This window comes from Geothrix sp., from assembly GCF_030219325.1.
Lineage (GTDB): Bacteria > Acidobacteriota > Holophagae > Holophagales > Holophagaceae > Geothrix.
Map to the genome: position 1 here is coordinate 3333512 of NZ_CP126625.1, position 223318 is coordinate 3556829.

Genomic DNA, 223318 nt, shown 5'->3' on the forward strand with positions numbered 1-223318 from the left:
CCTTCTTGACGGTGTCCTTGAGGCCGATGATCTCGATTTCCTCACCGACGCGGACGATGCCCTGCTCGATGCGGCCGGTCACCACGGTGCCGCGGCCGGTGATGGTGAACACGTCCTCGACGGGCATGATGAAGGGCTTGTCGATGGCGCGGGTGGGATCGGGAATGTAGGAATCGACGGCCGCCATGAGCTCATGGATGCACGCGCAGTCGGCGTGATCCGGGGTCTCGGCATGGTCGAGGGCCAGGCGGGCGGAACCCTTGATGATGGGGATATCGTCGCCGGGGTACTGGTAGGAGGACAGCAGGTCGCGGATTTCCATCTCCACCAGCTCGGTGAGCTCGGGGTCGGCGATGTCGACCTTGTTCATGAAGACGACGATGTAGGGCACGCCGACCTGACGGGCGAGCAGGATGTGCTCGCGGGTCTGGGGCATGGGGCCGTCCGTGGCGGCGACCACGAGGATCGCGCCGTCCATCTGGGCCGCGCCGGTGATCATGTTCTTCACGTAGTCGGCGTGGCCGGGGCAGTCGACGTGCGCATAGTGGCGCTTCTCGGTCTGGTACTCGACGTGGGCCGTGTTGATCGTGATCCCGCGGGCCTTCTCTTCGGGCGCGCTGTCGATCTGGTCGTAGGACTTGGTCTCGCCACCGAACTTCTTGGAGAGCACGAAGGTGATCGCCGCCGTCAGCGTGGTTTTGCCGTGGTCCACATGGCCGATGGTGCCGATGTTGACGTGGGTCTTTGAACGATCGAATTTCTCTTTGGCCACGAATGCCTCCTGAAAGGTGGGAGAGAAGATGAAGGGGAACTGTGCAAAAGGTGGAGCCCACAACCGGGCTTGAACCGGTGACCTCTTCCTTACCAAGGAAGTGCTCTACCACTGAGCTATGTGGGCTTTGAACGCTCCCGCCGCCCGGCGGGTGACTTGACCGTCTTCCGGAGTGGTCCGGACGACGGGGAGGGTGGAGCGGGAAACGGGGTTCGAACCCGCGACATTCAGCTTGGAAGGCTGACGCTCTACCAACTGAGCTATTCCCGCGGTGGAACTCCGAGTACGGGACCCAGCCATCTGGAAGAGCTCCAGGGGACTGGTGCCGAGAGAAGGATTCGAACCTCCGTAACGCGTTGCGTGGCAGATTTACAGTCTGCTGCCATTAACCACTCGGCCATCTCGGCATGCTTGTCCGGCGCCCCTCCCGGGGCTTGTCAAACCTATCCGGGTTGCCCCGGGGAGGCATCCCTTCGAAGCCCCTTGGAGCTTCGTGTCAGGGTCACTGCGAGGCAGGGCTTTCCTGACAGGGAACTCGAAAGGTATCACGGCAACGGGACACCCTCAAGGGGAAACTTCTGAAGTGGGGTGGCTTCGTCGCGCCACCACGCGGAAGAGCGTGACCGCCGCGGCGGCAGACACGTTCAGGCTTTCGATGCCGCCCGGCATGAGGATGTGCAGCAATCCGTCGCAGCGCTCCCGGATCTTCAAATGCAGCCCCTCCCCTTCGGCCCCCAGGACCAGCACCGTGGCACGATCGAAGGGCTCGTCCAGGTAGTCGCGACTGCCCTCGCCCGCCGCCAGGCCGTAGATCCAGGCGCCGACCTCCTTCAGGTCATCCAGGGCGCGGCCGAGGTTCACCACGCGGCACACCGGCACCCGGCCGGCGGTGCCGGCGCTGGCGCGGATCACGGTCTCGTTCACCTGGGCGGATCGCCGTTCCGGCAGCAGCACCCCATCGACGGCGACTGCCGCAGCGGAACGCAGGATGGCCCCCAGGTTGTGCGGATCCGTCACCCCGTCCAGAGCGAGCACCAGGGCCGCATCACCCTTCGTCTTCAGGCGGGCCACCACGTCTTCGAAATCCGTGTATGCGAAGGCTGTGCCCTCGCCCAGGACGCCCTGATGGCGCTGCCCCTGGCTGCGCCGGTCCAGACCCTCCATGGGCTCGCGATGCACGACCACACCTGCGGCGCGGGCTTCGGAGACCAGCTTGGCCACCCGCCCGAAGGCCGCCGGGGCCACCCACAGGGAGTGCAGCTCCCCCCGCGACAGGGCCTCTTCGCAGGCATGGGGGCCGAGGTATCGCAAGGCTAGAACGTCTTCTTGAAACCGAGGGCCAGGAGATGACCCATGCCCTCCATGCGGACGCGGGTGCCGACCGAACGGAATCCGGACCAGCTCCAGACGCCATTCAGGCGGCTGGTGTCCTGGTCTTCGCTCTGCCGGTACTGGTAGCCCAGGTTCAGCTCGCCCCCCCACACCTTGTAGCCGGCGCCGAAGGAGAAGGCCGCCGTGCGCGATCCGCCGAGCAGGGGCTCGGTGCTGCCCTCCTCCACGCTCCGCTGATCCAGAGCCAGGCCGCCACGCAGGGTCCAGAACTTTCCGAGTTCCACTTCCGCAGAGAGGTTCAGGCCCAGGTGCCCCCGGCCCCGGGGCAGGTCGGTCGGCGCCGAGACGGTTCCCGACGGCGTCTCGACCGTGGCGAAGGTAGGCACCCGCAGGCTGGCCGAGGTCCAGCGCAGGTCCGCCTCCCAGGTCATCATCGGGGTGAGGCGGTGGCGCAGGCCGAAGGTGGTCTGCGAGGGGAGTTCCAGAGTGCTCGAGCCCGCCTTGGGGGTGGATCCGGCCAGCAGGACGCTGGCGCGGGCGCTGGCGCCGAGCGGCGCGGTGCTCAGCCCGTCGTTGGCGTAGAAGCCCAGCGGGGCATCCCGGAATTCCGCCTTCAGGCCGAGGTCGCCCTTCAGGCCCGACTGATGGGCGAAGCCCAAGGTCCAGCGCGGGTTGATCGCCCAGCGAACCCCCAGGGAGTAGCTGGGCACCACCTTGTCCCCGCCCTGCCCGATCCGATGTTCCACCAGGCCGTTCACCGCGTTGGAACCCGAGACCGGCTGGGTCGGATCGTTGGGCACATTGAGACGCATGACGCTGCTGGAGTCGTACGAGAGGCGGGCGACGCCCAGGCCGAGTCCCACGGAGAGATTGGGGCTGAGGGTCCAGGCCGATTGGCCTTCCAGACGGCGCGCCGACAGATCGATCCCGTCGCCCAGGTAGCGGCTGGGGGCATTGTCCAGGAGCCTCGAGTGGCGGAGGTAGGGTTCGTCCAGCTTCAGCCCCAGCGTCAGCGTCGGCGACAGGCGGGCAGCCAGGCCGAAGGCCCCGAGGGTCCGGTTCCGGTCGTAGCTGAAGTAGGTCGTCCGGACCGCCGTCTGCTCCGACTCCAGGCTCTGCTGGGTGGATGACATCTCCAGGCCCATGGCCAGGTAGAAGCCCCCCTTCTCCTTGAGGGAGGCGAGCAGCGCGGGATTGGTGGCGGCGGCTTCCAGGCTGTAGCCGTAGGCCACCTGGGCGCCGCTTCGCGAGATGCCCACGGGATCTGCGGCCGGCAGGGCCATGCTCTGGGCGGCCACTGGAAGGGCGGCCAAGCCCACCGCCAGCCCCATCCCGACACTTCCACGAACCAGCTGGACCATACCTGACGCCTCCCGAGACACGCTTCTTGAATGGCTCGAACCCGGGAAGGGTTCAAACCGAAGACTCCAGGATCGCCAAAAGGGCACGAATCACCAAGCGCATTCCGCTCAGGTCAATGCTCAGACTCGCCCATGAAGCGCACCAGCAGGCGATCCACCAGTTCCCAGACCTCCAGCAGGGCCGCCAGGCACATGACGAGGCCGGCCCCCAGGGCGAGCGCCCGGCCCCAGGGCCCCATGACCGCCCGGCAGAGGCCCGGCCACTGCCAGAACAGGGACGGCAGCCTCAGCCGGCCATAGAAGGCCAGGGTCGACAGGAGCATCCCGCCCCACAGCAGGTAGAAGAACCTCAGCGCTCGGAAGAGGACGTCCCAGGCGAAGGGACGGGGTCGGGGGGCAGGCATGGAGGGTTCAGCATACCGTGACCCACTGCTCAGTCATCCCCCGGAAGCTCGATGAAGAAGCGGGTGCCTTCGGTCCAGTTGCTGGTGAACCCCACCACTCCGCCCAGGACCGTCTCGCCCAGCAGCTTCATCCCGTAGGTCCCCAGCCCCCGTCCGCGGTTCGCCTTGGTGCTGAAAGAGCGCTGGAAGACCCGGTCCGCGACCTCGGGGGCCATGCACCCCGGGTTCTCGACGACGAAGCGGGGGCGGCCGGCACGGCGCTCGAACCAGATCCTGGCCAGCCCCCCGGGCGGCATGGCCTCCAGGGCGTTCACCACCATGTTGCTGAGGATCCGGCAGAGGATGCTCGGGTCGGTGCGCAGGCTGCCAGCTTCCGGAGAGATGGGCATCCGGATCAACCGGGAGGCCACGTCCGCACCCAGGGCCACTTCCAGGGCATCAAGCACCCCTGCGCAGGGCACGCGGCGCAGGTCGGGTACCAGCTCGCCGCACTCGGCCTGCAGGAGGCGGCGCTGGGCGTCCACCTCGGCGGTCAGGTGGCCCGCCATGTCGAGCACGTGCCCGGCCACGGAGGTGGCATCGGCCCCGGCGCCCTGGAGGATCTCCGCCCAGCCCTTCAGACCCTGGAGGGAGTTCATGAGGTCGTGGATGAAGATGCGCTCCAGGGTCTCGCGCCGCTTCAGGGCGCTGATGTCCCGGAGGGTGAGCAGGGTCAGGGGGTGCCCTGCCACCACGATGGAGGAGGTCCTCACCGCGAACTCCCGCGCTTCCCAGCGTCCGTCCCGGTGCAGGCTGATCAGGCATTCCCCTCCGGAAGGCTGACCCGTGGCCTGCGTCGCCAGGATGGACAGCAGGGCCCCGCAGCGGCGGCAGGCCCGGGAGCTGCCGCAGCCATCGGGCCCCTCTCCGGCGTGGATGCACTCCATGGTCTCGCCCAGCCTCAGCCCCCGACACCGCGTCGGCCCATCCAGCGCCAGCGCGTCGAGCAGCACGGGGTTGGCCGCGAGAATCTGACGCTGGCCGTTGAGGATCACCGCATAGCTGTCCACCGCCTCCAGGACTGCGTGGACCGTCGCGTCATCGAGGCAGAGGTCGACCTGATCATTCAGCTCTCCAGGCGTGGCCCGGCCCTGGGGCGCGAAACTGCCCCCCTGCCCAGACGGCCCGCCTGCCTTGGTCATTCATACCTCGTGGGACAAGTATGTCGAGCCAGGGTCATCCGGCAATAAGGGGTTTCCCTACCTGAAACCCCGAACTCCGGCCTTCAACCGCGCAGAATCTGCCAGCCCAGACGAAGGATCAGGGCACCCACCACCCCGATGAAGACACCCCGAACCCAGCGGCTGCCCTTGCTGAGTGCCACGTGGGCCCCCAGGTAGCCCCCCACCCCATTGGCGGCCGCCATCCCCAGGGCCACGGAGGGGAGCCAGCTCCCCTGCCAGACGAAGAGTCCCATGGCCGTCAGGTTCGAGGCCCAGTTCACGCTCTTGGCCAGGGCCGAGGCCCGCAGGAAGTCGAAGCCGAGGACCGCCACGAAGAGGAAGATGAGCAGCGAACCCACGCCCGGCCCGAAGAACCCATCGTAGAAGCCGAGACCGAGGGCGATGAGCGCCGCCAGGCCCCGCTGATGGCTGAGGCCGAAGCGCGGGGCATGCAGGTTGCCCATGTCCGGCTTGAGCAGGGTGAAGGCCAGCATCACCAGCAGCAGGCCGAACATGACCGGGCGCAGGAAGTCCCCGTGCACCCGGTAGGTGAGCCACACGCCGCCGGAGGCCCCGACGGCGGAAGCGGCCACGGGACCGATCATCTCGCGCCAGGAGAGCGTCCCCGAGCGGAGGAACTTGCCCGCCGCCATGGTGGCGCCGGTGACGGCCACCACCTTGTTCGTGCCGAGCAGGGTCGGCAGGGGCGTGCCGAAGGGCAGCGCGATCATCAGCGCCGGGATGGTGATCAGGCCGCCCCCGCCCACGATGGCATCGACGAAGCCCGCCAGCAGGGCGGCGAGCATGAGGAGGAGGAGGACTGGAAGGCTGGGCACGAATTCAGACTTTGAGAATCTCCGCTTCCTTGTGCTTCATGGCTTCATCGATCTCCTTGATGTGGGCGTCGGTGAGCTTCTGGATGTCATCCAGGCACTTCTTGGCCGTGTCCTCGGAGATGTGGGCTTCCTTCGCCTTCTCGAGCTTCTTTACGTCCTCGTTGGCATCGCGGCGGATGTTGCGTACGCCGGTCTTGATCTCCTCGCCCAGGCGGTGGAGCACCTTCACCAGCTCGCGGCGGCGTTCCTCCGTGAGCATGGGGATGGGCAGGCGGATGACGTTGCCGTCGTTCCCGGGGTTGATGCCCAGCTCGGACTTGAGGATGGCGGTCTCGATGGCCTTGATGGCGCTCTTGTCGAAGGGCTGGATCACGAGCATCCCGGCCTCGGGCACCGACACCGTGGCCATCTGGTTCACAGGCACCGTGGAGCCGTAGTAGTCCACGTGGACGTTGTCCAGCAGGCTGGCGTTGGCCCGGCCGGTGCGGATGGTGGCCATCTCCTTCTTCAGCGCCTCCACGGACGCATGCATGCGGCGCTTCGTCTCCTGAAGGATGGCGTCGGGGGTCTGGGCGGACATGGGCACCTCGGGTTGTTCAGGTTTCCTTTATACAACAGGGTGCGCCGCCTGGCTTGCCGTGGGACTTCCAATTCCCCCAGCAGGCGCCTAGAGTGAGGCCATTCCCCGAGGTACCCATGCGCACGCTCCGCCTGTTGGCCCCCTTGGCATCCCTGGCGCTCGTTCCGGCACTGACCGCCGCCCCCGCCGACATGGCGCTCACCAGCTCGGACGGCTATACCCTCAAGGGCACCCTCACCCTGCCTGCCGCCAAGGGCAAGGTCCCCGTGGTGATCCTCGCCCACCAGTTCGGCGCGGACCGCTCCGGCTGGGCGCCCCTGGCCGAGCGCCTCGCGGCCCGGGGCATCGGCACCCTGGCCCTGGACCTCCGCGGCCACGGCGCCAGCACCCGGAAGAACGGTGTGGATGTGGCGGTCACCGGCGACTTCATGGCCTCGGCCAAGGCCGTGGGTTTCGACCAGATCCCCGCCGACCTGGCCCAGGCCGCCGCCTGGCTCCGCAAGCAGCCCGGCGTGGATGGCCGCCGCATCGGCCTCGCGGGCTCCAGCGTGGGGGCCTTCTCCGTGCTGCTGGCCGCCCCCGAGGTGAAGCCCGTGGCCGTGCTCAGCCTGAGCGCCGCCGGCACCGGCGCCTTTGGTGAAGGCGCCCGGGAACGCCTCAAGGGCGCCACCCTGCGGGGCAAGGCCTCGACACTGGTGCTCGCCTCCACCGGCGACAAGGATGCCTACGAGACCGCCCTGGCCCTGAAGGACCTGCCGGGCGTGGCCCTCAACCTGAAGGAGGGCGACGAGCACGGCTTCGCCTACTTCAAGGCGCGCGCCGACCTCATGGCCGTTTTCTTCGGCGAGTACCTCACCTACCACCACACGGGCAAGGCCTACGCCACCGCCCCGAAGAAGCCCGCCACGCCGGGCAACGTCATCAACGACCAGACTGTGGCCAACCAGAAGTCGCAACCTTCCAAATAGACCCGCAGGAGGCCCCATGAGCCGGTTCTGGCAAGGGTCATCCATCGCCTGCGGCTTCTCGGCCCTGCTGATGCTCTCCCTGTCCGCCTGCTCGGGTCCCCGGCGCCTGGAGACCCGACTGGGCGGACGGCCCCTGGAGGACCTGCGCGCGGAAGCCCGCAAGGTCGAGGGTCGCTGGCAGGTGGAGCTGCTGCTGCCCATGGGGACCTGGAAGGTGGAGACCGAGGAAGGGCAGACCTTCAACGTGATCCCCGACGAACCAAGGGCGACCCTCCGCTGGACGGTCGCCCCTGATCGCTGGTCCCAGCAGGACCGGCCCTTCCGCTTCGACCTGGTGAGCGAGAAGGGCCTGCGCCTCTCCTTCGCCGTGGTCTACCCGAACACCCTGCCGAAAGCCGCGGAAGTGGTGCTCCAGGTTCTCCGCGGTTCGATTCCGATCTAGCGGCTCGATTCCGATCTAATGGAACTGCTGGGACTCCGTGGAGCCCACCAGAGCCAAAGTGGATGCCAGACCCCCGCTGATGGCCTGGGCCACCTCGTCGAAGTAGCCGGTGCCGACTTCCCGCTGGTGCCTGGTGGCGGTGTAGCCCTTCGCTTCGGAGGCGAACTCGGCTTCCTGTAGCCGCGAGTAGGCGGTCATGTGCTCGGTGCGGTAGGCGCTGGCCAGCTCGAACATGCCGTGGTTGAGGCTGTGGAAGCCCGCCAGGGTGATGAACTGGAACTTGTAGCCCATGGCCCCCAGTTCCTGCTGGAAGGTGGCGATCTCCTCATCCGAGAGCTTCTTCTTCCAGTTGAAGGAGGGCGAGCAGTTGTAGGCCAGCATCTTGCCGGGGAACTCGGCGTGCACGCCCTCGGCGAATTCCTTGGCCTCCTTCAGGTCCGGCGTGGAGGTCTCGCACCAGATGAGGTCGGCGTAGGGCGCGTAGGCCTTGGCGCGGGCGATGGCCATCTGAACGCCGCCCGTGATGCGGTGGAAGCCCTCGGGCGTGCGCTCGCCCGTGAGGAAGGGCTTGTCGCGGTCATCGATGTCGGAGGTGATGAGGCGGGCGGAATCGGCATCCGTGCGGGCGATGATGAGGCTGGGCACGTCCATGACGTCGGCGGCCAGGCGCGCAGCCACGAGGGTGCGGATGAAGTGGCCGGTGGGGATGAGCACCTTGCCGCCGAGGTGGCCGCACTTCTTCTCGCTGGAGAGCTGGTCCTCGAAGTGGACGCCGGCGGCGCCCGCCTCGATCATGCCCTTCATGAGCTCGTAGGCGTTCAGGGGCCCGCCGAAGCCGGCCTCCGCATCGGCCACGATGGGCAGGAACCAGTCGCGGGTGATGCCGCCTTCGCCATGCTCGACCTGGTCGACGCGCTGGAGGGCGTTGTTCAGCCGCTTGACCAGGGCCGGGACCGAGTTGGCCGGGTAGAGGCTCTGGTCGGGGTAGGACTGGCCTGAGAGGTTGGCGTCCGCGGCCACCTGCCAGCCCGAGCAGTAGATGGCCTTCAGGCCCGCCTTGGCCATCTGCACCGCCTGGCCCCCGGTCATGGCGCCGAGAGCGCGGGTGGGCTCCTCGTTCTGGAGCAGCTTCCAGAGCTTGCGGGACCCCAGCTTGGCCAGGGTGTGCTCGATGCGCAGGCTGCCGCGGAGCTTCTTCACCGTCTCGGCGGTGTAGGGCCGGCTGATGCCCTCCCAGCGATGGGCGGAGAAGTCGTCTTCGATGGGGGGAACGGGAAACTGGGGGGTCATGGGGCACCTCGGGAAGGGTTGTGGGTGGCGTGATGTCAAAGATTGACCTATTCTGGTTCAAGTCAATGAACAGCTGATTTGATAGGGGTTGAATTGAAAATTTCAGTCAATCATCTTCATTGATTTTGTAAATGAATGTAAACGAGGCCCCCATGCCCTCCGCCGCCCCCACCAAGCCCGCCGCCCGTCTCGGCGCCAAGATCCGCCTCCTCCGCCGCCAGGAAGGCCTGAGCCAGGTCCAGCTGGCCGAGGCCCTGGGCATCAGCCCCAGCTACCTGAACCTCATCGAGGGCAACAAGCGGCCCCTCACGGCCCCCCTGCTCATCCGCCTGGCCCAGCAGTTCAAGCTGGACCTGAAGGCCCTGGCCCCAGAGGAGGACCAGCGCCTCTCCGACGACCTCATGGAGGTCTTCGGTGACCCGCTCTTCGAACCCCTGGGGCTCCAGGCCCAGGATGTCCGCGAGCTGGTGCAGAACAGCCCGGACCTGGCCCGGGGCGTCTTCGAGCTCTACCGCGCCTTCCAGCATGCCCAGGGCAGCCTGGGCACCCTGGCCTCCAAGCTCAGCGATGGCCAGGGCTTCGACCCCGAGGCCACTCGGCTGCCCTCGGAAGAGGTCGGCGACTTCATCCAGCAGGCCATGAACCACTTCCCCGAGCTGGAAGCCGCCTCTGAAGACCTGTGGACCAGCGCCGCGCTGGATGTGGACCACCCCTACCCCGGCCTGGTGGCGGCCTTCGAGACCCGCGGCATCCAAGTGCGCGTGCATCGCGTGTCCGAGGGCCCAGGTCTCTTGCGCCGCTTCGATCCAGACCGTCGCTCCCTCAGCCTGTCCGAGCTGCTGCCCCAGCGAAGCCGCACCTTCCAGCTAGCCCACCAGCTGGCGCTGCTGGAGCACAGCGACCTGCTGGATCGCCTCACCACCCATCCGCTGCTGCGCACGCCCGCCTCGCGGGCCCTGGCCCGGGTGGCGCTAGCCAACTACTTCGCCAGCGCCGTACTCATGCCCTACGAGCGATTCATCCGCGCTGCCCGGAGTGAGCGCTATGACATCGACATCCTGGCCCGGCGCTTCCAGGCCAGCTTCGAGCAGGTGTGCCACCGCCTCACCACCCTGCGCCGCCCGGGCCTGGAGGGCGTGCCCTTCCACTTCCTGCGCATCGACATCGCCGGGAACATCTCGAAGAGCTTCTCCGCCTCGGGCATCCGCTTCGCGCGCTTCTCCGGCGCCTGCCCCCGCTGGAATTGCCATGCGGCCTTCCTCACGCCGGGCCTCATCCGCACGCAGATCAGCGAGATGCCGGATGGCCGCAAGTACTTCTGCATCGCCCGCACCCTGCAGAAGGACACCGGCGGCTACCGCGGCCAGCACGCCATGCAGGCTCTGGGGCTGGGCTGCGAGATGGGCCACGCCAAGGACCTGATCTACGCCGACGGCCTGCGCCTCGACCAGCCGCCCGTGCCCATCGGCGTCACCTGCCGCCTCTGCGAGCGCACGGACTGCGAACAGCGCGCCTTCCCGCCCCTGCAGCAGGCCTTCAAGGTCGAAGAGAACCTGCGCCGCACCAGCTTCTACGCCCGCATCGAAGGGAGCTGATCAGCCCTTCCCCAGCCGCCCGGCGGGCTCTTCGATCCACCGATGAACCGCCGCCGCCGCGAGGATGGCGAAGCCCAGAGACAGGCTGAACCCCAACCGGCCGGACACATGTGGGGCCACCAGCTTCATGGTGAACGGATGGAGCAGGTAGAGGCCGTAGCTCCAGGCGCCCAGGCGCGTGAGGGCCTTGCCGAACCAGCCCGGCTCGCCATCCCGCGTGAAGGCCGCCAGGGCCACCAGGATGGTGATGATCAACAGGTAGCGGTACCGGAGCCAGCCGGTGAGGGCCACCAGGTGGTCGAAGAACTGGGGCGTGGGCCGCAGCAGCAGCCAGAGCAGGGGCAGGGCGATGAGCAGGGCCAGCTTCGGATCCAGCCGCTCATGGGTGGTGGCGTGGAGACCCGCCAGCAGCCCGCCCCAGGCCAGCAGGAACAGCTGGTTTGGGGCCAGGACGTAGGTGTGGAACTGGTTCCAGCGCTCCTGGTCCATCACGCCATGCAGGGTGGACGGCAGGCTCCAGAGCCACAATCCGACGGCCAGGGCCGCCAGGAAGACGAGGCCACCGCGGGGCCGGCCTTTCTCCCGCAACCAAGCCAAAGCCGGATAGGCGAAGTAGAGCAGGGACACCAAGCCCACGTACCAGCCGCCGGTCACCAGGGCGTGGTTGGGGTGGAAGGCGCCGAAGGTGAGCGTCAGGTTCTCCAGGAGGAAGCGCGGCGTGGGGTCGGGCCCCATGCCCAGGTGGAAGGCCACGTTCAGCGCGCAGGCCAGGTAGAACACTGGCGCCAGGCGCAGGAAGCGCCGGAACCAGAACTTCCAGACGCCCTCCTTCTGGATCCGCGCCCAGGACGCGGTGCGAAATAACAGGAACCCGCTCAGCACGAAGAAGGCCGAGACCCCGTAGTTCCCCAGCTTCGCCAGAGCCATGTTCTGGCCCGAGCCCGACTGGGTCAGGTCGAACCACACGCTGAGGTGGTACACCGCCACGCAGAGCGCCAGGATGCCGCGCAGGGGATCCAGGAAGCCGAGGCGGCCAGCCTTGCTCGGTTCAGTCGCCACGGCACTCCCGCCTACAAATGGTTGCCCACAAATGCCTCAAGGGAAATGCCGGTTATCCACAGATGATTCAGATTACACAGACGGCCAGATTTGCTGTGAATATCCGGGTCCAGGATCCGGGGCCATCCCCATCTGCATGAAAGCTAACCGCGAATGACGCGAATGGGCGCGAATGCGGCGGGGATGGGCCGCCTGGACCTCGGGCCCCCAGCCGCGCTCTGCGGTGGCTGGCCGCTCGCGTTTCGCGCGTCCGAAGGGCGATTCGCGCCATTCGCGGTTCCAAGCTTTAAGTCTGCGTGGTTCCGGACCTAGGGATGTGTGAATCGGAATCTGTGGACCCAATTTCTTTGCTTTGAGCCTTAGCGGTAGCGCACCACGCCCGAGCCCTTCACCAGGCGCCCCAGCACCCAGGCGGGTTCCTCGGCGGCATGGAGGTCGGCGAGGACCTCCTCCACGCGGTTGGCCTTCACCACCAGCACCATGCCCACGCCCAGGTTCAGGGCTTGGCGGGCGTCGTCGATGCCCAGGCCGCCCTTCTCCATGAGGAAGGTGAACAGGGCGGGGATCTGCCAGCTGGCGGTGTCGATCTCGGCATCCAGGGTTTCGGACAGCACGCGGGGGATGTTGTCCGTGAGGCCGCCGCCCGTGATGTGGGCCATGGCCACCAGCTTGCCCGCCTTCACCAGGGGCATGACCTGGCTCAGGTAGCTGCGGTGGATGGCCAGCAGGGCCTGGGCCACGGTCTGCGTAGTGCCGGGCAGGGTGTCGTTCACGTCGAGTTTTTCGAGCTCGAAGCAGACCTTGCGGGCCAGGGAGTAGCCGTTGGTGTGCAGGCCTGAGCTGGGCAGGCCGAGCAGTACGTCGCCTTCGGCCATGTAGGTCAGCCGCGGCAGCAGGTCCGCCTCGTCCACCACGCCCACGATGGTGCCGGCCACGTCCACTTCGCCTTCGGCGTAGACGCCGGGCATCTCCGCCAGCTCGCCCCCGATGAGGGCCGATCCGGAGTTCTTGCAGGCCGTGGCCATGCCCTTCACGATCTGCTCGATGACCTCGGGCTCCAGCTGCTGGGCCGCGATGTAGTCCAGGAAGAACAGGGGCCGGGCGCCCTGCACCAGGATGTCATTGATGCAGTGGTTCACCAGGTCCTGGCCCACGGTGTCCCAGATGCCGGCGCGGCGGGCCACCTTCATCTTGGTGCCCACGCCATCCATGCTGCTCACAAGGATGGGCTTGGTCTCGGGGAACCGGGCGTCGAAGAGGCCGCCGAACAGCCCGATGTCGCTGCGGACGCCGGGGGTCTTGGTGGCCTTCACCAGGGGCTTGATGCGTTTCAGCGCCTCGTCCTGGCGGTTGATGTCCACGCCACTGGACGCGTAACTGACCTTCTGGCTCATCGCCCCTCCCGAATCCACCATGATCCCACAGGGATCTTTTCCCTCCGAGGCCAAACCTTCCCGCGGGAAAGGCCTATCTTTGGGGTGTATGGACGCCCTCTCCCTCAGCCCCCTCAGTCCGGCCAACCTCAGTGCCCTGACCGCCCTCCGCCCGGTCCCACCCCTGCCCGTCCAGGACGGCAAGACCACTGGATCCAGCGCCCTGGCCATCCAGGACCTGGCCCAGGGGTTGTTCCAGCGGGCCCTCCAGGCCAGCATCCACTCGCCGGTGTCCGAATCGGGTGGCGGCAATGTCGGGTTGGGCCAGGAGGCCACGGCCTCCCTTCTGGCCTCCCTGGCGGCCCCCCAGGCCCCAGCCAGCGCCACTGCGCCTACCGACGCCACCACCAACGCCATCACCCAGGCCGCCCCCTCCACCGCCCCCAGCGCCACACCCCCCGCAGCCGTCCTGGCGGATGCCCCTGTCACCCAGGACGCCTTTGCCAGCAGTTCGACCCTGGACTTCGCCCTGCAGGCGGCCCTGCGGTTCGGGGCTGGCGTTGCCGGCCAGGGCACGCCCGCGCTGGCCACGGCGGACCTGAGCACGGGCCTGATCCGGGATGCCGCCACCGTGCAGCGCCTGGGCAACCTCCAGGCCCAGGCCGGGGCGCCCGGCCCCGAGGCCTTCACCCTGCCCCAGGCCACCACCTCCCGGGTCCTGAGAAGCTACGAGGCCGCCCCGATCCCTGCCATCAGCGCAGAGGCCAGCAGGGTGGACGTCTTCGCCTGAGGTTGGCCCAGGATGACCCAAGCGCAGGGAGGCCTCATCTTCAGGCCCGGATCTGCCGATGATTCCAAGAGGAGGTGGGGACATGAGCGTGAATGCGATCAGCGCCCTCAGTTCCTATGCCTACCAGAGTGCCCTGAGCCAGACCGGGAGCAGCAGCCAGGCCATGTCGCAGGGGCTGGCCATGGTCCAATCCCAAGTGGCGGAGGCCAGTTCCCTCTTCTCGAACTCCGGAGCAACCGACCCGCTGGCGGCCCTGAGTGGGAGTTCCAGCCTTCCGGCCCTGTCCTCCCTGACCTACTCCGCCTCGGCTGCCTCCGGCAACGGTTCCTCCGCCGTGCAGGACCTGCTGTCCTCCTTGAGCGGGAGCCAGGGTTCGGCGCCCTCCGCCGTCACGGCCCTCCCGTGGTCCGTGGCCCTGCTGTCACCCTCCTCCGCACAGGCCCTGGTGCGCTACGCCTACGATCAGAGTCAGAACCCGAGCCACACCGCGGCCCAGGCCGCCGCGGCCGGGCAGCAGACACTGCTGGCCTCGGGCCTGAACCTGCTGGCCTGAACGCCTGCTGGCCTGCATCCGGGGCGGGAAGGCGTAGACTGGCGGAACCATGTCCGAGCCGCCTGTCATCCCCTTTGATCGCCACGCCACCGAGACGGCCGTCCGGGCGCTGCTGCGCGGTCTCGGCCAGGATCCAAGCACCCCGGAGCTCCAGGACACCCCCTCGCGGGTGGCGGAGTTCTGGGCCGAGAGACTGGCGGGCTATGGCGTGGACCTGGCTGCCGAGCTGAAGCCCCTGCCGGGCGACCTGACTCCCGTGCCCGTCATCCTGGAGCGCATCCCCTTCGTGAGCACCTGTGAGCACCACCTGGCCCCCTTCGAAGGGCATGCCACCATCGGCTACCTTCCCGGGGAGGGCGGCACGGTGGGCCTCAGCAAGCTGGTGCGCGTGGTGCAGGCCTATGCCTGGCGCCTGCAGGTGCAGGAACGCATCGCCCAGCAGGTCGCCGAGGCCCTCCAGACCCACCTCCGCCCCGCGGCCTGGGGCGTGCAGCTCGTGGCCGTCCACACCTGCATGGCCCACCGCGGCGTGAAGACCCCCGGCGTGCCGGTGCGGACCACCCTGCTGGGCGGGGCCTGGGAGGTGAATCCGCCCCCCCCCTTCCGAGCCTGAAGGCCCCCGTGTTCGCTGTCACTTCGGATCTGGAGCGCAACCGACTCTACATCACCCTCTCTGGCCATCTGGACGGCCCGGAGCGGCAGGCGGCCATCAAGGCGCTGATCGCGGAATCCGCCAAGCTGACCGAAGGATTCGGCGTGGTCACCGACATCTCGGCCCTGCACGCCTCCAACGAGGAGGGCTTCAAGGACCTCCTGCGGGTCAAGGCCGCCCTGAAGCTCAAGGGCGCCGGGCCCATCATCCGGGTGGTGGGGATCCCCCTCAGCCGCATCCAGTTCGAGCGGATCACGGAGGCCGGCGGCTACCACGCTGAAGAGGCCACCAGCCTCCAGGCAGCCGACCGTCGCCTGGACGAGCTGCAGGCCGGGGCGCGCCCCTAGATGGGCCCGGCGATGGCCATGATTGTGGAGCCGCACGCTCGCCGTGAGGTGAGGATTCCATGCACATGAACGACTTCGGAACGACGGGCCTGAAGGTCACCCCCCTCGGATTCGGCGCCATGCACCTCAACGATGGCCGCGTCACGGAAGCCGAGGCGGAACACCTGCTGAACGCGGTGCTGGACCTGGGCGTGAACCTCATCGACACGGCCCGGGGCTATGGTCTTTCGGAGGAGCGGATCGGCCGCCACCTGGCCCGCCGGCGGCAGGAATTCCTGCTCTCCACCAAGGTGGGCTACGGCATTCCCGGCATGCCCGACTGGACGGGACCCTGCATCACCGCGGGCGTGGAGGCTGCCCTCACGCGCCTGCGCTGCGAGCGCCTGGATATCGTCCACCTGCATTCCTGCCCGCTGGCCATCCTCGAGCAGGGCGAGGTCATCGACGCCCTCCAGGCCTGCGCCCGAGCCGGCACCGTGGGCGTGGTGGCCTATTCCGGGGACAACGCCGAGCTGGACTTCGCCGTCTCTTCCGGCCGCTTCGGCTCCGTGCAGACCTCCATCAGCCTCTGCGACCAGGTGAACCTCGACCAGCGCCTGCCCGCCCTCCAGGCCCTCGGCATGGGGGTGATCGCCAAGCGCCCCCTCGCGGGTGCGGTCTGGGATCACATCCATAGGCCCGAGGCCCATGCCGAGGGCCAGTACTGGGACCGCTGGCAGGCCATGGGGCTGGGCGGCCACCAGGCCGCGCTGCCCTGGACCGAGACCGCCCTGCGCTTCACCGCCCACCGGCCCGGTGTGGCCAGCAGCATCGTGGGCACCCGCAGCCTGGCCCACTTCAGGCAGAACCTGGCCTGGGTCGAGAAGGGTCCCCTGCCCGCAGATCAGGTGGAGGTCCTCAGGGAAGCCTTCCGGCGCCATGATCGGGGCTGGTCCGGGTTGATCTGACCGCTCGCCGGTACACTGTCCCCATGTCCCTCCCCACCCCTGAACTGAAGCTCGGCTACGACCTGTTCTCCAAGCTGCTGAACTGGGCGGCGGGCAAGCGGCAGTCGAAGCGCCTGGAAGCCCTGAAGTCGGCGGCCTTCCAGGAGCTGCTGAAGGGTGACGCGGCGAACCTGGATCTGGTCGCGTCGGTCCTGAAGGAGATCCACAAGGCCGCGGACACCTCCGCCCAGGCCATCCGGCTCGAGACCCTCTACGACAACGCCACCCAGCCTCCCGCCAAGGCCCGGAAGCCCGAGCGCCGGCGCGGGGCCCCGAAGAAGCCTGCCCCCAAGAAGCCCTGACCCCGGGAGTCCCTGTGCGCCCTGCCCTCTGCCTCGTGCTCGCCCTGTCCGCGTTCTGCCTGCGGGCCGGATCGGACGATCCGCCGAAAGCCGCACCCACAGCTCCCACCGTCACCACCATCGACTTCGTGGGCCGCTGGGAAGGCACGGACGACACTGGCATCACGGCTGCCTTCGAGTTCGGAGGCGACGGCTATGCCACCCTCCACATGAAGGGCCAGGTCCTCGGCGGGCGGGGGACGGGAACTCCCTCGATGCGCTACCACCTGGACTTCACTCACTCGCCCATCTGGATGGACTTCATCGCAGAGGATGGCGCCGGCAAGGAACTTGGCCGCCTGCTGGCCATCGTCGAACTGCTGAGCCCCTCTGAACTGCGGGTGATGATCCACGAGGATGCCTCGGTCCGGCCCGCCGGGTTCCATGCCGCGACGCCAAAAAACTGCGTCACCTTGAAGCGAAGGCCCTAAGCGCCGCCCCCCGGCCCGACCTTCCCGGTCTGAACCGGCCCACCCATGGTGGAATGGAGACCTCCCTCGGAGTCCCCATGTCCCTCAAGCCGTACGCAGGCCTGGCCCTCATCGCCCTCGGGGCGGCCTCCCTCGCCTGGCCGGACCTCAGCTACACCAAGGACAGCCACGACGCCAAGCTGGGCCCCCTGGAGTTCACACTGAAGCAGAAGGAAACCATCCGCGTGCCGGTCTGGGTGGGCTTGGCGGCCATCGCCGGGGGCACCCTGCTGATCTGGCGGCGGAAGGGCTGACCGCCGTGCGCATCCTGGCCCTCTCCGGCAGCCTCAGGCCGCAGTCGCTGAACGCGCTGCTGCTCCGCGAGGCGGCGCGGCTTGCCCCAGCAGGCACCGAGGTCGCCTTCTGGGAGCGCCTGGACGACCTGCCCCACTACAGCCCAGAGCGCGACCTCGATCCGCCCCCCGCGCCGGCGGCCGAGCTGCGGGGCCTGATCCGCGAGGCGGACGCCCTGCTCATCTGCACCCCGGAATACATCCACACCCTGCCCGCGGTCCTGAAGAACCTCCTGGAGTGGGTGGTGTCATCGGGCGACTGCGTGGGGAAACCCACCGCGGCCTGGAGTGCGTCCCCGTCGCTGGAGGGCGGGGCCAGGGCCCAGGCCGCCCTGGTCCACACCCTGGAGGTGATGTCCGTGCGGGTGGTGCATGCCTCTTCCCTCTGCCTCACCCTGGCCCGGTCCGGTCTGGACGATGGGGGCCGCCTGAAGGACCCCGCCCAGGAAGCGGCCCTGCGCGGGGCCCTCGAGGCGCTGGCCGCCGCCGTGGCCACGCCATGACTGGTGGAAGCGAACCGCCAGCCTCACGGATCTTCGTGGATGCGGATGCCTGCCCCGTGAAGGACGAGATCTTCCGGGTCGCCCAGCGCTACGCCCTGAAGGTGCTGGTGGTGTCCAACTCGATGCTGCGGCTCCCCCGCCACCCGCTCATCGAGGCGGTGGTGGTGGCCAAGGGCCAGTTCGATGGGGCCGATGACTGGATCGTCGAACAGATCACGGACCGGGACATCGCGGTGACGGCGGACATCCCCCTGGCAGCCCGCTGCCTGGAGAAGGGCGCCCGGGCGCTGGATGCGAAGGGCAAGGTGTACTCGCCCGATTCCATCGGCGATGCCCTGGCGAGCCGCGAGCTGATGGCCCACCTCCGGGCCATGGGCGAGATGGGCGGCGGGCCGCCGCCCTTCACCGCGAGGGATCGCTCGACCTTCCTGCAGCGCCTCGACGACCTGATCCAAGCGCTGAGGCGCGCGAAGCGGTAGACTGCAGCCTAGGGCTGAGTCGGCTTCACCCTTTTTCGTGACGGGATTCACCATGGCCAGAAAGCCCAACTACAACTTCGAGAAGCGGCAGAAGGACCTGGCCCGGCAGAAGAAGAAGGAAGAGAAGCTGCAGAAGAAGGCGCTGAAGAAGGACGCCCAGGGCAACGACATTCCCGATTCCGAAGAGTCCGAGGGCGCCACCGAAGAAGGCCAGGCCTCCGAGTAGCCCAGTCATCCAGGCGGACTCTGAGGGCAGCTTCCTGATAGAAGAGGACGCCTTCGAGGAGCCCCCATGACCCGGATGGTGCTGGCAGCCGCCCTGTGGATCCTGCCCGTCATGGCCGCTCCGCCCCCGTCCTTGTCGATCGCCCGACTCGCGACCCTGGAGGCGCGTATCGGGGGACGCCTCGGCGTGGCCGCGCTGGACACGGGCTCCGGCCGCCGCCTCGAGTACCGGAGCGCCGAGCGCTTCCCCCTGTGCAGCACCTTCAAGGTCCTGCTGGCCGGGGCGGTGCTGGCGCGGGTGGATTCGGGCCGGGAATCTCTGGACCGGCGCATTCCCTACAGCCAGACCGACCTGCTCGACCACTCCCCGGTCACGGCCACCCATGTGGCGGAGGGGGGCCTTCCGGTGGAGACGCTCTGCGCCGCGGCCGTCCAGGACAGCGACAATGCCGCGGCGAACCTGCTGCTCACCAGCCTCGGCGGACCGCGGGCCGTAACCGCCTTCGCCCGCACCCTGGGCGACGGCATGACGCGCCTGGATCGCAACGAGCCCAGCCTGAACGAGGCCACGCCCGGCGATGCCCGGGACACGACCACGCCCGCCGCCATGGTGGGTGCCCTGAAGGCCCTGCTCCTCGCCCCCACCCTGTCGACCGCTTCCCGGGGGAAGCTCGAAGGCTGGATGGCCGCCTGCACCACCGGCAGGGCCAAGCTCCGGGCGGGCCTGCCCGCGGATTGGATCGTCGGGGACAAGACGGGATCGGGAGCGCACGGCACCATGAACGACATCGCCATCCTGCGGCCGCCCCACCGGGCGCCGATCCTCGTGGCCGTCTACGCCACGGGGTCGAAGGCCTCCTGGGGCGACCGGGAGGCGATGGTCGCCGAAGCCGGTCGGATCGTGGCGGGCGAGTTCAGGGACTGAGGCCAGCTCTCGGCATATCGTGAAAGCGGGTCTCGGCCCGTCGTGAATTTTCCCTGATCAAGGGGCTTGGAAGTTACAGTATCTATTCAATGATTTGACTTATTGCTTTGGCATGGGGATCGCTCTACCTTGGGTGCCGCCGATCGCGGCCCACAGGAGCCCCCATGTCCTTCACCGAGTCCAAGACCCACCAGAACCTCAAGGCTGCCTTCGCCGGCGAGAGCCAGGCGAACCGGCGCTACACCTGGATGGCCCAGGTCGCGGAGAAGGAGGGCCTGCCCGAGGTGGCCGCGCTCTTCAAGCACAGCGCCGATGGCGAGACCGGCCACGCCCTGAAGCACCTGATGTACCTGGCGGCCAAGGCCGGCGACCCCGCCACGGGCCTGCCCCTGGGCGATTCGCTCACCAACCTGAAATCCGCCGTCGCCGGCGAGACCTATGAATACACCGACATGTATCCGGAGTTCGCCCGGGTGGCCCGCGAGGAAGGCCACACCGAGATCGCCGCCTGGTTCGAGACCCTGGCCAAGGTGGAGCGCTTCCACGCCGGCCGCTTCCAGGACGCCCTGACCCGCCTGCAGTCCGGCGCCATCGCCGCCCCCGACGCCGACATCGCCAAGCACATCTGAGGTGAGCATGAACCTGGTTTTCGACCCCGCCACCGAGCTGGCCCGCTACGAGACGCGCCAGGCCCTCCTGGGCCGCCAGGCCGCCCTGCGGCTGGAACTGGCGGAGGGCATCACCTTCCAGCCCGAGACCGCCGAGAGTGTCGAGGACCAGGTGGTGGAGACCCTCTGGGCCGAAGGCCTGACGCTGGAAACCGCACCGGCCGAAGATGTCGTCGAGGCCCGCGCCTCCTTCGCCGTCCTGGCCCCGCGCCGCGAGCATGGCGGCCGCAGCGTCGTCGCCACCCTGTTCCTGGGTTTCCCGGACGCGGTCCGCGATGCGAAGCTGGCGGCCCTGCAGCGGTTCCCCGATCAGCTTCGGCTGGAGCTGAGTGACGGTTCCCTCGCCGCGCCCGCCGTGGATCGCGGCGCGGCCGGTCCCGAGGATCGCCTGCCCGCGGTGCTGGCCCTACGCTTCTTCCTTCCGGATGGCTGCCGCATCGCCGCCCTCGTTTCCAACCATGCCGTCGTTCCGGGTCGCTGGTCCGCGCCGCCGACCTGGGATGCCTGGCCTTCCTGAGGAGCCTCCATGAGCATCAACATCGGCATTCCCACCGAGGACCGCAAAGCCATTGCCGACGGCCTCTCCCGGCTGCTGGCCGACAGCTACACCCTCTACCTCAAGACCCACAACTTCCACTGGAACGTGAAGGGCCCCATGTTCCAGACTCTGCACCTGCTCTTCGAGACCCAGTACACCGAGCTGGCCCTGGCCGTGGACCTGGTGGCCGAGCGCATCCGCGCCCTGGACTACCCCGCCCCCGGCACCTATGCGGAGTTCGCCAAGCTCTCCAGCATCCCCGAGCCCACGGGCGTGCCCAAGGCCACGGCCATGATCAAGGAACTGGTCGAGGGCCAGGAGGCCGTGGTCCGCACGGCCCGTTCCATCTTCCCCGTGGTGGACAAGGTGGGCGACGAGCCCACCGCCGACCTGCTGACCCAGCGCATGCAGATCCACGAGAAGAACGCCTGGATGCTCCGGAGCCTGCTGGAGGAGTGAACGTCACCCCTCCGGGACCGGGCAATCACTCATTTCTCCTATTTCCGACTTTTTTGGTAAACTACCGATCCGCGCCCCGCGCACCTGAGGAGATGACCATGGCCTACACCGCCAAGTCCTACGATCACTTGAAGGGCGGCGCCCTGAAAGGGCTCAGCGACGCCCAGCTCGACCAGCACTTCACGCTGTACAAGGGCTACGTCACCAAGCTGAACGAGATCGAGGAGAAGCTGGCGACGGCCGACAACACCAAGCCCAACTACTCCTTCAACGACTTCAGCGAGCTGAAGCGCCGCGAGGCCGTGGCCTTCAACGGCTCCTTCCTGCACGAGCTCTACTTCGAGAACCTGGGTGCGGACAGCGATGTCAGCGCCGGCCTGAAGGCCGCCCTGGAGGCCGCCGGCGGCCAGGATAAGGTCATCGCCGACCTCAAGGCCACGGCCATGGGCGGCCCCGGCTGGGCCCTGCTCACCCGCAACCGCCGCGACGGCAAGCTGCACACCTACTTCGTGGCCGAGCACCACCTGGGCCTGCCCATTGAGCAGGACCTGCTCGTGGTGCTGGACTCGTGGGAACACGCGTTCATGGTCGATTACGGCATCGCCCGCGCCAAGTACCTCGACACCTTCGTTGAGAACATCAAGTGGAGCGAAGTCAGCAAGCGCTTCGGGAAATAGGACGCGGGCGGCATCGCGCCGCTCGACGCGTGCTCATGGTTGGGCCCCCATTCGGGGGCTCATCTTTTCCCGCTGGCTCTGGCCGCCAGGGCCTGAAGTTGGCGTGACGCCGGGCACCCGGCGGTCCTACCCTGGAGCCACGCATCGAGGAGGCCAAGGTGGCAAAGGCAACACCCTCCGGGCTGGAAAATCCGCTGGGACCCGGGCTCTTCCGGTTCCTGAAGGACCTGAAGGCGAACAACGACCGCGAGTGGTTCCAGGAGAACAAGGCACGGTACGGGGCCGAGGCCCGTGACCCTGTGCTGCGGCTCATCGCCGCGTTCGGCGAACCGCTGGCCTCGGTGAGCCGGCACTTCGAAGCCGACCCGCGCCCCGTGGGCGGCTCCCTCTTCCGCATCCACCGCGACACCCGCTTCAGCAAGGACAAGACGCCCTACAAGACCCACCTCGGCATCAACTTCCGGCACCGCTCCGAGGCGGCCGGAGGCGTCCACGGACCGGGGTTCTACCTCCACCTGGACCCCGGCGGCTGCTTCGCCGGCGGCGGGCTCTGGCATCCGGAGCCCGAGGCGCTCTACAAGGTCCGCCAGGCCATCGCTGCCAAGTCCACGGCCTGGAAGAAGCTCCGTGCCTCGGGGATCGACATCGAAGGCGAGTCCCTCAAGCGGGTGCCCCAGGGCTTCGATCCGGACCACCCCTGCGCCGAGGACCTCAAGTTCAAGGACTTCTACACCGCCACCAGCTTCACGGATGCCCAGGTGCTATCGCCGGACTTCCTTGAGCAGGTGGCCGGAGCCTGCCAGCGGGCGGCCCCCCTGGTCCGTTTCCTGTGCAAGGCCCTGGACCTGCCCTGGTAAGCCCGATCCACCGATCCGACATCCAATCCCCGGCTCCTGGCGTATCTCTCTGTGCCGCAGGTTTGGCGTGGCGCATCGGGCCTTGCCCGGGAGGAGGGCGCATGGGATCGCAGATGGATCGGCTGACCTTCATGAAGGTCATGGGCATCGGCGGGGCGGTATTCGCCACGGGGTTGCCGGGCTTCGCGGAAGCGCTCGGTTCCGCGGCCAAGGCGAAGGCTTCGGACTTCTACTTCGTGCAGCTCACGGACACCCACTGGGGCTTCGAGGGCGCCAAGGCCAATCCGGAGGCCAAGGGCACCCTGGGCAAGGCCATCGACGCGGTCAACGCCCTAGATCCCCAGCCGGATTTCGTCATCTTCACCGGCGACCTCACCCACATCACCGATGACCCGGCGGTGCGCCGCCAGCGCATGGCCGAGTTCAAGGCCCAGGCGAGCCGCCTGAAGGCCAGGCAGATCCGCTACCTGCCCGGGGAACACGACGCCTCGGGAGACCACGGCGAGGCCTTCCGCGAGGCCTTCGGAGCCACCCGCTACGCCTTCGCCCACAAGGGCATCCACTTCATCGTCCTGGACAACGTGTCCCAGGAGGGCTCGATCCTCGGCGAAGAGCAGTTGAAGTGGTTCGCCGGTGAACTCGGCAAGACCCCCAAGAACGAGCCGCTGGTGATCTTCACGCACCGGCCCCTCTTCGACCTGTACCCCGACTGGGACTGGACCACCACCGATGGGCAGAAGGCCATCGACCTGCTGAAGGACCACGCCTTCGTCACCGTGTTCTACGGACACATCCACCAGGAGCACCACCACGCCACCGGCCACATCCAGCACCACTCGGCCACCTCGCTGATCTTCCCCCTGCCGGCCCCGGGGTCCACACCCAAGCGCGCCCCCATTCCCTGGGACCCGGCCCGCCCCTACCTGGGGCTGGGCTTCCGGCAGATCCATGCCCAACCGGCCCAGCTGAAGGCTGGCGAAGGCCAGGGGCTTCTGGTCCTTGCGGAGAAGGCCCTGGCGGATGCCCCGAAGGCCGTGGAGAAGCCCGCATGACGCACGATCGACCCCTTGCACCGATGGCCCCGGATCCCTCCCGGCGGGCCTTCTGCGCCACGGCCTGCGCCCTGGCCATGGCGACGGCCCTCCGCGGAAGCACGCAGACGCCCGCCCCCGGAGAGCACCCGCCGGATCCCCACCCCGTGAAGCTCACGGAAGCGACCCGGGCCCAGCTGACTCCGGGGACGGTGCTGGACTACCGCAGGCTCGGCGCCTTCTACCTGGCTGCGGATGACCGGGGCGTGTTCGCCCTGACGGCCATCTGCACCCACCGCGGCTGCCTCGTGCTGTCAGAAGGCCCCACAGGCTTTGGCTGCCCCTGCCATGACAGCGCCTACAACCTCCAGGGCGAGGTCACCGAAGGCCCGGCCAAGCTCCCCCTCCGCCACCTGGCCGTGCAGGAGACCGAGCCTGGTGGCCGGCTGCAGGTGGACACCTCCACCACGGTGCCTCCGGAGCTCCGCCTTTGACCTTTTCGGTGGCCGGGCAGGGACTGGCGGGACGGGCCCGGCGGGACCAGGATGAAACCACCATGCCCACCCCGCTCCCCTCCACGCCGGCCGCGCCCCTCGGGGAGGATGATGCCTCGCTGCTCCAGCGCATCCGGGCCGGGGAGGAGGATGCCCTCCAGCAGCTGCACCGGCGCCATGCGCCCCTGGTGTTCCACCTGGCATGCCGGGCCCTCGACCGCGCGGCCGCGGAGGAGGTGGTGCAGGACACCTTCCTCTCCGTCTGGCGCAAGGCGGCCGATTTCGACCCGACCCGGGGCGCGGTCCGCACCTGGCTGCTGAGCATCGGGCACCACCGCATGCTGGATGAGCTGCGCGCCCGGTCCCGGAGGCCCCAGGCCGCAAGCGACCAACTGCTCGACCAGGCGGCCCTGTGGGCCGACGAGCCCCTTCCCGATGAGACCCTCTGGAAGGCCTACCAGCGGGACGCGGTGTCCGAGGCCCTGGCGGCCCTCCCGGAACCCCAGCGCGCCGCCCTCCGCCTGGCCTTCTTCGCCGACCTCACCCACGAGGAGGTGGCCCGCGCGCTGAAGGTGCCCCTGGGCACCGCCAAAACGCGCATCCGCAGCGGCCTGCGGCAGCTGGAGCGCCACCTCGGCGGGCTGGTGGCCCTCCTGGCCGTGGCCCTGGCCGGCACGGGGTCCTGGCTCTACCACCGGCGGGCGCTGGAGGACGCGCAGATGCAGCGGGCAGTCCACCTCCTGGCGGACAGCCAGACGCGGGCCCTGCGCCTGGCCCCGGCTGGGGCCGCCGTCCCCGAGGCCGGCACCCACGCCACCTTCCGGAGCGCCCCCGGGGCCGGGATCGCCGTGCTCACGCTGACCCATTTCCCGGCGCCACCCGAGGGTGCCCAGCACGTGCTTTGGGTTCAGGCTCAAGCGGGCTGGAAGCCCTGGGCGCTGCCGCCACCGGACCGCGCGGGCAAGGTTCTCCAGGTTCTGGAGGATCCCTGGCTGGCCCAGGCCTGGCCAGTCCGGCTCCGCATCACCGTGGAAACCCAGCCGACCGGTCAGCCCTCGGGGCCCGTGGTGGTCGAATGGCGGGAACCCGACCCACCCTCCGCCACACCCTGACCTGACTTATCTGGAGCCCGGATTCATTCTGGGATCCGATGCGTCTCCACCCGGAAAGCCGCACTGCAACCGCTCTGGATAGGCGCTCACGGACCACTCTGCACGCGGATCGCGGTCCTCCACATTCATGCCCATCTGATGTTTGCAGAAAGCGCAGAAGGCGAAGGTCGGACCGGACACGTCGCGCTCGGCGTCATGCAGCGTGTGGAACTGGGGCAGCGGGCAGCCGAGAATCAGGAGCCAGGCGCCTCGACCGGATGGATCTTCCGTCAAGATGTGATCCATTGGATGGCCCCTTATCCGAGCGGCTGCTCCCCTGAGTTTCCTCCACCGGAATTGAAATTGTCTTTACTGTGATTCGAAACACACGCTTTCGACGGGGAGAACCTTTACCGCCCCTGGGCACTTCGCGAAGCCCTCAGCACGGCCCGGAAGACCTCCTCCACGCCCTGGGCATCGAGCCCCGATTCCCTGGCCCAGTCCCGCCGGGCCTGCAGCTGCGAGGCTTCCCGCTCGGGATCATGGATGGGGAGGTTCAGCTCGGCCTTGGCACGGCCCGCGCGGAGCACCAGTTCCGTGCGGCGGGCGAGCAGGGCCACCAGCTCCTGATCCAGCGCGTCGATGTGATCCCGGGCCTCCTGCAGAGCCGGCGACCGCGTGCCCAGGTCGGGGATGGAGAGCTGCTCGCCCCCCCCCGACTCGGCCGCCTCGGCCAGACTCCGGTGGATGGCCGACAGGGCCTCCAGCAATCCTTCCCGGGCGCCGGAGGCGAAGGGGTTCTCGTTCTGCAGGGCGGCGAAGAGATGCCCCGCGTCCTCCCGCACCGACTCGAGCGTCCGCGCGATGGCGTGGAAGGAGGGGGGCGTGAAGGGCAGCTCGGCGCCGGCACCCACGGCCAGCAGCCCCTTGGCGATGAAGAAGGTCAGCGCATGGGTCGTGGCCATCACGCGGTCGTGGTCCTCGGGGCTCTGGCGCAGCACCTCGCAGCCCAGGCTGTGGAACAGGCTTTCGACACGCTGAGCGGCGGCCGGATGGTGGGGCGAGGCGCAGAGCACCACGCGCAGGGGACGCTCGGCCCGGGCGAGGCTCACCGGTCCGAACAGCGGATGGGTGCCCGCATGGGGGATGGCCGGGCCCAGGTGCTCTTCGAGGAGGGCACAGGGCCCCACCTTCACGCTGCCCACGTCGAAGACGAGGTGGTCGGCCCTCAGGCGGGGCCGCAGGGCCCCGATGAGGCCGCCCAGCGCCGGGATCGGCACCGCCAGCACCAGGGCCTCCTGGCCGTCCACCAGGTCATGGAAGCCGGCGACGCGGTGCTCCCCGGGCACCTCTGCGACGGGATCCCAGGCCCGATAGGCATGGCCGGCCTCGCGGAGGAGCGAGCCCAGCGCCCTCCCGAAGCGGCCATAGCCCAGGATGCCGATGCGCATGGGAGTCTCCGGAGACAGGAGGCCATCCTACCGCAGCAGGCCCTCGATGGCCGCCACGGTCGGCACGTGACCCTGGCTCTTCACCACGCCGTCCACCACGAGGCCCGGCGTCGTCATCACGCCCCGGGCCACGATGTCCGGGTACTCGGTGACCTTCACCAGCGTGAAGGTCGCACCCAGGTTCTTCGCGGCCTCCTCCGCCCGCTCCGCCAGCAGCTTGCACTTGGCACAGCCGGTGCCCAGGACTTCGATTCTCATGGCAGCTCCTACATCAGGATGTTGAACAGGTATCCCACCAGCACGATCCCCAGGGTCACGATGCCGAGGAAGGTGGCCAGCAACGTGGGCTTCAGCACCTTCCGCAGGATGACGGTCTCGGGCAGGGACAGACCCGCCACCGCCATCATGAAGGCCAGTGCCGTGCCCAGGGCCGCGCCCTTGGCCAGCAGCACCTGCACGATGGGGATGATGCCCGCAGCGCTGGCGTAGAGCGGCACGCCGATGAGCACCGCCAGGGGCACGCTCCACCAGGCAGACTTGCCCATGAACCGCGCCAGCAGCTCCGCCGGCACATAGCCGTGCAGGAAGGCGCCCACGGCGATGCCCACCAGGACATAGAGCCACACCTTGCGCACGATGTCCTTGGTCGCCTGGAACGCCAGTTCCAGGCGCGCCACGAAACCCGTCGGAACCTCGGTCCCCACCGAGGCCTCGAAGGGGATCTCCATCACCCACGGCTCCAGATGCCGCTCCATGCGGAGCTTCCCGATGATCCAGCCCGAAAGGAAGGCGATGGCCACGCCGGTCACGGTGTAGAGCAGGGCGATGCGCCACCCGAACAGGCTCCACAGCAGGAACAGCGCCACCTCGTTCACCATGGGTGCCGAGACGAGGAAGCTGAAGGTCGCGCCCAGGGGCACGCCCACCCGCACGAAACCGATGAAGAGGGGCACGGCGGAGCAGGAGCAGAAGGGCGTGGCGATGCCCAGCAGCGAGGCCAGCAGGTTGCTCCAGGCGCCGGTGCGCTTCGCCAGCAGGTCGCGGGTGCGCTCGGGGCTGATGAAGGTCTGCACGAAGCTCACGCCCAGCACCACGAGCCCGAGCAGCAGCAGCACCTTCGGCCCGTCATAGGCGAAGAAGGCCACGGCCTCACCCAGGCGGCTGCCCACTTGCAGCCCAAGCGCGCGGAAGGCCAGCCAGTCCGCCAGGGGCTTCAGGCCGAGGTAGAGCGCGAACCAGGCCGGAAGGGCGGCCAGCAGCCACCCTCCGGACCTCCAGAAGCCATCGCCCTGGACGGGCGCCGGGGCGGCACAGGCGCAGGATTTCGATTCCACGGCCATGGCCTCAGCCTCCGCAGCAGGTGGGCGCGCAGCCACAGGCCCGGGGGCTCTTGGTGGCTTCAAGCTGCAGGCTCAGCACGGCACCCGCCGCGGTCTCCAGTTCCTCAGGCCCCAGCTCTGGGTACCGCTGGCGGGCCGCTTCCATCAGCTCGGGCGAGAACATGTCCAGGCCGTAACGCCGCTCGCCCGCCACGGCCAGGCCGAGGAAGCCCGCCGCCTCGATGGCCTTGAGGTAGTCCGCCTTCAGCAGCGCCCCGGCCACGCAGGCGCCGTAGATGTCCATGTCCTGACGGATGGCCTCGGGCAGGGGCCGTTCCAGCACCAGGTCGGAGACCATCAGCCGCCCGCCGGGCTTCAGCACCCGGTAGGCTTCGCGGAAGGTGCGGGCCTTGTCCGTGCTGAGGTTCACCACGCAGTTCGAGATGATGACGTCCACGCTGGCATCCGCCAGGGGCAGGGCCTCGATGTCACCCAGCCGGAACTCGACGTTCGCGTAGCCGTGGGTGGCGGCCAGGGTGGTGGCGCGCTCGATCATCTGGGGCGTCATGTCCACGCCAATGACGCGGCCCGTGGGTCCCACGCGCTTCGAGGCCAGAAAGGCGTCGAAGCCCGCGCCGGAACCCAGGTCCAGCACCGTTTCGCCGGGTTTCAGGGAGGCCAGGGCCACGGGATTGCCGCAGCCCAGGCCCAGGTTGGCACCCTCGGGTACGGCGGCGAGGTCCTGCACGCCGTAGCCCAGGCCCAGGCTGGCCGCACCCGGATCGGAATCAGGGCCGCAACCGCAGGATGATGAGGAGGTCGAGCAGCAGCTTGGCTGCGCCTCGACCTGGGGGTCCGGGGGTATTCGCGCAGCGAGGGACCCCCGGGTGGAGTTGGTGACGAAGCCCGCGTAGCGTTCGCGGACAGCAGTTTTGATGGTCTGGGAATCCATGGCAGATCCTTTCGAAGGTAGACGTTCCCCGGGACGCGGTGGCATCCAGTTCCCAGGAAAGTGGAAGGTCAGTCCCCGCCGCAGCAGGGTGAAGGGCTCGGCTCTGACGCGGTGCCACCGGAGCAGCAGTCCTGCCAGAGGTACTCGGTGAGGGCCCGCAGCACGCCGTAGTCGGCGCGGTAGCGCAGGGTCGTGCCTTCCCGGGCCACCAGGACCAGACCCGCCTCGGCGAGGGTGGCCAGGTGGTGGCTGAGGGTGGAGGCCGGGATGTCCAGGCGCGTCTGCAGCTCCCCGGCGGGCGTCCCCGCCTCGGGGCCCTGCACCACGCGGCGCAGGATGGACAGGCGGACCGGGTGCCCGAGGGCCTTCAGTCGCTCTGCCGCCTGCTCCACTTGCCCGGTCATGGGTGCCTCCCGACTTAATTCTAAAATTATCGAAATAGAACGCAAGGCCTAATTTCGATTTTTTTCGAAATTTATGGAGTCCAGCGCCGATCGCGCCCCAAAGCCGCCAGGCGGCGGGCGATCTCATCTCGGGCCGTGCGGAAACGGGCGCGCAGATCCTCGGGCCCGAGCTCCGGATCCTCGCTCGCCGGATCCGGGATGGGCCAATGCAGGCGCTCGGCCCGGCCCAGGAAAGCGGGGCAGACCTCCTCGGCACAGAGGGTGATGACCAAGTCCACGGTGGCGGGGTCGATGTCCGCCACGGATTTGGAGGCATGGGCCGACGCATCGATGCCCACCTCGGCCAGGGCCTCGATGGCATACGGGTTCACGCGGCTGGGCCGGCTGCCGGCGCTCTGGATGCGGAAGCCCGGGAACCGCTGGCGGGCCAGGCCTTCGCCCAGCTGGGAGCGGGCGCTGTTGGCCACGCAGAGGAACAGGATGGATGGCACGGTCTCCCCCTACAGCAGCAGTTCCCAGAAACCCACGTCGATCCAGCAGTCGAACTTGCGACCGGCTTCGCGCATGTGGGCAGCCTGGCGGAAGCCCAGCTTCTCGTGCAGGCGGACGCTGGCCTCGTTGGGCAGGGCCAGGCCACCCAGCACCAGGTGGAAACCCCGCCGACGCAGTTCGTCGAGGAGGGCCTGGTAGAGCGCGGCCCCTCGGCCCCGGCCGCACTGGTCCATGGCGAAGTAGATGGCCGTCTCCGTCGAGTGGCGGTAGGCGGCCCGGGCCCGCCACACCGAGCTGTAGGCGTAACCCAGCACCCGGCCTTCCTCCTCCCAGACGAACCACGGGTAGGCCGCGGTCACCCTCTCGATGCGCGCGGCCATCTCCTCCGCCGTGACCGGCTCCTCCTCGAAGGTGATGGTGGTGTCCCGGATGTACGGGTTGTAGATGTCGGCCAGGGCCTGGGCATCCGTCGGTCGCACGGGGCGGATCATGGCGCTCCCTCCTCAGGTCTGGGCCCCACGTTGTAGGCGATCTCCCCCACCCGGAAGCGGGCGTAGGGGAAGGGTCCGGCAGGCTCCTGCCAGATGGCGTCCCCTTCCACCATGAGATGGAATCCTTCAAAGCCACCGTACTTGCGGATGGGTGTGGACCAGGGGTAGTTCAGGTAGGTCTTCCCATCGGCGGACTGGTACCGGTCTTCGGAACGGAAATCCGCCAGGTCGCCCTGGTCATCGAAGCGCAACACCGCCGCCACGCAGTGGCCCTGGTGATGGAAGGTGCCCTTGAGCGTCCGTCCCGGGCCCTCCTCCCAGCGCACGTCCACCTCCAGCAGGGCCGCGGGCGCCAGCAGGCAGAGGTCGTTGAAGAAGGTGACCGTCTCGCTCTGGTCCATCTCGGGGCCGCGGGCCTCCACCACCTGGAAGAGGGAAGCCACGCGCACCTGCATGGTGGCCGTGGGACCGACGAAGCGATGGAAGCTTTCGAAGGGGATGCCGAAGCGGGAGGCCCTCATCAGGAAGAGCCGCGCGGGATCGGGCCCGAGAAACGTGTGCTGGTCGACCCGGATCTTCATCCAGCCCGATCCGTGGCTGGGGCGCATCTCGCCACTGAAGCGCACGCGGAAGTTCCGCACCCGGGGTCGCCCCACCACGCCCACCCGGCGGAGATAGGCCTGCAGCAAGGACGGCAGTCCGGACAACTCCTGCTCGGTGACCAACACCTCGGGTTCCACGCTCGCCAGACCGCGGGACACCTCGCGTTCGTAGCGCGTGCGGAAGCCCGGTCTCACGCCATCACCTCTTGGGTTCCACCGCCGGACAGCAGAGGACGTCCGCCACGGCCTGCGTCTCCCCGGGGAACCAGCGCTGCCGGAGTCGCAGCGACACGTTCACCAGCCCGATGAGCACCGGCACTTCCACCAGCGGTCCGATGACCGCCGCGAAGGCCGCGCCATGGCCCAGACCGAAGGTGGCCACGGCCACGGCGATGGCCAACTCGAAGTTGTTGCTGGCGGCCGTGAAGCTCAGCGTGGCGCTCTGGGGGTAGTCGGCACCGGCGCGCTTCGACAGCCAGAAGCTGGCCAGGAACATCACCAGGAAGTAGACCAGCAGCGGCAGGGCCACCCGCAGCACGTCCGTGGGCCGGGCCACGATCTGGCGGCCCTGGAGACTGAACATGGCGATGATCGTGAAGAGCAGCGCGATGAGCGTGATGGGGCTGATCTTCGGCACGAAGACGCGGTGGTACCAGTCGAGGCCCTTGAGCTTGCCGAGCACCTTCCGCGTGAGGAAGCCGGCGATGAAGGGAATCCCCAGGTAGATGAACACACTGGTGGCGATCTGCTGGATGGTGATGTCCACCCGCGTGCCCGGCAGGCCCAGCTTGGTGGGCAGCACCGTGATGAAGAGCCAGGCGTACACGCTGAAGAAGAGCACCTGGAAGATCGAGTTGAAGGCCACGAGGCCGGCGCAGTACTCGGTATCGCCCTCGGCCAGGTCGTTCCACACGATGACCATGGCGATGCAGCGCGCCAGGCCGATGAGGATGAGGCCCACCATGAGCTCGGGCCGGTCCCGCAGGAACAGGATGGCCAGGCCCGTCATGAGCAGGGGGCCGATGACCCAGTTCTGCAGCAGCGACAGGCCCAGCACCTTCCTGTTGCGGAAGACCAGGTGCAGTTCCTCGTAGCGCACCTTGGCCAGGGGCGGATACATCATCACCACGAGGCCGATGGCCAGGGGCACGCTGGTGGTACCCACGTTCCAGGCGTTCAGGGCCGCGTTGAAGCCCGGCGCGAAGCGGCCCAGCAGGATGCCGGCCGCCATGGCCAGGAAGATCCACAGGGTGAGGTAGCGATCCAGGAAAGACAGCCGGCCCGTGGACATCTCACCCTCCTAGCGGCAGTCGCAGTCGTCGCCGCAGTCGCCCTTCTCCTTGCCCTCGGTCTCACAGGCGCAGGCGCCGCCACAGCATCCACCGCCATCGGTCAGGGTGGATTCGGCCAGGGCCATCATGATCGAGTGGGGATCGCCCTTCACCCGCAGGGCCATGTTCACGGCCTCGATCATGGCCTCCTTGGAGACGCCCAGCTCTTCCAGGCGGGCCTGATGGGCCCGGAAGGCGCGCTCGGCGTTGGCGCCGATGGCCGCGCCCAGGGCGACGAGGTTGAGGGTGATCTCGCTGAGGCCGGTCTCGAGCTGGGGATCGGTCTGGGTGGTCATGGAAGCTCCTGGTGGTGGGAAGGGGAAAGTCAGGCGGGTTCAGGAACGGGACAGGCGGCCGGATCGCAGGTGACGCAGCGCAGGGCCCGCGCCTGGGCCAGGTCCCTGGCCAGGTCGGCTTCGGCCGCGGCCATGAGGGGCCACAGGGCCTCCACCATCGGTCGGGCGGCGGCTTCGTCGGCCAGGGCCACATGGACCCAGCGGCCCACCTTCCGCTCCCGCACCAGGCCGGTACGGCGCAGGGCCGTCAGGTGCTCGGACACGGTGGAGGGGGCCAGCCCCAGCACCTCGGCCACCTCGCAGACGCAGAGCTCGCCACCCTGCAGGAGGGCGAGGATGCGCAGGCGCACGGGGTGCGCCAGGGCCTTGAGGGTGTCGACGAGGGGCCGGAGGGTGTCTGTCGTCATTTCTCGTTTTTCCGAAACATTCCCAGCCTAACCCGAAATACTTCCCCTTGTCATGCCTCAATAGATGAGGTTACCTGATGATACCCCTCCAGGAGCCACCCATGCCGCGGTCCACCCCCGCCCTTTTGTCGCTGGCCCTCGCCACGGCTCTGCAGGCCCAGAACCCCGCCCGGACCACCCCCCCGCCGCCGTCACCGGTCCCGGTGCTGGTCAGCTACCCCGACACGCCCGCTGGCAAGCTGCTGAAGGAGATCAAGGAACACGCCGACGTGGTGGCCCGGGTGGAATACCTCGCGGACCAGATCGGTCCCCGGCTCACCGGCTCCGAGCAGCTGCGCCGGGCCCAGGCCTGGGCCCTGGCCGAGATGAAGAAGCTGGGCGCCGAGAACGTGCACGAGGAGGCCTACGACTTCGGCCTGGCCTGGACCCGCGGCGTGGACAGCGCCCGGCTCCTCACCCACAACGGCCTGCGCTTCCGCGTGGACCAGCTGGCCTGGTCGCCGGCCACCCGGGGCCCCATCCAGGGCGAGGTGATGCTGGTGGATGCGCGCAACCTCGACGAGCTGCAGGCCTTCAAAGGCCGCCTCCGGGGCCGGATCCTCCTGCGCACGAACCCCTATGACAAGCGCCCGCCCCTGCCCCGCCGCGACCGGGGCGACATGGCCGCCTTCCAGTCCCAGCAGGCGGCCATGACCCAGTTCCTCCTCGATGAGGGCGTCGCCGCAGTGCTGCAGATGTCGGGGCGCAGGAACGGCCTGGGCTTCACCACCAGTGGCCCGGGCCGGGACCCCGGGAAGCCGGCCCTGCCCTCGGCCTACGTGCCCCAGGAGCCCTACAAGATGCTGCTGCGCCAGGTGGCGGGGAAGGAGCCCGTGCGGCTCGAGCTCAGCCTCGGCGGCAGCTTCTCCGCCAAGCCGGTCCAGGCCTACAACGTGGTGGGCGAGATCCGCGGCACGGAGAAACCCAGTGAGGTGGTCATCATCGGCGGCCACCTGGACAGCTGGGACCTTGGCACCGGCGCCACCGACAACGCCACCGGGACCTCGGTCTGCCTCGAGGTCCTGCGCGCCCTGCAGGCCACGGGCCTGAAGCCGAAACGCACCCTGCGCGTGATCCTCTGGAGCGGCGAGGAGGAGGGCCTGCTGGGCTCCCGGGCCTATGTGGAAGCCCACAAGGCCGAGCTGGACGCCATCCAGGCCGTCCTGGTCCACGACATGGGCACGGGCATGGTGAGGGGCTTCGACCTCCAGGCCCGAGAGGACGCCCGCGGCCTCATGGCCCAGGCCATCGCCCCGCTGAATGACCTCGGCGTACGGGAGCTGCCCCTCACCGTCATGAACGGTACGGACCACGCCCCCTTCGATCGAGCTGGGGTTCCGGCTTTCGCCGCCATCCAGGATGCGGTGGACTACTTCGAAGGCACCCACCACAGCCAGATGGACTTCCCGGACCACGTGCAGCCCGACCAGCTGGCCCAGGGGGCCCAGGCCATGGCGGTCACCGCCTGGGAGCTGCTGAACATGGACGCCCGCCTGCCCCACGGCGTGGTGGCGAGGCCCGTCCGGCCCGGCACCGAGGCACCGGCACCCCGCTGAATCGCAGACGGCGCGCCGGCTACTGCCGGGTCATCTCCGCCCGGGCGAGGCGGGTGAGGTTCGCCAGCGCTTCCGCGGGTCCCATGATCAGGAGCTCGTCCCCCGCCTGGAAGCGCTCATCGCCGGAGGGGTTGAAGCGGAGCCCCGCGCCCGGATGGACGAGCCCCACGAGCAGGGAGCCCGTGGCATGGCGCAGTCGGGCCTCCCGCAGCGTCTGCCCCACCAGGGGGCTGCCGGCCGAGATGGTGATCCGCTCCAACCCGAGCTCGAACTGCTCCTGCTGGAGCACGATGTCGAAGAAGCTCATCATCTCGGGCTTGAGCAGCAGGCCCGCCATGCGCCGTCCGCCGATCTCGTAGGGGCTCACGATGTGGTCGGCGCCCGCGGCCTTCAACTGGCGCTCAGTCCCCAGTTTCGCGCTGCGGGCCACCACGGGCAGGTCCGGGCGGAGCTGCTTCACCGTGAGGGTCACCAGCACGTTGTCGGCATCCGTGGTCAGGGCGGTGATGAGGCCCTTGGCTGAGCGGATGCCGGCCCGCTGGAGGATCAGCTCGTCCATGGCGTTGCCGTACAGGATCAGCTCACCGGCAAAGCGGGGGCTGCGGCCCTTGGTCTCGTCCTGCTCGATGATGACGAAGGACACGCCGGCCTTCTTCAGCTCCCAGGCGGCCTGGAAGCCCATCTTCCCGAAGCCGCAGACGATGACGTGGTCCTTGAGGTCGTCCAGGCGCTTCTGCATGCGGCGCTCCATGAGATAGCCCCGGAGGTCACCCTCGAGGAGCAGGGCCGTGAGGTTGGAGATGGCATAGGTGGCCACGCCCAAGCCCACGATGAGGTAGAAGATCGTGAAGAGCTTCGTGCGGGCGTTCACCTCGCCCAGTTCCCGGAAGCCCACGGTGAACAACGTGGTGATGGCCATGTAGAAGCTGTCGAGGGTGTTCAGCTTCGACAGGACGTGGTAGCCCAGAGCCCCCGCGAAGATGACCACCAGCAGGAGGATCAGGGCGTACCGCAGGCGCTTCAGGGGCGCATCCGCGTCATGGTTGGGGACGTAGGGGAAGGGCGTGTGGATCCGCATCTCAGCCGATCCCCTGCCGGATGGCGAAGTTCGCCGTGGCCAGCGTCACCAGGTGGTCGCCGCAGGTGAGGCGGCACTCGAGAATGGCCCCCCGGCCCGAGAAGCGGATGACCTTGCCCTCGGCCCGCACCTCCCCCTTCGCTGGCTCCAGGTAGCGCACGTGCAGGTCCGACGTGGCGAAGGGCATGGCGCCATCGAAGGCGGTGCTGAGGGCCAGGGCGCTGACCATGTCGGCCACGGTGGCCAGCACGCCGCCATTCACCGTGCCCCGGGCCCCGTTGATCACCGTCTTGGTCGGGGTCAGGACCATCACGGCCCGGCCCGGATCCACCGACTCGATGGTCAGTCCCCAGCCGCTGATGAGCGGCCAGGGATGAAAGCGCGCGCGCAACCGGTCCAGGAGATCCGGCGCCAGGGTCTCGGGGATCTGCGGCTTGGCCATGGCCCAGGATAGCCGCGGCCCCCTCCGGAAGGGAGGTCACACCGATGGACCCCCTGCTTCACGGCGGCTTCACGCCCCCATGAGCCAATCAGGACCGGAGGATCACCCATGTCCCTGCGCACGCTCTTTCCCGCTGCCCTTCTGGTCCTGGGTCTGGCCTGCCAGGTCCCAGAGGAGGCGCCGGCGAAACCGGCTCCGGCGCCCGCTGCCGCGCCGGTCAGGGAGGTGGCGCTCCCGGCCTATACCGCAGAACGCCCGGTATCCGGGGAGTTGAAGAGCATCGGCTCGGACTCCATGGAACCCCTGATGGCGCTCTGGGGGGACGACTTCAAGAAGTTCCATCCCCGCGTCAGCACCCTCTTCATCTGCAAGGGGTCGGGCACCGCCCCGAAGGCCCTCATCGACGGCAACGCCCTCATGGGCCACATGAGCCGCGAGATGAACGAGCAGGAGCAGGCGGCCTTCCAGGCCAAGTTCGGCTACGCCCCGACCCGCATCCCCGTGGCCGTGGATGCCCTGGTGGTCTACGTCAATGCCAACAACCCCATCCGGCAGCTGCGCATGGAGGAGATCGACGCGATCTTCTCCACCACGCGCAAAGGCGGCGCGAAGAACGACCTGCTCACCTGGGGCGACCTGGGCCTGAACGGCGACTGGAAGCAGCGGGACATCCAGGCCTACGGGCGGGACGAGAATTCGGGCACCCGCGCCTTCTTCAAGGAGCACGCGCTGAAGAAGGGCGACTTCAAGCCCACCGTGAAGGCCCTCCTGGACCAGTTCGCCGTGGTGGAGGCCCCGGCCGTGGATGGCGGCGGCATCAGCTACGGCCCCCTCCAGTACGCCAACCGCATGGTGAAGGGCGTGCCCGTGGCCTCCTTCAAGTCGGACCGGTTCATCGAGCCCACGCTGGAGACCATCCAGAAGGGGACCTACCCCCTGACCCGCTTCCTCTATATCTACGTGAACAAGGCCCCGGGCAAGGCCCTGGATCCCACCGTGAGGGAATTCCTCCGCTTCGTGCTGTCGAAGGAAGGCCAGGCCGGCGTGTCCAGCTTCGGTGCCGTGGCCGTGCCCGGCGACTTCGCGCACATGAGCGTCGGCAAGCTCAACTAGGGGTTCCATGCTCGCCGTCCTGCTTCAGGTGGCTCTGCTCGCCAGCGGCTTGGAGGAGCCCCCACCGCGGTACGTCATGCTGCTGCCGACCGTCACCAACCCGCCCACCGCCATGGCCGACATCCGCCTGGCCGAGAATGGCCAGACCTTCCCGGTGGCTGCGGGGACCCAGGTCAGCGCCCGGGTCAAGGGCGACCTGGTGGTGCCGCTCTCCGACCCGGGCCGGACCCAGATCCGCATCGAGATCGTCCTTCCGCTCCTCGCGAAAAATGGCAGGACCATCCTCCTGCCCGCGGGCACGCAGCTGGTGGCCCGCGTGCACCTCCTGCGCGGGCAGTTCAGCTTCGTCGGCTTCCTCTTCCTGATCCTGCCCGACGGCCGCAGCGTGGCCATGCCCGAGGACGCCTTCCGTCTGGGGCCCGGCTCCCTCCTACCGCTCCAGGATGGAGCCCCCGCCCTGCTCACCGTGTGGCGCCCCCTGCGGGTGGAGGCCTTCGGCCCCGTCAAATGATCAGAGCTTGAGAAGACCGCGCAGGCTTTCCGCCATGCCCTGGAAGACCCTGGTCTGGGGGCTGTCCGGATGGGCCGCCACCAGGGGCTGGCCGCTGTCGCCGCCCTCGCGGATGGACAGGTCGATGGGCACCTCGCCCAGGAAGGGCAGCTCCATGCGCTGGGCCGCGGCCTTGACGCCGCCGTGGCCGAAGATCTGGGTCTCCTTGCCACAGCCGGGGCAGAGGAAGCTGCTCATGTTCTCGATGATGCCGAGGATGGGCACCTTCACCGTCCCGAACATGCCGATGGCCTTCTTGGCATCGAGGAAGGCGACATCCTGGGGCGTGCTGACGATGACCGCGCCATCCACCTGGGCGTTCTGGATCAGCGTGAGCTGCACGTCACCGGTGCCCGGCGGCAGGTCGATGAGGAGCACGTCCAGGTCGCCCCAGGCCACGTCCTTCAGGAACTGCTGGAGGGCCTTGTTGAGCATGGCGCCGCGCCAGATGACGGGGCGGTCCTCCTCGATGAGCACGCCCATGGACATGACCTTGATGCCGAACTTCTCCAGGGGCAGGATCTGGCCGTCGGGAGTTCCCAGCGGTGAATCCTTCAGCCCCAGCATCATGGGGATGGAGGGGCCGTAGATGTCGGAGTCGAGAAGTCCCACCTTGAGGCCCTGCTGCGCCATGGCCACGGCCAGGTTCACGGTGACGGTGCTCTTGCCCACGCCGCCCTTGCCCGAGCCCACCACCACGCAGCGCTTGATGCCGGGGATGAGGTTCTTGAACTCCACCTGGGCGGTCTTCTCCCAGCCGATCTCGATCTCCGCCGAGGCCACGCCGGGCTGATTGAGGATCAGCTCCTCCAGGGCCTGCTTGATGACCTGCACGCGATCCTGGTAGGCCTCCATGAGCTGCAGCAGCACCGTGACCTTGCCCTCGGTGACATCGATGCCCTTCACGGCCTTCAGCGTGGTGAGGGTGGCATTCGTCCCGGGAACCACGTAGGCATTGAGGGCTTCAAAGAGGGCGGCGCGGCTGATTTTCGTCATGCGTGTCTCCAGCCCACCAGTTTGACACGGCCCGGTTGGAAGTCTGAACAGCCAAGCCCGGAGGCCCGGCCCGTCTGGATTGCGCGCCTGGCCGCGCGAAGTCGGGGAACGCCCGGTCTGACCATCGGCCCACACCTGCGCTCCATTGCCGCGTCTTCTTGCGGTGGTTTCACCCCAACGCTGGTGGCAGAATGCGGAGGCCCCGAGCAGCCGACCCGTGGATCTGCAATCAGGGCCCCCGTGACACTCCCCCCGGCGCCGCCAGGCGCCCGCTGTCAGAAAGGTCGACGCCATGTCCTCCCTGTTCTCATCCCGTTCCCTGCGCACGCACCTGGCCGGGTTGCTCCTGGCCGGTTCCTGCTTCGCCCAGGAGCCCAAGCCCACCCCCACGCCGGAACCCGCGCCTGCGCCTGCTCCCGCGCCTATTCCCGCTCCCGCTCCTGCCCCTGCGCCTGCCCCGGCCGGTGAGAAGCCGGCCCAGGCGCCTGAGGCCACCCCGCCACCCGTGGCCGTGCCCCCCACCGAGGCCAAGCCCGCTGAGGCCCCCAAGCCGGCCGAGGCCGCCGCGGTCGCCCGCCTGGTCTGCTATCGCGAGAAGAAGTTCGCCGGGTCCGCCCTGCATCACAGCATCTTCCTGGACGGCGTCGAGATCGGCGACCTGAACAACGGTACCTACTTCATCGTCAAGGTCGCGCCTGGTGAGCACAAGATGCACGCCGACGAGAAGAAGGACGAGTTCGCCTTCACGGTCGAGGCCGGGAAGACCTACTACTTCAAGACCGAGATCCAGATGGGCTTCTGGAAGGGGCACGGGAAGATCGGCCCCGTCGAGGCCGCCTTCGGTGCCGGCGAGTTCACCAAGTGGAAGGGCGAGGACCGGCTCAAGTACACGCCTGCGGGCGACCTGAAGAAGGTGGACCTGCTCGAGATGCCGTGAACCTCCAGGGGTTGCAATAAAGCAGAGGGCGGGCCCACGGGCCCGCCCTCTGCTTGTACCGGCCCGCTCAGATGTCCGGATCCAGCGGTCCCAGCTTCTGGGTGAGGGCCCCCACGCCGCTGGCGAGAAGGGTGTGCTCGTAGATCCGCAGCTGGCTCCGCAGCGGCGGATCCTGGGGATCCAGGCCGCGGTGCAGCACCTCGCCCTGGGGCCCGAGCACGCGCCCCTTGAGCGTGTCGTGCAGCTGCAGCTCGACCATCTCCATGACCTGGGCCGCGAGCAGCGGGTTCACCAGGGGGAAGGCCAGCTCCACGCGGCGGTCCAGGTTCCGGGGCATGAGGTCGGCGCTGGAGAGCAGGGTCTCGGGCTCGCCGTCGTTGGCGAAATGGTAGATCCGCGCGTGCTCCAGGAAGCGGTCCAGGATGGACAGGGCACGGATGTTCTCCGACAGCCCCGGCACGCCGGGGCGCAGGCAGCAGGTGCCGCGCACGATCAGGTCCACCTTCACGCCCTCGCGGCTGGCCTCGTAGAGCATCTGGATGAGCTGGGGGTCCACCAGGGCGTTCATCTTGAGGACCATGCGGGCGGTCCGGCCGGCGCGGGCGTGGTCGATCTCCCGCTGGATGCGCGCCTTCAGGGCCTTCTTCAGGTGCTGGGGCGCCAGCAGGATCCGATGGAACCGGGGCGGCCGTGTGTAGCCCGTGAGCATGTTGAAGAGGTTCGACAGATCCTCGCCGAACTCGGGCCGAGCCGTGAGCAGCCCGATGTCCGAATAGAGCCGGCTGGTGCGCTCGTTGTAGTTGCCGGTGCCCAGGTGGCAGTAGCGCTTGATGCCGCCGGCCTCCTGCCGCACCACGAGGCAGGCCTTGCAGTGGATCTTGTGGTTGGGCAGGCCGTAGACCACGTGGACGCCCGTCTTCTCCAGGCGCCGGGCCCAGGCGATGTTGGCGGCCTCGTCGAAGCGGGCCCGCAGCTCCACGATGGCCGCCACCTGCTTGCCCCGCTCGGCGGCGCGCTCCAGGGCCGCCGCCACCGGGCTGTTGGCCGTCACGCGGTAGAGGGTCATCTTGATGGCAAGGACCTTCGGATCCTCTGCTGCCTCCCGCACGAACCGCACGACGCTGTCGTCGAAGCTCTGGTAGGGATGGTTCAGCAGGATGTCGTTCTTGGAGATGGCATCGAAGATGTTGCCGGCCTGGTCCAGCTGGGGCACGGGCAGGGGCGGCAGGGGCATGTCCTTGAGGTGGGGCAGGTCCAGCTGCCCGTAGAGCTGCATCAGGTCCGAGAAGGCCGTGAGGCCCGAGCAGGGGTAGAGGTCCTCGGGGCTCAGCTCCATCTCCTCGATGAGCAGATCCAGCACCGGCGTGGACAGGCCGTGCTCGTACTGGAGGCGGACCACCGCGCCGCGACGCCGGTCGCGGAGTCCCTCCTCCACGGTCTTCAGCAGGTCCTCGGAGGGATCTTCCTCCACCGGCAGGTCCGAATCGCGGGTGACGCGGATGGCGTGGCAGCTCTTCACGGTGTAGCCGAGGAAGAGCCGCGACAGGTGGTGCCGAACCACGTCCTCGAGCATGACGAAGGCGTGGGAGCCGGGGTTCGAAGGCACCCGGAGGAAGCGCGAGGCCAGGCCCGTGGGCACGTGGATGAAGGAGAGCTCGGAGGCGGGCAGGTCCCCGTCCAGCAGGTCCTCGTCCGGCTCCAGCTCCACCACCAGCACCAGGGCCCGGTTGCCCAGGCGGGGGAAGGGGTGGCCCGTGTCCACGGCCAGGGGTGTGATCAGGGGCAGCAGGCTGCGCTCGAAGTAGTCCAGGACGAAGGCGCCCTGGGCCTCATCCAGGTGGGCCGGGTCGAGGACGCGGATGCCCGCCGCCTCCAGCTGGGGCTCGAGGATGGCGTGGAAGAGCTCGTGCTGCCGGGCGGAGTAGGCGTGGATGCGGGAGGAGACGCGCTCCAGCAGCTGGCGGGGCGTCAGACCATCCGGTCCGGGCTGGGTGATGCCGGCATCGATCTGCCGCCAAATGCCCGCCACCCGCACCATGAAGAACTCGTCCCAGTTGCTGGACACGATGCTGAGGAACTTCACCCGCTCCAGCAGGGGCACGGTGGAATCCTCGGCCTCTTCCATCACCCGGGCATTGAAATCCAGCCAGCTCAGCTCGCGGTTGAGCAGTTCCTCGGGGCGGGGGATGGGGTGGAACACGGCTGGACCTCTGGGTCGGGAGCTTAGCGCCTGCGTGTAACAGACTGATGGTACAGCCGATGGAACGCCCGGATCGAAGAACATCCTTGGTTTTCCTGGGGTTTTCGGGCAGGATTGGTGGTTCGGCCCTCCATCGGGAGCGTCCGACCGGTCCGCCCGGACCCACCCCAACGAGAGGGCAGCGTCTGGCTGCCAGGTAGGAGGAATGAATGTCCCAGGAAGTCCTGATCGTCCCCAAGCGCGAAACCTTCGGCAAGGCCGCCATCCGTGAGCTGAAGCAGAGCGGCATGATCCCCGCCGTCGTCTACGGTCTCACCGAGCCCCCCGTCGCCATCGCCATCAGCCCCAAGGCCGTGGCCCGCGTGCTGGCCAGCGACACCGGCATGAACTCCGTGATGTTCCTCCAGCGTGAGGGCACGGACATCAAGCGCCACGTCATCATCAAGGACCTGCAGCGCGACCCCATCACCGGCCGTCTCCGCCACGTCGACTTCATGCGCGTGGACATGACCCTCAAGGTCCGCGTCAAGGTGCCCGTGCGCCTGCTCGGCACCTCCATCGGCGTGAAGGGCCAGGGCGGCGTGCTCGACTTCGCCCACCGCGAGATCGAGGTCGAATGCCTGCCCAGCCTCATCCCGGCCCACATCGATGTCGACATCACTAACCTCAACGTGGGTGACAGCGTCCGCTTCGAGCAGCTGGTCCTCGCCCCCAACGTCGTCATCACCGGCGATGCCCACCAGGTGGTCTGCTCCGTCCACGGCAAGGCAGCCGAGGAGGAACTCGCCACCCCGGCTGCCGCCACCGAGCCCGAAGTGGCCAAGAAGGGCAAGAAGGACGACAAGAAGTAGTTCCAACGGTCATTCAGTCCTGCGCGGGCGCCTCTCGGCGCCCGCGTTGTATAAAGGCTTCTATGTGGACCCTCGTGCCCCTCGGCAATCCCGGGCCTGAATATCAAGACACCCGGCACAACCTCGGTCGTCTGCTCCTGCAGCGCTGGCTGGCAGACCGGGGTCTCGCTCCTATTCCCGCGAAGCGGTTCCCCTCGGGCACGCTCTACCCGCTCACCGACGGGCTTCAGGCCCTGGTCCCCAGCACCTACATGAACCTGTCGGGCGAGGCCTGCCTCCAGGCCGCCGCCGCCGGCATCTACCCCCGCCGCCTGGTGCTGCTCTACGACGACAAGGACCTGCCCCTGGGCACAGGCCGGTTCCGCCTGGACGGCTCGGATGGCGGCCACAATGGCCTGCGCTCGGTCTTCGGATGCCTGGACACCACGGAGATCGCCCGCCTCCGCCTGGGCATCGGCCCCTTCGAGCGCCCCCTGGTGGACTGGGTGCTGGGCCACTGGACCGACTCCGAATGGGAGCGCATCGACGGTCTGGACAAGCCCTTCGCCCGCTTCCTGGACCTGCTGGCCGGCGCCGGGGACCTGGGCACCCTGGCCAATCAGGTGAACCCGGCCGAGTTCTGGAGCGGCTGACCCCGGACTTTCCGTTGATCTTCCTGCCTTTTCGCGCGAAACTGTCCCTTCGCGTCCTCCGCTGGAGGGCGTATCCGCCTGACACACGGTCCCCCGGACCGTGTTCCCCATCGGCTCCGCCGATGGGAGTCGGCACCTCTCTTGCTCCCTGGAATCCAAAAGGGGGCTTCACATCCACAAGGAGGACAGATGCGTCGCTACGAGACCATCTTCATCGCCTCCCCCACGCTGACGGACGAGCAGAGCGATGAGCTCGTCAAGCAGTACGAGGGGATCATTGCCGAGCAGGGTGGCGAACTGCTCAAGACCGACAAGTGGGGCCGCAAGAAGCTGGCCTACGAAGTCCAGAAGTTCAGCGAGGGCTACTACACGCTCTTCGAAATGAACGCCGGCCCCGACCTCATCCACGAGCTCGAGCGCCGCTTCCGCAACAATGACGCCGTGATCAAGTACCTGAGCGTGCGCATGGACGTGGCCGAGAAGGCCGCAGGCCGCACCAAGCAGCGCATCGAGCGCGAAGCCAAGCGCAAGGCCCAGGCCGGGATCAAGGAACGTTCCGCTGAAGAGGTGATGGGATGAAGCGCCGCGCCGATGCCAAGAAGGGCAAGCCCAAGAAGAAGAAGGCTTTTGGGGGACGACGCGCCAAGTTCTGCAAGTTCTGCGTCGAGAAGTCCCTCATGATCGACTACAAGGACGTGAAGACCCTCCAGGCCTTCACCCCCGAGCGCGGCAAGGTCCTGCCCCGCCGCACCAGCGGCGTCTGTGCCGTCCACCAGCGCGAGCTGGTGGAAGCCATCAAGCGCGCCCGCAACATCGCGCTGCTGCCTTTCGCCACCGACTAGTCTTTCTTTCGTCCCTGACGAACGTTGAAGGCCGCCCTCGGGCGGCCTTCGCACTGTTACCTTTCGCCACCGACTAGTCAGACCCAACGAACTCAAGAAAAGCCGCCTCCGGCGGCTTTTCTTTTGGCTCTCCGGCTCGCGATGAGAGGCGACCCCGGCACAGAGACTTGGCCTGGATGTACCGAGGACTTTACGAGGAGTCACCTGGCAGCGACTAGTCTTGTGTTTGAACAACCATTCCTGGATCCGGCCTAGCCTGCAAACTCCTGATATTGGCCAGGCTCCACCTTTTCAACAGTTGCAACGCTCGCCACAGGAGAACCTGCATGCCTTCGAACCTTCGTCGCGTCCTCGGCCACTTCGCGGTCGCCCTGATCGTCTCGTCGGTGGCCGTCGCCGCCGCCCACGGGAATGAATCCGAAGACCGTGACCCCGTGGTGTTGAAGTTCTCGACCGTGGGGGACTCCCGCCAGGATCCGGTGGCCTTCGATCCCACCACCGGTCCTCTCTCCGCCCAGGACAAGATCTGGCTGCAGAACAGCAAGGCCTGGTCCCGGATCATGCGGTCCATTGAGGATGAGAGATCCAGCCTGCTGTTCTTCAACGGCGACATGATCATGGGCTACGGGCTGGCGGGTCCGGCCCCCAGCAACAGCGTCGTGGACGTCGTGGGTTCGGATCTCATGGCCTTCTACCGCCAGTACGCCTTCTGGCGCGGCATGGTGGCCCCCCTGATGGAAGCCGGCACCTACGTGGTTCCGGTGGCGGGCAACCACGAAGTCCAGTCGAAGCCGCTGGGCAAGAAGGCCCAGATCGAGAACGAGAACGCCTGGCGCGCCAACATGGGCGACCTGATCATCGACACCGCCCGGTTCAAGGCCATCGTGGGCACCGAGGCCACGAACGTCAATGTCCAGAACAACGGCGTCTACGACGGCCTGGCCACCGACCAGAGCCAGCTGTCCTACAGCTTCGACGTGGGCGACGTCCACTTCGCCGTGGTCAACACCGACCCCGTGGGCAAGGACAACGTCGCCCCCGCCGGCTGGCTGGCGACCGACTTCGGCGCGGCCGCAGCCCGGGGCGCCAGGCACTTCTTCGCTTTCGGCCACAAGCCCGCCTACACCTATTACTTCGGGACCAACACCCCGGCGAATCCCGGCATCTCAGGACTCGACAAGCTTCCTGCCTCTCGCGATGCCTTCTGGAATGTCATCGAGCAGTACCACGCCACCTACTTCTGCGGTCACGAGCATGAATTCAACCTGATGCAGCCCAGGGGGGCCGCCTGGCAGGTGATCGTCGGATCCGGCGGATCGCCCTTCGATGCCAAGCCCGGCGAGGTGACCCTGAATCCGGCCACCGACCGCACCTACGCCTGGGCCACGGTGGCGATCCACCGCAGCGGGAAGGTCACCCTCACGGCCCGGGGTTTCAACGACACCTTCGGCCCCACCCACATCCTCAAGCAGGTGAAGCTCTCGGCGGAATGACGCCGCAGAGGGCCAGCGCCCGGTCGGGCGCCAGCCACCACCAAGGGGCCCGCTCTGGCCCCTTGGTGCTTTCCCCGAGGCCCCGGGCCAGAGCCTCCGAAAGTTCCTTTTTGCAAGACCCTCCTGCATTGGTAGGTTGGAAGGGTACAGACCCGGAGGCTTCCATGCCCGTCGTCAACCCCGCCCAATACGCCAAGATGCTCGAGAAGGCGAAGCAGGAGAAGTTCGCCTACCCCGCCTTCAACGTCACTTCGACCGAGACGGCCAATGCGGTGCTGCTGGGCCTCAAGACCGCCGGCGCCGATGGCATTGTCCAGGTGTCCACGGGGGGTGCCGAGTTCATCAGCGGCCTGGGCGTGAAGGACATGGCCAAGGGCGCCATCGCGCTTGCTGATTACGTGCACTACATGGCCCAGCACTACGAGGTGAACGTGGCCCTGCACACGGACCACTGCCACCCCAAGTACCTCGAAGGCTTCGTGCTGCCCCTCATCGCGGAAACCGAGGCCCGCCGGGCCGTGGGCCGCCCGAACCTGTTCAACGCCCACATGTTCGATGGGTCGGAACTGGGCCTGGCCGACAACATCGCCCGCTCCTCGGAGCTGCTGAAGCGCTGCGCCGCCAGTGAGCTCATCCTCGAAGTGGAGATCGGCGTCGTGGGCGGCGAGGAGGACGGTCATGACACCAGCGGCGTGGGCAAGGACAAGCTCTACACCACGCCCGAGGACATGGTGGCCACCCACTCGGCCCTGGCGCCCCTCGGCCGCTACATGCTGGCCGCCACCTTCGGCAACGTGCACGGCGTCTACAAGCCGGGCAACGTCGTGCTGAAGCCCACCATCCTGCGGGACGGCCAGGCGGCCATCGCCAAGGCCTGTGGCGGCGCGAACTCCCTGCTGGTGTTCCACGGCGGCTCGGGCTCCAGCCTCGATGAGATCCACGAGACGCTGGACTACGGCGTCATCAAGATGAACATCGACACGGACACCCAGTACGCCTTCACCCGCGCCATCGCCGACCACATGTTCAAGAACTACGATGGCGTGCTCAAGGTGGACGGCGAGGTGGGCAACAAGAAGACCTACGATCCCCGCCCCTACATGAAGAAGGCCGAGCAGAGCATGGCCGACCGCGTCATCCGCGCCTGCCACGACCTGCGCTGCGCCGGCAAGACCATGGGGCGGATCTGAACCCGGGCCGCGACTGAGGTAACCTGAAGCCATGTCCGAGCCCACGCCCGCCCTGAAGCTGCCCATGCCCCTCCGCCGCCAGAAGGCCATCAAGGCCGCCTGGAAGCCCCTGCTCGTCCAGTGGCTGGTGCCCGGGGGCGGCTACTGGCTGATCGGCGAGAAGGGCCGGGCCAAGGTCTTCTTCGGCGTGTGGGTGCTCTTCTGCGTGCTCGGCGCACTCCAGATGCAGTTCGGCGCCGTGGCCGGCGTGAAGGGTGGCATCTTCGTGCCCGTGCAGGGTTCCTGGCTGCCCACCCTGGGCGCCCTGGGCACCCTGGGCATCGGCCCCCTCTATGGCGCCTTTGCGGCGGCCTTCGGTGGAGCCGGCACGGAGCCCGTGCGGACCCTCACCCAGGAGTACGGGGCCACCTACGTGATGGTGGCCGGCCTCCTGAACTGGCTCTGCTGCTTCGACCTCTGGGATCGCATCACGGGACGCTGGATCTTCCGCCTGCCCAAGGATGAGCAGATCCAGAAGGCCAAGGACCTCGCCGCCAAGGCCGAGTGAGCGTGGACACTCCGGGCGGGCCCCCGGCGGAAGGCTCGCTCCGCCTGCCCGCCCTGACGATCTTCCTGAGTGCCTTCCTGCTCTTCCAAGTGCAGCCGATGGTGGGGAAGCTCGTCCTGCCGTGGTTCGGGGGCAGCGCCGGCGTCTGGACCACCTGCCTGCTCTTCTTCCAGACCCTGCTGCTGCTGGGCTACCTGTATGCCCACGTGGTGACCCATCACCTCTCCCACCGGGGCCAGCTGCTGCTGCATGGCGGTCTGCTGGTGGCGGCCATGCTCACCTTGCCCCTGCGGTTGCATCCCTTCTTCCAGCCCTCTGGCGGCGCGGAGCCCCTGGGGCGTCTCCTGGGCCTGCTGACGCTGACCGTGGGCCTGCCCTACCTGCTGCTCTCCACCACCGGGCCCCTGGTGCAGGCCTGGGTGGCCCGCCGGGGCCAGGTCCCCTACCGCCTCTTCGCCCTGTCCAACCTGGCCTCCATGGTGGCTCTCTTCTCCTACCCGCTGCTCGTGGAGCCCTACCTTCCCCTGCGGGCCCAGTCCTGGGCCTGGTCGGCGGGATTCATCCTGTTCGGCACGCTGGTCCTCACCCTGGCACGCCGGGTGGCCCGCGAAGTCCCGGCCCTTCCGTACGATCCCAACCCCGCGGAGCGACCGGGGGCGGGGATGAAAGCGCTCTGGATCGCCTTCGCCGCGGTGCCCTCCGCCCTGCTGATGGCCGTCACCACCCACCTCAGCACCAACGTGGCCCCCATCCCCTTCCTGTGGGTACTGCCCCTGGGGCTCTACCTGCTGAGCTTCATCCTCTGCTTCGATGGGACCCGCTGGTACCGACGCGGCCTCTTCCTGGGCCTGACCCCGGTCCTGCTGCCCCTCATGGCGCTGTCGCTCCATCCGGACTTCCGCTGGCTGGACTACCGGTTCGAGGTCCTGAGCCGGGCCGCGCAGTGGCTGGGTTCCGTGCGCGGCCAGGTGGTCCTCTTCAGCACCGGCCTCTTCGTCGCGTGCATGATGGCCCACGGCGAGCTGGCCCGGCGGCGGCCCCATCCCCGGTTCCTGACGGGGTTCTACCTCCGCCTGAGCCTCGGCGGGGCCCTGGGCGGGGTCTTCGTGGCGTGGGTGGCACCCCGGGTCTTCACCACCTACCTGGAGCTGCCCCTGGGCCTGGCGGCCGCGCTCGCCGTGGCCGGCCTGTCCCTGGCCTGGGAGGTCGGTCCCCGGCACCGCTGGCAGCCGGTCCTCGCCGGAGCCTTCGGTCTGCTGGCCCTGGGGCTCGGCCTCCAGGCGCTCCACCTGGACCAAAGCGCCGAGCAGGTCCTGGTGGCCCGGGGCCGGAACTTCTACGGCACCCTGGCGGTCTACGATGATCCGGCCCAGTCCTGGCGCACCCTGGCCCACGGCACCATCACGCACGGCGGCCAGTTCCTCGATCCCCGGAAGGCCGGCCGACCCGCCACCTACTACAGCCTGGACTCCGGCGTGGGGCTGGCCATCGCCAGCCTGCCTGAGGCCCCCCGGAAGCTGGGCCTGGTGGGCCTGGGCGCCGGCAGCCTCGCGGCCTACGGCCGCCCCGGCGACCACTTCCGCTTCTACGAGATCAATCCGCTGGTGGAGCCCTTCGCCCGGCGGTACTTCACCTACCTGGGCCAGAGCCGGGCCCGCACGGAGGTTGTGCTGGGCGACGCCCGCCTGAGCCTGGAAGGCGAGGCGCCCCAGGGCTACGACCTGCTGGCCATCGACGCCTTCTCCAGCGATTCCATCCCGGTACACCTCCTGACCCGCGAGGCCTTCGCCCTGTACTTCCGGAACCTGAAGCCCGACGGGGTGCTGGCGGTGCATGTCTCGAACAAGTACCTCGCCCTCCAGCCCGTGGTGCGGGCGGCCGTGGATGCCTTCGGCAAGCACGCCCGGGTCGTGGACACCGAATCGGACGAGGAGGAGGGCAGCTACGGCTCCACCTGGGTGCTGATCACGCAGGACGGGTCCTTCTTCGACCGGCCCGCCTTCAAGGGCAACGAGGACGTGAGACGCCTGCCAGGGGCATCACTGCTCTGGCGCGACGACTTCAGCAACCTGTTCCGGGCCCTGAAGTAGCTAGGGTCTGTTTTCAAGGTGGGGTGTGGCCGCGCAAGGGGTGCCGCCCAAGCGAGGCAAGGAAAGCGACGAAGGCGATAGCGGCACTATCGGCAAGGAGCTTGACGCAGCATCGCGCCGGGCGCCGCCCCTTGCCCTCCGGGACGTCGCCCAGCCGCACCCCTGGCTGCGTTGGCGGCCTCGAACGATGTCCCGCATCGCCCTTCGGCCTCCGCCTTGCCATGAGCGCGGCTGTACGGCGTCGCGGCTCGCATCCACTTTGAAAACAGACCCTAACCCTCCGCCTTGAGACTCTTGGCCAGCAGCTGGGTGCGGATGAACACATCGATGTCGCCGTCCAGCACCTTCTGGGTCTGGCTGGTCTCTGCGCCAGTGCGGTGGTCCTTCACCATCTGGTAGGGCTGGAGCACGTAGCTGCGGATCTGGCTGCCCCAGGCCACGTCGGCCTTGTCGCCGCTGGCGGCGGCCACCTTGTCCAGGAACTTCCGCTGTTCCAGTTCGTACAACCGGCCCTGCAGCACCTTGAGGGCCGTCGCCCGGTTCTTGATCTGGCTGCGCTCGTTCTGGCAGGACACCACGATGCCCGTGGGCAGGTGGGTGAAGCGCACGGCGGACTCGGTGCGGTTCACGTGCTGGCCGCCGGCGCCGCTGGCGCGGAACACGTCGATCTTCAGGTCCTTCTCGGGGATGTCCACGTTGATGGTGTCATCCAGCTCGGGGCTCACGTACACGGCCGCGAAGCTGGTGTGGCGGCGCTTGGCGGAATCGAAGGGGCTGATGCGCACCAGGCGGTGCACGCCGGCCTCGGCCCGGAGATACCCATAGGAGAAGGGGGCGTCCACGATGAAAGTGGCGCCCTTGATGCCGGCCTCCTCCCCATCCTGGTAGTCGATCATCTCCGTGGCCCAGCCCTTGGACTCGCAGAAGCGCAGGTACATGCGCAGCAGCATCGCCGCCCAGTCCTGGCTCTCGGTGCCGCCTGCGCCCGGGGCGATGGCCACGATGGCGTGGTTGTTGTCCAGCTCCCCGCTGAGCATCATCCGCAGCTCGGCATCCTCGACGGCCTTCCGGAGATCGGCCTCGACCCCCTCGGTCTCGGCGAGCATGCCCGAATCCTCCCGGGCCAACTCCAGACCGGTCTCCAGGTCCTCGATCCCGGTGGAGAGGCGCTTGGCGAGGGCGATGTCGTTGGTGATGGTGCCCCGCTTCTGGAGGAGGGGCTTGGCAGCATCGGGGTCGTCCCAGAAGCCGGGCGCCGCGGTCCGTTCCTCGATCTGTTCCAACTCCAGGGCCTTGCGTTCGGGGTCCAGGTGGGCGACCAACTGCTGGACGCGGGGTTCCAGCTCGTTCTTGGCCCGCACCAGGGTCTCGAAATCCATCGTCCGCCTCTCCGGCCCCGGCTCCGGGGAACCTTTGAGTTTAAGGCAACCGGAGTTGTCCCGTCCCCACGCTATTCTGGTTGGATGTCTGGATTCATCCCCGTGATCCCCGCCGACCTGGAGCCCACCGTCCGTGGGGTCCTGGCCGGCCATGGGGGCATCCCCCTGGCCTGGGCCCGGTGGGAGCACCCCGAGCCCAAGGGCCGGGTGGTGATCGCCCACGGCTATGGTGAGCACGGCGAACGGTACCGGCACACGGCCCACTGGCTGTCCGGCCTCGGCTGGTCCGTCTCCAGCATGGACTTCCGGGGCTTCGGGCGTTCCGGGGGCATCCGGGGGGACGCGGTGGGCATCCGGGCCTTCGTGGACGACTTCGCCCTCTTCCTCCGGCAGGAGCGCCGCCACGACGCCGAGCGCATGGGCGCGACGGCCCGGGTGGTGGACGGCGTCCCGATGCCGCCCCTGCCCGTCTGTCCCCAGGTGGTCCTGGGGCACAGCTTCGGCGGACTCATCGCCCTGCTCACACTGCTCTGGCATGCAGACACACTGGACGGCCTGATCCTGTCCAGCCCCGCCGTGGCGGTGAAATCCAACTCGAGGCTGCTCGTGATCATGGCGCGCCTCCTGCGCTGGTTCATGCCCCACCGCCCCGTCCTGCTGCACGGCGACAAGAGCCGAGTCTGCTCCGACCCCGTCCTCGTCCAGCGCTACGAGGCCGACCCCCTCTGCCACCGCTGGGCCACGGCCGCCTTCGGCGCCGCCCTGGACGAGGGCCGGGCCGAGATCCTGCCCCTGGGCCACGAGCTGGATCGCCCCATGCTCCTGCTGGAATCCGGTACGGATACGGTGGTGGACCCGGACGCTTCCGAGGCGCTCTGGTCCGCCGTCCGGCCCGAACTCCTCGAACGGCACCGGCTGCCCGGCTTCTTCCACGAAGTCTTCCACGACCGGCTCCGGGCCCAGGCCCAGGCCCTGGCCGAACCCTGGCTCGAATCGTTGCACCGGGCCTGGAACCCATCGTCCCGTCCCGCCATGTCTGAAGTGCTGTCTCCGGAGTCCGCATGAAGCGCATCCTCACCGCCCTCACCCTGGTGGCCGTCCTGGCCGGCCTGGGCCTGGGCTGCAAGAAGCCGAAAGCCGTCGTCGACAAGGGCGTCACGGCCACAGAGCTGCTGGCCACCGCCGACAAGCAGCTGAAGCAGGGCAAATTCAACGAGGCCCGCACGACCCTGCGCCACCTGGAGCAGTACCTGCCGGGCTCGGCCGAGTTCCCCAAGGCCAAGCTCATGCTGGGGGACAGCTTCTTCTTCCAACCCAGCCCCAGCTACCCCGAGGCCGAGGTCGAGTACGCCAGCTTCCTGAACTACTTCCCCCGGCACGAGCTGCGGGACTATGCCATGTACCACCAGGCCCTGTGCCACTTCTCCTCCATCGAGAGCGCCGAGCGCGATCAGACGGAGACCCGCAAGGCCCTGACCGGCTTCCAGCAGCTGATCGCAGAGTCCCCGGGCAGTCCCTATGCCGGCGAGACCCGGGCGAAGATCCTCCAGTGCTGGCGCCGCATCGCCGAGCATGAGCTGATCGTCGGCGTGTTCTACGTGAACACCTATTTCTACCCCGGTGCCGAACGCCGCCTCAAGAACCTGCTGGAGACCTACCCCGACTACGTGGACCGTGAACGGGCCTACTTCTACCTGGGCGAGGCCATGCGCCAGCGCCTCCTCGTAGAGACGGACGTTGTCCAGTTCAACAAGGACTATCTCGCCAAGCGCGAGAAGGCGGATTTCAAGGAATTCACCCGAGAGCAAGTTGAACAGTACAACAAGGATTTCGTGTCCTTCAGTGAAGTTCAGATCAAGGGCTATCGCGCTGAAGCCAAGAGCTACTACCAGAAACTGGTGGAAAGCTATCCCGGCACGGAATGGGCCCGTCGCGCGGCTGATCGGCTGATCACCATGGGCACCAGCGGGGTCAAGGAAGAGTTGGATAGTTGATGCTGTCTGGGGGTTCCTCGCTGACGAGAACACCCCCGGGCCCCCGCTAAAGGGGCGGGCAAAGCCCGCCGCTTTAGCTTTCACCCCAACCTGGAGGCGCCCCATGGAACTGAGCAGCCTCGGCCTCGGCACCTACCTCGGCCCCTCCACGGAGACCGCCGACGCGGCCTACACCGAGGCCGCGGGAGCCTTCTTCGCCGCAGGAGGCACCGTCTTCGACACGGCCGCGAACTATCGCGGCGGCCGCTCGGAACGGGCCCTGGGCGCGGCTTTCCGGGGCATCCCCAGGGGCGATTTCTTCGTCTCGACCAAGGCCGGCTACATCCCCATGCCTGAGACCACCGATCCGGACGAGGGCCCCCGTGCCTGGTTCCATCGCGTGTTCGAAGCGCCCGGCATCCTCTCCCCTGACGACCTGGTCGACGGCTGCCACGCCATGACGCCCCGGTACCTGGCCCACCAGCTGGAGATCAGCCGGCAGGCCCTGGGCCTCGAAACGGTGGACCTGTTCCATCTCCACAACCCCGAGCAGCAGCTGGCCCACCTGGGCCCAGACGCCTTCTACGCCGCCGTCGAAAAGGCCTTCGAGGCCTGCGAGGGCTTCGTGCAGTCCGGGAAGATCCGCGCCTACGGCGTGGCCACCTGGAATGGATTCCGCCTTCCACCCGGCCAGGACGGACACCTGAGCCTGGCCCGGCTGCTGGCCGCCGCCTCATCGGCCGGGGGCCTGGACCACCACTTCCGCTGGATCCAGCTGCCCCTCAACCTCGCCATGCCCGAGGCCTACCTCGCCCCGACCCAGATGCTCGACGGCAAGGCCATGACCGCCCTGGGTGCCGCGCGGGCCGCCGGTCTGTCCGTGCAGACCTCCGCCTCCATCATGCAGGCGAGGATCCTCCGCCAGCTGCCGGATGGGTTCGCCGAGGCGCTCGGACTGCAGACGCCGGCCCAGGCCGCCCTGCAGTTCACCCGCTCCTGCCCGGGCGTGACCACCGCCCTCTGCGGCATGGGCCGCGCGGCCCACGTGACCGAGAACGTGGCGGTCATGGCCCTGCCGAAACTCGACCCCATCGCCCTGGAAAGCCTCTTCGGATGATCCTCCTGGCCATCACGCAGGGCATCGGCTTCGATCCCCAGGCCTGGCGGGGTGTGCTCACCAGCGGCGTGGATGCCTTCCTGATCCGGGAGAAGGGGCTTTCCGCCCGCGCGCTCCTGGAGGCGGCCCGCTGGTGCCAGGACACCGCACCGGGAGTGGAACTCTGGATCGGCGGCCGCCTGGATGTGGCCCTGGCCGTCGGCTGCGGACTCCACGCGCCCGAGGCCCACCCGGAGGTCGGACCCGGCCTCGTGCCCCTTTCCCGCCCCCTCCACGGGGAGGAGCAGTGGGCAGGCCGCAGCGTCGTGGAGCAGCTGCTGGTCGCACCCATCTTCGCCACCCCCGGCAAGACCGCCCCCTGGGGGCCGCAGCGCCTGCACCGCTTTCTCGATGGCCTGCCCGGCTCGGGACCGCGGATCCTCGCCCTGGGTGGCGTGGACCCCCTGAATGCCCGCCCGCTCCAGCACCCCCGCCTGGCCGGTTTCGCCGCCATCCGTCCGTTCTGGAGTGGCGATCCTGCGGGGGCCGTGGCCCGGTTTCGGGGGCAGTAAGGGTATCCTCTCCCCATGTTCAGGGATCTGCGGGAGAGGGTCAGCGCGCCGCGCCGCATGGTGGCCTGGGTCCTGCTGGTTCTCCTGCTGGTGGCGGCGGCCTTCGTGCTGCCGCACATGACGCCGCACCCCGCCGTCCATCGGGCCGCCGACGTGATCCTCTGGTCCGCCCTGGCCTACGGGGCCGTCCGGCTCGTCTCGTTCCTGCTGCTCGACCCCCTGCTGAGCCACCGCCAGACCGCCACCCCGGGCTTCGCCAGGGACCTCATCGTCGTGGCGCTGTACCTGGTGGCCGCGGGCGGCATGCTGCGCGAAGTCCTGCAGGTGAGCCTGGGCCAGCTGCTGGGCACCGGCGCCATCGCCGCGGCCGTGGTGGGCCTCAGCCTCCAGGAGGTGCTCGGCAACCTCTTCGCGGGGATCTCCCTGCACCTGGACCCGGCCTTCCGCGAAGGGGACTGGGTGGAGATCACCGGCAACCTGCGGGGCGGGCCGGGTCGCGAAACGCTCATCGGGCAGGTGGAGGCCATGACCTGGCGCACGGTGCAGCTCCGCACCGAGAACGGCGACATGGACATCCTGCCCAACCGAGTCATCGCCCAGGCCGTCGTGACCAACCTCTACGTGCCCTCCGGGCTCCATCGGCGCACGGCCAAGGTCATCGTCGAACCGAGACCCGACCTGCACGCGGCCATCGACCGGCTGACGCGGGCCCTGGCGGGCCTGCCCCACCACCCGCCGCACTACCCCGAGGTGGTGGTCCACAGCACCGACATGGGCGGGGCGGTGTTGGAGATGCGCTTCTGGGCCCTGGGTTTCCGGCATGGCCGCCAGGCCACCTTCCAGGCCACGCGGCTGGCGGCCACGGTCCTCCCCCGGGAGGGATTCCGGCTGATGGGTCCGCATGGCCCCACCCCGCTGGTGGCCTTCCCGGAGCCCGTACCCGGAACCGCCCTGATGGGCGACATCGTCCGCGAGCTGGGCCTTCCCGAGCACTGGATCGAGGATCTCCGCCCCCACCTGCGGCGACGCCTGCTGGCCCCCGGGGAGGGCGTCATCCGCGCGGGCGACCCCGGCAATTCCCTCTTCGCCGTCCACCGCGGCACCCTCCAGGTGGTCCGCGCCGAGGAGCGCCAGGACCCCTACACGGGACTGTTCTGGAAACCCCTGGCGGATCTGGGTCCGGGCCAGTGGTTCGGCGAGGCCAGCCTGTTGACGGGCGCTCCCCGCAACGCCACGGTGGTGGCCGCCACGGAGGCCGAAGTCCTCGAGCTGCCCAAGGAGGCCTTCGAGGCCTCCCTGAAGCGCGAGCCGGAACTTCTGGATCGGCTGGTGGACCTGATGGAACGCCGGGAATCGCAGGCCGCGGAGGTGCCGCTGCCGAAGGAGGGCCGCCGGTCCCAGTGGGCCCGGCAGGTACGGGTCTGGTTCGGTCTGGGCTGACCCGACCGGACTGTAGAACCCCCACTGTTATCCTGATGGAAGGGAGGGGCCATGGACTTGCCAGACCATCTGCATCACCTGGTGAGCGAGCTGGGCGATTCCCTGGTGAAGGCTCTGTCCGAGGATGACCACTGTCGGGACCTCGCCTTCCAGATCCAGGCCAAGGGCTACGGCCTGATGCTGATCCTGGAGGCCTCCCCCATGAACATCGGCCCCCGGGAAGCCTCGGATTCCGAGGACCCGGAAGCACCTCAGCCCTTCTCAGAGGACGACCTGCACCTGATGAAGTCCTTCAAGATCCGGATGGACTGAGGGTGGCCGCGCTCTGGGACGCCCCGGCGCCGGAAGCCGGACCCGGCCCGCGTCCCAACGCCGCGGGCCTCGACCGCGCCGAACTGGGCTCGCTGCTGGCGGGCCTGGGTGAACCCGCCTGGCGGGGGAAGCAGGTCTTCTCCGGCCTGCTGCGCCAGCGATGGACGCAGTGGGAGCAGTTCACGAACCTTTCGAAGGCCCTTCGCAGCCGGCTCGAAGCCGAGGTGGATCTGGCCTGGCCCCTCATCATCCAGAGCCAGAGCTCGCTGGACGGATCCACCAAGCATGTGTTCGAGCTGGGGGACCGGAAGCAGGTGGAGGGCGTCCACATGCCCTACGAGGACCGGGTGACGCTCTGCCTCTCCAGCCAGGTGGGCTGCGCCATGGGATGCACCTTCTGCGCCACGGGCCAGATGGGCATCATCCGCAACCTCACGGCGGCCGAGATCGTGGGCCAGGTGGTGGCCATGCTGAACCACCACGGGCACCCCGCGGACCGTCCGGTCAACCTGGTCTTCATGGGCATGGGCGAGCCACTGCACAACTTCGACCACCTCATGGCCGCCTTCGCCACGCTGACCGATCCGGAGGGTCTTGCCATCCCGCCCCGCCGCATCACCGTGTCCACCTCGGGCCTGGTGAGCGGCATCGACCGGCTGGGCGCCTTCACCCGCCGCCCGCGCCTGGCCCTCAGCCTGAATGGCACCACCGACGCACACCGCTCGGCCATCATGCCGGTGAACCGTGTCTGGAATCTCGAGGCTCTGGCGGCGGCCCTGGGCCGTTTCCCCCTGCAGCCCGGCGAGCGCATCACCCTCGAGTACGTGCTGCTGAAGGGCCTGACCGACGGCCCCGAAGACGGCCGCCGCCTGGTCGCCTTCGCCCGCCGCTTCCCCGCCAAGGTGAACCTCATCCCCTTCAATCCCCATGAGGGCTCGGGCTTCGAGCCTCCGGACGAGACCCGCATCAGCGCCCTCTGCCGCCTGCTGTCCGAGGCGGATCTCCCGGTCAGCGTTCGCCGCAGCCGGGGCCAGGATGTGGCCGGGGCCTGCGGACAGCTGGTGCGCGAAGGACATTCGCGCAAACCCCTGAGGACTGAGGACTGAGGACTTTTTTTCCGTCATGCTGGACGGGTGCAACCCACGCCCAAGCCCTTCTTCGAGACCCTTCACGCCCTCCTCGACGCGGAAGGCGAGATCACGCTGGGAGAGCTTCTGGATGCCGCTGGCGAACAGACCTATGGATTCCTGGTGCTGCTGCTCTCGCTGCCGAACCTCATCCCGGGGCTGAACATCGGCCTGGCACCGGTGGGCGGCATCGGGCTCATTGGCTTGGGCGCGCAGCTGTTCTGGGGCACGCACCATCCCTGGGTCCCCCGTCGCGTCCAGGCCCAGCCCATCCACAAGGGGCACATCAAGAACGCCCTCGCCAAGTTCGAGGCGCAGCTCAGCCGGTTCCGGTGGCGGGGTGCGCAGCAGCGGCCCCTGAGCCACCGCTGGATGGGCGCCTGCATCGCCTGGACGGGCTTCCTGCTGGCGCTCCCCGTTCCGCTTCCCTTCGGCAACCAGCTTCCGGCGGCCATCCTCTGCCTGCTGGGCGCGGCCCTGCTGGAGGAACGCCCCGCCTGGGCCTGGATTGGCGCCGCCGCGTCCCTGGGGAATACCCTCTATTTCGCCTCCAGCTTCGGCCTGATCGCACGAACCTGCGTGAAAGCCTTCCACGCGCTGGTGCATTGATGCGTTTCGATGCCCTGACCCTCTTCCCCGAATTCTTCGAGGTGGCCCGCCTCGGCATCACCGGACGCGCCTTCCGGGAGCGGGGGCACGGCCTGCACACCCACAGCTACCGCCCCTTCGCCGGCAATGCCTTTGGCCACGTGGACGACTCCCCCTTCGGCGGCGGCCCCGGCATGGTGCTGCGCCCCGAGGTGCTGCGTGACACCCTGGCTTCCGTGCCCCGGCAGGGCTCGAGCCGCGTCATCCACTTCAGCCCCGCGGCCCCGCCGCTCACCCATGCCGGGGTGCTGGAGCTGGCCCGGCTGGATCAGCTGATCCTGGTCTGCACCCGCTACGAGGGGCTGGATCAGCGGGCCGTCGAGCGCTGCATCGACGAGGAGTTCAGCATCGGCGAGGCCGTCCTCAGCGGCGGCGAGCTGCCGGCCCTCTTCCTCATCGATGCCGTCTGCCGCTGGCTGCCCGGGGTGTTGGGGAACGAGGCTTCCGCGGAGCAGGACAGCTTCGCCACGGGCCTGCTGGACCACCCCCACTACACCCGCCCCGCGGCCTTCGAAGGCCTGGAGGTGCCCGGCGTCCTCCAGGGCGGCGATCACGGGGCCATCCGCCTCTGGCGCCTCCGGGAGGCCATGGCCCGCACCCGGCGGCTTCGGCCCGACCTCTGGGCCACCTTCCTCCAGGAGCGCCTGCCCGGCCTGGACCGCCCCGCCCAATGGTGCGCCTGGCAGGTGGAGCATCCCGCGGACTGGGACCGGCCGAAGCCCAAGGGGTGGAAGGGGTGGAGGCGCGAATGAGCGCTTCCCTTCCGGCCGGTTTCCGCTAGACTGGTGGACTCCCCGTCTGGGGACTTTCGAGCCATGTCCGCCGAACTCGGTGTGGGACCGCTGGCCCAGGAGCCCACATGAGCCACATCATCGATCAGCTCGAAGCCAGCCTGCTTCGCCACGACCTCCCGCGCATCCAGCCCGGCGACACCGTCAAGGTGCACGTCAAGGTGAAGGAAGGCGAAAAGGAGCGCATCCAGCTCTTCCAGGGCATCGTCATCGGCATCAAGGGCGGCGGCATGCGCACCTCCTTCACCGTCCGCAAGGTCGCGAGCGGCGTGGGCGTCGAGCGCATCTTCCCCCTCAACAGCCCCACCATCGACAAGCTGGAAGTCATCCGCCATGGCAAGGTCCGCCGCGCCAAGCTCTACTTCCTGCGCGAGAAGCTCGGCAAGGCCGGCCGCCTCAAGGAGCGCCGCACGGACGGCGGCGAGTAGGCTCCACCTTCCCTTCGAAAAGGCGCCCAGACGGGCGCCTTTTTTTATCGATAATCTCTCGACCACAATGACTAACTCAATTTAGTTCTTTATTTCTACCCATGTTTTCTTTCATCAAACCTGGCCGGCCACTCGCATTCCATGGGAAAATGGACCCGGGTCCCAAGGCGGTTCCAGTCGAGTCCGCCACCTCCCGGGAGGAATCATGAAAACCTCGTCGCTTCCCATCCTGGCCATCCTGGTCGCGGCTACCGGGTCTCTCCTGGCCGAAGCACCCAGGTATGGCGTGCAGGGCCTGGTGAACGTCCCCCTGGGCGACCTGAAAACCTATGTGGACAGCAAGCCGGGACCCGGGATCGGGGTCCATGGGACCTTCGACTTGGGCGATGGCCACATGGTGCGCCCGCGCCTCGACTACAGCGTCTACCCGGAGGCTTCGTTCGCGACAGTGAAGCAGACGGCTTCCTACCTCAGTCTGGGCGGCGACTACCTCTACTTCGTCGCGGGAAAACCCGAAGGGCTGTATCTCACCGCCGGCCTGTCGGCCATCCGCTGGTCCTTCGAGCACAAGGACCCCACCTCCAAGGTGAGCAGCGACACCACCAAGGCTGGCCTGGCCTTCGGCGTGGGCTACCAGTGGAACGCCACCGTGGGCACCGAGGCCCGGTGGCTGCACTCGCAGGTGGCCAGCGGTTTCACGGCCGATGCCCTGCAGGCGGGGATCACGGTCCGCTTCTGAGCCCCCGCCAGCCTGCACCTTGAGACTCGCCCGGGGGCATGGCACATGGAATCCGATCAGGGCTTGGCGAGCCCCGGCCATTCGGCCGCCCGGGCCGCCTCAACCAGGGTCCGGTTCTGCGGATCGGCCAGCCAGGCAGCCCCGAGCTTCTCGGCCAGTCGCTGCCCGGCTTCGATGTCGGAGGGATAGTGGACCCCGCCGATCACTCGATCGACACCCACCAGACGGCCCTGGGCCAGCAGGGCCTCCCGCCACTCCGGGACCAGGTCGGCCAGCACCATGGCGTAGGCCAGGCCACGGGTCGCGTGGCCACTGGGATAGGAGGGACTGGTCTCCAGTTCGATGGCGGGGCGGACCCGGGGATCCGCCTGGTAGGGACGGGGCCTCATGAAGTGCTTCTTGAGGCCATCGGTGACGACCTTGATGTCCTTCCCCACCTTGTCGATGAGTGCGGCCGTCTTCGGGTACCGGGCCTCCTCCAGGGGGACTCCGATCGCCTGCGCATAGGCCCCCAGTCCGAGTTTCACTTCCGAGAGGGCACGCTGCACCTCCGGTGCCGTCCGGGTTCTCTGATGCCACAACACGATGGCGAGATCGGCCTTGCCTCCGTCCGAATCCACGGCTGGAGGGGCTCCGAGGAAGGTGGCCCACGCCTTGGCCTGATCGGCCTGAGCCGGGGCCTGCGCCCACAGGGACGGAGCACCGGGCAGCAACAAGGCCAGGGCCAGGACCGGGATCGTGAAGGACCTGCGCATGGAACCTCCGGAAAACGATCAGTATGGGGAGCCCCTGTGACGGCCCCGTGAAGCTTAGAATCCGTACTCCTTCCAGCGCCGGCCCACCCGATCCAGGAGCTCGTCGGGGAACACCAGATCGCGGGGCCATTCCCTGGCATAGCCATCCCAGGGGCGGTTCTTGCGCGTGGCATCAATGCCCACCTTGCTGCCGAAGGCGAAGCGGTCGGCGGCGTGGTCCAGCACGTCCAGCGGGCCTTCCGTGAACAGCATGTCGCGCCTGGGATCCACGTTGCTGGTGAGGCGGAAGAGGACTTCATTCATGTCGTGCGGATCGATGTCCTCATCCACCACCACGATGCCCTTGGTGAACATGATCTGGCCCGTGCCCCAGATGGCGTTCATCACCTTCTGTGCATGACCCGGGTATTCCTTCTTCATGGAGAGGATCACAAGGTTGTGGAAGGCGCCGGCCGCGGGCAGGTGCATGTCGCGGATCTCGGGCAGCACCATGCGGAGGAGCGGCAGGAAGATGCGCTCGGTGGCCAGGCCCAGATAGGCGTCCTCCTGGGGCGGACGGCCCACGATGGTGGCGGGAAAGACTGGGTTCTTCCGCATGGTGATGGCTTCCACGTGCAGCACGGGGTAGTCGTCGGCCAGGGAGTAGTAGCCCGTGTGGTCGCCGAAGGGGCCCTCGCGGCGCAGCTCGCCGGGGTTCACGTAGCCTTCGACGACGAGCTCCGAATCGGCCGGGACCTCTAGGTCGTTCGTCACGCAGGACACCATCTCAATGCCCTCGCCCCTCAGGAAGCCCGCGAACATCACCTCGCTGAGGAAGGGCGGCAGGGGTGCCGTGGCCGCGTAGGTCAGCGCCGGATCGCCGCCAAAGCTCACGGCCACGGGCATGCGCTCGTCCTTGCCGTAGCCATGGCGGTTGCGGGCGCCGTCGTGGTGCAGTTGGGTGTGGAAGCCCAGGGTGCGGTCGTCGTAGACCTGCAGGCGGTATAGGCCCACGTTGCGGTGCCCGGTTTGCTTATTGCGGGTGTGGCTCATGCCCAGGGTGATGAAGGGGCCGCCGTCCTCGGGCCAGGTGGTGAGCACCGGCAGGTCGCTGAGCTTCACCTGGTCGCCCTTGAGCACGATCTCCTGACAGATGCCCCTGCGCACGCTCTTGGGCATCCAGTTGCTCACTTCGGCCAGCACCGGCAGCTTGGCCAGCTTCTCGAAGAAGCCCGTGCCGGGCTTGGGCATGGCCTCCTGGACCAGCTTCTCGATGCGGTCCGCGATGGCATCCAGGCCGCGGGGCTCCTGGTCCACACCCAGGGCCACCTCCATGCGCTTGAGGCTGCCGAAGGCGTTCATGGCCACGGGCATGGCCTTGCCGGTAGGCTTTTCGAAGAGCAGGGCCTTGCCACCTCCGGGCTCCTTGGAGACCCGGTCGGCCACCGCCCCCATTTCCAGATAGGGATCCACCTCGGGGGCCACCCGGGCCAGCTCGCCAGCGGCCTCGAGCTGCTTCAGGAAGGTCTGGAAGTCGCGGCCCATGGGAGTCTCCGGATCCCGATCATCCCATCAGGGGGGACTCCCTGGAACCCAATGCCCCCAGGTTCATGAATTTCCCTTGAGAGAACAGGCCTTTCCCCGCATACTGATGGGCCTTGCCCTGGCCATGGGCTCCCAAGCGCGTCCGATGGACTGCCGCCCATGTGCCCCAACCAAAGAGGTTTTCATGTTCGCAATCATCAAGACCGGCGGGAAGCAGTACCGCGTCTCCGAAGGCGACGTCATCCGCGTCGAGACGCTGGAGCAGGATCCCAAGCAGGCCGTCACCTTCGATCAGGTGCTCCTCATCGACAACGACGGCGACCTGAAGGTGGGCAAGCCCACCCTGGCCGGCGCCACCGTCGAGGCCGTCGTCGTCACCCATGACCGCGCCAAGAAGGTGATCATCTTCAAGAAGAAGCGCACCACCACCTACCAGCGCACCCAGGGCCATCGCCAGAACTACACGGAAGTGCGGATCAAGAGCATCAAGGCCTAGTCCGGCTGTTTTCGCCGCAGGCGAAAACAGGTAGAGAACAGCCTTCCAATTCACACGACATCCAAACTGAAGAGGTAATTCCATGGCTCACAAAAAAGGCGTAGGTTCCAGCCGCAACGGTCGCGATTCCCACTCCCAGCGCCTCGGCGTCAAGGAGTTCGGCGGTGAGCAGGTCACCGGCGGCTCCATCCTCGTCCGCCAGCGCGGCACCAAGTTCAAGGCCGGCATCAACGTCGGCATGGGCAAGGACCACACCCTGTTCGCCCTCATCGACGGCAAGGTGCGCTTCCAGGACAAGGGCCAGAGCGGCCGCTTCATCCACATCGATCCCATCGAGGGTTGATGTTGTCCGGGGGTCCCGCGCTGCGCGCACACCCCCGGAGCCCCCACGCACAGGCCGGGCGGAGCCCGGCCTGTGCTCATTCCACACCCACCAGGAAGTGAAGACCCACCATGTTCCTTGACCAAGTCCAGCTCCGCGTTGCTGCCGGCCACGGCGGTGCAGGCGCCATGAGCTTCCGCCGCGAGAAGTTCGCCCCCGAGGGCGGCCCCGACGGCGGCGACGGCGGCAAGGGCGGCTCCGTGTTCCTCCGCGCCAACAGGGCCCTGAACACCCTCAACCCTTACCGCAGCAAGCGCGACTTCAGCGCCGAGCGCGGGCGCCAGGGTGAGGGCTGCATGCGCCACGGCTGCGATGGCAAGGACATCTGGCTGGAGGTTCCCCTCGGCACCGTGGTGAAGGACGGCGACACCGGCGAGGTGCTGGCGGAGCTGCTCTCCCACGCCGAGGAGGTCTGCGTGGCCCGCGGTGGCCGTGGCGGCCTGGGCAACACGAATTTCAAGAGCTCCACCAACCGCACCCCGCGCCACCACCAGCCCGGTGAGGACGGCGAGGAGCGCAACCTCGACCTCGAGCTCAAGATGATCGCCGACGTGGGCCTGGTGGGCTTCCCCAATGCGGGCAAGAGCACCCTGGTGAGCCGCCTCAGCGCGGCCCGGCCCAAGATCGCCGACTACCCCTTCACCACCCTGGAGCCGCAGCTCGGCGTGGTGAGCCTGGACCGCTTCGGCGGCGACATCATGGACTCCTGGGTCATCGCCGACATCCCCGGCCTCATCGAGGGCGCCGCCAGTGGTGCCGGCCTGGGCATCCAGTTCCTCCGCCACGTGGAGCGCACCCGCATGCTGCTGCAGCTGGTGGATCTCTCCGACCCCATGGAAGAGCCCGCCTACGCCGTCCGCATCATCGAGGGCGAGGTGCAGGCCTTCAGCCCCGTGCTGGCCGCCAAGCCCCGCTGGCTGGTGGGCACCAAGCTGGACGCCCTCCAGGACGACAGCCGCCGCGATGCCTTTGTGTCCCTCTGCAAGGCCCGCGGCCAGGAACCCATCTTCATCTCGGGCGTCACCGGCGAGGGGCTGCGCGAGCTGGCCTTCGCCGTGGACGATGCCCTGAAGGTGCTGGCCGGCCAGAAGAAGGCCACCCCCAAAGACGAGGTCTGGTAGTGCGCATCGGCCTCCTCGGGGGAGCGTTCAATCCCCCTCATGAAGGCCATCTGAAGCTGGCGCGCCTGGCTCTGGAGCACCTTGACCTGGATGAACTGCGCTTCGTCCCCACCGCCCTCAGCCCCCACAAGCCCGATCCCGGAGGACCCGGCGCCGAAGCGCGCCTGCGCCTGCTCGAAGAGGCCCTGGCGGGGTTCGACCCCCGGTGCCGGGTGGAACCGCTGGAGCTCCAGCGCGGCGGCACCAGCTACACCGTGGACACCCTGGAGACCCTCGCCGAGCGGGAGCCGGATCGGTCCTGGATCCTCCTCATGGGCAGCGACCAGCTGCCTGGCCTGCCCACCTGGCGCCGGCCGGAGCGCATCTTCGAGCTGGCCTCGGCCGCCGTGGCCCTGCGCCCCGGCGCCCCCTTCCTGCTGCCTGAGGTGCCAGGGCTCCACACCTCCACCACCTGGAGTGGGCGGCCCGGCGAGCTGGTGGCCCTGCCCGCCACTGACCTGGACCTGGCCTCCTCGAAGCTCCGGACGCGGCTGCAAGCCTTGCCGGACGAGGATCCCGGGGGGCTCCCCCCCCAAGTTCTGGGTACCATCCGAACCGAAAACCTGTATCGTTAGCCTGCTCTGGAGCCCGCATGACCCTTGATTCCCGGCTCGCGACCGTCGTCGACGCCGCCCGGTCCAAGAAAGCCTTCCGCATCCGCCTCGTGGACGTGAGCCAGATCGCCAGCTTCACCGACACCATGGCCTTCATGAGCGGCGGCAGCGATCGTCAGAACCGCGCCATCGCGGAAGCCATCGAGGATGCCCTGAAACTGGCCGACGAGCGTCCCATCTCCCGCGAGGGCGAGGCCAACGGCAACTGGGTCCTGCTCGACTACGGCAACCTCGTGGTCCACGTCATGGACGAGGAGACCCGCCGCCACTACAACCTCGAAGGCCTGTGGAGCACCGGCCTCGAGCTCGAACTGCCCGCCGAAACCCATCCCGATTCCGAAGTCCGCTCCTAGGAGACGACCTCCATGCCCGCCGCCCCGATCAATCCCTACGAAGCGATGCAAGCCCGGCTGCGGGTGGCCGCCCAGCTCTACGGGCTGGATGACGCCCTCTTCAAGGTGTTCATGGCCCCCAACCGGTCCATGATCGTGAGCCTGCCCGTGCTCATGGACAATGGCCACTGGGAGGTCTTCACGGGCTACCGCGTCCAGCACAACGTGGCCCGCGGCCCCGCCAAGGGCGGCATCCGCTACGACCTGAACGTCAGCCTGGAGGAGATCAAGGCCCTGGCCGCCTGGATGACCTGGAAGTGCGCCGTGGTGGACGTGCCCTTCGGCGGCGGCAAGGGCGGCATCGTGTGCGATCCCAACCGCCTCAGCGTGGGCGAGAAAGAGCGGCTCACCCGCCGCTACATCGCCGAGATCATGGACATCATCGGCCCTGACCGCGACGTGCCCGCCCCGGACATGGGCACGGACGCCCAGACCATGGCCTGGGTGCTCGATACCTACAACATGCACGTCCGGCGGACGGAGAACGCCGTCGTGACCGGCAAGCCCCTGGGTCTGGGGGGGAGCCTGGGACGCAACGAGGCCACCGGCCGCGGCGTGCTCATCACCGCCCGCGAGGCCATGCAGCGCCTGGGCAAGCCCCTGGCCGGCGCCACCGTGGCCGTGCAGGGCTTCGGCAACGTGGGCAGCCAGGCCGCGCGCCTGCTGCACGAGGCCGGCGCCCGCATCGTGGCCGTCAGCGACCTCAAGGGTGCCATCAAGAACGACCGCGGCCTCGACATCCACGCGCTGCTGAAGCACGTGGCCGAAGCGAAGACCGTCACCGGCTTCAAGGGTTCGGAGCCCATGGAGGCCGCCTCGCTCCTGACCCACGCCGTGGACATCCTGGTGCCGGCCGCCTCCGAGAACCAGATCACCGAGGAGAACGCGGCCCACGTGCGGGCCAAGGTCATCGTGGAAGGTGCCAACGGGCCGACCACCCCCGAGGCCGATCCCATCCTGCTCGAGCATGGGGTCCTCGTGGTGCCGGACATCCTGGCGAACGTCGGGGGCGTCACCGTCAGCTACTTCGAGTGGGTGCAGAACCGCCAGGGCTTCTACTGGCGCGAGCGCGAGGTCAACGAGCGGCTCGTGGACTACATGACCCACGCCTTCCAGGCCACCTTCGCCACCACGGACAAGTACAAGACCAACCCCCGCATCGGCGCCTACATCCTGGCCCTCGACCGCGTCGCCCAGGCCATGAAGTACCGCGGATTCTACGCGTGATCCAAGGCTACATCCAGGTCTCCCGGAAGGCCTGGGCTTACAGCGCCCAGGCCTATGGGACACCACCTGGGCAGGGGAAGCACCTCAAAAGGCACCTCCGCTGGGCGGCCCTGGCCGTCCTCCGGGAGGCCGCCGTCCAGGGCTGGTTCTCCTTCCTGGAGGAAGCGGTCATCCGGCCCTTCGTGACGGCCAATCCCAGGCTGGCCTTCCGGCCCATGGGAACCTACATGTCCCGCCGGTGGGGCTGGTCCAGGCGCTTCAAGGTGATCCGCGAAACCTACTTCTTCGTGAACGCGAAGGGCGGAGTCTTCCAGGAGGCCATGCTCCGGCAGGACGGGCTCCTGCTGGCCAGGATCCCCCTCGAGAAGACGGGGGCCATGAACCTCCGGATGCGCGCCGACGCTCAGTTCCGCAAAGAGGGGGAGATCGGCGTCTTCCTGGAGATCGACGGCATCCCGGGCTCCGTCAGCTCTTTCGCCTGCTCCCTGGAGCGCCTCCCCACGGGCTGGACCTGCTATGTCGGCGCCCTGCAGGGCCGGAAGGGCGGCGATGAGGAGACCATCAAGCTCGCCACCAAGGCCATGCATGGCCTTCGGCCCAAGGCACTGATGGCCTTCGTGGCCCAGGAGGTCGCGCGGTCCCTGCGCGTGGCCAGTCTGCTCGGGGTGGGCAATGACATCCATGTGGCCCGGGCCAGGATTCTCGGCCCCGCCAAGAAGATCCTCTTCGACTACGACGACCTTTGGCTGGAAGCCGGGGGCATCCGCCAGCCTGATGGCTGGTACCAACTGCCCTTGAAGGCCCCCCGGAGAGGGCCAGAGGAGATCAAGCCCAATAAACGGTCCATGTACGCCAAACGGTACGCCTTCATGGACAGCCTCTCGCGGCAGATCCGGACCGTCCTCACGGCCTCCTGAGCGGCCTGACTGCGACGGCGGTCACAGCCGCTGCGGGGAGGCCCCAACCCGGGCATGATTGACGAGTGCAACTTCTCCGCAGCGCGCCGGGTCTCATCCCTTGGCTCCTCCTCCTCGGAGGGGGCGGGATGGTGTTGTCAGCGCAGACGCCCATCGGCACCCTGATCTCGGAACAGTCCCGCACCAACTTCACCGTGCAGGGCGCCGGAGCCCGCGCCATGGGCCTGGGGGGGGCCTTCATCGCCGTGGCGGACGATGCGACCGCAGTCTCATTCAACCCCGCGGGCCTGGCACAGCTTCTCCATCCCGAAGTCAGCTTCGTGGCTCGCGGCACCCAGCGCTCCGTGCGGTACGAAGACTTCGAGACCTCGAACCGGGGCCGGGTCCTGGCCGTCAGCGATTCCCTCGTCAGCAGTACCCGCTTCGACCCGCTGTTCATCTCCGCCACCGCCCCCCTGCAGGTCGGCAGCCGGAACCTGGTGCTCCAGCTGTCCATCCAGCGGGCTTTCGCCCTCACCGACCACACCCAACGCACCCTGACCGAATCCCCCGTCACCACCTCCTCCCAACTGCCGTCCAACCTGGTCCAGGACATCACCCAGACCGGGCAGATCGACCTCTATTCGTTCGCAGCCGCCTACGAGCTGTCGCAGCGGGTCCTCGCGGGCTTCTCCTACAACCAGTGGCGCGGCCGCTGGGACATCACCTCGGCGAGCCTCCACACCTCGGGGGCAACCACGGCGGCCGTGACCTTCCGCCAGACCAATGCCGTGGACGGCGAGAACCTCAACCTCGGCCTCATCTGGCGCTGGCCCACCTGGAGCTTCGGGCTCGTCCACCGCACGGGGTTCCACGCCGACTACACCTTTGCCACCCAGCTGGCCACCAACCTCCCCCAGGGTGGATTCACCGGATCCCCCATGACCACGGGGCTGCACTGGCCTTCGGGATCCGGCGTGGGCTATGCCTACCGTCCCACCGACCAGTGGCTCATCACGGCAGACCTGTCGCACACCCTGTGGTCCACCACCCGGTACATGTCGGATTCCACCCGGCTGAACGGGCAGAGCTTCTTCGATTTCGACAAGGGAAGCCGGACTCCGAACGCCACCGACCTCCACCTCGGAACGGAATTCCTGCACATCACCCCCAGCGGATCCGTGATTCCCATCCGGGGTGGCCTCAGTCGCGAACCGCAGCCGGTGGTGGACGCGCTGACCGGCCTGCAGCGCATCATGTACCGGGTCTCCATCGGCAGTGGCCTCAAGCGGGGGGCCCTGGGCCTCGATGTGGCCTACCGGTACGGCTGGTCCAACCGGCGGGTCTCGCAGGCGCTCGAGGTGGATCAACTCCTGACCCACACGGGGTCCACTTCCCTGGGGACCGAACGGATCCGCGAGCACCGGCTGGACCTGTCCGCCATCGCCCAGTTCGACCGCAAGCCCCTGGAACGTCTTCTCCGCTACCTCTTCGTGGGGGGTTGAGGTGGGGCGCAGGTGCCTTGGGTTGTGGATGACCCCCGTTCTGATGGCCCAGAGCCAGCCCACGTTCTATGCCGCCTATCAGGATGGGCTCGATGCAGAACGCCAGGGGCAGTGGACGACCGCGGCGGCGGCCTACCGCCGGGCCATCGAACTCAGGCCCGTGCCGGCCGCCCAGGTCATCATCTACGGCAACAACCTGCTGAAGAATTACGCCCCCTACACCCACCTCGCCCGGTGCCTCCTGGAATCGGGGGAGCTCGAGCCGGCCCAGGCGGCTCTGGGCAGAGCCACCCACTACGGGGAGCCAAAGACAGAGCGCGAGGTGCTCGCCCATGCCCTCGCCCGCCGGATCGCGGCGCTCCAGGTCCCCAAGGAGCTCCCTGCCCAACCGCCCCCCGCCGACGCCACCCCAAAAGGACGGGCCGTCCCCGCCCCCGCCCCACCCCCGATGGTGGAACCGGCCCCGCCCCCGGCCTCGAAGCCGATCCAGGAGGCCCCTTCCCCCATCGCCTCCGCACCGCTGCAGGGCCCGGCCGCCCAGCAGGAGCGGTCACGCCAATCCACCCCCCAGACGGCGGTCCCGGCTCCCGTCCAGAGCCCACCCCTTCGCCCGGCCCCCCCACCCACCCGCGCTCCGGAAACCAATCCAACGGGGGGGGGAGCCCCCCGCCTCGGTTGGCTCCTCGCCCTGCTCTCGGTGCTCGGAGGCGCGGCATTCCTCCGCTGGCGGCGCGGTCGGACTCGCCCAGAGGCCTCGTTCAAGGAGCCGGAACAGCTCGGCCCCTACCGGATCGAGCGCCTCCTCGGCCGCGGTGGATTCGCCAGCACCTACCTGGCCTACCACACCGCCACCCGGCGGCCGGTGGCCCTCAAACTGCTGCACCCCTACCGCCACGATGACCCCGAGTTCCTCCGCCGCTTCAGGCAGGAGGCCAAGCTGGGAGCAATGCTTGATCACCCCAACCTGGTGCGGATGCTGGATCCGGGACCCGAGAGCGGAACGCCATGGCTGGCGATGGAATACATTTCCGGACGAAGGCTGGATCAGAAGCTTCGCGAGGACGGGCCGCCTTCCCTGTCCGAGTCCATCCGCATCGCGCTGGAGATCGCGGGTGCCATGGCTCACGCCCATGGCCTGGGCATCGTGCATCGCGACCTGAAGCCCGGGAACGTGATCTTCGACGGCGACCAGGTCAAGGTGATGGATTTCGGCATCTCGCGCATCGTCGACTCCACGACCCTGACCACCACCTACGCCTTCCTGGGAACCCCGAAATACGCTGCCCCCGAGGCTCAGCTGAAGGCCCAGGTGGGCCCCGCCGCCGACCGCTACGCCTTCGGAATCATGCTGTTCGAGCTGCTGGCGGGACATGCCCCCTTTGATGGCGAGACCCCCTTCGAAATCCTCGAGCAGCACCAGAAGACGCCCCTTCCCGACCTCGCCGTCCTGCGCCCCGATCTCCCACCGGACCTCGTGGACCTCATCCAGAGGCTGTGCCGGAAGCAGCCCGGTGAGCGCCCGGATGACCAGGAGACGATCCGCACTCTGGAGCAGATCCAGACGGAGTTGCCACCTCGAGGGTAGTCATGGCCCGCACGCGCTTCCAGGATCCCTCGACCACCGTCCCCCTCCGGGCCCTGCCGGCGGCCGCCCTGCGGGCGGTGCTCGCCGAGGGCTACTCGGGACGCCAGTTCAAGCGGGACCTGACGGCGGGCTTCTTGGTGGGCATCGTGGCCCTGCCCCTGGCCATGGCCCTGGCCATCGCCGTGGGCGTACCGCCCCAGCAGGGCCTCTACACCGCCATCATCGCCGGGTTCATCACGGCCCTGCTGGGTGGTTCCAGGATCCAGGTGGCTGGGCCCACGGCGGCCTTCATCGTCGTGCTGGCACCCCTCTACGTGAAATTCGGGCTTTCGGGCCTGCTGATGTCCGGCCTGCTGGCCGGGCTCATGCTCATCGGCATGGGCCTGCTGCGCATGGGCAAGCTCATCGAGTTCATCCCCTTCCCCGTGACCACCGGCTTCACCTCGGGCATCGCCACCGTGATCGCCGTCCTCCAGGTCAAGGACCTGTTCGGGCTGAAGCTTGATCACGTCCCGGACCACTTCATCGAGCGCCTCGGCGCCATGGGCCGCGCCTGGCACACGGTCTCCCCCTGGGAGCTGCTCATCGGCCTGGGCACCCTGGCCATCCTGCTCACCCCTCGGCTGCCCAAGCGACGCTTGGCCCGCCTCCCGAAATTCCTACGGAAGATCCCCGCGCCGCTCCTGGCCCTGCCCCTGGCAGCCCTGGCCGCCTGGGTCCTGGGGCGCTGGATCCCGGGTTTCACGGTGGACACCATCGGCAGCCGCTTCCACACCATGGTGAACGGGCACCTAGTGGCCGGCATCCCCCAGGTGCCACCCTCCTTCCTGTGGCCCTGGAGCGCCCCCGGCGTGGATGGCCAGACCATGGGACTGAGCCTCGGCACCATCCGCCTGCTGCTGCCCAGCGCCTTCGCCGTGGCCATGCTGGGGGCCATCGAGTCCCTGCTCTCCGCCGTGGTGGCCGATGGCATGGCCCGCACCCGCCACGACCCGGACGCCGAGCTGCTGGCCCTGGGCGTGGGCAACGTCATCGCCCCCTTCTTCGGCGGCATCCCGGCCACCGGGGCCATCGCCCGCACGGCCACCAACTTCCGGTTCGGCGGGCGCACCCCCGTCGCCGCCATGGCCCACGCCCTGACCATCCTGCTGGCCATCCTGCTCCTGGCGCCCCTCATCAGCTTCCTGCCCATGGCCAGCCTGGCGGCCCTGCTGCTGCTCGTGGCCTGGAACATGTCGGAGGTCGAGCATTTCTTCCACACGGTACGGGTGGCCCCCAAGAGCGACGTGGCCGTGCTGCTCACCTGCTACTTCCTCACCGTCGTGTTCGACATGGTCATCGCCGTGACTGTGGGCATCGTGCTCGCATCGCTGCTCTTCATGCGGCGCATGGCCAGCGTGTCGGAAGGCCACCTGAGCCAACCGGACCACCGCGCCCTGCCCGGCCCCCTGCCGGACGGCGTGGTGATCTACGACCTCTCCGGCCCCCTCTTCTTCGGTGCGGCTGAGCGGGCCCTGAACGCCATGCGGGCCATCGGCGATGATGTCCGCGTGATCATCCTGCGCATGGAACAGGTGCCCAGCGCGGACGTGAGCGGCCTGGTGGCCATGGAGGGCGTCCTGCGCGAGATGGAGCGCCAGCACATCAAGGCCATCTTCGTCGGACTGCACGGCCAGGCTCTCAGTGTGTTCGAGCGGGGCGGCCTCAAGGACAAGGCAGGCGAGGTGGCCTTCTGCGCCACCATGGTCGAGGCCTTCAAGGTCATGAACGCGAAGCTGCACACCTACAAGCGCCGCAACCTGGGCCCCATCAGCTTCCAGGTCCTGCACCGCGAGAAGGCCCGGAAGGCCATCTCCGATCAGAACAGCCGCAACAGCGCGACGTAGCCGCTCACCGTCCTCTCGGTATCACCTCCGGCGATACGCGAGACCTCCCTTCCCGGGATCCGGGCGAACCCATCGGCTAGAACAACCTCAGCAGCGCGACATATCCGCTCACCGTCTTTACGCCGGCGATATCGCTTTGCAGGCCGATGCCCAGGTCCACGCGCACGGACGTGAACCACCAGAACCCCGGAAGGTCCCCGACAAGGCCCAGGCCTGTTACCCCGTATGTCTTCCCGTCATCGAGGCCCCGGGCCCGGCCATGCTCCAGGCTCACGGAAAGCCGGAGGTTCGGCCCGGTGGGAATCGCGAGGGCGGTCTTGGCGTAGGCCACCTGGTCGGCGGCGATGGCGTTGGAGCGGATGCCGGCGATGCGCACCATGGAGCCCAGCCCGCCCACGTCCAGGGAGTTGAACCGGTCGAAGGCGCGCCCCCCCACCCAGCCGGCTTCGCCGTGGAACCAGAACCCGGGCTTCACCTCCCGGTCCAGGCCGAGGCTGCCGCCATAGCGCTTGAAGTCCCCTCCCTCAGGTACGACCTGGGGATCCGCCGCCGTGCCGTAGGTGCCCTCGGGCCGCTTCCCCCACCCGTGGAAACCGCGGATCTGGAAGCCCCGGAACAGCCAGGAACCCTGCAGGGTGCCCACCTTCGTGAGCCCCGAGGGCGGCAGGGCGTAGCCCGGTGTGCGGTACTTGGTCTCTCCCTCGCTGTAGTCGTCGTAGAGGAAGTCGCCGCGGCCCTCCAGCCGGAAGCCCAGGCCCAGGTCGTGGCCCAGCTCCACGCCCGCCATGCCGAAGCGCCGGCCCACGCCATCCTTGTTGGCCAGCTTCCCGTCGATCACAGGCCGGTCCGTGCCCTTCAACAACAGGCCCATGGCATTGGCGCTGACATCGAAGCCGCCGAGGCCGCGGGGGATGGCGAGGTTGATCGTGTCGAAGACCCCCGCCACGAGGGCGTTCAGCTGCACGCCCTTGCCGAAGGCGTTGTAGTCGAAATACACGAACCCGCCCAGGGGCATCACCGGGGGCGTCATGCCCGGATCCACCAGCACCAGCCCCGCCAGGGCCCGGCCGCTGCTCTTGGCCTTCTCGTCGATCTTCCGGGTGCCGTCCTCCTGGCGCGTGAAGTAGCGGGCGCCCTCCGGCGTAACCTTGAGCATGGTGTCATTCGAGGTGCGCGCGGCGTCCCGCTCGGCCAGGAAGTGGTCACTGTTCAGGGCGAAGTCGCGGTAGGTGAAGCGCCGCTGCACCTGCACCACGCCATCGGTGCTCACCCAGCGCTCGTAGGTCTTCACGGCCACGGGGCGCCAGACCCCGGGGGCCACGGTGCCGTAGGTGAGGATCTCGCGCTCGCTCTTCACCGTGCCCGGCAGGTCGTTCCGCTCGCGCCGTTCCACGAGGATCTTCCCGGTGGCCTCCTCCACCTCCAGCTCCCCCGCGTAGGCCAGGGGATCCGGACTCACCGGCTCGAAGCGCAGCAGGCGCCGGCCGGGGCCCGCGGGCCCGCCGTCCCGGTAGCGGTACCGCTCCGCCAGGCTGAGGGCCACGGGCAGGGACACGGACTGGCGGCTTTCGATGAGGGGCAGCTGCACCTCGCCCGTGAGGTTGGCCCTCACCCCGTTCAGCCGCACCTCCTTCTGCAGCAGCTCGGGCCAGTCCCCGGCCTGCTCGAAGTAGCCGAAGGTGAAGCCGATGTCCCCGCCGGGGCCCCGCGAGCCCTGGATGTGCAGGTCCAGGTCCGCCTTGGCCTGGAGGGTGCGGACGGCTGCCCGTGAGCGCAGGTGCGCGACGCGGACCTGCGCCAGCAGGGCGCCCACGTCGTAGGCGTCCGCCGCAGTCACCGCCACCTCGTGGCGCTCCTTCGGCAGGGGCACCGCGGTCCAGCTGCCATCCGCGAAGGTCCAGCGCTTGGCCTCCCCAGCCCGGTTGCGCAGGGTGAGGTCGCCCACCCCGCCCTCGACCTCCACGAACCCCTGGGGGATGAGCGCGGCGAGCTGCGCGGAGGAGCCTCCGGCCGGCACCACCAGCCGGCCCCCGTCACCCATCAGCGTCGCGGCCTGGGCGCCGGGGTCCTTCGGCAGCCAGAGGGTCCAGGCACGGCCGGGGAAGGTCTCCTGGGCCTGGGCCAGCTGGGTGCGCCAGAGCGTGGAATCGACGTTCAGGTCCGAAGGCAGCAGGGCCCCGCCATCCACCGCGCCCCAGGCCGTCTCGTCGAGGACGGGTACCGCTTTGGGATCGAAGGCCACGTAGAGCCGCTGGCCCGGAGCCTGGGCCTTGAGGGCCTGGGCGGCCGCCAGCAGGAGTGGGATGCGCGCCTCCCCCAGGGGCAGGCGGAGCCGCACGGCCGGGGCCTCCCGGAGCGCCGCCACCAGGGGGAGCCAGCGCTGCCGGGCGGCCTCCACCTGGGTGGCGTCCCGGTTGTCCCGAGGCAGCAGGGCGGTGGAGTCGGCCGTGGTCAGGTCCAGATCCACTGGTGGCGCCTCACCCACCCGCAGGGGGGCCGCCGGGGGTGCCTGGGCGACCAGCGACAGCGTGAGCGTGGGAATCAGGGCGAAGGAAGGGCGCGGCACGATGCCTCCGGATTAGGAGCGTGTCCAAGTAATGGGTGGGGGCTGCACTGGGGCGTCAGCCGAGCGAGGCGAGGAAGGTGACGAAGGCCCTCTCGGTATCGGCTTTGCCGATACGCGAGACATGCTGAAATCTGGTGGTTCCAAGGACGAGGAGCCTGACGCTGCATCCCGAGAGCTGCCACCCCAGCCCGAAGGGTTGATGGCAAAGGGCTCCCATGCTGCGTCACCGGGCTTGAACGGTGAACCCGCACCGCCCTGCGCCCACTTCCTTGCCTGGAAGCCCTTTGCCGTCAATGCAGCCCCTATCGATTACTTCGACACGCTCCAAGGAAGGCTACCGCGGCGACCCCGTTCCGGGTTATCCGGTATCCTCGAAGGTCTATGCGATTCACGGTCCGACTCACTCATGCCAACGGGGAAGTGCTGGTGCGCGAGTTCGAGGCGGACAGCGCCGAGAGCCTCCGGGCCCGCGTCCTCGCCGAAGGTGGCTTCCCCCTCGCGATCACCCGGACGGACACGGCCTTCCGCAGCCGGAACCAGCTCAAGACCGAGTCCCTCGTGCTCTTCAACCAGGAGCTGCTGGCCCTGCTGAGGGCGGGCATCCCCCTCCTGCAGTCATTGGAGCTGCTGGTCGGCCATGGCAAGGATGTCCAGCTGCGCCGCAGCCTCACCCAGGTGGTGGAGCTGGTGCGGGAGGGCATGTCCTTCTCCGACGCCCTGGAGCAGGCGGGTTCCTTCCCGCCCATCTACCGCAGCAACGTGGTCGCGGGCGAGCGCAGCGGCACCCTGCCGGAGGTGCTGGCCCGCTGGCTGTCCTTCCAGAAGTTCGCGCAGACCAGCCGCCGCCGCATCATCGAGGCCCTCTTCTATCCGACCTTCCTGGTGCTGGTCCTGATCCTGGCCCTGGGCGTGATCTTCAACGTGGTGCTGCCCCGCTTCGCCGAGTTCTACGCCGGCGGCGACATCGAGATGCCCTTCTTCACCCGGATCCTGCTGGGCGCCGGCAAGTTCGTCAGCTCCACCCTCTGGTTGCAGGGCCTCATCCTCATCGGCCTGGTCGTCCTCGGCCGCTGGATGGTGGCCTCCGAGGCCGGACGCAAGCTGGCCGAGCGGCTGCTGCTGATGCTCCCCAAGGTGGGCACCCTGTACCGCATGTACCATTCCAGCGTCTTCTGCCGGACCCTGGGCGTGCTGCTGTCCGGCGGCCTGCCCGTCGTGCAGGCCCTGGAGGTGGTGCAGCGCACCAGCCCCAGCGAGCGCATGAAGGCCGGGCTGCTCCTGATCACGGACAAGGTCCGGGCCGGCAGCAGCCTCCACCTGTCCCTGGAGCAGGCCAAGGTCCTGGATCCCCTGGCCGTGGAGATGATCCGCGTGGGCGAGCAGAGCAGCGCCCTGCCCGAGATGCTCGACCACGTGGCGAACTTCTTCGATTCCGAAGTGGAGAAGGCCACCACCGCCGTCACCAGCCTCATCGGCCCCGTGCTCATCCTCTTCATGGGCGTCGTCGTCCTGGGCCTCCTCCTCGCCATCTACGTGCCTCTGTTCAACGCCAGCAGCATGGTTCGCTGAATGTCCTCCGGGGGTTCCACGCTCCGCCACGCTGGGCGAACACCCCCGGTCCCCCGCGCGGATCCTCGGCAAAGCCGGGGATCCGCTTTCTCATCCTAGCGATACCGCTTCTTCATCCACTTCTGCGGATCCTGCGGCTGGGCCTGGTGGCGGATCTCGAAGCCCAGGCGCGGGCCGTCCACCGTGTCGCCCACGGCGCCCACGGATTCACCGGCCTTGAGCACCTGGCCCTTGGTGACGCCCAGGCCCACCAGGTGGGTGTAGAGCGTGAACCAGCCGCCGCCGTGGTCGAGGATCACCATGGGGCCGTAGCTCTGGTAGTAGTCCGCGAAGGCCACCTTGCCATCGGCCACGGCCGCCACGTTGGTGCCGCCGGGGGCGCTGATGAGCAGGCCGCTCTGCATGGTCTTGGTCTTGAAGCGCGGGTGCAGGTGCTCCCCGAAGCCCAGGGCCAGCGTACCTTCCACGGGCTGGGGCAGCTCGCCGCGCAGGTTGGCGAAGGCCACGGCGGGCTCGAAGGCCTCGCCCTTGGGCTTGCTGAGCAGGCCCGCCAGCAGCCGCTCCAGCTGGACGGCCTCCTCCGCCAGCTCCGCCTGGGCCTGTTTCTGCGCCACCTCGTCCTTCTGCAGGCCATCGAGGAAGCTGTTGAGCTTCTCCTCCTGGAGCCGCAGGGCGGCCTGGAGCTGGGCGGCCTCCCGTTCCTCGGTGGCCAGGCGCCCCAGGACCTCCTTCAGGGCCTTCTCCTTGGAGGCCAAGTCCCCCTGCAGCCGCTGGATCTGGCCCAGCTGCTTCCGCTCCTGCAGGCGCGCCCAGGCCAGCATGCGGCCCCGCACCAGCCAGGCCTCCAGATCCTTGAAGGTGACGTAGAGCGCGACGTCACCCCAGGGGCCCAGGGCCTGCATCCAGCGCACCTGCTTGCGGAGGCTCCCCTGGAGCCGCTGGACCTCGCCCTGGATCCGCGTCCGCTCGCGGCCGATGACCTGCACCTCGTTCTGGGCCTGGTCCCGGCGCAGGCGGGCCCCTTCCACCTGGGCCTTGGCCCGGTCCCGCTGCAGCGAGATGCCCTGGATCTCCACCAGCACGCCCTTGCGGCGCTTCTTCAGCGAGGCCAGCTGCTGGTCCACCTGGCCCAGCCGGCCCTGGATCGCCGCCAGCTTCTGCCGCAGCTCTGCGGGATCCTGGGCGCCCTGCGCCGCGAGGATCGCGGGGAGGAGAACGGCGATCAGCGGGCGCACGATGCTATTTCTTTCCACCCGCTGGAAGCAGCATGGCCAGGGCGCCCAGCACCAGCGGCCCGCCGATGGACAGGGGCAGGGCCAGCGGCGAGAAGGGATCCGAAGGCAGCTGGGCCATGGGCAGCAGGCGGACGATGACCTCCAGCACCTTCACCTGGCCGGCGCTCCAGCCCAGGTCCTGGCCGAAATCGAGGAAGAAGCTGAGGCGCGGCCCCAGCTCCCGGAGCAGCAGCGTGAAGAGCAGGGCCAGTCCCGCGCTGGACTTCAGCAGGCGTGAGAGCAGCACGGCCCACAGCAGCATCTGGAGGCCCAGCAGAAGCCCATGCAGATCCGCACGGAGCAGTTCCGGCGGCCACGCCTCACCGATGAGCCGCCAGCTCAGGGCCCACACGGGGATCAGCGCCACCTGGGAAAGAAAGAGGCCATGGGCAAAGCCCAGTCCCGTGCCCACGAAGAAGCCCTTGAAGCGCTCGCCGCGGGCAGCCGCGGCCGTCCACTGACTCACGGGGCCGAAGGCCCCCAGCAGCACCACCAGGGACACCACCCAGTACATCACGCCCTGCAGGTTGCCCACCGCGTAGGAGCGCAGCGAGTCGGCGCCCAGGGGAATGGCCGTGCCGAAGAGCAGGATCTGCGAGCCCCCATCTCCCTGCTGGCCCCGCACCGCCATGACCACCAGCCCCGTGGCGAACAGGCAGGCCAGCACCCAGCCGATGCGCAGCTTCGAACTTCCGAACCGATCCATGAAGGCTCCACAGGATCCTTCGAGTGTAGGGCAGGACGCGCTCAGCGTGCCGCCAACACCCGCGCCAGGTGGGCCTTCACCTCGGCCAAGCGCTCGGGCAGCACGGCCACGAACACGGTATCGTCCCCGGCGAGGGTGCCCATCAGGCCCGGCACGGGGTCGCCGTCGAGGCTGAGGCCCAGGGCCTGGGCGAAGCCGGGGGCCGTGCGCAGCACCAGCAGGTTGGGCGGCGCCTCGGTGATGCTCACGTCGGGAAGGACCTGGCTGCCCGGCTCCACACGGCGATAGCGGCCCTGGACCTTCTGCACGCCCAGCCGCTTCAGCCGCCGGGACAGGGTGGACTGCGTCAGCTCGTGGCCCTGGCCTTTCAACCGGGCCTGAAGGTCCCCCTGGTCGGTGATGGGGGCACCGTCCAGCAGCTGGAGGATGAGGGAATCCAAGTCCATGCATGGATGATGCATGAAATTGCATATCTCAACAAGACAAGATTTTTCAAAAGCACACCAAATTCACACAAATTTCTGCTTGAACCCCTTTTTCAAGCGCGCATAATATGCAATCTGCCGCTTGGTTATGCACCCTCCATGCGCGCATATGCACAGGATGCCTGCATGACCGCGACCCTTCCCATCCCCGCCCTGCTCCCCACTTACGCCCCCTATCCCTTCCCGCTCGTGCGAGGAGAGGGCGACCGGGTCTTCGACGACCAGGGCCGGGGCTGGTGGGACTTCTACGGTGGCCACTGTGTGTGCGCCACGGGCCACAGCCACCCCAAGGTGGTGAAGGCCGTGGCCAACCAGGCCGCCTCACTGCTCTTTTACTCCGCCGCCGCCGCCCTTCCCGTGCGGGATCAGGCCGCGACCCAGATCACGGCTTTCGCGGGCATGGACTCGGTCTTCTTCTGCAACAGCGGCGCTGAGGCCAACGAAAACGCCCTGAAGCTGGCCCTGCTCCTCACGGGTCGCAAGCAGCTCGGCGCCTTCGAAGGCGGCTGGCACGGCCGCACCCTGCTGGCCCTGTCCGTCACCGACGATCCCAAGATCACCGAGCCCTTCGCCGACCAGCTGGTGCCCACGGTGCGGCTGCCCTTCGGCGACCTCGCCGCGCTGGCCGCCGCCGACTTCTCCGGCATCGCCGGCGTGATCCTCGAACCCATCCAGAGCATGGCCGGCATCAAGACTGCCTCCCGCGAATGGTTCCGGGCCCTGCGCGCCAAGTGCGACGCCTCGGGCACGCTGCTGATTTTCGACGAGATCCAGACCGGCATGGGGCGGATGGGAACGCCCTTCGCCGCCCAGTTCTATGGCGTGCGGCCCGACCTCATCACGTCGGCCAAGGGCCTGGCCTCGGGCGTGCCCATGGGCGCCCTGCTCATGACCGCTGCCGTGGCCTCCAAGCTCAAGGGCGGAGATCTGGGGAGCACCTTCGGCGGCGGCCCCCTGGCCTGCGCGGCCCTGTTGGCCACGGTGGAGGTCATCGCCCACGAAGGCCTGATGCCCAATGCCATGGCTGCCGCGGCCAGGCTGCGGAAGGAGCTCGTGGGCTCCGTGGTGACGGAAGTCGTGGGCGAGGGCCTGCTGCTGGGCCTACGCAGCGCCCATGCCGCCGCCCTCAAGAAGCACCTCCTGGCCCACCACATCCTGGTGGGCGGCTCGGGCGATGCCACGGTGCTGCGGCTGATGCCGCCCCTCAACGTCAGCGGCGAAGCCCTGAGCGCCCTCGTCACCGCCATCCATGCCTTCCAGCCGGAGCAGCCATGAAGCACTTCACCCGCATCTCGGACCTGGGCCCCGCGGGAGTCAAGGAGATCCTCGCCACGGCCGCCGAGTGGAAGCGCAACCGCCCCGGCGCCATCTTTGCCGACCGCATCCTGGGCATGGTGTTCTTCAACCCCAGCCTGCGCACGCGGGCCAGCTTCGAGGCGGCCATGCTGCGCCACGGCGGCCACGCCATCGTGCTGGAAGTGGGCGCGGGCACCTGGAAGCTGGAGGACCGCGACGGCGCCATCATGAACGAGGACCGCGCCGAGCACGTGCGCGAGGGCGTGCCCGTGCTGGGCCGCTACGCCGACCTGCTGGCCGTGCGCACCTTCAGCCACGGCAACGGGGATGCGGAGGATGAAGTCGATCCCGTCATCAACGCCTTCCGGCGCTTCTCCACGGTGCCGGTGCTGAGCATGGAGAGCGCCCGCGAGCATCCGCACCAGGGCCTCGCCGACCTGCTCACCATCCAGGAGGCCCACGGCAGCACGAAGGTGCCCGTGACCCTCACCTGGGCCCCGCACATCAAGCCCCTGCCCAAGGCCGTGCCCAACTCCTTCCTGCTGACGGCCGCGGCTTGCGGGGCGGAGATCCGCGTGGCCCATCCGAAGGGCTACGAGCTGGCACCCGAAGTGCGGGCCGAAGCCGAAGCCTACGCCGCCGCCACCGGCGGGAAGATCGTCTACACGACCGACCAGGACGCGGCCCTGGAAGGCAGCGCCGCCGTCTACGCCAAGGCCTGGGGACCTTCCACCAGCTCGGGCCTGGCTGCCGCGCCCATGGCGGACCTCGGCTCTTGGATGCCCACCGCCGCCCACATGCAGAAGGCCGCGAAGGAAGCCATCTTCACCCACTGCCTGCCCGTGCGCCGCAACCTCGAAGTCCATGACAGCGTCCTCGACGGGCCCTGGAGCCGCGTCGTCGACGAGGCCGAGAACCGCTTCCACGTGCAGCGGGCCACCATCCACCACCTGCTCTCCCAGTCCTAAGCTCCCGCCCCGAGGTCCTGATGCCCCTCTCCCCCAATCCCTACGCCGCCCTCAAGGAAGCCTCCCAGTACGTGCGGCTGTTCCGCGGCAAGACCTTCGTGGTGAAGGTGGGCGGCGAGGTCATCGCCGAACCCAAGATCCGCAAGGCCCTCTGCGAGCAGATCGCCCTGCTCTGGTCCTTCTCCATCAAGGTCGTGGTGGTGCATGGGGGCGGCGCCGAGCTGGACGCCGTCTGCGCCTCCATGAACATCCCCGTGGAGAAGGTGGCGGGCCGGCGTGTGACGAGCCCCGAGGTGCTGGACGCCGCCAAGATGGTCTTCGCCGGCCAGGTGCACATGGACCTGCTCTCGGAGCTGCAGGCCGCGGGCGTGCCGGCCGTGGGCCTCACCGGTCTCGATGCGGGCCTCGTGAAGGCCCACCGGCGTCCGCCCGTGGCCGTGATCCCCGATGGGGCCACCGAGCCCCAGCTGGTGGACTACGGCCTGGTGGGCGACATCGACGCCATCGATCCACATGTTCTCAGCCACCTGCTCGAGGGGGGGTTCGTGCCGGTGGTGGCGCCGCTTTCCGGGGGGGAAGACGGCGCCATTTACAACACCAACGCGGACACCATCGCCGCGAGCCTGGCCACCGCGCTGGGCGCCGAGAAGCTGTTCTTCCTGCTGTCGGTTCCGGGTCTGTTGAAGGACGTCGCCAAGTCCTCGTCGCTCATTCCCCACGCCACCCTGGAGGAACTGTCCGGTCTGGAGGCCAAGGGGGTGATCACCGGGGGCATGCGGCCCAAGATCACCGCCGTGAAGGCTGCGCTCCTGGGCGGCGTGCCCAGTGCCCACCTGGTGAGTGGCCTGGCCCCGGATGCCCTACTGGCGGAGATCTTCACCAACGAGGGCAGCGGGACGATGATCGTGGCCCCCGCGGTGGCGGCCACGCCCGCTGGGGCGCATTGATGGGCCCCGCCGAGCTGCTCACGCGCCTGGTCGGCACGCCCAGCGTGTCGGGTGAGGAAGGCCCGCTGGCGGACCTGGTGCAGGATCTCCTCGCCACCCGGGGCTTCGAGGTCCAACGCCAGGGGCACAACCTCTGGTTCAGCCTCGGGAAGAAGGGCGGCTCCCGGCTCCTGCTCAACTCGCACCTCGACACGGTGCCCCCCTGCGCGGGCTGGGAGGGGGATCCCTTTGCGCCCGTCTGGCACGGCGCCCGCCTCCAGGGACTCGGCGCCAACGACGCCAAGGGCTGCGTGGCGGCCCTCCTGCTGGCCGCCTTCGAGCTGGCGAAACTGGACCTCGACGGGGAAGTGGTGGTGGCCCTCACCGCCGAAGAGGAGACCGGCGGCCAGGGCATCGCCACCATCCTGGGCCAGCTCGGCCCCTTCGATGGCGCCGTGGTGGGCGAACCCACGGGCCTGCGCATCTGCGCGGCCCAGCGGGGCCTCCTGATCCTCAAGTGCACCGCCCGGGGCCAGAGCGGTCACGTGGCCAACGCCCAGATGCTGGGTGCCGAGAACGCCATCCACAAGGCGGCCCGGGACATCGCCAAGATCGCCGCCATGGACTTCCCCGCCCACCCGCTGCTGGGCTCGCAGAAGGCCCAGGTCACGCAGATCCAGGGCGGCCTGCGGCGCAACCAGGTGCCGGATGCCTGCGAGTTCTTCGTGGACCTGCGCACCAGCCCCGAGCAGGACCACGATGCCCTCGCGGCCGGCTTCCAGCGGCAGCTGGAAAGCGAAGTCGCCATCCACTCCAAGCGCTACCTGCCCAAGGGCACGGATCCGGGCCATCCCATCGTCCGGGCGGCCCTCGCGGCCGCCGGCAAGGCCGGCCCCGTGGGCTCCGGCACCACGTCGGACTGGGCCTTCCTGGGGAGCATCCGGGCGGTGAAGGCCGGGCCCGGCGACACCTTCCGCAGCCACACCCCCAACGAGTACCTCACCCTGCCCGAGCTCGAAGCGGGCGTGGCCTTCTACGCTCAGCTGGTCTCCACCTTCTTCAAGCTGCAGGTGCCAAATGAAGCCTGACGGAACAACCCTCTGGGCCAAGGACCTCCCCCTGGACGTGGCCATCCACCGCTTCACCGTGGGCGAGGATCCGGACACCGACCTGACCCTGCTGCCCTGGGACTGCCTGGGCAGCGCGGCCCACGCGAAGATGCTGGCGGCCACCGGGCTGCTGGAAACCGCCGATGCCGGCGCCCTGGTGCGGGGCCTGAAGCGCATCTCGAACCTCGCCCGGCAGAACGCCTTCCCCATTCCGCCACACCTGGAGGACGGCCACACTGCCATCGAGGCCGACCTCACCCGCAGCCTCGGCCCCGTGGGCCAGCGCATCCACCTGGGCCGTTCGCGCAACGACCAGGTCATCCTGGCCTTCCGGCTCTACCTGCGGGACGCCCTGCTGCGCCTGGGCCTCCGAGTGTCCGACCTGGCCGAGGCCTTCCTGGCCTTCGCGCGGGCGAACCAGGACGTGCCCCTGCCGGGCTACACCCACCTGCGCCGCGCCATGCCCAGCACCTTCGGCATGTGGGCCGCGGCCTTCGCCGAGGGACTGCTGGAGGAACTGGAGGCCCTGCAGTCGGTCTACCAGCGGCTCGACCGCTGCCCGCTGGGATCGGCCGCCGGCTTCGGCGTGCCCCTGCCCATCGACCGTGAACTGACGGCCAGGCTGCTGGGCTTCTCCAAGGTGCAGCGCAGCCCCATCGACGTGCAGAACAGCCGGGGCCGCCACGAGACGGCCATGCTCCAGTGGGCCGCGTCCACCGGCGGCGTCATCGAGAAGTTCCTGTGGGATGTGTCCTTCTACAGCACCGAGGAGTTCGGGTTCCTCAAGCTGCCGGACGCCTTCACCACGGGCTCGAGCATCATGCCCCAGAAGAAGAACCCCGACGTGGTGGAACTGGCCAGGGGCCGCTGCCGCGAACTGCGGGGCACGGCGGGCCTGGTGGAGCAGATCGCCTCCGGCCTGCCCTCCAGCTACCACCGCGACCTGCAGCTGCTCAAGCGCCCCGTCATCCTGGGCCTGCGCCAGGCGGATGAGCTCTTCGGCGTGCTGGTGCGGCTCATCCCCGCCCTCAGCGTGAACGGGGCGGCCACCGCCGCCGCCAGCACGGACGAGCTCTACGCCGCCCACCAGGCCTACGTCTACGTGCAGGGCGGCCTGCCCTTCCGCGAGGCCTACCGCAAGGTCGCCCAGCAGCTGCAGGACGGCACCTTCGCTCCGGACCGCGCCGCCCTCACCGCCACCCACCTCGGCGGCGCCGGCAACCTGGGCCTCGACGACCTCGCCGCCGACCTTTCCGCTGCGCGAACCTGGATCGAAGCCAAGCGCGAGGTCCATGTGGAAGCGGAGGCGGCGCTATGGGCGAACTGATGAAAGATCAACGCAAAGACGCAAAGGCGCGAAGAAAAGCCACCTTGGCAACCCCTGCTCTTCTTTGCGCCCTTTGCGCCTTTGCGACAAGTCCTTTGGCTTTCATCTGGAAGGGCCTCCCATGAGCAAGCTCGCCGTCCTCGCCTTCTCCGGCGGCCTCGACACGTCCTTCTGCGTGTTCTACCTGAAAGAGCAGGGCTACGACGTGGCCACGGTCACGGTGAACACCGGCGGCTTCTCGCCGGAGGAATTGGCGCGCATCGAGGCCACCTCCCCGAAGCTGGGCGCCCTCAGCCACACCACCGTGGACGCCCGCGCCGGGCTCTTCGACGGCTACCTGCGCTACCTGATCTACGGCAACGTGCTGCGCGGCCAGATGTACCCGCTGTCCGTCTCCGCCGAGCGGGTCTGCCAGGCCCGGGCCGTGGCCGAGCTGGCCAAGGCCATGGGTGCCGCCGCCATCGCCCACGGTTCCACCGGCGCCGGCAACGACCAGGTGCGCTTCGACGTGGCCTTCCGTGCCCTGGCACCCGAGCTGGCGATCCTCACCCCCATCCGCGACCTGGGCCTGTCCCGGGCCGAGGAGATGGCCTACTGCGCCGAGCGCGGCCTGGTGTTCCCGGAGAAGACCAGGGACTACTCCATCAACGAGGGCATGTGGGGCACCAGCGTGGGGGGCCGCGAGACCCTCGACGCCTGGACCACCCTGCCCGAAGCGGCCTTCCCCGGCGGCATCATCGGCGCCCTGGCACCCAAGACCCTGACCCTCAGCTTCGATGAGGGCGTACCCGTGGCCCTGGACGGCAATGCCATGGATCCCGTCACCCTCGTCGCCCAGCTCAACGCCATCGGGCGCCCCTACGGCATCGGCCGCGGCGTGCACCTGGGCGACACCATCCTGGGCATCAAGGGTCGCGTGGGCTTCGAGGCCCCGGCGGCGCATCTGCTCATCGGCGCCCACCGGGAGCTGGAGAAGCTGGTGCTGAGCGGCAAGCAGCTCTTCTGGAAGGAGTCCCTGGGCAACCTCTACGGCAGCCTGCTGCACGAGGGCCACTTCTTCGATCCCCTGGCCCGCGACCTGGAGGCCTTCCTGCAGTCCAGCCAGGACCGCGTCTGCGGCGAGGTGCGCCTCACCCTGCACCCCCGCGCCTTCGTGGTGGAGGGCGTGCAGTCGCCCTACTCGCTGATGGACCCGCGCATCGCCACCTACGGCGAGGCCAACAAGCTCTGGACCGGCGCCGAAGCCGCGGGCTTCGCGAAGGTCTTCGGCGTTCAGCAGACTTTGACACTCAAGGCAAAAGGCAACTGATCACCGCGGTGAATCCTTTTCAAGGAACAACCTCATGCGCATCCACGTCGACAAGCTCGCCTCGGTCACCCGCAACCTGCGGCTGGGCCGCACCCTGACCCTCGGCAGCGAAATCCTGCTCGAAGAAGGCTCCGTCATCGCCTGCAAGGTGCGGGGCGAGAAGAGCACCTACAACCAGCTGGAGGATCCCCACGGCCGCATGAGCACCCTGCATGACGGCGACATCCTCGTGGGCGCCCTGGGCCACCGCAACGCCCTGCAGGGCTACGAGGGCGTCATGCCCAAGGCCCTGAAGCCCGGCGACACCGTGAACCTGCTGAACATGGGCGGCGTCCTCGGCCGATGCCTGTCGCACAACCCCGACGTGGGCAAGCCCTTCGAGCTGGAGGTGCTGGGCCAGGTGCTGGTGTTCCCCGAGTTCCAGTCCCGCGCCGGCCAGCCCGCCCACATCCGCATGGGCGCCCTCAAGGGTACGGGCCTCTCTGCCCACTGCCCGGTGGTGTACGTGGCGGGCACCTGCATGAACGCGGGCAAGACCGCCGCCGCCTGCGCCACCATCCGCCAGCTCAGCCGCGCGGGCTACCGGGTGGGAGCCTGCAAGCTCACGGGCGTCTCGCTCATGCGCGACGCCCTGGCCATGCGCGACTACGGCGCGGAAGTGGCCCTCGATTTCACGGATGCGGGCATCGTGTGCACCGATGCGGGCAGCGCCGCCGGCGTCTCGCACATCATCTTCTCGGAGCTGGCCTCCCATGGCGTGGATGTCATCGTGGCCGAGACCGGCGACGGCATCATGGGCGAGTACGGCGTGCAGGCCATCCTGCAGGATGCCGAGCTCATGGCCTTGAGCGGCGTGTTCATCGTCTGCGCCAACGACCCCGTGGGCGCGGCCGGGGCCGTGCACAACCTGACCTCCGCCTACGGCATCAAGACGGATCTCGTGGCCGGTCCCGCCACGGACAACCGCGTGGGCGAGCGCTTCGTCGCCACCCTGGGCCTCCCCGCCCGCAACGCCCGGGCCGATGCGGATGCCCTCGGCCGCTTCGTGCTCGACCTCCTCGAGCCCAAGCTCGCGGCCAAGGTATGAGTTCCGTGGATGTCCTCATCCTCGGCGCGTCGGGCTATGGCGGCGGAGAGCTGCTGCGGTGGCTTTCCAATCACCCGGCGGTAACCTCCATTCGCGGGACGGCGCGCAGCCACGCCGGCAAGCCCTTCCATGCCCAACACCCGAACCTGCGCGGCCTGGTCGACGGCACCTTCGAAGCAGCGCCGGACTGGGCGGCCCTGGCCCAGAGCGAGACCCCCGTGCTGTTCGCGGCCCTGCCCCACGGCGAGTTTGCCAAGCAGTGGCCCGACTTCCAAAGCGAGTGGGATCGCCTGGGGCTCACGGACAAGCTCACCATCATCGACCTCTCCGCGGACTTCCGCCTGGACCCCGCCTGGGTCTACGGCCTGGTGGACTGGCAGCCCGAGCGCATGAGGGGTGCCCGGCGCATCGCCAACCCCGGCTGCTTCGCCACGGCCCTGCAGTTGGCCCTGCTGCCCCTGGCCGAGTGGAAGCCGGCCTTCGTGGCCGTCACCGCCGCCACGGGTTCCTCAGGGTCGGGCGCCGCGCCCAGCGACACCACCCACCACCCCACCCGTGCCAACGACTTCCGCGCCTACAAGATGCTCGGCCACCAGCACGAGGCCGAGGTGCTGCGCACCCTCGCCGTCGCGGGCTGGCAGGCGCCCCTCAGCTTCGTGCCCCAGAGTGCCCCCATGGTGCGTGGGATCTTCGCCACGGCCCAGTTCCCGCTGCCCGCTGGCGTAGTTGAGGACACCCTCAGGGCGCACTATGCAGCCTTCTACCGGGACCGTTTCTTCATCCGCATGGTGGAGGGCAGCCCCCGCGTGGCCGCCACCACCGGCAGCGCCTTCGCCGATCTTGGCGTCGCCGCCCGGAACGGCCACGCCGCCGTCATGGTCGCCCTCGACAACCTGGGCAAGGGCATGGCGGCCCAGGCCGTGCAGAACCTCAACCTGGCCCTGGGCCTGCCGGAATGGACGGGGCTGAAGGCTGCTTCGACCTTCCCCGGTTGAGGACGGATCTGCTCTATCGCACCACCACCCACGCCTTCCGCCCCTTCTTGAGGGCGCGGAGGAGGGCGGCCATGGCTTCGGCGGCGTCGGTGGAGGTCTGGGTGCCGGTGCGCTCGTCGAGGAGCATGACCTGGCCGGGTGCCACCGGGGGGAGGGCCAGGGTGGTCTCCACCACGGAGCCCTCCGGCTCGGCTTCGGGCAGGGGCCGTCGCGTGGCTTCTTCCAGGAACCCGAGCCCAGTGTCCAGGCCGGCCAGGCTCACGCCATAGTGCTTGGCCAGGGCCCCCAGGGTGACGGCGCTGGGCCGGGTACGGCCCACTTCCCAGCTGCTGATCATGGCCTGCTCACAGCCCAGGGCCTGGCTCACCTCCACCTGGGTGAGGCCGGACTGCTTGCGCAGCCACCGCAGACGCTCCGCCAGCGTGCGCGGGTGCGTCGGCATGGGCGAGGTCTCATAGGGGCCGCGGGTAGGCATGGCTCCATTGAAGCCCGGGAGGAGCCGCGCGTCCAGAGATGGGGACGCAATACCTGCTTTGGTAGGAATCGAAGGAGACCCGAATTTTGCCACCCGCGGGTATCCACTGCTCCGCCGTTCCGCTAGAAATAGAGACATCCACTGCACCCCATGACGCTCCTCGAAAGTGATCCCTCCCCTGAACCCGGGACGATGCCGCCCTGGGCCAGGTCTGCGGACTGCGTGGCGGTGGACCGCTACCTCCTCGGCCCGGAGCTGGGCCGGGGCGGCATGGGCCGGGTGCATGCGGCCTGGGACCCGGTGCTCAAGCGCGTGGTGGCCCTGAAGCTGCTGCTGGGGCATGATCCCGACCTGCACCTCCGCCTGCTGCGGGAGGCCCGGACCCAGGCCAAGCTCGACCACCCGGGCATCTGCCGCATCCACGACCTGGGCCACTCGGAGGGGCGTCCCTACATCGCCATGCAGCTGGTGCAGGGCCGCTCCCTGGTGGACCTGCACCCCGAGCTGGACTTCCGGGCCATGGCCTCGGTGATGGCGGACGTGGCGGAGGCCATCCACGCCGCCCACCTGGCGGGCCTGATCCACCGCGACCTGAAGCCGGCGAACATCCTCGTCGAGACCCGCCCGGATGGCAGCCTGCGCCCCTGCGTGGTGGACTTCGGCCTGGCCCGGGATCTCACCCTGCTGGACCAGACGCTGTCCTGGGCGGTGATGGGCACGCCCGCCTTCATGAGCCCCGAGCAGACGCAGGGCGAGGCCCTGGGCCCCAGCACGGACATCTACAGCCTGGGCGCCACCCTCTACGCGCTCGTCACCGGGCAGCCACCCTACGAGGGGTCCACGCTGGCGGGCCTCATCACGAACCAATCGGACTCGGGCGTGCGGGCCGTGCGGCGGCTCAACCCGGGGGTGCCGAGGGACCTGGAGACCATCACCCTGAAGTGCCTGGAGCGGGAGCCAGCCAGACGCTACGGGACCGCCAAGGACCTGGGGGCGGACCTGCGCCGCTTCCTGGCGGACGAGCCCATCCAGGCCCGCCCCGTGGGCCCGCTCGGCAGGCTGTGGCGCTGGTCGAAACGCCGCCCGGCCCTGGCCGCCACCGCCACGACGGGAATTCTCGCCTCGGTGCTCCTGTTGGCCTGGAACGGCCACATCCGCGCCACCTCGCGCCTGCGGGAGGAAGCGGCCCAGCGCTTCGCCCTGGAGATCCGGGATGCGGAGCACCTGCTGCGCATCGAGCGCATGATGCCCCGGCATGACATCCGGCCGGCGGAGGCGCGGCTGCGGACGAGGATGGCGGCGATCCAGGATGAGATGGCCCGACTGGGCGGGTCCGCCCAGGGGCCCGCCCACTACGCCCTGGGCCGGGGGTACCTGGCGCTGCGGGAATACGCAGAGGCTGTCCGGCACCTGGCGGCCGCCTGGAGTTCGGGGTTCCAGGCCCCGGAAGTGGCGCACGGCCTCGCGCTGACACGGCTGAAGCAGTATGAGAACCGGAGGCTCGAACTCGTCGGCCAACTCGCCTCGCGGGAGGACCTGCGCAAAGTCGCCGCCGAGATGGTCCCGCTGGCCCTGACGTGGATGGCGCGCGCCAAAGGGGCCAGCGTGGACCACCCCGAGTACGGCATCGGGCTCGCCGCCCAGGCCGAAGGGCGCCACGACGAAGCGGATCGGCACTACGCCCTCGCCCTGGACCAGGCGCCCTGGCTGTTCGAGGTCTGGGGCTCCCGGGCCGCCAATGCCGTGGAGGCGGTGTTCGCGACCACCGACACGCCCGGTTACGACCGCATCCATGCCCAGTACAAGCGGGCCCTGGGCTACCTGAATGAGGCCGAGCAGATCGCCCCGAGCGATGACGAGGCCGTCCTCCGGCACTCGAACCTCGTCACCTCGGAGGGGATCTCCCAGGCGGCCCGCCACCGCCGCCGGGCCGAGCCCTTTCTGGAGGCCCACCGGCTGCTGGAAATCGCGCTGCGGATCCGCCCGGATGCCGAAGAGCCCCGCATCACCCTGCCGAACAGCGCCCTGCAGGTGGGATTCATCCAGCTGTCCAACGGGGGCGATCCAGCCCCCCTCGTGCGGAAGGCCGCCCAGGACCTGGAAGCCTTCGCCCCGCGCGAGGCCTGGACCCGCGAATCGGACTGGACCGCCGCCAAGGGGACCCTGCACCACCTCTGGTGGGTGGTCGCCGAGGCCGACCAGCGCTTCGGCCGCAGTCCCGACCAGGCCCTCGCCCGCGCCCGGCACTGGCGCGACCAGGTACCCGCCGACCCCCATCACGCCTTCTCCCGGCTCATTGAAGCGAAGCACCTGGCCGATCGGGGCGCGGACCCGAGGCCCATCTACGAAGAGACCCTCCAGGTCCTGGACAGCCTCGGCACCCGGGCCAACTTCAAGGGCACCGTGTTCTACAACAGCACCCTGGGACAGGCCCTCTTCGAGCGGGGCGCCTGGGAGTGGGCCCACCATCGCGGAGGCCAGGACGCCCTGCGCAGGGCTGCCCGGCAGCTGGAACCCAACCTGAAGATCGACCCCCAGTTCGCCTACACCTTCTACCACCTGCCCAGGGCCCACGCTCTGCTCGCCCGGATGGCCCTCGCCGCGGGGCAGGATCCCTGGCCCCACGTGAAGGCCGCCCTCGCCACGGGGAAGCAGGGCCAGGCCATCAACCCGGACAATGCCAACCTGCACCTGGCCGCGGCGGATGCCCTCCTGGCCGAAGGCCAGGCGCGGGCCAGCGGAGGACTGGACGCGACCCGCTCCTGGGCGGACTGTCGCGCCGCCCTCGCCCTGGGGGAGCGGGCCAATCCCCGGGACTACCGGCTCAAGCTGCTGCAGGCGGAAGCGGAGCTCGCCGAGGCCGAAGCCGGCGGAAATTCCACCCTGCACCTTCAAGCCGCCCGGATCGCCTGTCAGGCCGGACTGGCGCTCAAGCGGAATGAACCGCAATTCCGTCGTCTGCTGGCCCGCCTGGGCAGCCCTGAGGCGGGGGCCCCCCGGCCCTGAGGTGAGGTCGAAGCCACGGCCACCCTCTCCAACTCTCGACCCATAGGTCCTTTTATAGACAACACTTCGGGCTGTGGGATGATGGGTTCCCCTTTCCGGAGCAACCATGAATCCTTCCCTTCTCACCCGCGAGGCCCTGGGCCAGTTCGCCAACGAAAGCCGCGCGGCTTTCGAGGCGGAGCTGAAAACCCTGGTGGAGATCCCCTCCATCAGCGCCGACCCGGCCCGGCAGGGCGACGTGCGGCGCGTGGCGGAGGCGGCGCGGGCCCTGTTCGAGCGGCACGGTGGCAAGGCCGAGATCCTGGAAACCAGCGGGAATCCGCTCATCCACGGATGGTTCGGCGAGGATCCCAGCCTGCCCACCATCACGGTCTACAACCACATGGACGTGCAGCCCGCCAACGAACCCGAGTGGACGGCCGAGCCCTTCACCTTCGTGGTGGACGGCGACACCTACCGCGGGCGCGGCAGCACGGACGACAAGGGCCCGGCCGTGACGGCATTCTTCGGCGCCCTGGCGGCCCGGCGCGCAGGCGTGCCCCTCAACATCCACTTCCTCTGGGAGACCGAGGAGGAGATCGGCTCCCCCAGCTTCGAAGGCGGGCTCAACCGGCACAAGGACCGCCTGAAGACCAACGCCATCGTGGTGAGCGACACGGTCTGGATCACCCGCGGCAAGCCCAGCACCCCCGCGGGCCTGCGCGGCCTCAAGGGCTTCCGCCTCACGCTGGAGACGGCCGACCACGACCTGCACAGCGGCGTGGTGGGCGGCGCCGCGCGCAACCCGCTCTCCGAGCTGATCAAGGTGGTCGCCGAGATGATGGACGGCGAGACCGGCAAGGTGAAGATCCCCGGCTTCTACGACGAGGTGGTGAAGCCCTCCAAGCAGGAGCTGGAGGAGTGGGCCCACGCGGGCTTCAGCGTGGAGACCTTCAAGAAGGACCACATGATCACCGGCATGCGCACCGAGGATCCCATCAAGGTCATGAAGCGCGTCTGGGGCCGTCCCACCATGGAGGTGCACGGCATGGTCGGCGGCTACACCGGCCCCGGCATCAAGAGCGCCGTGCCGCCCCGCGCCGAGGTCAAGATGAGCTGCCGCCTGGTGCCCGACATGGACGAGCACAAGACCATCGCCCGCATCCGCGCCTTCGTGAACGAGCGCTTCCCCGACGTGCAGTTCCACGAGGAGCACGGCTTGGCACCCTTCAAGGGCCACGTCACCGGCCCCTACGCCGAGGCCATCAAGGATGCCTACAAGTTCGCCTTCAATGCCCCCTGCAGCTTCACCCGCGAGGGCGGCAGCATCGGCGCCGTGAAGACCATGGAGGATCTCCTGGGCTGTGAAGTCTTCTTCCTCGGGCTGAGCCTCCCCAGCCACGGCTACCACGCCCCCAACGAGAACTACGACTGGGAGCAGGCCGGTGGCGGCATCGCGGCCTTTGCGCACTACTTCCAGACGGTGAGCGGCATCAAGAACTGATGGCCGTTCCTTGCGAAAATCGCCGGCCGTTGGCCGGCGATTTTCGTCAGAACGTGCCTTGGACGAGGCCGCCGTCCACCAGCAGGCTCTGGCCGGTCACATAGGAGGCCGGGCCGCTGCACAGGAAGGCGATGACACTGCCCACCTCGGCCGGCTCGCCGATGCGCCGGGCAGGGATGGCGGCCGCCTGGCGGGCGAAGTGCTCCTCGACGGTGATGTTGTCGGCCTTGGATTTCACTTCGGCCAAGTGCAGCTGCCGGTCGGTCATGACATGACCCGGCAGCAGGGCGTTGACGGTGATCCCGTCGGCGGCGGTCTCCAGGGCGAGGGTGCGTGTGAGGCCCGACAGTCCGGCACGCAGGGTGGAGCTGATGGTGAGCAGAGGATAGGGCTGCTTGGCCACCAGGCTCGTGATGTGGACGATGCGGCCCCACTTCCGCGCCTTCATGGCCGGCAGCACCAGGCGGGTCATGCGCACCACGTTCAGCAGGGTGGAGTCCACGCCGGAGGTCCAGTCCTCATCGCTGAGGTGGTCGAAGGTCGCGGCCTTGGGGCCGCCCGTGTTGGTGATGAGGATGTCCACCGGGCCCAGGGCCGCCACGGTGGCCGCGTGCCAGCGGGCCAGGTCCTCGGCGCTGGAGATGTCCGCCGCCACCGCCAGGGCGCGGATTCCCAGGGCCGCCAGCTCCGCCCGGGTCACCTCCAGGGCCTCGGCGCCCCGGCCGCAGATGGAGACCGCGCAGCCCTCGGCCCCCAGCGCCAGGGCCGCCGCTCGGCCGAGGCCCTTGCTGCCCGCCGCCACCATCGCCACCTTGCCCCGAATGCCCAGATCCATGTCGTCCTCCAGGCCCCCAGGATAGGCGCTTCCGCCCTTGCTATGCTCAGGCCACGCTCCTCCAGGGGAACCCCATGACGGCCAAGCGCCTTCCGTTGTCATTGCTCCTGTTCGTCACCGCGGCCTTCCTGCTGCTGGGCTGGCATCCCAGGGCGGACCGCTTCACCTGGTTCATGGAGAACGTCCCGGTGATCATCGGCGTGCCGGCGCTGGTGCTCACCCACCGGCGCTTCCCGCTCACGAATCTGCTCTATGTCCTGATCGCCCTGCACTGCCTGGTGCTGATGGTGGGGGGCTACTGGACTTATGCGGAAGTGCCCGCAGGCTTCTGGGTGAAGGGCTGGCTGCATCTGGCGCGCAATCCCTATGACCGGCTGGGCCACCTCTTCCAGGGCTTCGTGCCGGTGCTGATCTTCCGGGAGGTGCTCCTGCGGAAGGGCGTCCTGAAGCCCGGGGGCTGGTCCGTGGTGGTGCTGATCCTCATGGTGCTGGGGCTCAGCGCGGCCTACGAACTGCTGGAGTGGCAGACGGCCGTGTGGACCGGCAGTTCGGCCGATGCCTTCCTGGGCAGCCAGGGCGATCCCTGGGACACCCAGTGGGACATGGCCTGCGCCCTGATCGGGGCCAGCCTGGCCCTGGCCTCCCTTTCTAAGACTCATGATCAATTCATGCATTCCCTTTCCATCGATTAATTCAACCTGGGAAAAGACCGATACATTTTGCAAGGCACCCCGCCCCGATCCCAGGGAGCTCCCATGGTCTTCGAGGAACAGTCTTGGCCAGAGGCATCGGCCCCGACCCATTTCGCGACGGCGGAACGGTCCAGCCCCGAGGAGCTGCGCCTGGAGGCCGAGGCCTGCCTGGGCCACCCGGTGGCCGGATTCCTGATGCACGCCCTGGACGGCCTGGTGCTGATCCTGGACGCCCACCGCCAGATCCTGGCCACCAACGACAAGATGCTCCAGGTGGTGGACACGGCCGATGGCTGCGTCATGGGGCGCCGCCCCGGTGAGCTGTTTGGATGCATCCAGGTGGCGGGCAGCCCTGGAGGCTGCGGCACCAACCACGCATGCGCCCATTGCGGTGCGGTGCTGGCCATTCTGGAAGCCCAGCGGACCGGGAAGCCCATCCAATCCGAGTGCCTCCTCACCCTCCGCCGCGGGGAGCGCACCGAGAGCGTGGAGTTCGAGCTGGTGGCCAGTCCCCTGGCCGTAGGCCCGCACCAGTTCCTCGCGGTGGTGCTGCACGACCTCAGCGCGGTCAAGCGGCGGGACGCACTGGAGCGCCTGTTCTATCACGACGTGGCCAACCTCATGCAGGGCATCCGGGGCTGGGCGGACCTGCTCGCCTCGGGGGCCAGCACCTCCAGAGACATCGCGCAGAAGCTCGCACACCTGACCGATCTGCTGGACCGGGAGCTGAAGAGCCATCACGCCATGGCCCAGGCCGAACATGGAGAGCTGAAACCCCGGGTACGGGCCGTTCTGCCCCTGGAGATCCTGGTGGATGTCGGCGACCTGCTGAGCCGGCATGCATTGGCCCGAGACCGGGACGTGGAGCTCCTCCCCGCCCCGGAGGAGCAGATCCACACCGATCCCGAGCTGCTGTCCCGGGTGGTGCTGAACATGGCGGTGAATGCCGTGGAGGCCTCCTTCATGGGCGAGACCATCACCCTCTCGGCCCAGCTCGAGGGGCCGGACATCCGCTTCCAGGTCCACAACCCCGGCGAGATCCCGGCGGACATCCGCACCCGCATCTTCCAGCGCTCCTTCAGCACCAAGGGCGCCGCCGGACGAGGTCTCGGCACCTATGCCATGAAGCTCTTCGGCGAGAACGTGCTGCGCGGGAAGGTGGGCTTCGACACCGGGCCCGAAGGCACCACCTTCTGGATCCTGATCACCCGATAGTTCAGGACTGTGTGGGGCGCGGCGCCGCCGGAGGCGGGCAGCCCTGGGCCTGTCCCAGACCCTTGAGGTAGGACCGCCGCACGATCCCCGCCGCGATGGCCTTGGTGACCTGCCGCGAGGCCCGCTCGGCACCCGTCAGCTTCCGCACCCAGCCCCGGAAGGGGATCAGCGCCTCGGCGCTGCTCTTCACGGCGCCCACCGCCGCCTCGTCGATCTCGGCCCTGCCGCGTTCGGCCAGGCTGGGACTGGGGGCCTTCGGACCATCCAGGTCCTCACCCAGGGCCGCGTCCAGCAGCTGGACCTCGGCCGCCAGCCCGCCGCAGGTCGCATCGACTGGCGGGGCATAGGGGGCCTTCAGGGCGGCCAGCAGCACCGCCGGGATCTTGGCCCGCAGCAGGTTGAGGTCACTCAGGGGTGTGGTGGCGGCACCGGCCAGTTGATGAACCACTGGGGGCGTGGTCTCCGGCTTGGAGCAGGCCACCAGCGTCAGGAGCAGGGTCAGGGCAAAGCCGGGGATTCGCATGGCCTCGGAGTATATCGGGATCGGCCGCCCCGTCGGCCCGGGGGCCACTGCTACCCTCGAGACATGCTCGCTCTGGAACTCGACTCCCTCACCAAGCGGTTCGGCGACAAGGCGGCGGTGGACGGCCTCAGCCTGACCCTCGAGCCCGGGGCCTTCCTGGGTCTGCTGGGCCGCAATGGCGCCGGGAAGTCGACCACCCTGAAGATGGTGACGGGCCTACTGAAGCCGACGGCCGGGCGCATCCGCATCCTGGGGCTGGATCTCGAGGCCGATCCACTGGCGGTGAAGCGGCAGATCGGCGCCATGCCCGAGGACATGGCCCTGCTGGACATGCTCACGGGGCCCCAGTACCTGCGCTTCGTGGGGCGCATGTACGGCATGCCCGACGCCCTCATCGACGGACGGCGCGAAGAACTCTTCGACAAGCTGGACCTGGCCGTGGCGCCGAAGCAGCTCATCGCCGACTACAGCTTCGGCATGAAGAAGAAGGTGGCCCTCTGCGCCGCGCTCATCCACGGCCCGCGCATGGTCTTCCTCGACGAGCCCTTCGAGGGCATCGACCCCGTCACCAGCCGCACCATCAAGGACATCCTCCACAGCCTGCAGCAGAGTGGGGTGACCCTGGTGCTCACGAGCCACATCCTGGAAGTGGTGGAGCGGCTCTGCCCCCTCATCGCCATCCTCGACGACGGACGCCTCAAGGGCTTCGGCCCCCTGGAGGACCTGCGGCACGGTGGCGAGAGCCTCGAGCAGCTCTTCGTCAACCTGGTGGGCGGCGCCCAGAAGGGGAACCTGTCGTGGTTGTGAGCCCCTTCCGCGCCCTGCTGGCGGCCCACGGCCAGACCACCTGGAACCAGTCCGCCCGCGAGCTGGGACGGCAGGGCCAGTGGGCCCTGGTGCTCACGGTGCTCATTGCCGCCACCTTCGGCGCGGGCCTGCTCCTGGTGGGCACGGGGGTCCTCGGCTGGGTGCTCGGCGGCGCCCTGGACCGCCCGCTCCTGCCCCTGGTGCTGGGGGGCATGCTCACCTTGGTGGGCTTCGGCGGCGGCCTCATGGGCGGGGCCCTGGGCGGGGCGCGCCAACTCGCCTGGGAGTCTTACCGGGGCTTCCCCCTGCGGACCTCCACCTTGTATTCCGCCGAGCTGATGGCCGGTTTCGGTGACCTGCTCCCCCTCGCCCTGGGGAGCGCCATCGCGGGCCTGCTGGTGGGCATGGGGCTCCGCGTGCCCGCCACCCTGCCCCTGGTACCCCTGGTCTGGCTGGAGACCGTGCTCACCCTGCTGGCGGTCCAGCTGCTCATCGAGGGCCTGGCCGGGGCGCTGGTCCGCCGGCTGCGCTCGATCCTCATCGCCCTGGGCGTCCTGATCTGGCTGGGCAGCACCCTCCTTGGAGGCCGGGTCCCGGCCAAGTCCGCGGCAGCCCCTCCAGTCTCCATCTCCGCCGCCCAGGTCGAGCGCCTGCGGGCCGTCGGAACCCGGGTGGGCGCAGCGATGAACTTCCTCCCCGCCACCGCCTCCGCGCGCAGCCTCCAGCTGGCCCGCCAGGGGCGCTGGGGCGCGGCCGTCGGAACCCATGCCTACCCCCTGGGCCTCCTCGCGCTGCTCATGCTGATGGGTGCCCAGCTCATGCGCCGCGAGGCCGAGGCCGAACGCCGGCCCGAAAAGGGCGCCCGGGGGCAGCGGCTCTGGTCCTTCCACCACCCCGCCGAAGGCATCGGCCGGCTGCACTTCCAGACCATCATGCGCAGCCACCTGGGCCGCTTCGGCTTCCTCATGCCCCTCATGACCCTGGTGCTGCTGAAGGGCCCGCTCACCCACGTCGCCACCAAGGCCCTGTGGACGGTTCCCGCGGCCTTCGCCTACCTCTCGCTCGTGGGGAACAATTTCACGTTCAACCAGTTCGGCCTCGACCGCCACGGCGTGAAAGGGCTGCTGCTGCTCCCCGTGGCGTCCAGAGACCTCCTGAAGGGCAAGCTCCTGGGCATGGCCGGCCACCAGGGCCTGCAGGCCCTCCTGCTCGCGGGGCTGCTGGGCCTGGTGGACCACGCGCGGCCCGACCTGCTGCTCGCCGGGATCCTGCTGATGGCCTGCATCTTCCTGGCCCAGGCCGCGGTGGGCCAGTGGACCTCCGCCTGGGCCCCGCGCCCCATGGCCATGGACAGCCTCAAGAACAACAACATGCCCTTCACCATGGGCCTGCTGAGCATGGCCACCTCAGGCCTCTGGACGGGCCTCTACGGCGGGCTCTACGCCCTCATGGCCTGGCTTTCGCCGGGCTGGCTGCTGCCGGTCCTGGCCCTGGCCTTCGTCCTGACCCTGGGCGCCCATTTAGCGATCCTGCCCCACGCTGCGGCCTTCCTGGATCGCCGCCGCGAGGTGCTGGTGGAGCGCCTCGGATGATGAACCCCGCCGCGCTGCAGCTGGCCGCGGAACTGGGCGGCACCCTACTGAGCGGCGCCGCGGGCGGCCTGGGTGGCGGTCTCCTGCTGGTCGAGCGCAACCAGGGCCATGGCCTGCCCCAGGTGGCGGTGCTTGGACGGGGGGCCGCCGATCTGCTGGCCCCGCTGGAGGCCGCGGAACGACTCCAGGCCGCGGGTCTCCAGCTGAACCTCATGGCCCTGGTGCCCCTGCCCGGCTGCGACCTGGCATCGACCTTGGAGCTGCACCGCCGCCGCCTCGGCGCCCTGGTGGCAGCCCTGGACGCCGGCCTGCCCTGGCTGGGGGGCAAGCCCATGCTGGTGCGTCGGATGCCCGGCCGGATCCACCGCGCCACCCCGGTGCCCCTCGCCAAGGCCCCCATGGGACCTCTGGAGAAAACGGAGCTGAAGGCCTTCCTGGCGGACTGGGAGAAGGACCGCCGCAAGATGGTGTTCCGCCGTCCCGAGTGGCGCGAGGCCCCGGATCACGCGGAACACGGCGGCTTCGAGACCGAGCTCTGGCCCGGCGTGCCCCTGCCTGATGGGGCGGAGCTGCGGGTGACGCCCCTGGAACTGCCCTGCGCCACGCCCCTGACTGATGCCCTCCGGGTGGCGCTGCGAGCCGCCACCGGCACCCCGGTCCCCATCCTTCCGCTACCCGGGGATCCTGCGCCCCTGCACGCCCTGCGCCGGCTCACGCCGGAGATCGCCGCCTTCCGCGGACCGGCGCGGGCCTGGGAGCTGGCTCTGACGAATCTGGCGCGCCTGCCGGGTCCGCCCCATTTCTGCGCACGGTGCTGAGAGGGTGTAGCCGAATTCCCGCACGCCGCGACAGTGGTCAGCCACGTGATCCTGCAAGGAAGGGGTCGCAGGCCGTATCGGGTTATACGGACAAGGCCCCTGACACAGCAGGGCGCGTGGCTGGCCACTGTCCCGAAGGGCTGGGGCGGCGGGGAGGCTCCGGCTCCGCGGGCTTGCGAGTGGGAGCCAGGCACAGCGTGGCGATAGACGGAGGGCCATGCAGCGTCGCGCTCGTCGGCCGATGTCCCGCATCGGCTCTCCTCGCCCTCCTTGCCTGGCTCGCCCGGCGCTCCCAGCGCGGCCCGCGCGAGTTCGGCTACACCCTCTGACCGCCCCTTCTGAGAAGATGGGGCACCATGCGCACCCACATCGGCAAGTTCGAGATCGTCCGCCTGCTGGGGCAGGGCGCCATGGGCGAGGTCTACCTGGGACGGGATCCGGGCATCGGACGCGAGGTCGCCATCAAGACGATCCGCCCGGCCCTCATCGGACTCGATGTGGGCGGCGACGTCCGGGACCGCTTCGCGCGCGAGGCGAAGGCCGCGGGCCTGCTCCACCACCCGAACGTGGTCACGGTCTTCGAATTCGGCACAGATGGGGACCTGCTCTACCTGGTCATGGAATACGTGCCGGGCGACGATCTGGGCACCCTGATGGCAAGGGACGCGCTGAACCCCTCCGACCTGCTCGAGATCCTGGCCCAGGTCTGCGAGGGGCTGGCCCAGGCCCACAAGCACGGCATCATCCACCGCGACATCAAGCCCACCAACGTCATGGTGCTGCGTGAGGACGGCGAGCTGCGGGCCAAGGTCATGGATTTCGGCGTGGCCAAGCTGAGCGGCGGCGACGTGACCCAGACGGGCCAGGTGGTGGGCACCCTCGCCTACATGGCGCCGGAGTATCTGCGCACGGGCCATGCGGAGCCCGCCTCCGACCTCTTCTCCGTGGGCGTCATGCTGCACGAAGGCCTCTGCGGCGAGAGGCCCTTCAACGGGGGCACCACCGGCGCCATGGTCTACACCATCATCCACGATGAGCCCCGCTCCCTGGAGGACACGGTCTTCGAGGGCGTGAGCCCTTCGGTGAAGGCCCTCTCCTCCCGCCTGCTCGCCAAGCACCCCGCCGCCCGGTTCTCGAATGCGGCCGAAGCCGCCAAGGCCCTGCGCGCCGCCAAGAACCCCACCTGGATCGCCCCGCTCGATGACGCCACCGTGGCCCTGCCCAGCCGCACCGGCAGCCGGGCCGGATCCGCCATCCGCGGCCCAAAGTCCAGGCGGCCCTGGGTGCTGGCCACCCTCGGCCTCGGCCTGCTCCTGGCAGTGACGGCGGGTTTCCGGGTGCTGCGGCGCCCCGCGGCACCTCTCCAGTCCCAGGTGAACGCCCACATCAACGACCTGGTGCTCGACGAGGCCGCCAATCAGCTGGATGCACATCCTGAGCACGCCCTGAAGCTGGCGCAGGAGATCATCGACGCCACGCCGGACACCGTACCGGTGGACCCGGATGCCTACGCCCTGAAGATGGCCGCCCTCTACAGGATGAACCTGCTGGAGCTGCTCGAGACCGCCGCCAACGAGGCCCGCGACCGAAAGGTCAGTGGCCAGGAGATGCTGAAGAATGCCAAATTCCGGGCCATGCTGGACCACGAGAAGACGAGGCGGAAGCTACGACCGGAATTGAGGGAGCGACTCCTGAAAGGCGAAGGCTAGGGATTGCCCCGGCCTACATGTTCAGCGCGCGACCATAGACGGCCCGGGCCGCCTCGGGGAACACTTCATTCAGCGTCGGGTGCGGATACATGGTGTTGATGAGTTCATCCACCGTGAACTCGCCGCCCATGAGCGCCACGCTAGAGGCCACCAGCTCCGTGGCCTTGGGGCCCAGGATGTGGATGCCGAGGATCTCGCCGTACTGCTTGTCGGCGACGATCTTGATGAAGCCGTGGGGCTCACCCACGATGTTGGCCTTGGCCATGGGCGCGAAGGGGAAGCTGCCCACTTGCACGTCATAGCCCTTGGCCTTGGCGGCCTTCTCGCTGAGGCCGATGGAGCCCACTTCTGGGTCGCAGTAGGTGCAGGCGGGGAAGCGGTCGTAGCGGATGGGGTGGGGATGCGCGTCCTTGCCCAGGCTCTGGGCGGCGTGCTCGGACGCCACGATGCCCTCGTCGCTGGCCACGTGGGCCAGCCAGGGCGTGCGCACGATGTCGCCGATGGCATAGAGGCCGGGCTCGCCGGTCTGCATGAACTTGTCCACCACCACGCAGCCACGGTCCACCTGGGCCTTGGTCTTCTCCAACCCGATGCCCTCGATCTGGGGCGCGCGGCCCACCGCCACCAGCAGGTGGCTGCCCACCACCTCGCCGGGAGTCTCCCCTTCGAGGAAGCACACCACGCCATCCGCACGCTTCTCGATGCGGGTGATCTTGGTCTTGGTGCGCACGTCGATCTTGTAGGACTTGCGGAGGATCTTGGCCAGCTCCAGGCCGACATCCTCGTCCTCCAGGGGCAGGATGGTGTCCATGAACTCCACCAGGGTCACCTTGGAGCCCAGGCGGCTGAACACGGAGGCGAACTCCACGCCGATGGCCCCGGCGCCGAGGATCACCAGGTGCTCCGGCAGCTCGGTCAGGTCCAGGATGTGGTCGCTGTTGATCACCCGCTGGCCGTCGGTCTCCAGGCCGGGGATGGGTTTGGGCGCCGAGCCCGTGGCCAGGATGATGCGCTTGGCCTCGTGGACGTCGCCGGCCACCTCCACCTTGCCGCCGCCGAGGAGCTTGCCGAGGCCCTTCAGCACGGTCACTTTGTTCTTCTTCATGAGGAACTCGACGCCCTTGGAGTTCTTGGTGACGATGCGGCCCTTGCGCTTGACGATGGCGCCCAGGTTCGGTCTCAGGGCCTTGCCATCCACCCCGTCGATGCCGAAATCATTGGCCACCTGCATCTGCTCGAAGCGGTGGGCGGTCTCCAGCCAGGTCTTGGCGGGAATGCATCCCCGCAGGAGGCAGGTGCCCCCCAGGGCCGTGTCCTTTTCCACCAGGGCGGTGCTCAGACCCAGCTGGGCCGCGCGGATGGCGGCGATGTAGCCGCCCGGGCCGGAGCCGATGACGAGGAGATCGAACTGGGCCATGAAGCCTCCATGGGTCAAACAGGGTCAGTATCCCACGAGCCCCGGGGCTGCGCCCGCCACGGCAGCGATGGGCGCAGACCGGGATCCCTGTCGCGGGACCCGGGTCACGAATAGACGAGCGCGGTCCGCACTTCCAGCCGGGCGGCCTTCCACTCGGCCCAGGCAGCCTTCAGCTCGGCGCGGTGGGCGGTCATCGCCGCCTGCCACTCGGCCTTGGCCTCCCGCCAGGCCTCGGCCCTGGCAAGCCCCTTGGCGCGCCACTCGGCCTTCTTCAGAGTCCACGCTTCGTGCCGGTCGTGCAGGGAGGCGAGAGCCGCATCCAGTTTCAGGCGGGCGGCGGCAAGCCGGGCCTGCATGGGGGTGGCCACGCCGGGGCTGGCGAGGATCAGCCGCTCACGAAGCCGCTTCTCCTCCATGTGGAGCCGCGCCCGGGTCATGGCCGCCTCGGACACGCGCCGGAAACGGCCCACCAGGCCCATCCAGGCCAGGAGGTTCAGCAGCCACTTGGTGGAGTCCCACTGGTACCAGAGGGCGCCGTTGCGGTAGTCCCACTGCCACTGGTGGTGGAAGTTGTGGTAGCCCTCGCCGTAGGTGAGCGGCGCCAGCAGCCAGTTGTCGCGGGCGGTGTTGGCATCGGTGTAGGGGCGGCTGCCGAACATGTGGGCGGCGCTGTTGATGAAGAAGGTCGTGTGGTGCGTCAGCACGATGCGGAGAACCAGGCCGAAGATCAGCTGGCCGATCAGGTTGCCCGTGGCCAGTCCGATCCAGACTGGGATGGTGGCCACCACGGCCCCGATGAGGAAGTGGTGCCGGTGCTGCCACTGCACGAGCGGATCCTTTTCCAGGTCCGCCACGCCGGCCAGGGGGTGGGCCTGGGATTCCATCACCCAGGTCCAGTGGGCATGCCAGAATCCCCGCCGAATGCTGTAGGGGTCCAGGTCCGTGTCCACGTGCTGATGATGCACCCGGTGGTCGCTGGACCACTTGAGGGCCGAGTTCTCGAAGGCCGCGGCCCCGACGCACAAGAACAGGAACCGGACCGGCCAGGAGGCCCTGTAGGCCCGGTGGCTGAAGAGCCGGTGGTAGCCGCCACTGATGGCCGTCCCGATGGCGAAGACCATGGCCAGGCACACCAGCGCCTCGCTCCAGCGCAGGCCCGAGGTGGCCAGCCGCCAGGGAACGAGGGCGAGGGCCAACCCCAGGGTCCCCAGGAGGAAGGTCGTGTTCAGCAGATTCCAGCGTTTGGCCAGGGCCATTCCATTGACTCCAAAACAGAGTTCAATTCTACTCCCCCCCGTCCCATACGGCCCCATGCCAAACTTGCCCTAGGCCCTTAACGCTCTGCCCGCGAGGTTTCCGTGACCGAGAAGCGCCCCTGGTACCGCTCCAGCACCTTCTGGATCTTCGTGGGTCTGGCCATGGGCGTGATGCTCGGCGGTTTCCTGCCCCAGGACCAGTACCCCTTCGCCTACAATCTGTTCCGGTTCCTCTCCAAGGCCTTCATCAGCCTCATCAAGGGGCTGATCGTGCCCCTGCTGCTGTCCACCATCATCGTGGGCATCGCCCAGACCGGTGACATCCGGGCCGTGGGTCGCATGGGTGCCAAGGCCTTGCTGTACTTCGAAATCGTCACCACGCTGGCCCTCTTCATCGGGCTGGCCGTGGCCAACTGGCTGCAGCCCGGCGCGCACCTGCCCATGGACATGGGTGCCCACACGACGGTGGCGGCGGTGAAGGCGAAGACCGGCTGGGAAATCGCGCTGCACCTGTTCCCCTCGAATCTGATCCAGCACGCCGCCGAGGGCGACATCCTCCCGGTGGTGATCTTCGCGTCCATCTTCGGCGTGGCCCTGACCAAGGTGGGCGAGCGGGGCAAACCCGTGCTGGCCTTCTTCGATGGCGTGGCCCAGACCATGTTCAAGTACACGGACTTCGTCATGAAGCTGACGCCCCTGGGCGTATTTGGCGCCATGGCCTACAACGTGAGCCACATGGCGGCGGGGCACACCGTCAATGGCGTGGTGATCAAGGGCTGGACGGCCGTGTTCCACCTCCTCAAGCAGTACAGCCTCCTGGTGGGCAGCCTCTATCTGGCGCTCACCCTGCTGTTCATCCTGGTCTTCGTGCCCATCGCCTGGCTGGCGGGCATCCGCATCCTGGGCTTCGTGAAGGCCATCAAGGATCCGGCCCTCACGGCTTTCAGCACGGCCAGCAGCGAGGCGGCCCTGCCCAAGCTGCTGGAGGAAGTGGTGCGCTTCGGCGTGCCCCGCCGCGTGGCCAGCTTCGTGATCCCCACGGGCTACAGCTTCAACCTGGACGGCTCCACCCTCTACCTGGTGCTGGCCAGCCTCACCATCGCCCAGGCGGCGGGCATCCACATGGGCCTGGGCCAGCAGCTGCTCATGGTCTTCACCTTCATGCTCACCAGCAAGGGCGTGGCCGGGGTGCCCCGGGCCACGCTGGTGATCATCGCGGCCACCTGCGGCAGCTTCGGCCTGCCCGGAGATGCGGGCGTCGCCATGCTCCTGGCCGTGGACGAGATCATGGACATGGCCCGCACCACGGTGAACGTCATCGGCAATGGCCTGGCCAGCGTGGTCATCGCCCGGTGGGAAGGGGTGTTCGGCACCGATCCCGAACCCCTGCCGGACCAGGGACCCTGATCCAGAGCCGTTTTTTTCAACTTTGAGCCGGCCTGGGTCGAAAGAAGGGGAGTGACTTTCGAGGAGCTTCCATGTGCATGAATCGGGCCGCCCTGCTGTGTCTTCCCGCCATCTGCCTCCCCCTGGCCGCCCAGGATGCCACCCAGGCTGAAACGGAAGCCCTGGTGAAGGAGGCCATCGCCTTCGCCAAGGCCAACGGCAAGGAGGCTGCCATCAAGGAGATCACCAAGATCGGTGGCAAGTTCCACCGGCACGGTGGCGAGCTCTACGTCTTCATCTATGACATGGATGGCAAGGTCCTGGCCCACGGCCAGGGCGCCAGCAAGATCGGCGTGAACCAGATGAACGCCAAGGATCCCGACGGCGTGGAGTTCGTGAAGGAGCGCGTGAAGCTGGCCAAGACCAAGGGCAAGGGCTGGCACGACTACCAGTACGTCAATCCCACGACTCAGAAGCGCCAGCCCAAGACCAGCTACATCGAAGTCTGGGACAACCTCATCTTCGGCGCGGGTATCTATAAGAAATAGTCATCGACCGGCCCCCGGCCTTGTCCGGCTGGCGCCCCGCCGCTAAGGTAGTGGATTCCCTGCACGCCGCACTGGATCCGAACCCGACGGGGGACGCCATGAAGATCATCGTGACCGACGAGGTGACCGACGAGGGTCTAGCCCTGCTTCAGCGGGACCCGCGGGTCACGCTGGACGTCTGCCTCGGCCTGTCCAAGGAGGCCCTGCTGGGCTGCATCGGCGAGTACGATGCCATCATCACCCGCAGCGGCACCACGGTGGACAAGGCCCTGCTGGACGCGGCCACGAAGCTGAAGATCGTGGCCCGGGCGGGCGTCGGCATCGACAACGTGGATGTGGGCTACGCCAGCTCCAAGGGCGTCATCGTGGTCAATGCCCCCTTCGGCAACACCAACAGCGCCGCCGAACACACCCTGGCACTGCTGCTGTCCGCCTGCAGGCACATCCCCGCCGCCAACGCCAGCCTGAAGGCCGGCGAATGGAAGCGCGCCAAGTTCACGGGCGTCGAGCTCAAGGGCAAGGTGGCCGGCGTCATTGGCCTGGGCAAGGTGGGCGGGCGTGTGGCCACGCGGCTCAAGGCCTTCGAGTGCGAGGTGCTGGGCTGCGATCCCTACATCGCCGCCAAGCGGGCCCAGGACCTGGGCGTCCGCCTGGTGGGCCTCGACGAACTCTGCCAAGCCTGCGACATCATCACCGTGCACACGCCCCTGAACGACGAGACCCGCGGCATGATCGGCATCCGCCAGCTCACCCGCATGAAGCCCGGAGTCATCCTGCTGAACGTGGCGCGCGGCGGCATCCTAGAGGAAGGCCCGCTGCTCGAAGCCCTGAAGACGGGCCAGGTGGCCCTGGCCGCCGTGGACGTCTGGTCGGAGGAGCCCCCGGCCACGCCCCTCCTCAAGGAGCTCATCGCCCAGGAGCGCCTGGTCGTCACCCCCCACCTCGGCGCCAACACGCAGGAGGCCCAGGTCAACGTGGCCATCGACGTCTCCCGCGAGATCCTCAACCACCTGGACCGGATCCCCATGGAGAACGCCGTCAACCTGCCCCGCTTCGACCCGGCCGTCATGGACCAGATGCGCCCCTACTTCAAGCTCATGGCCGTGCTCGGCGAGTTCGGCCTGCAGCTCATGAAGGGCAACCCGGACCGCATCACCTTCGGCTTCGACGGCGCCATCGCCCAGCACGACTGCTCCCCCCTGACCGTCAGCGGCCTGGCCGCCCTGCTGGACCGGGTGGCGGATCAGCCCGTGAACATGGTGAACGCCGGGCTCGTGGCCGAGCGCATGGGTCTGGTGGTGGAGGAGCGCAAGTCCACCCGGGGCGGCGCCTTCTCCAACCTGGTCACCCTCAAGCTGGACGGCCCCGGCGGCTCCCGCGTGGTGTCCGGCACCCTCTTCGAGGGCTCGCCCCGCATCGTGGGCCTGCGGGACTATGCCATGGACTTCATGCCCGAACCGCACATGCTCCTGCTGAGCTACCTGGACCGCCCCGGCATGATCGGGAAGATCGGCACCGTGCTGGGCCAGCACGACATCAACATCGCCTTCATGAACCTGGGCCGCCGGGAGAAGAAGGGCGAGGCCATGGTGGTGCTCTCCGTGGATTCCCCCGTACCGCCGGCGGTGGTCGCGGAGCTCAGCCGGGTCACCGAGGCCACCTTCGCCCAGGCCCTGCACCTGCCTTCGGCCTAAGAGGTCGTAACAAAACCCCACGGCGCCGCGCGAGGGTCGCCGGGCGAGCCAGGCGAGGAACGCGAGTCAAAGCGTAGCGGGTACTACGCGCGACGAGCGTGACGCGGCATCGCGACGCCCGTCGGCCCTCGCCCGGAGGGAGAAAGCCAGGTGGGCGCCCCGCGGCGTCAGGGCCCTTGAACGATGTCCCGCATCGCCCTGCGGGCCCTTCCTTGCGGTGCATCCCACCTGGCTTCCTCGCGACATCGTCGGGTTTTGTTACGACCTCAAATGCCGTCCGGAGGGGACCGCCTGCTCGCTGACGCTCGCGAAGTCCCCCCCGGACCCCCCCACCGCGCGGCATGGCAAAGCCCTGCCGCGCGGTCTGCCATCATGGAGGCTGGGAGGTTTCTTTGAAACTCATCGCCTGGGACTTCGACGGCACCCTGGTGGACAGCCGTCCCCTCATCGAGGCGGGCATGGCCCACGCCCTGGACGCGCTGGGCCAGCCGCGTTCCGTCATGGCCGAGTGGCTGAAGTATGTGGGTCTGCCCGTGGAAGCCGGCATCCGCCACACCTTCGAGCCCCTGGGGCTGGATGGCCCGACGGTTCTGAAGGCCTACCGCAGCTTCGGCCATGCGGAACACGAGCACATGATGCAGCCCTTCGAGGGCATCCCCGAGCTGCTGGTGGAGCTGAAGGGCCGCGGCCAGCGCATGGCCGTCGTCACCTCCAAGCGCCGCCTGCCCCTGCTCCGCCAGATGGCCCAGTGGGATTGGGAGCCCCTCTTCGACCCCATCATCACCCCGGACGAGGTCACCCACGGCAAGCCCCACCCGGAGTCCCTGGAGCAGCTCCAGGCCAGGACCGGCTTGGCCGCCGAGGACATCCTCATGGTGGGCGATACGCCCTTCGACCTGGACATGGCCCGGGCCGCCGGGGTGCCCAGCCTGGCCGTGGGACATGGATTCTACGATCAGGAGGCCCTGGCCGCCTGTGGCCCCCGGGCCTACGCGCCGGACACCGCCGCCCTGAGGGACATCCTCCTCGCCTGGAGCGAATGATGGCTGAGTTGACCCATCTGGACCCCGAAGGCCGGCCGGTGATGGTCGATGTCTCGGCCAAGGCCGTCACCCGCCGCGTGGCCGTGGCGGCGGGCTACCTGGAGCTGGATGCCCCGGCGGCGGCGGCCCTGACCCAGGGCGGGGGCCCCAAGGGCGATCCCTGGTCCGTGGCCCGCGTCGGCGCCGTCGGGGGTGTCAAGCGCGCCTCGGACCTGATCCCCCTGGCCCACCCCCTGGCCATCGAGGCCGTGGCGGTGGCCCACCACTGGGACGCCCCCAACCGGAGGGCCTGGCTCCGGGTACAGGTGAGCTGCGAGGGACGCACCGGCATCGAGATGGAGGCCCTCGCCGGCGTGACCGTCGGGCTGCTGGTCCTCTACGACATGTTGAAGGCCGTCAGCCACGGCATGACCATCGGCCCGGTCCGCCTCCTCCACAAGGCGGGTGGCCGGCGGGGCATCCTCACCATGCCCTGGGAGGAATGCCCCTGGAGCCCCGGCCCCGGCGAAGGCTAGTTGGAAAACATTTGCATGTTCAAGGATCCGGCGCCCCGTTAAGATAGGGGATTAACTGTTCCTCATTGAACGTCACCGGGGTCCTGACCCCTTCATGGAGGCCTAGCGAAGCAGGCTTTTCCGTTCCAGCCGGGAGTCCCCCATGCGTCATGCCGTTTTGACTTTAGTGCTTGCATCTCTTAGCTTAGGTCTGCAGGCCGCCCCAAAGCGAACCGCCAAGAAGGCCTCCTCCCGACCCGCCGATGGCTCGGTGCACGTGATCAGAAAGGGCGAAACGGCAGCCCAGGTGGCCCGGGCGAACAGCCTGAGCCTGGATGAGCTTGCGGCGCTGAACCCGGGCAAGTCCCTGTCCAGGCTTGCCATCGGCACCCGCCTGAACATCCGCTCCTCCCGCAGCCTGGCCCAGGCGACCCCCCGAAGCGAGGATGCGAACGCGGCCCCTCGCCCGCCCCTCTCGGCCCTGCCAGGTGCTCCGGTGGTGGTCTCCACGCCCATGCCCCACCTGGAGCGCCTGCTGCCCTACCAGGTCCGCAGCCCCCACCCCGCCGACGGGCCCATCAGCGCGGCCCACCTCGATTCCCACCAGGCCCCCAGCACCACGGCCCAGCTCCTGGCCCGCATGCAGCCGGTGATGCCCCCGGTCACCGAGGCGGAACTCAAGGCCCTCCTTCCCACCTATGCCCCGGCGGATCCGGACCGGTTGGACCTGCTGTGGCCCGTGGAGACCCGGACCATCAGCTCGGCCTGGGGTCCCCGCATGCGGACCAAGACCGTCCGCGTGAAGGACCAGCGGAAGAAGCGCGTGCGCTACAAGGGCCGCCACCGGGGCGTCGACCTGACCGCCCCCATCGGCACCGCCGTCTTCGCGGCCCTGGACGGGCAGGTCGTACTCTCCGGAAAGCACAAGCAGTACGGCAACTATGTCGTGATCGAGCATGGCAACGGCGTGGCCACCCTCTACGCCCACCACCGGCTGAACCTCGTACAGGCCGGCGAAATCGTGCGCCGCGGCCAGAAGATCGCCGAGGTCGGCCGTACCGGCAATTCCACGGGCCCCCACCTGCACTTCGAGCTCAAGATCGACGGCGTGCACCGGAATCCCCTGCCGGTCCTGAACGATGAAGAGGAGATCCCCGCGGAACTGGCCGCCCAGAACGCGCTGCTCGGGACGAATCCGCACCACTGAACTTCCCCGCCCTCCGCGGCACAGGATGAGAGCACGCCTTCCGATCCTCGCGCGGGATCAACCCAGGAGGCCGTGGTAGACTGGGTCCTTTCGCCGTTTCGAGGTGGTCATGCCTTTGTCCCGAGCTTTCCTCCAGACCTTGGGGGCCATCGTGCTTCTGGCCATGGCCCTGGCCTGCAAAGGGAAGAGCAAGGGCAGTAGTAGCACAACGGTCACTCCAAGCGTCTCCATCAGCGGCACCGTGACCTACAAAAGGGTTCCCTTGGCCAGGGATGCCAATGGGGTGCCCACGGGGCTGAAAGATGCCGCCATCCCGGCCAACCTGACGAGCCTTCCGGCTCGGGGAGTGGTGATACGGGCCTATCAGCAGCTGGAGCAGACCAAGCCTGATGGGACCAAGATCCTGGTCTGGACCATTGCCCGGTCCGGCGTCACGGACGCACTGGGCGCCTACGTTCTGTCGGTTCCCAAGGATCGGCCCACCATGGTCGAGGTCATCAGTTCCTTCACTGGGGGCAATTCCTCGCAGATCAACCTGGTCGCCGAACCGGGCGGGATCAACAGCACCACGGGCGCGCTTGATCGGCTTCGCTATGCACTTCGGAAGGCTGCGGATGGAACCTCCCCTGCAGGCAATAACGCACCCAGTTGGACCGTCACGGCCGATGCCGTAGTTGATTTTTCCGTCGGTCTGAATGATGTCTGGTGGCTCGTCGATCCTGCCTTTAACCTCGCCAGCAGTGAAGCACCCCTGACGAATCAGGCCGTGCTCGAAACCAGCATCTCGGGTCGGACGACTGGCCTTGGAAGTGGCAGCAGGGTATTGGGCATCGGGGATACGATCGCCACCTTCGTGACCGCATACGGCGCGGCCACCCCCGGGACCACCCTCGACCTTCACTACTGGCCCGGCCACTCTGAGCCTCGCGGTTCCTACATCGAATATGATCGATCCCTCTTTCCGCAGGCTTACGACACGTCCACCGGCAATTTCCACTATTTCGGTTCCATCCGCGGCGCAGACGTCAACGATGACGCGTGGGATGAAGGGGTGATTCTCCCCATGCTCGGGAGGAACTTCCTGTATGGCACCAACCTCGGCCGAACCTTCTCGATCCCATTCAACCCATTGCTGCCTGCAAGCTCGGCGCAAGCGGATCTGATTCCTGATATGGCCCGCATCGAAGGGCTGGCCGACGCCATGGCCGCCAATCTCCTGAAGTCCCCGTACCTCGCCGACACTCAGGGCACCGGCTTGGCCGCTCCTGTCCTGGATATCCGTGACATCTCAGGGCTCCCGCCCAGCCAGTTGACTCCGTATTCCGCTCCGGCCATCCGGGCCTTTGCCTGGGAGATCATCCTGAAGGCGAACAGCCTGCCCTCCCCTGGCACCAGCGCGGATTGGGCCACAATCAACCCCTTGGTAATCCCCAGGTTCTTCCGCGCTCCCGTGAGCCCGACCAAGGCCGCGACCGATACAACGGCTGCCCGCGACCTGGAACCCCTCAGCATCTACAACCAGTTCGATCGGCTCAAAGAGGTCAAGTCCGCCTCGGACCCGGTAGACCTGTCCGCCATATTCACTGACGCGGCGCTGACGACCCTCGCGGCGCCCTTCGGAATCACCTGGCCCCGGCCTACCACGGCGCCCTATGCCGCCTTCGTTTCGGACTGGGGCACTGATCCGACCACGGCCTTCCCCCCTGTGACGCTCAGCATGGCCAAGGCGATCCAGGTGAACGGGTCCTATCCGAACCTCTCACAGGGGGAAATCTTCTACACCGGTTTCAGCCTGAACGCCGACAAGCGATGCACACTCGCCGCCACCATCTCGCCGGCCCTCGGGGCGGGTGCCAAAATCGAAGTGGACATGCCCGGGACGCTGCGCACCTTCTCCTTCACTGGCTCCGGTGGTTCCACCGAAGTCATCGTCATTCCTGTCGCCAACACTGCTCCCTACTACCACCCCCTGCGCCTCCGGCTGAAGAGCCCCGCGACCCTCCAGCCCGATGTCGTCGTGACGCTGGCACTCGTCCCCGCGCCGTAATCGCTGCTTGAGAGTTTGTGGAATGACCTACTCCGATGCATTGACCGCCCTGAAGGCGAAGGCGCCCTTCGTCCCCGAGCTGGTGATGGTGCTCGGGTCCGGGCTGGGAGCCCTGGCCGATAGCCCTGAGGCGAAGGCTGGCCTCGCCATCCCCTTCACCGACCTCCCTGGATTCCCCGCACCCACCGTCGCAGGGCATGGCGGCAAGCTGGTCTTCTGCGAGTTCGAAGGCCGCAAGGTGGCCCTCCAGGCTGGTCGGTTCCACTTCTACGAGGGGCATCCGATGTCCCTGGTGGTGGCGCCCATGCGCCTCTACGGGCGTCTCGGAGCCCAGGCCGTGCTCCTGACCAATGCCGCCGGTGCCTTGAATCCAGCCTTTGGCGTGGGCGACCTCATGGCCCTGACCGACCACATCAACCTATTCGGGACCAACCCGCTCATCGGACCAAACGTGGAGCCGGGCCCGCGATTCCCCGACATGACCGCCGTCTATGATCCCGCCTTCCGTCAGCACCTGCAGGCCTGCTCCCGGCAGCTGGGCCAGACCCTGCGGGAAGGCGTCTACCTGGGACTCACCGGTCCCAGCTATGAAACCCCTGCCGAGATCCGCGCCTTCCGCACGATGGGTGCCGATGCCGTGGGCATGAGCACGGTCCCGGAAGCCATCGTCGCCCGGCACGAGGGCATGCGGGTGGCCGGGATCTCCTGCCTCTGCAACATGGCCGCGGGCATCCTCCCCCAGGCCCTCACCCACCAGGAAGTCCTGGAGGCAGGCGCCGCCGCCGCCGGCCGCTTCGAATCCCTGATCCGTGCCTTCGTGCGGGAGCTGCCGCAGTAGGAATCCGGAGCAGCAGAAGCATCCGCGTAAATTGGGAAGGTGCCGCGGCGATCGTCCCGGTGAAAAGCAGAAGCCCGGCTTCGCCGGGCTTCTGCGCGGGGGTCCGGGGGTGTGCGCGCAGCGCGGAACCCCCGGATGACATCAGGCGTTGTGCCGCTGGTGGTCGTCGATGAGGCGGCTGACCACGTCCGGCTCGGCCAGCGTGGAGAGGTCACCCAGGCCGTCGTATTCGGATGAGGCGATCTTGCGCAGGATCCGCCGCATGATCTTGCCGCTGCGGGTCTTGGGCAGACCCGAGGCGATGTGGATGACGTCGGGAGCCGCGAAGGCGCCGATGACCTGGCGGACCTGCTCCTTCAGCGCCCCGATGAGCTGCTGGTTGTCGCTTTCGCTGAAGCCACCATTCAGCAGGACGTAGCAGTAGATGCCCTGCCCCTTGATGGGATGCGGGTAGCCCACCACGGCGGCCTCGGCCACGGCCTCGTGGGCCACCAGGGCGCTTTCCACTTCGGCCGTGCCCAGGCGATGGCCGCTGACGTTGATCACGTCGTCGATGCGGCCCGTGATCCAGTAGTAGCCGTCCTCGTCCCGCCGGGCGCCGTCACCCGTGAAGTAGTAGCCCGGGTACTGGGTGAAATAGGTCTCCCGGAAACGCTTGTGGTCTCCGAACACGGTGCGCGCCTGACCGGGCCAGGGGGCGCCCAGGCACAGGGCCCCTTCCACGCTGTTGCCCTCGATGGGAACGCCGGTGGCGGGATCCACGATGACGGGCTTCACGCCGAAGAAGGGCAGGGTCGCAGAGCCGGGCTTGGTGGGCGTGACACCGGGGAGCGGCGTGATGAGGATGCCGCCGGTTTCCGTCTGCCACCAGGTATCGACCACGGTGCAGTTGCCGCCGCCCACCACGTCGTGGTACCAGCGCCAGACCTCGGGGTTGATGGGCTCGCCCACGGTGCCGAGCACCCGGAGGGATTTCCGGCTGTACTTGCCGATCCATTCATCTCCCGCCGCGGCCAGGGCCCGCAGGGCCGTCGGTGCGGTGTAGAAGATGGTCACGCCAAGGTCGTCGATGATCTGCCAGTAGCGGCCGGCATCGGGATAGAGCGGCGTGGACTCGAAGATCACGGAAGTGGCACCATTGGCCAGGGGACCATAGACGATGTAGCTGTGGCCCGTCACCCAGCCGATGTCCGCCGCGCAGAAGTAGATGTCCTCCGGATGGTAGTCGAACACGTACTTGTGGGTGAAGGCCGCGTAGGTGAGGTAGCCGCCCGTGGTGTGCAGCAGACCCTTGGGTTTTCCCGTGCTGCCCGAGGTGTAGAGGATGAAGAGCGGGTCCTCCGCGCCCATCCACTCGTTGGTGCAGGTGGAGCGCTGCTTGGCGGTCTCCTCGTCCAGCCAGAGGTCGCGGCCGGGCTGCATGGGGACATCCCCGTCCGTGCGGCGGGCCACCAGGACGCACTCCACCAGGGACATGCCCTCGATGGCGCGGTCCACCGTGCGCTTCAGGGGCACCCGCTTGCCGCCGCGGAGTCCTTCATTGGCCGTCACCACCACCTTGCACCTGGCGTCCACGATGCGGTCGCGCAGCGACTCCGCGGAGAACCCGCCGAACACCACCGAGTGGACGGCGCCGATGCGGGCGCAGGCCAGCATGGTGTAGACCAGCTCCGGAATCATGGTCAGGTAGATGCAGACCCGATCGCCCTTCTTGACGCCGTTGTGCAGCAGCACGTTGGCCACGCGGGCCACGTTGTGCTTGAGATCCCGGTAGGTGATGTGGGTGTACTGGCCCGGCTCGTCCTGGGCCCAGATGAGGGCGGTCTTGTCGCCCAGGGCCGGCAGGTGGCGGTCCACGCAGTTGAAGCAGGCGTTGATGCGGCCTCCCGAGTACCACGAGAAATCCACTTCCTTGTAGTCGGCGTCGAACACCGACTGCCAGGGATGGAACCAGGTGAGTGCCTTGGCCTGCTCGCCCCAGAACCATTCCGGGTTGTCCAACGACAGGCGGTACAGCCGCTGGTACTCCTCCATCGTCTTGATGTGGGCCCGCTCCCGGATGTGCGGCTTCACAGGGAAGAGATCTTGGGACATGGGTCAACTCCGTGCCAAGGGTGATTCAGAATCAGACAGGGCGGATGGGATCATGAAAGGCTTCGAACGCAGAGTCTTCCACGCGGATCCGTGAGGGATGGGAAAGAAGCAAGAAGGGTTGGGTGGCGATCATTTTCCGGCCCGCGTCAGCCCTTGTCCAGTACTCGTTGCCGCGCGGCCGGTGCACTGGAAGGTCCGTTCATCCAGGCAACTGCGCAGGGAAGACGAGGCCGGGCGATGGAGTGATCCGCTCGCCCGGCCTCCTTCCTGGCTCTGGCGGCGGAGCCGCCAGAGGATCATGTCAGTGCTGGTAGGTACTGATGTCCCGATCCTTGGTTTCCTTCAGGAAGAGGAAGCCGATCACCACCGTCATGAGGGCCACGATGACGGGATACCAGAGCCCGTAGTAGATGTTGCCCTTGAGGGCCACGATGGCCGTCGCGATGAGGGGCAGCATGCCTCCGAACCACCCGTTGCCGATGTGGTACGGGAGGGACATCGAGGTGTAGCGGATGTTGGTGGGGAAGAGCTCCACCAGGAAGGCCGCGATCGGTCCGTACACCATGGTCACGTAGATGAGGAACACGAAGAGGATCAGCAGCGTCATGGGGTAGTTGACCCGAGTCGGGTCGGCTTCCTTGGGGTACCCGAGCTCCGTCAGGGTCTTCTTGAGGGTCGCTTCCGAAGTCGCACTCCACCCCTCGACGCGGGTCGTGACGATCTGGCCGGTGGTGGGGTTCTTGCCCGTGAGGGTGGCGACCACCATTTTGCCGGCCTCCGGCGCGACCTTGGTGAAATTGAGGCCCTGCTTGCCGAAGAAGTCATTCACCCGGTCCAGCTCTGAGAACTTGCTCCAGGGGCCGACGAAAAGGTTGAAGGTCTCGTTCTTGGGGTCTCCGGCAACGGTGATCTGGGTGCTGTACTGGAATGTCTCCAGGGCGGGGTTCACGTAGTGGGTAAGCGCCTTGAACATGGGGAAGAAGGTGAGGGCGGCGATGAGGCAGCCCGCCAGGATGATCTTGAGGCGGCCGATCTTGTCCGACAGCCAGCCGAAGAAGATGAAGAAGGGCGTGCCCAGCAGGAGCGACGCGCCAATCAGCATGTAGGTGGTCTTGAAGTCCAGCTTCAAGGTGATCTGGAGGAAGAACAGCGCGTAGAACTGGCCGGTGTACCACACCACACCCTGGCCGGCCGTGGCACCGAGGAGGGCGAGCAGCGCGTACTTGTTGTTGGGGTACTTGAGGAAGCTGTCGGTGAGCGGGGCCTTGGAGCCCTTGCCCTCGGCCTTCATCTTGGTGAAGACGGGGGACTCGTGCAGCTTCAGGCGGATCCATACGGACACGGCGAGGAGGAAGATGGACATCCAGAAGGGGATGCGCCAGCCCCAGGTGGCGAAGGCCTCCTTGGTCATGGCCGTGCGGCAGCCCAGGATGATCCCCAGGCAGAGGAAGAAGCCTACGGTGGCCGTGGTCTGGATCCAGCTGGTGTTGTAGCCCCGGCGATTGGGCGCGGAGTGCTCGGCGACGTAGGTGGCGGCACCGCCGTATTCACCACCAAGGGCCAGGCCCTGGAGGAGGCGCAGGGTCACCATGATGATGGGCGCCCACCAGCCGATGCTCGCAAAGGTCGGCAGGAGGCCGACGCCGAAGGTCGAGAGGCCCATGACCACGATGGTCACCAGGAAGGTGTACTTGCGGCCGATCAGGTCGCCGATGCGACCGAACACCAGGGCACCGAAAGGTCGGACCAGGAAGCCGGCCGCGTAGGCTGCGAAGGCCGACAGCAGGGCGGCCGTGTCATTCCCCTTGGGGAAGAACAGGGTCGCAAAGAAGGGCGCCAGCGTCGCGTACAGGTAGAAGTCGTACCATTCGAAAACGGTGCCGACCGACGACGCAACGATCACCATCCGTTCTTCCTTGGTGAGCGGGGTCTTTGCTGCGACTTGCTCGGTTGCAAGAGCCATACGTGGTGCCTCCTGGAAAAGGGACTTGGAATGAGAGCTCAAAAGGGTGCATCCGGAGCTGACACTCAAGGTGGCAACGATCCGAAACCCCCATGGTCGGGATGCGGATAGGAGAGCTTCGTTATGAGAACCGAGATGGGCACGCCATCATTCGGGACGCTTGATTTGGGTAGGCTGCCCTTAGCTAACGCTTTCCCCGAGGTAAGGTCAAGCGAGTTCCACCAGAAATCTCACAATCCCAGCGGTAGGAAAAGACGACCCAATTCCTGAATACAAATGATCTTGGGATCGTCTTTTTGTTTTCAGCAGCACCTTCTCAATCTCATGGTCACGACAGTCATCAACCCTGATGGCATTTTTCCGGTGGTTCCGAGAGCTTCTCCCGTCTTGCTCGTCTCGGGTTCATCAACCGACGCCTGGGGCGGGAGTTCGAAGGGTCGCCACGGCCCCGGCCCCCTATCATGGTCTTGGTCCCCTCCCTCAGGACGGTCGATGCGCATCTCACTCATGGCTGACATCCACGCCAACCGGCGTGCGCTGGACGCCTGCCTGGCCCATGCACACGCGCAGGGCGCGAACCGCTTCGTGTTCCTGGGAGACTATGTCGGCTACGGCCCGGAACCCCAGGACGTGCTGGAGCGAATCATGGAGGTGACGGCCCGCGGTGCCATCGCGGTGGCGGGCAACCACGATCAGGCCGTCGCGGAGACCCGCGAGTCCATGACCTCTGATGCAGAGATCGCCATGGCCTGGACGCGGGGGCAACTGGGCCCCGCGGAGCGCGAGTTCCTGGCCAGCCTCCCCATGCGCTTCGAGGACGACACTCGGCTCTACGTCCACGCAAGCCCCCAGACCTACCCGGAATGGATCTACGTGAACGACGGCCCTGCGGCCAAACGCGCGCTGGAGGCCAGCCGCGCCCAGATCGTGTTCTGCGGACATACGCACCTTCCGGCCCTCCATGGCATCACGGCCACTGGGCAGCTGGTGTCCTTCCAGCCCGTGCCGTCGGTGCCGGTGCCGCTCCCCCGCCACCGGCGATGGCTCACTGTGGTGGGAGCCGTGGGCCAGTCGCGGGACGGAGATCCCAGCGCCGCCTATGCCATCCTGGACACGGACCGCTCCGAGATCACCCACTTCCGCGTGCCTTACGATGTGGAGGCGACGGCACTCGCCATCCTCCGCGCAGGTCTTCCCCCCTCGCTGGCGAGCCGACTGCAGAAAGGGCGCTGAACCATGAACCGGCCGGGCATCGAAACCGGGGCCACGCTCGATGGGTACCTCATCGGCGAGCGACTCCATCGTGGCGTCATGGCCTCGATCTGGAGCGTGAGCCACCCCGACCACACCGGTCCCCTGGTCATGAAGGTGCCCTTGATGTCGGAGGGCATCGATCCCGCGGCCATCGTCGGCTTCGAAATGGAGGAGATGATTCTGCCGCGGCTGTCGGGCCCCCACGTCCCCCGCCACATCGCGCAGGGCGACTTCGGCATCCAGCCCTACCTCGTCATGGAGCGGATTCCCGGTCCCTCCCTCCTGCCCATGCTGCTCCAGCTGCCCCTGCCCTGGGCCACCGTCGCCTCGCTGGGGAGGAGCATCGCCACGGCCCTGGACGACATCCACCGGCAGCACGTGGTGCACCTCGACGTGAAGCCTTCCAACCTGCTGACCCGACCCACGGGCGAACTGGTGCTCGTCGATTTCGGCCTCTCCCACCACGACGAACTCCCGGACCTGATGGGCGAGGAATTCCGCCTGCCCTACGGCACCGCCCCCTACATGGCGCCGGAGCAGGTCCTGGGCCACCGGAAGGACCCCCGCAGCGACCAGTTCGCCCTGGGCGTCCTCATGTATTTCTTCCTCACGGGCGTCCGCCCCTTCGGCGATCCCCAGCGCCTCTCGGGCCTCAAGCGGCGGCTCTGGCGGGATCCTGTGCCGCCCCGCCGGCTCCGCCCGGACTGCCCGCCCTGGTTGCAGGAGGTCATCCTCCGCTGCCTAGAGGTCCATCCTGCCTGGCGGTTCCCCACCGCCGGACACCTGAGCGTGGCCCTGCAGCACCCGGACCAGGTCAAGCTCACCACCCGCTCCGAGAAGCTGAAGCAGGATCCCTTCCTGACAGTCGTCCGGCGTCGCTTCGCCGATCATCAGCTCGCCATCCCCAAAGCCAAAGCCCCGGCCCGCCACGATGGGGATGCCCCGATCCTGGCCGTGGCCATCGATCTGTCGGCGGAGGCGGCCCCCATCGCCGAGACCCTCCGAACCATGGTCGCCCGCATGCTCACCACCCTGCCGGGGGCCCGGGTTGCCTGCATCAACGTGCTCAAGCAGGGACGCATCACCCTGGACCAGACCCTGGACGCCCAGGGACGCAACATCCACCACCAGCGACTGGTGGAACTGCGCAGCTGGGCCATCCCCCTGGACCTGGAGGAGGGCCGCATCACCTATCACGTCCTGGAATCACCGGACCCTGCCTCGGCCATCCTGCAGTACGCGAACGCGAACCACGTGGATCACCTCGTCATCGGCGCCAGGGCCAGCTCCCTGCGCCGGTCCCTCCTGGGCAGCGTCTCCAGCCAGGTGGCCGCCCAGGCGCCCTGTACCGTCACCGTGGTCCGGTCCCGCCGGTTGCGGAAGGCAGGGTTCATCGATGACGCGAGCGAGGAGTCGAGCGGTTCCTGGACCGTGGGGTGAGCCCCACGATGCCTCCGGTGTCAGCGGGAAAAGCACAGGCCCGGCTATGCCGGGCCTGTGCTTGGGGGGCTCCGGGGGTGTTCGCGCAGCGAGAAACCCCCGGACAACATTGATCCTACTCGGCGTCCTCGGCCTTCGGTTCGGGGAGGGTGTAGTCCACGAACTCGATGAGGGCCATGTCAGCCGCGTCGCCGAGGCGATGGCCAACCTTGAGGATGCGGGTGTAGCCGCCGGGACGGCTCTCGAAACGCTTGCGGAAGTCGGCGCCGAAGAGCTTCTGCACGGCGTCCTTGCTTCCGAGGCGGGCCATCGCCAGACGGCGGTTGGCCACGGTGTCTTCCTTGGCGAGGGTGATGAAGGGCTCCACATACGTGCGGAGTTCCTTCGCCTTCACCAGGGTCGTCTCGATGCGCTCGCTCTCAATGAGGGCGGTCGCGAGGTTCTTCATGAGGGCCTTGCGCTGGTTGGTGGTGCGGCCCAGGCGCTTGCCGGAAACGTTGTGACGCATGGGGGCTCCTTACACTTCCTGCTCGAGCCGCATGCCGAGGGAGAGGCCGATACGAGCGAGCTCGTCCTTGATCTCCTGGAGCGACTTCTTGCCGAAGTTCTTGGTTTTCATCAGCTCGGCCTCGGTCCGCTGGACCAGCTCGCCGATGGTGGTGATGTTGGCGTTGCGGAGGCAGTTGTTGGCCCGCACGGAGAGTTCCAGTTCCTCGACGGACTTGCCCAGCCAGGTGTTGGCAGCTTCGCTGCCGAGCGTGGCGGTGCCCATCTCCATCTCGGTGAAGTCCTCGTCCTGACGGGCGAACACCAGAAAGTGGTCGCGCAGGATGAGGGCCGCGTCAGAGACGGCTTCCTTCGGATTGACGGCGCCGTTGGTCCAAACCTGGAGGGTGAGCTTCTCGTAGTCCGTGCTCTGGCCCACGCGGGCGGGTTCGACGATGTAGTTCACCCGGAGGATGGGGCTGTGGTTGGAGTCCATGGGAATGAAGCCCAGGCCCAAGGTCTCGCTGTGGTTGCGGTCGGCGGTGACGAAGCCGCGGCCGAGGCAGACCACCATCTCGATCTCCAGTTCGCCTTCCTCGCCCAGGGTGGCGATGTGGATGTTGGGATCCACGACCTCCACGTTCTGGTTGCAGCGGATGGCGGCGGAGGTCACGGTGCCCTCGCCCTTGGCGGAGATGGTCACCGTCTGGGGCTCGCTGCTGTGCAGCTTGAAGGGCACTTCCTTGAGGTTCAGGAGGACGTGGGTGATGTCCTCCCAGACCCCGGGAAGGGTGGTGAATTCATGCATGACGCCCTTGATGCGGACGTTGGTGACGGCAGCGCCCTGGATGCTGCTGAGCAGCACCCGGCGGACGCTGTGCCCGACGGTCGTGGCGAAGCCGCGCTCGAAGGGATAGGCCACGAACTCCCCGTAGGAGTCGGTGAGGGACCCGGGGGTCACCTCGGCGAAACGCGGCCTCTGGAAATCGCTGAGATTCAGCATCCGTCCCCCTTACTTGGAATACAGCTCAACGATCAGCTGCTCGTTGATGTCGAGGGTGATGTCCTCGCGGGTCGGCGCGGCAAGCACCTGACCCTTGAAGGCGGCGGCGTCCAGGGTGAGCCACTTGGGGATGCCACGGCCGGCCGAGGTCTCGACGGAGGACTTGACGCCGTCGTTCTCCTTGGCACGCGTGCCCAGTTCCACCGCCTGGCCAGGCTTGACCTGGTAGGAGGGGATGTCCACCCGCTTGCCGTTGACCAGCACGTGACCGTGCATGACCATCTGGCGCGCGGCGGACCGGCTGGACGCGAAGCCCAGGCGGTAGATCACGTTGTCCAGGCGGCACTCGAGGAAACCGAGCAGGTTGTGGCCGGTGACGCCCTTCTTGGCGTCGGCCTTCTCGAAGTAGTGGCGGAACTGCTTCTCGAGCACACCGTAGATGCGCTTGACCTTCTGCTTCTCGCGAAGCTGGAGGGCGTAGCCGGTGGGCTTCTTGATCTTTCCCGCGCCGTGCTGGCCGGGGATCTTGCCCTTGCGGGTCTCGAACGAGCACTTCTCCTTGAAGCAGCGCTCGCCCTTGAGGTAAAGCTTCATGCCCTCGCGGCGGCAGAGGCGGCAAACGGCGTCTGTGTAACGTGCCATGTCTCTCCTCCTCTCTTAAACCCGGCGCCGCTTGGGCGGCCGGCAGCCGTTGTGGGGGATGGGGGTGACGTCGCGGATGCTGGTCACCTGGATGCCGGCGGCGTTGAGGGCGCGGATGGCGCTCTCACGACCGGCCCCGGGGCCCTTGACGCGAACGTCCACGGAACGAACGCCCTGCTCCTTGGCGGCTTCGGCAGCAACGCCGGCGGCCACCTGAGCGGCGAACGGCGTGCCCTTGCGGGTGCCACGGAAGTTCTGGTTGCCGCTGGAGGCCCAGCAGAGCATGTTCCCCATCGGATCAGAGATGGAGATGATCGTGTTGTTGAAGGACGCCTGGACGTGAGCCACGCCGTGGGGGACGTTCTTCTTTTCCTTCTTCTTGACCACCTTTTTACCGGCGGTCCGGGTCTGAGTCTTGGCCATGTGCTCCTCGCCTTACTTCTTCTTGCCGGCTACGGTGCGTCGCTTGCCCTTGCGGGTGCGGGCGTTGGTGTGCGTGCGCTGGCCACGGACGGGGAGACCCTTCCGGTGGCGCAGGCCGCGGTAGCAGCCGATATCCATAAGCCGCTTGATGTCCAGAGAGATGTTCTTACGGAGGTCACCCTCAACCGTCTCTTCGGAGGTGATCACGCGGCGGATGCGGCCGACCTCGTCTTCGGTCAGATCGCGCACCTTGGTGCCGAAATCGACCTTCGCGCGGGTCAGGATGCTGTGCGCCTTGGCGCGCCCGATGCCGAAAATGTAGGTGAGCGCGATCTCGATGCGCTTGCCGATGGGCAGATCAATGCCTGAGATGCGTGCCATCGTTTCTCCTTAACCCTGACGCTGCTTGTGCTTGGGGTTCTTCTTGCAGATGATCCGGTTGATGCCTTCGCGCCGGACCACTTTGCAGTGCTCGCACAGCTTCTTGATGGAGGGCCGTACTTTCATGGTGTCCTCTCGTTTACTTGAATCGGTAGATGATGCGGCCACGGGTGAGGTCGTAAGGGGTCACCTCGACGAGAACCCGGTCACCGGGAAGGATGCGGATGAAGTTCTTGCGCATCTTTCCGCTGATGTGCGCCAGCACCTGGTGTTTGTTCTCCAGTTCGACCCGGAAGACTGCGTTGGGCAAGGCCTCGACCACTGTGGCTTCCAGCTCAATGGCTTCTTCTTTGCTCAAGCGTGTTCTCCGAAGACGTGACGCAGCGATTCAAACACCAGCTCCGGTGGGCGATTGCCATCCACGCTCCGGAAGTTCGGCCGATGCTTGTAGAAGCCCAGGAGGGGCTGGAAGGTCGAGTTGAACTCGCCCATCCGGCTCTGGAAGGCCTCAGAGGTGTCGTCAGAGCGGTGCTTCAGGGGACTTCCGCACACATCGCAGACACCGGCTTGCTTGGGGGGCTTGGATTCCAGGTGGTAGATGGCGCCGCAGGCATTGCTGCTGCAGACGCGTCGGCCCACCACGCGGGCTTCCAGCACCTCCTGGGGGACATCGACCAGAACCACGTGCCCGACCTTCATGCCCTTGGAGGAGAGGAAGTCTTCCAGGGCTTGAGCTTGCTGAAGGGTGCGTGGGTAGCCGTCGAACAGCACGTCAGAGGTCTCGTCCAGCAGCCGCGCAAAGACAAGTCCGTTGACGGTGTCGTCGTCCACCAGTTTTCCCTCGGCCATGATGGCTTTCGCCCTCAGGCCGATCTCCGTCCCTTTCGAGACGGCATCTCTCAGAATGTCACCGGTTGACAGGTGAGTCAAAGAGAATGTTTCCACCAGGCGCTTGGCCTGGGTGCCCTTCCCGGAGCCCGGGGCCCCGAGGAGGATGTGGGCCGTCAGGGTCATGCGGCACCCCCGCGGGTGGAGCGACCGCGGATGCGACCCTTCTCCAGGAACCCGTCGTAGCGGCGCATGACCAGCAGGCTCTCCAGCTGGGCGGCACTGTCCATGGCCACGCCCACCACGATCAGCAGGCTGGTGCCGCCGAAGTAGAAGTTGAGGCCCTGGATGTTGTTGGTGATGAGCAGGGGCACCAGGGAGACCAGGGCCAGGTAGATGGCCCCCACGAAGGTCAGCTTGGACAGGATGCCATCCATGAAGATGCTGGTTTCCTTCCCGGGGCGGATGCCCGGAATGTAGCCCCCGGACCGTTTCATGTTCTCGGCGGTCTCATCGGGGTTGAAGACGATGCTGGTGTAGAAGAAGGCGAAGAAGATCACCACGCCCACGAAGACCGGGGTGTAGACCCAGAAGTGGGTCTGCGGGCTCACATAAGAAGCTGCCTTGGCCAGCCATTCCCAGCGGGTGAACTGGGCGATGGTCGCCGGGAAGAAGATCACCGAGCTGGCGAAGATGACGGGCATCACGCCGGCGGTGTTCACCTTCAGGGGCATGTAGGAGCTGCGCTGGCTGGACATGCCGGCCGAGTCGGCCCGGCGGGCGTAGTGGATGGGGATGCGCCGGTAGGCGTTCTCCACCAGCACCACGGCCAGCAGCACCACGGTCATGGCCGCGATGAGCAGGATGAAGATGCCCGGGGGCGGGACGTTCGCAGCACCCTTCAGGGACTGGGTGATCATCACCGTCAGGGTGGTCAGCGCCTGGGGCAGGCCTGCCACGATGCCGGCGAAGATCAGCAGGCTGATGCCGTTGCCGATGCCCCGCTCGGTGATCTGCTCACCGATCCACATGACGAACATGGTGCCCACCGCCAGCGTGAAGGCCGCCAGGAAGCGGAACGCCGTCGGGGAGATGGAGCTGGTCACGACTTCGAGGCCCGGCGCGTTCTGGCTCTGCGCCAGGGAGGCGATGCCCAGCCCCTGCACGAAGGCCAGACCCACGGTCAGGTAGCGGGTCCACTGGTTGATCTTCGCGCGGCCGGCTTCGCCTTCCTTCTTCTGGAGGTTCTCCAGGTAGGGGACGACGGCGCCCATCAGCTGCAGCACGATGCTGGCCGTGATGTAGGGGGCGATGCCGAGGGCGAAGATGGAGAACTTCTTGAAGGCACCGCCCGAGAAGAGGTCGATGACGTCAAAGAGGCCGCCGCCGCCGCGACGAAGCGCTGCCGCCAGGTTCTCGGCATTCACCCCGGGCACGCTGACGTGCACGCCCAGCCGGTAGATGGCCAGGAGGAGCAGGGTGAAGAGGAGCCGCTTGCGCAGCTCCGGGATGGCGAAGAGGTTCCTGAGGCGGTTCATGGGCCGTTACTCGGCCGACTTCGCGGCGGGCTCCTGGATGGTGCCGCCCTTGGCCAGGATGGCTTCCCGGGCGCCCTTGGTGATGCGATCGGCAACGACGTTCACCTTGGCGGTGAGTTCGCCGCTGGCCAGCACCACGATCTTCTCGACGCGGGAGTTGACGAGCTTCTTGTCGCGCAGGGCATCGAGGGTCACCGTCTCGCCATCCTTGAAGTGGATGGAGATGAGGCTGAGGGTGATCTCCTTGGTTTCCGGAGCGAAGATGTTGGTGAAGCCGCGCTTGGGAAGGCGACGGACGAGGGGCATCTGGCCGCCCTCGAAGCCGCGCTTGCCGCGGTAGCCGGAGCGGGACTTCTGGCCCTTCTCGCCGCGACCGGAGGTCTTGCCGAGGCCGGAGCCCTTGCCGCGGCCGAGCCGCTTGCGGGTCTTGGTGGCGCCCTCTGCGGGGCGGAGTTCGTTGAGCTTCATGGTCTACCCCTTCACCTTGACGTCGATGAGATGGGGAACGAGCTTGACCATCCCGTGGACGTTGGGGGTGTATTCGCATTCGCGGGTATCGCCGGGACGCTTCAGGCAGAGGGTCTGCATGAAGGCGCGGTGCTTGGGAGTGGTGCAGATGATGGAGCGCTTGAGGGTCAGCACCACCTGCTTGCCGATGAACTGCGACATGTTAAACCTCCGCCTGATCCAGGCCCCGATTGGTCAGGACCGTGTAGGGATCCATGAGTTCCCGCAGCCCTTCGAACGTGGCGCGAACCACGTTGTGGGGGTTGGAGGAGCCCAGGCTCTTCGTCATCACGTTGTGGATGCCGGCGGCTTCCATGATCGCGCGGACCGCGGCGCCGGCGATGATGCCGGTGCCCTCGGGGGCGGGCTTCAGCAGCACGCTGCCGGAGCCGAAGATGCCCGTCACCGGGTGCGGCAGGCTGCCGTTCGGGGTGAGGGGGACCCGGATCATGTTGCGCTTGGCGCTCTCAATGCCCTTCTTGATGGCCGAGGGCACTTCGAGGGCCTTGCCGAGACCGAAGCCGACCTTGCCATTGCCGTCGCCCACCACCACCAGCGCAGAGAAGGAGAAGTTCTTGCCCCCCTTCACGACCTTGGTGACGCGGCCGACGTAGATGACCTGGTCCTTGAATTCCCCGGCTTCGGGGTTGCGGGATTCCTTGTTGTCTTTGACTTCTGCGATCGCCATGGTCATCCCCTAGAACTGAAGCCCGGCTTCGCGGGCGCTGTCGGCCAGCGCCTTGACGCGGCCGTGGTAGACGTAGCCGTTCCGGTCGAACACCACCGAGGTGATGCCCTTCTCCTTCAGGCGGGCAGCGATGCTGGCGCCGACGGCCTTGGCGGCCTCGATGTTCGCGCCGTTCTTCAGCGAAGCGCGCAGGTCCTTCTCGAGGCTGCTCGCGGACGCCAGGGTGATGCCCTTGGTGTCGTCCACCGCCTGCACGTAGATGCGCTTCAGGCTCTTGTAGATGGTGAGGCGGGGCCGCTCGGGCGTCCCGCTCACGCGGCCGCGGATGCGGGCCTTGACCTTATCTCGTCGAATCTGGATCTCGTTCGCCATGGGTTCCCCTTACTTCCCGGTCTTGCCGGCCTTGCGGCGGATGACTTCGCCGGTGTACTTGACGCCCTTGCCCTTGTAAGGCTCGGGCTTGCGGAACTTCCGGATGTCGGCGGCGACCTGGCCGACCAACTGGCGGTCGATGCCGGTCACGACGATGTGGGTGGTCTTCTCCACGGCCATCTGGATGCCCTCGGGGGCTTCGTAGTTGATGGGGTGGCTGTAGCCGAGCTCGAGCTTGAGCTTGGCGCCCTCCATGGCGGCCTTGTAGCCGACGCCGACGATGTCCAGTTCCTTCTTCCAGCCCTCGGTCACGCCGGTGACGGCGTTGCCAAGCAGGGCACGGGTCAGGCCGTGGAAGGCCCGGTTCTGGGGTTCGTCATTGACGCGGGAGAGGACAACGGAGTCGGCCTGGATGTCGAGCGTGATCCCGGCAGGGATCGGGCAGCTGAGCTTGCCCTTGGCGCCCTCGACAACGGCCTCGGACCCGGCGACTGTGACCTTCACGCCCTTGGGCAGCGTCACGGGCTTCTTTCCGATTCGAGACATGGGTGATTCCTTAGATGAGGGCGGAGGCTCCGCCCATTTCAGGATGGGTTACCAGACGTGGGCGAGGACTTCGCCGCCGACGTTCTGCTTCTTGGCGTCCTTGCCCGTCAGGAGACCCTTCGGGGTGGACAGGATGGCAATGCCGAGGCCGCCGTGGACGTCCGTGATGTCCTGGGCGCCGGTGTAGATGCGCAGGCCGGGACGGGACACGCGGCGCAGGCCGTGGATCACGTTCTCCTTGTCCTTCACGTACTTCAGGTTGACGATGAGGTACTCGCGGCCCTCATGCTCGACCTGCTTGAAGGAGTGGATGTAGCCCTCCTGCTTCAAGATGCCGCAAAGGCCGGCCTTGATCTTGGAGGCGGGAACGACCACGGCATCGTGACCGGCCATGATGCCGTTGCGGATGCGGGTGAGGTAATCAGCGATGGGATCGGTATTCATGGGTCCCCTCTCCTACCAGCTGCTCTTCTGGACGCCCGGCAGCTCGCCATTGAGGGCGAACTTGCGGAAGCACAGACGGCAAAGTTCAAACTTGCGCATGTAGCCCCGGGGCCGGCCGCAGCACTTGCAACGATTGCGGTGCTGGGTCGAGAACTTCGGCTTGCGCGAATCCTTGACGATCTTGGAAATCTTGGCCATCGGTATGATCTCCTTGGCTATTTGCGGAAGGGCATACCGAGGTGGGCCAGCAGGGCCCGCGCTTCGGCGTCGTTGGCGGCGGTGGTCACGAACGTGATGTTCATGCCCTTCATCTTGTCCACCTTGGAGTAGTCGATCTCCTGGAAGATCAGCTGGTCCTTGAGGCCCAGGGTGTAGTTGCCGCGGCCATCGAAGGACTTGGTGGGCACGCCGCGGAAGTCGCGGACGCGGGGCAGGGACAGGGTCACCAGGCGGTCGAAGAACTCCCACATGCGGGGACCGCGCAGGGTCACCATGCAGGCGATGGGCATGCCGGCGCGCAGCTTGAACTGGGCGACGCTCTTCTTGGCCTTGCGGACGACGGCCTTCTGGCCGGCGATGGCGGTGAGCTCGTCAACGGCCACATCCAGCACCTTGATGTTCTGGATGGCGTCGCCGACGCCCATGTTGATGACGATCTTCTGCAGGCGGGGCACCTGCATGGCGGAGGAGAAGGCGAACTCCTCCTTGAGCTTCGACACCACCTCCTGGTGGTAGCGAGCCTTGACGCGGGGCTCCGCGTGGCCTTGCGTGGCAGTCATGGATTCCTCCATTTCCGAGGGGCGGCTATGCCCCAGGGGTTCGGGAGAGCGGGGGGGCTTGGGACGGCGGTCCGGCCCGTTTCCCCCCAACCTCGGTTGTCATGGCGCGGAATGCGCCGTGGATGCCCGCCCCGCGCACGGGGCAGAACGACCATCCTCCCACGAAAGCAGGAGGATGGAAAGCGATTTACTGAGGACGCTTGCGGGTGCCCTTGCCGGTCTTGGGATCCAGGATCATGACGTTGGAGGCGTGGATGGACGCTTCCTTCTCGATGATCCCACCGCCCTCGCCGGTCTGGGGGTTGGGCTTGGTGGCCTTCTTGATGATGTTGAGGCCGGCCACGACGACGCGGTTGGAGGCGGGGCTGACCTTGGTGACGGTGCCCGTTTTGCCCTTTTCCTTGCCGGCGATGACGACGACCTGGTCGCCCTTCTTGAGCTTCATCTTGGTGGTGGTGGCTTCCATTACAGCACCTCAGGGGCGAGGGAGACGATCTTCATGTACTTCCGCTCGCGCAGCTCACGGGCCACGGGGCCGAACACGCGGGTGCCGACGGGCTCGCCATCCTTCTTGATGATGACGGCGGCGTTCTCGTCGAAGCGGATGTACGAGCCATCCTTGCGGCGGTAGGCCTTGCGCTGGCGGACGATCACGGCCTGGACGACGGCCTTCTTCTTGACGGTGCCGCCGGGGATCGCTTCCTTGACGGAGGCGGTGATCACGTCGCCAAGCTGGGCGATCTTGCCCACACCACCGCCCAGGGGCAGGATGCAGCAGATCTTCTTGGCGCCGGAGTTGTCGGCGACGGTGAGCATGGTTCCCATCTGGATCATTGGAGCTCCTTACTCGCCGGCCTTCTGGACGATCTCGAGGACGGCCCAGCGCTTGCGCTTGGAAAGGGGGCGGGTCTCCACGATCTTGACCACGTCGCCGATGGAGCAGGCGTTGGTCTCGTCGTGGGCCATGAACTTGGCGGTCTGCTTGACGGTGCGGTGGTAGAGCGGGTGCTGGAACTTGCGCTCCACCTTCACCACCACGGTCTTGTCGGCCTTATTGGAGACCACCACGCCGTTACGGGTCATCTTGTTTTCGAGGCTCATGGGATCTCCTAGGCCAGCTTGGTAGCCAGGGCGGTTTTGACACGGGCGAGCTCACGGCGAGTCTTGCGGATCTCGGCGGTGTTCTCGACCTGGCCCACGGCGTGCTGGAAGCGGAGGGTGAAGCGCTTGGCGGCCAGTTCGGCTTCCAGCTGCGCGAGTTCCTCGACGCTCTTGCCGGTCAAATCGGAAAAGGGGTTCTTCTTGGTCATGGCTCTCACTCCTCCGGCGGCGTGCGCGTGATGAACTCGGACGCCACGGACAGCTTCATCTGGGCCAGGCGCAGGGCCTCGCGCGCGATCTCCTCGGTGACGCCTTCCATCTCGAAGAGGATGCGTCCGGGGCGGATCACCGCCACCCAGCCGTCCGGAGCCCCCTTGCCGGAACCCATGCGGGTTTCCGCGGGCTTCGAGGTGGTGGGACGGTCGGGGAAGATGCGGATCCAGATCTTGCCGCCGCGCTTGATGTGGCGGGTCATGGCGATACGGGCGGCTTCGATCTCACGGTTGGTGAGCCAGCAGTGCTCCATCGCCTTGAGGCCGAAATCGCCGAAGGCGAGATCGTTGCCGCGGGTGGCGATGCCGCGGGTGCGGCCCTTCTGGACTTTGCGGTTCTTGACCTTCTTGGGCATCAACATGGATTCACCTCAGCGCTTCACGGTCTCGGCGACCAGGTCACCCAGGTTCACCCAGACCTTAATGCCGATGATCCCGTAGGTCGTGTGGGCTTCGGCAAAACCGTAGTCAACGCCCGCGCGGATGGTCTGCAGGGGCATCTGGCCGGAGAGGTAGTCCTCGGTCCGGGCGATCTCGGCGCCGTTCAGGCGGCCGGAGACCTTGATCTTGAAGCCCTTGGCACCGAAGCGGATCGCGGCCTCCTCCGCCTTGCGCATGGCGCGGCGGAAGGCGATGCGGCGCTCGAGCTGCTGGGCGACGCCCTCGGCCACGAGCTGGGCATCGACCTCAGGCTTCTTGATCTCCTGGATGTCGACGGACACGGGACGGTTCAGGCGCTTCTGGAGATCCTCGCGGAGCTTGTCGATCTCGGCACCCTTGCGGCCGATGACGATGCCGGGGCGGGCGGTGTAGATGCGCACGGTGACCTTGTCGGCGGCGCGCTCGATGTCGATCTTCGAGATCATCGCGTTCAGGCTGTGCAGCTGCTTCTTCAGTTCGCGGCGGAGCTTGATGTCCTCATGAAGCAACATGGCGTAGTCCCGCTTGGAGAACCACTTGCTGTGCCAGTTCTTCTGGTAGATGAGACGGAACCCGTACGGGTGGACCTTCTGACCCATGACTACTCCTCCCCGGCCGCGGACGCGAGCTGGATGGTGATGTGGCAGGTGCGCTTCTGGACCCGGTAGGCGCGACCCATGGGCGCAGGGCGGACGCGCTTCATGCGGAAGCCTTCGTCCACGAACGCGGTCTGCACCAGAAGCTGGTCCGGATTGACGGAGGGATTCTTGTCGATGGCGTTGGCCACGGCGGAATCGAGCAGCTTGCGGATGGGGGCGGCGGCGTACTTCTTGGCCTGCGCGAGCACCCACTGGGCCTCGCCGACGTGCTTGCCGCGGATCAGGTCCACCACGAGGCGGGCCTTCTGGGCCGAACCGCGCAGGTGGCGAACGGTGGCGGTGGAAACGATATCAGCCATCGCTACTTCCCCTTCGCCTTGGTGTCGGCCTTGCCAGCATGACCCTTGAAGGTGCGGGTCAGGGCGAATTCGCCCAGCTTGTGGCCGATCATGTTCTCGGTGACATACACAGGAATGAACTTGTTGCCGTTGTGAACGGCGAGGGTCAGTCCGATCATCTGCGGGACGACCGTGGACCGGCGGGACCAGGTCTTGATCACGCGCTTGTCGTTGGCGGCCGAGGCGACTTCCACCTTCTTCTGGAGGTGGGCGTCAATGAACGGGCCTTTTTTCAGGGATCGTGCCATTGTCGTGTCTCCTAGTTGATCCGCTTGACGATGAACTTGTCCGTGCGACGGTTGCCACGGGTCTTGTATCCGCGAGTCGGCTGACCCCAGGGCGTCACGGGGTGACGGCCACCGGAGGTGCGACCCTCGCCACCACCATGCGGGTGGTCGACGGGGTTCATGACCACGCCGCGGACGGTCGGGCGGATGCCCTTCCAGCGGGTGCGGCCGGCCTTGCCGATCTGGATGTTCTCGTGCTGCAGGTTGCCGACGGTGCCGATGGTCGCGTAGCAGTCCAGGTGGATCTTGCGGATCTCACCGGAGGGCATGCGGAGCTGGGCGTAGTCGTCTTCCTTGGCCACGAGCTGGGCGAAGGTGCCGGCGGCGCGGGCGATCTGGCCACCCTTGCCGGGCTTCATCTCGATGTTGTGGACGGTGTTGCCGACCGGGATGTTCCGCAGGGGGAGCGCGTTACCCACCAGGATGTCGGCGTTCTTGCCGGCCACCACGGTGCGGCCCACTTCCAGGCCATCGGGGGCCAGGATGTAGCGCTTCTCGCCGTCGGCGTAGACCAGCAGAGCGATGCGGGCGGTGCGGTTGGGGTCGTACTCGATGGTCGCGACCTTGGCCGGCACTTCCAGCTTGTTGCGCTTGAAGTCGATGATGCGGTACTGGCGCTTGTGGCCACCGCCGATGTGGCGGGTGGTGATCCGGCCGGTGTTGGAGCGGCCTCCAGTGCGGTTCCTCTTGGCAATCAACGAACGCTCAGGCGTGTCCGTGGTGATTTCCTCGAAGCCGAACTTGGACATGCCGCGCTGACCGGGGGTCGTGGGCTTGAGCTGCTTGATGCTCATGGTTGTCCTCTTGCCTCAGGGTTGAAAGGGGCGGGCGATAGTGGGCAAAGCTTTTCCGTCCGCCGGAGTGAATCGAGTTCGCCTTACTCGGACGCGGGAGCGCCCTCGGCGAGTTCGACATAGGCCTTCTTGCGGGGATTGGAGGTCCCGACAAAGCGGCCCAGGCGCTTGGTCCGGCTGGGGATCCGCACGGTGCGGATGGCCTTCACCTTGGACTGGAGCAGGAGCTCCACAGCTTCCTTGATCTGGTGCTTGGTGGCCCAGGTGGCCACCTCGAACACCTGGATGTTCTTCTCGCGCAGGATCTGGCCCTTCTCGGTGAGGAGGGGCTTGCGGATCACGTCAAAGATCTTGGTCATGGCTTCACCACCTCCTGGAGGGCCAGGACGGCTTCCTTGGAGAAGATCACCTGGTCGTACTTGAGGAGCTCATAGACGTTCACGCCCAGGCTCTCGACGGTCTGCAGCTTCGGGTTGTTGCCGGCGGCCAGCGTGAGCTTCTCGCTGGCCTCGGTGCCGACCAGAAGGGCGGAACCGGTGACGCCGAGCTTGCCGAGGGTCTGGACCAGGGACTTGGTCTTGTGGGAGGCCACATCCCAGTTCTCGACCACCAGCATCTGGCCACTGGCGAGCTTGGCCGACAGCGCGTTGCGCAGGGCGGCGCGCCGGGCCTTCTTGGGGAAGGCATAGTCGTAGGAGCGGGGGTGCGGACCGTGGGTGGTGCCGCCGCCCTTCCACAGCGGGCTGCGGATGGAGCCCACTCGGGCGCGGCCGGTGCCCTTCTGCTTCCAGAGCTTCTTGCCGGAGCCGCTGACTTCCCACTTGTCCTTGGTCTTGGCGGTGCCGGAGCGCCGCTTGGCCAGGAAGTGGCGGACCGCCTCCCAGATCAGGTGCTGGTTCAGGTCTTCGAGCTTGAACACTTCGGGCAGCAGATCAACGGTGCCCGCGGGCTTGTTCTCGAGGTTGACGACGGGGTGCTGGAACGCTGCCATCCTAGGCCTCCTGCTTGATGACGATGTACCCACCCTTGGGGCCGGGGACGGCACCCTTGATGAGCAGCAGGTTGTTCTCGACGTCCACCTTGGCGATCTCCAGGTTGCGCACGGTCACCTGGGCATCGCCCATGTGGCCGGCCATCTTCATGCCGGGGAAGACGCGGCTGGGGTAGCTGGACTGGCCGATGGAGCCAGGCGCGCGGTGGAACATGGAGCCGTGGGTCGCGCGGCCGCCGGCAAAGTGGTGCCGCTTGATGACGCCGGCGAAGCCCTTGCCCTTGCTGATGCCGGTGACGTTCACCTTGGTCTTCGCCTCGAAGGCGCTGGCCAGGACGCTGTCGCCGGGCTTGGAGGCGTCAGCCGCGTCCACCTTGATCTCGCGGAGGACGCGGACCGGGGCGACGCCCTGCTTCTCGCAGTGGCCCTTCTCGGCCTTGGAGGCGCGCTTGCCGCCGTTGGGGTCCACGAAGCCGATCTGGACGGCCTCGTAGCCATCCTTGGCGGAGGTCTTGCGCTGGACGACGACGCAGGGGCCGGCCTGGATGACCGTCACGGGGACGATCTGGCCCTGCTCATTGAAGATCTGGGTCATCCCCAACTTCTTGCCGATGATTCCTTTGGACATGGTCTCTCCCCCCTCTACCTGTTGCCCTGACGGCTGAAGACCTTGATCTCCACGTCGACGCCAGCGGGCAGGTCCAGGCGCATGAGGGTGTCCACGGTGTTCTGGGTCGGATTCAGGATGTCGAGCAGCCGCTTGTGCGTGCGGATCTCGAACTGGTCCCGGCTCTTCTTGTCCACGTGGGGGGAACGGTTCACGGTGTACTTGTTCGTCCGGGTGGGGAGGGGAATGGGCCCCGCCACCGAGGCGCCCGTGCGCTTGGCGGTGTCCACGATCTCACGGGTGCTCTGATCGAGCAGACGGTGGTCGAAGGCACGCAAACGGATGCGGATGTTGTCTTTCATGCTCACTCCATTGGGACGGGAACCGTCCATAGACGTGGGGCGCTGACCGCCCATGTAAATCCGTCCCAACGACAGGGACAGGGCTGATCAGCATAACAAAAGCCGCTGGAAATACAACGGCTATTTTGAGAAGAACGCACGACCACCCGTGGGCGGAAGCGGTTGGATCAAGAGGCCCGGCAACCTTGCGGTTCGGTGGATGGCCTCACCCCCGGAGGGGCTAAAACAATCAACTAAAGGTCTTGCCTTGCTCCAAAAACGAGTAGAGCCCGTTTTTGGAGTGAAGAAGAACTATTTGGCACCCTTCACTTTGGCCACGATCTCCTCGGCCACGTTGCGGGGAGCTTCCTCGTAGTGCGAGAACTGCATGGTGTAGTTGCCGCGGCCCTGGGTCATGCCGCGGAGGGTGGTCGAGTAGGCGAACATCTCGGCCAGGGGCACCTTGGCGGTGACCACCTTGACGCCGGCCCGGTCTTCCATGTTCTCGATGCGGCCACGGCGGCTGTTCAGGTTGCCGATGACGTCACCCATGTAGTCCTCGGGAACCACGACCTCGACGGCCATGATGGGTTCGAGGATCACGGGGGAGGCCTTCTCGCAGCCGTTCTTGAAGCCCATGGAGCCGGCGATCTTGAACGCCATCTCGTTCGAGTCCACATCGTGGTAGCTGCCGTCGTAGATGGTGATCTTGATGTCGACGCAGGGGTAGCCCGCCAGGACGCCGGACTGCATGGCCTCTTGGATGCCCTGGTCGATGGGCTTGATGTATTCCTTGGGGATCACGCCGCCCTTGATGTCGTTGATGAACTCGTAGCCCTTGCCGGCCTCGTTGGGCTCGACATACATCTTCACGTGGCCGTACTGGCCGCGGCCGCCGGACTGACGGACGAACTTGCCTTCGGCATCCACGCGCTTCCGGATGGTCTCGCGGTAGGCCACCATGGGCTTGCCCACGTTGGCTTCCACCTTGAACTCACGCATCATGCGGTCGACGATGATCTCCAGGTGCAGCTCGCCCATGCCGGCGATGATGGTCTGGTTGGTCTCGGGATCGGACTTCACCTTGAAGGTGGGATCTTCCTGGGCCAGGCGGCTCAGGGCCACACCCATCTTCTCCTGGTCGGCCTTGGTCTTGGGCTCGATGGCCACCTGGATCACGGGATCCGGGAAGTCCATGGACTCGAGGATCACGGGGTGGTTCTCGTCGCAGATGGTCTGGCCGGTGAGCACTTCCTTCAGGCCCACGGCGGCGGCGATGTCGCCCGTGCGGACCTCCTCGATGTCCTCGCGCTTGTTGGCGTGCATCTGCAGCAGGCGGCCGATGCGCTCGCGACGGCCCTTGGCGGCGTTGTAGACGCCGGAGCCCGCGGAGAGGACGCCGGAGTAGACGCGGATGAAGGCCAGCGAACCCACGAAGGGATCAGCCATGATCTTGAAGATCAGGGCGGAGAAGGGCTCCTTGTCCTCGGCCTTGCGCTCCGTCTCGTTGCCATCGGCATCCACGCCCTTGATGGCGGCGATGTCGAGGGGCGAGGGCATGTAGCTCACCACCGCGTCGAGCATGGGCTGGACACCCTTGTTCTTGAAGGCGGAGCCGCACATCATCGGCGTGAAGGTGAGGTTGATGCAGCCGGTGCGGATGCCCGTGCGGATCTCGTCCTCGGTCAGCTCTTCGCCGCCGAGGTACTTGTCCATGAGCGCATCGTTGGTCTCGGCGACCATCTCGATCATCTTCTCGCGCCACTCCTTGGCGGTCTCCACGAGGTCCGCGGGGATCTCGCCGTAGATGACCTTGAAGCCCTTGTCGCCCTCGTCGAAGGTGAGGCCCTTCATCATGACGAGATCGACCACGCCCTTGAAATCCTCTTCGGCGCCGATGGGGATCTGGATGGGCATGGGACGCGCCTTCAGGCGGGTCTTCATCATCTCGACCACGCGGAAGAAGTCCGCACCGGGGCGGTCCATCTTGTTCACGAAGGCCATGCGGGGCACGCCGTACTTGTCGGCCTGGCGCCACACGGTCTCGGACTGGGGCTCGACGCCGCCCACCGCGCAGAACACGGCGCAGGCGCCGTCCAGCACGCGCAGGGAGCGCTCCACCTCGGCCGTGAAGTCCACGTGGCCGGGGGTGTCGATGATGTTGATGCGGTGCTCAATGCCCTTCAACTGGCCGGTCTGAGCGGTCCAGGCGGCGGTGATGGCGGCGGAGGTGATGGTGATGCCCCGCTCCTGCTCCTGCACCATCCAGTCGGTGGTCGCAGCGCCTTCGTGCACCTCGCCGATCTTGTGGATCTTGCCGGTGTAGAAGAGGATGCGCTCCGTCGTGGTGGTCTTGCCGGCATCGATGTGCGCCATGATGCCGATGTTCCGGTAGCGCTCGAGGGGGGTCTGACGGGCCACAGCGGCCTCCTGAAAGGATCAAAACGGAATCGGAGTCGGGACTGCTTCAAAGACCTTCGCGGAAGGAGCCGCCCAGGAGGCGGCTCCTTCCGGTCAGATGGGCTGCTACCAGCGGAAGTGGGCGAAGGCCTTGTTGGCCTCGGCCATCTTGTGGACATCGTCCTTCTTCTTGATCGAGGCGCCGCGGAAGTTCATGGCATCCAGGATCTCGCCGGCCAACTTGTCGCGCATGGTGCGCTCGCCGCGGGAGGCGGAGTAGGTCTTCAGCCAGCGCATGGCCAGGGACTGGCGGCGGTTCTGGGGAACCTCCACGGGCACCTGGTAGGTGGCGCCGCCCACACGGCGGGACTTCACTTCCACCGAGGGCTTGATGTTGTTGAGGGCCTTCTGGAAGGCCTCCAGGGCCTCCTCGCCGGACTTCTTGGCGACGATCTCGAGTGCTCCGTAGAGGATGCGCTCGGCGGTGGCCTTCTTGCCCCGCTCCATGAGGATGTTCACGAACTTGGAGACGGTGAGGCTGTTGTAGACGGGATCCGGGAGGATCTCACGCTTGGCGGGTGCATTGCGACGAGCCATGGTCTACCTCCCTACTTCTTCTTGGCCGGCGCGGCGCCAGCCTTGGGGCGCTTGGCGCCGTACTTGGAACGGGACTGGTTGCGGCCGGCGACGCCGGTGGCGTCGAGGGTGCCGCGGACCACGTGGTAGCGCACGCCCGGCAGATCCTTCACGCGGCCGCCGCGGATGAGCACGATGCTGTGCTCCTGCAGGTTGTGGCCCACGCCCGGGATGTAGGTCGTGCACTCGATGCCGTTGGTGAGGCGCACACGGGCCACCTTGCGAAGCGCGGAGTTCGGCTTCTTGGGGGTGGTGGTGAACACGCGGGTGCACACGCCGCGCTTCTGCGGGCAGGCGTCGAGCGCGGGGCTCTTGGTCTTGTTGATGAACGTCTTCCGCCCGAAGCGGATCAGCTGATTGATGGTAGGCACACCATCCTCCTAGGAAGGCACCGGTGGATCCGGGCCTGGGCCCGAGAGGTTCGCCGGGCACGCCGGGGAACGTCGGACGGATGAAATCCTGCGCCGACCCACAGGGCCGGAACCATCTAGGCTATCGGAATGGCCCTGAAAGTCAACGCATCAAGTGTGAATTGAGGCTAAGAGTGCCTAACAAAACCCCCACGGGGTCGCGCGAGGGTCGCCGGGCGAGCGAGGCGAGGAACGCGAGTCAAAGCGTAGCGGGTACTACGCGCGACGAGCGTGACGTGGCATCGCGACGCCCGCCGGCCCTCGCCCGGAGGGAGAAAGCCAGGTGGGCGCCCCGCGGCGTCACGGCCCTTGAACGATGTCCCGCATCGCCCTGCGGGCCCTTCCTTGCGGTGCATCCCACCTGGCTTTCTCGCGGCCTCGTCGGGGTTTTGTTGGGCACTCTAAATCATCCAGCCAGGGGACAGCCGCAGCCCCCGGCGGCGCAGCCGTGGCCCGCCTTGGGCGCCTCGGCCGCCGGGGCCGCGGCGGGCTCGGAGGCCGCGCCCTTGTACCAGCCGGCCCCCGTGAGCGCGAAGGCGGCCACGGACAGCTGCCGCTTCATCCCCTCCTGGGCTCCGCAGCTGGGGCAGCCATGCGTGGTCGGCGCCGACAGGCTCTCCAGCTTCTCTTCGGGCTGGCCACAAGCTTCGCAACGGTATTCGTAGAGGGGCATGGCAGACTTCTCCTGGGAATCGTCCCCGAACCGATGATTTTATCCAGGTCCTTTGATGCCGTCACTGACCCGTTTCTTCCAGACCCCCGAAGCCTTCCTCGCGGCCGTCCCCCGGCCGAAGACCCTCTGCTTCACCAATGGCTGCTTCGACCTGATCCATCCGGGCCACGTGCAGTACCTCGCCGATGCCCGGGCCCTGGGCGACTTCCTGGTGGTGGGCCTCAACAGCGACGCTTCGGTGGCCCGGCTGAAGGGATCTTCCCGGCCCCTGCAGGACGAGGGGGCCCGCGCCGCCATCCTGCTGGGCCTGCGCAGCGTGGACGCCGTGGTGCGGTTCGACGAGGACACCCCCCTCGAACTCATCCGCGCCCTCCAGCCCGACGTGCTGGTGAAGGGCGGCGACTACACGCCGGAGACCGTGGTGGGCCGCGATCTCGTGGAAGGCCGCGGCGGAAGGCTGGTGCTGATCCCCTTCCTGCCGGGCCACAGCACGTCGAAGATCGAGGCCCGGATCAAGTCAGGACGGGGCATCACTCTTGAATAGCAAACGGGCCGCGGAAGCGGCCCGTTCTGCATGGGTGCGGACGACTAGAGCAGCGGTGACAGCAGCTGCCAATACTTCGGCAGGGGCCACAGGTCGGCGTCGCAGGCATCCTCGAGGGCATCGAGCACTTCCCGGAGGGCGTGCTTGGACTGGTTGACGTCGGTGCCGAAGGCTTCGGTGCGGGCGTGCAGATCCTCGAGGCTTTCGGCCTTGGCCAGGGCGGCCTTCATGGCGGCCAGGCGGGCCTGGGCCTCACCTGCCAGGGTCGCCTGGGTCTGCAGCGCGGCCTTCAGGGTCTCGGGCACCGAGATGCCGGCGGCGGCCAGCTTGCCCAGGCTGTCGGCCCGGGCGCCGAGGTCGGCGGTCACGGAGGGCAGGATCTGGGTCTCGGCCATCTGGCGCAGGACCTGAGTCTCGATGGCGATGACCTTCTGGTACTCCTCGTGGCGGATGTGGAGCCGGGACTCCTGCTCACCCTCGGAGAGGATGCCGGGCTTGGCGAGCACGGCCTTGACCGCGGGCTCTTCCCAGATGTGGAGGGCGGCCACGGTGTCCTTGGCGTGGGGCAGACCACGGCGCTCGGCCTCGGCCTTCCACTCCTCGGAGTAGCCATTGCCCTCGAAGCGGATGGCCTTGGTCTCGATGATGGCCTGGCGCACCACGGAGAGGACCGCCGCCTTGTGCTCCTTGCCGGCCTTGAGCTCGGCGTCCAGCTTGGCGTTCAGGTCGTCCAGGGCCTCGGCCACGGCGGCGTTGATCACCGTCAAAGGCAGGGCGATGGGCTGGCTGGAGCCCACGGCGCGGAACTCGAACTTGTTGCCCGTGAAGGCGAAGGGGCTGGTGCGGTTGCGGTCCGTGGCGTCCTTCTCGATGCGGGGCAGGTTGCCGATGCCGAGGTCGATGATCCGCTGCACGGAGGCGTCCGCGGCGTCCCCCTTCTCGATGGCATCCAGGATGTGGTTCAGCTGGGCACCGAGGAAGGCGGACATGATGGCCGGGGGCGCCTCGTTGGCGCCCAGGCGGTGGTCGTTGCCCGCGAAGGCGATGGAGGCCCGCAGCAGGCCGCCGTGGGTGTGGATGGCCTTCAGAGTGGCGCTGAGGAAGTACAGGAACTGCAGGTTCTCCTCGGGCGTGTTGCCGGGCTCCAGCAGGTTCTGCCCTTCGTCCGTGGCGATGCTCCAGTTCACGTGCTTGCCGCTGCCGTTCACGCCGGCAAAGGGCTTCTCGTGCAGCAGGATGGCCAGGCTGTGGCGCTCGCCCACGGACTTCAGGATCTCCATGAGCAGCTGGTTGTGGTCGCTGGCCAGGTTGGCGGCCTCGTAGATGGGGGCGATCTCGAACTGGTTGGGGGCCACCTCGTTGTGGCGGGTCTTGGCGGGGATGCCCAGCTTGAAGCACTCCAGCTCCACGTCCTGCATGAACCCGAGGACGCGCTCCTTGATGCTGCCGAAGTAGTGGTCCTCCATCTCCTGGCCCTTGGGGGGGCGGGCGCCCTGCAGGGTCCGGTTCGCGAAGAGCAGGTCGGGCCGCAGCCGGGCCAAGTCGAGATCCACGGCGAAGTATTCCTGCTCAGGACCGCACTGGGCGACCACGGATTCCGCGTTCACGCCAAAGTGCTGGAGGGCCTTCCGAGCGCTGACGGAAACCACGTCCATGGAGCGGAGCAGCGGCACCTTGTGATCCAGCGCCTCGCCGTGGTACCCCACGAAGGCGGTGGGGATGCAGAGGGTCTTGCCCAGGGGGCCTTCCATGATGAAGGCCGGGCTGGCGGGGTCCCAGGCGGTGTAGCCGCGGGCCTCGAAGGTGGCGCGCAGACCGCCGCTGGGGAAGGAACTGGCGTCCGGCTCGCCCTGGATGAGCTGGCTGCCGCTGAAGCGCTCGATGACCGTGCCGGGCTCGTCCCAGGTGATGAAGGCGTCATGCTTCTCTGCGGTGGCGCCCGTCATGGGCAGGAACCAGTGGGTGAAGTGGGTGCAGCCCTGTTCCAGGGCCCACTCCTTCATGGCGAGCGCCACGCTCTTGGCCACTTCGGGCGACAGCGCCTCGCCGCGCTTCAGCGCCTGGCGGTAGGCCTTGTACACGTCCTTCTGCAGCCGTTCGCGCATGGTGCGCTCGCTGAACGTATTGCAGCCGAAGTACTGGCTGATCTTGATCTGATCCAGCCGTGAGATGCTGGAAGTGTCTGGCGCCTGCGCCTTGGCCATGTGTCCCCCCCTTGGACGAAAAGGCATGAATCCATATAGACCTGGACCGATGTCCGCCCAAGAAGGGCAGTCATCGGATTCCCACATCCACATGGACCCTGCGATCCACCCACAGGATAGCCGAACTCCGTTTGTGACAACAGGTTTTGATGCGTGTGAACGGGCCCTTTTTTTGCTCGGAAACCTCCAATGCCACCAGGAGGCATTGCCCCGCCCCGCGGCGCTGGCATGGGAACGGGTCGCCTTCGCCGAAGTATTCGACCATCCGGATCCCGGACTCCGAATCCGTCGGTTTCTCGACAAGGGCTAGAATTGGGGCATGGATCTCACGACCCCCTACGCTCCTGACCTCGAAAGCATCCCCGCGGGCATCGACCTGGTGGCCGAGATCCGACGCCTCAAGGCCGAGCGCAAGGCCGTGCTCCTGGCCCACTACTACCAGGAGCCCGAGATCCAGGATCTGGCGGACTTCGTGGGCGACAGCCTCCAGCTCAGCCAGCAGGCCGCCAAGGCCGATGCCGACGTCATCGCCTTCTGCGGCGTCCACTTCATGGCCGAGACCGCCAAGATCCTCAACCCCACGAAGACCGTGGTGATCCCCGACATGGACGCCGGCTGCAGCCTGGCGGACCGCTGCCCTGCGGATTACTTCGCCGAGTGGCTGAAGCAGTACCCCGACCACGACGTGGTGAGCTACATCAACTGCTCCGCCGGCGTGAAGGCCCTCAGCACGGTCATCTGCACCAGCAGCAACGCGGTGCGGGTGGTGGAGAGCCTGCCCAAGGAACGCAAGCTCGTATTCGCCCCCGACCGTCACCTGGGCAAGTGGGTGATGAAGCAGACGGGCCGCGACATGGTGCTGTTTCCGGGCTTCTGCATCGTCCACGAGCAGTTCACGGCCAAGCGGCTGGCCACGCTGAAGGCCCGGCACCCGGAGGCCAAGCTCATCGCCCATCCCGAGTGCGACGCCACCGTGAGCCAGCTGGCGGACTTCGTGGGCTCCACGGCGGCCCTGCTGAACTTCGTGGCCAAGGACAGCGCCAAGGCCTTCATCGTGGCCACCGAGGCGGGCATCCTCCACCAGATGCACCAGCGGCGCCCCGAGGCCGAGCTGATTCCCGCCCCCGCCGACAGCGGCTGCAACTGCAGCCTCTGCCCCTACATGAAGCTGAACAACCTGGAGAAGCTCTACCTCTGCCTGCGGGACCTGAAGCCGGAGATCCTCCTGGACGAGACCCTGAGGCGCCGCGCCCTCCAGCCCCTGGAGCGGATGCTGGCCCTGGGCTGATCGCCTGTCGACGCCCGAGGCCCAGGCGGTAACCTGAGGGGAACCTTCGCCCCGGGCCTCCATGTATCGCCATCGAACCTCCCGCTACCGCGCCCTGCATCCCGGCATGGGCCCCTCACGCTGGCAGCGGCTCCAGCAGCGCAGCGGCATCGTGCTGCTGGCCCTCGCGGGCCTCGTCACGGCCGCGATGCTGATCGCGGCCCCCCGGCTCTACCGGCTGGATCAGCTGGACAAGGGGCGGAACACCTTCATGGAATCCCACTGGGTGGACTTCGAGGCGGTCGAGCGGCACTGGAAGACCCTGCCCATCCTCCAGTCGGTCCGCACCGGCGACGAAGCCGATGTCAGGAGGTTCCTGGCCGACCAGCCCCTCGCGGTGGCCCTGCTGGACCGCTTTGATGGCCGCCGCCTCTGGATCCGCCAGGGGGACCGGCTGGTGGAACCCCGAGATCCCTCCCCCGCCCAGCAGTACCTCGGCTGGTTCTCCCATGCAGAGATGGCGCAACGCTTCGAATGGAATCCCCCCCGGGCGCAGGATCCCGACTTCGGGAAGGTCGCCACGGTGGTCCTCCTCTCGGACCGCTGGCTGGTCATCAAGCGGTGGCGGCCCGGATCACCCGAGGCCGAGCACGAACTGGGCAACGCCCTGGCCCCCGGCCGGACCCTTCGGATGGGGCTCGTCCGGGAGACGGATCTGGAGCGGTACGACCTGAAGCTGGAACCCTGGGGCGCCGAGCCCAACCTCCAGGTGGATCCGGAGCGGCTATCCACCCTGCCCTTGGGCAGCGCCACCAAGACCAATGCCTTCGGCGATGGCTGGATGCTCGCCGGCGTGGGCTTCGACGATCAGCAGGCGGCCTTCCGGAAACTGCTGCGGCGGCACTACTGGCTGGCCTCGGGCGTGTCTGCCCTGGTCGGCACGGCCATCCTCCTGGGGCTCTGGCTCCGGCACCGCAGCCGCCGCAAGGCGGTCCTCGACGCGGACCGCCTCGCCTCCATGACCCACAGCCTCAAGACACCCCTGGCCATCCTCAAATTCCGCTGCGATTCGCTCCGGCTGGGCCGGCTCAGCGCAGATCGTGCGGATGAGGAGCTCCTGAAGATCGGCGAGGAGGTGGACCACCTCACCACCATCATCGAGAGCGGCCTGCGGGTGATCCGCGGTGGCGGGCCCTCCGGCCCCCGCAACCAGGCGACCCGGGCCTGGTTCACGGAAGTCGCCGATGACCTCCGTCCCGCCTTCGAATTGGAGGACCGGCAGCTGGACCTGCGCCTGGCCGAGGAGGCCGGCCATGCCCCCCTGCCCTCCCTGCGGGCGGCCCTCCTCACCCTGCTGGAAAACGCCCTCGGCCACGGCCGGGGCCGCGTCACCCTCCAGACCTGGCGCAACCGCCGGCGCTTCTGCATCCAGGTCAGCGACGAGGGCGAGGGACTCGAACCGCACCAGCTCAAGGCCCTCGGCAAGCCCTTCCAGCGGCTGCGCGAACAGGGCAAGGAAGGCTTCCAGCGCGAGGGCCAGGGCCTCGGCCTGAGCCTGCTCATCCAGGTGGCCGAGCAGGAAGGCTGGGGCCTCACCTTCTCCTCAGCCCCTGGAGAGGGCTTCGTCGCCCTGCTTGAGGTGCCTGCCGCGTGATCGAGTCCTCCATCATCCCGGTGAGGCCACGCTTCCCACCACCCCCCGATCGCACGCGACGTCTGTCGCGTGCTCCCGCTCCTCGCTCCGCTCGGTCGCGGAGGGGGCCCCGTGGCTGGGGCCTCACCTTCTCCTCAGCCCCTGGAGAGGGCTTCGTCGCCCTGCTTGAGGTGCCTGCCGCGTGATCATTTGGACGGACAAAATTGCCCTTTTGTGTGGATATTTCCGCGATCGAAATAATAGGCTTAGGAAATAAATCGTAATTTCAACTTGTCATTCCCAATGAAGGTCGCCATGGTGAATCCACCGATCCTTGAGCGAGATTCCGTGACCCACATCCTCGTGGTGGAGGATGAGCCGTCCCTCTGCCAGCTCCTCGTCAACAACCTGAGCTTCGAAGGCTATTCCGTGGAGGCGGCCGGGGACGGTGTGCCCGCGCTCGCAGCCCATGCCGCCCACCGGGCGGATCTGATCGTCCTGGACCTGATGCTGCCCCAGATGGATGGGTTCGAGGTGCTCCGGACCCTCCGGGAGCGCAAGGATGAGGTGCCGGTGCTGATGCTGACGGCCCGCGGCGAGGAGACGGACCGCGTGCAGGGCCTAAGCCTCGGTGCCGACGACTACCTGGTGAAGCCCTTCTCGGTGCTCGAGCTGATGGCCCGGGTGAAGGCCATCCTCCGCCGCACGCGCCCCGTGGACCGCCCCCCCCTGCTGCGCTCGGGCCCCTTCCGGTTCGATCTGCCCCGGCTGGAGGCGCGGCGCGACGGCCGCCTGCTGGAGTTGACGCCGCGCGAGTTCCGCCTGCTGGAGATCCTCATCACCCACCCGGGTCGCACCCACAGCCGGAAGGAACTGCTGCAGCTGGCCTGGGAGCAGGATGCCCGGCCCAGCGCCCGGACCGTGGACGTCCACATCGCCAACCTGCGGCGGAAGCTGGGCGAGGAGCTGGGCTCGCCCTGGATCACCACCGTGGGCGGAGAGGGCTACCGCTGGATCACCCAAGTGGAAGCCGAACCCGCCTAGAGCCGTTGGCCCTGAATGCTGGATCCAGGCCAGAATGGGGCATGACGCCCTGGAACCCCCACAGCTGGCAGCGCTTCCCGGCCCAACAGCAGCCGGCCTATGACGACCCCTCCGAGCTGGAGGGGATCCTGGCGCGCCTGCGCCGGATGCCCCCGCTTGTCGTGCCCGAGGAGGTGGACCGGCTCCGCGGCCTGCTGGCCGAAGCCGCCGCCGGACGCCGCTTCCTGCTCCAGGGCGGGGACTGTGCCGAGCAGTTCAAGGACTGCACGCCAGCGTCCATCGAAGGCAAGCTGCGCGTCCTGCTCCAGATGTCCGTGGCCCTCACCCATGGGGGACGCAAGCCCGTCGTCCGGGTGGGCCGCATCGCCGGCCAGTTCGCCAAACCTCGCAGCAAGCCCACGGAGATGGTCCGGGGCCGCGAGCTGCCCAGCTACCGGGGCGACCTCATCAACGGCCTGGAGGCCGAGGAGGCCTCCCGCCGGCCCGACCCGGGACGCATGCTGGAGGCCTACTTCCACGCCTCCGCCACGCTGAACCACCTCCGGGCCCTCACCGCCGGGGGCTTCGCCGACCTCCACCACCCCGAGCGCTGGGAGCTGCCGGGCGGCACGGGCGAGGTGCCTGCCTATCGCCGCACCCTCGACCAGGTGCGCGAGTCGCTGGATTTCCTCGAGGCCCTCGGCGGCGTCCAGCGGGACGTGCTCGAGCGCATCGACTTCTTCACCAGCCACGAGGCCCTGCTGCTGCCCTATGAGGAGGCCCTCACCCGCTGGATCCACGAGGACGGCAGCTACTACAACCTGGGGGCGCACACGCTCTGGGTGGGCGAGCGCACCCGCCAGCTGGACGGCGCCCACATCGAGTACCTCCGCGGCATCCGCAACCCCATCGGCGTGAAGGTGGGGCCCAGCGCCACGCCGGAACACCTGGTGGACCTGCTGGCCCGGCTCGATCCGGACCGGGAACCCGGCCGCATCACCCTGATCTCCCGCTTCGGTGCCTCGAAAATCCAGGCGGCGCTGCCGCCGCTCCTGGAGGCCGTGCGGGCCACGGATCACCCGGTGCTCTGGAGCTGCGATCCCATGCATGGCAACGGCACGGAAAGCGCTGCGGGGCTCAAGACCCGGGAGTTCAGCGCCATCCTCTCCGAGCTGCGCCAGGCCTTCGAGATCCACCGCGCCCACGGTTCCCACCTGGGCGGCGTGCACATCGAGCTCACCGGCGAGGCCGTCACCGAGTGCACCGGCGGCACGGAGGGCCTTTCGGAGGCGGACCTGGCCAAGGCCTACGAGACCGGCTGCGACCCCCGCCTCAATGGCACACAAAGCCTGGAGATGGCCTTCCTCATCGCCGAGATGATGCGGGGCTGACCCAGCGCCCCAATCGCTCAGCGGGATCTATTGCACGGTGGGATGCACACCCTCTGGCCCCAACCGCAGCGCCAGCTGATCGAACCCGGCGCTGAGGTGCACCTCTGCCCCCCCCATGAGTTCGGAGAAGGGCTTCAGCTTCGGCGGCGGGAGCAGCATCACTTCGCCCGCCCGCAGCAGCGGGAGCTCCAGCCCCTCCCATGCCTTCAGGGGCGCGCTGCGACGGGCAGCGCCCACCTTCAGCTCCAGCTGTCCTGTGGGCCATTCATCCGTCAGCCAGGCGCCGAGAATGGCGCTCCCGGCCTCCTCCAGCGCGAGGCAGTAGCCGGCCATGCCGCCCCCGGCCAGACCCACGGCCGCCAAGCCGGGCTGGGGCGGGGCCGACAGCTCCGCTCCGGGCCCCCGCACGACCAGCCGATCCAACCAGAGTCCATCCAGGCGCCGCAGGGCCGTCGGCCGGGCCAGGCAGGGCAGCAGCTCCACGGCTTCCAGCGGCGGCGCCAGGGTGGCCGGCAGGGTGCCCCGCCGATCCCATTTTTCCGCATAGGCCAAGGTCTGGCGGGCACGGGCCAGGGCCCTGGGGCCTCCTTCCAGCACACGGCGCAGGCTGGCGGGCACCAGCGCCTCGGCCAGGCGCTCGGGTTCCCCCTCGCCAAGCTTGCGCAGGCGCACCACCTCGATGCGGTTCAGATCCGCCAGCCGGCCGGAGGCGAGGCGCGCCACCAGGGCCCGCCGTTCGGCCGGGCCCTCGGCCCAGGCAGCGCTTCCCAGCAACATCACGCCTGGGCCTCCAGCCAGTCCCGCGTGGCGGGGGCCAGGGGCTTGGGCCGGTTGGTGGTGAAGTCGAGCATGACCTGGACGGTCTTGCCTTCGGCGAAGAGGTCGCCGCCGAGCCCCTTGGTGATCCGGTAGCTCAGCTCGAAGGAACTGTTTCCCGCCTTGGTGCAGTGCAGTTCCACCCGCACATCGTCGCCCAGCAGGATCGGCATGCGGTAGTCCACCTCGACGCGGGCGATGAGGAAGCCCTCCTCCTGGAACTTCCGGCCGCCCAGGAAGCTGCGCCACCACTGGAAGCGCGCCTGCTCCATGTAGCTGACCACCACGGCATTGTTCACATGCCCCATGGCGTCCAGATCGCTGAACCGCACCTCGATGGGATGGGAAAAGGGCATGGGGCCTCCGGAGCTTCAACCTTACCGCCAACCCATGACATCATGCGGCCGATGCCCGCCCCCCTCCTTCTCGCCTACGACCCCGCCTGCACCCTCTGCTGCCGCATGGCCCTCTGGCTGGCCCGACGGGACCGCCAGGGTCTCCTGCTCATCCTCCCGGTGCGGGACCCCGAGCTGCTGGTCCTGGCGCCGGAGCTGGGCGGCCGCCCCGTCGAGAAGGAGATCCACGGCCTGGACCTGGGCACGCGGGAGGTCCGGGCCGGGGCCGAGTTGCTGCGACCTATCGCCCAACGCCTGCCGGGTTGGCGGTGGGTCGCCCCGGTCCTGGCCATCCCGGGGTTTCCCAGGCTGCTCAACCGCTTCTACCTCCACTGGGCCGCCTGGCGCTTCCGGCGCACCGGCCGCCAGCCCTTCGCGTAGCCTGGAGGCATGGCCTCAGAATCCCCTGCCTCCTGGCACCCCCATCGCAGCTGGGCCGATCCCCTGATCGCCCTGCTGGCCCTGCTGGCCCTGCTGGCGGCTGGGTTCACCCTCCGCGTCCGGCAGCAGGGGGCCAGGCGACCCGCCGAGCGGGCCGGACTCCAGGGGCGCTTGCTGGAAGTGGCGCTGGCCGGCCCCAGGGCCTTCACGGGACGCCCCGTGGCGGCGAAGGAGTGGACCAAGGCCGAAAGACAGCTGAAGGAACCCTGGGACCGTGCCCTCCTGGCCGTCCTCAAGGCAGAGCTGGGCGACCCGGCGGCCCCGGCCCTGGATGACCCCGGTGCGGCACGGGTGGGACCGGCTTGGGAACGATTCCGGCGCGCCTATCTCGCCGCCTATGCCGGAGCCCCTCTGCCCACCGCCGGAGACCGCCTCGACGTCCACCGCCGCCTCGGGGACGGCTATGCGGCCGACCTGCTCGAGGCCCGTCTCCTGGATCGTGAAGGCGGAGGGGAGACCCTCCGGGCCAGGGCACGGGCGGCCCTGCTGACCCGGCTGGCCGGGCTGGGCCTCCTTGGCCTGGGAGTCCTGGCCCTTGCGGCGGCCGGGCTCGCGGTCGGCATCTACCTGCTGGTGACCCGGCACAAGGAACCGGCCCTTCCGCTGCCCGCCTGGTCGCTCTCAGGCCGTGCCTGCGCCCTGGTCCTGCTCGGCTGGTTCCTGACCTTCTTCCTCTCCGGAAACCTGGTGGGACTCCTGCTCCATCCCTGGCCAAGCCTGCGGTGGCTGGCCCTGCCCCTGGGCTACCTCTTCCATGCCGCCTTCGGGGTCCTGTTCCTCTGCTCCGCGGAAGGTCTCTCCTTCGGCGAGCTGTGGCAGCGCGTCGCCCCGGGGAGGGCAGGGCGGGATCTCGCCTGGGGCGGCGCCTTCCTGGCCCTGGCGGTTCTGCTGGTCATCCTCGTCGCCCTCGTCTCGAACCTGATCCTGCGGCCGGAGCAGAGTCCCCAGCGGGACCTCCAGGAGCTGCTGCGCAGCCTGTCGGGCTGGGGTCCGGGCCTGGCGCTGTTCCTGACGGTCGCTGGCCTGGCACCCTTCTTCGAGGAGCTGCTCTTCCGGGGTTTCCTGATGCCCGTGCTGGCCCGGAAGCAACGGATGGCGGTGGCCCTCGTCCTCTCCGCCCTGCTCTTCGCGGCCATCCATCTGCAGCCCGCGGGTCTGCCGGTCCTCGGCACCCTGGGCCTGGTGATGGGCCTGGCCCTGCGGCATACCGGCAGCCTGCGGACTCCGATCCTGGTCCACGCCTGCTGGAACGGGAGCCTGTTCCTCCTGATGCGGGCCTTTGCCTAGGCCTGTCGCCGGAGCGGCTAGGTCGTCAGGTGGACCCGTGAGAGAACCGGCGCGAGCCACCAGAACAGCTGGAGCAGCACGAAGACGAAGACCACCCACTTGAGGATGGTCACCCAGTCGGTCTCATCGGGCCCGGGTTCGGTCGAGGCCTTCCGGGAGGCCAGGAACGTCTCCACCGGATCCTCCGCCAGGGTGATCTTCACGGGCTGGCTCTGGCGCAGGCGGGCCTCCGTGGCCTGGGGGCCGCTGTCCTCCCCATTTGCCTGGGTGAGTCCGGCCGGAAGGCGGAACCGCGCCGTGGACACGCTGCTGCCGTCGTCATCCTGGCCCAGGGCCGCGAAGAGGCGGGCCCGCATGCTGGCCGGCCCGGGCAGGGCGTCGATGAGCTCCTCCATGAACTCCGGCAGGGTGGTGTAGCGGTCGTCCGGATCCACGGACAGGGCCCGCTGGAACACGGCGCCCAGACGGGGTGGCAGGTCGGCCGGGATGGCGATGGGCTCCTGCAGGATGTGGATGATGATCTCCGTGAGCCCGCCCCCCGGGTGGGGCAGCTGGCCCGTGAGCAGTTCGAAGGCCGTCGCCGCGAAGCTGTAGCGGTCCGAGGACGGGGTCCCCTCACCGCCCTTCAGCACCTCAGGCGGAGCATAGGCCGGTGAACCCAGGAAGTCCCCGGTGACCGTCAGGCGCAGCGCGAGGGTCTGGGCATAGCCGTCCTGGACGCCCTCATCCAGCATCGGCGCATCCAGGGGATGCTGGGGATTCACGCTCATGTGCCCCATGCTGCGGGCGATGCCGAAGTCCATGAGCTTGGCCCGGCCCTCCTCACTCAGGAGGATGTTGTCGGGCTTCACGTCGCGGTGGACGATGGCGCGCCGGTGGGCGGCCCTCAGGGCCCGCATGGCCTGGATCAACACCTTCGCGGAGGTCTCCTGATCGAGGTTCTTCTCCTTGATGTGCTTGCCGAGGCTCTTCCCCTCCACGTACTCCATGGCCAGGAAAGGCCCCAGGTCCTCTTCCACGCCCACGTCGAAGATGGTCACCAGGTTCGGATGGTTCAGCTGGGCGCTGATCTCGGCTTCCCGCCGGAAGCGCAGCATGGCCTGGTGCCGGGCGCTGCCGGCCACCCGGATGACCTTGATGGCCACCCGCCGCTTGAGGAGGGGATCCTCCGCCAGGTAGACGGTCCCCATGCCGCCCTGTCCGATGGGCCGCAGGACCTGGTACCTGCCGATGGTTTTCGGGTCTGCCATGGAAAGGAAATTCTAACCAGGAGACCCCCTCCCCAAGTCGAGATAGAATGGAGGATTCGACATTCTGGAGTGCCCATGGCCGCCCTGCTCGAAGCCATCGAGATCAAACGCAAGATGTTCTTCGAACTCGAAGAGACGCCCTTCCACTGCCTGGACGTGGAGATCTCCACGCCCACGGCCCGCGGCGGCCAGACCCTGGTGCGCATCAAGATGCGGAACCTGCTCACCCGGGCCGTGTTCGACAAGACCTTCAAGGCCGGCGACAAGTTCAAGGAGCCCGACCTGGTCCTCACGCCCGCCAGCTACCTCTACAGCGACGGCGAAGGCTCCCACTTCATGGATCAGGAGACCTACGAGACCCACACCCTGGGTGAAACCCTCATGGGCGACGCCCTCGACTACCTCACAGAGGGCCTCATCGTCCAGATCCAGAAGTACAACGGCAATCCCATCGGCCTCCAGATGCCCACCACGGTGGAACTGGCCGTCACCTACACCGAGCCCGGCGCCCGCGGGGACACGGCCAGCGGCAACGTCACCAAGCCCGCCAAGCTGGAGACCGGCATCGAGATCAAGGTGCCCCTCTTCATCAAGGAGGGCGAGAAGGTGAAGGTGAGCACCGAGACCGGCGAATTCGGCGGTCGCGCCTGATGCTTGGCGAAGGGGACCGCCTGCTCCCGGTGGTCGCGCTGCGTCCCCCTCGCACTCCCCGCGCGCTGCTCGGGCAAAGCCCGACCAGAGCCGCCGCATGACCCGCAAGTTCCGCCTCGGCCAAAGCCGGGAGGCCCAGGACATGGACCACCGGGAGGCCTATTCCCGGGAGCGGGGCGGGGAGAGCAAGCGACGGCAGCAGCATGCCGAGCGATTGGAGACCGGCATCGAGGCCCACGATGCCGAGGCCCTGCTCCGGCTGCCCGATCCAGCTCCCTGGATGCACCTGCCCGAGGCCATCCTGATCCAGCGGCACAGCCAGTGGGTCGATCTGGAGTTGGAGGACCGCACCGTGATGCGGGCGACGCTGGGCGGAAAGCTCAAGGGCGTGCGCCTGGTCTGCGGCGACCGGGTGCGCTACTCCGCGGTGCCCGTCGAACCGGAGGATCCGAAGCTGCCGGCCCATGTCCCCACCCGCGGCGACGGGGGTTCCCCCGAGGCGCAGGTGGTGGCCGTGATGCCCCGGAAAACCCTGCTCAGGCGCGGCGGCATCGATGACCGCGAGCCCTGGCAGCTCATCTGCGCCAATGCCGACGAGCTGTGGATCTGTGCCGCGGTGGTGGATCCGCCTCTGCGACCAGGCCTCCTGGAGCGGGCCCAGTTGCTCGCGCTCGATGCCGGGCTCACCTTCCGCGTCATCGTCACCAAGCGGGACCGGGCATCCAAGAAGGACACCCTGCCCGAGCTGGATCCCCTGCGCGAGCAGGGCGTGGCCATCCACGAGACCTCCGCCCTCAACGGCGAAGGCGTCGGGACCCTCCACGGGCTGCTGCCGGGAAAGGTGGTGGTCCTGCTCGGCCACAGCGGCGTCGGCAAGAGCACCCTGGTGAACGCCCTCCATCCCGTGGCCGCCCTGAAGACCGGGGGCCTCACCAAGTTCGGCACGGGCAAGCAGACCACCACCGCCTCGCGCTGGCTGGCCCTGGCAGCGGGGGGGACCCTGGTGGATACTCCCGGGATCCGCACCCTCAGCGTGCGCGGGCTCGACCGCTCGCTGCTGGCGCGGGTCTTCCCCGAGTTCCCGACCGAGGTCCTCGAGGGTCCCATGGCCTTCGATGCGGAGGACGAGGGGACCCTCGATCGCCTAGAGCTGGACTACCCGGAGCGCCTTCAGAGCCTCCAGCGGCTCTGGCAGGAGATGGAGGACCGCAACCCGAACCAGAATGTGTGGCGGTAGCGGAATCCAGTCCAGGCGCGGGAAGCGGGGATTGCAGCTGTGACATTCATTACGAGTGTAGGGATTTCGGAAGGTAAGGATTGCCTGCCTGAATAATCCGCGAAACACTCGATTCATGCACAACCGCACGGGCGCCAGAGCCTCCTTCGCCGCCCTGTGGGAGGCACACCCCGCCATCCTCTCCGGCCTGTGGGCGCTCCTGGCCGCCAATGCCCTGCTGCCCCTGGCCTACCGGATCCACCCCCTCGCCAGAACCCTCGATTTCCTGTCCGTGTTCATCCTGGCCTTCGGGGCCGCAGGACTCGCCTGGCGGCGTTCGCGCCGCGAAGGTCCGGCCGCCTTTGGTCTGCTCGGACTGGGGGCCGCCCTGGGTGGGCTTCGCTACGCCCCGACCCTGCTTCACCTGCCCCATGCACCGCTCCTGGGTCCGGCCATTTCGATCCTGTCCCTGGTGGCCCTCGGGGGAGGCTTCCTCCTCTGGCCCCAGCAGGCGCGGATGCCCAGGGACCGGATCCGGACCTTTCTCGATGGCATCGCCATCGCGACTTCGCTCTTCACCCTGGCCTGGATGGCCACCGGCTCCATGGCCTCCGTGGGGCGCCTGTCCCGGGGCATGGTGCTGCTCTACATGATCCAGATCGGGGCCTGCCTGGCCGTGTTGACCCTCTGGCTGCTCCAGGAGACCCGCCTGGCCCTGCCCGAGCAGGCCCAGGCCAAGCGCTTCGTCCGGTGGTCCCTGGTGGTCCTCCTCGCCTACAGCTCCATCGTGGTGCTGCTCCGGATCACCGGACACTACATCCAGAACTACCTCGGCGACGCCGCCGAAGTCCTCCACCAGACGGCCAATGCCCTGCTCGTCCTCGCGGCCCTGAGTCCCGCCACCACCCCAGCCTCTCTGCCCCAGCGGGAGAAGCCGTCCGTGCTCCGGGCCCTCATCCCCACCATGGTGTCGCTGGCCGTCCTGGCCCTGGCCGCCATCCAGATCTTCCGACCCCAGGGTGAGGCCCCCCGGGCCCTGCTGGCACTCGGATCGATCCTGATGGCCGTCCTGGTGCTGAGACACGGGCTGCTGATCCTGGACCTGGAACGGCTGTCCCAGGGCCTTGAGGACCGCGTGGAGGTGCGCACCCGCGAGCTCGAGGCCCACCATCGCGAAGCCTTGAACAGCCTGCGGGTCCGGATGATGGCGGGGCTGGCGGCCGGTCTCGCCCACGACCTCAACAACATCCTCGGGATCCTCCGGATGCGGCTGGAGCTCCTGCGGGAATCCTGCAGCCCCACCCAGCTCCAGACGGTGGAGATCCTGGAGGATGCCTCGGAACGGGCCATCAGCATGACCCGGCGGATCCTGGAGAGCGGGCGCTTCCAGGACCTGGCTCCGGTCCGCGTCTCCCTGCCGCAGTGGCTCGCCGAACAGGAGGGCCTGTGGAGGGCGCTCCTCCGTCCCGGCCAGCGCCTGGAGATCCACGCCGGGGAAGGGCTCTGGGTGGTGGCGGATCCGCAATCGCTGGACCAGATCCTCCAGAACCTGGTCTCGAACGCCCGCGATGCCATGGGACCCGGTGGCATCCTCCGGATCAGCGCGGGCCCCCGATCCGGCGCCGTCCGCCTCGACGTGCGGGATGACGGACCCGGCATCCCGCCGGGTCAGCTCGATCAGCTCTTCGAACCCTTCTACACGACCAAGCCCTCCGGGACGGGGCTGGGTCTGGCCACCGTCCGTAACCTCGTGCTCCAGAACCGGGGGGCCATCCAGGTCGAGAGCGCCCCCGGCCAGGGCACGGTCTTCTCCATCGATCTGCCGGTCCCCGCCGAAGCCCCCTGATAGCCTGGGGCATGCAGGACCGCATGCAGTCCGATTCCAGGGTCATGGATCTCGTCTACGGCGCGGTCTTCGGGTCGCTGTTCCCCCTCTTCCACTTCGCGGCCCGGTCCTTCACTCGGCGGGAGCGCGGCCATGAGATCGCGGACCAGATCGCCAACGCCTTCATGGTCCTCCGCCCCAGGTACCTGGAGGCCATCCTCGGCAACACCGCACAGGTGCTGGGCCTGAGGCCGACCCATGCAAGGGTGGAGCAGACCGCGCACGAGATGGTGCGCCAGCATGCCCGGGCCTGGGTGGACTTCTTCCACTTCGGCCAGCGGCCTGTGGAGGAGGCCCTGGCCCAATTCGCCAGCCTGGAGGGGATGGACCGCTTCGATGCCGTGCTGGCCGAGGGCCGGGGGGCCATCCTGCTCACGGCCCACGCGGGCAACTTCGAACTGGGGGGCATCCTCCTGCGGTCCCGGAACCTGAAGGTCCACGCGGTCTACAAGCCCGACCGGTTCGCCGCCGTGGAGCGGCTCCGCGAGGGCATGCGGGCTCAGGGAGGCGTGGTGGGCATCCCGGTGGATGGCGTGGGGTTTTCGACCCTGCCCCTGGTGCGGCTGCTGAGAGAGGGCGCCCTGGTCGGCATGCAGGGGGACCGGGACTTCAGCTTGAACGGCGTGCCCATGCCCTTCTTCGGACGAGAGGTCCCCTTCCCCCGGGGCCCCTGGGAGCTGGCGGCCATGACCGGCGCGCCGATCATCACCAGCTTCTTCTACACGGACGGGGACCGCCGCTTCCACGCCCACTTCGGGGAGCCCATCCGGATCGAAGGCGGGCGGGGCGAGCGCATGGCGGCCATCCAGGCGGGCATGCGCTCCTATGTGGCGGATCTGGAGGCCTTGATCCGCCGCCATCCCAGCCAGTGGTACTGCTTCTATCCCTTCTGGGACGACCCGGCACGAGTGGTGCCATGAGCAGATCAGGGCTTTGCGCTGATCTGCTCGGGGGTCCGGGGGTGTGCGCGCAGCGAGAGACCCCCGGAGGATTCCGAAGTCGCGCCGGGTTCCCGGTCATAGGATGATTGATCCAGGCTCAGGCCTTTCTGGGTTCGTTTCCCGATTCACTCAAGGAGTCCCTTCCATGCGCGGTGCCCTTCCCCTGTCCCTCCTGCTCGCAGCCACCCTGGGCTGCCAGTCCAAGAAATCCGATGCCGTCGTGGCCGCGCCGACCACCGGCGCCCTGCCGGCCGCAGGCGCCCCCGCCCCGGGCCAGGGCCTCACCGGCAAGGTGCTCGAGCGGATCGATGCCGCCCCCTACTGCTACCTCCGCCTTCAGACCGCCCGCGGCGAAGTCTGGGCCGCGGTCCCCGAGGCCAAGATCGAGAAGGGCACCGAGGTGACCATCGTCAATCCGATGCTCATGAACAACTTCGAGTCCAAGACCCTGAACCGCACCTTCGCCGAGATCTTCTTCGGCAACCTCGCCCCCGCCGGCGGTGCCGCGCCTGCCGCCGCGGCCATGCCCGCGGCCCCCCAGGCGGGCGGCGCACCCGCGCAGTCCGGCGCCCCCGTGGTCCCCAAGGAGGCGGTGAAGGTGGACAAGGCCGCCGGCGCGGATGCCCGCACCGTGGCCGAAGTCTGGGCCCAGAAGGGCGGCCTCAAGGAGAAGTCCGTCACCATCCGCGGCCAGGTGGTCAAGTACAACCCCGGCGTCATGGGCAAGAACTGGATCCACATCCAGGACGGCAGCGGCGAGGCCAGCAAGGGCAACCACGACATCACCATCACCAGCCAGGATCCCGCCGCCAAGGGTGACGTGGTCACCGTGAAGGGCGTCGTGCGCCTGGACAAGGACTTCGGCGCGGGCTACGTCTACCCGCTCATCGTCGAGGACGCCAAGGTGGTGAAGAAGTAGGTCCAGTACCCTCCTGAATGAAAGCGGGCGCCCAGGGCGCCCGCTTTCATTTTAGTGGAACTCCGGACTAGACGGCGGCGGGAACGGCGGCCAGTTCCTTCACCCAGGCCGGCACGGTGCGGACGCCCTTGGGCGCCTGCAGGGCCTTCTGGTAGCGCCTCAGCTCACCATCGTGGTTGACGATGAAGTCGCTCTCCTCGGCCACGTTCGTGATGGGCAGCCAGGCCGTGGCCGAGCGGCCGAGGCTGGAGGCTTCGGCCTCGAGCACCAGGCTGAAGGCGGCGGCCTTCAGGATCTGGCCCAGCAGCTCCGATTCCTTGATGCTCGTGAAGGCGGCGTCGTGCAGGAGCACCACGGCCTTGACCTCGCCACCCTGCACCTTGCCGAGCAGCTCTTCGAGGGCCCCGAACCGGAATCCGCGCTCCATGAAACCACGGCGGTTCAGGATGCCGTCCGCGCTGGTCTGGTACTTGGGCAGCACCACCGAAATGGTCTTGTCGCCGCTGCCGTAGCGCAGATCGGCCGAGGCGGCCAGCTCGCCCAGGCGCTGGGCCGCGTCGCAGCCGAAGGTGCCCTGGCCGACGACGGCCACCGGTCCGGCGGCCTGCAGGGCCTCACGGACGGCCTCCGCGGAGGCGGCCACGCCCTTCAGGGTAGGGAGGGGCGCCGCTCCCGTGCGGTTGTACTGCGCGTAGGCATAGCGCTCCTCGTCGCTGATGAAGTGGGTCGTCTCCTTGCCCTCCAGAGGCCGCGGGCGGAAGCGGTGGATCTGGTTGCCTTCGTGATCGATCCAGATGGGATTGCCCAGGGCCGAGTGGCGGCTGATGGAAGGCACGCTCTTGAGGTACCAGACACGCTTCTTGAAGCGGAAGTCGCGGCTCGTCAGCGCGCCCACGGGGCAGAGGTCCACCACGTTCCCGGCGAAGGGGTTCTGGTCCATGCTCTTGCCGGTGAAAGTGGTGACTTCCAGGTGCGAGCCGCGGGAGGCCACGGTCAGCTCGCCGCCACCGCTGATCTCCCGGGTGAAGCGCACGCAGCGGGTGCAGTGGATGCAGCGGTTCTTGTCGATGACGATCTTGGCGCCCAGGTCCTCGTAGCGGTAGCGCCGCTTCACCTCGCCCATGCGGGAGTCGCCGCTGCCGTAGTGGTACGAATAGTCCTGCAGCTTGCATTCCCCGGCCTGGTCGCAGATGGGGCAGTCCAGCGGGTGGTTGATGAGCAGGAACTCCATCACGCCGGCCCGGGCGTCGGCCACGGCGGGCGTGTTGGTGAAGACCTCCATCACCACGGCCTCGGGGTTGTCCTTGGGCGCAGGGGGCACCGTGGTGGTGCAGCTGGTGGCCAGCTTGGGCTGGCCCTTGATCTCCACCAGGCACATGCGGCAGGTGGCCACGGGCGTGAGGGCCGGGTGGTAGCAGTAGTGGGGGATGTCGATGCCCACCGTGCGGCAGGCGTCCAGCACGAGGGTGCCGGGGGTCACGCTCAGTTCAACGTCGTTGATCTTGATCGTCGGCATGGGCCCACTCCAGGCCTTCCAGGATGGGGCTTGGAGCCTGGAAGGTAAAGGTGGCCGCTTCAGCCCCTTCCGAGGGCGCCCACCATGCAGCGCCGGCAGAAGTCCAGGAAATCCTCCAGATCCGGGATATCCACATTCACTGTGGCGGGGATCACATTCGGAATCACCACCTGCTTGCGGAGTTCGCCAGTGGCCTCAAGGGAGAACACGAACCAGGCGAGCCGGTCCTTCTCCGAAGACAGGGTGAGACTCACCACCTTGGTTTCGAAGAACAGGTCGGGTGCCCCGCCATCCTCCGGCGTCCTCCACTCGGGGATGTGGCTGCGCTTGACGAATTCCGCCTTCAGCTGCTCCAGGGTGTGCTGGACCGTGAACTGCACTTCAACCTGGACATCCATCCCGGCCTCCTGATGCCACCCTTTTCGGCCGGATCCGCCGGAACCCAAACCCTGACATCCGTCCCTTCCGGAAGCGCCAGATACATGGGAAAATCAAGGGTTCAGGGGGCGGACATGCCGACGGCATTGATCTCGGTGTACGACAAGTCGGGGCTCCTGCCCCTGGCGGAGGGCCTGCTGGCCCAGGGCTGGAGGCTCCTGGCCACGGGCGGCACCCTGCGAACCCTCCAGGAGGCCAAGTTCGAGGCCATCGAGGTCGCCGCCTACACGGGCGCCCCGGAGTGCTTCGACGGTCGCGTGAAGACACTCCACCCCCGCATCCACGGCGGCCTCCTCTACCGGCGCGATCTGGCGGACCATGTCGCGGACGCCAAGGCCCAAGGCATCGAGCCCATCGACCTGGTGGTGATCAACCTCTACCCCTTCGAGGCCACCATCGCCCGGGAGGGCGTCACCCCCGCCGAGGCCATCGAGCAGATCGACATCGGCGGCCCGAGCATGATCCGCAGCGCCTCGAAGAACCACGCCTCGGTGACGGTCCTGACCGATCCGGGCCAGTACGGGCCCTACCTCGAGAAGCTCCAGGCCGGCACCTGGAGCCTGGAGGACCGTCGTCACTGCGCCCTGGAGGCCTTCCGCCGCACGGCCGCCTACGATGCCGCCATCTCGGGCTGGATGGAGCGGGAGCTGACTTCGCCGACCTCCACCGATCTGTCCCACCACCTCTGCGTCAACCTGGTCCAAAAGCAGGGGCTGCGCTACGGGGAGAATCCCCACCAGCCGGCCGCCTTCTATGTGAAACCCGGCCGCAAGGCGGAGGGCATGGCCGCCTGCCACCAGCACCAGGGCAAGGAGCTGAGCTTCAACAACCTGCTGGATGCCGACGCCTGCGCCCGCCTGGTCTGGCAGTTTCCGGCCCCGGCCTGCGTCATCGTCAAGCACAACAACCCCTGCGGCGTAGGCCAGGGGCCCCACGCCCTGGAGGCCTTCATGCGGGCCCAGGCCGGCGACCCCGTCAGCGCCTTCGGCGGCATCGTCGCCTTCAACCGCCCCGTGGGCGTCGAGGTGGCCAAGGTCATGGCCCAGAACTTCTGGGAGGTCATCCTGGCCCCCGCCTTCACCGGTGAGGCCCTGGAAGTGTTCGCCGCCAAGAAGCAGCTGCGCATCCTCCAGACGCCCGACCACTGGCCCCAGAGCGCCGAGGGCCTGGACACCCGCTCCATCGGCGGCGGCTACCTGGTGCAGCGGGCGGACGACGCCTTCGTGCCCTTCGAGGATTGGGAGATGAAGGCCAGCGGCCCCGGTACCCCCCCCAAGCCCGAGGACCTCATGCTGGCGCAGCGTGTGGCCAAGGCGGTCAAGTCCAACGCCATCGTGCTGGTGAAGGACGGCGCCACCGTGGGCATCGGCGCGGGCCAGATGAGCCGCGTGGACTCCGTGGAGATCGCCTGCCGCAAGGCCGGCGATCGCGCCAAGGGCGCGGTGCTGGGTAGCGACGCCTTCTTCCCCTTCGCCGACGGCCTCGAAGTGGCTGCCAGCCACGGTGTATCGGCCTTCGTGGAGCCCGGTGGCAGCCTGCGCGACAAGGAAGTCATCGAAGCCGCCCAGAAGCTCGGCGTGTGGCTCTTCTTCACCGGCATGCGGCACTTCCGTCATTAGTCTCCTGCTCCAAAAACGGGCGTTGCCCGTTTTTGGAGCTATGAACAGATCTTCGTCTGAGTCTGGATCCAAATGAAAACCTCTGAACTCCGTCAGCGATTCCTGCAGTACTTCGAGCGCCAGGGGCACCGTCGGGTGGCTTCCAGCGCGGTCATCGGGCCTGCCGACGATCCCACGGTCATGTGGACGAACTCGGGCATGATCCAGTTCAAGGACGTCTTCCTGGGCAAGGACAAGCGCGACTACCGGCGCGCCACCACCAGCCAGAAGTGCCTGCGGGCCGGGGGCAAGCACAACGACCTCGACATGGTGGGCTTCACGGCCCGCCACCACACCTTCTTCGAGATGCTGGGCAACTTCAGCTTCGGCGACTACTTCAAGGCCGACGCCATCCGTTTCGCCTGGGAGTTCGTCACGGGCCCCGTGGACCAGGGCTGCCTGGCCCTGGATCCGTCGAAGCTGTGGATCACGGTCTTCGAGGGTGCCGAGGGCGTGCCCGCGGACACCGAGGCCGAGGAGATGTGGAAGGCCGCCGGCGTCCGCCCGGACCGCATCATGCGCTTCGGCAAGAAGGACAACTTCTGGCAGATGGGTGATACCGGCCCCTGCGGTCCCTGCTCCGAGATGCACTTCGACCGCGGTGCCCACATCCCGGGCGATGCCACGCCGAATGGCGAGGGGGACCGGGTCATGGAGATCTGGAACCTGGTCTTCATGCAGTACGAGCGGGACGCCCAGGGCGTGCTGGCCCCCCTGCCCAAGCCCAGCATCGACACGGGCATGGGCCTGGAGCGCACGGCCAGCATCCTCCAGGGCGTGGACACCAACTACGAGATCGACCTGTTCACGCCGATCTTCGAGGCCATCTGGAAGGCCGCGAAGGTCAACCGCGAGGACCGTCACGACCACGCGAACCGCACCGCCTCCCAGGTCGTGGCCGACCACATCCGGGCCGCCACCTTCATGTGTTTCGACGGCGTGGTGCCCAGCAACGAGGGCCGGGGCTACGTGCTCCGCAAGATCATCCGCCGGGCGCTGCGCTTCGGTCGGAAGCTCGGCATCGAGGGCCTCTTCTTTGCGGATCTGGCCCCGGCCGTATTCCAGGCCATGGGTGACCAGTACCCCGAGCTGCTCGGGGAGCTCGGCCGCATCCAGAAATCGCTGCACCGGGAAGAGCAGCAGTTCAGCCAGACCCTCTCCACGGGTCTGAAGCTGCTTGAAGGCAGCGACATCTCCAGCGGCACCCTGGCGGGCTCCGACATCTTCCGCCTCTACGACACCTACGGGTTCCCCGTGGACCTGGTGGAGGACTGGTGCCGGGAGCGCGGCATCACCGCCGACCTGGCGGGCTTCCAGCAGGAGCTGAACGCCCAGCGCACCCGCGCCCGGGCGGCCATGAAGGCCCATGACCTGCGCCTGGCCGGAGATCTCGCCATCCTGGCGGACCTGCCGCCCACCCGCTTCACCGGCTACGACCACCTCGAGGGCCAGGCCCACGTGGTCGCCCTCTTCGATGCCGAGCACCGGCGGGTGAAGCAGCTCACCGGGGAAGGGTTCGTCCTGCTGGACCGTACGCCCTTCTACGCCCAGTCCGGCGGCCAGGTGGGCGATACGGGCCAGCTTCGCTTCGAGGGCGGCCATGCCGAGGTGCTGGACTGCACCGCTCCGGCCCAGAAGCGCCACCTCCACAAGGTCGTGGTGACCGGCTCTCTGCTGGAGAACACGTCCGTCAACGCCCTGGTGCATCCGATCCGCCGGCGGCGGGTCCGGGCCCACCACACGGCCACCCACCTGCTGCACGCCGCCCTGCGCGAGGTGCTCGGCACCCACGTCAAGCAGGCGGGCAGCGTGGTGGATGCGGCGCGCCTGCGCTTCGACTTCACCCATTTCGCCCCGCTGGAGCCGGCCCAGATCGCGGAGATCGAGCGCCTCGCCTCCCGCCAGGCGCTGAAATCCATCGACACACAGGTCCGTGAGATGGACATCGAGGAGGCGCTTGCCTCGGGTGCCATGGCCCTCTTCGGCGAGAAGTACGGTGATGTGGTGCGCGTGGTGCAGGTGCCCGGCTTCTCCACGGAGCTCTGCGGCGGCACCCACGTGCCCAACACCGGCGAGATCGGCGTGGTGAAGATCATCTCCGAGGGTGCGGTGGCCGCCGGCGTGCGACGCATCGAGGCCGTGGCCGGCGAGATGGCCCTGGAGCTGCTGCAGGCCGACGAGGCCATGATCCATGGCCTGGCCCGACAGGCCAATGCCAGCCGGGAGACCCTACCCGAGCTGCTGACGGCCAAGGATCACCGCATCGCCCAGCTCGAGCGCGACCTGAAGGAGGCCAAGCTGAAGGCCGCAGGTGGTGGCGGGGGCGCCGAGCAGGTGGAGCAGGTGAAGGGCGTCACCCTGGTCACGGCTCTCATCGAGGGGCTCGAGGGCAACGCCCTGCGGGAATTCATGGACCAGGTCCGCACCCGACACCACAGCGCGGTCATCGTGCTGGCCTCGAAGACTGCCGAGGACAAGGTGGCGGCGCTGGTTTCCGTCTCCCCCGACCTGTCCTACGATGCGGGGGCCCTGTTCAAGACCATGCTCCCGGCCCTGAATGGCCGCGGTGGCGGCAAGAAGGACCTCGCCCAGGGCGGCGGAACCAACCCCTCCGGCCTGCCGGAGGCCCTCTCGGCACTCAAGGCCGCCCTGTAGCCCAGAGTCACCCCCGGCCCTCCGCCGTCCGAAACAGATCAGTGACCCAGGGAGGACGTCCTTTTGCTTCCCATCCGCCGGCTGCTGCTGCGGGACCTTCTGGTCCTCATGGCCGGCCTGTCCACCTTGATCCTGGGCCTCGCCTGGTGGAGCCAGCAGCAAGCCTTGAAGCGCCAGGCCTCCGCCCGCACCGAATCGGCCCTGCACCATCTGGAGACCGTGCTTCACCTCGAATTGAAGGCCTCCCAATCCCTGGGCGAGGTGGTACAGGGTTGGTGGCTGAACGGGGCCCTGGATCCCACCCACCCGGAGGAGGCCGCACGTCTGATCCTCCCCCTGCTCACGGCCCAGCAGAGCATCACCAGCCTCAACCTCGCCCTCCAGGACGGACCCTCCCTGCTCTTTCTCCGGCGGAGTGACGCCTGGTTCATGCGGGAACTGGTCCAGCCGGGCCCCCAGGCCAGCATCCGGTGGCACCGCCTGGGCAGACCCGGCGATCGCATGACCAGCGAGCCCTGGACCCCCATGGACTATGATCCCCGCACCCGGCCCTGGTACCAGGCCGGAGCCACCGGGACAGGGCCGTCCTGGACCGAACCCTACACCTTCTACACCACCAAGGATCCCGGCATCACCTGCACCTTCCCCATCCGCAATGCCAAGGGGCTGCTCGGGGTCGCGGCCCTGGACTTCCTCCTGGATGACCTGACGGCCGGCGTCTGGTCCGCCCAGCCGACACCCCGCAGCCGCTGCCTGGTGGTGGACCCTGGCGGGCGGGCGGTCATCCTCCCGAACGATCCAGCCTTCCAGACGCCCGCCTTGCGGCGGGAGGCCTTCCTGAGCCCTGTGGGATCCGGCTTCCTGGAAGCCCAGTCCGGACTCCTCAGGGCCCCCCTGGGCCGGACCCAGACCTTCCACCATCAGGGAGACGCGATGATCGGCCTGATCACGGAGTTCGCCTCCCTTCCCGGCATCCACTGGCGCCTGCTGATGACCGTCCCGGAGGAGGACCTGCTCGGCCCGGCCCGATTCCGGCTCTGGACCCTGTTCGGCATGGCCCTCCTCAGCCTGGGTCTGGCGGCCTGGCGCATCATCCACATCGCCCGCCGCGTTGCGGGGCCCATCTCCCAGCTCAGCGCGGCCGCCGAGGCGCTCGGCCTGGGCGAGACGCCCCCACCCATCCACTCCCGCATCCTCGAGATCCGCAGCCTTGACCGGGCCCTGCGCCAGGCCGGCGAAAGCCTCCTCGATCAAGCCCGGCTCCAGCGCCAGCTGGAACACAGCCAACGCATGGAGACGGTCGGCACCCTGGCCGGAGGCATCGCCCATGACGTGAACAATCAGCTGGCGGCCATCCTGGGACAGCTGCACCTCTGCCGCGAGACCCTGCCCGAGGGCCATTCCGCGCTCAACCGGATCCAGCGCGCGGAGGAAGCCACCCGCCGCTGTGCCCAGACCACCAAGGCCCTGCTCTCCTTCAGCCATCAATCCCGCCCCGAGCTCCAGCCCCTGGATCTCAATGCCCTCGTCCAGAACACGGCCGCGGTCCTGGAACCTCTGCTGGGGGGCCGGATCCGGCTGCGCTGCCAGCTGACGCCGGACCTCCCCCCGATCTCGGGGGACGCGGTGCAACTGGAGCAGGTCCTCATGAACCTCGGGGTGAACGCCAGGGACGCCATGCCTGAAGGGGGCCACCTGAGCCTGAGCACGCTCGTGGGGGATGATGGCCGGATCCTCCTCGACATCCAGGACACGGGATCGGGCATTCCTGAGGCCCTCCTGCCTCGGCTGTTCGAACCCTTCGTCACCACCAAGGAGCACGGGAAGGGGACGGGCCTGGGGCTCGCGATGGTGTTCTCCATCCTGAAGGCCCATGGCGGGGAGATCCGCGCCGAGAACATGGCCGAAGGGGGGGCCCGGTTCCGGGTGAGCCTGCCCCCGGCGGACTGTGCCGAGGTTCCGGTGGCGAAGGGGCCAGACCGGCTCAAAGCCGCTTCTCCAAGCCTGGCGGGGCGTCGCATCCTGGTCGTGGAGGATGAACCGCTCCTGCGCGAGATGCTCGCGGACGCCCTGACGCTGGCCCGGATGCAGGTGACGACCGCCCCGGATGGCACCTTGGCCTGGAAGGCCTGGCAGCAGGCCCGGGGATTCGACCTGGTGATCAGTGACCAGCGGATGCCGGACTGCACGGGACTGGAGCTGATGGCCCTCATCCGGGGGTGCGGCTCCGAGGTCCCCTTCATCCTGGTCAGCGGGCAGGGCCTTGAAAGCGTGGAGGGTCAGCTTTCCGCGGATCAGCGAGTCCGCTTCCTGCCCAAGCCCTTCGAGCTGCCCAGGCTCCTTCCCATCATGGAAGAGATGCTGAGTCCCCGGAAGGACTGAGGGGCCTCACTTCGTGGCGGACCCGCCCTTCTCGTGGCACCCGAGACAGGTGGCCAGCTTGGCATCGGGGCTCCGCCAGTACACGCTGTCCTGGTTGCCGAAATCCTTCTGCAGATTCGCAGGTACCCGGCCCCAGTAGAAGGCGAAGGCCGTGGTCCCATCGCCCTTGGTCTCCTTCATGTAGAGAGGGCCGGGCTCGGTGCTGGGCTTGCCCTTCTCGTCGGTGAAGGTGGACATGACCGCGTACGCGCCGGGAGGCAGGGGCTTGCCGGCCTTGTAGGCGTCGATGCCCGAGGCCGAGACCCAGACCCGGCGCCAGCGGTCGCCATGGGCCTTGCTCCGCGCCGGAGCGGTTTCCGCAGGCTCGAGGCTGGCGTAGTCCAGGGCCCGGATCGGCAGCTCGGCCTCGGCATCGTTGCGCTTGGCCTTCTCAACCTCCGCGGCGGCCTTGTTCGTCTCCTCGTTGCCGAAGACCATGATGCCGCCCAGTTTCCCGCTGAAGCCCCAGCAACCCAGCCAGAGGAACCCGACCAGGAGGGCTGGCGCTCCAACCCCGCGTTCCCAGAAGCGGCGACCGGCATGGCGATGCTCCTGGCCTGCGGAGCCGGGGCCGAAGTCCCGCCTCCAGACGCGCCAGAGCATGAAGACGCAGACGCCCCCGATGAGGAACCCGGCCGTGGCCGCGAGGATGTGGATCTGCAGGATCTTCTGCAGCACCTGCTTCTCATTGGCCACCACGGGAAGGAACCCCGAAGGGCTGATCAGGTTGATCTGCCGGCCCCATATCAGCCCGCTGAACAAGGCGATGGTGCTGCCGAGCCACCCGATGACCGCCAGGAAGAAGGAGGTCCCGGCGAGGATCTTCCCGTGCCTCGGATGGAAGGAGGCCAGCATGGCCAGGGGCAGGACGGCCACGAGGCCGAGGGGGATGTGGACGAAGGCCGGGTGTTCCCGCGCGATGAACTCGAGCAGTGGGGATGCGCTCATGGGACTCCCGGACTAGAAGACGCGCGTCACGTTGAAGCCGAGGGACCAGTTGCCCGACAACCTCGGACCGCCTCCGTAGTCGCCGCTCATCACCTGGTTCGCGGTGGTGCCGCTGGCGTTGGTGCCGACCAGGGTGAACCGGTGCTTGAAGGTCTTGTAGGAGAACCCGACGGCAAATCCGTTCTGGTAGGTGGTGCCGTCGGTGATGCCGCCGGGGGCGGCCTTGGCGAACTTCGAGGGCCGGGGATAGTACTCGCTGACGAAGGAGAACTTCTCCGTGAATCCGATGCGCAGGCCCAGGCCCAGGTTCAAGACACCGCCCGTGTTGGCCTTGGTGTTGGGCGTCTGGCCCGGCGGCACGGCCAGGATGGTGTCGGTCGTCGTGGTCTTGGTGATGTAGCTGGGCACCAGCGAGAAGATGATGTCATCCGTGATGAAGATCTCCACTGGGACCTGCAGGGCCAATCCGGAAATGCCCACCTTCCCGAGGGGCGTCGTCGTCTCCTTCACCACCTCGTCGAAGCGCTCGGCACGGACCGCCATGCGTACCCGTTCACCGTTCAGCACCTGCTCCTGCAGGCCGAAGGTGAAGGTCTTGTTGTCGGCCGTGCGGTAGATGAAGGCATTCAGTCCGGGAATGGGCTTGATCCCGAAGGTGAAGCCCAATCCCGCGTAGGTGTACCCATCCAGGCCGTAGACGTCCTTGCCATGGTCCTTTACCGGCTGCACGAAGCGGTGGGTGAACACCACGCCGATGTCCCAGTACTGCATCCGCTCCGCCGATGGCAGGTTGATCACCAGCGGGTATTCGGACGATTCAGCGCGAAGCGCTCCCCCAGCCAGGAGGGCGCAGGCAAGCAGGGGAGCGGTCTTCCTAGTCATCGGATCTCCAGAACCATTACTTGGCCGCGAACTTGCGCATGATGGGGATCATCTTCTCGACGTCGGCCTGGGTCATCTTGTCCTTGAAGGCGGGCATCTTGTCCTTGCCCTCCAGGGTGATCTTGACCCAGTCGCTGTCCTTCTTCTTGTTGGCCTTCCGGCTGTCCGTGAAGTCGAAGCCGTTGTCGGGAAGCGGCTTGCCGCTGTTGTCGCGGCCGCTGCCGTTGGCGCCATGGCAGCGGGCGCAGGCGTCCGACCAGTACTTCTGGTAGTCGCTGCCCGAGAACTTGGGCAGGTCCTTGGCGGGATCGCCCGCCAGGAGCGACGCGCCGGCCAGGAGCAGGGCGGAAAGGGTGATGCGACTCATGGGAATCCTCCTGAAGGAGTGGTGGAAAGGCGTGGGGATTCAGTTCCAGACGTTCCCGGTGGTGGTGTGCCCCTGGCCATGGCAGCTGAGGGCGCAGCCGCCCCGACCGATGGTGGCGTTCACCGTGTAGGTGAGGGCGCCGGTGGCGGGCTGGGAGCCCCCGCCGAACTTGATGGTGTCGCTGGAAAGCTGGTCCGGCGCCTGGCGGACCCCGGAGTTGTCCAGGTACTTGAAGTGGTTCTGGGCGCCCTGGGTGGCCTGGGTCATGACATGGCAGTAGTCACAGGTCTGGTTGTGGGCGCCGGGATTGTTGTGGCGGCCCGTGGCGTCGTTGAACTGCGTGGCGGTGCTGGCGATCTTGTGGCAGGCGACGCAGTAGGTCGTGGCGTTCACGGTGATCGTGCCCGTCTGCCAGCCAGGGGTCGTCTGTCCGCCGTGGCAGCTCACATTGGAGCAGGTGAAGGCCGAGGCGCTGGCCGTGGTGCCCGCCGCCCCACTCTGCGCGTTGAAGGTGGGGTCGATGGACACGGAGGCCGGACCGGCGGTCACGGGCGTGGCCAGGCGCTTGTTGGCATTGCTGTAGTGGGTCTGGGCTGAATCATAGGGCACGGAGCCCACGTGGCAAGCCTCGCAGTCGGGATAGGCCGAGGCGGTGAGCGAGGCCGGCAGGGCCGGGGTCGTGCGGGTGAAGGTGATCAGGTTCAGGTGCTTCGGATGGGCCCCCGCGAGGTTGGGCCAGGCCGCGCCGGTGGGCCCGGCCTTGGTGAAGTTGGCCCCGGTGTGGCAGGAGAGGCAGGTGCCAGCTCCCAGGCCTGTGGTGAGCGGCGAGCCGAGGGTGTGGCAGACGGTGCACACGGGGCCCGTCTTGGTGGTGGTGCCGCTCTGGTCATGGCAGGTGGCGCATTCCAGGTTGAACTGGGCCAGGGTCACGGTCTGGTGGGAATAGCCGGCCGTGCTGGTGGCCGTGCTCAGGAAGGGCACGGGGTGGGCCACGCCAGATCCCTTGGGTGCGGCCCAGTGGTTGGTGGCGGGCACATGGTTCTGGCTGTGGCAGGTCAACGCGCAGCCGCCGTCCCCTTCGGTGAAGGGTGCGGTGGTCACGTCGTAGGTGGCGGCCCCGGTGATGGGATAGGTGGTGTTCGTGAGCTTGAACTTGATGGTGCCGCTGGGCAGCTTGTTGGTGCTGCTGACCGCCGGCGTGTTGAGCTCCGCGAAGTGGTTCACGGCGCCCAGATTCGTGTTGGCGGCACTCATGTCGTGGCAGATGGTGCAGTCCAGCTGGCCCGCGGAGGCGTGCGTGCCGTAGGAATGGCGGCCCACGGCGTCGTTGAACTGCGAGGTGGTGGTGCCGCCGTTGATGGCGTGGCAGAGGGAGCACTGGCTGGTGGAGGCGATGGTGCCCGTGCGCCAGTTGGGCGTGGCCTGCCCGCCGTGGCAGCTGGTGTTGGAGCAGGTGAGGGCGGACACGTTGAACACTGCCGTGCCGAGGCTCTGGGCGTTGTAGGTGGCGTCGATGTTCACGCTGGCGGGGCCCGTGGGTGGCGTGCTCCGGGCATTGGCGTTGGCATAGTGGGTGGCCGTGCCGGCGCCGCTGCCGGCGTGGCAGGTGTCACAGCTCAAGGTGGTCTTCAAGGCCATGTGCTTGGCGTGGGCGCCGGCAATGGCGGGGAAGGTGGTCCCCGTGGGCCCGGCGGGCATGCCGGAGGTCCCCGCGTGACAGGACAGGCAGGTCCCGGTGCCGGTGCCGACCACGGTCGGGTCGGCTGCGGTGTGGCAGACCGAGCAGAGGGGCGCACCCTGGGTGGGCGAGGTGCCGGTGACGGCGTGGCACGAGCTGCAATCCGAGGCGAAGGTGGCCGCAGTCGCCGTAAGGTGGCCGTTGCCCTGGGTGGTGGCCTGCCCGCCGAGGAAGGGCACGGGGTGGGGGGCGCCGGAGGACTGCCAGGTATCGAGGGGAGCGCCCGCGTGGATGTGGGTGTGGCAGGTGAGGGCGCATCCGCCATTGCCCTGGGTGCTCGAGGTCACGGCGTAGGTGCCGGCGCCGGTCACGATCAGGGGATCGAAGGCGATGGTTCCGCTGGGCAGCTGGTCCGCAGGCGCGCCCGTGGCCGTGCCATCGACGGCCCCGGTGTTGAGGTACTTGAAGTGGGCCAAGGCCCCGGGGGAGCCATTGCCCATGTTGTGGCAGGTGGTGCAGGCGATGGCGTTGGCGGCCTTGGTGGCATCGTGGGTTCCGATGCTGTGGCGGCCGAAGGCGTCGTTGTACTGGGTGATGGTCCCGGCGCTGGCCGCCACCGCATGGCAGACCGTGCATTGGGTGGCGGAATTGATGGTGCCGTTCTGCCAGCCCGGCGTGGCCTGGCCACCGTGGCAGCTCACGTTGGAGCAGGTGAGCGAGGAGGGGCTGAAAGCGGGATTGCCGCCCGTCTTGGCCATGAACAGGAGGTTGATGGCGACGCTGGCAGGGCCGGCGGGTGTGCCCACCCGCGCGTTGGCGTTGGCGTAGTGCGTGGCCGTGCCCGTGCCGCTGCCCGCGTGGCAGGTGTCACAGGTCAGCTGGGTGGCCAGGGCCATGTGCTTGGCGTGGGCGCCGGCGATGCTCGGGAAGCCTGAGCCCGTGGGCCCGGCAGGCAGCCCCGCGGCCCCAGCGTGGCAGGAGCGGCAGGTCCCGGCATTCGTTCCCGCGATGGTCGGATCCGCCAACTGGTGGCAGACGTTGCAGAGTGGGGCCCCGGCCTTGGGGGGCGCGCCGGAGTAGGCGTGGCAGGTGGCGCAATCGGCGGTGAAAGCCGCCGCCGTCACGGTCAGGTGGCCATTCCCGCTGGTGTCGGTCTGGCCCTGCAGGAAGGGGACCGGGTGCGGAGCCGTGTTGGCGCCGTGGCACATGGTCGCGTTGTAGCAGCCTGGCTGGGTGCCCGCAGGGGCGGGCGTGGAGGGATGGCCAGCCGGATTGTTGGCAGAGCCGGGGTAGTGGCACTGGGCGCAGACGGCGGCATTGGACGGATCCGTGCTGCTATGGGTCCAGGTCACCACACCGCCGTTCCAGGGCTTCGCAGGGTGGGGGGCGCTCACCCCATGACAGGTGAAGCAGGTGCTGGCGGAGGGGCCGCCGGAAAAGTCCCCGCCGTGGCAGATCTGGCAGGACACCAGGCTGCCGCCCGAGACGGCATTCATGGCCATCTTCGCGCGCGAACCATGGATGGCCGGATCGGCGAAGCCTGGCGTGGACTGGTGATGACACCCGGTGGTCATGCAGGTGGGTACGCCGCTGCCGACCTTGAGAACGGAAATCTCGTGACATCGCGTGCAGGCATCCACGCCCAAGACCGCTTGCCCAGGGTGCTCAGTGATCCATCCGGCCTTGTGGTAGTTGCCGTAGTACTGAGCGGTACCGGCTCCCTTGTTGCCCCCACAGCCCATGAGCGCAAGCGTGGAAACCAGGAGGAAACCAAGAACCCCCGACAGACTCGTCGTGCAGTTCCAACTCCAAGTCCTGTTCATTGAAGACACCCAAGAAGGCAGGCAACTCGAACGCGAGGCACTGACGGTGGAAGGGCGGAATGTTATGACACGAAGCGGGTTCAATGTCATGGGCTTGTGCTGATGGGCGCCGTGCAGCGGATGTGGGCGATAAGAATATCCCCGCCCACCCGGAAGGGCAAAGAAGCCCTGAAAAAAAACCTGGACCGTCTGGGATCGGGTCCAAGGTGGTGCATCCAATGACTATCCCCCCTGGGGTCGCCTGTGCCCATATCCCGATTGGATCCTTGTTCTTAGACCATTCGATCTAGTGGCTAACCGTTGATCCATCCCTGCTGATGGCCTAACCTTCAGCTTCGATGCGGACTCGAGTGGCAGGAAACCGATCTTCCCTGGGGGAGGCCTTGCGATGCCTTGTCATCGCGCTGCCATGGGTATGGTCTTCCGTCACGGCCTTCGCCCTCGATCCGTCCAGGCCGCTCGCGGCCCATGCCCACCACATCTGGCGCAGCGAAGATGGCCTGCTCCAGGACACGGTCTCGGCGCTGCTCGAGTCCAGGGATGGCTTCCTCTGGATCGGTACCGAGGCGGGTCTGGTCCGATTCGATGGCGCCACCTTCGACCACTATTCCCGTCTCAGCCTCCCCCGGTTCGAACACAACGACATCCAGTGCCTGGCCGAAGGTACCGACGGGGCCATCTGGATCGGCACCTCCGAGCAGGGCCTTTATCGCTTCCACCAGGGGGAGATCCGCGCCTTCGGCTCGGCGGAGGGGCTGCCCGATCAGCCCATCCGCCGCCTGCTCCGCGACCGCAGCGGGACGCTGTGGGCAGCCCCCATGGAGGGGCCCCTGCTCCGTTTCGACGGGGCCCGGTTCCAGACCGTGCCCACGGATGCGGCCCGGTTGCGCATCCGCGTCCTCACCATGGACGCGGAGGGAGCGCTCTGGGTGGGAACGGCCGGGTCCGGCCTTTGGCGCCTCCGGGAGGGCCGCCTCGTGCTGGCCGCCCTGACTGCGGACGAGATCACGGCCCTCGCGGTCGAGGCTGACGGCCAGGTCCTGGCGGGCACCCGCACCCATGGCCTGCTGGCGCTCTCGGAGGGACGCCTGGAGGTCCCCGCCTGGGCGAAGCGGCTCCCGCCCAAACCCGTTTGTTCCCTGATGCGGGACCGGCAGGGGAGCCTCTGGATCGGTCTGGAGCAGGGCGGGCTCTTCCGTCGGAACCCGGAGGGCCGACTGGAGCCCTCCCCCAGTCCCCTCGGCGCCCGGTGGACGCCGCTGTCTCTGCTGGAGGACAGCTCTGGCGCTTTCTGGGCCGGAAGCGAGGACCGGGGGCTGCGGGTGATCTACCCGGTTCCCTTCCAGCCCCTGCCCGTGGTGGGTGTCGAGCCGGAGGAACCCGCCTGGATGGTCTGCCAGGACGCCCAGGGAATCATCTGGTGCCTCACGGGGGATCAGACCCTGGGGCGCGTTCAACAGGGCCGCGTCGAACCGGTCCGCCCTGGCGTCCCCCTGGGCGGTCCCATCAGCTGCCTCTGGCCCCGCCGCAGCGGCGGGTTGTGGATCGGCACCCGCACCGGCGAGCTATGGGCCATGGAGCAAGGGCAGTTCCACCGCGTACGGTGGGCCGAGGATCCCCACCCCGATGCCATCGTGTCGCTCTTCGAGGACGGCCAGAGACACTTGTGGGTGGCCACCTCGCGCCAGGGTCTGATCCAGTGCACGCCTGGGACCCCGCCGGTCCGATTCCCCGCCATCCAGGGGGTGGTGGCCATGGCCGGTGGCGGCCCTGGCCCCCTGTACCTGGCGAGTCGCACTCAGGGTCTGGGCCTGCTCGAATCCAGCCAGGTCCGCTGGCTGGGCCGGTCCGAAGGCCTGGGCTCCAACGGCGTGAATGCCCTGCACCTGGACAGCGAGGGTTCTCTGTGGGTCGGCACCATGGACGGCCTGCGCCGCTACGTGGACGGCGCGTTCCAGACCTTCGGCGGACGCCCTGGCCCCCTGCTCCTGGCCATCCACGCCATTCTGGAGGACTCCGCCCACCGAATGTGGCTCAGCACCGGCCAGGGCGTGCTTCAGGTCCCCCGCAGCGCGCTCATCCGGAGCCTCAGGGTCGCCGAACCCGTTCCCGGGATCCTCTTCGACCACCACGACGGCATGCCCTCCCGCGAGACCAACGGCGGTCCCCAGCCCGTAGCCTGGCTCACGCGGGAGGGGGAGCTCTACTTCCCCACCAGCCGGGGGCTGACCCGCCTGGATGGACGCGCTGCAGTACCTCCGGGCACGCCCTTGCGCCTCCACATCCTCAAGGCGGAAGGCGACGAGATCATCCTCCCCGAGACACGGCCGATCCAGGTCCCCCCCGGCACCCATCGATTCGAGGTGTATTACACGGCCACCTCGCTGACGCGCTCCGACAAGCTCCGGTTCCGCTACCGGCTCGAGGGCCTGGAGCATGCCTGGAACGAGGTGGGAGACCGGCGGTTCTCCGCCTACTCCAATGTGCCCCCCGGGTCCTACCGATTCGTGCTCCAGGCCTGGCGCCTCGGTGATGAGGCCCCACCGAAGCAGGTGACGGTCGATGTCCACGTCCAGCCCTTCTTCTACCAGCGCCCGGTCTTCTGGGGCCTGGGCGCCATCCTGGGCCTGGCGTTCGGCTGGTGGCTGCTCCGCCTGCGGCTCCAGCAGGCGGAGGCGCGCTCCGCGGTGCTCGGCGAGCGCAACCGCATGGCCCGGGAGATCCACGACCACCTGGCCCAGGGTTTCACGGGCGTCCTGCTCCAACTGGAGGCGGCCGAGGCCAGGCTCACCCGCATGCAGGGTGATCCAGCGCCGGTCCTGACCCGACTGGACCATGCCCGCAATCTCGCGGTGGCGAGCCTCCAGGAGGCGCGCCGGTCCGTCATGGTGCTCCGCCCGAGGAAGCCCGAGGGAACCGACCTCCTGGGCGCCCTCCGCCTGCTCACGGACCGGCTGCTGGCGGGAACGGACATCCAGGTCGAGCTGGCCGTGATGGGGAAGCCGAGGGCCCTGAGGGAAAACCTGGAGGAGGAACTCCTGCGCATGGCCCAGGAACTGATGACGAACGCCCTCCGCCATGGCAAGGCTCGCTGGGTGCGGGTGGTGCTCGAGTTCGAACCCAGGCGGGTGCGCATCAACGTCGAGGATGACGGGAAGGGCTTCGACCCCACGGCCGCCGTCGCCGGCTATGGCATGCGCAGCATCCGTGAAAGCATCAGCAAACTCCAAGGGCACCTGGACATCGACAGCAGCCAGGGCCTCGGATCCCGCATCACCATCACCCTACCCACCCGGAGGTGGCGTCCATGACCACAACCCCGTCAGACCGGATCCGCCTGCTCATCGTCGACGATCACCCCATCGTTCGCGACGGCCTGGTGTCCATTCTCCACGAAGGCGAGCCCGACCTCGAGGTGGTGGGAGAGGCTGGCGACGGCAGGGAGGCCGTGGAAATCTGGCGGACCCTCCGTCCCTCCGTGACGATCATGGACCTCCAGCTTCCGGGCCAGACGGGCGTGGAGGCCATCAAGGCCATCCGCCGCGAAGACCCGGAGGCCAAGATCCTCGTCCTCACCACCTTCGACGGTGACGCGGACATCCAGCGGGCACTGGAGGCAGGTGCCCGCGGCTACCTCCTCAAGAGCGTGCGGCGGGCCATCCTCATTGAGGCCGTGCGCGCCGTCGACGCGGGCCACCGCTACCTTCCCCCGGCCACCGCCGCCCGCCTGGTGGAGGCCATGGAGTCCGAGCGCCTCACCCCGCGTGAACTCGACGTGCTCAAGCTGCTGGCCGAAGGCCAACGCAACCGGGAGATCGCGGATGTCCTGGGACTGGCCGAGCCCACCGTGAAGATCCACGTGAACAACCTGCTGCGGAAGCTTCAGGCCAAGGATCGCACCGAGGCCGCGGTGATCGCCCTCAAGCGGGGGCTGATCCACCTCGGGCAGTAGCCGGGCTGGACCTAGCGTTTGAACGTGAAGAACACCGCCCCCACCAGGCAGAGCCCTGCCCAGAGGTGGTTCAGGTGCAACCGCTCCCGCATCCAGGCCACCGTGAACACCGCGAAGACCAGGAGCGTGACGACCTCCTGGATGACCTTCAGCTGGGGCAGGCTGAAGCGCCCGTACCCGAGGCGGTTGGCGGGCACCATGAGGGTGTATTCGAAGAACGCGATGCCCCAGCTCACCAGGATGGCGACCCACAGGGAACTGTCCCGGTGATGCTTCAGGTGGCCGTACCAGGCGAAGGTCATGAAAATGTTGCTGAGCACCAGCAGGACAACCGTGCGCATGGTCTCGCCCTCCCTGGGGGGTGACGCCTAGCGGGCGATCTCCACGGCGCGCAGTTCGCGCATGACCGTGACCTTGATCTGACCGGGGTACTGCATCTCGGACTCGATGCGGCGCGAGACGTCCTTGGCGATCCAGTAGGCCTGGTCGTCGTTGACGGAGCCGGCGTCCACCAGGATGCGGATCTCGCGACCGGCCTGCATGGCGAAGCTCTTCTGCACGCCCTTGTAGCTGTTGGCGATGCCCTCGAGCTGCTCGAGACGCTTGACGTAGGTCTCCAGCATCTCGCGGCGGGCGCCGGGTCGGGCTGCGCTGAGGGCGTCGGCGGCGGTGATGAGCATGGCCTCCACCGTGCGGGGCTCGAAGTCCCCGTGGTGGCAGCTCATGGCGTGGATGACCTCTTCCTTCTCTCCGTAGCGCTGCATGAGCTGCATGCCGATCTCGATGTGGGTGCCTTCGACTTCCCGGTCGATGGCCTTGCCGATGTCGTGGAAGAGCCCCGCGCGGCGCGCCAACCTCGCGTCCGAGCCCATCTCACCGGCCATGTACTCGGCGATCCGGGCCACCTCCTTGGTGTGCTCCAGCACGTTCTGGCCGTACGAGGTGCGGTAGTTCAGCCGACCCACGAGCTTGTGAAGTTTCGGATGGACGTCCGGAAAGCCCAGCTCGATGCAGGCGGCCTCGCCGATCTCCTTGAGGTGCTGGTCCATGTCCACCTTGACCTTCTCCACCACCTCCTCGATGCGGGCGGGGTGGATGCGGCCATCGGCCAGGAGCTTGAGGATGGCCTGGCGGGCCACTTCGCGGCGGATGGGATCGAAGCTGGAGACGACGATGCTCTCCGGCGTGTCATCCACGATGAGGTCACAGCCCGTGGCCTTTTCCAGGGCCCTGATATTGCGGCCTTCCCGGCCGATGATGCGGCCCTTGAGGTCGTCGCTGGGCAGCTGGACGGAACTCACGGCCTGCTCGGCCACCACGTCGGAAGCCACCCGCTGGATGGCGGCGCCGATGGTCCAGCGGGCCTTCTTGGCGGCGTCTTCCACGGCCTCGTCCTCGATGCGCCGCACCATCTTGGCCGCGTCCATCTTGGCGGAGTACTCCAGCTGCGAGATCAGTTCCTTCTTGGCGTCGTCCCGGGTGAGGCCGGCGATCTCCTCGAGCCGCCGGGCCTGCTCCTCGACCAGCTGCTTGGCCTCCGCCTGCTTCGCCTCCAGCTTCTCAATCTCGGCCTTGCGCTTTTCCGACAGGACTTCGAGGTCCTTGGCCTTCTGATCCACCTGCTGGACCTTCTTGTCGAGGCCCTCCTCCTTGGACTGGAGGCCCTGCTCCTTCGCCTGGATCCGCTGCTCCTGCTTCTCCAGGTTGTTCTGGCGCTCGGTGAGGAGCTTCTCGGCTTCCTGGCGGGCCTGGAGGGCCTGTTCCTTGGCCTTGAGCTCGGATTCCTTCCGGACCGACTCGGCGTCCTTCGCCCCGCGCTCCATCAGCCGCTGGGCTTCGCGCTTGGCTTCCTCAAGCAGCCTCTCCCGTTCGGCCTTGATGTCCGATTCCGCGTTCGCCTTCGCCTGGGAGGCATCGGCCGTGGCCTTCTGGGCCCGCAGGGCCATGAGCAGGCCCACGCCCGCAGCCGCGAAGAACAGCAAGAGGAAGATCCAACTGATCAGATTCATGGGGCGACTCCAAGGAAGAGGATCCAAAGAGCCACCAGCACCCGATATGAAAATCCCCGCTCAGTCGTGGAGGCGTGCCGAGTTCCCTAGTGTATAGGGGGGAGACCAGGATCCCTGGCTAAGGCGCGCCGTCGCGCGGAACGCACAGGACAGGGGGAAGGGCTCCCTAGTCGACTTACGGAACAAGCGCTTGGCCATAATCACGGGCCTCGCAGGGAGATCAGTCTCCGTCCTCGTCAAGGAGTGGCACGGGGGCGGAAGGTTCGTCCGGAACATCGCTCAGAAGCTTGGAAAGGGTCTGTTCCAGGTTGTGGGTGTGCTGGTTGGCTTCCCGTTCCAGACGCGCCACACGGTGCGCCAGGTTCAGGGCGCCCAGGAGGTACCAGGACGGAGTGTCGAGGCCCTTCGGGACGCTCCCCCATCTTAGCTGGCATTGGGAGTCCATGTCCTGAAAGGTGTCCTCCAGAATCTGCAGGGCCGCCACCAGGGTTTCCGGCTGATCCGTCTGGATCTGCAGGGAGCGGCCCTGGACCGTCACCGTGACCGGTCGGGTGCCCGGCAGCGGGACCTGGGCCTTCATCCCAGGGCCTCCAGGGCCCGGAGGATGGCCCCCACCTGGTCCTTCACGGCCTCGCGGTCCTTCTCCAGGACCGCCTTTTCGGCCAGGGCCTCCTCCAGGCTGGCCCGGAGGGACTGGAGCTCTTGGTCACCGGCAGCCCCGGCGGCCTTCAGCGCATCCAGTTCCTCTTTCAGCTGGTTCCGTTGCTGGACCAGGGCCTGCATCTTCGATTCGAGCTGTTTCAACAGGTCCATGGACGCCTCGTGAAGCCCATCTTACGCCCGGAGCCTGGCCCCGAGCGACTCCGCCGCGGCCAGGGCCGCCGCCACCCAGCCGTCCACCTCTTCGCCCACGAGGGTCCGGTCCGCCTGGAAGCGCATGCGCATGAGCCAGGCCTGGCGGCCCTCCGGCAGGCTCTTGTGGCGGAAGACGTCCACGCAGCGCAGGTCCTGGAGGGTGTCCTTGGGAAGCACGGCCCTCATCGCCACGGTCAGGGCCTCATGGGACTGGCCCAGGTCGACCAGGAGCGACAGGTCGCGCTCCACCAAGGGGAAGCGGCTGAAGGGACGGAAGGCCGGGATGATCCGCGCGCCTTCCCGGGGCAGGCTCTCCACCGGCACTTCAAACCCGAAGAGCCCCTCGCCGAGCGCCCGCAGCGGCGGCAGACCTTCCCATCCCAGGTCTCTCGCGATCCCGCTGAGATCGGCTTCGCGGACCGCCCGGGCAGGGCTCAGGTGGTCCTCCCCACCCAGGGTGCCGCCCCAGGCCACGCCCAGCATGAACTGCTCGACGGGGCCGGCGGGACCGCTGCCGTAGACCGGAGCCAGCTCGAACAGCCGCACCTCGCGGGCACCCTGCCGGAGATTCTGATTGGCGGTGGCCTGCAGGCTGGGAAGCAGCGAGCCGCGCATGACCGAGTACTCCTGGCCAAGGGAATTGACCAGGGTGCGGCCCTCCGCCCCGTTCCCGGGGGCGGCGAAGGCAGCGTCCACCTCAGGGCTGATGAAGCCGTAGGTCACGGTCTGGTGGAAACCCAGCTGGGCCAACCGGCGGGCTAGGCGCTGCCGCTGGAGGTAGGCCGGCGCGAGGGGCTCCGGCGGGCCCTCCAGGGAGGGGAGTGCCGAGGGGATGTGCTCGTAGCCCCGGAGACGCAGCACTTCTTCTGCGAGATCCTCGGGGATCGCGAGGTCGTGTCGCCACGAAGGCGGCGTGATCTGGAGGGTGCCGCCGTCGAGGTCAGCCGCACAGCCCAGCCACCTGAGTGCTTCGGCCGCATCAGCCAAGGACAGGGGCTCCCCGGCAATGCGGGCGAGCAGCGTTCCCGTCAAGGGCACGGGTGCGGCACCAGCAGGAGCCGTGCCGGCGGTCCAGGCTCCCACCAGGGTTGCCTGGCACCAGGCCTGGAGGCGACCCACGAGCAGATTGCGCGCCACCACGGCCATGTGGGGATCGGCCCCCCGTCCGAATCGATGCGAGGCGTCGGTGTGGAGGCTGTGGCGCCGCGCCGCAGCCTTCACGGGTTTCGGATCGAACCAGGCGCTCTCCAGCAGCACGCGCGTCGTGGCTTCAGTGACCTTGGTGCCGTCCCCGCCCATGACGCCCGCCAGTGCGATGGGACCCGCCTCGTCGGCGATGACGAGGTCCTGCTCCACCAGCTTCCGCTCGACCCCATCCAGGGTCACCAGCGTTTCCCCGGCCTTGGCCCAGCGCACCGAGACGGCTCCCCGGATGCGGTCGGCATCGAAGGCGTGGGTGGGATGGCCATGGCGGTGCAGCAGCTCGTTGGAGGCATCCACGGCCGGAAGCCGCTTGGGCGTGGCCTCGAGCGCCAGGAGGAAGGACTGGATGTCGGCTGGCGTCGTGCCCGGCCCCAGCTCGAGCACGGCCGTGCTGTAGATGGGGCAGGCCGGGCTCTCGAGGCGCACCTCGACCACCGGCTTTCCCTCAGCAAGCGTGGGCATGGCGATCGGCGTCAGCGACTGCCGAAGCCGTGCCGCGACTTCGCGCGCCATGCCGCGATGCGACATGGCATCGCCCCGGTTCGCGGTGATGTCCACATCCAGCACGTCGCCACCCTCCCGGGAGGCGATGCCATCCACGGGAAAACCAAGGGAGGCCAGCAGCTCGGAAAGCTGGCGGGTCTCCAGGGCAGCGGCAGCAGGGATCTCCTGGGCCAGGGCCTTCCGCTCGATCCACATCAGTCCAGCCCTCCCATGGCCCTGAGGAAGCGCTGATCGTTCTCGAAGAACAGGCGCAGGTCGGGCGTCTGACTCAGCATCATCGCCATGCGCTCGACGCCCATGCCGAAGGCCCAGCCGGACCATTCAGTCGGATCGATGCCGGCGTACTTCAAGACATTGGGATGGATCAGGCCCGCGCCCAGGATCTCGACCCAGCCCGACCCCTTGCACACGCGGCAGCCCTGGGCGCCGCAGAGCGGGCAGCTCACGTCCACCTCGCAGCCCGGCTCCACGAAGGGGAAGTAGGAGGGCCGCAGGCGGATCTCGGTGTGGGGCCCGAAGAGCGCGCGGAGCGCGTACTCCAGGGTGCCCTTCAGGTGCTGCATGCCGATGCCGTGGCCCACGAGCATGCCCTCCACCTGGTGGAACATGGGGCTGTGGGTGGGATCGATCTCGTCCTTGCGGTACACGCGGCCCGGCGCGAGGAAGCGGATGCCGCCACGCGCGGCCAGTTCGGGCGCCACGCGCAGGAGCGTGCGCACCTGCACGGGGCTCGTGTGCGTACGGAGCAGGAGTTCCGGATGGGCCGCCAGGTAGAAGGTATCCGAGCTGGCCTTGGCCGGATGGTCCTCGGGGATGTTCAGGCCATCGAAGTTGTGGGCCTCGGTCTCCACCTCGGGCCCTTCCTCCACGTGGAAACCCAGGGGACGGAACACATCCACCAGTCGATCCATGAGGCGGTTCAGCGGATGCAGCGCGCCCCGGGCCGGCACGGGCGGCGGCAGGGTGGGATCCCAGCGGTCGGCCAGGGAAGCCAGCTGCTTCTTAGCGGCCTCAAGCTCGAGCTGGCGGGCCTTCAGGCCCTCCTCCCACTGCTGCTTCAATGCATTGATGGCGGCGCCGAGCTCGCGCTTCTGCTCCTTGGGTGCGCCTTTGAGCAGATCCATGAGTACCGCCGCGTGGCTGCCTTCGCGGCCGACGTAGACCCCCTTGAGGCGCAGGAGGGAATCCAGGTCGACGCAGGCGGACAGCGCCTGCGGGAAGACGCGTCCGGCCTCGACGATCTCGACGGGAAGCAGCTGATCCATGGAACCCTCGGGGCAGGTGTCTCAAAACAGGGAAAGGCCGCTCGCGCGGCCTTTCGGGTGTCTGCGATGGTGCGTCGCGTTCAGCCCTTGGCCACGGCCACGAGCTTGGTAAACGCTTCGGGATTGCGTACGGCGAGATCCGCGAGGATCTTGCGGTCGAGGTCCACGGAAGCCTTCTTCAGGCCGCCCATGAACTTGGAATAGCTGGTGCCGTTCTGGCCGCAGGCGGCGCTGATGCGCACCACCCAGAGGCGGCGGAAGTCGCGCTTCTTGACCTTGCGGTCGCGGTAGGCGTAGCCGAGGGCCTTCTCGACGGCTTCCTTGGCGGAACGGTACAGGCGGGACTTGGCACCGTAGAAGCCCTTGGCGAACTTCATCATGCGCTTGCGGCGCTGCGCGCGCTTGAAACCACGTTTGACGCGAGTCATGTTGCTTCCTTTCCTCGAGGCAGCTCAGAAAGAGCGTTTGAAGGCCTCATCGGGGGTGACCTCAGCCACCGGGTTGAACCTTCGATTCTAGGATCGAAGGCTGTTTAGAACAAGCGCCGAACAGGCTTTGCCTGCGAGGTGCGCGGGATCCGGGGTGTACGCGTATGCGCGGAACCCCGGAGAGAATTGACTCAGGCGTAAGGCAGCATCGCGGCGACGGCCTTCTGGTCGGCCTTCGAAACCATCCGGCCCATGTCCAGCTGGCGCTTCCGCTTGGCGGTCTTCTTCGTCAGGATGTGCCGCTGGTGCGAGCAGCCGCGCTTGAACTTGCCGCCGGCGGTCTTCTTGAAGCGCTTCTGGGCGCCCTTGTGGGTCTTGATCTTGTATCCGCTCATGGGTTCCTCACTGGATCGGGGCTTCGGTTGCTGGTGTTTCGGCCTTGGCTGGCTTGGGCTTCTTGGGTGCTTTCGGGACTTCGATGATCTTGGGAGCGAGAATCGCGTGCATGTCGCGACCATCAATGCCGGCACCCTTTTCCACGATGGCCTTGTCGCCGACGCGCTGGATGACTTCCTCGATGATCCGGTAGCCGATGTCTCGGTGGACGACTTCACGTCCGCGGAACATGACCACCACTTTGACTTTGTCTTCCTCCTCCAGGAACCGCAGGATGTGTTTCACTTTGAAATCGAAGTCGTGGTCATCGGTCTTGGGTCGGAACTTCACTTCCTTGACGACGATGTTTTTCTGTTTCGCACGGGCGGCGTGTTCCCGCTTGGCTTCCATGAATTTGTACTTGCCGTAGTCCATGATTCGGCAGACTGGCGGCTGTGCGTTTCCGGCGACTTCCACCAGATCGAGACCACGCTCTTCTGCGATCCGGATGGCCTGGTGAGGAGGCATCACGCCAAGCTGTTCGCCATCTTCGGAGATGACGCGGACCTCTTGGGCCCGGATGCCGTCGTTGATGCGGGTCTCGTTCGGACGAATGGTTCCTCCCCTAGTTGCACAAGGACAAAAAGTCTAACACTTGACTTGACCTTCGCCAAGCACGGAAAACCAAATCAGCGTTGGCGATCCTTGACCTCGGCCGCCAGGGCCTGGAGGAATCCCTCCAGGGGCTGGACGCCCAGGTCACCCCGGTGCCGATGGCGCACGGAGACTGTGCCCGCCTCGGCTTCGCGGTCCCCAATGACCAGCATGTAGGGCACCTTGGCCAGCTGAGCTTCACGGATCTTGGCCTTCAGGCTCTCATTGCGGGCATCCAACTCGGCCCGCAGGCCCAGCGCCTTGGCGCGGGCGGCCGCTTCGGTGGAGAAGGCGTTGGCCCGGTCGGTGATGGGCAGGATGGCGACCTGCACCGGGGCCAGCCAGGCCGGGAAGGCTCCCGCGGTGTGCTCCACCAGGATGCCCATGAAGCGCTCGAGGCTGCCCAGGATGGCCCGGTGCAGCATGATGGGCCGTCCCTCGCCACCGTCGGGGCGGGTGTAGTTCAGGTCGAAACGCTCCGGCAGCATGTAGTCCACCTGGAGGGTGCCCAGCTGCCAGGGGCGCTTGAGGGCATCCAGGATCTGGAACTCGATCTTGGGGCCATAGAAGGCACCCTCGCCCGGATTCAGGGTGAAGGGCATGCCGGCCTCGTTCAGGGCTTCGCTCAGGGCGTTTTCCGCCGCATCCCAGATCTCGTCCGAGCCGAGCCGCTTTTCAGGTCGGGTGCTCAGGGCCACGCGCATGCCGTCGAAGCCAAAGGTATCGTAGACCTCCTTCAACAGCGCGAGGAAGTCGGCCATCTCGGTCTTGATCTGCTCCGGCGTGCAGTAGATGTGGGCGTCGTCCTGGCAGAAGGTCCGCACGCGCGTCAGGCCATGGGTGACGCCGCTCCGCTCGTAGCGATGCAGGCGGCCGAAATCGGCGTAGCGGATGGGCAGGTCACGGTAGCTGTGCTTCTGGGCACCGAACATGATGCAGTGCCCGGGGCAGTTCATGGGCTTCACCGCGTACTCCCGCTCTTCGGCGGTGGTGAAGTACATGTTCTCGGCGTAGTTGTCGTAGTGGCCGCTGGTCTTCCAGAGGGCCACGTCCAGGATCTGGGGGGTGATCACTTCGCTATAGCCGTACTTGAAGTAGAGCTCGCGGATGTAGGTCACCAGCTCGTTGTAGACCTGGGTACCCTTGGGATGGAAGAAGGGAGAGGCCGGCGCTTCCGGATGGAAGGAGTAGAGGCCCAGCTCCTTGCCCAGCTTGCGGTGATCCCGGGCCTTGGCCTCCTCCAGGCGCTTCAGGTGCTCATCCAGTTCCTTCTGGCTGTGGAAGGCGGTGCCGTAGATGCGGCTGAGCATCTGGTTCTTCTCGTCGCCCTTCCAGTAGGCGCCGGCGATGCTGAGCAGCTTGAAGGCCTTCAACTTCGCGGTGCTGGGGACGTGGGGGCCGCGGCAGAGGTCGTAGAAATCCCCCTGGCGGTACCCGCTGATGATGTCGCCGGAGGGGATGCTGGAGACCACCTCGACCTTGAGGGGCTCGCCCATCTCGGTGAAGCGCGCCACGGCGGCATCCCGGCTCAGGTCTTCCCGGACCACCTCGACGCCCTCGGCCACGATCTTGGCCATCTCGGCCTCGATGGCCGGCAGGTCCTCGGGCGTAAAGGGCTTCTCCACCCAGAAGTCGTAGTAGAAACCATCCTCGATGACCGGGCCGATGCCGACCTTGGCGCCCGGGTACAGCCGCTTGACCGCGTGGGCCAGGAGGTGGGCCGTGGAGTGGCGGATGAGCTCCAAGCTTTCCGGGGCCTTGTTGGTGACGATCTCAACCTTGACCCCATCCACGAGGGGAGCCTTCAGGTCGGCCAGGTGGCCATCCACCTTGATGGCCAGCGCCGCCTCGAGGAGCCTGGCACCGATCCCACCGGCCAGATCGGCCCCAGTGGCACCCTCGGGCAGCTGCCGAAGGGAGTCGTCTGGAAGGCGGACCTCGATGGACATGGGTTCCTCAGAACAAGAAATGAATTTTATCAGTAAATGACTCCGGGCCATCAAATGTGATGGCCCGGAGGGGTTTTAACGTCGCAGCGACCTACTTTTCCACGCATGTGATGCGCAGTATCATCGGCCCTCCAGGTCTTAACGGCCGTGTTCGGGATGGGAACGGGTGTGACCCCTGGGGAAAAGCCACGACGAAGGGTTAGAAGGCGAGAAGGGTTTAAGGCGAAGCTCTGTAGAGCGTTCGTGGGTATGTCGAATGTTATTGATTGATGAAAGGTCAAGTCAGTGGACCGATTAGTATCGCTCAGCTTAAGCCGTTACCGGCCTTACACATGCGACCTATCAACGTGGTGGTCTTCCACGGGTCTCATAGGGAGATCTCATCTTGAGGGGTGTTTCGCGCTTAGATGCTTTCAGCGCTTCTCACTTCCCGACATAGCTACCCAGCATTGCACCTGGAGGCACAACTGGAACACCAGAGGTCAGTCCATCCCGGTCCTCTCGTACTAAGGACAGGTCCTCTCAAATCTCCTGCGCCCACACTAGATAGGGACCGAACTGTCTCGCGACGTTCTGAACCCAACTCACGTACCACTATTGATCGGCGAACAGCCGAACCCTTGGGACCTGCTTCAGCCCCAGGATGTGATGAGTCGACATCGAGGTGCCAAACCTTGCCGTCGATATGAACTCTTGGGCAAGATCAGCCTGTTATCCCCGGCGTACCTTTTATCCGTTGAGCGATGGCCCTTCCATTCGGGACCACCGGATCACTATAACCTGCTTTCGCACCTGCTCGTCGTGTCTGACTCGCAGTCAAGCTCCCTTATACTATTGCGCTCTGCGGCTGATTTCCAAACAGCCTGAGGGAACCTTCGTACGCCTCCGTTACGCTTTAGGAGGCGACCGCCCCAGTCAAACTACCCGCCTGACATTGTCTTCCACCCGGATCACGGGTGCGAGTTAGAGATCAGCGTTAAACAGGGTGGTATCTCAAGGGTGACTCCACCGACCCTAACGAGCCAGTTTCATAGTCTCCCACCTATCCTGCACAGTCCAACGCCAACCTCAATGTCAAGGTGTAGTAAAGGTGCACGGGGTCTTTCCGTCTAAGTGCGGGTAACCGGCATCTTCACCGGTGCTACAAGTTCGCTGAGTCTCTGCTGGAGACAGTTTCCAGATCGTTACGCCATTCGTGCAGGTCGGAACTTACCCGACAAGGAATTTCGCTACCTTAGGACCGTTATAGTTACGGCCGCCGTTCACCGGGGCTTAAATTCGTAGCTTCGCTTGCGCTGACCACTCCTCTTGACCTTCCGGCACCGGGCAGGCGTCAGCCCCTATACCTCCTCTTTGGAGTTTGCAGAGACCTGTGTTTTTGTTAAACAGTCGCCTGGAACATTTATGTGCCACCACCTCGGGCTATGAACCCTACCGTGGTACCCCTTCTCCCGAAGTTACGGGGTTAATTTGCCGAGTTCCTTCAGCAGAGTTCTCTCAAACGCCTGAGGATTCTCTCCTCGACTACCTGTGTCGGTTTGCGGTACGGACACAAGCACCTCTCCTTAGCAGCTTTTCTCGGCAGTGTAGGATCAGGACTTTTCGTCAGAAACCTTGAGCTCATGGCGCCCGGACTTCCCTAAGCACCACCCTTGGATCCTTTCGCAGAACATTCCATAGCTCTGCGTCCCTACCTTCCTGCGTCCCTGCATCGTACAAACGAGATGCTCATGGTGCTGGAATATTAACCAGCCTTCCATCGCCTACGCCTTTCGGCCTCGGCTTAGGGTCCGACTAACCCAACGCGGATTGACCTTGCGTTGGAAACCTTAGTCTTACGGCGGACGGGGTTCTCGCCCGTCTTTACGCTACTTATGCCGACAGAGTCTCTTCCCATGTCTCCAGCTGTCCTTACGGTCAACCTTCACAGACGTAGGGAATGCTCCCCTACCACTTACGTTCGCAGCTTCGGTAACATGCTTTAGCCCCGTTGAATTGTCGGCACAGACCCGCTTGACCAGTGAGCTATTACGCTTTCTTTAAAGGATAGCTGCTTCTAAGCTAACCTCCTGGCTGTCTAAGCACATCCACATCCTTTTCCACTTAGCATGTATTTTGGGACCTTAGCTGGCGATCTGGGTTCTTTCCCTCTCGACTACGGATCTTATCACCCGCAGTCTGACTGCCGGACTTCACGGCGTGCCATTCGAAGATTGGTTGGATTCAGTAAGCTGGTAAGCCCCCTAGTCCATTCAGGTCTCTACCTGCACGACGAAACATCCGACGCTAGCCCTAAAGCTATTTCGGGGAGAACGAGCTATCACGGAATTTGATTGGCCTTTCACCCCTATCCTCAACTCATCCAAGCGGTTTTCAACCCACACTGGTTCGGACCTCCAATAGGTTTCACCCTACCTTCATCCTGGTCAAGGATAGATCATCCCGTTTCGCGTCTATTTCCAGCGACTGGTCGCCCTATTCAGACTCGGTTTCCCTACGGCACCGCCTCATCGGCTTCGCCTCGCCACTGAAAATAACTAGCCGGCTCATTATGCAAAAGGCACGCGGTTCCCCTGGTAAACCATAGGGGTTCCACTGCTTGTAGATTGACGGTTTCAGGTTCTATTTCACTCCCCTCATCGGGGTTCTTTTCGCCTTTCCCTCACGGTACTGGTTCACTATCGGTCAGATGAACATATTTAGCCTTACCGCATGGTCGCGGCAAATTCTGTCAAGGTTTCTCGTGCCCCGACATACTTGGGAACACCACTCAGAGTCCTCGTAGCTTTCGCATAAGGGGCTATCACCCTGTATCGCCGGCCTTTCCATGCCGTTCCGCTAACTAGAGGTTTTGTAACTCTGTGCCAGGGGGCAGCCCTGACCTGTAGGTCCCACGACCCCCCATACGCAACGCCTGCCGCTTACACGTATGAGGTTTGGGCTCTTCCGGTTTCGCTCGCCGCTACTACCGGAATCACTGTTGTTTTCTGTTCCTGTGGGTACTGAGATGGTTCACTTCCCCACGTTCGCTTCCCGAAGCCTATGAATTCAGCTTCGGGATGACTGAGCTTTCACCCAGACGGGTTTCCCCATTCGGACATTCCCGGATCACCGTTCGCGTGCAACTCCCCGAGACTTTTCGCAGCTTACCACGTCCTTCATCGCTGTCATCTGCCAAGGCATCCACCGTCAACCCTTTGTAACTTGGCCTTCCATCAATGAATAACATTGACTTCAGACCCACGAGAGTATTTCGATTTCGCTAAACTTGCCTCGCCTTAAGCCCACAGCGTCACTTCAACGCCATGGATCACCCTTCTCTATTCCTTCTATTTAAATGTCAAACAACTCTGCCTTTCGGCCACCGACCCTTGAATCGGTCTTGAGCTGGATTCAAACCTCGAAAGGTCTCAACTCAACTCAAATTGGTGGGCCTAGGTGGATTCGAACCACCGACCTCACGCTTATCAGGCGTGCGCTCTAACCAGACTGAGCTATAGGCCCGTGTTCCTTGCTCCATTCGGCGCTGGTGGACCCGACCGGGTTCGAACCGACGACCTCCTGGATGCAAACCAGGCGCTCTCCCAGCTGAGCTACGGGCCCAGTTACAGACGCCCAAACACGCTCGTCAAAGATTGCACGAGCGTCTTTAAAAACCGGATAGATATTGCGATCGGAAGCGTTGACCTATCGTCATCTCATTGAGACGACTCTCCTTAGAAAGGAGGTGATCCAGCCACAGGTTCTCCTACAGCTACCTTGTTACGACTTCACCCCAATCACCAAGTTCACCATTGAGACCTAGCCCCCTTGCGGGTTACCACAGCCTCTTCAAGTGCTCCCGGCTTTCGTGATGTGACGGGCGGTGTGTACAAGGCCCGGGAACGTATTCACCGTATCATTCTGATACACGATTACTAGCGATTCCACCTTCATGTAGTCGAGTTGCAGACTACAATCCGAACTGAGGACGACTTTCTCCGATTAGCTCCATCTCGCGACTTTGCAACGGTTTGTATCGCCCATTGTAGCACGTGTGTAGCCCTGGACATAAGGGCCATGAGGACTTGACATCATCCCCACCTTCCTCCCGGTTAACCCGGGCAGTCCCCGTAGAGTTCCCGCCATGACGCGCTGGCAACTACGGGTAAGGGTTGCGCTCGTTGCGGGACTTAACCCAACATCTCACGACACGAGCTGACGACAGCCATGCAGCACCTCTGCAGCAGTTCTTGCGAAAAGGCATATCTCTATACCGGTCCACTGCAGTTCAAGCCCAGGTAAGGTTCTTCGCGTTGCGTCGAATTAAACCACATGCTCCACCGCTTGTGCGGGCCCCCGTCAATTCCTTTGAGTTTCAGCCTTGCGACCGTACTCCCCAGGCGGAACACTTAACGCGTTAGCTCCGGCACGGAAGGGGTCAACTCCCTCCACACCAAGTGTTCATCGTTTACAGCGTGGACTACCAGGGTATCTAATCCTGTTTGCTACCCACACTTTCGCGCCTCAGCGTCAGTTACTGTCCAGGTGGCCGCCTTCGCCACTGGTGTTCCTCCTCATCTCTACGCATTTCACCGCTACACGAGGAATTCCACCACCCTCTCCAGTACTCTAGCCTTCCAGTCTCAGATGCAGTTCCCAAGTTAAGCTCGGGGATTACACATCTGACTTAAAAAACCGCCTACGCGCCCTTTACGCCCAATAATTCCGAATAACGCTTGCCCCCTCTGTATTACCGCGGCTGCTGGCACAGAGTTAGCCGGGGCTTCCTCTCCAGGTACCGTCAAATGAAAGCGCTATTAACGCCCCCACCTTCGTCCCTGACGACAGGGTTTTACAGTCCGAAGACCTTCATCACCCACGCGGCGTTGCTGCGTCAGACTTTCGTCCATTGCGCAAAATTCCCCACTGCTGCCTCCCGTAGGAGTCTGGACCGTGTCTCAGTTCCAGTGTGGCCGATCACCCTCTCAGGCCGGCTACTGATCGTCGCCTTGGTGGGCCATTACCCCGCCAACTAGCTAATCAGACGCAGGATCCTCTCCTTGCCCCAGGCCTTTCGGTCCCCAGGTTTCACCATGGTCATCCCAGACCACGGTCTCATGCGGTATTACCACTCCTTTCGGAGCGTTATTCCCCACAAAGAGGTAGATTCCCCACGCGTTACTCACCCGTCTGCCATGCACCTTGCGGCACATCCGACTTGCATGTGTTAGGCACGCCGCCAGCGTTCATTCTGAGCCAGGATCAAACTCTCAAGTTTCATTCTGAACTCTCATCCCAAATCCTTAGACTTGGAAAAAATGCTCTGGTCGAAAAATTGTTCTGAATTCTGATCGACATCCTTAGACGCCAACCAAAACCCTCAAAGGCTTCCTATCTTCTATCCGGTTTTCAAAGACGCTCGCCATGCTCTCCGCATGACTCCGAACAGCCTCTCAGCCATCCTCGCACCCCACAGCCTCAACTGCGCAGGACATTCAGACTAACACCAGGGCCCCCAGATGCAAGAGAAAAATTTACGCAAGGGGCACCAATCCTTCATCGGGGGCCATCCTTCGGCCATCATGGGCCATCGGAGAGGCCATGAAGACGCTACGCAAAGCCGTCATTCCCGTCGCGGGCCTGGGCACCCGCTTCCTGCCCGCGACCAAGGCCCAACCCAAGGAAATGCTGCCTTTGGTGGACACGCCCGTCATCCAGTACGTCGTGGAAGAGGCCATCCGGGCCGGGGTTGAGAGCCTGGTGCTGGTCACTGGGCGAGGCAAGGCCGCCATCGAGAACCATTTCGACGTCGCCTTCGAACTGGAGGACACCTTGCGCCGCCGCGGCAAGCAGGAGGAACTCGCGGTGGTACAGGGCATCAGTCATCTCGCCCATTTCGCGTATGTGCGCCAGGGTGAGCCGCTGGGGCTCGGCCACGCCGTGCTTTGCGCCCGCTACGCGGTCGGTGATGAACCCTTCGCCCTGCTTCTTGGCGATGACGTCTTCGACGAGCGGGATTCGGCCCTGGACGCCCTGATCGCCGCATACGGTTCATCCGGAAAGTCCGTCGTCGGCGTCCAGGAAGTGCCACCCGAACACGTTTCCCGGTACGGCATCGTCAACGCCCCCGGCAGCCAGCGAGATGTTTGGGATGTGACAACTATTGTCGAAAAGCCATCTCCCAAGGATGCTCCCAGCCGCTGGGCCGTCGTGGGCCGCTACGTGCTGGAGCCGCGCGTTTTCGATCACCTCGCGGCCCTGGAGCCAGGCGTGGGCGGGGAGTACCAGCTCACCGACGCGTTGGCGGCCCTCGCCCGGGAAGGCCGGCTGGTCGCCGCACCGATCCCCGCCAAGCGCTATGACACCGGCAACAAGCTCGACTACCTGAAGGCCAACGTGGAGTTCGCCCTCAAGCGGGAAGATCTTCGCGAGGACTTCACCACCTACCTGAAAGAGCTGTCCTGCGGCCTCTAGCGCCGCAGCCTCAGCGCGTTCAGCACCACCGTCAGCGAACTGAGGCCCATGGCCGCGCCAGCCAGCATGGGCCCGCCGAAGCGCTCGAGCTGTCCGAAGGCCGCCAGGGGCACCAGCAGCAGGTTGTAGCCAAGCGCCCAACCGAGGTTCTGCTTGATCACGCGCTGCGTACGCAGGGCGAGGCGCCTGGCCGTCAGAACCGGTTCCAGTCCGGCCCGCAGCAGCACCAGCGGTGCCGCCGCCATCGCCGCCCCGGTGCCCTGCCCGCCCGCGCCCGAACCCATGGCGATCCCGCAATCCGCCTGGGCCAGCGCCGGGGCATCGTTGACGCCGTCGCCCACGAAGCCGACCACCGCCCCACTCGCTTGCATCCCCCTGAGGTGGGACAGCTTCCCCTCAGGCCGGACCTCAGCGGTCACGCGCGTGATCCCCGCGGCCCTGGCCATGAGCCCAGCGGGCCCACTCCGGTCACCCGTCAGGAGGTGGAGCTTCAGCCCCTGGCGCTCCAGGTCCGCCACCACGCTGGGTGCCTCTGCCCGCAATCGGTCGCCCAGAATGAAGACCCCCTGGAGCCCCGCCTCGTTTGCCAACCCCACCGCGATCCCATCCGGATCCACGGCCGGGAAGGGCGTCCCCAGGAAGGACTCACTGCCGAGGCGCCAGGACGCACCATCCAAGGTCCCCGATATCCCCCCTCCGGGGTGCGCCCTGAAACCTTGGACGACTTGCAGGTCACCGGCAAAGGCGGCACGAAGCCCCCGGGCGATCGGGTGCTCCGAATCGCGTTCCAGGTTGGCCGCCACTCGGAGGAGCTCGGATTCAGGCTGATCACCGGAAGCCAGCACCCGCCTAAGCGTCGGCTGCCCCTCCGTCAGGGTGCCCGTCTTGTCGAACACCAGGTCCGTGGCCCGGCCCAGCGCCTCCAGGGCCGCGGCGTCACGCACCAGCACACCCCTTTTCGCCGCCGCGCCGATGCCGACGGTCACCGCCACCGGCGTGGCCAGGCCCAGGGCGCAGGGGCAGGCGATCACCAGGAGGGTCACGGCCGGGCGCCAGGCCTGGGCGAATCCATCACCCCAGATCCACCAGCCCGCAAACGTCGCCAGGGCCAGGACCAGAATGGCCGGCACGAAGACGGCGCTGATGCGATCGGCGAGTTCCTGGGCCGGGGCCCTGGAGCCCTGGGCCTCGGCGACCATGGCCGCCATGCGCGCCAGCTGGGTCGCCGCGCCAACCGCGCTGACCTCCATTTCCAGGGCCGATCCATGCACCACGGTTCCCGCCACCAGGGAATCCCCGGATCCCTTCGCCACGGGCAGGGGTTCCCCCGTGAGCATGGACTCGTCCACCTCGGCCTGCCCGGAGCTGACCCGCCCATCCGCAGGGACGGTCTGGCCCGGGAGCACCCGCACCCTGTCTCCGGGGGCCAGCATCGCCACGGGAACCTCAAGCACGGATCCGTCCGCCTCCAGCCGGAGGGCCGTCGGCGGGGCCAGCGTGAGTAGTGCCTTGAGCGCGTCGGTGGCGCGGGTCTTCGCCCGGGCTTCGAGGTACTTCCCCGTCAGCAGGAAGGCCACCAAGGCGGCGGCCGTTTCGAAGCTGAGCTCGTGGACGCCCCGCTGCCATTCGACGACGGCGAAGGTCCAGGCGGTGCCGGAGCCGAGGGCGATGAGGGCATCCATGGAGACCTGCCCATGGAGGGCCTGGCGCACAGCCCGCTGGAAGAACCCGAGGCCGGCCCCGAACACGACCGGCGTGGCCAGGAGGGCCTGGATCCAGCCGGGCAGATGCCCGTGCCAGCCCGGCAGCATCGAGATCAGCAGGGGCGCGGTGAAGGCCAGCGCAAACACCATGCGATGGCGGGCCGGTTCCAGATCCTCGACCGGAGGCGCGTCCGGCTGGACCTTCGCCAGGCCATAGCCCGCATCCTCGACCCGAAGGGCCAGCGCCTCAAAAGTCGCCGCCCCTTCCACTCGCGCCGTTCCCGTGGCGAGATTCACCACGGCCGCGGTCACGCCCGGCGTATCCGCCAAGGCCCTCTCCACGTGCCGGACGCAGGAAGCACAGGTCATCCCCGAGACGGCAAAAGTCTGTTGATCCACCGCCCATCCCCCCTGTTCAGCTGAGGCGACGAACCGGCCTCAGGCCAGCCCGACCAGTTCGTAGCCTGCTTTCGCCACTTTCTCGGCCAGGACCTCGAAGGGCGCTTCACCCACCACCTTCGCCGTTCCGCCTGGAACATCCATGTCCACCTGGACAATGCCCTCGACGGACCGCAGTGCCTTTTCCACATGCTTCGCGCAGCCGCCGCAGGTCATGCCCTTGACTTTGAAAACCCTGGTATCCATCACATGCCTCCAGTGGCGGGGTCAGGCCCTGTGTTCGGCGAACGAGGGCAGCCGGGCCGCCTCGAGCAGCAGGGTTTCCATCAGGTTGCACCCCAGTTCGCTGCTCTGGCCGTCCGGCGTACCGAGGGTGATCCGCAGGATGTCCACCAGGAGCCTGATCTCCGTCAGCTTGACCTCCAGGGCCTGGAGTTTCCCTCCCAGTGCCTCACGGACGTGGGCGCAGGGGGCGCTGTCCTGGCGGAGGGCCCGCAACAGTTCCTGGACCTCCTCGAGGCTGAACCCGGCGGCCTGGGCGGCCCTGAGGATCCGGACCCAGTGGATGGCCTCCGCCGGAAAGAGCCGGTAGCCCTTTGGCGAGCGGGGCAGGTCGCCGAACACACCGGCATCCGCATAGAACCGGAGATTGCGGGCCGTGATGCCCGAACGCGAGGCCAGCTGGCCGATCTTCAGCATCCGGTTCGAGGAACCAGCTTGAGCAGCGTGGGTGTCTGACGCGATCGCCATGGGGACCTCCCGTGAAGCGGACTCCCCAAGGGTAAGGTTCCAGTTACATGGAGGCTCAAGGATAAAAATCACACTTCAACTATATGCTCCGAGCGCGATGAAGATGCAGGTGGAGCAGCGTGACGGCGGCGGGGGTGATGCCGGGGATGCGGCTGGCCTGACCGAGGGTTTCCGGCCGATGCAACGACAGCTTCTCCAACACTTCCCTTGAGATGCCGTGCAGATGCTCGATCCGGAAATCGGCGGGGATCCGGACCTGGTCCCAGCCCCGATGGCCCTCCAGGAGCTTGGCTTCCCGGTCCCGGTAGGGGGCGTAGCGGAGGTCGAAGAGCAACAGGTCCCGCTCTGTGGCCGGATTCCAGCCGGGTTGCTCCTGCCCCCAGCCGTCCAGCAGCGTCAGACAGGCATCGGCCTCGGCAGGGCCGATGTGCTGCCGTCGGAACAGGTCCGACAGGCTCAGGCCCGCATCCAGCCGGAGGCCGGCGGCGGTTGCGATGGCGCCGAAGGGACTGGTCTGGGTCACCCAGGCGGCCTCGCACTGCCCCCTCAGAGCCTCCCGGCGGAGCACCTTGGCTTCGACCTTGGCCAGGTCCTCCGACTCCAGGGCCCCCACCTCTCGGGCCACGGCCAGCAGCCGGGCATCCGCCAGATCGCAGGCCAGGCCCAGCCGGTGCTCCGCCCGGGCCGTCAGCATGCGGTAGGGCTCGTCCGTCCCCTTGGTGACGAGGTCATCGACCATCACGCCCAGGTAGGCCTGCTCGCGGCCGAGGACGATGGGCTCCTGCTCCCGCAGCCAGCGCACGGCATTGATGCCCGCCAGCAGACCCTGGCCCGCCGCCTCCTCGTAGCCCGTGGTGCCGTTGATCTGGCCCGCGAACCACACGCCCTCCAGGCCTTCGACCGAGAGATCCCGGTGGAGCTGCAGCGGATCGAAGCTGTCGTACTCGATGGCGTAGCCGGGCCGCAGGATCTCGGCGGCCTCGAAGCCCGGGAGGCTGCGCACCATCCGCAGCTGCACGTCCGGGGGCATGGAGGTGGACAGGCCCGCCAAGTAGATCTCCTCCGTCTCGAGGCTCTCCGGTTCCACGAAGATCTGATGGCGGCCCTTGTCCGGGAACTTCACGAACTTGTCCTCGATGGAGGGGCAGTAGCGGGGCCCGACCCCCTCGATGTGCCCCCCGTAGAGGCTGGACTGCGGCAGGTTCTCCCGCACGATGGCCTCGGTCTGGGCCGTGGTGTGGACGATGTGGCAGGGCACCTGGGGCTGCGGAATGCCGGGGCTGCAGAAGCTGAAGGGCCTCGGTGGGTCGTCACCGGGCTGGACCTGCAGTCGCGTGAAGTCGATGCTGGCCCGGGCGAGGCGGGGGCTGGTGCCCGTCTTGAGGCGCCGGTGCCGCAGGCCCAGGGCCCGCAGCTGCTCGGCCAGGTGGGTGCTGGCCGGCTCCCCGGCGCGCCCGGCCTCGAGGCGTCGCGCTCCGATGAGGATGCGGCCGTTGAGGAAGGTGCCGCTGGTCACCACCACGGCATCGCAGGGGAGGATCGATCCATCCAGCAGCTCGACCCCCCGGAGGCCCCGGGTGCCTTCCCGCCAGACCAGGGCCGCCGCCGTGCCCTGCCGCAGCTTCAGGTGCTCCAGATGCTCCAGGAGTCGCCGGGCCGCGATGCGGTACTTCACCTTGTCCGCCTGGGCCCGGGGGCCCCGCACGGCCACGCCGCGGCTTTCGTTGAGGATGCGGAAGTGGATGCCCGTGGCGTCGATGAGGCGCCCCATGGCGCCCCCCAGGGCGTCCAGCTCCCGCACCATGTGTCCCTTGCCGACGCCGCCGATGCTGGGATTGCAGCTCATCTGGCCGATCTGGTCGAGGTTCATGGTGAGCAGGGTCGTGGTCAGGCCCATCCTCGCGGCGATGTGGGCCGCCTCGATCCCAGCATGTCCACCGCCGATCACCACCAGATGCTTCAACCTCTATCCTCCGAAGGAAGCCAGCATACCCTCGCCCGCCGACTCCAGCCTCCCCCGCCCCAGATGTGAGAAACTGTCCCCATGCGACCCCGTCTGAGTCCCGAGGAACGCCGTGCCCGGCGCCAGCGCGCCATGCGCCGGTCCATGTTCGTGCTGCCCTCCAGCATCACCATGGCCTCCGTGTTCTGCGGCTTCTCCAGCGTGGTGATGTCCATCAACGCCGCCGGCGCCACCCCAGAGCGCTATTTCCTGTGGGCCGCCGGCCTGCTGGTGCTGGCAGGGGTCTTCGATGGACTGGACGGACGCGTGGCCCGCGCCACCAACACCGCCACCGATTTCGGCGTCCAGCTGGACAGCCTGGCGGACGTGGTCAGCTTCGGCATGGCCCCGGCCATCCTGGCCTACCGCTACGCCTTCTTCCAGTTGGGCATCCACGACTCCCACCTGCGGGCGGCCGGCTGGGCCGCCTGTTTCGTCTTCACCGCCTGCGGCGCCCTCCGCCTGGCCCGCTTCAACGTGCAGGTGGGCGCGGTGGACTCCCGCTACTTCGTGGGACTACCCATCCCCGCCGGGGCCGCCTGCGTGGCCTCCGTCATCATCTGGCACCCCACCCCGCCCGGCACGACCGCCCTGGCCTATTCCTTCGCCGCGGGGCTCTTCCTCGTGGGCCTGCTGATGGTCTCCACCATCCGCTTTTCCAGCTTCAAGAAGAAGGCGACCTCGCTGCGCTCGGTCATGGTCACCTACCTCAGCGTGACGATCCTCCTGGCCCTCCTGGTCCTCTTCCAGCAGCGCTTCTTCGTGGGCTTCTTCGCGGCCTACATCACCCTGACGCTGCTCATGAACCTGGCCTGGAAGGCCGGCTGGCGGGGCGTGGAGCCCCCCCATGACGGCCCCGAGGATCCGGAGACCGTGCACTAGTCCAAGTCGTCTGGCTCTCGTTCCTACAGCTGTGTGGCGCCGGCAGGCACGGCCACGCCGGCCACGGCAGCCACCTTGGCGTTGGACATCAGCTTGCCGCCGGTCCCTGGACCGATGCCCAGCGCCGCTCCCTGCTTGACCCCGGCCTCCGTGGTCGCGGCCGTCGGGATCTTGATGCCCGCCATGCGCTGGATCAGGAAGCTGGCCGCGGAGGAGCCATCCCCCGCCACGTGGTCCCCGGCCAGCAGGACGATGGCATCCGGCTTGCGCCCGCTCAGGGTTCCGATGGCCTTGCCCATGTCCTGGGGACCCTTCACATCCACGACGATGACCTTCAGTCCGGCGGCCGCGCCCGTGAGGGCGGCCAGGGAAGCCTTGCTGCCATTGGCATCGCAGACCACCGCCACCGTCTCGCACTGTGGCCAGGATTTCTTCATCGCACTGAACATCGCGTCGTAGTCGCCAGCCACCAGGGCCGGAGCGGCCAGGGCCAGGAAGACGAACGCAGGTCGCAGCATCGACATGGAACCACCTCCAGAGGATGCTTCATCGGCAATCCGGCCGGTTGTCTGAACTTCAGATCAGGTGTGGGTTTTTTCCTGCTAAGTCAGGATGCCGGCGATGCAGGCACTGAGGAAGTTGGCCAGAGTGCCCGCCAGCATGGCCCGGACGCCCAGGCGGGCCAGGTCGCCCCGCCGCTCCGGCACCAGGGCGCCGATGCCCCCCACCTGGATGGCGATGCTGCTGAAGTTGGCGAAGCCGCACAGGGCGAAGGTGGAGATGAGCCTGGCCTTGGCGGAGAGCCCCGTCATGTTCCCCAGGTCGAGGAAGGCCACGAACTCGTTCACCACCATGCGCTTGCCCAGCAGCCCACCCACCTGGCCGGCTTCGCCCCAGGGCACGCCCATGAGGAAGGCCGGGATCTTGAAGACCCAGCCCAGCACCAGCTCGAGGCTGAACCCGGGATGGATGGCCTTCATCAGCCCGTTGAGCAGGTAGATGAGGGCGATGAAGGCGATGAGCATGACCGCCACGTTGAAGGCCAGCTGCCCGCCTTCGAAGGCACCTCGCGCCGCGGCGTCCAGCACGTTGGCATCGTGGTTGGGGATGTCCACCTTGATCTCGCCGGAGGTCTCGGGCGTTTCCGTCTCCGGTTCGAGCAGCTTGGCCATCATCACCGCGCCGGGCGCCGTCATGATCACGGCGGTGAGCAGGTGCACGATGTCCACGTGCGCCACCTGCACGTAGGCCACCATGATGCTGCCGGATACGTGCGCCATGCCCGCCGTCATGATCACCATGAGCTCGCTGCGGGTCATCTTCGCCAGGAAGGGCCGGATGGTGAGCGGCGCTTCGGTCTGGCCCATGAGGATGCTGGCGGCCACGCTCACGCTTTCGGCGCCGGAGACCTTGAGGAAGCGGCCCATGGCCCGGGCGGCAGCGCCCACCACCCACTGCATGACGCCCAAGTAGTAGAGCACCGCGAAGATCGACGCCACGAAGATGATGGTCGGCAGTACCGCGAAGGCGAAGACCATCCCCACCTTGCCGGCGGGACCATCGGACAGGGACCCGAACACGAAGCTCGCCCCCTCGTGGGCATAAGCCATGAGGTGCTCGACCACGATCCGCATCCGGTCGAAGGAGGAACCCACCAGGTTCCCCCGCAGCAGGCCCAGCACGATGACGCCGAAGAGGCTCCAGTTGAGGGTCTTGTTTTCATAGGAGGCGAAACGGCGCAGCAGCATGGGCGTGAACATCAGCGCCAGCACCACCCAGCCTGCGCCCCTCGGGAAGGGCAGGAAGGACAGCAGACCGGAGATCAGCGTCCCCTTGAGCACGATCAGGGCGAAGATCCACTGGAGCCCCAGGCCCCAGGCGATGGTCTTCCAGTGGATGGCACTCCGCTTGTGCGAAAGCACGTACGCAAGGGCCACAAAGGCCACGATTCCGGCCAAGCCGATCAACCGTTCCATCAGGAACTCCCTACAGTTCGTGGTTCAGGGCCTCGATGGCCTGCTCCATGTGGAAACGGGCCCGGCCCAGGATGCCCTCCCGCTGCATGACCAGCACCAGGGTGCACTGCTCCCGGGCCCCAATCATGAGGATCCAGTGCTGGTCCGTCGCGAAGGCCACCTGCTTCACCTCGCCGCGGTCGAACTCCTCGACCGCCTGCTGGAGGTGGCGCTTCACCACGTGCTGGTACGCCCCCAGAAGTTGAAGTCCCTCGTTGGACACCTGGATGGTGCGCGAGCAGATGGGGTCCCCGTCCCGGTCGTTGAAGGTCGCGGCCAGGGCCTCGGGCACTCGTTCGATGAGCTGATCCAGGATTTGCTGGAACATGGCGGGACTCCGGTGATGCGTGCCCAAAGCATGACCGGAGTCCCGCCGGATGCAAAACGACCCTTTAGTCTCCCCGACGATGCGGCGATGGGAGGTCTTGTCAGGAGCGCTAAATTCCCCGCACTGCCTGGAGGGCCCATGTGCCCAGCAGCAGCGCCCAGACGGACAGGCGCAGGACCCGTGAATCCGGGAGCCCGGGGTAGGGATCGCCCCGCCACGCCCGGCGGAGGTCCCAGACCGCAAGAAGCGGCAGCAGCGCGGCTGCGCCCGCAGCGACCGGATGCCAGTGGAAGGCCCCGGCCCAGTCCCATCGGCCCAGGGCCAGGACGCAGCGGGTCAGACCGCAGGTGGCGCAGGCGAACCCCGTCAGGCGCTTGAAGGCGCAGCCCGGGAGCAGGGCCGACACGGGCTGCAGGAACCCCGAGGCCCAGGTTCCTAGGGCCGCCAGCAGGGCACCCAGCGCCACCCAGGGGACGCGCCTCATGCGGCCATCCGGAGCATGAGCAGCATCAGGATGGAGAGCCCCAGGGCGAAACAGCCCAGCAGGACCAGGTGAACCACCGTGGCCGCCACGCCCCGCCAAGGCTCACAGCCGTGCCGGGCCGCCAGGGCGAATCCCCGGAACAGCCAGAGGTAGCCGTCCACCACCAGGAGGGGCAGCGCCAAGAGCGGCCCCAGGATGGGCAGGAAGCCCGCCAGCCCCAGCAGGGTCCCCAGGGCCGTGATGCGAAGCGCCTCGGCTTCGGCGAGGAGGCTGGTCCGGAAGCCACGCTTCTGCTTCAGGCCACCCAGCAGCCAGAGGCCCGTGTGGTCCCAGACCGCGTGGTGGAGCCAGGTTCCCAGCACCCCGATGGGCACGACCAGCAGCAGCCAGGGCCAGACCTGGCCGAAGGTCGGCGGGACGGGCAGGGTCCGCAGGAAGGCTTGGAGGTTCTCCGGGTCCAGCCCGAACCAGTCGAACACTCCGGGCGGGAGCGCCCCCTGGCGGAGCGAGGCGTAGGCCTGGAGGGATCGCACCGCCGTCAGGGCCGAGTTCACGAGGGCCAGCGGCACCCAGACCAGCGCCATGTCCCGGACGGCCCTGCCCAGGGGGGGCGGCGGCCACTGGAACGCGGTGCCGGGGTGCCGCAGGGCCCGGAAGGAGGTCACGAAGGGGAGGACCATCACCGGCCCAGGAAGATCGCTTCGAATTCGCGCAAGGCGATCGGGTCCCCATCCCGCTTCAGGGGACCCTGGAAATCCCTGGGGCTCAGGTCGGCGAATTCCCCGAAAGTGGCCACGTTCCCGTTGATGTAGGCGATGAATTCATCCTGGCGGCCCCGGATGTAGGGACGGAAGGGGCGGGACATGACGCCGAGTACCGCCGAATCCAGGGCCGTCCAGGTGCGGAGGTGGCTTTCGAAGCCGGTCCTGCCCTCCCAGTAGCGGTACGAGGTGAGCATCTTGGCACCCACCGAAAAAGGCACCACGGGCAGGCGGCCCTTCTCGGCCCGCCCCTCCACCAGGTAGACCCGGTGGCCGGGACGCTGGTACACCAGCCGCAGCCTCCCCCGGAGGCCCCGCGTATCGTCGATGCTCCAGGCACCGTCCGGATGGACAAAGGCGTAAAAACCCGGCACGAACTGACAGTGCCGCCACATGGCCGCGCCCAGTACCGGATGATCGAAGAGCTTCTCCATGGTGGCCACGCGCACGTGCTTCGGCTGGGTCCGGGTTTCGAACACGAAATCGGCCCGCTTCACGATGTCCAGGGCCTCAGCCCGGGCCGCCGGCGGCAGCTGGTCCAGGAAGTCGGGAGTCTGGGCCTGAACAACAACGGCCAGGAGGATCCAATACAGGGCTTTCATGGAAAAACGCTAACACTTCCCCGCCGAAATGGTGGTTCTTCACCCGGGGGCACTCCAAGCCGATGGGATCAGGATGGCCACCCCCCTCCGCCACATGCCCATGACCCCGCTGGACGAACTCCGCGCCTGGCTGGGCAGCCCCATGGAGACGGATGCCGGTGCCCAGGTCCGCCTCAGCCAGTTGCTGCAGCAACTCCGCCAGCTCGCCCTTCCCGAACTCGGAAACCGCCTGGTCAAGCCCTCCACTCCGCCGTCCTTGAAGCGCTTCCTGTTCGGACTCACGGCGAAATTCGACTGGCCGGAGTGGGTACCCTGGCTGCACCAGGTCCTGCAGCACGAGCCAGACCTGGGCGTCTTCGACGAAGGCTGCGCCGCCCTGGGCCGCCTGGAGCTCCGCTCCGCGCGGGAGGCCCTCCAGAAACTGGAGGCCCAGCGCACCGATCCCGATCGCCAGCTGATCCTGCGCCGGGAACTCGGCGCTGCGGATCCCCAGCAGCCCCTCTCCTTCTACCTGGGCCGGCTCCTCGAAGGCGAGGCGAATCCCCGCCTGGCCCACCAGGGTGCCCGGGGGCTGGCCATGGTGGCCGAACCCAGGGATCTTCCCGCCCTCTGGGAGGCCATGCCTGGGGCCGACCCCCTCGCCTTCCGCCTCCTGCTCCGGGCCGTGACCGAGCTTCCCGGAGGTCCTCAGGGGGCCCTGCTGCTGGGGTTGTTCCAGGAGACCCTGCAGATCCTGGAGGATCTCGAAGGTCTGGACACCCTCACGCAGCAGGTCCAGGTCGGGGCGCGCACCGCGGCCAGGTCGGTCCTGGTCGCGGCCCTGGCGGCCCGCATGGGCGGACAGCACCCGGGCGTCATCCGCACCCTGCAGGAGGCCCTTGATGCCGGGGAGGAGGGCCATCCCATCCCACAGGTGGAACAGCTGCGGGAACAGGCCAAGGGCCCTTACGAGCGCTTCGTCACGGACTCCCTGATCATCCTGCTGGAAGGCAAGGTGGCCCGATTCAGCGCCATGGTGACCGAGGCCCAGGACCTGGCCGCCAGGCAGCAGGCCTCCCTGGGCATCACGCTGAACCTGGTCTGCGAGGCGCTGGTCCATCAGGTGGTGACCATGGGGACCCTCGCCAACGCCCAGGCCGTCCCCGTCCTACAGGAGGCCTTCGACCGCTTTTCGAACAGCGAGGGTCTGGACCACGCGTTCTGCCGCCTGGTGCCCGCCACGGACGAGGCCGCCCTGGGGCGGGTCCTGGCTGTCACGGATCCGAAGCGCCGCCTGGCCTGTCTGGACGTGCTCGGCGCCCGCGAGGAGGACGCCCTGATGGCTTTCTTCATGCGGGCCATGCAGGATGGCATCGTCGAAGTCGGGCACCGGGCCATGCATCACCTCGGGAAGCTGCCCTCGAGCTTTCCCGCGGTCATGAGCCTCTTCGAGTCCGGCCAGCCCGAGCAGGTCCGCACCGCCCTCCGCATCTTCACCGTCAACGGCACCCAGGCCGCGGCGGAACCCTTGATGGCCTTCCTGCGGACCGATGTCCGCGATGACCTCGTCCTCGAGGCGGTGGAGGCCCTGGGTGCCACCCATTGTCCCAGCGCCAGCACCGTCCTGCTGGACCTCCTCCACGATGGGAAACCGGCCCGCCTCCAGGAGGCCCTGGTGGAGGCCCTGGCGGGGCTCGCGACGCCCGAAGCGGGGTTGGGGCTCCTGGCCAAGTCCGCCCATCTCAAGCTGTCCCAGGTGCTCATCCGGGCCCTGGAAGGACTGCTCGCGGCCTTCCCGGGGTTCGAACGCCCCCTCCCCATGGAGTGCCTGCCGTCCCTGGAGCAGCTCATCACCCGCTGTTGCGATGACCGCGAGGGCGAGGGACAGCGGCTCCGGGCCATCCTCGCCACGCAGCATCTCTACTGCTTCGACCAGGGTCTCTACTCCCGCCTGAAGGACACCTTCTCCGATTTCCTCTTCGACCTGCGGACCAAGGGCGACTGGGACCGCGACACCAACGACCGGGTCGCGGCCATCGTGAAGGAGCTCGGGCGGCGCAGCGCCAGCCTCGGCCACATCGCGGGCAGCGAAGAGAAGGTGCGCGCCATGGTGAATGGCCTCCCTCCCCAGGGTCCCGGCCGGGGCACCTCGCTGTTGGCTCTGCGCGAGGCCCTCCAGGATCCCGAGTTCATCCTCCGGACCGAGCTGGCCGGGGAGCTGGCCGCCTTCGTCATCCGGGAGATCGCCCGCACGGATCAGGATTGGCGTGAGCTGGCCCGGCTCTGCGAGATCGGGGGGCTCACCCGGCAGCTCGACCTCGTGGAACCCCTCAAGGACATCTTCAAGGGAGCTTCCGGCCTCGGGTTGCGCAGCGCTGCCAAGGAAGCACTCCTGGCCCTGGGACTGAACGAGGCCGACATCACCCGGCGGGCCCCCATCACCACGATCCTCCTGCTGGAGCCCAGTGCCTTCTTCCGGAAGCGGCTGATGGCGGCGCTCGGATCGAAGTGGGAGGTCCGGGAGGTGGGAAGCCGCACCGAAGCCGCGCCCCTGCTCTCCGAGCGCCCCGTCGACCTGCTCATCTCCGAGCAGGCCGATGCCATGGGGGACCTCCGCCCGTGGCTGAAGATGCAGGTCGAGATGCGACGATGCCGGCAGGTCCTCCTGTCCACGGCGGCCCGGGACACCAGCCCCGGCGAGCCCTGGCTCATGGGTACGCTCTACAAGCCCTATGCACCCGAGGCGCTTCTGAAGGCGCTGGAGCCCTGATCGAGCGGATATGCTTTCCCCAGATCCGAGGCCCTCATGCACGTCCTGTCTCCATGGTTCCGAACCCCGGCCGCGCTGCTCTGCGCGCTGCCGGTCCTGGCCCAGGCCCCGGACGGCGACCTGGCGGAGCGGTTGTACCGAAGTGGTGAAAGGGCTTACGCATCAAAGGCCTACAAGGAGGCTCTCGACACCTGGGGCCAGCTGCTCCAGACCAGCCCGCAGAGTGAGTTCGCTCCGAAGGTCCTGCTCCGGCTCGCCCAGCACCAGGTGGACGTCGAGCGGAAGCCCGAGGCGGCCATGCCCCACCTGGATCGCCTCCGCAGCGAATACATCAAGTCCCCTGAAGCCGCCGACGGGCTGCTCCTGAGGGGCATCCTGCAGGGGCGGCAGGCCCGCCGCCCCGCGGAACTGAAAGATGCCATGGCGGACTTCAACCGCGTCCTTGACCTCTTCCCCGACGCCGGGGCCTGCGCCGAGGCCCGCCTCCAGCTGGGCCGGGCCTGGCGGGACCAGGGCCAGTGGGGCAGGGCCCTCCAGCACTTCGTGGAGGCCTTCCGTCTCCACGCCGGCTCAGCGGTGGCTCCCCGGGCCATGCTCGAGGCCGCCGGCACGATGGACCTTTCCGGCGACCTCCCCGGCTGCCTCAGGATGTTGCAGCAACTGAGGACCGAGCACCCCCAGACCCCCGAGGCGCAGGAGGCCGCCTGGCGGACCAGCGCCCTGGTGAAACACCGCCTCCAGAAGCCCCCGCTCCGCAGCGAAGGGCCCTGGCCCGCGGGCCGGGCGAAGTGGTTGAAGACCCCGACCCTGCTGGCCCTCGCGCCGGACGGGGAGCTGCTCATCTTCCAGCATGACCTCGACCGGGTCTTCCGCCTGCACGGCGCCGAGCTGGTGCCCCAGGGACCTCCGGCGCCCGGCACCCGGGTCCTGTGTTCTGGCCCCGGGGGAGCGCTCTGGCAGCTGTCCAAGAACGCCCTGGTCCGGGAGGAGGGCGGCCCCGCCCAGCCCCTGGGCACCCTGGCCGCCATCTCGGGCGCGGCCCTGGACCGTTGGGGCAACCTCTGGGTGGCGGATGCCAAGACCCCCGCCCTGACCCTGTTCACGCCGGAGGGGGGTTCGCGCACCATGGCCTCTCCGACCGCAGGCGCCCTCGCGCCGCTCCCCACGGGCGGTCTGGTCATTTCGGCCGATGCAGACCGGAAGCTGCTCTTCCTCGACGCCGATGGCCAGCCGCGCATCGTCGTCCCCTACGGCAAGGATCTGCCCGCGCCCTTCAAGGCGGTGACGGCCCTGGCCACGGACGGTGTCGGACACGTCGCCGCCCTGGTGGATGGCGGTGAATTCGGAGAGGGGGTGGTGATCTTCGGCCCCGATGGCGCCGTGCTGCGATACGCCACCTTCAAGGCCCTGGGCATCAGCGGCCGCATCACCTCCCTGGTCATGGACCGCTCGGGCGGCCTGATCCTGTGCGACCGCCGCAATGACCTGCTGATCCGGTTGAACTGACATGCGATTCCGACTCCTCCTGTGCATCCCCCTGCTCTGCGGCCTGCTGTCGGCCCAGGACGCCGCCCTCAAGGACACGTTCCTGCAGGCCAAGGCCCTCTGGGCCACCCAGGGGGACCGGGAGGCCGCAACCGCGCGCTTCGACACGGTCGTGGCCGCCCTCGCCCCGAAGGCCGCCGGGCTGGAACCCGAGTGGAACCAGGTGCTGTGCGAAAGCTACAACTGGCTGGCCGTCCTGGATGATCGCAGCCCCCAGAACAAGGCCCGGGCCCAGGTGCGGCTCCAGGCCCTGATGGATCTCAATCCCGATTTCGAGCTGGACCGGACCCTGACCTCCCAGCGCCTCACGGCCCTGTTCGAGCGGATGAAGGGCGAGAAGTTCGCCCTGGTCAAGCTGAGCTACCTGCCCGAGGGGGGCCGCTTGACCATCGATGGCCACCCCACGGCCCCCCTGCCGAGGAAGTTCCTCCCCTTCGGAGCCCACAGGCTCAGCTACGCGCGACCCGGCTACGCCACCGCCGAACTCCCCCTGGAACTCGTTCCCCATGACGCGAAGGCCGCCGACTTCAAGCTGACCCGGACCGCCTCCACCATCACGCTCTACGTCCAACCGAGCGACGTGGAGGTCCTGCTGGACGGACAGAGCCTCGGCTATGCCATCGGCAAGGCCGGTCCGGATGCCGCCGCCGTCGCCATCCCCCTGGGGCTGCGCCCGGAAGAGCTCTCCTCCGCCTTCGTCATCCCCGAGCTCCGCCCCGGCAAGCATCGCCTCGAGCTGCGCGCGCCCTGCCTCCGGACCAGGGTCCTCGAGCTCGGCGCGGACCTGGCGACGCCTGCGGCCGACCACACCCTTGAACCCATCCGCCTGGAACCCTCCCGCGGCTCCCTGTCCGTTTCCTCCCCCTGGCCTGGAGGCGAGCTGTTCCTCTCAGGCCAGAGCCGGGGACTCCTGCCCCTCGCGAACCTCCCCGTGTGCACCGGGACCTACGACCTGCTGGTGCGATTCCCGACCGGCGGCTATTCCCAGCGCCTCGTCGTGGAGGACGGCAAGACCGTGAGCCTGGAGGCCCGTCCGAAACCCCGCCTGGCCTTTGCCGGGCTGGAAGGCGGGGACTTCACGGGGCGCACCCGATTCCTGGCGCAGCTCGAAGCCCTCGGAGATCGGCTGCAGCAGGTGGCCTTCGTGCCCGCCCGCCCGGACGAGCCTCCGGCCGATGCCCTGGCCCGACTGAAGGCCTCGCGGGAAGCGGAGCTGATCCTGCTGGCCAAGCCGGTTCCCGACAAGGTGATCCACCGGGTCGAGCTGGTGATCGCCACCCTCGATGGGGAGGAGGAGCACCTCCTGGTGAAGCCCCTGGAGCAGGACCCGCTGGCCTCCTTGGCCACGCGACTGAATGCGGTCCCGAGCCTCCAGCGACCCAGCCTGGGCGCCACGCTCCTGGATGTCCCGGGCGAGCCTGGTCCGTGGGTGCTGGCCGCCACCGAACCGGCTCTGAAGGCCGGCCTGCAGGTCGGCAAGGCCATCCTGCAGGCCCAGGGGAAGCCGGTCGCCACCGTCCAGGAGCTCCGTCCGCTGCTGGAAGCCGCCAAGGGCACCCTCCCCCTGAGCCAGGATGCCCCCCCGTTGACCCTGCCCCTGCAATTGGAGGCGCTGGAGGTCCGCCTGGGCGCGCCGGAGCTCTGCTACCCGGCCGTACTCGCGCAGCTGCGGCTGCTCTACGCAGGCGCCAAGGGGGACGAGGCCAACCTCATCAAGCTCAACCTGGCCCTCGTCCTGATGCAGTTCAGGAAATACGACAAGGCCATCGAGCTCCTGCGGGACGCACGCCTGAGCACGGTCCGGGGCGTCAGCCAGGGCACCCTCGACTATCACACGGGCCTGTGCTTCCTCCACCTGGGCACCAGCTACCAGTCGGAAGCGGGTCAGGCATTCCGCCAGGCACTGAAGTATCCTCAGTCAACCCTTCTCGGTCCCGATGGTCCCCTGGTCGCCCCCCTGGCAAGACAGGCCCTCGAAGATCTGAAGTGAGTGGGAGGAATCCATGCAAGAGCAGCGCGGTGAAGGCAAGATCGGATGCATCGTCTCCATGCTCGTGCTCGGCCTGATCATCGCCGTGGCCATCAAGGCGGTCCCGATCTACTACGGCAACAGCGAGCTGGTCGATGCCTGCGACTTCATCGCCAGCGGAGGCAGCAAGAAGCCCATCGAGACCCTGGAGCGCGAGGTCAAGGAGAAGGCCCGCGAGCTGAACGTGATTGAGGCACTGACCGACAAGGGCGCCATCCGCATCACCAAGACCTCGGGCGGAGATGCCGGGACCTGCACCATCGTCCTTCGCTACAAGCGCACCATCGACTTCTACGGCGTCTACAAGTTCACCCTGGTGACCGACAAGCGCATCTCCAAGCCCATCTTCGAGAACATCAGCTAGGGTCTTGCGGTCCGGAACGCCTCGCGGCACCCTGCCCACATGCTTCTGTCACTCCCCCAAGACAGGTTCCTGGCGGCCCGTGAGGCCCTGGGGTCCGTGCGCATCCCGGGTTCGAAGTCCGTCACCAACCGGGCGCTGCTCCTGGCTGCCCTCGCCCCGGGCACCAGCCACCTCCAAGGTGGCCTCGAGGCCGAGGACACCCGCTGGATGCGGCAGGCCCTGCGGGACCTGGGGATTCCGGTCGTAGAGCAAGGTGGAACATGGGGCATCCAGGGAGGCGGGCGACCCCGGGCCCAGGGCCCCCTCTGGCTTGGGGCTTCGGGCACCACGCTGCGGTTCCTCCTGCCCTGGCTGGCCCTCTGCGCCGAGGGACCGGTCCGGCTCGAGGGGGATCCCCGGCTCTTCGAAAGACCGCTCGGCCCCCTGCTCGGCCCCCTGGAGGCCCTGGGCGCCCAGTGGTCCGCCGATGCCTCCGGGGCCTGGCTCCGACCGAGCCCAGTGCCGCCCGGACGGCTGGAACTCAAGGTGGATGCGCGCCTCAGCAGCCAGTTCCTGTCCGGTCTGGCCCTGGCGGCGGCGGGCCTGCCCGGGCCCAGCCTGCTCACCTGGGAGGAGGTGGCCAGCCCCAGCTACCTGACCCTCACCACCCAGTGGCTGCGGCGCTTCAGCTGCGGGGCCATCCTGGAAGCGGGGCGGTGGCAGATTCCGGGCGGAGCCCTCCAGCCCCGGGATTTGGTCTTGCCCGGAGACTGGAGCGGCGCGGCGGCCTTCCTCGCCGCCGCGGGAGTCACGGGACGGCGGCTCCAGGTAAGCCCCCTGGATCCCGAGGATGCCCAGGGCGACCGGACCATGGTGGCCCTATTGGAAGCGGCCGGGTGCGCGATCCGCTGGCTCGACGCCCAGACCCTCGAAGTCCAGGGGCCTCTCCGGCGTGGCCTGGACGCGGACTTGACGGACTGTCCCGACCTGGGTCCCGTGCTGGCGGCCCTCGCGGCCCTGGCCCCGGGTCCCTCGGAGCTGCGGGGGCTCCACACACTGCCCCTCAAGGAATGCGATCGCCTGGATGCCTCGGCGGAGCTGGTGCGGTGGCTGGGCGGCCAGGCGGAGGTCATCGGGGACCACACCCTGCGCGTCGCACCAGGGAGGGCTGTGGCCGACCGGAGCCCTTTCAACCCGCGCAACGACCATCGCATGGCCTTCGCCGCCGCCCTGGGCGGTCTGCGCTGGGGTGGAGACCTGCTGGATCCCCACTGTGTGGCGAAGACCTTCCCGGACTTCTGGGAGGTTTGGCGGGGGATGCTCGGATGCTGAGGGCCGCCTGGCTGGGCGACGGGAAGGCCCCCTGGGGCCTGGACCGGGGCCGGCGCTGGGGAGATCCGGCCTGGGCTCTGGCGGCCATCTCACAGGCCTGGCTGCTGGGGGGCCGGGAAGGCCGCTGGCCCCGCCTGGAACAGGAGGCCCGCCGTCCCCTGGGACCCCGTGTGGTGCGGATTCCCGCGACCTTCGAAGCGCATCCCGATCCCGCCTGGGTGGCCCTGCTCCGCCATGGCAGCGCCGGCGTGGCCCCCGCCCTGCGGGGGCCTCGGGAGGACGAGCTGCTGGCCTGGGCCTGGGAGGCCCTCCTGGCTGGAGACGGCACCCCCTGGATGGCCGCGGGTTCGCTTCTGCTGGACCTGCCCCAGCGGCTCCGCTGGGTGGCCCTGCTCGGCGCCGTGGATGAAGCGGGCACCCTCCACCTTCCCCCTTATCTGGACCTGATCCCGGCCGGATGGCGGTCGCTTCCGCTGGGCTGGTGGGAGTTCATGCTGAGATCCCAGGATGCCGAGGGCCGCCTGCTGCCGGAGGGGCCCCTCGATCCCGGACTGCCCTGGCCCGCCATCCAGCGCCACGCCGAGCCGATGCTGCTCTCCGAACTGCCGGAGGACCTGGTCCCCCATCACGACTCCAGTTGGCTGCACCCGGGCCCGGACGGCGCCTGGATGCTGGATCCGCGGCTCCGGGCCTGGGCCCGGGGCTTCGGCGCCTCGGCTCGGGGCCTGGAACCGCTGGTGCCCCGGAACCTGGGGGCGGGCCGCCCACCGGAGCCCGCGCTCGCCGGGGTCCTGGCCCTCCAGATGCCCCCGGACCCACCGCCGGGTTGGGCACCCTCACTGGAGGCGGACCTCCAGGAGAAAGTCTCCCGCCCCGAGCCGCCCCCCGCCTCCAGCCACCCGACCTGGGACCGGCTGCGGATGCGCTGGGGCGGGGCCACGGCCGAATCCACGCCGGGCTATCCAGCCTGGGGGACCCTGGCCCATCCCTGCGCCGACCCCTTCCACTGGATGGCGCAGGGCCAGGAGGCCTTGCGGGCCTGCGAGCCGGAGGGGGCCCTGCGGGCCTTCACCCTGGCCCATGCGCACTTCGTCCGGCTGGGCTCCCCCGGGTGGACCTCCCGGGCCGCCTCCAACGCGGCCTTCATGGCCCTGCAGTGGGCGGACCTGCCCGCCCACCGGCGCTGGGCGGCCCTGCGGGGACCCCTGCCCCAACCCTGGCATGACCATGAGGCGGCCCAGCTGGCGGAGGTATACCTCGAGCCGCCGGCAGCCCTGGCCCGCATCCGGAGCCTGGTCGAAACCCACCCGGACTTCGCTCCGGCCTGGGGCCTGCTGGCGGGCCACGGCCTGGATGGAGAGCAGTGGGACCTGGTGCGGGAAGCCCTGCCCCACATCGGTGGCCATCCCTACGCGCAGTTCCTCCAGGCGGCCCTGGGGCCCCTCGTCGAGGACCCGCCCGGCGATGCCGATCCAGAGACCCGGGTCAGCTGGGGGGCCCACCGGCTGTTCCGCGGCCACGGTTCGTCTCGGGCGTTCTGGGCGGCCTGGCGGGACTGCCCAGCCCAGGTCATGCGCCTGGAACTGGGCCTCCAGGTGCTGGAGCGGGTCCCGGAAGAGCGGTCGGCCCTGCGTCTGCTCGCCCTCCAGGCCATCGCCGACCGGGCGGACTCGAACCGGCACCAGCGGCGGCTGGCGGCCCTCTGGCCCCGGCACGACACGGACCAGGATCCGGCCCCCACCCTCCTCTTCAAGGACTGGCTGGCCAAGCGAGAGACGCCCACCTGGATCGCCTGGGAGGAGGAAGGGCAGGTCCATTCCCTGGGCACGGGCGAAGCGCCCCCGGACGGGGCGCTCAGCCGCCTCGCCAAGGATGGGACGCTGCCACCCTTCCTGCACGGTGACTGGGTCTGGCGGGGCCATCCGCTGATCTGGGAGGGGTGCTCCGTGGGCGCGGTGCTGCTGGCCCAGCCGGCAGAACGGCCGCCCCAACCTCCCCTGGAGCCCCTGCTGATCGCGCCCTGGCTGGCCCGGATCCGCGCGCGGCGGCCCGCGGAATCCATCGTGGAATCCGGGCTCCTGTGGACGGATGGCAGCGAGCCCATGGCTTCGGTCCTGCGCGAGCTGGATCGTGTGGCGGGCTCGGATCTGCCGGTGCTGATCCTGGGTCCCACGGGTACCGGCAAGGAGCTGGCGGCCACCGAGGTCCACCGCCGCTCGGGCCGCTCCGGTCAGCTGGTGGCCGTGAACTGCTCGGCCTTCGCTGAGGGGCTGCTGGAATCGGAGCTCTTCGGACACGTGAAGGGCGCCTTCACCGGGGCCGACCGGGACCGTCGCGGCGCCATCGAGATGGCCCGGGGCGGCACCCTGTTCCTGGATGAAGTGGCGGATCTGTCCCCGCGCCTCCAGTCCCTGCTGCTCCGGGTGCTTCAGGAGCGGGAGATCCGCCGGGTCGGCTCCGATCACGCCGTGAAGGTGGACGTCCGCTTCATCGCCGCCACCCACCGCCCCCTGGAGGAGCTGGCCGCGGTCGGCAGCTTCCGGCGCGACCTGCTCTTTCGGCTGCAGGGGGCCGTGCTCCACCTACCGCCGCTGCTCGAACGGCGCCACGAGTTCCCCTACCTCCTGCCCCGTCTCGCCATCCGCGCGGCCCAGGCCGCGAGGCGACCCATCCCCGCCCTGGCCCCCGGCCTGCCCCAGGCCCTGGCGAAGCGCCCCTGGCCCGGCAACGTGCGGGAGCTGCTCCACGCCCTGGAGCGCGCGATCCTGCGCTGCGAGGACGGCATCCTCAAGCCCGGCCACTTCCCCGAACTCGAAGGCCCGGGTCCGAAGACACGCACCTGGGAGGACGCGACCCGGACCTTTCAGCGGCGCCTCCTCCTCGATACCCTCCAGGCCTGCGGTTTCCGCGTGGCCGATGCCGCCGAAACCCTGGGTCTCGCCCGCCCGGCCCTCTACGCCACGGCCAAGCGGCTGGGGGTGGACCTGGTGGCGGAGCGGATCGCCCCGTCGTCCTGAGTCCCGGCTAGAGCCGCCGGCCGAAGCTCCGCTCCAGATCCTCCAGCGTGAGTTTCTTGATGATCGGGCGGCCGTGGGGACACGTGTTGGGCACCTCGCAGGCGAGGAGGTCCTGGATCAGGCGCAGGGCCAGCTCCGGCGGCAGGGCGTGGTGCTTCTTGATGGCGGCGCGGCAGGCCAGCTCGGCGTTGAGGTCGCGGCGGAAGGCATCGAGATCCACCCGGCCCTCCCGCTCCAGCCGGGCCAGCAGATCCTCCAGCAGGGCCTGGGGGTCGCGATCCACCAGGAAATCCGGCAGCCCCCGCACCACCAGGGCGTCCGCCCCGAAGGGCTCGGCCTCCACCCCCGCGGCCTCCAGCTCCGCCAGGAACGGGGTGAGGCGCGCCAGGGCCTCGGGCCCCAGCTGCACCACCCGGGGTGGCAGCAGGGGCTGGATGGCGGGTGTGTGGCGACGCAGGAAGAGCCGCTCGAAGAGCACCCGCTCGTGGGCCACGTGCTGGTCCACGATCCAGAGCTCGGGCCCCCGCTCCCCATCGACCTCCGCCAGCAGGTAGGTCCGCTGGAAGGCCCCGAGGTAGCGGAGGCCCGGGCCAAGATCCGGGCCTTCCGCCACGCCGGATGGGGCGGGTTCGTAGGCGTAGGGTGCATCCAGGGGACGCGTCTGGAACGCATCGGCGAGGGCCTGGTAGGCCCCCAGGGCCCCGCCGGAGTGATCCGACCAGAGCCGCGGATGCTGGGGCACCAGGCGGCGCGAGGGGTCCAGCTCGAACTCGGCCTCCAGGGGTTTGGGCGGCAGCTCCAGCACCGAAGCCAGGCCGCCCCGCAGCTTGGCCCAGGCCTCCTCGGCCCCGCCGCGCACCCAGGCGAAGATGCGCTGGGGCTCACGGAACCGCACCTCGGCCTTGGTGGGATGCACGTTCACATCCACGGCTTCGGGCGGCAGCTCCAGAAACAACACCGCTGCGGGGTACGAGCCCTTGGCGAAGGTACCCGACCAGGCCTCTGACAGCGCCGCCAGCAGCAGGCGGTCCCGCACGGCCCGGCCGTTCACGAAGAGGTAGAGGTGGTTGCGGTCGCGGAAGCTGAGGTCCGGCGGCGACACGAAACCCCGGATCTGCCAGGGTCGTTCCCCATTCACGAAAGGCACCAGGTGCGCCAGCTTCTCGCCCAGGAGCGGCCCCAGACGCAGACCCGCATCCTCCACCGGAGGCATTACCAGGGGGGCGCCGCGGTCGGGCCGGATGGTCCAGTGGACGCCCGGTGAGCTGAGGGCCAGCCTCGCCACGGCGCCCCAGAGCTGGGCGTGCTCCGTGTCCGTGGACTTCAGGAAGCGGCGTCGTGCCGGCAGCTGGGCGAACAGATCACGCACCGTCACGGTGGTGCCCCGGCTGCGCGATACCGGCGCCACCTCCTTGATGATGCCGAACTCGCAGCGCAGGCGGTGGCCCGCGCCTTCCGCCTCGGCACTGGTGAGGTCGAAGCGGCTCACGCTGGCGATGCTGGGCAGGGCCTCGCCGCGGAACCCGAAGGTGCCCAGGTGCCCCAGGTCTTCGGCCGTGCGCACCTTGCTGGTGGCGTGGCGCTCCAGGGCGAGGTACAGGTCGTCCCGGGCCATGCCCGAGCCGTCGTCGGCCACCTCCAGCAGGCGCTTGCCGCCCTCCTCCCAGGCCACCTCGATGCGGCGGGCCCCGGCGTCCAGGGCGTTCTCCGCCAGCTCCTTCAGGACTGAAGAGGGCCGCTCGACGACCTCGCCCGCCGCGATCTGATTCGCAACCTGGTCGGGGAGGATTCGAATCTTCGCCATGGAATCAGTCTAGATCGTGAATCGGCGGTCGGGTCGTCATCTGGCAGCCCGCGAACGCAGGCTCCCCTGGAGCCTGCTCCTGCTCACACTGCGCCTCTGGCTTGCGTTCGCAGAGCGGGGCCCCCCCTCGCCCGCCGCGATCTGATTCGCAACCTGGTCGGGGAGGATTCGGATCTTGGTCATGGGATCAGTCTAGATCGTGGATCAGCGGTCGGGTCGTCATCTGGCAGCCACGGGTCAACCCGAGGCGCCCTCGACGGTGGACTGGACCGAGGGCAGCCATCCCCGCAGGGCCAGGTGTCCCAGATAGGCCAGCAGGAACAGACCCGCGCTGAGGCCGTGTGCCCAGGCCAAGCCGCCGCGCCAGGCGGGGCTGGCCACCACCTGGAGGCCGTAGCCGCTGAACACCATGGGTGCGATGAGGAAGGCCGCGCCCAGCCCCGTGCGCCGACCTTCCAGGCTGCGGCCCAGCCTCGGCCAGAGGTGGCCCCGCACCATCACGCCCAGGGTGAAGACCAGGACGGGCGCCACCAGCACGTGCAGGTGCTGGACCAGCCCAAGCCAGGGGTGGGGCTCGGGGCCGAATTCCCCGGCGCGCTGCCCGAACCATCGCAGCAGGCCATCCAGCACTCCCGTACCCGCGGTCGCAAGGGCCGCCAGGTGCAGGCTCCAGCGTTCAAGCGGCGTCACCGGGCCTCCTGGTAGAGGATCCGGTGCAGGGCCAGGCAGCGCCGCGCGGCATCCGTCATGGCATGGGCCGTGAGGGTCGCGCCGGCCAGCGGGTGGATGGCCGCCTTGAGGCTCAGCTGCGGATCGAGGCCCCGCCCCTCGAACTGCCGGACCCAGGCCTCTTTCGCCATGTACTCGGCGGGCTCCCGGAAGGCCACGGCCTCTACGCGGAGGATGCGGCCTTCCGCCGAGATGGCCACCAGCAGGGTCTCGTTCAGCGTGCGGACCCGGTGGGTGTCGAAGAATCCGACCCCCACCAGGACCCCGTTCCTGCGGGCCTCGTAGGCCACCAGCCAGCTCCCGGGCAGGTCAACCTGGGCCAGGGTCTTGACCCGCGCCACCTGGGCCTCGCTCAGCACCTGCTCCTTCCGGGTGAGCTGCGCCCCCGGAAAGGCCAGGGCAAGGGCCTCCTGCGTGGTGGGCAGGGCCGCGACCAGGGGCAGGGTCAGGGCGAGGGGGGCCAGGATGCGGATCATGTCGAGCCTCAGAAGGTGTAGCCCAGCGCGAGGCTGAACTGATCCCGCCCGGTGCGGGCGCGGTTCTCGTCTCGGGTCCAGTCCGCCTTCACCGCCACCTGGGGAATGGGCTTGAAGGCCACGCCGGTGGTGAGCAGGGTGCGGTCCTGGCCCAGGTCCTTCGCCACCCCTGCCACCACCGCCTGCTGCGTGTCCAGGCGTTCATAGCGCAGGTAGGGGATGAGGGCCTGCTTCGAGCCCTTCAGGAGGTCGTAGCCCACTTCCAGGTAGCCGCCCCACTGCCGCGTGCCCACCCCGCGGGCCGGGTCCGTGGAAGCCAGCGCGGCGACCCCGGCTTCGCTGTTGCGGCTGCGGGTGAAGAGGCCGCGCAACTGCAGGCCGCCGGCCCGGTACTCCGCGTGGGCATCCCACACGGTGGTGGTGAGGGCCTCGCCGGTGCCGGTCTGGTTGCTGTTGCCACTGAAGAAGCTGGTGCCGAGCAGGACGCCGGGCGTCGGCGTCCAGTCCAGGCGGCCGGTCCAGGCCAGGCTCTGGGCCTTCGCCTTGTTGCCATCCTGGCGCCCGTCCGCGATGCCGCCGGCGTTGAACCGGCTCCCATCGAGCCCGTTCATCAGGTAGAGGCGGTAGGTCAGATTGGCGGTCAGGTCCCCGTGGATGCCCACCCCGAGCTCATGCCAGGTGGTGGGGATGATGACCTGCTCCACCTGCGGACGGCGCGCGCCAAGGAAGGCCGGCGGTTCGTGGATCTCATTGACGAAGCCCATGGGCACCAGCAGCTGCCCGGCGCGCACGTTGAGCGCCTTGCTGATGAGGAAATCCAGGTAGTAGAACTCGGCGATGGCTTCGCCCTCGGGATGCTCGTCGCTGTAGCCGCCGTGCTCGAACTCGATCTCGGAGTTGAACACGATGCGGTCGCTGAACTTGTAGCCGGTGTAGAGCACCATCCTCAGCGCATCGGCCTGTTTCTCGGCGCCCACATGCGTGCCGTCCTGGAGCCTGGCGGCCCTGCCCTCGTAGAGGAATTCGCCGTAGCCACCCACACTGAGTCCCGACGGCACCGAGTAGGCCTTGGCGGCACTGGCGCCCAACCCGAAACGCCCCTCCTCCGGCGCCGTCGGCGTGGCGCTCCCGGTTTTCTGGGCTTCAAGCTCTCGGGACATGGCATCCAGGCGACGCTCCAGCTCCGCGATGCGCTTGTCCGCGTCCGGCTTCTCCTGCGCGAAGACGGGACCCGCCAGCAGGGCGCACACAAGGGGTGAAAGAAAGAACTTCATCGGGTCTCCTGGGAGATCAGGGTGGGGTGGAGAAGGCGGAAGGCCCGGGACATCCGGACCTCACCGTCGTTCAAGAGGAAGGCTGCGGCCACGTCGTGGCGCTCCGCCCAGGCCAGCCCCGCTTCGGGGCCCAGCACGTAGAGGGCGGTGGAGAGCACGTCCGCCGTGAGAGCCTCCGCCGTGACGACCGCGGTGGCGCCCCAGGCCTCGCACCGCTGGCCACTCCGGGGATCGAGGATGTGGCGGCCCCGCTCGGAGGTGCCGCTGCACGAGAGGGAGGCATTGCGCAGGTTCAGGGTCATGCGGACCTGGTCCCGGTGCTGCGGGTCAGCCAGGGAGGTGGCGTACGGGGGGCCCCAGGCGAGGATCTGCCCCCCGAAGTCCAGCCAGCCCGTGCGCACCTTGGCGGCCTTCCGCATGCGGTCCAGGGCGTAGCCCTTGAGGAAGCCACCTTCTTCCAGGCCCGCCCCCGGGTGCCGGAGGCGGGCCGTGCCCGCTTCGCTGTCCAGTTCCAGCAGGTTGGCGCCGGAAGCGTTGGACGCCTTGACGAGCGCGTCCATCCCGGGGATGCGTCCCCCTTCGCGCACGCCCCAGGCCCGCATCAAGGCCATGAGGACCGGATCGAAGGCTCCCTCCGTGCAGTGGTTCCAGGCCTTCATCTGGCTCAGCAGGGCGAGCCACTCCTGGCTCAGGTGCACCGGACGTCCCTCCGCCGCGTTCAGCTGGCTCCAGGCGGATTGCGGATTCCAGGTCGAACACTCGGACTCGATCCGGGCACATTCGGATAGGGCCGCCTGCGACCCGGCCACCGTGCCCACGCCCTCGAAGTGCAGCCGCAGTTCGGTGCCCATGGCCAGCACCTTGCGGTCCACGACCGGGCCCCGGACCTGGCCGGTGAGCAGGGATGGGAAGAGGATGGCGAGGATGGGTTTCAACATATCGAGACTGAGTCTCACTATTTTTCAATTCCATTTCAAGAACTTTTTGAGAACAAATCTCATAAAGCGACCTGCGTCACAGGGTGGGCACACTTGGAGGCATGTCCTCCCGACACCTCCTGCCCTGTCTCGCGCTCCTGCCCGCCCTGCTCCAGGCCGCGCCCCGCACCCAGGCCCCCGACGCCGCCTGGATCACCTTCACCACGGCGCACTACCGCATCCACTGCCCCAAAGCCTTCGAGACCTTCGGACGGGACGTGGCCGGACGCGTGGAGGGCATCCACGCCCAGTACCTGGCGTTGGTGGGCTTCGCCTACGAGAAGCCCATCGACGTCCTGATCCTGGATCCCGTCATGGAGGCCAACGGCATGGCCTTCCCGATCCTCCAGCGGCCCCATGTCGTGCTCTGGAAGACCGAGCCCGAGCCGGATTCCGCCATCGGCCACCACCACGGCTGGGCGGAGTTGCTGATCACCCACGAGCTCGGGCACATGCACCACCTCCTGCGCCCCGCCCGCAAGCCCAGCCTCTGGCGACGCTGGACCGCGGCCCTGGGCCCGCTCGCGGAGAAGTCGCCCCGCTGGGTGACGGAGGGTTACGCCACGCTCATCGAAGGCAAGCTCACGGGCAGCGGCCGGCCCCACAGCGCCATCCGAGCCTCGGTCCTGCGCCAGTGGGCCCTGGAGGGCAAGCTGCCCACCTACGAGGCCCTCAGCGGCATGGATGGCTTCCTGGGCGGCAGCATGGCCTACCTGGGGGGCAGCGCCTACCTCGAGTGGCTGGAGACGAAATCCGGCGATCCGAAGGTCTTCCAGTCCCTCTGGACCCGCATGGCGGGCAAGCGCAGCTTCGAGGCCTCCTTCCTGGCCACCTTCGGATTCAGCCCCAAGGATGGCTATCAGCGCTTCTGCGCCGAACTCACCCACACCGCCCTGGAGCTCGAGCGCCGTTCGAAGGCCGAAGGGCTGCGTCAAGGCGAGCTCGTCGCCCAGCTGGGCGGCTGGGCCACGGAACTGGCCCTCAGCCCGGACGGGACGAAGCTCCTGGCCCGCGTGCTGGATCCCAAGAAACCCGGGCTCTACGTCTGGGACCTCAAGGCTCCCAAGGCGCCGAAGGCGGCGGTGAAGGATGCCGGCGAGCCGGCGGATCACGCGCCGCTGGCACCCGTGCTCCCCCCCACCCGTCGCCTGGGGCGCATCCACGGCGCCCTGCCCTGGAAGCCGGTCTGGACCTCGTCCCAGACCATCGCCTACCAGCTGCGCCTGCCGGATGCAGAAGGCGTCCTCCGGCCCCAGCCGCGCCAGTGGCGCCTGGGCCAGACCCCAGGCGCGGCCCCGGCGGCGAACGCAGGCACGGCCAACCTGACCTGGAAGGAAGTGGGTGGCATCTGGAACCTGGTGGATGCGGCGGGCCGGCCGCTCACCCGCACCCTGGCCGCGGCCTGGAACCCCACCGCCACGCCTGACGGCAAGTGGATCTACTACACCCAGCTCAGCGCCTCGGGCCTGCAGATCCGCCGCCTCGACGCCACGCAGCCGCCCCTGGAAGAGAAGCCCCTTCCCGCGGATCCCGCGCCCCTGGTGAAGGACCTGGTGCTGCCGAAGGCCGACGAGCCCAGCCCCCTGCCGACGCCGGTCCCCGTGGAGCCCCGGCCCTACCGCGTGGGGCCGAGCCACGATGTCTTCTCACTGGTGGGCTACAGCAGCACGCCCTCGGGCAACAGCTACCAGCTCGGGGCCGGGGGCAACGACATCCTGGGCCGCCTGAACTGGCAGGTGCTGGCGGGCTTCGGCAATGCCGCGGGGCCCCGCGGAGGCATGCTGGGCATGGCCTGGCGCGGCTGGAGCTGGGCGCCGTCCCTGCAGGTGTTCTCCGCGCTGGAGCGGCCCTTCTACCAGGACCACCTCGCCACGAAGGGCTTCGACCGGGAGCGCCGCGGCGCCGAGCTGGCCCTGGAGCACGTCGACCAGGGACGGCCCTGGTTCACCCTGCGTCCCGTGGCGGCCTTCGAGCGCGTCCTCCCCGTCGATGCCGAGGGCTTCCCCCGGGCACTCGGCGGGCTGGAAGCCACGCTCGGCAGCTTCTGGAGCCGGGATCGCCAGGGGCTGCGCGCCTCCGCCGCGCTCCGCGAATTCGGGGGCCGCACGGGCGGCCAGGCCTGGGCCCTCACACGCCTCTCGCTCAGCGCCGGGTGGATCAACCCCTGGGCGCCCATCACGCTGGAGGCCGAGTCGGGCCGCATCGGCGGAGATCCCTCCGCCTACGACCGCTTCCACCTCGGCGGCGTCCCCACCTCGCTGCTCCCCACCTCCCTGGACGCGAACCGGGTGGTGCAGGCGGCCCTGCCCGCCTACACCGCCGCCGGCAACCGCCTCCAGCGCCTCCGCGGCGAACTGGGGCTCGGCATCTTCCACGCCTACGTCGAGCACGCCACGATCTGGCAGGACACGGCGGCCCGGCCCTCCGCCCAGCGGGTGGTGGGCCTCGAGCTGGACAGCCGCGCCCTCGGCCTGCCCATGGACGTGCTCCGGAGGCTGACCGGCAACCTCACCTTCACCGTGGGGATCCACCGCCCCCTGGACGGCGTCATGAAGGACCGGACCGTGGGGACCCTCAGCGTGATCGTGCGACCCTAGTCCTCCCCAAGGGGTCGCATGTCCTTCCTCATCGCGCTCGTCATCATCCTCCTGGTCCAGTGGCTGCATTTGCGGCTGCTGCGCCTGGAGATGCCCAGGCGCACCCTGCCCTGGCTGCCCTGGATCCTGGTGGCCCTGCATCTCCCCCTGATCCTCTTCGCGGTGATGCGCGCCGTAGGCGTCAGCGGGCCCGGCACCCTGCCCCTGCTGCGCTCCCTGGCCCGGATGGGGTTCTACTTCCAGGCCTTCACCGTCCTGCATCTGATCATCAGCATGGTGGCCGACATGGGCTGGCGGCTCAGCCGCCTCGGCCGGCCCCAGAACCCGGAGGTCGAGGAGGACACGCCGGAGGACGCTGGGCGCCGGGCCTTCCTGCGCACGGCCGCCCTGACCAGCACCGGAGCCGCCCTCGCCGTGGGCGTGGCCGGCGCCCGGCAGGCCTACGGGGATCCGGAGATCACGCGGAAGACGCTGGCCTTCCCCGACCTCCCTCCGGGTTTGGAGGGACTCAGGATCGCCCACCTGAGCGACCTCCATGCGGGCCCCCTCGTGAGCCTGGGGACGCTGCGCCGCTGGCGGGACCTCACCGAGCGGGAAGGGCCGGAGCTCCTGCTCTTCACGGGGGATCTCGTGGACAGCCGACCGGAGGAACTGGCGCCGCTACTCGAGGCCTTCGAGGGCTTCCGGCCGCCCCTGGGCCGCTTCGCAGTGCTGGGCAACCATGACTTCTTCGATGATCCCCGCCCCATCCGGCGGGACCTGGAAGCCGCTGGCATCCGCTGCCTGGAAAACAGGGCGGCCCTGGTCCAGCGGGGCGGCTCGACCCTGGCCCTGCTGGGTCTGCAGGATCCCATGGCGCGGAACGGACGCTTCCGCCGCCTGGTCTTCGGTCCGGGCCCCCGGCCCGCCGAGGCGGCGCGGGACCTGCCCGCGGAAGCCTTCCGCATCTGCATGAACCACCGGCCCAGCGAATGGGAGCAGGCCCTGGCCGCCGGGGCGCGGCTCACCCTCTCCGGCCATACCCACGGTGGCCAGATCAATCCCATCCCGGGCTGGAGCAGCGCAAACCTCATCGGCCCCCGCACCGCCGGCCTCTACCGTGAAGGGGAGGATCTGCTCTACGTCAGCCGCGGCCTCGGCGTGGTGGGCCTGCCCATCCGCATCGCCGCCGCACCGGAGATCGCAATCTTCACGCTGAAGCGGGGCTAGGGCTTCCGGAGCGTCGCCTGGACCCGGGCCAGGGCCTCGGCGGCCACCTCCGGGGCTGTCGGTGGCGGCGCCAGCGAGGCCTTGGCGAAGCCAGGCAGGGCTTCCAGGCCCCGCAGGAACCCGGCGCAGACCCGGCACAGCAGCAGGTGGATCCAGATGCCGATCCGGCGCGACAGCGGCAAGGAGCCTTCGGCGTACTCCGTGAGTTCGGTCTGGACGTCGTGGCAGGTGGGCAGGAGCTTCATGGGCGGCCTCCCAGGACGTGGGCACGGAGCCGGGCCTGCAGCAGCACCCGGGAACGGTGGAGGCGCTGGCGGACCGTGCCGGGGGTCAGCTGGAGGTGCCGGGCGATGTCGTCCGTCTCCCAGTCCTCCAGGTCCTTCAGCACGAACACGATCCGGTGCGAGTCCGGCAGCTCGTCCAGGGCCCGGGTCAGGCACTCGCGCATCTCCTGCCGCTCCACCAGCGCGTGGGCCTGGGCCTCCACCTGCCACTCCGGCAGGCGCTCGGTCTCGGTGTGGTGGCCCCGCTCGTCAAAGGGGCCCAGGGCCAGCGGCTCCGGGCGCTCCATGTCGTGGATGCGCACCCGGCTCCGGCGCACCATCAGCGCCGCGTTCAGGCAGACCTTGTAGCCCCAGCTGCTGAACCGGCTGCGTCCTTCGAACTTCGGCAGGTCGCGGTGGATGCTCATGAGGGCGTCCTGGAGCGCATCCTGGGTGTCGGCCGTGTTGCCCAGGATGCGGCGGATCCCGTTGTGGAAGAGGGACAGGTGGGGCGTGACGAGCGCGCCGAAGGCATCCGAGTCGCCCGCGGCGGCCCGCTCGATCAGTTCCGATTCCGTGTGGGGAGCTTCCGACATGCCGCTGCCAGTGTCAGCGGGGCCATCGCCTCCGGCAAGCGCTACTTCTTGCTGGCGGGGGCCTTCTTCGCTGCGGGCGCCTTGGCCGGTGGCGCCTCGAAGAAGCCCACCAGCAGGAGGTCCAGCTCCACCTGGCGCTTCAGGCTGATCTTGGCGGCCACGCTGTCGGCGCCCACGCCGTAGTCGAGTCGGTCCAGGGGCAGGGTGGCCCGGTAGGACCAGGTGCGGACATCGGCGCCATTCATCCCCTCCGCGGCCAGGAAGGGGAGCTCCAGGTCCCGGGTCACGCCGTGCATGGCGAGGGTGCCCCGCACGAGCACGCGGTCACCGTCCCGGCGCACCTCCTTCGAGGTGAAGGTGATCTTGGGGTACTTGGCCGCATCGAAGAAGTCGTCGCTCCGCAAGTGCTCGTCGCGCTTGCCGTTGGCGGTGTTGATGGAGCGGGCGTCGATGTCGAGGCGGATGCTGGCGCCTTCCAGGGTGGCGGGGTCGCCCTGGATGTCGGCCTTGAAGCGCGTGAAGCGGCCCGGCACGTCGAAGAGCAGGGTCGAGGCCTTGAAGCCGAGCACCGTGTGGTTGTCGTCCACGCGGAAGACCCGGGTCTGGGCCAAGAGGGGAGCCGCCAGCAGCAGGGCCGGCAGGAGGAAGCGGAAGCGCATGGGGACCTCGGGATCAGGGTTGTTTTCAGAGGGGGGTTTGGAAGCCCGCGATGGCGCCATCGCGGCGGAGATCCCGGAGCAGAGCCAGGACGGGTTCGAGTTCTGGAATGCCCAGGGCGGCGGCGGCCTCAGCCAGGGGCCGGGTCCGGGCCCGCACCAGCAGGGCGGCGGTGGCGGGCGTCAGCTCCATGAGCCGGGTCTCGCCTTCCGCATTCCGGAAGGCGATGAGGCTCGTGGGCTTCGCCTCGGGGATGGGCGCGGCCTCCGTGGTGCGGTGGACGGCATGACCATAGGACACGATCTGGGTGGCCGCATCCAGGACGATGACATCCTCCGGCGCGGGCTCTGCGTGGATGCTGCCGGGGGGATCCGAGTCGGGGTACCGGGCCACCAGCACTTCGAGAAGCTCGGCATGGGCCAGCTCCAGCAGGAAGGGCCAGCGCTCCTGGCCCCAGCCCGTGGCGGCCAGCCAGCCCAGGAAGGCCGGGGCGATGTCGCGGTAGTGGCCGCTCCGCACCGTCCGGGCATCCAGGAAGGCCTGCACGCAGGCGTCCCAGCGTTCGGCTGATTCCAGCAGCGCCTTCAGCACCGGGAACATGGTCTCCAGGGGCTCGAGCAGGCTCATGCGGACCAGCTCGCGGTAGGTGAGCAAGGCTTCGCCCTGCTCGCGGAAGGCGCGCTGGTCGTCGCCCGGAAGGTCGTGGCGGCGGGCGGCGCGGCCCGGATCCGCCTCGAGGGCGGCCTCGTCGGCATCCAGGACCAGGGTGGCCATGGCCCGCTGGAGGCGGAGGGTGCGGGACTCAGGCATGGCGGGCCCCCATGGTCATCAGGGCCGCGTCATAGGCCCGCTGGAGCCGCGAGCGCTCTGCCAGCAGAAGCTCGAGGTCGGGGATGTGGTTGTCCCGCTCGAGCAGCACGGGGACGGGACGCCCGAGCCGGGCCAGGGTCCACTGCATGAGCTCGATCACCGGGTCGATGACCTCCGCCCCGTGGGTATCCACGGTGAGTTCGCCGAACTTCTTGTGCCCGGCGATGTGGATCTGGGCGACGCGAT

General features: G+C 67.9%; 223 protein-coding genes, 5 tRNA genes and 3 rRNA genes (2 of these 231 cut by a window edge). 110 read left to right on the forward strand and 121 right to left on the reverse strand.

The window, feature by feature from the left end; all coding sequences use genetic code 11:
* The 10 genes from tuf to frr all read right to left on the reverse strand — a co-directional run.
* Positions 1-772, reverse strand: the 5' portion of a protein-coding gene (gene tuf / locus QOZ81_RS14720) for an elongation factor Tu (protein WP_291204625.1). The gene continues 422 nt to the left of window position 1, outside the view; the window shows 772 of its 1194 coding nt (coding positions 1-772); its start codon is at positions 770-772; its stop codon lies off the left edge, out of view.
* A gap of 51 nt (positions 773-823) precedes the next feature.
* Positions 824-898 (reverse strand) — tRNA-Thr (locus QOZ81_RS14725).
* A 68-nt stretch (positions 899-966) separates the two neighbouring features.
* Positions 967-1042, reverse strand: a tRNA-Gly gene (locus QOZ81_RS14730).
* A 50-nt stretch (positions 1043-1092) separates the two neighbouring features.
* A tRNA-Tyr gene (locus QOZ81_RS14735) sits at positions 1093-1179 on the reverse strand.
* Positions 1180-1336: 157 nt separating this feature from the next.
* Positions 1337-2083, reverse strand: a complete 747-nt coding sequence (rlmB, locus tag QOZ81_RS14740; protein ID WP_291204624.1) for a 23S rRNA (guanosine(2251)-2'-O)-methyltransferase RlmB — start codon at positions 2081-2083, stop codon at positions 1337-1339.
* Between the two features lie 2 nt (positions 2084-2085).
* Entirely contained in the window at positions 2086-3417 is a 1332-nt protein-coding gene (locus QOZ81_RS14745; protein ID WP_291204622.1) for an OmpP1/FadL family transporter, read from the reverse strand.
* Positions 3418-3578: 161 nt separating this feature from the next.
* Positions 3579-3869 carry a hypothetical protein gene (locus QOZ81_RS14750; RefSeq protein ID WP_291204619.1) on the reverse strand — a complete coding sequence of 97 codons (291 nt, stop codon included), beginning with the start codon at positions 3867-3869 and terminating at the stop codon, positions 3579-3581.
* 29 nt (positions 3870-3898) lie between these two features.
* On the reverse strand, positions 3899-5050 hold the full coding sequence (locus QOZ81_RS14755; protein WP_291204615.1) for a sensor histidine kinase: 1152 nt from the start codon (positions 5048-5050) through the stop codon (positions 3899-3901).
* Between the two features lie 83 nt (positions 5051-5133).
* Positions 5134-5907: a TSUP family transporter gene (locus tag QOZ81_RS14760; RefSeq protein WP_291204612.1), complete on the reverse strand. Its 774-nt coding sequence runs from the start codon at positions 5905-5907 to the stop codon at positions 5134-5136.
* Between the two features lie 4 nt (positions 5908-5911).
* Complete coding sequence (frr, locus tag QOZ81_RS14765) at positions 5912-6487, reverse strand: ribosome recycling factor (protein WP_291204609.1); 576 nt, start codon at positions 6485-6487, stop codon at positions 5912-5914.
* A gap of 116 nt (positions 6488-6603) precedes the next feature.
* Here frr and QOZ81_RS14770 point away from each other — a divergent pair, with 116 nt between their 5' ends.
* Together QOZ81_RS14770 and QOZ81_RS14775 are read left to right on the forward strand one after the other, a co-directional pair.
* Positions 6604-7455 (forward strand): alpha/beta hydrolase family protein, encoded by an 852-nt coding sequence (locus QOZ81_RS14770; RefSeq protein WP_291204605.1) that lies wholly within the window; start codon positions 6604-6606, stop codon positions 7453-7455.
* 16 nt (positions 7456-7471) lie between these two features.
* Positions 7472-7897 carry a hypothetical protein gene (locus QOZ81_RS14775; protein WP_291204602.1) on the forward strand — a complete coding sequence of 142 codons (426 nt, stop codon included), beginning with the start codon at positions 7472-7474 and terminating at the stop codon, positions 7895-7897.
* A gap of 15 nt (positions 7898-7912) precedes the next feature.
* On the opposite strand, the gene aceA is transcribed toward QOZ81_RS14775, so the two are convergent.
* Entirely contained in the window at positions 7913-9187 is a 1275-nt protein-coding gene (gene aceA / locus QOZ81_RS14780; protein WP_291204599.1) for an isocitrate lyase, read from the reverse strand.
* 152 nt (positions 9188-9339) lie between these two features.
* Here aceA and QOZ81_RS14785 point away from each other — a divergent pair, with 152 nt between their 5' ends.
* Positions 9340-10782 (forward strand): helix-turn-helix domain-containing protein, encoded by a 1443-nt coding sequence (locus QOZ81_RS14785; RefSeq protein ID WP_291204596.1) that lies wholly within the window; start codon positions 9340-9342, stop codon positions 10780-10782.
* Here the strand turns inward: QOZ81_RS14785 and QOZ81_RS14790 are convergent, their stop codons facing one another.
* Together QOZ81_RS14790 and purM are read right to left on the reverse strand one after the other, a co-directional pair.
* Entirely contained in the window at positions 10783-11841 is a 1059-nt protein-coding gene (locus QOZ81_RS14790; protein ID WP_291204593.1) for an acyltransferase family protein, read from the reverse strand. It lies immediately after the preceding gene.
* Between the two features lie 359 nt (positions 11842-12200).
* Positions 12201-13235, reverse strand: a complete 1035-nt coding sequence (gene purM / locus QOZ81_RS14795) for a phosphoribosylformylglycinamidine cyclo-ligase (protein ID WP_291204590.1) — start codon at positions 13233-13235, stop codon at positions 12201-12203.
* Between the two features lie 88 nt (positions 13236-13323).
* On the opposite strand from purM, the gene QOZ81_RS14800 reads away from it, so the two are divergent.
* The 20 genes from QOZ81_RS14800 to QOZ81_RS14895 all read left to right on the forward strand — a co-directional run bounded on the left by QOZ81_RS14800 (position 13324) and on the right by QOZ81_RS14895 (position 25614).
* The gene (locus tag QOZ81_RS14800; protein ID WP_291204587.1) at positions 13324-14004 is read left to right on the forward strand and encodes a hypothetical protein; all 681 of its coding nucleotides are present in this window, start codon (positions 13324-13326) and stop codon (positions 14002-14004) included.
* 82 nt (positions 14005-14086) lie between these two features.
* Positions 14087-14557, forward strand: a complete 471-nt coding sequence (locus tag QOZ81_RS14805; RefSeq protein WP_291204584.1) for a hypothetical protein — start codon at positions 14087-14089, stop codon at positions 14555-14557.
* A 49-nt stretch (positions 14558-14606) separates the two neighbouring features.
* Positions 14607-15170, forward strand: a complete 564-nt coding sequence (gene folE, locus QOZ81_RS14810; RefSeq protein ID WP_291204581.1) for a GTP cyclohydrolase I — start codon at positions 14607-14609, stop codon at positions 15168-15170.
* Between the two features lie 8 nt (positions 15171-15178).
* Positions 15179-15556, forward strand: coding sequence for a hypothetical protein (locus tag QOZ81_RS14815; RefSeq protein ID WP_291204579.1), 378 nt, complete (start codon positions 15179-15181; stop codon positions 15554-15556).
* Positions 15557-15615: 59 nt separating this feature from the next.
* Positions 15616-16503, forward strand: a complete 888-nt coding sequence (locus tag QOZ81_RS14820; protein WP_291204577.1) for an aldo/keto reductase — start codon at positions 15616-15618, stop codon at positions 16501-16503.
* A gap of 23 nt (positions 16504-16526) precedes the next feature.
* Complete coding sequence (locus tag QOZ81_RS14825; RefSeq protein ID WP_291204575.1) at positions 16527-16844, forward strand: hypothetical protein; 318 nt, start codon at positions 16527-16529, stop codon at positions 16842-16844.
* Between the two features lie 14 nt (positions 16845-16858).
* A complete protein-coding gene (locus QOZ81_RS14830) occupies positions 16859-17314 on the forward strand; it encodes a hypothetical protein (RefSeq protein WP_291204572.1) in 456 nt (151 codons plus the stop codon).
* Positions 17315-17391: 77 nt separating this feature from the next.
* Entirely contained in the window at positions 17392-17607 is a 216-nt protein-coding gene (locus tag QOZ81_RS14835; protein ID WP_291204569.1) for a hypothetical protein, read from the forward strand.
* Positions 17608-17612: 5 nt separating this feature from the next.
* Positions 17613-18149, forward strand: a complete 537-nt coding sequence (locus tag QOZ81_RS14840) for an NADPH-dependent FMN reductase (RefSeq protein ID WP_291204566.1) — start codon at positions 17613-17615, stop codon at positions 18147-18149.
* Positions 18146-18628 (forward strand): YaiI/YqxD family protein, encoded by a 483-nt coding sequence (locus QOZ81_RS14845; protein ID WP_291204564.1) that lies wholly within the window; start codon positions 18146-18148, stop codon positions 18626-18628. Before QOZ81_RS14840 ends, QOZ81_RS14845 begins: the two co-directional genes overlap by 4 nt.
* Positions 18629-18680: 52 nt before the next feature.
* The gene (locus QOZ81_RS14850; RefSeq protein ID WP_291204561.1) at positions 18681-18854 is read left to right on the forward strand and encodes a hypothetical protein; all 174 of its coding nucleotides are present in this window, start codon (positions 18681-18683) and stop codon (positions 18852-18854) included.
* A 66-nt stretch (positions 18855-18920) separates the two neighbouring features.
* Positions 18921-19778: a class A beta-lactamase gene (gene bla / locus QOZ81_RS14855; protein ID WP_291204558.1), complete on the forward strand. Its 858-nt coding sequence runs from the start codon at positions 18921-18923 to the stop codon at positions 19776-19778.
* Positions 19779-19942: 164 nt separating this feature from the next.
* A complete protein-coding gene (locus QOZ81_RS14860) occupies positions 19943-20407 on the forward strand; it encodes a rubrerythrin family protein (RefSeq protein ID WP_291204555.1) in 465 nt (154 codons plus the stop codon).
* Between the two features lie 7 nt (positions 20408-20414).
* The gene (locus QOZ81_RS14865) at positions 20415-20963 is read left to right on the forward strand and encodes a DUF3501 family protein (protein WP_291204552.1); all 549 of its coding nucleotides are present in this window, start codon (positions 20415-20417) and stop codon (positions 20961-20963) included.
* Between the two features lie 9 nt (positions 20964-20972).
* Complete coding sequence (locus QOZ81_RS14870; RefSeq protein ID WP_291204549.1) at positions 20973-21443, forward strand: Dps family protein; 471 nt, start codon at positions 20973-20975, stop codon at positions 21441-21443.
* Between the two features lie 98 nt (positions 21444-21541).
* Positions 21542-22120 (forward strand): Fe-Mn family superoxide dismutase, encoded by a 579-nt coding sequence (locus QOZ81_RS14875; protein ID WP_291204546.1) that lies wholly within the window; start codon positions 21542-21544, stop codon positions 22118-22120.
* Between the two features lie 158 nt (positions 22121-22278).
* Positions 22279-22977 (forward strand): DUF2461 domain-containing protein, encoded by a 699-nt coding sequence (locus QOZ81_RS14880; protein ID WP_291204543.1) that lies wholly within the window; start codon positions 22279-22281, stop codon positions 22975-22977.
* Positions 22978-23078: 101 nt separating this feature from the next.
* Positions 23079-24029, forward strand: coding sequence for a metallophosphoesterase family protein (locus tag QOZ81_RS14885; RefSeq protein ID WP_291204540.1), 951 nt, complete (start codon positions 23079-23081; stop codon positions 24027-24029).
* Positions 24026-24502, forward strand: coding sequence for a ubiquinol-cytochrome c reductase iron-sulfur subunit (locus QOZ81_RS14890; RefSeq protein WP_291204537.1), 477 nt, complete (start codon positions 24026-24028; stop codon positions 24500-24502). The genes QOZ81_RS14885 and QOZ81_RS14890 overlap by 4 nt, the downstream gene beginning before the upstream one ends.
* 62 nt (positions 24503-24564) lie before the next feature.
* Positions 24565-25614 carry an RNA polymerase sigma factor gene (locus tag QOZ81_RS14895; protein ID WP_291204534.1) on the forward strand — a complete coding sequence of 350 codons (1050 nt, stop codon included), beginning with the start codon at positions 24565-24567 and terminating at the stop codon, positions 25612-25614.
* A gap of 389 nt (positions 25615-26003) precedes the next feature.
* Here QOZ81_RS14895 and QOZ81_RS14900 read toward each other — a convergent pair whose 3' ends face one another.
* The 11 genes from QOZ81_RS14900 to QOZ81_RS14950 form a co-directional block, all read right to left on the reverse strand.
* Positions 26004-27044: a prephenate dehydrogenase/arogenate dehydrogenase family protein gene (locus QOZ81_RS14900; RefSeq protein WP_291204531.1), complete on the reverse strand. Its 1041-nt coding sequence runs from the start codon at positions 27042-27044 to the stop codon at positions 26004-26006.
* A gap of 27 nt (positions 27045-27071) precedes the next feature.
* On the reverse strand, positions 27072-27302 hold the full coding sequence (locus tag QOZ81_RS14905; protein WP_291204528.1) for a thioredoxin family protein: 231 nt from the start codon (positions 27300-27302) through the stop codon (positions 27072-27074).
* 8 nt (positions 27303-27310) lie between these two features.
* Positions 27311-28384, reverse strand: a complete 1074-nt coding sequence (locus QOZ81_RS14910) for a permease (protein ID WP_291204524.1) — start codon at positions 28382-28384, stop codon at positions 27311-27313.
* Between the two features lie 4 nt (positions 28385-28388).
* Complete coding sequence (gene arsM, locus QOZ81_RS14915; RefSeq protein ID WP_291204521.1) at positions 28389-29315, reverse strand: arsenite methyltransferase; 927 nt, start codon at positions 29313-29315, stop codon at positions 28389-28391.
* A gap of 68 nt (positions 29316-29383) precedes the next feature.
* Positions 29384-29719: an ArsR/SmtB family transcription factor gene (locus tag QOZ81_RS14920; protein ID WP_291204518.1), complete on the reverse strand. Its 336-nt coding sequence runs from the start codon at positions 29717-29719 to the stop codon at positions 29384-29386.
* 71 nt (positions 29720-29790) lie between these two features.
* Complete coding sequence (locus QOZ81_RS14925; RefSeq protein WP_291204515.1) at positions 29791-30210, reverse strand: arsenate reductase ArsC; 420 nt, start codon at positions 30208-30210, stop codon at positions 29791-29793.
* Between the two features lie 9 nt (positions 30211-30219).
* On the reverse strand, positions 30220-30702 hold the full coding sequence (locus tag QOZ81_RS14930) for an arsinothricin resistance N-acetyltransferase ArsN1 family B (RefSeq protein ID WP_300714936.1): 483 nt from the start codon (positions 30700-30702) through the stop codon (positions 30220-30222).
* Complete coding sequence (locus tag QOZ81_RS14935) at positions 30699-31499, reverse strand: DUF6544 family protein (protein ID WP_291204510.1); 801 nt, start codon at positions 31497-31499, stop codon at positions 30699-30701. The genes QOZ81_RS14930 and QOZ81_RS14935 overlap by 4 nt, the downstream gene beginning before the upstream one ends.
* Positions 31500-31503: 4 nt before the next feature.
* Positions 31504-32595, reverse strand: a complete 1092-nt coding sequence (arsB, locus tag QOZ81_RS14940) for an ACR3 family arsenite efflux transporter (protein ID WP_291204508.1) — start codon at positions 32593-32595, stop codon at positions 31504-31506.
* A gap of 9 nt (positions 32596-32604) precedes the next feature.
* A complete protein-coding gene (locus tag QOZ81_RS14945) occupies positions 32605-32931 on the reverse strand; it encodes a hypothetical protein (RefSeq protein ID WP_291204506.1) in 327 nt (108 codons plus the stop codon).
* 29 nt (positions 32932-32960) lie between these two features.
* Entirely contained in the window at positions 32961-33338 is a 378-nt protein-coding gene (locus QOZ81_RS14950; protein WP_291204503.1) for an ArsR/SmtB family transcription factor, read from the reverse strand.
* A gap of 101 nt (positions 33339-33439) precedes the next feature.
* Here QOZ81_RS14950 and QOZ81_RS14955 point away from each other — a divergent pair, with 101 nt between their 5' ends.
* Complete coding sequence (locus QOZ81_RS14955) at positions 33440-34933, forward strand: M20/M25/M40 family metallo-hydrolase (protein ID WP_291204500.1); 1494 nt, start codon at positions 33440-33442, stop codon at positions 34931-34933.
* A gap of 19 nt (positions 34934-34952) precedes the next feature.
* On the opposite strand, the gene QOZ81_RS14960 is transcribed toward QOZ81_RS14955, so the two are convergent.
* Positions 34953-36011 carry a potassium channel family protein gene (locus tag QOZ81_RS14960; RefSeq protein ID WP_291204497.1) on the reverse strand — a complete coding sequence of 353 codons (1059 nt, stop codon included), beginning with the start codon at positions 36009-36011 and terminating at the stop codon, positions 34953-34955.
* A 1-nt stretch (position 36012) separates the two neighbouring features.
* The gene (locus QOZ81_RS14965) at positions 36013-36453 is read right to left on the reverse strand and encodes a PaaI family thioesterase (protein ID WP_291204494.1); all 441 of its coding nucleotides are present in this window, start codon (positions 36451-36453) and stop codon (positions 36013-36015) included.
* 108 nt (positions 36454-36561) lie between these two features.
* Here QOZ81_RS14965 and QOZ81_RS14970 point away from each other — a divergent pair, with 108 nt between their 5' ends.
* Positions 36562-37566, forward strand: coding sequence for a PstS family phosphate ABC transporter substrate-binding protein (locus tag QOZ81_RS14970; protein ID WP_291204491.1), 1005 nt, complete (start codon positions 36562-36564; stop codon positions 37564-37566).
* Positions 37567-37573: 7 nt separating this feature from the next.
* On the forward strand, positions 37574-38077 hold the full coding sequence (locus QOZ81_RS14975) for a hypothetical protein (protein ID WP_291204488.1): 504 nt from the start codon (positions 37574-37576) through the stop codon (positions 38075-38077).
* Here QOZ81_RS14975 and QOZ81_RS14980 read toward each other — a convergent pair whose 3' ends face one another.
* A complete protein-coding gene (locus tag QOZ81_RS14980; RefSeq protein WP_291204485.1) occupies positions 38078-39112 on the reverse strand; it encodes an Mrp/NBP35 family ATP-binding protein in 1035 nt (344 codons plus the stop codon). It lies immediately after the preceding gene.
* 292 nt (positions 39113-39404) lie between these two features.
* Here QOZ81_RS14980 and QOZ81_RS14985 point away from each other — a divergent pair, with 292 nt between their 5' ends.
* On the forward strand, positions 39405-40049 hold the full coding sequence (locus tag QOZ81_RS14985) for a DUF2846 domain-containing protein (protein ID WP_291204482.1): 645 nt from the start codon (positions 39405-39407) through the stop codon (positions 40047-40049).
* 67 nt (positions 40050-40116) lie between these two features.
* Here QOZ81_RS14985 and ppk1 read toward each other — a convergent pair whose 3' ends face one another.
* Entirely contained in the window at positions 40117-42249 is a 2133-nt protein-coding gene (ppk1, locus tag QOZ81_RS14990; RefSeq protein WP_291204480.1) for a polyphosphate kinase 1, read from the reverse strand.
* A gap of 209 nt (positions 42250-42458) precedes the next feature.
* On the opposite strand from ppk1, the gene QOZ81_RS14995 reads away from it, so the two are divergent.
* The 8 genes from QOZ81_RS14995 (at position 42459) to QOZ81_RS15030 (ending at position 49894) form a co-directional block, all read left to right on the forward strand.
* Positions 42459-43100 (forward strand): 50S ribosomal protein L25, encoded by a 642-nt coding sequence (locus QOZ81_RS14995; protein ID WP_291204478.1) that lies wholly within the window; start codon positions 42459-42461, stop codon positions 43098-43100.
* A 62-nt stretch (positions 43101-43162) separates the two neighbouring features.
* Complete coding sequence (gene pth / locus QOZ81_RS15000) at positions 43163-43732, forward strand: aminoacyl-tRNA hydrolase (RefSeq protein WP_291204475.1); 570 nt, start codon at positions 43163-43165, stop codon at positions 43730-43732.
* Between the two features lie 189 nt (positions 43733-43921).
* Positions 43922-44311, forward strand: coding sequence for a 30S ribosomal protein S6 (rpsF, locus tag QOZ81_RS15005; protein ID WP_291204472.1), 390 nt, complete (start codon positions 43922-43924; stop codon positions 44309-44311).
* Positions 44308-44574, forward strand: a complete 267-nt coding sequence (gene rpsR, locus QOZ81_RS15010) for a 30S ribosomal protein S18 (RefSeq protein ID WP_291204468.1) — start codon at positions 44308-44310, stop codon at positions 44572-44574. Before rpsF ends, rpsR begins: the two co-directional genes overlap by 4 nt.
* Positions 44575-44900: 326 nt before the next feature.
* Complete coding sequence (locus QOZ81_RS15015; protein WP_291204465.1) at positions 44901-46067, forward strand: metallophosphoesterase family protein; 1167 nt, start codon at positions 44901-44903, stop codon at positions 46065-46067.
* A 164-nt stretch (positions 46068-46231) separates the two neighbouring features.
* Positions 46232-47257, forward strand: a complete 1026-nt coding sequence (fbaA, locus tag QOZ81_RS15020; protein ID WP_291204462.1) for a class II fructose-bisphosphate aldolase — start codon at positions 46232-46234, stop codon at positions 47255-47257.
* Between the two features lie 31 nt (positions 47258-47288).
* Positions 47289-47804, forward strand: coding sequence for a DUF6677 family protein (locus tag QOZ81_RS15025; protein ID WP_291204459.1), 516 nt, complete (start codon positions 47289-47291; stop codon positions 47802-47804).
* A 2-nt stretch (positions 47805-47806) separates the two neighbouring features.
* Positions 47807-49894, forward strand: coding sequence for a spermidine synthase (locus QOZ81_RS15030; RefSeq protein ID WP_291204456.1), 2088 nt, complete (start codon positions 47807-47809; stop codon positions 49892-49894).
* A 272-nt stretch (positions 49895-50166) separates the two neighbouring features.
* Here the strand turns inward: QOZ81_RS15030 and prfB are convergent, their stop codons facing one another.
* Entirely contained in the window at positions 50167-51273 is a 1107-nt protein-coding gene (prfB, locus tag QOZ81_RS15035) for a peptide chain release factor 2 (RefSeq protein WP_291204453.1), read from the reverse strand.
* An 84-nt stretch (positions 51274-51357) separates the two neighbouring features.
* Between prfB and QOZ81_RS15040 the strand changes: the two genes are divergently transcribed.
* The 11 genes from QOZ81_RS15040 (at position 51358) to QOZ81_RS15090 (ending at position 60399) form a co-directional block, all read left to right on the forward strand.
* Positions 51358-52338 carry an alpha/beta hydrolase gene (locus QOZ81_RS15040; protein ID WP_291204450.1) on the forward strand — a complete coding sequence of 327 codons (981 nt, stop codon included), beginning with the start codon at positions 51358-51360 and terminating at the stop codon, positions 52336-52338.
* Positions 52335-53267: an outer membrane protein assembly factor BamD gene (bamD, locus tag QOZ81_RS15045; protein ID WP_291204447.1), complete on the forward strand. Its 933-nt coding sequence runs from the start codon at positions 52335-52337 to the stop codon at positions 53265-53267. Before QOZ81_RS15040 ends, bamD begins: the two co-directional genes overlap by 4 nt.
* 103 nt (positions 53268-53370) lie before the next feature.
* Positions 53371-54363 carry an aldo/keto reductase gene (locus tag QOZ81_RS15050; RefSeq protein WP_291204444.1) on the forward strand — a complete coding sequence of 331 codons (993 nt, stop codon included), beginning with the start codon at positions 53371-53373 and terminating at the stop codon, positions 54361-54363.
* The gene (locus QOZ81_RS15055; RefSeq protein WP_291204441.1) at positions 54360-54914 is read left to right on the forward strand and encodes a thiamine phosphate synthase; all 555 of its coding nucleotides are present in this window, start codon (positions 54360-54362) and stop codon (positions 54912-54914) included. Before QOZ81_RS15050 ends, QOZ81_RS15055 begins: the two co-directional genes overlap by 4 nt.
* A gap of 15 nt (positions 54915-54929) precedes the next feature.
* Complete coding sequence (locus QOZ81_RS15060; protein ID WP_291204438.1) at positions 54930-56354, forward strand: mechanosensitive ion channel family protein; 1425 nt, start codon at positions 54930-54932, stop codon at positions 56352-56354.
* 51 nt (positions 56355-56405) lie between these two features.
* A complete protein-coding gene (locus QOZ81_RS15065; protein WP_291204435.1) occupies positions 56406-56666 on the forward strand; it encodes a hypothetical protein in 261 nt (86 codons plus the stop codon).
* Positions 56667-56668: 2 nt separating this feature from the next.
* Positions 56669-57772 (forward strand): 23S rRNA (adenine(2503)-C(2))-methyltransferase RlmN, encoded by a 1104-nt coding sequence (gene rlmN / locus QOZ81_RS15070; RefSeq protein WP_291204432.1) that lies wholly within the window; start codon positions 56669-56671, stop codon positions 57770-57772.
* 27 nt (positions 57773-57799) lie between these two features.
* On the forward strand, positions 57800-58402 hold the full coding sequence (locus tag QOZ81_RS15075; RefSeq protein ID WP_291204429.1) for an exopolysaccharide biosynthesis protein: 603 nt from the start codon (positions 57800-57802) through the stop codon (positions 58400-58402).
* A complete protein-coding gene (gene trmD, locus QOZ81_RS15080) occupies positions 58402-59193 on the forward strand; it encodes a tRNA (guanosine(37)-N1)-methyltransferase TrmD (RefSeq protein ID WP_291204426.1) in 792 nt (263 codons plus the stop codon). The genes QOZ81_RS15075 and trmD overlap by 1 nt, the downstream gene beginning before the upstream one ends.
* Positions 59194-59300: 107 nt before the next feature.
* Positions 59301-59660, forward strand: a complete 360-nt coding sequence (gene rplS, locus QOZ81_RS15085; RefSeq protein ID WP_291204423.1) for a 50S ribosomal protein L19 — start codon at positions 59301-59303, stop codon at positions 59658-59660.
* 205 nt (positions 59661-59865) lie between these two features.
* Entirely contained in the window at positions 59866-60399 is a 534-nt protein-coding gene (locus tag QOZ81_RS15090; RefSeq protein ID WP_291204420.1) for an outer membrane beta-barrel protein, read from the forward strand.
* Between the two features lie 56 nt (positions 60400-60455).
* Here QOZ81_RS15090 and QOZ81_RS15095 read toward each other — a convergent pair whose 3' ends face one another.
* Both QOZ81_RS15095 and QOZ81_RS15100 read right to left on the reverse strand, forming a co-directional pair.
* Positions 60456-61154: an acid phosphatase gene (locus QOZ81_RS15095; protein ID WP_291204417.1), complete on the reverse strand. Its 699-nt coding sequence runs from the start codon at positions 61152-61154 to the stop codon at positions 60456-60458.
* Positions 61155-61208: 54 nt separating this feature from the next.
* A complete protein-coding gene (locus QOZ81_RS15100; protein ID WP_291204415.1) occupies positions 61209-62678 on the reverse strand; it encodes a menaquinone biosynthesis decarboxylase in 1470 nt (489 codons plus the stop codon).
* 184 nt (positions 62679-62862) lie between these two features.
* Between QOZ81_RS15100 and rplU the strand changes: the two genes are divergently transcribed.
* The 10 genes from rplU (at position 62863) to dauA (ending at position 72821) form a co-directional block, all read left to right on the forward strand.
* Positions 62863-63174 (forward strand): 50S ribosomal protein L21, encoded by a 312-nt coding sequence (rplU, locus tag QOZ81_RS15105; RefSeq protein WP_291204412.1) that lies wholly within the window; start codon positions 62863-62865, stop codon positions 63172-63174.
* An 82-nt stretch (positions 63175-63256) separates the two neighbouring features.
* Positions 63257-63517 (forward strand): 50S ribosomal protein L27, encoded by a 261-nt coding sequence (rpmA, locus tag QOZ81_RS15110; protein WP_285576631.1) that lies wholly within the window; start codon positions 63257-63259, stop codon positions 63515-63517.
* Between the two features lie 110 nt (positions 63518-63627).
* On the forward strand, positions 63628-64677 hold the full coding sequence (gene obgE / locus QOZ81_RS15115; protein WP_291204408.1) for a GTPase ObgE: 1050 nt from the start codon (positions 63628-63630) through the stop codon (positions 64675-64677).
* Positions 64677-65291, forward strand: coding sequence for a nicotinate (nicotinamide) nucleotide adenylyltransferase (nadD, locus tag QOZ81_RS15120; protein WP_291204405.1), 615 nt, complete (start codon positions 64677-64679; stop codon positions 65289-65291). Before obgE ends, nadD begins: the two co-directional genes overlap by 1 nt.
* A gap of 17 nt (positions 65292-65308) precedes the next feature.
* Complete coding sequence (gene rsfS / locus QOZ81_RS15125; RefSeq protein WP_291204403.1) at positions 65309-65683, forward strand: ribosome silencing factor; 375 nt, start codon at positions 65309-65311, stop codon at positions 65681-65683.
* Positions 65684-65695: 12 nt separating this feature from the next.
* Entirely contained in the window at positions 65696-66949 is a 1254-nt protein-coding gene (locus QOZ81_RS15130; protein ID WP_291204400.1) for a Glu/Leu/Phe/Val family dehydrogenase, read from the forward strand.
* Positions 66946-67866 (forward strand): DUF535 family protein, encoded by a 921-nt coding sequence (locus QOZ81_RS15135; protein ID WP_291204398.1) that lies wholly within the window; start codon positions 66946-66948, stop codon positions 67864-67866. Before QOZ81_RS15130 ends, QOZ81_RS15135 begins: the two co-directional genes overlap by 4 nt.
* A gap of 128 nt (positions 67867-67994) precedes the next feature.
* Positions 67995-69350, forward strand: coding sequence for an OmpP1/FadL family transporter (locus QOZ81_RS15140; RefSeq protein WP_341849987.1), 1356 nt, complete (start codon positions 67995-67997; stop codon positions 69348-69350).
* Positions 69351-69378: 28 nt separating this feature from the next.
* Positions 69379-70935 carry a serine/threonine-protein kinase gene (locus tag QOZ81_RS15145; RefSeq protein WP_300714961.1) on the forward strand — a complete coding sequence of 519 codons (1557 nt, stop codon included), beginning with the start codon at positions 69379-69381 and terminating at the stop codon, positions 70933-70935.
* Between the two features lie 2 nt (positions 70936-70937).
* Entirely contained in the window at positions 70938-72821 is a 1884-nt protein-coding gene (gene dauA / locus QOZ81_RS15150) for a C4-dicarboxylic acid transporter DauA (protein ID WP_291204386.1), read from the forward strand.
* Between the two features lie 76 nt (positions 72822-72897).
* On the opposite strand, the gene QOZ81_RS15155 is transcribed toward dauA, so the two are convergent.
* Positions 72898-75387: a hypothetical protein gene (locus QOZ81_RS15155; protein ID WP_291204384.1), complete on the reverse strand. Its 2490-nt coding sequence runs from the start codon at positions 75385-75387 to the stop codon at positions 72898-72900.
* Positions 75388-75768: 381 nt separating this feature from the next.
* Between QOZ81_RS15155 and QOZ81_RS15160 the strand changes: the two genes are divergently transcribed.
* The gene (locus QOZ81_RS15160) at positions 75769-76956 is read left to right on the forward strand and encodes a type II secretion system F family protein (protein ID WP_291204381.1); all 1188 of its coding nucleotides are present in this window, start codon (positions 75769-75771) and stop codon (positions 76954-76956) included.
* A 95-nt stretch (positions 76957-77051) separates the two neighbouring features.
* On the opposite strand, the gene QOZ81_RS15165 is transcribed toward QOZ81_RS15160, so the two are convergent.
* The 3 genes from QOZ81_RS15165 to QOZ81_RS15175 are packed head-to-tail and all read right to left on the reverse strand — an operon-like array spanning position 77052 to position 79382.
* A complete protein-coding gene (locus tag QOZ81_RS15165) occupies positions 77052-78191 on the reverse strand; it encodes a murein hydrolase activator EnvC family protein (RefSeq protein ID WP_291204378.1) in 1140 nt (379 codons plus the stop codon).
* Positions 78192-78195: 4 nt separating this feature from the next.
* Positions 78196-78936 (reverse strand): hypothetical protein, encoded by a 741-nt coding sequence (locus tag QOZ81_RS15170; protein ID WP_291204375.1) that lies wholly within the window; start codon positions 78934-78936, stop codon positions 78196-78198.
* 41 nt (positions 78937-78977) lie between these two features.
* A complete protein-coding gene (locus QOZ81_RS15175) occupies positions 78978-79382 on the reverse strand; it encodes a hypothetical protein (protein WP_291204373.1) in 405 nt (134 codons plus the stop codon).
* Positions 79383-79547: 165 nt separating this feature from the next.
* Here QOZ81_RS15175 and QOZ81_RS15180 point away from each other — a divergent pair, with 165 nt between their 5' ends.
* The 8 genes from QOZ81_RS15180 to argC all read left to right on the forward strand — a co-directional run bounded on the left by QOZ81_RS15180 (position 79548) and on the right by argC (position 88438).
* On the forward strand, positions 79548-80696 hold the full coding sequence (locus QOZ81_RS15180) for an aspartate aminotransferase family protein (RefSeq protein WP_291204370.1): 1149 nt from the start codon (positions 79548-79550) through the stop codon (positions 80694-80696).
* Positions 80693-81685 carry an N-acetylornithine carbamoyltransferase gene (locus tag QOZ81_RS15185; RefSeq protein ID WP_291204368.1) on the forward strand — a complete coding sequence of 331 codons (993 nt, stop codon included), beginning with the start codon at positions 80693-80695 and terminating at the stop codon, positions 81683-81685. Before QOZ81_RS15180 ends, QOZ81_RS15185 begins: the two co-directional genes overlap by 4 nt.
* A 20-nt stretch (positions 81686-81705) precedes the next feature.
* Complete coding sequence (gene argB / locus QOZ81_RS15190) at positions 81706-82632, forward strand: acetylglutamate kinase (protein WP_291204365.1); 927 nt, start codon at positions 81706-81708, stop codon at positions 82630-82632.
* Positions 82632-83699 (forward strand): M20/M25/M40 family metallo-hydrolase, encoded by a 1068-nt coding sequence (locus QOZ81_RS15195; protein ID WP_291204362.1) that lies wholly within the window; start codon positions 82632-82634, stop codon positions 83697-83699. Before argB ends, QOZ81_RS15195 begins: the two co-directional genes overlap by 1 nt.
* Positions 83689-85047 (forward strand): argininosuccinate lyase, encoded by a 1359-nt coding sequence (gene argH, locus QOZ81_RS15200; protein ID WP_291204359.1) that lies wholly within the window; start codon positions 83689-83691, stop codon positions 85045-85047. Before QOZ81_RS15195 ends, argH begins: the two co-directional genes overlap by 11 nt.
* A gap of 121 nt (positions 85048-85168) precedes the next feature.
* Positions 85169-86356 (forward strand): argininosuccinate synthase, encoded by a 1188-nt coding sequence (argG, locus tag QOZ81_RS15205; RefSeq protein WP_291204356.1) that lies wholly within the window; start codon positions 85169-85171, stop codon positions 86354-86356.
* Between the two features lie 34 nt (positions 86357-86390).
* A complete protein-coding gene (locus QOZ81_RS15210) occupies positions 86391-87443 on the forward strand; it encodes a hypothetical protein (protein WP_291204353.1) in 1053 nt (350 codons plus the stop codon).
* The gene (argC, locus tag QOZ81_RS15215) at positions 87440-88438 is read left to right on the forward strand and encodes an N-acetyl-gamma-glutamyl-phosphate reductase (RefSeq protein WP_366082602.1); all 999 of its coding nucleotides are present in this window, start codon (positions 87440-87442) and stop codon (positions 88436-88438) included. Before QOZ81_RS15210 ends, argC begins: the two co-directional genes overlap by 4 nt.
* A 13-nt stretch (positions 88439-88451) precedes the next feature.
* Here the strand turns inward: argC and QOZ81_RS15220 are convergent, their stop codons facing one another.
* Entirely contained in the window at positions 88452-88913 is a 462-nt protein-coding gene (locus QOZ81_RS15220; protein ID WP_291204347.1) for a helix-turn-helix domain-containing protein, read from the reverse strand.
* A gap of 150 nt (positions 88914-89063) precedes the next feature.
* On the opposite strand from QOZ81_RS15220, the gene QOZ81_RS15225 reads away from it, so the two are divergent.
* On the forward strand, positions 89064-91919 hold the full coding sequence (locus tag QOZ81_RS15225) for a serine/threonine-protein kinase (protein WP_291204344.1): 2856 nt from the start codon (positions 89064-89066) through the stop codon (positions 91917-91919).
* A 106-nt stretch (positions 91920-92025) separates the two neighbouring features.
* Positions 92026-93402: a M20/M25/M40 family metallo-hydrolase gene (locus tag QOZ81_RS15230; protein WP_291204342.1), complete on the forward strand. Its 1377-nt coding sequence runs from the start codon at positions 92026-92028 to the stop codon at positions 93400-93402.
* A gap of 46 nt (positions 93403-93448) precedes the next feature.
* Here QOZ81_RS15230 and QOZ81_RS15235 read toward each other — a convergent pair whose 3' ends face one another.
* Positions 93449-94237, reverse strand: a complete 789-nt coding sequence (locus QOZ81_RS15235) for an SDR family oxidoreductase (protein ID WP_291204340.1) — start codon at positions 94235-94237, stop codon at positions 93449-93451.
* 74 nt (positions 94238-94311) lie between these two features.
* Here QOZ81_RS15235 and QOZ81_RS15240 point away from each other — a divergent pair, with 74 nt between their 5' ends.
* Complete coding sequence (locus tag QOZ81_RS15240) at positions 94312-94929, forward strand: DUF2238 domain-containing protein (protein WP_291204337.1); 618 nt, start codon at positions 94312-94314, stop codon at positions 94927-94929.
* 63 nt (positions 94930-94992) lie between these two features.
* Positions 94993-96144, forward strand: coding sequence for a sensor histidine kinase (locus QOZ81_RS15245; protein WP_291204334.1), 1152 nt, complete (start codon positions 94993-94995; stop codon positions 96142-96144).
* A 1-nt stretch (position 96145) separates the two neighbouring features.
* Here the strand turns inward: QOZ81_RS15245 and QOZ81_RS15250 are convergent, their stop codons facing one another.
* On the reverse strand, positions 96146-96667 hold the full coding sequence (locus tag QOZ81_RS15250; RefSeq protein ID WP_291204331.1) for a hypothetical protein: 522 nt from the start codon (positions 96665-96667) through the stop codon (positions 96146-96148).
* Positions 96668-96730: 63 nt separating this feature from the next.
* Here QOZ81_RS15250 and QOZ81_RS15255 point away from each other — a divergent pair, with 63 nt between their 5' ends.
* From QOZ81_RS15255 to QOZ81_RS15270, 4 genes are all read left to right on the forward strand, one after another.
* Positions 96731-97474, forward strand: a complete 744-nt coding sequence (locus QOZ81_RS15255; RefSeq protein ID WP_291204328.1) for an ABC transporter ATP-binding protein — start codon at positions 96731-96733, stop codon at positions 97472-97474.
* Positions 97465-99066 (forward strand): hypothetical protein, encoded by a 1602-nt coding sequence (locus tag QOZ81_RS15260; protein ID WP_291204325.1) that lies wholly within the window; start codon positions 97465-97467, stop codon positions 99064-99066. The genes QOZ81_RS15255 and QOZ81_RS15260 overlap by 10 nt, the downstream gene beginning before the upstream one ends.
* A complete protein-coding gene (locus tag QOZ81_RS15265) occupies positions 99063-99884 on the forward strand; it encodes a hypothetical protein (RefSeq protein ID WP_291204323.1) in 822 nt (273 codons plus the stop codon). Before QOZ81_RS15260 ends, QOZ81_RS15265 begins: the two co-directional genes overlap by 4 nt.
* 356 nt (positions 99885-100240) lie before the next feature.
* On the forward strand, positions 100241-101593 hold the full coding sequence (locus tag QOZ81_RS15270; RefSeq protein ID WP_291204321.1) for a serine/threonine-protein kinase: 1353 nt from the start codon (positions 100241-100243) through the stop codon (positions 101591-101593).
* Between the two features lie 13 nt (positions 101594-101606).
* Here QOZ81_RS15270 and lpdA read toward each other — a convergent pair whose 3' ends face one another.
* Positions 101607-103010: a dihydrolipoyl dehydrogenase gene (gene lpdA / locus QOZ81_RS15275; RefSeq protein WP_291204320.1), complete on the reverse strand. Its 1404-nt coding sequence runs from the start codon at positions 103008-103010 to the stop codon at positions 101607-101609.
* A 104-nt stretch (positions 103011-103114) separates the two neighbouring features.
* Positions 103115-104266 (reverse strand): acyl-CoA desaturase, encoded by a 1152-nt coding sequence (locus QOZ81_RS15280; RefSeq protein ID WP_291204318.1) that lies wholly within the window; start codon positions 104264-104266, stop codon positions 103115-103117.
* Positions 104267-104368: 102 nt separating this feature from the next.
* Between QOZ81_RS15280 and QOZ81_RS15285 the strand changes: the two genes are divergently transcribed.
* The 8 genes from QOZ81_RS15285 (at position 104369) to QOZ81_RS15320 (ending at position 113523) form a co-directional block, all read left to right on the forward strand.
* Positions 104369-105673: a dicarboxylate/amino acid:cation symporter gene (locus tag QOZ81_RS15285; RefSeq protein ID WP_291204316.1), complete on the forward strand. Its 1305-nt coding sequence runs from the start codon at positions 104369-104371 to the stop codon at positions 105671-105673.
* A gap of 71 nt (positions 105674-105744) precedes the next feature.
* Complete coding sequence (locus tag QOZ81_RS15290; protein ID WP_291204313.1) at positions 105745-106200, forward strand: cache domain-containing protein; 456 nt, start codon at positions 105745-105747, stop codon at positions 106198-106200.
* Between the two features lie 98 nt (positions 106201-106298).
* Entirely contained in the window at positions 106299-107894 is a 1596-nt protein-coding gene (gene serA / locus QOZ81_RS15295) for a phosphoglycerate dehydrogenase (RefSeq protein WP_291204310.1), read from the forward strand.
* Positions 107895-108286: 392 nt separating this feature from the next.
* Entirely contained in the window at positions 108287-108937 is a 651-nt protein-coding gene (locus QOZ81_RS15300) for an HAD family hydrolase (protein ID WP_291204306.1), read from the forward strand.
* Positions 108937-109452 carry a cyclic pyranopterin monophosphate synthase MoaC gene (gene moaC, locus QOZ81_RS15305; protein WP_291204304.1) on the forward strand — a complete coding sequence of 172 codons (516 nt, stop codon included), beginning with the start codon at positions 108937-108939 and terminating at the stop codon, positions 109450-109452. The genes QOZ81_RS15300 and moaC overlap by 1 nt, the downstream gene beginning before the upstream one ends.
* Before the next feature lie 250 nt (positions 109453-109702).
* Positions 109703-110638 carry a LysM peptidoglycan-binding domain-containing M23 family metallopeptidase gene (locus QOZ81_RS15310; protein WP_291204302.1) on the forward strand — a complete coding sequence of 312 codons (936 nt, stop codon included), beginning with the start codon at positions 109703-109705 and terminating at the stop codon, positions 110636-110638.
* Positions 110639-110747: 109 nt separating this feature from the next.
* On the forward strand, positions 110748-112685 hold the full coding sequence (locus QOZ81_RS15315) for a hypothetical protein (protein ID WP_291204299.1): 1938 nt from the start codon (positions 110748-110750) through the stop codon (positions 112683-112685).
* Between the two features lie 22 nt (positions 112686-112707).
* Positions 112708-113523 (forward strand): purine-nucleoside phosphorylase, encoded by an 816-nt coding sequence (locus QOZ81_RS15320; protein WP_291204296.1) that lies wholly within the window; start codon positions 112708-112710, stop codon positions 113521-113523.
* A 141-nt stretch (positions 113524-113664) separates the two neighbouring features.
* Here QOZ81_RS15320 and acs read toward each other — a convergent pair whose 3' ends face one another.
* Together acs and QOZ81_RS15330 are read right to left on the reverse strand one after the other, a co-directional pair.
* The gene (acs, locus tag QOZ81_RS15325) at positions 113665-115617 is read right to left on the reverse strand and encodes an acetate--CoA ligase (RefSeq protein ID WP_291204293.1); all 1953 of its coding nucleotides are present in this window, start codon (positions 115615-115617) and stop codon (positions 113665-113667) included.
* Between the two features lie 301 nt (positions 115618-115918).
* Positions 115919-117580, reverse strand: coding sequence for an MFS transporter (locus QOZ81_RS15330; protein WP_366082593.1), 1662 nt, complete (start codon positions 117578-117580; stop codon positions 115919-115921).
* Positions 117581-118072: 492 nt separating this feature from the next.
* On the opposite strand from QOZ81_RS15330, the gene QOZ81_RS15335 reads away from it, so the two are divergent.
* Together QOZ81_RS15335 and QOZ81_RS15340 are read left to right on the forward strand one after the other, a co-directional pair.
* Positions 118073-118813 (forward strand): metallophosphoesterase family protein, encoded by a 741-nt coding sequence (locus tag QOZ81_RS15335; RefSeq protein WP_291204287.1) that lies wholly within the window; start codon positions 118073-118075, stop codon positions 118811-118813.
* A 3-nt stretch (positions 118814-118816) separates the two neighbouring features.
* Entirely contained in the window at positions 118817-120274 is a 1458-nt protein-coding gene (locus QOZ81_RS15340) for a serine/threonine protein kinase (RefSeq protein WP_291204283.1), read from the forward strand.
* Between the two features lie 115 nt (positions 120275-120389).
* On the opposite strand, the gene rplQ is transcribed toward QOZ81_RS15340, so the two are convergent.
* The 34 genes from rplQ to QOZ81_RS15510 form a co-directional block, all read right to left on the reverse strand.
* Positions 120390-120782, reverse strand: a complete 393-nt coding sequence (rplQ, locus tag QOZ81_RS15345; protein ID WP_291204281.1) for a 50S ribosomal protein L17 — start codon at positions 120780-120782, stop codon at positions 120390-120392.
* Positions 120783-120791: 9 nt separating this feature from the next.
* Positions 120792-121763: a DNA-directed RNA polymerase subunit alpha gene (locus QOZ81_RS15350; RefSeq protein ID WP_291204279.1), complete on the reverse strand. Its 972-nt coding sequence runs from the start codon at positions 121761-121763 to the stop codon at positions 120792-120794.
* A 9-nt stretch (positions 121764-121772) separates the two neighbouring features.
* Complete coding sequence (gene rpsD, locus QOZ81_RS15355; RefSeq protein ID WP_291204277.1) at positions 121773-122405, reverse strand: 30S ribosomal protein S4; 633 nt, start codon at positions 122403-122405, stop codon at positions 121773-121775.
* 15 nt (positions 122406-122420) lie between these two features.
* The gene (gene rpsK / locus QOZ81_RS15360) at positions 122421-122828 is read right to left on the reverse strand and encodes a 30S ribosomal protein S11 (protein WP_300714986.1); all 408 of its coding nucleotides are present in this window, start codon (positions 122826-122828) and stop codon (positions 122421-122423) included.
* A 12-nt stretch (positions 122829-122840) separates the two neighbouring features.
* On the reverse strand, positions 122841-123209 hold the full coding sequence (gene rpsM / locus QOZ81_RS15365; RefSeq protein ID WP_291204271.1) for a 30S ribosomal protein S13: 369 nt from the start codon (positions 123207-123209) through the stop codon (positions 122841-122843).
* 9 nt (positions 123210-123218) lie between these two features.
* Positions 123219-123335, reverse strand: coding sequence for a 50S ribosomal protein L36 (gene rpmJ, locus QOZ81_RS15370; RefSeq protein ID WP_243288424.1), 117 nt, complete (start codon positions 123333-123335; stop codon positions 123219-123221).
* 13 nt (positions 123336-123348) lie between these two features.
* The gene (gene infA / locus QOZ81_RS15375) at positions 123349-123567 is read right to left on the reverse strand and encodes a translation initiation factor IF-1 (protein ID WP_026852734.1); all 219 of its coding nucleotides are present in this window, start codon (positions 123565-123567) and stop codon (positions 123349-123351) included.
* On the reverse strand, positions 123564-124223 hold the full coding sequence (locus QOZ81_RS15380) for an adenylate kinase (protein ID WP_291204263.1): 660 nt from the start codon (positions 124221-124223) through the stop codon (positions 123564-123566). Before QOZ81_RS15380 ends, infA begins: the two co-directional genes overlap by 4 nt.
* The gene (gene secY / locus QOZ81_RS15385; RefSeq protein ID WP_291204260.1) at positions 124220-125575 is read right to left on the reverse strand and encodes a preprotein translocase subunit SecY; all 1356 of its coding nucleotides are present in this window, start codon (positions 125573-125575) and stop codon (positions 124220-124222) included. The genes QOZ81_RS15380 and secY overlap by 4 nt, the downstream gene beginning before the upstream one ends.
* Positions 125576-125581: 6 nt before the next feature.
* The gene (gene rplO / locus QOZ81_RS15390; protein ID WP_291204257.1) at positions 125582-126043 is read right to left on the reverse strand and encodes a 50S ribosomal protein L15; all 462 of its coding nucleotides are present in this window, start codon (positions 126041-126043) and stop codon (positions 125582-125584) included.
* A 3-nt stretch (positions 126044-126046) separates the two neighbouring features.
* Positions 126047-126244: an uL30 family ribosomal protein gene (locus QOZ81_RS15395; RefSeq protein WP_285576771.1), complete on the reverse strand. Its 198-nt coding sequence runs from the start codon at positions 126242-126244 to the stop codon at positions 126047-126049.
* Position 126245: 1 nt separating this feature from the next.
* Positions 126246-126770 carry a 30S ribosomal protein S5 gene (gene rpsE, locus QOZ81_RS15400; protein ID WP_291204254.1) on the reverse strand — a complete coding sequence of 175 codons (525 nt, stop codon included), beginning with the start codon at positions 126768-126770 and terminating at the stop codon, positions 126246-126248.
* A 9-nt stretch (positions 126771-126779) separates the two neighbouring features.
* Complete coding sequence (gene rplR, locus QOZ81_RS15405; protein WP_291204252.1) at positions 126780-127142, reverse strand: 50S ribosomal protein L18; 363 nt, start codon at positions 127140-127142, stop codon at positions 126780-126782.
* A 9-nt stretch (positions 127143-127151) separates the two neighbouring features.
* The gene (gene rplF, locus QOZ81_RS15410) at positions 127152-127688 is read right to left on the reverse strand and encodes a 50S ribosomal protein L6 (RefSeq protein WP_291204250.1); all 537 of its coding nucleotides are present in this window, start codon (positions 127686-127688) and stop codon (positions 127152-127154) included.
* A gap of 48 nt (positions 127689-127736) precedes the next feature.
* A complete protein-coding gene (gene rpsH / locus QOZ81_RS15415) occupies positions 127737-128132 on the reverse strand; it encodes a 30S ribosomal protein S8 (RefSeq protein WP_291204248.1) in 396 nt (131 codons plus the stop codon).
* A gap of 12 nt (positions 128133-128144) precedes the next feature.
* Positions 128145-128330, reverse strand: coding sequence for a type Z 30S ribosomal protein S14 (locus tag QOZ81_RS15420; RefSeq protein WP_257305892.1), 186 nt, complete (start codon positions 128328-128330; stop codon positions 128145-128147).
* Positions 128331-128347: 17 nt separating this feature from the next.
* Entirely contained in the window at positions 128348-128911 is a 564-nt protein-coding gene (gene rplE, locus QOZ81_RS15425; RefSeq protein ID WP_291204241.1) for a 50S ribosomal protein L5, read from the reverse strand.
* Between the two features lie 187 nt (positions 128912-129098).
* Positions 129099-129356, reverse strand: coding sequence for a 50S ribosomal protein L24 (rplX, locus tag QOZ81_RS15430; RefSeq protein ID WP_441316732.1), 258 nt, complete (start codon positions 129354-129356; stop codon positions 129099-129101).
* A gap of 20 nt (positions 129357-129376) precedes the next feature.
* Complete coding sequence (gene rplN / locus QOZ81_RS15435; RefSeq protein WP_026852746.1) at positions 129377-129745, reverse strand: 50S ribosomal protein L14; 369 nt, start codon at positions 129743-129745, stop codon at positions 129377-129379.
* Positions 129746-129754: 9 nt separating this feature from the next.
* Positions 129755-130012, reverse strand: coding sequence for a 30S ribosomal protein S17 (gene rpsQ / locus QOZ81_RS15440; RefSeq protein ID WP_291204232.1), 258 nt, complete (start codon positions 130010-130012; stop codon positions 129755-129757).
* An 8-nt stretch (positions 130013-130020) separates the two neighbouring features.
* A complete protein-coding gene (rpmC, locus tag QOZ81_RS15445; RefSeq protein ID WP_026852748.1) occupies positions 130021-130221 on the reverse strand; it encodes a 50S ribosomal protein L29 in 201 nt (66 codons plus the stop codon).
* A 5-nt stretch (positions 130222-130226) separates the two neighbouring features.
* Complete coding sequence (rplP, locus tag QOZ81_RS15450) at positions 130227-130646, reverse strand: 50S ribosomal protein L16 (protein ID WP_291204227.1); 420 nt, start codon at positions 130644-130646, stop codon at positions 130227-130229.
* 9 nt (positions 130647-130655) lie between these two features.
* Entirely contained in the window at positions 130656-131303 is a 648-nt protein-coding gene (gene rpsC, locus QOZ81_RS15455; protein WP_291204225.1) for a 30S ribosomal protein S3, read from the reverse strand.
* A 2-nt stretch (positions 131304-131305) separates the two neighbouring features.
* Positions 131306-131662 carry a 50S ribosomal protein L22 gene (gene rplV / locus QOZ81_RS15460; protein WP_291204222.1) on the reverse strand — a complete coding sequence of 119 codons (357 nt, stop codon included), beginning with the start codon at positions 131660-131662 and terminating at the stop codon, positions 131306-131308.
* A gap of 2 nt (positions 131663-131664) precedes the next feature.
* Positions 131665-131949, reverse strand: coding sequence for a 30S ribosomal protein S19 (gene rpsS / locus QOZ81_RS15465; protein WP_285576793.1), 285 nt, complete (start codon positions 131947-131949; stop codon positions 131665-131667).
* Positions 131950-131960: 11 nt separating this feature from the next.
* The gene (rplB, locus tag QOZ81_RS15470) at positions 131961-132782 is read right to left on the reverse strand and encodes a 50S ribosomal protein L2 (RefSeq protein ID WP_291204215.1); all 822 of its coding nucleotides are present in this window, start codon (positions 132780-132782) and stop codon (positions 131961-131963) included.
* 83 nt (positions 132783-132865) lie between these two features.
* Positions 132866-133141, reverse strand: coding sequence for a 50S ribosomal protein L23 (locus tag QOZ81_RS15475; protein ID WP_291204213.1), 276 nt, complete (start codon positions 133139-133141; stop codon positions 132866-132868).
* A complete protein-coding gene (gene rplD / locus QOZ81_RS15480; RefSeq protein ID WP_291204210.1) occupies positions 133138-133773 on the reverse strand; it encodes a 50S ribosomal protein L4 in 636 nt (211 codons plus the stop codon). Before rplD ends, QOZ81_RS15475 begins: the two co-directional genes overlap by 4 nt.
* Before the next feature lies 1 nt (position 133774).
* Positions 133775-134401 carry a 50S ribosomal protein L3 gene (rplC, locus tag QOZ81_RS15485; protein ID WP_291204207.1) on the reverse strand — a complete coding sequence of 209 codons (627 nt, stop codon included), beginning with the start codon at positions 134399-134401 and terminating at the stop codon, positions 133775-133777.
* 14 nt (positions 134402-134415) lie between these two features.
* Positions 134416-134742, reverse strand: a complete 327-nt coding sequence (gene rpsJ / locus QOZ81_RS15490) for a 30S ribosomal protein S10 (protein ID WP_257313441.1) — start codon at positions 134740-134742, stop codon at positions 134416-134418.
* A gap of 291 nt (positions 134743-135033) precedes the next feature.
* A complete protein-coding gene (fusA, locus tag QOZ81_RS15495) occupies positions 135034-137142 on the reverse strand; it encodes an elongation factor G (RefSeq protein ID WP_291204202.1) in 2109 nt (702 codons plus the stop codon).
* 105 nt (positions 137143-137247) lie between these two features.
* Positions 137248-137718, reverse strand: a complete 471-nt coding sequence (rpsG, locus tag QOZ81_RS15500) for a 30S ribosomal protein S7 (RefSeq protein WP_291204199.1) — start codon at positions 137716-137718, stop codon at positions 137248-137250.
* Between the two features lie 11 nt (positions 137719-137729).
* Positions 137730-138128 (reverse strand): 30S ribosomal protein S12, encoded by a 399-nt coding sequence (rpsL, locus tag QOZ81_RS15505; RefSeq protein WP_291204196.1) that lies wholly within the window; start codon positions 138126-138128, stop codon positions 137730-137732.
* 445 nt (positions 138129-138573) lie between these two features.
* Positions 138574-138840, reverse strand: coding sequence for an FmdB family zinc ribbon protein (locus QOZ81_RS15510; RefSeq protein WP_291204193.1), 267 nt, complete (start codon positions 138838-138840; stop codon positions 138574-138576).
* 55 nt (positions 138841-138895) lie between these two features.
* Here QOZ81_RS15510 and rfaE2 point away from each other — a divergent pair, with 55 nt between their 5' ends.
* Entirely contained in the window at positions 138896-139384 is a 489-nt protein-coding gene (rfaE2, locus tag QOZ81_RS15515; protein WP_291204191.1) for a D-glycero-beta-D-manno-heptose 1-phosphate adenylyltransferase, read from the forward strand.
* Between the two features lie 44 nt (positions 139385-139428).
* Here the strand turns inward: rfaE2 and QOZ81_RS15520 are convergent, their stop codons facing one another.
* Positions 139429-141588, reverse strand: coding sequence for a glutamine synthetase III family protein (locus tag QOZ81_RS15520; RefSeq protein WP_291204189.1), 2160 nt, complete (start codon positions 141586-141588; stop codon positions 139429-139431).
* 319 nt (positions 141589-141907) lie between these two features.
* On the opposite strand from QOZ81_RS15520, the gene nadA reads away from it, so the two are divergent.
* The 4 genes from nadA (at position 141908) to QOZ81_RS15540 (ending at position 146902) form a co-directional block, all read left to right on the forward strand.
* Positions 141908-142876, forward strand: a complete 969-nt coding sequence (gene nadA, locus QOZ81_RS15525; protein ID WP_291204186.1) for a quinolinate synthase NadA — start codon at positions 141908-141910, stop codon at positions 142874-142876.
* Between the two features lie 61 nt (positions 142877-142937).
* Positions 142938-144509, forward strand: a complete 1572-nt coding sequence (locus tag QOZ81_RS15530) for a sensor histidine kinase (protein ID WP_291204184.1) — start codon at positions 142938-142940, stop codon at positions 144507-144509.
* A 327-nt stretch (positions 144510-144836) separates the two neighbouring features.
* Entirely contained in the window at positions 144837-145532 is a 696-nt protein-coding gene (locus QOZ81_RS15535; RefSeq protein WP_291204181.1) for a response regulator transcription factor, read from the forward strand.
* A 41-nt stretch (positions 145533-145573) separates the two neighbouring features.
* Complete coding sequence (locus QOZ81_RS15540) at positions 145574-146902, forward strand: class II 3-deoxy-7-phosphoheptulonate synthase (protein WP_291204178.1); 1329 nt, start codon at positions 145574-145576, stop codon at positions 146900-146902.
* Positions 146903-146929: 27 nt separating this feature from the next.
* Here the strand turns inward: QOZ81_RS15540 and QOZ81_RS15545 are convergent, their stop codons facing one another.
* Together QOZ81_RS15545 and QOZ81_RS15550 are read right to left on the reverse strand one after the other, a co-directional pair.
* Positions 146930-147682, reverse strand: coding sequence for a hypothetical protein (locus tag QOZ81_RS15545; protein ID WP_291204143.1), 753 nt, complete (start codon positions 147680-147682; stop codon positions 146930-146932).
* Positions 147679-148074 (reverse strand): acyl-CoA thioesterase, encoded by a 396-nt coding sequence (locus tag QOZ81_RS15550; protein WP_291204140.1) that lies wholly within the window; start codon positions 148072-148074, stop codon positions 147679-147681. The genes QOZ81_RS15545 and QOZ81_RS15550 overlap by 4 nt, the downstream gene beginning before the upstream one ends.
* A gap of 51 nt (positions 148075-148125) precedes the next feature.
* Here QOZ81_RS15550 and QOZ81_RS15555 point away from each other — a divergent pair, with 51 nt between their 5' ends.
* Entirely contained in the window at positions 148126-148494 is a 369-nt protein-coding gene (locus tag QOZ81_RS15555) for a thiol-disulfide oxidoreductase DCC family protein (protein WP_291204137.1), read from the forward strand.
* Between the two features lie 9 nt (positions 148495-148503).
* The gene (locus tag QOZ81_RS15560) at positions 148504-149841 is read left to right on the forward strand and encodes a CPBP family intramembrane glutamic endopeptidase (RefSeq protein ID WP_291204133.1); all 1338 of its coding nucleotides are present in this window, start codon (positions 148504-148506) and stop codon (positions 149839-149841) included.
* 17 nt (positions 149842-149858) lie between these two features.
* Here the strand turns inward: QOZ81_RS15560 and QOZ81_RS15565 are convergent, their stop codons facing one another.
* Positions 149859-151091, reverse strand: a complete 1233-nt coding sequence (locus QOZ81_RS15565) for a serine/threonine-protein kinase (RefSeq protein ID WP_291204130.1) — start codon at positions 151089-151091, stop codon at positions 149859-149861.
* Positions 151092-151166: 75 nt separating this feature from the next.
* On the opposite strand from QOZ81_RS15565, the gene efp reads away from it, so the two are divergent.
* The 5 genes from efp to QOZ81_RS15590 all read left to right on the forward strand — a co-directional run bounded on the left by efp (position 151167) and on the right by QOZ81_RS15590 (position 156703).
* Positions 151167-151742, forward strand: a complete 576-nt coding sequence (gene efp, locus QOZ81_RS15570) for an elongation factor P (RefSeq protein ID WP_291204128.1) — start codon at positions 151167-151169, stop codon at positions 151740-151742.
* A 97-nt stretch (positions 151743-151839) separates the two neighbouring features.
* Positions 151840-152979: a ribosome small subunit-dependent GTPase A gene (rsgA, locus tag QOZ81_RS15575; protein WP_291204125.1), complete on the forward strand. Its 1140-nt coding sequence runs from the start codon at positions 151840-151842 to the stop codon at positions 152977-152979.
* A 115-nt stretch (positions 152980-153094) separates the two neighbouring features.
* The gene (locus QOZ81_RS15580) at positions 153095-154804 is read left to right on the forward strand and encodes a sensor histidine kinase (protein ID WP_291204122.1); all 1710 of its coding nucleotides are present in this window, start codon (positions 153095-153097) and stop codon (positions 154802-154804) included.
* A 23-nt stretch (positions 154805-154827) separates the two neighbouring features.
* Positions 154828-155763 carry a lysophospholipid acyltransferase family protein gene (locus tag QOZ81_RS15585; RefSeq protein WP_291204120.1) on the forward strand — a complete coding sequence of 312 codons (936 nt, stop codon included), beginning with the start codon at positions 154828-154830 and terminating at the stop codon, positions 155761-155763.
* Between the two features lie 166 nt (positions 155764-155929).
* Positions 155930-156703 (forward strand): hypothetical protein, encoded by a 774-nt coding sequence (locus tag QOZ81_RS15590; protein ID WP_291204117.1) that lies wholly within the window; start codon positions 155930-155932, stop codon positions 156701-156703.
* Between the two features lie 67 nt (positions 156704-156770).
* Here the strand turns inward: QOZ81_RS15590 and QOZ81_RS15595 are convergent, their stop codons facing one another.
* Both QOZ81_RS15595 and QOZ81_RS15600 read right to left on the reverse strand, forming a co-directional pair.
* Positions 156771-158219 (reverse strand): 2Fe-2S iron-sulfur cluster-binding protein, encoded by a 1449-nt coding sequence (locus QOZ81_RS15595; RefSeq protein WP_291204115.1) that lies wholly within the window; start codon positions 158217-158219, stop codon positions 156771-156773.
* 59 nt (positions 158220-158278) lie between these two features.
* Entirely contained in the window at positions 158279-158617 is a 339-nt protein-coding gene (locus QOZ81_RS15600) for a hypothetical protein (RefSeq protein ID WP_291204112.1), read from the reverse strand.
* Between the two features lie 114 nt (positions 158618-158731).
* Between QOZ81_RS15600 and purH the strand changes: the two genes are divergently transcribed.
* The 3 genes from purH (at position 158732) to QOZ81_RS15615 (ending at position 165352) form a co-directional block, all read left to right on the forward strand.
* On the forward strand, positions 158732-160276 hold the full coding sequence (gene purH / locus QOZ81_RS15605) for a bifunctional phosphoribosylaminoimidazolecarboxamide formyltransferase/IMP cyclohydrolase (protein WP_291204109.1): 1545 nt from the start codon (positions 158732-158734) through the stop codon (positions 160274-160276).
* Positions 160277-160348: 72 nt separating this feature from the next.
* Entirely contained in the window at positions 160349-162970 is a 2622-nt protein-coding gene (gene alaS / locus QOZ81_RS15610) for an alanine--tRNA ligase (protein WP_291204106.1), read from the forward strand.
* Between the two features lie 63 nt (positions 162971-163033).
* Positions 163034-165352 (forward strand): ATP-binding protein, encoded by a 2319-nt coding sequence (locus QOZ81_RS15615; RefSeq protein WP_291204103.1) that lies wholly within the window; start codon positions 163034-163036, stop codon positions 165350-165352.
* Positions 165353-165358: 6 nt separating this feature from the next.
* Here QOZ81_RS15615 and QOZ81_RS15620 read toward each other — a convergent pair whose 3' ends face one another.
* Genes QOZ81_RS15620 through QOZ81_RS15635 form a run of 4 tightly spaced genes read right to left on the reverse strand, consistent with a single transcriptional unit; the run spans position 165359 to position 170762 of the window.
* Positions 165359-166339 (reverse strand): hypothetical protein, encoded by a 981-nt coding sequence (locus QOZ81_RS15620; protein ID WP_291204099.1) that lies wholly within the window; start codon positions 166337-166339, stop codon positions 165359-165361.
* A gap of 12 nt (positions 166340-166351) precedes the next feature.
* Positions 166352-167221 carry a DUF5777 family beta-barrel protein gene (locus QOZ81_RS15625; RefSeq protein ID WP_291204096.1) on the reverse strand — a complete coding sequence of 290 codons (870 nt, stop codon included), beginning with the start codon at positions 167219-167221 and terminating at the stop codon, positions 166352-166354.
* A 16-nt stretch (positions 167222-167237) separates the two neighbouring features.
* Positions 167238-167588 carry a c-type cytochrome gene (locus tag QOZ81_RS15630; protein WP_291204093.1) on the reverse strand — a complete coding sequence of 117 codons (351 nt, stop codon included), beginning with the start codon at positions 167586-167588 and terminating at the stop codon, positions 167238-167240.
* A gap of 39 nt (positions 167589-167627) precedes the next feature.
* Entirely contained in the window at positions 167628-170762 is a 3135-nt protein-coding gene (locus tag QOZ81_RS15635; protein ID WP_291204090.1) for a CxxxxCH/CxxCH domain c-type cytochrome, read from the reverse strand.
* 710 nt (positions 170763-171472) lie between these two features.
* Here QOZ81_RS15635 and QOZ81_RS15640 point away from each other — a divergent pair.
* The gene (locus QOZ81_RS15640) at positions 171473-174400 is read left to right on the forward strand and encodes a sensor histidine kinase (protein WP_291204087.1); all 2928 of its coding nucleotides are present in this window, start codon (positions 171473-171475) and stop codon (positions 174398-174400) included.
* Positions 174397-175041 carry a response regulator gene (locus QOZ81_RS15645; protein ID WP_291204084.1) on the forward strand — a complete coding sequence of 215 codons (645 nt, stop codon included), beginning with the start codon at positions 174397-174399 and terminating at the stop codon, positions 175039-175041. Before QOZ81_RS15640 ends, QOZ81_RS15645 begins: the two co-directional genes overlap by 4 nt.
* Positions 175042-175052: 11 nt before the next feature.
* Here the strand turns inward: QOZ81_RS15645 and QOZ81_RS15650 are convergent, their stop codons facing one another.
* From QOZ81_RS15650 to QOZ81_RS15720, 15 genes are all read right to left on the reverse strand, one after another.
* Complete coding sequence (locus tag QOZ81_RS15650; RefSeq protein ID WP_291204082.1) at positions 175053-175382, reverse strand: DMT family protein; 330 nt, start codon at positions 175380-175382, stop codon at positions 175053-175055.
* A gap of 27 nt (positions 175383-175409) precedes the next feature.
* Complete coding sequence (gene rny / locus QOZ81_RS15655) at positions 175410-176987, reverse strand: ribonuclease Y (protein WP_441316733.1); 1578 nt, start codon at positions 176985-176987, stop codon at positions 175410-175412.
* Positions 176988-177270: 283 nt separating this feature from the next.
* The gene (locus QOZ81_RS15660) at positions 177271-177630 is read right to left on the reverse strand and encodes a cell division protein ZapA (RefSeq protein WP_291204076.1); all 360 of its coding nucleotides are present in this window, start codon (positions 177628-177630) and stop codon (positions 177271-177273) included.
* Positions 177627-177863: a cell division protein ZapB gene (gene zapB / locus QOZ81_RS15665; protein WP_291204073.1), complete on the reverse strand. Its 237-nt coding sequence runs from the start codon at positions 177861-177863 to the stop codon at positions 177627-177629. Before zapB ends, QOZ81_RS15660 begins: the two co-directional genes overlap by 4 nt.
* Positions 177864-177884: 21 nt before the next feature.
* Positions 177885-179807, reverse strand: coding sequence for a phenylalanine--tRNA ligase subunit beta (locus QOZ81_RS15670; RefSeq protein ID WP_300715038.1), 1923 nt, complete (start codon positions 179805-179807; stop codon positions 177885-177887).
* Positions 179807-180877: a phenylalanine--tRNA ligase subunit alpha gene (pheS, locus tag QOZ81_RS15675; RefSeq protein ID WP_291204067.1), complete on the reverse strand. Its 1071-nt coding sequence runs from the start codon at positions 180875-180877 to the stop codon at positions 179807-179809. Before pheS ends, QOZ81_RS15670 begins: the two co-directional genes overlap by 1 nt.
* 80 nt (positions 180878-180957) lie before the next feature.
* Positions 180958-181305, reverse strand: a complete 348-nt coding sequence (gene rplT / locus QOZ81_RS15680; RefSeq protein WP_286354390.1) for a 50S ribosomal protein L20 — start codon at positions 181303-181305, stop codon at positions 180958-180960.
* 191 nt (positions 181306-181496) lie between these two features.
* Positions 181497-181700, reverse strand: a complete 204-nt coding sequence (gene rpmI, locus QOZ81_RS15685) for a 50S ribosomal protein L35 (RefSeq protein ID WP_291204060.1) — start codon at positions 181698-181700, stop codon at positions 181497-181499.
* Between the two features lie 7 nt (positions 181701-181707).
* A complete protein-coding gene (gene infC / locus QOZ81_RS15690; protein ID WP_341849998.1) occupies positions 181708-182295 on the reverse strand; it encodes a translation initiation factor IF-3 in 588 nt (195 codons plus the stop codon).
* Positions 182296-182369: 74 nt separating this feature from the next.
* Positions 182370-184283, reverse strand: a complete 1914-nt coding sequence (thrS, locus tag QOZ81_RS15695; protein WP_291204058.1) for a threonine--tRNA ligase — start codon at positions 184281-184283, stop codon at positions 182370-182372.
* A gap of 78 nt (positions 184284-184361) precedes the next feature.
* Positions 184362-184477, reverse strand: a 5S ribosomal RNA gene (gene rrf / locus QOZ81_RS15700).
* Between the two features lie 79 nt (positions 184478-184556).
* Positions 184557-187493: ribosomal RNA gene (locus QOZ81_RS15705) — 23S ribosomal RNA — on the reverse strand.
* A gap of 216 nt (positions 187494-187709) precedes the next feature.
* Positions 187710-187787, reverse strand: a tRNA-Ile gene (locus QOZ81_RS15710).
* Positions 187788-187810: 23 nt separating this feature from the next.
* Positions 187811-187886: transfer RNA gene (locus tag QOZ81_RS15715), tRNA-Ala, on the reverse strand.
* 117 nt (positions 187887-188003) lie between these two features.
* A 16S ribosomal RNA gene (locus QOZ81_RS15720) occupies positions 188004-189543 on the reverse strand.
* The 16S, 23S and 5S rRNA genes sit together here with 2 tRNA genes alongside, the layout of an rRNA operon.
* 323 nt (positions 189544-189866) lie before the next feature.
* Here QOZ81_RS15720 and galU point away from each other — a divergent pair.
* Positions 189867-190739, forward strand: coding sequence for a UTP--glucose-1-phosphate uridylyltransferase GalU (gene galU / locus QOZ81_RS15725; RefSeq protein WP_291204055.1), 873 nt, complete (start codon positions 189867-189869; stop codon positions 190737-190739).
* Here the strand turns inward: galU and QOZ81_RS15730 are convergent.
* From QOZ81_RS15730 to mnmG, 4 genes are all read right to left on the reverse strand, one after another.
* Positions 190736-192841, reverse strand: coding sequence for a heavy metal translocating P-type ATPase (locus QOZ81_RS15730; protein WP_291204053.1), 2106 nt, complete (start codon positions 192839-192841; stop codon positions 190736-190738). The two genes, galU and QOZ81_RS15730, sit on opposite strands and share 4 nt — an antisense overlap.
* A gap of 39 nt (positions 192842-192880) precedes the next feature.
* Entirely contained in the window at positions 192881-193087 is a 207-nt protein-coding gene (locus QOZ81_RS15735; protein ID WP_291204050.1) for a heavy-metal-associated domain-containing protein, read from the reverse strand.
* A 21-nt stretch (positions 193088-193108) separates the two neighbouring features.
* The gene (locus QOZ81_RS15740) at positions 193109-193591 is read right to left on the reverse strand and encodes a MerR family transcriptional regulator (RefSeq protein WP_291204047.1); all 483 of its coding nucleotides are present in this window, start codon (positions 193589-193591) and stop codon (positions 193109-193111) included.
* Between the two features lie 79 nt (positions 193592-193670).
* Positions 193671-195554: a tRNA uridine-5-carboxymethylaminomethyl(34) synthesis enzyme MnmG gene (mnmG, locus tag QOZ81_RS15745; RefSeq protein WP_291204044.1), complete on the reverse strand. Its 1884-nt coding sequence runs from the start codon at positions 195552-195554 to the stop codon at positions 193671-193673.
* Positions 195555-195635: 81 nt separating this feature from the next.
* On the opposite strand from mnmG, the gene pssA reads away from it, so the two are divergent.
* Positions 195636-196475 carry a CDP-diacylglycerol--serine O-phosphatidyltransferase gene (gene pssA, locus QOZ81_RS15750; protein WP_291204041.1) on the forward strand — a complete coding sequence of 280 codons (840 nt, stop codon included), beginning with the start codon at positions 195636-195638 and terminating at the stop codon, positions 196473-196475.
* 23 nt (positions 196476-196498) lie between these two features.
* Here pssA and QOZ81_RS15755 read toward each other — a convergent pair whose 3' ends face one another.
* The 6 genes from QOZ81_RS15755 to QOZ81_RS15780 form a co-directional block, all read right to left on the reverse strand.
* Positions 196499-196999 (reverse strand): hypothetical protein, encoded by a 501-nt coding sequence (locus QOZ81_RS15755; protein ID WP_291204038.1) that lies wholly within the window; start codon positions 196997-196999, stop codon positions 196499-196501.
* A gap of 78 nt (positions 197000-197077) precedes the next feature.
* Positions 197078-198451: a NupC/NupG family nucleoside CNT transporter gene (locus QOZ81_RS15760; protein WP_291204035.1), complete on the reverse strand. Its 1374-nt coding sequence runs from the start codon at positions 198449-198451 to the stop codon at positions 197078-197080.
* A gap of 10 nt (positions 198452-198461) precedes the next feature.
* Positions 198462-198818 (reverse strand): roadblock/LC7 domain-containing protein, encoded by a 357-nt coding sequence (locus QOZ81_RS15765; protein ID WP_291204032.1) that lies wholly within the window; start codon positions 198816-198818, stop codon positions 198462-198464.
* Positions 198819-198927: 109 nt separating this feature from the next.
* Positions 198928-199302, reverse strand: a complete 375-nt coding sequence (locus QOZ81_RS15770; RefSeq protein WP_291204029.1) for a DUF2752 domain-containing protein — start codon at positions 199300-199302, stop codon at positions 198928-198930.
* Positions 199299-199982 (reverse strand): hypothetical protein, encoded by a 684-nt coding sequence (locus QOZ81_RS15775; RefSeq protein WP_291204027.1) that lies wholly within the window; start codon positions 199980-199982, stop codon positions 199299-199301. Before QOZ81_RS15775 ends, QOZ81_RS15770 begins: the two co-directional genes overlap by 4 nt.
* On the reverse strand, positions 199982-200665 hold the full coding sequence (locus QOZ81_RS15780) for a hypothetical protein (protein WP_291204024.1): 684 nt from the start codon (positions 200663-200665) through the stop codon (positions 199982-199984). The genes QOZ81_RS15775 and QOZ81_RS15780 overlap by 1 nt, the downstream gene beginning before the upstream one ends.
* Before the next feature lie 73 nt (positions 200666-200738).
* Here QOZ81_RS15780 and QOZ81_RS15785 point away from each other — a divergent pair, with 73 nt between their 5' ends.
* From QOZ81_RS15785 to QOZ81_RS15810, 6 genes are all read left to right on the forward strand, one after another.
* A complete protein-coding gene (locus QOZ81_RS15785; protein WP_291204022.1) occupies positions 200739-203414 on the forward strand; it encodes a hypothetical protein in 2676 nt (891 codons plus the stop codon).
* Positions 203415-203450: 36 nt separating this feature from the next.
* Positions 203451-204920 carry an outer membrane protein assembly factor BamD gene (locus QOZ81_RS15790; RefSeq protein ID WP_291204020.1) on the forward strand — a complete coding sequence of 490 codons (1470 nt, stop codon included), beginning with the start codon at positions 203451-203453 and terminating at the stop codon, positions 204918-204920.
* A 1-nt stretch (position 204921) separates the two neighbouring features.
* Positions 204922-206949, forward strand: a complete 2028-nt coding sequence (locus tag QOZ81_RS15795; protein ID WP_291204018.1) for a S1C family serine protease — start codon at positions 204922-204924, stop codon at positions 206947-206949.
* Between the two features lie 13 nt (positions 206950-206962).
* The gene (locus tag QOZ81_RS15800; protein ID WP_291204015.1) at positions 206963-207352 is read left to right on the forward strand and encodes a hypothetical protein; all 390 of its coding nucleotides are present in this window, start codon (positions 206963-206965) and stop codon (positions 207350-207352) included.
* Positions 207353-207448: 96 nt separating this feature from the next.
* Positions 207449-208663 (forward strand): 3-phosphoshikimate 1-carboxyvinyltransferase, encoded by a 1215-nt coding sequence (gene aroA / locus QOZ81_RS15805; protein WP_291204013.1) that lies wholly within the window; start codon positions 207449-207451, stop codon positions 208661-208663.
* On the forward strand, positions 208657-211680 hold the full coding sequence (locus QOZ81_RS15810; protein ID WP_300715050.1) for a sigma-54-dependent transcriptional regulator: 3024 nt from the start codon (positions 208657-208659) through the stop codon (positions 211678-211680). The genes aroA and QOZ81_RS15810 overlap by 7 nt, the downstream gene beginning before the upstream one ends.
* 7 nt (positions 211681-211687) lie before the next feature.
* Here QOZ81_RS15810 and mutL read toward each other — a convergent pair whose 3' ends face one another.
* The 5 genes from mutL to QOZ81_RS15835 all read right to left on the reverse strand — a co-directional run bounded on the left by mutL (position 211688) and on the right by QOZ81_RS15835 (position 216901).
* Entirely contained in the window at positions 211688-213484 is a 1797-nt protein-coding gene (mutL, locus tag QOZ81_RS15815; protein WP_291204009.1) for a DNA mismatch repair endonuclease MutL, read from the reverse strand.
* 237 nt (positions 213485-213721) lie between these two features.
* Positions 213722-214174, reverse strand: coding sequence for a hypothetical protein (locus tag QOZ81_RS15820; RefSeq protein WP_291204007.1), 453 nt, complete (start codon positions 214172-214174; stop codon positions 213722-213724).
* The gene (locus tag QOZ81_RS15825) at positions 214171-214689 is read right to left on the reverse strand and encodes an FMN-binding protein (protein WP_291204003.1); all 519 of its coding nucleotides are present in this window, start codon (positions 214687-214689) and stop codon (positions 214171-214173) included. The genes QOZ81_RS15820 and QOZ81_RS15825 overlap by 4 nt, the downstream gene beginning before the upstream one ends.
* A gap of 8 nt (positions 214690-214697) precedes the next feature.
* The gene (locus QOZ81_RS15830; RefSeq protein ID WP_291204001.1) at positions 214698-215963 is read right to left on the reverse strand and encodes a hypothetical protein; all 1266 of its coding nucleotides are present in this window, start codon (positions 215961-215963) and stop codon (positions 214698-214700) included.
* The gene (locus QOZ81_RS15835) at positions 215960-216901 is read right to left on the reverse strand and encodes an FAD:protein FMN transferase (protein ID WP_291204000.1); all 942 of its coding nucleotides are present in this window, start codon (positions 216899-216901) and stop codon (positions 215960-215962) included. The genes QOZ81_RS15830 and QOZ81_RS15835 overlap by 4 nt, the downstream gene beginning before the upstream one ends.
* Positions 216902-217002: 101 nt before the next feature.
* On the opposite strand from QOZ81_RS15835, the gene QOZ81_RS15840 reads away from it, so the two are divergent.
* Both QOZ81_RS15840 and QOZ81_RS15845 read left to right on the forward strand, forming a co-directional pair.
* The gene (locus QOZ81_RS15840; RefSeq protein WP_291203998.1) at positions 217003-219537 is read left to right on the forward strand and encodes a hypothetical protein; all 2535 of its coding nucleotides are present in this window, start codon (positions 217003-217005) and stop codon (positions 219535-219537) included.
* Between the two features lie 18 nt (positions 219538-219555).
* Entirely contained in the window at positions 219556-220746 is a 1191-nt protein-coding gene (locus tag QOZ81_RS15845) for a metallophosphoesterase (protein WP_291203996.1), read from the forward strand.
* On the opposite strand, the gene QOZ81_RS15850 is transcribed toward QOZ81_RS15845, so the two are convergent.
* The 5 genes in view from QOZ81_RS15850 to QOZ81_RS15870 are tightly spaced (at most 41 nt apart) and all read right to left on the reverse strand, a layout consistent with a single transcriptional unit that may run on beyond the window.
* Entirely contained in the window at positions 220743-220991 is a 249-nt protein-coding gene (locus tag QOZ81_RS15850; protein ID WP_291203993.1) for a hypothetical protein, read from the reverse strand. The two genes, QOZ81_RS15845 and QOZ81_RS15850, sit on opposite strands and share 4 nt — an antisense overlap.
* Complete coding sequence (locus QOZ81_RS15855; RefSeq protein ID WP_291203991.1) at positions 220988-221605, reverse strand: RNA polymerase sigma factor; 618 nt, start codon at positions 221603-221605, stop codon at positions 220988-220990. The genes QOZ81_RS15850 and QOZ81_RS15855 overlap by 4 nt, the downstream gene beginning before the upstream one ends.
* 41 nt (positions 221606-221646) lie before the next feature.
* The gene (locus tag QOZ81_RS15860) at positions 221647-222264 is read right to left on the reverse strand and encodes a YceI family protein (protein ID WP_291203988.1); all 618 of its coding nucleotides are present in this window, start codon (positions 222262-222264) and stop codon (positions 221647-221649) included.
* Between the two features lie 25 nt (positions 222265-222289).
* On the reverse strand, positions 222290-223072 hold the full coding sequence (locus tag QOZ81_RS15865; RefSeq protein WP_291203986.1) for an HvfC/BufC family peptide modification chaperone: 783 nt from the start codon (positions 223070-223072) through the stop codon (positions 222290-222292).
* Positions 223065-223318: the 3' end of a DUF692 domain-containing protein gene (locus tag QOZ81_RS15870; RefSeq protein WP_291203983.1), read on the reverse strand. It continues 598 nt past the right edge of the window; 254 of the gene's 852 nt are visible here — the last part of the coding sequence; the start codon falls outside the window, past its right edge — the gene reads right to left on this strand; the stop codon is at positions 223065-223067. Before QOZ81_RS15870 ends, QOZ81_RS15865 begins: the two co-directional genes overlap by 8 nt.

Coding starts and splice junctions, on each gene's coding strand:
- QOZ81_RS14750 (WP_291204619.1), bottom strand. CDS start 3,869: ATGCCTGCCCCCCGACCCCGTCCCTTCGCCTGGGACGTCCTCTTCCGA.
- QOZ81_RS14755 (WP_291204615.1), bottom strand. CDS start 5,050: ATGACCAAGGCAGGCGGGCCGTCTGGGCAGGGGGGCAGTTTCGCGCCC.
- frr (WP_291204609.1), bottom strand. CDS start 6,487: ATGTCCGCCCAGACCCCCGACGCCATCCTTCAGGAGACGAAGCGCCGC.
- QOZ81_RS14770 (WP_291204605.1), top strand. CDS start 6,604: ATGCGCACGCTCCGCCTGTTGGCCCCCTTGGCATCCCTGGCGCTCGTT.
- QOZ81_RS14775 (WP_291204602.1), top strand. CDS start 7,472: ATGAGCCGGTTCTGGCAAGGGTCATCCATCGCCTGCGGCTTCTCGGCC.
- aceA (WP_291204599.1), bottom strand. CDS start 9,187: ATGACCCCCCAGTTTCCCGTTCCCCCCATCGAAGACGACTTCTCCGCC.
- QOZ81_RS14785 (WP_291204596.1), top strand. CDS start 9,340: ATGCCCTCCGCCGCCCCCACCAAGCCCGCCGCCCGTCTCGGCGCCAAG.
- purM (WP_291204590.1), bottom strand. CDS start 13,235: ATGAGCCAGAAGGTCAGTTACGCGTCCAGTGGCGTGGACATCAACCGC.
- QOZ81_RS14800 (WP_291204587.1), top strand. CDS start 13,324: ATGGACGCCCTCTCCCTCAGCCCCCTCAGTCCGGCCAACCTCAGTGCC.
- QOZ81_RS14805 (WP_291204584.1), top strand. CDS start 14,087: ATGAGCGTGAATGCGATCAGCGCCCTCAGTTCCTATGCCTACCAGAGT.
- folE (WP_291204581.1), top strand. CDS start 14,607: ATGTCCGAGCCGCCTGTCATCCCCTTTGATCGCCACGCCACCGAGACG.
- QOZ81_RS14820 (WP_291204577.1), top strand. CDS start 15,616: ATGCACATGAACGACTTCGGAACGACGGGCCTGAAGGTCACCCCCCTC.
- QOZ81_RS14825 (WP_291204575.1), top strand. CDS start 16,527: ATGTCCCTCCCCACCCCTGAACTGAAGCTCGGCTACGACCTGTTCTCC.
- QOZ81_RS14835 (WP_291204569.1), top strand. CDS start 17,392: ATGTCCCTCAAGCCGTACGCAGGCCTGGCCCTCATCGCCCTCGGGGCG.
- QOZ81_RS14845 (WP_291204564.1), top strand. CDS start 18,146: ATGACTGGTGGAAGCGAACCGCCAGCCTCACGGATCTTCGTGGATGCG.
- QOZ81_RS14850 (WP_291204561.1), top strand. CDS start 18,681: ATGGCCAGAAAGCCCAACTACAACTTCGAGAAGCGGCAGAAGGACCTG.
- bla (WP_291204558.1), top strand. CDS start 18,921: ATGACCCGGATGGTGCTGGCAGCCGCCCTGTGGATCCTGCCCGTCATG.
- QOZ81_RS14860 (WP_291204555.1), top strand. CDS start 19,943: ATGTCCTTCACCGAGTCCAAGACCCACCAGAACCTCAAGGCTGCCTTC.
- QOZ81_RS14865 (WP_291204552.1), top strand. CDS start 20,415: ATGAACCTGGTTTTCGACCCCGCCACCGAGCTGGCCCGCTACGAGACG.
- QOZ81_RS14870 (WP_291204549.1), top strand. CDS start 20,973: ATGAGCATCAACATCGGCATTCCCACCGAGGACCGCAAAGCCATTGCC.
- QOZ81_RS14875 (WP_291204546.1), top strand. CDS start 21,542: ATGGCCTACACCGCCAAGTCCTACGATCACTTGAAGGGCGGCGCCCTG.
- QOZ81_RS14885 (WP_291204540.1), top strand. CDS start 23,079: ATGGGATCGCAGATGGATCGGCTGACCTTCATGAAGGTCATGGGCATC.
- QOZ81_RS14890 (WP_291204537.1), top strand. CDS start 24,026: ATGACGCACGATCGACCCCTTGCACCGATGGCCCCGGATCCCTCCCGG.
- QOZ81_RS14895 (WP_291204534.1), top strand. CDS start 24,565: ATGCCCACCCCGCTCCCCTCCACGCCGGCCGCGCCCCTCGGGGAGGAT.
- QOZ81_RS14900 (WP_291204531.1), bottom strand. CDS start 27,044: ATGCGCATCGGCATCCTGGGCTATGGCCGCTTCGGGAGGGCGCTGGGC.
- QOZ81_RS14905 (WP_291204528.1), bottom strand. CDS start 27,302: ATGAGAATCGAAGTCCTGGGCACCGGCTGTGCCAAGTGCAAGCTGCTG.
- QOZ81_RS14910 (WP_291204524.1), bottom strand. CDS start 28,384: ATGGCCGTGGAATCGAAATCCTGCGCCTGTGCCGCCCCGGCGCCCGTC.
- arsM (WP_291204521.1), bottom strand. CDS start 29,315: ATGGATTCCCAGACCATCAAAACTGCTGTCCGCGAACGCTACGCGGGC.
- QOZ81_RS14920 (WP_291204518.1), bottom strand. CDS start 29,719: ATGACCGGGCAAGTGGAGCAGGCGGCAGAGCGACTGAAGGCCCTCGGG.
- QOZ81_RS14930 (WP_300714936.1), bottom strand. CDS start 30,702: ATGATCCGCCCCGTGCGACCGACGGATGCCCAGGCCCTGGCCGACATC.
- arsB (WP_291204508.1), bottom strand. CDS start 32,595: ATGTCCACGGGCCGGCTGTCTTTCCTGGATCGCTACCTCACCCTGTGG.
- QOZ81_RS14945 (WP_291204506.1), bottom strand. CDS start 32,931: ATGACCACCCAGACCGATCCCCAGCTCGAGACCGGCCTCAGCGAGATC.
- QOZ81_RS14950 (WP_291204503.1), bottom strand. CDS start 33,338: ATGACGACAGACACCCTCCGGCCCCTCGTCGACACCCTCAAGGCCCTG.
- QOZ81_RS14955 (WP_291204500.1), top strand. CDS start 33,440: ATGCCGCGGTCCACCCCCGCCCTTTTGTCGCTGGCCCTCGCCACGGCT.
- QOZ81_RS14960 (WP_291204497.1), bottom strand. CDS start 36,011: ATGCGGATCCACACGCCCTTCCCCTACGTCCCCAACCATGACGCGGAT.
- QOZ81_RS14965 (WP_291204494.1), bottom strand. CDS start 36,453: ATGGCCAAGCCGCAGATCCCCGAGACCCTGGCGCCGGATCTCCTGGAC.
- QOZ81_RS14970 (WP_291204491.1), top strand. CDS start 36,562: ATGTCCCTGCGCACGCTCTTTCCCGCTGCCCTTCTGGTCCTGGGTCTG.
- QOZ81_RS14975 (WP_291204488.1), top strand. CDS start 37,574: ATGCTCGCCGTCCTGCTTCAGGTGGCTCTGCTCGCCAGCGGCTTGGAG.
- QOZ81_RS14980 (WP_291204485.1), bottom strand. CDS start 39,112: ATGACGAAAATCAGCCGCGCCGCCCTCTTTGAAGCCCTCAATGCCTAC.
- QOZ81_RS14985 (WP_291204482.1), top strand. CDS start 39,405: ATGTCCTCCCTGTTCTCATCCCGTTCCCTGCGCACGCACCTGGCCGGG.
- QOZ81_RS14995 (WP_291204478.1), top strand. CDS start 42,459: ATGTCCCAGGAAGTCCTGATCGTCCCCAAGCGCGAAACCTTCGGCAAG.
- pth (WP_291204475.1), top strand. CDS start 43,163: ATGTGGACCCTCGTGCCCCTCGGCAATCCCGGGCCTGAATATCAAGAC.
- rpsF (WP_291204472.1), top strand. CDS start 43,922: ATGCGTCGCTACGAGACCATCTTCATCGCCTCCCCCACGCTGACGGAC.
- rpsR (WP_291204468.1), top strand. CDS start 44,308: ATGAAGCGCCGCGCCGATGCCAAGAAGGGCAAGCCCAAGAAGAAGAAG.
- QOZ81_RS15015 (WP_291204465.1), top strand. CDS start 44,901: ATGCCTTCGAACCTTCGTCGCGTCCTCGGCCACTTCGCGGTCGCCCTG.
- fbaA (WP_291204462.1), top strand. CDS start 46,232: ATGCCCGTCGTCAACCCCGCCCAATACGCCAAGATGCTCGAGAAGGCG.
- QOZ81_RS15025 (WP_291204459.1), top strand. CDS start 47,289: ATGTCCGAGCCCACGCCCGCCCTGAAGCTGCCCATGCCCCTCCGCCGC.
- prfB (WP_291204453.1), bottom strand. CDS start 51,273: ATGGATTTCGAGACCCTGGTGCGGGCCAAGAACGAGCTGGAACCCCGC.
- QOZ81_RS15040 (WP_291204450.1), top strand. CDS start 51,358: ATGTCTGGATTCATCCCCGTGATCCCCGCCGACCTGGAGCCCACCGTC.
- bamD (WP_291204447.1), top strand. CDS start 52,335: ATGAAGCGCATCCTCACCGCCCTCACCCTGGTGGCCGTCCTGGCCGGC.
- QOZ81_RS15050 (WP_291204444.1), top strand. CDS start 53,371: ATGGAACTGAGCAGCCTCGGCCTCGGCACCTACCTCGGCCCCTCCACG.
- QOZ81_RS15055 (WP_291204441.1), top strand. CDS start 54,360: ATGATCCTCCTGGCCATCACGCAGGGCATCGGCTTCGATCCCCAGGCC.
- QOZ81_RS15060 (WP_291204438.1), top strand. CDS start 54,930: ATGTTCAGGGATCTGCGGGAGAGGGTCAGCGCGCCGCGCCGCATGGTG.
- QOZ81_RS15065 (WP_291204435.1), top strand. CDS start 56,406: ATGGACTTGCCAGACCATCTGCATCACCTGGTGAGCGAGCTGGGCGAT.
- trmD (WP_291204426.1), top strand. CDS start 58,402: ATGCGTTTCGATGCCCTGACCCTCTTCCCCGAATTCTTCGAGGTGGCC.
- rplS (WP_291204423.1), top strand. CDS start 59,301: ATGAGCCACATCATCGATCAGCTCGAAGCCAGCCTGCTTCGCCACGAC.
- QOZ81_RS15090 (WP_291204420.1), top strand. CDS start 59,866: ATGAAAACCTCGTCGCTTCCCATCCTGGCCATCCTGGTCGCGGCTACC.
- QOZ81_RS15095 (WP_291204417.1), bottom strand. CDS start 61,154: ATGCGCAGGTCCTTCACGATCCCGGTCCTGGCCCTGGCCTTGTTGCTG.
- QOZ81_RS15100 (WP_291204415.1), bottom strand. CDS start 62,678: ATGGGCCGCGACTTCCAGACCTTCCTGAAGCAGCTCGAGGCCGCTGGC.
- rplU (WP_291204412.1), top strand. CDS start 62,863: ATGTTCGCAATCATCAAGACCGGCGGGAAGCAGTACCGCGTCTCCGAA.
- rpmA (WP_285576631.1), top strand. CDS start 63,257: ATGGCTCACAAAAAAGGCGTAGGTTCCAGCCGCAACGGTCGCGATTCC.
- obgE (WP_291204408.1), top strand. CDS start 63,628: ATGTTCCTTGACCAAGTCCAGCTCCGCGTTGCTGCCGGCCACGGCGGT.
- rsfS (WP_291204403.1), top strand. CDS start 65,309: ATGACCCTTGATTCCCGGCTCGCGACCGTCGTCGACGCCGCCCGGTCC.
- QOZ81_RS15130 (WP_291204400.1), top strand. CDS start 65,696: ATGCCCGCCGCCCCGATCAATCCCTACGAAGCGATGCAAGCCCGGCTG.
- QOZ81_RS15140 (WP_341849987.1), top strand. CDS start 67,995: ATGGTGTTGTCAGCGCAGACGCCCATCGGCACCCTGATCTCGGAACAG.
- QOZ81_RS15145 (WP_300714961.1), top strand. CDS start 69,379: ATGACCCCCGTTCTGATGGCCCAGAGCCAGCCCACGTTCTATGCCGCC.
- dauA (WP_291204386.1), top strand. CDS start 70,938: ATGGCCCGCACGCGCTTCCAGGATCCCTCGACCACCGTCCCCCTCCGG.
- QOZ81_RS15160 (WP_291204381.1), top strand. CDS start 75,769: ATGCGATTCACGGTCCGACTCACTCATGCCAACGGGGAAGTGCTGGTG.
- QOZ81_RS15170 (WP_291204375.1), bottom strand. CDS start 78,936: ATGGATCGGTTCGGAAGTTCGAAGCTGCGCATCGGCTGGGTGCTGGCC.
- QOZ81_RS15175 (WP_291204373.1), bottom strand. CDS start 79,382: ATGGACTTGGATTCCCTCATCCTCCAGCTGCTGGACGGTGCCCCCATC.
- QOZ81_RS15180 (WP_291204370.1), top strand. CDS start 79,548: ATGACCGCGACCCTTCCCATCCCCGCCCTGCTCCCCACTTACGCCCCC.
- QOZ81_RS15185 (WP_291204368.1), top strand. CDS start 80,693: ATGAAGCACTTCACCCGCATCTCGGACCTGGGCCCCGCGGGAGTCAAG.
- argB (WP_291204365.1), top strand. CDS start 81,706: ATGCCCCTCTCCCCCAATCCCTACGCCGCCCTCAAGGAAGCCTCCCAG.
- QOZ81_RS15195 (WP_291204362.1), top strand. CDS start 82,632: ATGGGCCCCGCCGAGCTGCTCACGCGCCTGGTCGGCACGCCCAGCGTG.
- argH (WP_291204359.1), top strand. CDS start 83,689: ATGAAGCCTGACGGAACAACCCTCTGGGCCAAGGACCTCCCCCTGGAC.
- argG (WP_291204356.1), top strand. CDS start 85,169: ATGAGCAAGCTCGCCGTCCTCGCCTTCTCCGGCGGCCTCGACACGTCC.
- QOZ81_RS15210 (WP_291204353.1), top strand. CDS start 86,391: ATGCGCATCCACGTCGACAAGCTCGCCTCGGTCACCCGCAACCTGCGG.
- argC (WP_366082602.1), top strand. CDS start 87,440: ATGAGTTCCGTGGATGTCCTCATCCTCGGCGCGTCGGGCTATGGCGGC.
- QOZ81_RS15220 (WP_291204347.1), bottom strand. CDS start 88,913: ATGCCTACCCGCGGCCCCTATGAGACCTCGCCCATGCCGACGCACCCG.
- QOZ81_RS15225 (WP_291204344.1), top strand. CDS start 89,064: ATGACGCTCCTCGAAAGTGATCCCTCCCCTGAACCCGGGACGATGCCG.
- QOZ81_RS15230 (WP_291204342.1), top strand. CDS start 92,026: ATGAATCCTTCCCTTCTCACCCGCGAGGCCCTGGGCCAGTTCGCCAAC.
- QOZ81_RS15235 (WP_291204340.1), bottom strand. CDS start 94,237: ATGGATCTGGGCATTCGGGGCAAGGTGGCGATGGTGGCGGCGGGCAGC.
- QOZ81_RS15240 (WP_291204337.1), top strand. CDS start 94,312: ATGACGGCCAAGCGCCTTCCGTTGTCATTGCTCCTGTTCGTCACCGCG.
- QOZ81_RS15245 (WP_291204334.1), top strand. CDS start 94,993: ATGGTCTTCGAGGAACAGTCTTGGCCAGAGGCATCGGCCCCGACCCAT.
- QOZ81_RS15250 (WP_291204331.1), bottom strand. CDS start 96,667: ATGCGAATCCCCGGCTTTGCCCTGACCCTGCTCCTGACGCTGGTGGCC.
- QOZ81_RS15255 (WP_291204328.1), top strand. CDS start 96,731: ATGCTCGCTCTGGAACTCGACTCCCTCACCAAGCGGTTCGGCGACAAG.
- QOZ81_RS15265 (WP_291204323.1), top strand. CDS start 99,063: ATGATGAACCCCGCCGCGCTGCAGCTGGCCGCGGAACTGGGCGGCACC.
- QOZ81_RS15270 (WP_291204321.1), top strand. CDS start 100,241: ATGCGCACCCACATCGGCAAGTTCGAGATCGTCCGCCTGCTGGGGCAG.
- lpdA (WP_291204320.1), bottom strand. CDS start 103,010: ATGGCCCAGTTCGATCTCCTCGTCATCGGCTCCGGCCCGGGCGGCTAC.
- QOZ81_RS15280 (WP_291204318.1), bottom strand. CDS start 104,266: ATGGCCCTGGCCAAACGCTGGAATCTGCTGAACACGACCTTCCTCCTG.
- QOZ81_RS15290 (WP_291204313.1), top strand. CDS start 105,745: ATGTGCATGAATCGGGCCGCCCTGCTGTGTCTTCCCGCCATCTGCCTC.
- serA (WP_291204310.1), top strand. CDS start 106,299: ATGAAGATCATCGTGACCGACGAGGTGACCGACGAGGGTCTAGCCCTG.
- moaC (WP_291204304.1), top strand. CDS start 108,937: ATGGCTGAGTTGACCCATCTGGACCCCGAAGGCCGGCCGGTGATGGTC.
- QOZ81_RS15315 (WP_291204299.1), top strand. CDS start 110,748: ATGCCTTTGTCCCGAGCTTTCCTCCAGACCTTGGGGGCCATCGTGCTT.
- QOZ81_RS15320 (WP_291204296.1), top strand. CDS start 112,708: ATGACCTACTCCGATGCATTGACCGCCCTGAAGGCGAAGGCGCCCTTC.
- acs (WP_291204293.1), bottom strand. CDS start 115,617: ATGTCCCAAGATCTCTTCCCTGTGAAGCCGCACATCCGGGAGCGGGCC.
- QOZ81_RS15330 (WP_366082593.1), bottom strand. CDS start 117,580: ATGGCTCTTGCAACCGAGCAAGTCGCAGCAAAGACCCCGCTCACCAAG.
- QOZ81_RS15335 (WP_291204287.1), top strand. CDS start 118,073: ATGCGCATCTCACTCATGGCTGACATCCACGCCAACCGGCGTGCGCTG.
- QOZ81_RS15340 (WP_291204283.1), top strand. CDS start 118,817: ATGAACCGGCCGGGCATCGAAACCGGGGCCACGCTCGATGGGTACCTC.
- rplQ (WP_291204281.1), bottom strand. CDS start 120,782: ATGCGTCACAACGTTTCCGGCAAGCGCCTGGGCCGCACCACCAACCAG.
- QOZ81_RS15350 (WP_291204279.1), bottom strand. CDS start 121,763: ATGCTGAATCTCAGCGATTTCCAGAGGCCGCGTTTCGCCGAGGTGACC.
- rpsD (WP_291204277.1), bottom strand. CDS start 122,405: ATGGCACGTTACACAGACGCCGTTTGCCGCCTCTGCCGCCGCGAGGGC.
- rpsK (WP_300714986.1), bottom strand. CDS start 122,828: ATGGCCAAGACTCAGACCCGGACCGCCGGTAAAAAGGTGGTCAAGAAG.
- rpsM (WP_291204271.1), bottom strand. CDS start 123,209: ATGGCACGCATCTCAGGCATTGATCTGCCCATCGGCAAGCGCATCGAG.
- rpmJ (WP_243288424.1), bottom strand. CDS start 123,335: ATGAAAGTACGGCCCTCCATCAAGAAGCTGTGCGAGCACTGCAAAGTG.
- QOZ81_RS15380 (WP_291204263.1), bottom strand. CDS start 124,223: ATGACCCTGACGGCCCACATCCTCCTCGGGGCCCCGGGCTCCGGGAAG.
- secY (WP_291204260.1), bottom strand. CDS start 125,575: ATGAACCGCCTCAGGAACCTCTTCGCCATCCCGGAGCTGCGCAAGCGG.
- rplO (WP_291204257.1), bottom strand. CDS start 126,043: ATGAAGCTCAACGAACTCCGCCCCGCAGAGGGCGCCACCAAGACCCGC.
- QOZ81_RS15395 (WP_285576771.1), bottom strand. CDS start 126,244: ATGTCGCAGTTCATCGGCAAGCAGGTGGTGCTGACCCTCAAGCGCTCC.
- rpsE (WP_291204254.1), bottom strand. CDS start 126,770: ATGGCGATCGCAGAAGTCAAAGACAACAAGGAATCCCGCAACCCCGAA.
- rplR (WP_291204252.1), bottom strand. CDS start 127,142: ATGGCGAACGAGATCCAGATTCGACGAGATAAGGTCAAGGCCCGCATC.
- rplF (WP_291204250.1), bottom strand. CDS start 127,688: ATGTCTCGAATCGGAAAGAAGCCCGTGACGCTGCCCAAGGGCGTGAAG.
- rpsH (WP_291204248.1), bottom strand. CDS start 128,132: ATGAATACCGATCCCATCGCTGATTACCTCACCCGCATCCGCAACGGC.
- QOZ81_RS15420 (WP_257305892.1), bottom strand. CDS start 128,330: ATGGCCAAGATTTCCAAGATCGTCAAGGATTCGCGCAAGCCGAAGTTC.
- rplE (WP_291204241.1), bottom strand. CDS start 128,911: ATGACTGCCACGCAAGGCCACGCGGAGCCCCGCGTCAAGGCTCGCTAC.
- rplX (WP_441316732.1), bottom strand. CDS start 129,356: ATGAAGCTCAAGAAGGGCGACCAGGTCGTCGTCATCGCCGGCAAGGAA.
- rplN (WP_026852746.1), bottom strand. CDS start 129,745: ATGATCCAGATGGGAACCATGCTCACCGTCGCCGACAACTCCGGCGCC.
- rpsQ (WP_291204232.1), bottom strand. CDS start 130,012: ATGAGCCTCGAAAACAAGATGACCCGTAACGGCGTGGTGGTCTCCAAT.
- rpmC (WP_026852748.1), bottom strand. CDS start 130,221: ATGACCAAGAAGAACCCCTTTTCCGATTTGACCGGCAAGAGCGTCGAG.
- rplP (WP_291204227.1), bottom strand. CDS start 130,646: ATGTTGATGCCCAAGAAGGTCAAGAACCGCAAAGTCCAGAAGGGCCGC.
- rpsC (WP_291204225.1), bottom strand. CDS start 131,303: ATGGGTCAGAAGGTCCACCCGTACGGGTTCCGTCTCATCTACCAGAAG.
- rplV (WP_291204222.1), bottom strand. CDS start 131,662: ATGGCTGATATCGTTTCCACCGCCACCGTTCGCCACCTGCGCGGTTCG.
- rpsS (WP_285576793.1), bottom strand. CDS start 131,949: ATGGCACGATCCCTGAAAAAAGGCCCGTTCATTGACGCCCACCTCCAG.
- rplB (WP_291204215.1), bottom strand. CDS start 132,782: ATGAGCATCAAGCAGCTCAAGCCCACGACCCCCGGTCAGCGCGGCATG.
- QOZ81_RS15475 (WP_291204213.1), bottom strand. CDS start 133,141: ATGACCAAGATCTTTGACGTGATCCGCAAGCCCCTCCTCACCGAGAAG.
- rplD (WP_291204210.1), bottom strand. CDS start 133,773: ATGGCAGCGTTCCAGCACCCCGTCGTCAACCTCGAGAACAAGCCCGCG.
- rplC (WP_291204207.1), bottom strand. CDS start 134,401: ATGTCCAAAGGAATCATCGGCAAGAAGTTGGGGATGACCCAGATCTTC.
- rpsJ (WP_257313441.1), bottom strand. CDS start 134,742: ATGAAAGACAACATCCGCATCCGTTTGCGTGCCTTCGACCACCGTCTG.
- rpsG (WP_291204199.1), bottom strand. CDS start 137,718: ATGGCTCGTCGCAATGCACCCGCCAAGCGTGAGATCCTCCCGGATCCC.
- QOZ81_RS15510 (WP_291204193.1), bottom strand. CDS start 138,840: ATGCCCCTCTACGAATACCGTTGCGAAGCTTGTGGCCAGCCCGAAGAG.
- rfaE2 (WP_291204191.1), top strand. CDS start 138,896: ATGCCGTCACTGACCCGTTTCTTCCAGACCCCCGAAGCCTTCCTCGCG.
- QOZ81_RS15520 (WP_291204189.1), bottom strand. CDS start 141,588: ATGGCCAAGGCGCAGGCGCCAGACACTTCCAGCATCTCACGGCTGGAT.
- nadA (WP_291204186.1), top strand. CDS start 141,908: ATGGATCTCACGACCCCCTACGCTCCTGACCTCGAAAGCATCCCCGCG.
- QOZ81_RS15530 (WP_291204184.1), top strand. CDS start 142,938: ATGTATCGCCATCGAACCTCCCGCTACCGCGCCCTGCATCCCGGCATG.
- QOZ81_RS15540 (WP_291204178.1), top strand. CDS start 145,574: ATGACGCCCTGGAACCCCCACAGCTGGCAGCGCTTCCCGGCCCAACAG.
- QOZ81_RS15550 (WP_291204140.1), bottom strand. CDS start 148,074: ATGCCCTTTTCCCATCCCATCGAGGTGCGGTTCAGCGATCTGGACGCC.
- QOZ81_RS15555 (WP_291204137.1), top strand. CDS start 148,126: ATGCCCGCCCCCCTCCTTCTCGCCTACGACCCCGCCTGCACCCTCTGC.
- QOZ81_RS15560 (WP_291204133.1), top strand. CDS start 148,504: ATGGCCTCAGAATCCCCTGCCTCCTGGCACCCCCATCGCAGCTGGGCC.
- QOZ81_RS15565 (WP_291204130.1), bottom strand. CDS start 151,091: ATGGCAGACCCGAAAACCATCGGCAGGTACCAGGTCCTGCGGCCCATC.
- efp (WP_291204128.1), top strand. CDS start 151,167: ATGGCCGCCCTGCTCGAAGCCATCGAGATCAAACGCAAGATGTTCTTC.
- rsgA (WP_291204125.1), top strand. CDS start 151,840: ATGACCCGCAAGTTCCGCCTCGGCCAAAGCCGGGAGGCCCAGGACATG.
- QOZ81_RS15580 (WP_291204122.1), top strand. CDS start 153,095: ATGCACAACCGCACGGGCGCCAGAGCCTCCTTCGCCGCCCTGTGGGAG.
- QOZ81_RS15585 (WP_291204120.1), top strand. CDS start 154,828: ATGCAGTCCGATTCCAGGGTCATGGATCTCGTCTACGGCGCGGTCTTC.
- QOZ81_RS15590 (WP_291204117.1), top strand. CDS start 155,930: ATGCGCGGTGCCCTTCCCCTGTCCCTCCTGCTCGCAGCCACCCTGGGC.
- QOZ81_RS15595 (WP_291204115.1), bottom strand. CDS start 158,219: ATGCCGACGATCAAGATCAACGACGTTGAACTGAGCGTGACCCCCGGC.
- QOZ81_RS15600 (WP_291204112.1), bottom strand. CDS start 158,617: ATGGATGTCCAGGTTGAAGTGCAGTTCACGGTCCAGCACACCCTGGAG.
- purH (WP_291204109.1), top strand. CDS start 158,732: ATGCCGACGGCATTGATCTCGGTGTACGACAAGTCGGGGCTCCTGCCC.
- alaS (WP_291204106.1), top strand. CDS start 160,349: ATGAAAACCTCTGAACTCCGTCAGCGATTCCTGCAGTACTTCGAGCGC.
- QOZ81_RS15620 (WP_291204099.1), bottom strand. CDS start 166,339: ATGAGCGCATCCCCACTGCTCGAGTTCATCGCGCGGGAACACCCGGCC.
- QOZ81_RS15625 (WP_291204096.1), bottom strand. CDS start 167,221: ATGACTAGGAAGACCGCTCCCCTGCTTGCCTGCGCCCTCCTGGCTGGG.
- QOZ81_RS15630 (WP_291204093.1), bottom strand. CDS start 167,588: ATGAGTCGCATCACCCTTTCCGCCCTGCTCCTGGCCGGCGCGTCGCTC.
- QOZ81_RS15635 (WP_291204090.1), bottom strand. CDS start 170,762: ATGAATGCCGTCTCGGGCGGCAGCCTGGTGTCCTGCCAGATCTGCCAC.
- QOZ81_RS15645 (WP_291204084.1), top strand. CDS start 174,397: ATGACCACAACCCCGTCAGACCGGATCCGCCTGCTCATCGTCGACGAT.
- QOZ81_RS15650 (WP_291204082.1), bottom strand. CDS start 175,382: ATGCGCACGGTTGTCCTGCTGGTGCTCAGCAACATTTTCATGACCTTC.
- rny (WP_441316733.1), bottom strand. CDS start 176,987: ATGGCCCTGCGGGCCCAGAAGGCCACGGCCGATGCCTCCCAGGCGAAG.
- QOZ81_RS15660 (WP_291204076.1), bottom strand. CDS start 177,630: ATGAAGGCCCAGGTCCCGCTGCCGGGCACCCGACCGGTCACGGTGACG.
- zapB (WP_291204073.1), bottom strand. CDS start 177,863: ATGGACCTGTTGAAACAGCTCGAATCGAAGATGCAGGCCCTGGTCCAG.
- QOZ81_RS15670 (WP_300715038.1), bottom strand. CDS start 179,807: ATGTGGATCGAGCGGAAGGCCCTGGCCCAGGAGATCCCTGCTGCCGCT.
- pheS (WP_291204067.1), bottom strand. CDS start 180,877: ATGGATCAGCTGCTTCCCGTCGAGATCGTCGAGGCCGGACGCGTCTTC.
- rplT (WP_286354390.1), bottom strand. CDS start 181,305: ATGACTCGCGTCAAACGTGGTTTCAAGCGCGCGCAGCGCCGCAAGCGC.
- rpmI (WP_291204060.1), bottom strand. CDS start 181,700: ATGAGCGGATACAAGATCAAGACCCACAAGGGCGCCCAGAAGCGCTTC.
- thrS (WP_291204058.1), bottom strand. CDS start 184,283: ATGTCCATCGAGGTCCGCCTTCCAGACGACTCCCTTCGGCAGCTGCCC.
- galU (WP_291204055.1), top strand. CDS start 189,867: ATGAAGACGCTACGCAAAGCCGTCATTCCCGTCGCGGGCCTGGGCACC.
- QOZ81_RS15735 (WP_291204050.1), bottom strand. CDS start 193,087: ATGGATACCAGGGTTTTCAAAGTCAAGGGCATGACCTGCGGCGGCTGC.
- QOZ81_RS15740 (WP_291204047.1), bottom strand. CDS start 193,591: ATGGCGATCGCGTCAGACACCCACGCTGCTCAAGCTGGTTCCTCGAAC.
- pssA (WP_291204041.1), top strand. CDS start 195,636: ATGCGACCCCGTCTGAGTCCCGAGGAACGCCGTGCCCGGCGCCAGCGC.
- QOZ81_RS15755 (WP_291204038.1), bottom strand. CDS start 196,999: ATGTCGATGCTGCGACCTGCGTTCGTCTTCCTGGCCCTGGCCGCTCCG.
- QOZ81_RS15760 (WP_291204035.1), bottom strand. CDS start 198,451: ATGGAACGGTTGATCGGCTTGGCCGGAATCGTGGCCTTTGTGGCCCTT.
- QOZ81_RS15765 (WP_291204032.1), bottom strand. CDS start 198,818: ATGTTCCAGCAAATCCTGGATCAGCTCATCGAACGAGTGCCCGAGGCC.
- QOZ81_RS15770 (WP_291204029.1), bottom strand. CDS start 199,302: ATGAGGCGCGTCCCCTGGGTGGCGCTGGGTGCCCTGCTGGCGGCCCTA.
- QOZ81_RS15775 (WP_291204027.1), bottom strand. CDS start 199,982: ATGGTCCTCCCCTTCGTGACCTCCTTCCGGGCCCTGCGGCACCCCGGC.
- QOZ81_RS15780 (WP_291204024.1), bottom strand. CDS start 200,665: ATGAAAGCCCTGTATTGGATCCTCCTGGCCGTTGTTGTTCAGGCCCAG.
- QOZ81_RS15785 (WP_291204022.1), top strand. CDS start 200,739: ATGGCCACCCCCCTCCGCCACATGCCCATGACCCCGCTGGACGAACTC.
- QOZ81_RS15790 (WP_291204020.1), top strand. CDS start 203,451: ATGCACGTCCTGTCTCCATGGTTCCGAACCCCGGCCGCGCTGCTCTGC.
- QOZ81_RS15795 (WP_291204018.1), top strand. CDS start 204,922: ATGCGATTCCGACTCCTCCTGTGCATCCCCCTGCTCTGCGGCCTGCTG.
- QOZ81_RS15800 (WP_291204015.1), top strand. CDS start 206,963: ATGCAAGAGCAGCGCGGTGAAGGCAAGATCGGATGCATCGTCTCCATG.
- QOZ81_RS15810 (WP_300715050.1), top strand. CDS start 208,657: ATGCTGAGGGCCGCCTGGCTGGGCGACGGGAAGGCCCCCTGGGGCCTG.
- mutL (WP_291204009.1), bottom strand. CDS start 213,484: ATGGCGAAGATTCGAATCCTCCCCGACCAGGTTGCGAATCAGATCGCG.
- QOZ81_RS15825 (WP_291204003.1), bottom strand. CDS start 214,689: ATGATCCGCATCCTGGCCCCCCTCGCCCTGACCCTGCCCCTGGTCGCG.
- QOZ81_RS15830 (WP_291204001.1), bottom strand. CDS start 215,963: ATGAAGTTCTTTCTTTCACCCCTTGTGTGCGCCCTGCTGGCGGGTCCC.
- QOZ81_RS15835 (WP_291204000.1), bottom strand. CDS start 216,901: ATGTTGAAACCCATCCTCGCCATCCTCTTCCCATCCCTGCTCACCGGC.
- QOZ81_RS15840 (WP_291203998.1), top strand. CDS start 217,003: ATGTCCTCCCGACACCTCCTGCCCTGTCTCGCGCTCCTGCCCGCCCTG.
- QOZ81_RS15845 (WP_291203996.1), top strand. CDS start 219,556: ATGTCCTTCCTCATCGCGCTCGTCATCATCCTCCTGGTCCAGTGGCTG.
- QOZ81_RS15850 (WP_291203993.1), bottom strand. CDS start 220,991: ATGAAGCTCCTGCCCACCTGCCACGACGTCCAGACCGAACTCACGGAG.
- QOZ81_RS15855 (WP_291203991.1), bottom strand. CDS start 221,605: ATGTCGGAAGCTCCCCACACGGAATCGGAACTGATCGAGCGGGCCGCC.
- QOZ81_RS15860 (WP_291203988.1), bottom strand. CDS start 222,264: ATGCGCTTCCGCTTCCTCCTGCCGGCCCTGCTGCTGGCGGCTCCCCTC.
- QOZ81_RS15865 (WP_291203986.1), bottom strand. CDS start 223,072: ATGCCTGAGTCCCGCACCCTCCGCCTCCAGCGGGCCATGGCCACCCTG.